196 protein-coding genes, 5 tRNA genes, 1 rRNA gene, 5 pseudogenes and 1 other annotated feature (1 of these 208 cut by a window edge) are annotated in these 230686 nt (G+C 45.3%); of the genes and pseudogenes, 138 read left to right on the plus strand and 69 right to left on the minus strand.

Annotation, left to right across the window (positions count from 1 at the left end; all coding sequences use genetic code 11):
- Positions 1 to 13 precede the first annotated feature (13 nt).
- Positions 14 to 129, plus strand: a 5S ribosomal RNA gene (gene rrf, locus BFW96_RS13740).
- 37 nt (positions 130 to 166) lie between these two features.
- On the opposite strand, the gene BFW96_RS13745 is transcribed toward rrf, so the two are convergent.
- Positions 167 to 1390 carry an MFS transporter gene (locus BFW96_RS13745; RefSeq protein ID WP_069839715.1) on the minus strand — a complete coding sequence of 408 codons (1224 nt, stop codon included), beginning with the start codon at positions 1388 to 1390 and terminating at the stop codon, positions 167 to 169.
- A 269-nt stretch (positions 1391 to 1659) separates the two neighbouring features.
- On the opposite strand from BFW96_RS13745, the gene BFW96_RS13750 reads away from it, so the two are divergent.
- The 5 genes from BFW96_RS13750 (at position 1660) to BFW96_RS13770 (ending at position 7640) form a co-directional block, all read left to right on the plus strand.
- Complete coding sequence (locus tag BFW96_RS13750; protein ID WP_040084377.1) at positions 1660 to 2928, plus strand: aspartate aminotransferase family protein; 1269 nt, start codon at positions 1660 to 1662, stop codon at positions 2926 to 2928.
- On the plus strand, positions 2925 to 3875 hold the full coding sequence (locus BFW96_RS13755) for an inositol monophosphatase family protein (RefSeq protein ID WP_069839716.1): 951 nt from the start codon (positions 2925 to 2927) through the stop codon (positions 3873 to 3875). Before BFW96_RS13750 ends, BFW96_RS13755 begins: the two co-directional genes overlap by 4 nt.
- Entirely contained in the window at positions 3850 to 4896 is a 1047-nt protein-coding gene (locus BFW96_RS13760) for a zinc-dependent alcohol dehydrogenase (RefSeq protein ID WP_069839717.1), read from the plus strand. Before BFW96_RS13755 ends, BFW96_RS13760 begins: the two co-directional genes overlap by 26 nt.
- Before the next feature lie 241 nt (positions 4897 to 5137).
- Positions 5138 to 6574 carry a SulP family inorganic anion transporter gene (locus BFW96_RS13765; RefSeq protein WP_069839718.1) on the plus strand — a complete coding sequence of 479 codons (1437 nt, stop codon included), beginning with the start codon at positions 5138 to 5140 and terminating at the stop codon, positions 6572 to 6574.
- A 145-nt stretch (positions 6575 to 6719) separates the two neighbouring features.
- The gene (locus BFW96_RS13770; protein ID WP_080488011.1) at positions 6720 to 7640 is read left to right on the plus strand and encodes a bile acid:sodium symporter family protein; all 921 of its coding nucleotides are present in this window, start codon (positions 6720 to 6722) and stop codon (positions 7638 to 7640) included.
- A gap of 8 nt (positions 7641 to 7648) precedes the next feature.
- Here BFW96_RS13770 and BFW96_RS13775 read toward each other — a convergent pair whose 3' ends face one another.
- The 13 genes from BFW96_RS13775 to BFW96_RS13835 form a co-directional block, all read right to left on the minus strand.
- Positions 7649 to 8401, minus strand: a complete 753-nt coding sequence (locus BFW96_RS13775; protein ID WP_069839720.1) for an alpha/beta hydrolase — start codon at positions 8399 to 8401, stop codon at positions 7649 to 7651.
- Entirely contained in the window at positions 8398 to 9408 is a 1011-nt protein-coding gene (feuC, locus tag BFW96_RS13780) for an iron ABC transporter permease FeuC (RefSeq protein WP_014662556.1), read from the minus strand. Before feuC ends, BFW96_RS13775 begins: the two co-directional genes overlap by 4 nt.
- Positions 9401 to 10405 carry a FecCD family ABC transporter permease gene (locus BFW96_RS13785; protein ID WP_069839721.1) on the minus strand — a complete coding sequence of 335 codons (1005 nt, stop codon included), beginning with the start codon at positions 10403 to 10405 and terminating at the stop codon, positions 9401 to 9403. The genes feuC and BFW96_RS13785 overlap by 8 nt, the downstream gene beginning before the upstream one ends.
- 18 nt (positions 10406 to 10423) lie before the next feature.
- Positions 10424 to 11377, minus strand: a complete 954-nt coding sequence (feuA, locus tag BFW96_RS13790) for an iron ABC transporter substrate-binding protein FeuA (RefSeq protein ID WP_014662558.1) — start codon at positions 11375 to 11377, stop codon at positions 10424 to 10426.
- A gap of 89 nt (positions 11378 to 11466) precedes the next feature.
- Entirely contained in the window at positions 11467 to 13056 is a 1590-nt protein-coding gene (gene btr, locus BFW96_RS13795) for a bacillibactin transport transcriptional regulator Btr (RefSeq protein ID WP_069839722.1), read from the minus strand.
- 190 nt (positions 13057 to 13246) lie between these two features.
- Positions 13247 to 14491, minus strand: coding sequence for an exo-beta-N-acetylmuramidase NamZ family protein (locus BFW96_RS13800; protein WP_069839723.1), 1245 nt, complete (start codon positions 14489 to 14491; stop codon positions 13247 to 13249).
- 13 nt (positions 14492 to 14504) lie between these two features.
- Positions 14505 to 16433 carry a beta-N-acetylhexosaminidase gene (gene nagZ, locus BFW96_RS13805; RefSeq protein ID WP_069839724.1) on the minus strand — a complete coding sequence of 643 codons (1929 nt, stop codon included), beginning with the start codon at positions 16431 to 16433 and terminating at the stop codon, positions 14505 to 14507.
- A gap of 27 nt (positions 16434 to 16460) precedes the next feature.
- The gene (gene amiE / locus BFW96_RS13810) at positions 16461 to 17786 is read right to left on the minus strand and encodes an N-acetylmuramoyl-L-alanine amidase (RefSeq protein WP_069839725.1); all 1326 of its coding nucleotides are present in this window, start codon (positions 17784 to 17786) and stop codon (positions 16461 to 16463) included.
- Between the two features lie 56 nt (positions 17787 to 17842).
- Positions 17843 to 19210, minus strand: coding sequence for a PTS transporter subunit EIIC (locus tag BFW96_RS13815; RefSeq protein ID WP_069839726.1), 1368 nt, complete (start codon positions 19208 to 19210; stop codon positions 17843 to 17845).
- A gap of 26 nt (positions 19211 to 19236) precedes the next feature.
- Positions 19237 to 20088 carry a MurR/RpiR family transcriptional regulator gene (locus BFW96_RS13820; protein ID WP_069839727.1) on the minus strand — a complete coding sequence of 284 codons (852 nt, stop codon included), beginning with the start codon at positions 20086 to 20088 and terminating at the stop codon, positions 19237 to 19239.
- Positions 20089 to 20104: 16 nt separating this feature from the next.
- The gene (gene murQ, locus BFW96_RS13825; protein WP_069839728.1) at positions 20105 to 21019 is read right to left on the minus strand and encodes an N-acetylmuramic acid 6-phosphate etherase; all 915 of its coding nucleotides are present in this window, start codon (positions 21017 to 21019) and stop codon (positions 20105 to 20107) included.
- A 109-nt stretch (positions 21020 to 21128) separates the two neighbouring features.
- Positions 21129 to 21611, minus strand: a complete 483-nt coding sequence (locus BFW96_RS13830) for a GNAT family N-acetyltransferase (RefSeq protein ID WP_069839729.1) — start codon at positions 21609 to 21611, stop codon at positions 21129 to 21131.
- A gap of 12 nt (positions 21612 to 21623) precedes the next feature.
- A complete protein-coding gene (locus tag BFW96_RS13835) occupies positions 21624 to 22079 on the minus strand; it encodes a 2-thiouracil desulfurase family protein (protein ID WP_069839730.1) in 456 nt (151 codons plus the stop codon).
- Between the two features lie 179 nt (positions 22080 to 22258).
- On the opposite strand from BFW96_RS13835, the gene BFW96_RS13840 reads away from it, so the two are divergent.
- The 20 genes from BFW96_RS13840 to BFW96_RS13940 all read left to right on the plus strand — a co-directional run bounded on the left by BFW96_RS13840 (position 22259) and on the right by BFW96_RS13940 (position 40093).
- Positions 22259 to 22333: transfer RNA gene (locus BFW96_RS13840), tRNA-Glu, on the plus strand.
- Positions 22334 to 22336: 3 nt separating this feature from the next.
- Positions 22337 to 22412, plus strand: a tRNA-Val gene (locus tag BFW96_RS13845).
- Between the two features lie 4 nt (positions 22413 to 22416).
- A tRNA-Thr gene (locus BFW96_RS13850) sits at positions 22417 to 22489 on the plus strand.
- A 21-nt stretch (positions 22490 to 22510) separates the two neighbouring features.
- A tRNA-Tyr gene (locus BFW96_RS13855) sits at positions 22511 to 22595 on the plus strand.
- 4 nt (positions 22596 to 22599) lie between these two features.
- Positions 22600 to 22671: transfer RNA gene (locus BFW96_RS13860), tRNA-Gln, on the plus strand.
- A 229-nt stretch (positions 22672 to 22900) separates the two neighbouring features.
- Positions 22901 to 23464 (plus strand): RNA polymerase sigma factor SigW, encoded by a 564-nt coding sequence (gene sigW, locus BFW96_RS13865; RefSeq protein ID WP_003223646.1) that lies wholly within the window; start codon positions 22901 to 22903, stop codon positions 23462 to 23464.
- Positions 23465 to 23477: 13 nt separating this feature from the next.
- A complete protein-coding gene (rsiW, locus tag BFW96_RS13870; protein ID WP_040084357.1) occupies positions 23478 to 24104 on the plus strand; it encodes an anti-sigma-W factor RsiW in 627 nt (208 codons plus the stop codon).
- A 159-nt stretch (positions 24105 to 24263) separates the two neighbouring features.
- Complete coding sequence (gene cdaA / locus BFW96_RS13875; RefSeq protein ID WP_014662568.1) at positions 24264 to 25085, plus strand: diadenylate cyclase CdaA; 822 nt, start codon at positions 24264 to 24266, stop codon at positions 25083 to 25085.
- Positions 25078 to 26520 (plus strand): CdaA regulatory protein CdaR, encoded by a 1443-nt coding sequence (gene cdaR / locus BFW96_RS13880; protein ID WP_069839731.1) that lies wholly within the window; start codon positions 25078 to 25080, stop codon positions 26518 to 26520. The genes cdaA and cdaR overlap by 8 nt, the downstream gene beginning before the upstream one ends.
- Before the next feature lie 18 nt (positions 26521 to 26538).
- Positions 26539 to 27885, plus strand: coding sequence for a phosphoglucosamine mutase (glmM, locus tag BFW96_RS13885; protein WP_014112449.1), 1347 nt, complete (start codon positions 26539 to 26541; stop codon positions 27883 to 27885).
- Positions 27886 to 28318: 433 nt separating this feature from the next.
- On the plus strand, positions 28319 to 30121 hold the full coding sequence (gene glmS / locus BFW96_RS13890) for a glutamine--fructose-6-phosphate transaminase (isomerizing) (protein ID WP_069839732.1): 1803 nt from the start codon (positions 28319 to 28321) through the stop codon (positions 30119 to 30121).
- 294 nt (positions 30122 to 30415) lie between these two features.
- Positions 30416 to 31039 (plus strand): undecaprenyl-diphosphatase, encoded by a 624-nt coding sequence (locus BFW96_RS13895; RefSeq protein WP_080488010.1) that lies wholly within the window; start codon positions 30416 to 30418, stop codon positions 31037 to 31039.
- Positions 31040 to 31921: 882 nt separating this feature from the next.
- Complete coding sequence (locus BFW96_RS13900; RefSeq protein WP_069839733.1) at positions 31922 to 33439, plus strand: NADH dehydrogenase subunit 5; 1518 nt, start codon at positions 31922 to 31924, stop codon at positions 33437 to 33439.
- A 14-nt stretch (positions 33440 to 33453) separates the two neighbouring features.
- Positions 33454 to 36066: a DUF2309 domain-containing protein gene (locus tag BFW96_RS13905; protein WP_069839734.1), complete on the plus strand. Its 2613-nt coding sequence runs from the start codon at positions 33454 to 33456 to the stop codon at positions 36064 to 36066.
- Positions 36067 to 36134: 68 nt separating this feature from the next.
- Positions 36135 to 36656 (plus strand): carbonic anhydrase, encoded by a 522-nt coding sequence (locus tag BFW96_RS13910; RefSeq protein ID WP_069839735.1) that lies wholly within the window; start codon positions 36135 to 36137, stop codon positions 36654 to 36656.
- Between the two features lie 58 nt (positions 36657 to 36714).
- A complete protein-coding gene (locus BFW96_RS13915) occupies positions 36715 to 37005 on the plus strand; it encodes a DUF6407 family protein (protein WP_014662580.1) in 291 nt (96 codons plus the stop codon).
- A 57-nt stretch (positions 37006 to 37062) separates the two neighbouring features.
- Positions 37063 to 37425 (plus strand): Na-translocating system protein MpsC family protein, encoded by a 363-nt coding sequence (locus BFW96_RS13920; protein WP_040084346.1) that lies wholly within the window; start codon positions 37063 to 37065, stop codon positions 37423 to 37425.
- 519 nt (positions 37426 to 37944) lie between these two features.
- Positions 37945 to 38247, plus strand: a complete 303-nt coding sequence (locus BFW96_RS13930) for an ArsR/SmtB family transcription factor (protein WP_003234907.1) — start codon at positions 37945 to 37947, stop codon at positions 38245 to 38247.
- Positions 38248 to 38373: 126 nt separating this feature from the next.
- Positions 38374 to 39546, plus strand: a complete 1173-nt coding sequence (locus BFW96_RS13935; protein ID WP_069839737.1) for an MFS transporter — start codon at positions 38374 to 38376, stop codon at positions 39544 to 39546.
- A 205-nt stretch (positions 39547 to 39751) separates the two neighbouring features.
- Entirely contained in the window at positions 39752 to 40093 is a 342-nt protein-coding gene (locus tag BFW96_RS13940; protein ID WP_040084342.1) for a hypothetical protein, read from the plus strand.
- Positions 40094 to 40242: 149 nt separating this feature from the next.
- Here BFW96_RS13940 and BFW96_RS21210 read toward each other — a convergent pair.
- Positions 40243 to 40359: pseudogene (locus BFW96_RS21210) on the minus strand (MerR family DNA-binding transcriptional regulator); the annotation flags it as partial.
- A 135-nt stretch (positions 40360 to 40494) separates the two neighbouring features.
- On the opposite strand from BFW96_RS21210, the gene BFW96_RS13950 reads away from it, so the two are divergent.
- The 4 genes from BFW96_RS13950 to BFW96_RS13965 are packed head-to-tail and all read left to right on the plus strand — an operon-like array spanning position 40495 to position 43450.
- Complete coding sequence (locus BFW96_RS13950; protein WP_069839739.1) at positions 40495 to 41472, plus strand: alpha/beta hydrolase; 978 nt, start codon at positions 40495 to 40497, stop codon at positions 41470 to 41472.
- A gap of 1 nt (position 41473) precedes the next feature.
- Positions 41474 to 42145, plus strand: a complete 672-nt coding sequence (gene ybdJ, locus BFW96_RS13955) for a two-component system response regulator YbdJ (protein WP_069839740.1) — start codon at positions 41474 to 41476, stop codon at positions 42143 to 42145.
- Positions 42142 to 43128 (plus strand): two-component system sensor histidine kinase YbdK, encoded by a 987-nt coding sequence (gene ybdK / locus BFW96_RS13960; protein ID WP_069148866.1) that lies wholly within the window; start codon positions 42142 to 42144, stop codon positions 43126 to 43128. The genes ybdJ and ybdK overlap by 4 nt, the downstream gene beginning before the upstream one ends.
- 58 nt (positions 43129 to 43186) lie before the next feature.
- The gene (locus tag BFW96_RS13965) at positions 43187 to 43450 is read left to right on the plus strand and encodes a hypothetical protein (protein ID WP_081483590.1); all 264 of its coding nucleotides are present in this window, start codon (positions 43187 to 43189) and stop codon (positions 43448 to 43450) included.
- On the opposite strand, the gene BFW96_RS13970 is transcribed toward BFW96_RS13965, so the two are convergent.
- A complete protein-coding gene (locus BFW96_RS13970; RefSeq protein ID WP_069839741.1) occupies positions 43435 to 44205 on the minus strand; it encodes a serine/threonine-protein kinase in 771 nt (256 codons plus the stop codon). The two genes, BFW96_RS13965 and BFW96_RS13970, sit on opposite strands and share 16 nt — an antisense overlap.
- Before the next feature lie 85 nt (positions 44206 to 44290).
- A complete protein-coding gene (locus BFW96_RS13975) occupies positions 44291 to 45148 on the minus strand; it encodes a hypothetical protein (RefSeq protein WP_069839742.1) in 858 nt (285 codons plus the stop codon).
- A gap of 131 nt (positions 45149 to 45279) precedes the next feature.
- On the opposite strand from BFW96_RS13975, the gene BFW96_RS13980 reads away from it, so the two are divergent.
- The 4 genes from BFW96_RS13980 to BFW96_RS13995 all read left to right on the plus strand — a co-directional run bounded on the left by BFW96_RS13980 (position 45280) and on the right by BFW96_RS13995 (position 48738).
- Positions 45280 to 46464, plus strand: coding sequence for a DUF4885 domain-containing protein (locus tag BFW96_RS13980; protein ID WP_069839743.1), 1185 nt, complete (start codon positions 45280 to 45282; stop codon positions 46462 to 46464).
- A gap of 315 nt (positions 46465 to 46779) precedes the next feature.
- On the plus strand, positions 46780 to 48168 hold the full coding sequence (locus tag BFW96_RS13985) for an amino acid permease (RefSeq protein ID WP_069839744.1): 1389 nt from the start codon (positions 46780 to 46782) through the stop codon (positions 48166 to 48168).
- 111 nt (positions 48169 to 48279) lie between these two features.
- On the plus strand, positions 48280 to 48528 hold the full coding sequence (csgA, locus tag BFW96_RS13990; RefSeq protein WP_069148869.1) for a sigma-G-dependent sporulation-specific acid-soluble spore protein CsgA: 249 nt from the start codon (positions 48280 to 48282) through the stop codon (positions 48526 to 48528).
- An 18-nt stretch (positions 48529 to 48546) separates the two neighbouring features.
- Positions 48547 to 48738, plus strand: a complete 192-nt coding sequence (locus BFW96_RS13995) for a DUF5370 family protein (protein ID WP_003234886.1) — start codon at positions 48547 to 48549, stop codon at positions 48736 to 48738.
- Between the two features lie 26 nt (positions 48739 to 48764).
- Here BFW96_RS13995 and blaOXA read toward each other — a convergent pair whose 3' ends face one another.
- Complete coding sequence (blaOXA, locus tag BFW96_RS14000) at positions 48765 to 49568, minus strand: class D beta-lactamase (RefSeq protein ID WP_069839745.1); 804 nt, start codon at positions 49566 to 49568, stop codon at positions 48765 to 48767.
- A 172-nt stretch (positions 49569 to 49740) separates the two neighbouring features.
- On the opposite strand from blaOXA, the gene cypC reads away from it, so the two are divergent.
- Positions 49741 to 50994, plus strand: coding sequence for a CYP152 family fatty-acid peroxygenase CypC (gene cypC, locus BFW96_RS14005; protein WP_069839746.1), 1254 nt, complete (start codon positions 49741 to 49743; stop codon positions 50992 to 50994).
- 39 nt (positions 50995 to 51033) lie between these two features.
- Here the strand turns inward: cypC and BFW96_RS14010 are convergent, their stop codons facing one another.
- Complete coding sequence (locus tag BFW96_RS14010; RefSeq protein ID WP_003234883.1) at positions 51034 to 51294, minus strand: hypothetical protein; 261 nt, start codon at positions 51292 to 51294, stop codon at positions 51034 to 51036.
- Positions 51295 to 51560: 266 nt separating this feature from the next.
- On the opposite strand from BFW96_RS14010, the gene BFW96_RS14015 reads away from it, so the two are divergent.
- Both BFW96_RS14015 and BFW96_RS14020 read left to right on the plus strand, forming a co-directional pair.
- Positions 51561 to 53180: a glutamate/serine transporter AimA gene (locus tag BFW96_RS14015; protein WP_069839747.1), complete on the plus strand. Its 1620-nt coding sequence runs from the start codon at positions 51561 to 51563 to the stop codon at positions 53178 to 53180.
- A 205-nt stretch (positions 53181 to 53385) separates the two neighbouring features.
- Positions 53386 to 55011 (plus strand): Na/Pi cotransporter family protein, encoded by a 1626-nt coding sequence (locus BFW96_RS14020; protein WP_069839931.1) that lies wholly within the window; start codon positions 53386 to 53388, stop codon positions 55009 to 55011.
- A 28-nt stretch (positions 55012 to 55039) separates the two neighbouring features.
- Here the strand turns inward: BFW96_RS14020 and BFW96_RS14025 are convergent, their stop codons facing one another.
- Both BFW96_RS14025 and glpT read right to left on the minus strand, forming a co-directional pair.
- The gene (locus BFW96_RS14025) at positions 55040 to 55930 is read right to left on the minus strand and encodes a glycerophosphodiester phosphodiesterase (RefSeq protein ID WP_069839748.1); all 891 of its coding nucleotides are present in this window, start codon (positions 55928 to 55930) and stop codon (positions 55040 to 55042) included.
- 98 nt (positions 55931 to 56028) lie between these two features.
- A complete protein-coding gene (glpT, locus tag BFW96_RS14030; RefSeq protein ID WP_014662600.1) occupies positions 56029 to 57363 on the minus strand; it encodes a glycerol-3-phosphate transporter in 1335 nt (444 codons plus the stop codon).
- 292 nt (positions 57364 to 57655) lie between these two features.
- On the opposite strand from glpT, the gene BFW96_RS14035 reads away from it, so the two are divergent.
- From BFW96_RS14035 to BFW96_RS14045, 3 genes are all read left to right on the plus strand, one after another.
- Positions 57656 to 57904: a YbeF family protein gene (locus tag BFW96_RS14035; RefSeq protein ID WP_069839932.1), complete on the plus strand. Its 249-nt coding sequence runs from the start codon at positions 57656 to 57658 to the stop codon at positions 57902 to 57904.
- A gap of 91 nt (positions 57905 to 57995) precedes the next feature.
- The gene (locus BFW96_RS14040) at positions 57996 to 58913 is read left to right on the plus strand and encodes a bifunctional helix-turn-helix transcriptional regulator/GNAT family N-acetyltransferase (RefSeq protein ID WP_069839749.1); all 918 of its coding nucleotides are present in this window, start codon (positions 57996 to 57998) and stop codon (positions 58911 to 58913) included.
- A complete protein-coding gene (locus tag BFW96_RS14045) occupies positions 58910 to 60160 on the plus strand; it encodes an MFS transporter (protein WP_069839750.1) in 1251 nt (416 codons plus the stop codon). The genes BFW96_RS14040 and BFW96_RS14045 overlap by 4 nt, the downstream gene beginning before the upstream one ends.
- A gap of 33 nt (positions 60161 to 60193) precedes the next feature.
- Here the strand turns inward: BFW96_RS14045 and BFW96_RS14050 are convergent, their stop codons facing one another.
- The 4 genes from BFW96_RS14050 to BFW96_RS14065 form a co-directional block, all read right to left on the minus strand.
- Positions 60194 to 60619, minus strand: coding sequence for a hypothetical protein (locus BFW96_RS14050; protein ID WP_069839751.1), 426 nt, complete (start codon positions 60617 to 60619; stop codon positions 60194 to 60196).
- A gap of 74 nt (positions 60620 to 60693) precedes the next feature.
- The gene (locus tag BFW96_RS14055) at positions 60694 to 62883 is read right to left on the minus strand and encodes a glycoside hydrolase domain-containing protein (RefSeq protein ID WP_069839752.1); all 2190 of its coding nucleotides are present in this window, start codon (positions 62881 to 62883) and stop codon (positions 60694 to 60696) included.
- Positions 62884 to 62957: 74 nt separating this feature from the next.
- On the minus strand, positions 62958 to 63878 hold the full coding sequence (locus BFW96_RS14060) for a DMT family transporter (protein ID WP_069839753.1): 921 nt from the start codon (positions 63876 to 63878) through the stop codon (positions 62958 to 62960).
- The gene (locus BFW96_RS14065; RefSeq protein ID WP_014662606.1) at positions 63875 to 64702 is read right to left on the minus strand and encodes an AraC family ligand binding domain-containing protein; all 828 of its coding nucleotides are present in this window, start codon (positions 64700 to 64702) and stop codon (positions 63875 to 63877) included. The genes BFW96_RS14060 and BFW96_RS14065 overlap by 4 nt, the downstream gene beginning before the upstream one ends.
- A gap of 190 nt (positions 64703 to 64892) precedes the next feature.
- Here BFW96_RS14065 and purT point away from each other — a divergent pair, with 190 nt between their 5' ends.
- The 11 genes from purT to trhO all read left to right on the plus strand — a co-directional run bounded on the left by purT (position 64893) and on the right by trhO (position 74494).
- The gene (purT, locus tag BFW96_RS14070; RefSeq protein WP_267888168.1) at positions 64893 to 66062 is read left to right on the plus strand and encodes a phosphoribosylglycinamide formyltransferase 2; all 1170 of its coding nucleotides are present in this window, start codon (positions 64893 to 64895) and stop codon (positions 66060 to 66062) included.
- 144 nt (positions 66063 to 66206) lie between these two features.
- Positions 66207 to 67148, plus strand: coding sequence for an extracellular metalloprotease Mpr (gene mpr, locus BFW96_RS14075; RefSeq protein WP_069839755.1), 942 nt, complete (start codon positions 66207 to 66209; stop codon positions 67146 to 67148).
- The gene (locus BFW96_RS14080; protein ID WP_014662611.1) at positions 67111 to 67509 is read left to right on the plus strand and encodes a YbfJ family protein; all 399 of its coding nucleotides are present in this window, start codon (positions 67111 to 67113) and stop codon (positions 67507 to 67509) included. Before mpr ends, BFW96_RS14080 begins: the two co-directional genes overlap by 38 nt.
- A 171-nt stretch (positions 67510 to 67680) precedes the next feature.
- The gene (cesB, locus tag BFW96_RS14085; RefSeq protein WP_069839756.1) at positions 67681 to 68565 is read left to right on the plus strand and encodes an enantioselective carboxylesterase CesB; all 885 of its coding nucleotides are present in this window, start codon (positions 67681 to 67683) and stop codon (positions 68563 to 68565) included.
- A gap of 198 nt (positions 68566 to 68763) precedes the next feature.
- On the plus strand, positions 68764 to 69297 hold the full coding sequence (pssA, locus tag BFW96_RS14090; RefSeq protein WP_040084308.1) for a CDP-diacylglycerol--serine O-phosphatidyltransferase: 534 nt from the start codon (positions 68764 to 68766) through the stop codon (positions 69295 to 69297).
- Positions 69288 to 69776 (plus strand): DedA family protein, encoded by a 489-nt coding sequence (locus BFW96_RS14095; RefSeq protein ID WP_014662613.1) that lies wholly within the window; start codon positions 69288 to 69290, stop codon positions 69774 to 69776. Before pssA ends, BFW96_RS14095 begins: the two co-directional genes overlap by 10 nt.
- Positions 69769 to 70560: a phosphatidylserine decarboxylase gene (locus BFW96_RS14100; RefSeq protein ID WP_040084306.1), complete on the plus strand. Its 792-nt coding sequence runs from the start codon at positions 69769 to 69771 to the stop codon at positions 70558 to 70560. Before BFW96_RS14095 ends, BFW96_RS14100 begins: the two co-directional genes overlap by 8 nt.
- A gap of 54 nt (positions 70561 to 70614) precedes the next feature.
- Complete coding sequence (locus BFW96_RS14105; RefSeq protein ID WP_014662615.1) at positions 70615 to 70893, plus strand: hypothetical protein; 279 nt, start codon at positions 70615 to 70617, stop codon at positions 70891 to 70893.
- A 105-nt stretch (positions 70894 to 70998) separates the two neighbouring features.
- Positions 70999 to 72330 carry an erythromycin esterase family protein gene (locus BFW96_RS14110; RefSeq protein ID WP_069839757.1) on the plus strand — a complete coding sequence of 444 codons (1332 nt, stop codon included), beginning with the start codon at positions 70999 to 71001 and terminating at the stop codon, positions 72328 to 72330.
- 108 nt (positions 72331 to 72438) lie between these two features.
- Positions 72439 to 73317: a helix-turn-helix transcriptional regulator gene (locus tag BFW96_RS14115; RefSeq protein ID WP_040084301.1), complete on the plus strand. Its 879-nt coding sequence runs from the start codon at positions 72439 to 72441 to the stop codon at positions 73315 to 73317.
- 208 nt (positions 73318 to 73525) lie between these two features.
- Positions 73526 to 74494 carry an oxygen-dependent tRNA uridine(34) hydroxylase TrhO gene (gene trhO, locus BFW96_RS14120; protein ID WP_014662617.1) on the plus strand — a complete coding sequence of 323 codons (969 nt, stop codon included), beginning with the start codon at positions 73526 to 73528 and terminating at the stop codon, positions 74492 to 74494.
- A gap of 34 nt (positions 74495 to 74528) precedes the next feature.
- Here the strand turns inward: trhO and gltP are convergent, their stop codons facing one another.
- The 3 genes from gltP to nagB form a co-directional block, all read right to left on the minus strand.
- Complete coding sequence (gene gltP / locus BFW96_RS14125; protein WP_069839758.1) at positions 74529 to 75773, minus strand: glutamate-aspartate/proton symporter GltP; 1245 nt, start codon at positions 75771 to 75773, stop codon at positions 74529 to 74531.
- Positions 75774 to 75917: 144 nt separating this feature from the next.
- Positions 75918 to 77813, minus strand: a complete 1896-nt coding sequence (ptsG, locus tag BFW96_RS14130; protein ID WP_069839759.1) for a glucose-specific PTS transporter subunit IIBC — start codon at positions 77811 to 77813, stop codon at positions 75918 to 75920.
- A gap of 20 nt (positions 77814 to 77833) precedes the next feature.
- On the minus strand, positions 77834 to 78583 hold the full coding sequence (gene nagB, locus BFW96_RS14135; RefSeq protein ID WP_069839760.1) for a glucosamine-6-phosphate deaminase: 750 nt from the start codon (positions 78581 to 78583) through the stop codon (positions 77834 to 77836).
- Positions 78584 to 78801: 218 nt separating this feature from the next.
- On the opposite strand from nagB, the gene gamR reads away from it, so the two are divergent.
- The 3 genes from gamR (at position 78802) to BFW96_RS14150 (ending at position 81096) form a co-directional block, all read left to right on the plus strand.
- Positions 78802 to 79509 carry a transcriptional regulator GamR gene (gene gamR / locus BFW96_RS14140; protein WP_069839761.1) on the plus strand — a complete coding sequence of 236 codons (708 nt, stop codon included), beginning with the start codon at positions 78802 to 78804 and terminating at the stop codon, positions 79507 to 79509.
- 33 nt (positions 79510 to 79542) lie between these two features.
- Entirely contained in the window at positions 79543 to 79818 is a 276-nt protein-coding gene (locus BFW96_RS14145) for a DUF1648 domain-containing protein (protein ID WP_069148885.1), read from the plus strand.
- A 207-nt stretch (positions 79819 to 80025) separates the two neighbouring features.
- Positions 80026 to 81096: a branched-chain amino acid aminotransferase gene (locus BFW96_RS14150; protein ID WP_069839762.1), complete on the plus strand. Its 1071-nt coding sequence runs from the start codon at positions 80026 to 80028 to the stop codon at positions 81094 to 81096.
- 36 nt (positions 81097 to 81132) lie between these two features.
- Here the strand turns inward: BFW96_RS14150 and mmuP are convergent, their stop codons facing one another.
- From mmuP to BFW96_RS14175, 4 genes are all read right to left on the minus strand, one after another.
- Positions 81133 to 82545 (minus strand): S-methylmethionine permease, encoded by a 1413-nt coding sequence (mmuP, locus tag BFW96_RS14155; RefSeq protein WP_069839763.1) that lies wholly within the window; start codon positions 82543 to 82545, stop codon positions 81133 to 81135.
- Positions 82546 to 82665: 120 nt separating this feature from the next.
- Positions 82666 to 83613, minus strand: a complete 948-nt coding sequence (gene mmuM, locus BFW96_RS14160) for a homocysteine S-methyltransferase (protein WP_069839764.1) — start codon at positions 83611 to 83613, stop codon at positions 82666 to 82668.
- Positions 83614 to 83739: 126 nt separating this feature from the next.
- Positions 83740 to 85176: an alanine/glycine:cation symporter family protein gene (locus tag BFW96_RS14170; RefSeq protein WP_069839765.1), complete on the minus strand. Its 1437-nt coding sequence runs from the start codon at positions 85174 to 85176 to the stop codon at positions 83740 to 83742.
- 21 nt (positions 85177 to 85197) lie between these two features.
- Positions 85198 to 86181 (minus strand): glutaminase, encoded by a 984-nt coding sequence (locus BFW96_RS14175; RefSeq protein ID WP_069839766.1) that lies wholly within the window; start codon positions 86179 to 86181, stop codon positions 85198 to 85200.
- Between the two features lie 301 nt (positions 86182 to 86482).
- Here BFW96_RS14175 and glnK point away from each other — a divergent pair, with 301 nt between their 5' ends.
- From glnK to BFW96_RS14250, 15 genes are all read left to right on the plus strand, one after another.
- The gene (gene glnK, locus BFW96_RS14180) at positions 86483 to 87715 is read left to right on the plus strand and encodes a two-component system sensor histidine kinase GlnK (RefSeq protein WP_083252895.1); all 1233 of its coding nucleotides are present in this window, start codon (positions 86483 to 86485) and stop codon (positions 87713 to 87715) included.
- Positions 87716 to 87725: 10 nt separating this feature from the next.
- Positions 87726 to 88670: a glutamine utilization two-component system response regulator GlnL gene (gene glnL, locus BFW96_RS14185; protein WP_014662630.1), complete on the plus strand. Its 945-nt coding sequence runs from the start codon at positions 87726 to 87728 to the stop codon at positions 88668 to 88670.
- Between the two features lie 225 nt (positions 88671 to 88895).
- The gene (gene kdgD / locus BFW96_RS14190) at positions 88896 to 89822 is read left to right on the plus strand and encodes a 5-dehydro-4-deoxyglucarate dehydratase (protein ID WP_041521239.1); all 927 of its coding nucleotides are present in this window, start codon (positions 88896 to 88898) and stop codon (positions 89820 to 89822) included.
- Positions 89823 to 89851: 29 nt separating this feature from the next.
- The gene (gene gucD, locus BFW96_RS14195) at positions 89852 to 91318 is read left to right on the plus strand and encodes an alpha-ketoglutaric semialdehyde dehydrogenase GucD (protein WP_069839767.1); all 1467 of its coding nucleotides are present in this window, start codon (positions 89852 to 89854) and stop codon (positions 91316 to 91318) included.
- A gap of 84 nt (positions 91319 to 91402) precedes the next feature.
- Positions 91403 to 92770, plus strand: a complete 1368-nt coding sequence (gene gudP / locus BFW96_RS14200) for a glucarate transporter GudP (protein WP_069839768.1) — start codon at positions 91403 to 91405, stop codon at positions 92768 to 92770.
- 36 nt (positions 92771 to 92806) lie between these two features.
- Complete coding sequence (gudD, locus tag BFW96_RS14205; RefSeq protein WP_069839769.1) at positions 92807 to 94174, plus strand: glucarate dehydratase; 1368 nt, start codon at positions 92807 to 92809, stop codon at positions 94172 to 94174.
- 69 nt (positions 94175 to 94243) lie between these two features.
- Positions 94244 to 94945 carry a FadR/GntR family transcriptional regulator gene (locus tag BFW96_RS14210; RefSeq protein ID WP_040084284.1) on the plus strand — a complete coding sequence of 234 codons (702 nt, stop codon included), beginning with the start codon at positions 94244 to 94246 and terminating at the stop codon, positions 94943 to 94945.
- 92 nt (positions 94946 to 95037) lie between these two features.
- Entirely contained in the window at positions 95038 to 96570 is a 1533-nt protein-coding gene (gene garD / locus BFW96_RS14215) for a galactarate dehydratase (protein ID WP_069839770.1), read from the plus strand.
- Between the two features lie 280 nt (positions 96571 to 96850).
- Positions 96851 to 97771 carry a macrolide 2'-phosphotransferase MphK gene (gene mphK / locus BFW96_RS14220; protein WP_069839934.1) on the plus strand — a complete coding sequence of 307 codons (921 nt, stop codon included), beginning with the start codon at positions 96851 to 96853 and terminating at the stop codon, positions 97769 to 97771.
- A 56-nt stretch (positions 97772 to 97827) separates the two neighbouring features.
- Positions 97828 to 98075: a binding site (T-box leader), on the plus strand.
- A gap of 97 nt (positions 98076 to 98172) precedes the next feature.
- The gene (gene rtpA / locus BFW96_RS14225; protein ID WP_003234807.1) at positions 98173 to 98334 is read left to right on the plus strand and encodes an anti-TRAP regulator; all 162 of its coding nucleotides are present in this window, start codon (positions 98173 to 98175) and stop codon (positions 98332 to 98334) included.
- A gap of 20 nt (positions 98335 to 98354) precedes the next feature.
- Positions 98355 to 99293, plus strand: coding sequence for a DMT family transporter (locus BFW96_RS14230; protein ID WP_069839771.1), 939 nt, complete (start codon positions 98355 to 98357; stop codon positions 99291 to 99293).
- Positions 99294 to 99389: 96 nt separating this feature from the next.
- On the plus strand, positions 99390 to 100070 hold the full coding sequence (ycbL, locus tag BFW96_RS14235; RefSeq protein ID WP_080478300.1) for a two-component system response regulator YcbL: 681 nt from the start codon (positions 99390 to 99392) through the stop codon (positions 100068 to 100070).
- A gap of 1 nt (position 100071) precedes the next feature.
- A complete protein-coding gene (locus BFW96_RS14240; protein ID WP_069839772.1) occupies positions 100072 to 101007 on the plus strand; it encodes a HAMP domain-containing histidine kinase in 936 nt (311 codons plus the stop codon).
- A gap of 91 nt (positions 101008 to 101098) precedes the next feature.
- On the plus strand, positions 101099 to 102022 hold the full coding sequence (locus BFW96_RS14245; RefSeq protein WP_069839773.1) for an ABC transporter ATP-binding protein: 924 nt from the start codon (positions 101099 to 101101) through the stop codon (positions 102020 to 102022).
- 18 nt (positions 102023 to 102040) lie between these two features.
- Positions 102041 to 102727: an ABC transporter permease gene (locus BFW96_RS14250; RefSeq protein WP_083252896.1), complete on the plus strand. Its 687-nt coding sequence runs from the start codon at positions 102041 to 102043 to the stop codon at positions 102725 to 102727.
- Between the two features lie 20 nt (positions 102728 to 102747).
- Here BFW96_RS14250 and BFW96_RS21930 read toward each other — a convergent pair.
- Positions 102748 to 102810 (minus strand): annotated as a pseudogene (locus tag BFW96_RS21930) (hypothetical protein); the annotation flags it as partial.
- Positions 102782 to 103168, minus strand: coding sequence for a YndM family protein (locus tag BFW96_RS14255; RefSeq protein ID WP_069839775.1), 387 nt, complete (start codon positions 103166 to 103168; stop codon positions 102782 to 102784). The pseudogene BFW96_RS21930 and the gene BFW96_RS14255, both read right to left, overlap by 29 nt.
- Positions 103169 to 103529: 361 nt before the next feature.
- Here BFW96_RS14255 and cwlJ point away from each other — a divergent pair, with 361 nt between their 5' ends.
- From cwlJ to tatC, 6 genes and pseudogenes are all read left to right on the plus strand, one after another.
- Positions 103530 to 103958, plus strand: coding sequence for a cell wall hydrolase CwlJ (gene cwlJ / locus BFW96_RS14260; protein ID WP_014662646.1), 429 nt, complete (start codon positions 103530 to 103532; stop codon positions 103956 to 103958).
- A 91-nt stretch (positions 103959 to 104049) separates the two neighbouring features.
- A pseudogene (locus BFW96_RS14265) lies at positions 104050 to 104764 on the plus strand (vWA domain-containing protein).
- Between the two features lie 79 nt (positions 104765 to 104843).
- Positions 104844 to 105020 (plus strand): hypothetical protein, encoded by a 177-nt coding sequence (locus BFW96_RS14270; RefSeq protein WP_003234785.1) that lies wholly within the window; start codon positions 104844 to 104846, stop codon positions 105018 to 105020.
- An 18-nt stretch (positions 105021 to 105038) separates the two neighbouring features.
- Positions 105039 to 106790, plus strand: a complete 1752-nt coding sequence (phoD, locus tag BFW96_RS14275; RefSeq protein WP_040084278.1) for an alkaline phosphatase PhoD — start codon at positions 105039 to 105041, stop codon at positions 106788 to 106790.
- A 12-nt stretch (positions 106791 to 106802) separates the two neighbouring features.
- Positions 106803 to 107015 (plus strand): sec-independent protein translocase protein TatAD, encoded by a 213-nt coding sequence (tatAD, locus tag BFW96_RS14280; protein WP_003223835.1) that lies wholly within the window; start codon positions 106803 to 106805, stop codon positions 107013 to 107015.
- Positions 107016 to 107075: 60 nt separating this feature from the next.
- On the plus strand, positions 107076 to 107804 hold the full coding sequence (tatC, locus tag BFW96_RS14285) for a twin-arginine translocase subunit TatC (protein ID WP_069148897.1): 729 nt from the start codon (positions 107076 to 107078) through the stop codon (positions 107802 to 107804).
- Here the strand turns inward: tatC and pcp are convergent.
- Positions 107801 to 108448, minus strand: coding sequence for a pyroglutamyl-peptidase I (pcp, locus tag BFW96_RS14290; RefSeq protein WP_069839776.1), 648 nt, complete (start codon positions 108446 to 108448; stop codon positions 107801 to 107803). The genes tatC and pcp overlap by 4 nt on opposite strands.
- Before the next feature lie 78 nt (positions 108449 to 108526).
- On the opposite strand from pcp, the pseudogene BFW96_RS14295 reads away from it, so the two are divergent.
- A pseudogene (locus tag BFW96_RS14295) lies at positions 108527 to 109640 on the plus strand (aminotransferase class V-fold PLP-dependent enzyme).
- A gap of 42 nt (positions 109641 to 109682) precedes the next feature.
- On the opposite strand, the gene lmr(B) reads toward BFW96_RS14295, so the two are convergent.
- Together lmr(B) and lmrA are read right to left on the minus strand one after the other, a co-directional pair.
- Positions 109683 to 111122, minus strand: coding sequence for a lincomycin efflux MFS transporter Lmr(B) (lmr(B), locus tag BFW96_RS14300; RefSeq protein WP_069839777.1), 1440 nt, complete (start codon positions 111120 to 111122; stop codon positions 109683 to 109685).
- A 38-nt stretch (positions 111123 to 111160) separates the two neighbouring features.
- Positions 111161 to 111727 carry a transcriptional regulator LmrA gene (gene lmrA / locus BFW96_RS14305; RefSeq protein WP_014662655.1) on the minus strand — a complete coding sequence of 189 codons (567 nt, stop codon included), beginning with the start codon at positions 111725 to 111727 and terminating at the stop codon, positions 111161 to 111163.
- 214 nt (positions 111728 to 111941) lie between these two features.
- On the opposite strand from lmrA, the gene ansZ reads away from it, so the two are divergent.
- A complete protein-coding gene (gene ansZ / locus BFW96_RS14310; RefSeq protein WP_069839778.1) occupies positions 111942 to 113069 on the plus strand; it encodes an asparaginase AnsZ in 1128 nt (375 codons plus the stop codon).
- Between the two features lie 159 nt (positions 113070 to 113228).
- On the plus strand, positions 113229 to 113867 hold the full coding sequence (estA, locus tag BFW96_RS14315) for a lipase EstA (RefSeq protein ID WP_014662657.1): 639 nt from the start codon (positions 113229 to 113231) through the stop codon (positions 113865 to 113867).
- A gap of 37 nt (positions 113868 to 113904) precedes the next feature.
- On the opposite strand, the gene BFW96_RS14320 is transcribed toward estA, so the two are convergent.
- Entirely contained in the window at positions 113905 to 114288 is a 384-nt protein-coding gene (locus tag BFW96_RS14320) for an RDD family protein (RefSeq protein ID WP_014662658.1), read from the minus strand.
- A gap of 234 nt (positions 114289 to 114522) precedes the next feature.
- On the opposite strand from BFW96_RS14320, the gene BFW96_RS14325 reads away from it, so the two are divergent.
- Positions 114523 to 115599: a helix-turn-helix domain-containing protein gene (locus tag BFW96_RS14325; protein ID WP_069839779.1), complete on the plus strand. Its 1077-nt coding sequence runs from the start codon at positions 114523 to 114525 to the stop codon at positions 115597 to 115599.
- A gap of 39 nt (positions 115600 to 115638) precedes the next feature.
- Here the strand turns inward: BFW96_RS14325 and natK are convergent, their stop codons facing one another.
- Together natK and natR are read right to left on the minus strand one after the other, a co-directional pair.
- On the minus strand, positions 115639 to 116595 hold the full coding sequence (gene natK, locus BFW96_RS14330; protein WP_069839780.1) for a two-component system sensor histidine kinase NatK: 957 nt from the start codon (positions 116593 to 116595) through the stop codon (positions 115639 to 115641).
- Between the two features lie 12 nt (positions 116596 to 116607).
- Positions 116608 to 117309 carry a two-component system response regulator NatR gene (gene natR / locus BFW96_RS14335; RefSeq protein ID WP_069839781.1) on the minus strand — a complete coding sequence of 234 codons (702 nt, stop codon included), beginning with the start codon at positions 117307 to 117309 and terminating at the stop codon, positions 116608 to 116610.
- A gap of 142 nt (positions 117310 to 117451) precedes the next feature.
- Between natR and natA the strand changes: the two genes are divergently transcribed.
- The 3 genes from natA to BFW96_RS14350 all read left to right on the plus strand — a co-directional run bounded on the left by natA (position 117452) and on the right by BFW96_RS14350 (position 120422).
- Positions 117452 to 118192, plus strand: coding sequence for a sodium ABC transporter ATP-binding protein NatA (gene natA, locus BFW96_RS14340; RefSeq protein ID WP_014662662.1), 741 nt, complete (start codon positions 117452 to 117454; stop codon positions 118190 to 118192).
- On the plus strand, positions 118193 to 119353 hold the full coding sequence (gene natB, locus BFW96_RS14345; RefSeq protein ID WP_069839782.1) for a sodium ABC transporter permease NatB: 1161 nt from the start codon (positions 118193 to 118195) through the stop codon (positions 119351 to 119353).
- A 136-nt stretch (positions 119354 to 119489) separates the two neighbouring features.
- Entirely contained in the window at positions 119490 to 120422 is a 933-nt protein-coding gene (locus BFW96_RS14350) for an aldo/keto reductase (RefSeq protein WP_069839783.1), read from the plus strand.
- 39 nt (positions 120423 to 120461) lie between these two features.
- Here BFW96_RS14350 and BFW96_RS14355 read toward each other — a convergent pair whose 3' ends face one another.
- Positions 120462 to 121526: a DUF4352 domain-containing protein gene (locus BFW96_RS14355; protein WP_069839784.1), complete on the minus strand. Its 1065-nt coding sequence runs from the start codon at positions 121524 to 121526 to the stop codon at positions 120462 to 120464.
- Positions 121527 to 121548: 22 nt separating this feature from the next.
- Positions 121549 to 121680 (minus strand): hypothetical protein, encoded by a 132-nt coding sequence (locus BFW96_RS21550; RefSeq protein WP_134976045.1) that lies wholly within the window; start codon positions 121678 to 121680, stop codon positions 121549 to 121551.
- 173 nt (positions 121681 to 121853) lie between these two features.
- Between BFW96_RS21550 and BFW96_RS14360 the strand changes: the two genes are divergently transcribed.
- Together BFW96_RS14360 and BFW96_RS14365 are read left to right on the plus strand one after the other, a co-directional pair.
- Complete coding sequence (locus BFW96_RS14360) at positions 121854 to 123272, plus strand: YcdB/YcdC domain-containing protein (protein WP_069839785.1); 1419 nt, start codon at positions 121854 to 121856, stop codon at positions 123270 to 123272.
- 185 nt (positions 123273 to 123457) lie between these two features.
- Positions 123458 to 124819, plus strand: a complete 1362-nt coding sequence (locus BFW96_RS14365; protein ID WP_069839786.1) for a YcdB/YcdC domain-containing protein — start codon at positions 123458 to 123460, stop codon at positions 124817 to 124819.
- 7 nt (positions 124820 to 124826) lie between these two features.
- Here the strand turns inward: BFW96_RS14365 and cwlK are convergent, their stop codons facing one another.
- On the minus strand, positions 124827 to 125330 hold the full coding sequence (gene cwlK, locus BFW96_RS14370; RefSeq protein WP_040084258.1) for a peptidoglycan L-alanyl-D-glutamate endopeptidase CwlK: 504 nt from the start codon (positions 125328 to 125330) through the stop codon (positions 124827 to 124829).
- 122 nt (positions 125331 to 125452) lie between these two features.
- On the opposite strand from cwlK, the gene rapJ reads away from it, so the two are divergent.
- From rapJ to znuB, 6 genes are all read left to right on the plus strand, one after another.
- Positions 125453 to 126574: a response regulator aspartate phosphatase RapJ gene (gene rapJ / locus BFW96_RS14375; protein ID WP_069839787.1), complete on the plus strand. Its 1122-nt coding sequence runs from the start codon at positions 125453 to 125455 to the stop codon at positions 126572 to 126574.
- Positions 126575 to 126681: 107 nt separating this feature from the next.
- A complete protein-coding gene (locus BFW96_RS14380) occupies positions 126682 to 127458 on the plus strand; it encodes an SDR family oxidoreductase (RefSeq protein ID WP_069839788.1) in 777 nt (258 codons plus the stop codon).
- 26 nt (positions 127459 to 127484) lie between these two features.
- Complete coding sequence (locus BFW96_RS14385; RefSeq protein ID WP_069839789.1) at positions 127485 to 129173, plus strand: glycoside hydrolase family 13 protein; 1689 nt, start codon at positions 127485 to 127487, stop codon at positions 129171 to 129173.
- A gap of 185 nt (positions 129174 to 129358) precedes the next feature.
- Positions 129359 to 130318 carry a metal ABC transporter substrate-binding protein gene (locus BFW96_RS14390; RefSeq protein WP_069839790.1) on the plus strand — a complete coding sequence of 320 codons (960 nt, stop codon included), beginning with the start codon at positions 129359 to 129361 and terminating at the stop codon, positions 130316 to 130318.
- 55 nt (positions 130319 to 130373) lie between these two features.
- Complete coding sequence (gene znuC / locus BFW96_RS14395; protein ID WP_014475714.1) at positions 130374 to 131069, plus strand: zinc ABC transporter ATP-binding protein ZnuC; 696 nt, start codon at positions 130374 to 130376, stop codon at positions 131067 to 131069.
- Positions 131027 to 131869 carry a zinc ABC transporter permease ZnuB gene (gene znuB / locus BFW96_RS14400; protein WP_069839791.1) on the plus strand — a complete coding sequence of 281 codons (843 nt, stop codon included), beginning with the start codon at positions 131027 to 131029 and terminating at the stop codon, positions 131867 to 131869. Before znuC ends, znuB begins: the two co-directional genes overlap by 43 nt.
- Positions 131870 to 131905: 36 nt before the next feature.
- Here znuB and BFW96_RS14405 read toward each other — a convergent pair whose 3' ends face one another.
- Entirely contained in the window at positions 131906 to 132901 is a 996-nt protein-coding gene (locus tag BFW96_RS14405) for an LLM class flavin-dependent oxidoreductase (protein ID WP_069839792.1), read from the minus strand.
- Between the two features lie 283 nt (positions 132902 to 133184).
- On the opposite strand from BFW96_RS14405, the gene BFW96_RS14410 reads away from it, so the two are divergent.
- From BFW96_RS14410 to niaP, 7 genes are all read left to right on the plus strand, one after another.
- Positions 133185 to 133784, plus strand: a complete 600-nt coding sequence (locus BFW96_RS14410) for a TerD family protein (protein ID WP_014662676.1) — start codon at positions 133185 to 133187, stop codon at positions 133782 to 133784.
- 21 nt (positions 133785 to 133805) lie between these two features.
- On the plus strand, positions 133806 to 134387 hold the full coding sequence (locus tag BFW96_RS14415) for a TerD family protein (protein ID WP_014475718.1): 582 nt from the start codon (positions 133806 to 133808) through the stop codon (positions 134385 to 134387).
- Positions 134388 to 134421: 34 nt separating this feature from the next.
- Positions 134422 to 135000, plus strand: a complete 579-nt coding sequence (locus BFW96_RS14420) for a TerD family protein (RefSeq protein WP_003241242.1) — start codon at positions 134422 to 134424, stop codon at positions 134998 to 135000.
- A 51-nt stretch (positions 135001 to 135051) separates the two neighbouring features.
- Entirely contained in the window at positions 135052 to 135825 is a 774-nt protein-coding gene (locus BFW96_RS14425; protein WP_014662678.1) for a TerC family protein, read from the plus strand.
- 83 nt (positions 135826 to 135908) lie between these two features.
- Positions 135909 to 137522, plus strand: a complete 1614-nt coding sequence (locus BFW96_RS14430; RefSeq protein WP_069839793.1) for a YceG family protein — start codon at positions 135909 to 135911, stop codon at positions 137520 to 137522.
- 15 nt (positions 137523 to 137537) lie between these two features.
- Entirely contained in the window at positions 137538 to 138629 is a 1092-nt protein-coding gene (locus BFW96_RS14435) for a toxic anion resistance protein (RefSeq protein WP_014662680.1), read from the plus strand.
- A 121-nt stretch (positions 138630 to 138750) separates the two neighbouring features.
- On the plus strand, positions 138751 to 139953 hold the full coding sequence (niaP, locus tag BFW96_RS14440; protein WP_014662681.1) for a niacin permease NiaP: 1203 nt from the start codon (positions 138751 to 138753) through the stop codon (positions 139951 to 139953).
- Between the two features lie 285 nt (positions 139954 to 140238).
- Here niaP and BFW96_RS14445 read toward each other — a convergent pair whose 3' ends face one another.
- Both BFW96_RS14445 and BFW96_RS14450 read right to left on the minus strand, forming a co-directional pair.
- Positions 140239 to 141411 (minus strand): MFS transporter, encoded by a 1173-nt coding sequence (locus tag BFW96_RS14445; RefSeq protein ID WP_069839794.1) that lies wholly within the window; start codon positions 141409 to 141411, stop codon positions 140239 to 140241.
- 68 nt (positions 141412 to 141479) lie between these two features.
- A complete protein-coding gene (locus tag BFW96_RS14450) occupies positions 141480 to 141782 on the minus strand; it encodes an ArsR/SmtB family transcription factor (RefSeq protein ID WP_010886398.1) in 303 nt (100 codons plus the stop codon).
- 289 nt (positions 141783 to 142071) lie between these two features.
- Between BFW96_RS14450 and opuAA the strand changes: the two genes are divergently transcribed.
- From opuAA to opuAC, 3 genes are read left to right on the plus strand one after another with little or no spacing between them, the layout of a single operon-like run.
- Entirely contained in the window at positions 142072 to 143328 is a 1257-nt protein-coding gene (gene opuAA, locus BFW96_RS14455; protein ID WP_014662684.1) for a glycine/proline betaine ABC transporter ATP-binding protein OpuAA, read from the plus strand.
- Position 143329: 1 nt separating this feature from the next.
- Positions 143330 to 144178 carry a glycine/proline betaine ABC transporter permease subunit OpuAB gene (gene opuAB, locus BFW96_RS14460; RefSeq protein WP_069839795.1) on the plus strand — a complete coding sequence of 283 codons (849 nt, stop codon included), beginning with the start codon at positions 143330 to 143332 and terminating at the stop codon, positions 144176 to 144178.
- Complete coding sequence (gene opuAC / locus BFW96_RS14465) at positions 144178 to 145059, plus strand: glycine/proline betaine ABC transporter substrate-binding protein OpuAC (protein ID WP_069839796.1); 882 nt, start codon at positions 144178 to 144180, stop codon at positions 145057 to 145059. The genes opuAB and opuAC overlap by 1 nt, the downstream gene beginning before the upstream one ends.
- Before the next feature lie 38 nt (positions 145060 to 145097).
- On the opposite strand, the gene BFW96_RS14470 is transcribed toward opuAC, so the two are convergent.
- On the minus strand, positions 145098 to 146249 hold the full coding sequence (locus tag BFW96_RS14470; protein WP_069839797.1) for a M20 peptidase aminoacylase family protein: 1152 nt from the start codon (positions 146247 to 146249) through the stop codon (positions 145098 to 145100).
- Between the two features lie 149 nt (positions 146250 to 146398).
- Between BFW96_RS14470 and BFW96_RS14475 the strand changes: the two genes are divergently transcribed.
- The 5 genes from BFW96_RS14475 (at position 146399) to BFW96_RS14500 (ending at position 153451) form a co-directional block, all read left to right on the plus strand.
- Positions 146399 to 147832, plus strand: coding sequence for a YfcC family protein (locus BFW96_RS14475; protein WP_069839798.1), 1434 nt, complete (start codon positions 146399 to 146401; stop codon positions 147830 to 147832).
- A 114-nt stretch (positions 147833 to 147946) separates the two neighbouring features.
- Positions 147947 to 148438, plus strand: a complete 492-nt coding sequence (locus tag BFW96_RS14485; RefSeq protein WP_069839799.1) for a DUF6773 family protein — start codon at positions 147947 to 147949, stop codon at positions 148436 to 148438.
- 235 nt (positions 148439 to 148673) lie between these two features.
- Positions 148674 to 150653: an alpha-amylase gene (amyE, locus tag BFW96_RS14490; protein ID WP_069839800.1), complete on the plus strand. Its 1980-nt coding sequence runs from the start codon at positions 148674 to 148676 to the stop codon at positions 150651 to 150653.
- A gap of 175 nt (positions 150654 to 150828) precedes the next feature.
- Positions 150829 to 151794, plus strand: coding sequence for an L-lactate dehydrogenase (locus tag BFW96_RS14495; protein ID WP_069839801.1), 966 nt, complete (start codon positions 150829 to 150831; stop codon positions 151792 to 151794).
- A gap of 31 nt (positions 151795 to 151825) precedes the next feature.
- Complete coding sequence (locus BFW96_RS14500) at positions 151826 to 153451, plus strand: L-lactate permease (protein WP_069839802.1); 1626 nt, start codon at positions 151826 to 151828, stop codon at positions 153449 to 153451.
- A 43-nt stretch (positions 153452 to 153494) separates the two neighbouring features.
- On the opposite strand, the gene bmr3 is transcribed toward BFW96_RS14500, so the two are convergent.
- A complete protein-coding gene (gene bmr3 / locus BFW96_RS14505; RefSeq protein WP_069839803.1) occupies positions 153495 to 155033 on the minus strand; it encodes a multidrug efflux MFS transporter Bmr3 in 1539 nt (512 codons plus the stop codon).
- Between the two features lie 112 nt (positions 155034 to 155145).
- Between bmr3 and BFW96_RS14510 the strand changes: the two genes are divergently transcribed.
- From BFW96_RS14510 to BFW96_RS14520, 3 genes are all read left to right on the plus strand, one after another.
- Entirely contained in the window at positions 155146 to 155610 is a 465-nt protein-coding gene (locus tag BFW96_RS14510; RefSeq protein ID WP_014662695.1) for a MarR family transcriptional regulator, read from the plus strand.
- 73 nt (positions 155611 to 155683) lie between these two features.
- Complete coding sequence (locus BFW96_RS14515) at positions 155684 to 156313, plus strand: LysE family translocator (RefSeq protein ID WP_069839804.1); 630 nt, start codon at positions 155684 to 155686, stop codon at positions 156311 to 156313.
- A gap of 69 nt (positions 156314 to 156382) precedes the next feature.
- Positions 156383 to 157144, plus strand: coding sequence for a YqcI/YcgG family protein (locus BFW96_RS14520; protein ID WP_069839805.1), 762 nt, complete (start codon positions 156383 to 156385; stop codon positions 157142 to 157144).
- 1 nt (position 157145) lies between these two features.
- Here BFW96_RS14520 and BFW96_RS14525 read toward each other — a convergent pair whose 3' ends face one another.
- Positions 157146 to 158486, minus strand: a complete 1341-nt coding sequence (locus tag BFW96_RS14525) for an amino acid permease (RefSeq protein WP_069839806.1) — start codon at positions 158484 to 158486, stop codon at positions 157146 to 157148.
- Positions 158487 to 158615: 129 nt separating this feature from the next.
- Here BFW96_RS14525 and BFW96_RS14530 point away from each other — a divergent pair, with 129 nt between their 5' ends.
- Together BFW96_RS14530 and nadE are read left to right on the plus strand one after the other, a co-directional pair.
- Complete coding sequence (locus BFW96_RS14530) at positions 158616 to 159212, plus strand: DUF1989 domain-containing protein (protein ID WP_003246345.1); 597 nt, start codon at positions 158616 to 158618, stop codon at positions 159210 to 159212.
- A 129-nt stretch (positions 159213 to 159341) separates the two neighbouring features.
- On the plus strand, positions 159342 to 160160 hold the full coding sequence (gene nadE, locus BFW96_RS14535) for an ammonia-dependent NAD(+) synthetase (protein WP_069839807.1): 819 nt from the start codon (positions 159342 to 159344) through the stop codon (positions 160158 to 160160).
- 49 nt (positions 160161 to 160209) lie between these two features.
- On the opposite strand, the gene tmrB is transcribed toward nadE, so the two are convergent.
- On the minus strand, positions 160210 to 160803 hold the full coding sequence (gene tmrB / locus BFW96_RS14540; protein WP_069839808.1) for a tunicamycin resistance ATP-binding TmrB: 594 nt from the start codon (positions 160801 to 160803) through the stop codon (positions 160210 to 160212).
- A gap of 255 nt (positions 160804 to 161058) precedes the next feature.
- Here tmrB and BFW96_RS14545 point away from each other — a divergent pair, with 255 nt between their 5' ends.
- On the plus strand, positions 161059 to 161619 hold the full coding sequence (locus BFW96_RS14545; protein ID WP_014662702.1) for a shikimate kinase: 561 nt from the start codon (positions 161059 to 161061) through the stop codon (positions 161617 to 161619).
- A gap of 27 nt (positions 161620 to 161646) precedes the next feature.
- Here BFW96_RS14545 and BFW96_RS14550 read toward each other — a convergent pair whose 3' ends face one another.
- The gene (locus tag BFW96_RS14550; RefSeq protein WP_069839809.1) at positions 161647 to 162408 is read right to left on the minus strand and encodes a class I SAM-dependent methyltransferase; all 762 of its coding nucleotides are present in this window, start codon (positions 162406 to 162408) and stop codon (positions 161647 to 161649) included.
- Between the two features lie 117 nt (positions 162409 to 162525).
- Between BFW96_RS14550 and BFW96_RS14555 the strand changes: the two genes are divergently transcribed.
- The 7 genes from BFW96_RS14555 to putR all read left to right on the plus strand — a co-directional run bounded on the left by BFW96_RS14555 (position 162526) and on the right by putR (position 170991).
- Positions 162526 to 163500 (plus strand): LysR family transcriptional regulator, encoded by a 975-nt coding sequence (locus tag BFW96_RS14555; protein WP_069839810.1) that lies wholly within the window; start codon positions 162526 to 162528, stop codon positions 163498 to 163500.
- Positions 163501 to 163571: 71 nt separating this feature from the next.
- Entirely contained in the window at positions 163572 to 164528 is a 957-nt protein-coding gene (gene cah, locus BFW96_RS14560; protein WP_069839811.1) for a cephalosporin C deacetylase, read from the plus strand.
- A gap of 83 nt (positions 164529 to 164611) precedes the next feature.
- Entirely contained in the window at positions 164612 to 165394 is a 783-nt protein-coding gene (locus BFW96_RS14565) for a nucleotidyltransferase domain-containing protein (protein ID WP_069839812.1), read from the plus strand.
- A 187-nt stretch (positions 165395 to 165581) separates the two neighbouring features.
- On the plus strand, positions 165582 to 166493 hold the full coding sequence (gene putB / locus BFW96_RS14570; protein WP_080478302.1) for a proline dehydrogenase PutB: 912 nt from the start codon (positions 165582 to 165584) through the stop codon (positions 166491 to 166493).
- A gap of 16 nt (positions 166494 to 166509) precedes the next feature.
- On the plus strand, positions 166510 to 168057 hold the full coding sequence (gene pruA / locus BFW96_RS14575) for an L-glutamate gamma-semialdehyde dehydrogenase (RefSeq protein WP_040084225.1): 1548 nt from the start codon (positions 166510 to 166512) through the stop codon (positions 168055 to 168057).
- A 91-nt stretch (positions 168058 to 168148) separates the two neighbouring features.
- Positions 168149 to 169603: a sodium/proline symporter PutP gene (putP, locus tag BFW96_RS14580; protein ID WP_083252889.1), complete on the plus strand. Its 1455-nt coding sequence runs from the start codon at positions 168149 to 168151 to the stop codon at positions 169601 to 169603.
- A 152-nt stretch (positions 169604 to 169755) separates the two neighbouring features.
- Entirely contained in the window at positions 169756 to 170991 is a 1236-nt protein-coding gene (gene putR / locus BFW96_RS14585) for a proline utilization transcriptional regulator PutR (protein ID WP_014662710.1), read from the plus strand.
- 36 nt (positions 170992 to 171027) lie between these two features.
- Here putR and BFW96_RS14590 read toward each other — a convergent pair whose 3' ends face one another.
- The 3 genes from BFW96_RS14590 to BFW96_RS14600 form a co-directional block, all read right to left on the minus strand.
- A complete protein-coding gene (locus BFW96_RS14590; protein WP_069839814.1) occupies positions 171028 to 171885 on the minus strand; it encodes a TIGR03943 family putative permease subunit in 858 nt (285 codons plus the stop codon).
- A 4-nt stretch (positions 171886 to 171889) separates the two neighbouring features.
- Positions 171890 to 172771 carry a permease gene (locus tag BFW96_RS14595; protein ID WP_080009749.1) on the minus strand — a complete coding sequence of 294 codons (882 nt, stop codon included), beginning with the start codon at positions 172769 to 172771 and terminating at the stop codon, positions 171890 to 171892.
- 90 nt (positions 172772 to 172861) lie between these two features.
- On the minus strand, positions 172862 to 173725 hold the full coding sequence (locus BFW96_RS14600; RefSeq protein WP_069839815.1) for an alpha/beta fold hydrolase: 864 nt from the start codon (positions 173723 to 173725) through the stop codon (positions 172862 to 172864).
- A gap of 160 nt (positions 173726 to 173885) precedes the next feature.
- Here BFW96_RS14600 and ffoR point away from each other — a divergent pair, with 160 nt between their 5' ends.
- Positions 173886 to 174896, plus strand: coding sequence for a ferredoxin--NADP(+) reductase (gene ffoR / locus BFW96_RS14605; protein WP_069839816.1), 1011 nt, complete (start codon positions 173886 to 173888; stop codon positions 174894 to 174896).
- Positions 174897 to 174926: 30 nt separating this feature from the next.
- Here the strand turns inward: ffoR and cobA are convergent, their stop codons facing one another.
- From cobA to nirB, 5 genes are all read right to left on the minus strand, one after another.
- Entirely contained in the window at positions 174927 to 176378 is a 1452-nt protein-coding gene (cobA, locus tag BFW96_RS14610) for a uroporphyrinogen-III C-methyltransferase (RefSeq protein ID WP_083252890.1), read from the minus strand.
- Positions 176379 to 176438: 60 nt separating this feature from the next.
- Positions 176439 to 176759, minus strand: coding sequence for a nitrite reductase small subunit NirD (gene nirD / locus BFW96_RS14615; protein ID WP_014662717.1), 321 nt, complete (start codon positions 176757 to 176759; stop codon positions 176439 to 176441).
- Positions 176760 to 176790: 31 nt separating this feature from the next.
- Positions 176791 to 179208 (minus strand): NADPH-nitrite reductase, encoded by a 2418-nt coding sequence (gene nasD, locus BFW96_RS14620; RefSeq protein ID WP_069148920.1) that lies wholly within the window; start codon positions 179206 to 179208, stop codon positions 176791 to 176793.
- A gap of 120 nt (positions 179209 to 179328) precedes the next feature.
- Complete coding sequence (nasC, locus tag BFW96_RS14625) at positions 179329 to 181461, minus strand: assimilatory nitrate reductase catalytic subunit NasC (RefSeq protein WP_069839818.1); 2133 nt, start codon at positions 181459 to 181461, stop codon at positions 179329 to 179331.
- A gap of 6 nt (positions 181462 to 181467) precedes the next feature.
- Positions 181468 to 183783 carry a nitrite reductase large subunit NirB gene (gene nirB / locus BFW96_RS14630; protein WP_069839819.1) on the minus strand — a complete coding sequence of 772 codons (2316 nt, stop codon included), beginning with the start codon at positions 183781 to 183783 and terminating at the stop codon, positions 181468 to 181470.
- Positions 183784 to 183962: 179 nt separating this feature from the next.
- On the opposite strand from nirB, the gene BFW96_RS14635 reads away from it, so the two are divergent.
- The 5 genes from BFW96_RS14635 (at position 183963) to zinU (ending at position 188325) form a co-directional block, all read left to right on the plus strand.
- The gene (locus tag BFW96_RS14635; protein ID WP_014662721.1) at positions 183963 to 185168 is read left to right on the plus strand and encodes an MFS transporter; all 1206 of its coding nucleotides are present in this window, start codon (positions 183963 to 183965) and stop codon (positions 185166 to 185168) included.
- Positions 185169 to 185284: 116 nt separating this feature from the next.
- A complete protein-coding gene (gene folE2 / locus BFW96_RS14640) occupies positions 185285 to 186199 on the plus strand; it encodes a GTP cyclohydrolase FolE2 (RefSeq protein WP_069839820.1) in 915 nt (304 codons plus the stop codon).
- Entirely contained in the window at positions 186196 to 186813 is a 618-nt protein-coding gene (locus BFW96_RS14645; RefSeq protein WP_069839821.1) for a L,D-transpeptidase, read from the plus strand. Before folE2 ends, BFW96_RS14645 begins: the two co-directional genes overlap by 4 nt.
- Before the next feature lie 150 nt (positions 186814 to 186963).
- Positions 186964 to 187101: a hypothetical protein gene (locus tag BFW96_RS21750; RefSeq protein ID WP_069839822.1), complete on the plus strand. Its 138-nt coding sequence runs from the start codon at positions 186964 to 186966 to the stop codon at positions 187099 to 187101.
- Positions 187102 to 187131: 30 nt separating this feature from the next.
- Positions 187132 to 188325 carry a zinc metallochaperone ZinU gene (gene zinU, locus BFW96_RS14655; RefSeq protein WP_040084212.1) on the plus strand — a complete coding sequence of 398 codons (1194 nt, stop codon included), beginning with the start codon at positions 187132 to 187134 and terminating at the stop codon, positions 188323 to 188325.
- A gap of 46 nt (positions 188326 to 188371) precedes the next feature.
- On the opposite strand, the gene BFW96_RS14660 is transcribed toward zinU, so the two are convergent.
- Both BFW96_RS14660 and BFW96_RS14665 read right to left on the minus strand, forming a co-directional pair.
- On the minus strand, positions 188372 to 189052 hold the full coding sequence (locus BFW96_RS14660; RefSeq protein ID WP_069839823.1) for an amino acid ABC transporter permease: 681 nt from the start codon (positions 189050 to 189052) through the stop codon (positions 188372 to 188374).
- 9 nt (positions 189053 to 189061) lie between these two features.
- A complete protein-coding gene (locus BFW96_RS14665; protein ID WP_040084210.1) occupies positions 189062 to 189925 on the minus strand; it encodes a transporter substrate-binding domain-containing protein in 864 nt (287 codons plus the stop codon).
- 161 nt (positions 189926 to 190086) lie between these two features.
- Between BFW96_RS14665 and BFW96_RS22110 the strand changes: the two are divergent.
- The 7 genes and pseudogenes from BFW96_RS22110 to bglC all read left to right on the plus strand — a co-directional run bounded on the left by BFW96_RS22110 (position 190087) and on the right by bglC (position 194287).
- Positions 190087 to 190268: pseudogene (locus BFW96_RS22110) on the plus strand (hypothetical protein).
- Positions 190269 to 190287: 19 nt separating this feature from the next.
- A complete protein-coding gene (locus tag BFW96_RS14670; RefSeq protein WP_014662729.1) occupies positions 190288 to 190743 on the plus strand; it encodes an RDD family protein in 456 nt (151 codons plus the stop codon).
- 80 nt (positions 190744 to 190823) lie between these two features.
- Positions 190824 to 191156, plus strand: coding sequence for a YckD family protein (locus BFW96_RS14675; protein ID WP_069839824.1), 333 nt, complete (start codon positions 190824 to 190826; stop codon positions 191154 to 191156).
- Positions 191157 to 191282: 126 nt separating this feature from the next.
- On the plus strand, positions 191283 to 191705 hold the full coding sequence (locus BFW96_RS14680) for a MarR family winged helix-turn-helix transcriptional regulator (protein WP_041521243.1): 423 nt from the start codon (positions 191283 to 191285) through the stop codon (positions 191703 to 191705).
- Positions 191693 to 192034, plus strand: coding sequence for a DUF3147 family protein (locus tag BFW96_RS14685; protein WP_014662732.1), 342 nt, complete (start codon positions 191693 to 191695; stop codon positions 192032 to 192034). The genes BFW96_RS14680 and BFW96_RS14685 overlap by 13 nt, the downstream gene beginning before the upstream one ends.
- 18 nt (positions 192035 to 192052) lie before the next feature.
- On the plus strand, positions 192053 to 192781 hold the full coding sequence (locus BFW96_RS14690) for an AAA family ATPase (RefSeq protein ID WP_014662733.1): 729 nt from the start codon (positions 192053 to 192055) through the stop codon (positions 192779 to 192781).
- A 72-nt stretch (positions 192782 to 192853) separates the two neighbouring features.
- A complete protein-coding gene (gene bglC, locus BFW96_RS14695; protein WP_069839825.1) occupies positions 192854 to 194287 on the plus strand; it encodes a 6-phospho-beta-glucosidase in 1434 nt (477 codons plus the stop codon).
- A 36-nt stretch (positions 194288 to 194323) separates the two neighbouring features.
- Here the strand turns inward: bglC and nin are convergent, their stop codons facing one another.
- The 5 genes from nin to hxlA form a co-directional block, all read right to left on the minus strand.
- Entirely contained in the window at positions 194324 to 194722 is a 399-nt protein-coding gene (gene nin, locus BFW96_RS14700) for a DNA-entry nuclease inhibitor (protein WP_069839826.1), read from the minus strand.
- A gap of 26 nt (positions 194723 to 194748) precedes the next feature.
- Positions 194749 to 195198, minus strand: coding sequence for a DNA-entry nuclease (gene nucA / locus BFW96_RS14705; RefSeq protein WP_069839827.1), 450 nt, complete (start codon positions 195196 to 195198; stop codon positions 194749 to 194751).
- A 176-nt stretch (positions 195199 to 195374) separates the two neighbouring features.
- The gene (gene tlpC / locus BFW96_RS14710; protein WP_069839828.1) at positions 195375 to 197096 is read right to left on the minus strand and encodes a methyl-accepting chemotaxis protein TlpC; all 1722 of its coding nucleotides are present in this window, start codon (positions 197094 to 197096) and stop codon (positions 195375 to 195377) included.
- 110 nt (positions 197097 to 197206) lie between these two features.
- Complete coding sequence (hxlB, locus tag BFW96_RS14715) at positions 197207 to 197764, minus strand: 6-phospho-3-hexuloisomerase (RefSeq protein WP_069839829.1); 558 nt, start codon at positions 197762 to 197764, stop codon at positions 197207 to 197209.
- 5 nt (positions 197765 to 197769) lie between these two features.
- Positions 197770 to 198402 (minus strand): 3-hexulose-6-phosphate synthase, encoded by a 633-nt coding sequence (gene hxlA, locus BFW96_RS14720; protein WP_069839830.1) that lies wholly within the window; start codon positions 198400 to 198402, stop codon positions 197770 to 197772.
- A gap of 232 nt (positions 198403 to 198634) precedes the next feature.
- On the opposite strand from hxlA, the gene hxlR reads away from it, so the two are divergent.
- The 6 genes from hxlR to BFW96_RS14755 all read left to right on the plus strand — a co-directional run bounded on the left by hxlR (position 198635) and on the right by BFW96_RS14755 (position 227036).
- A complete protein-coding gene (gene hxlR, locus BFW96_RS14725; RefSeq protein ID WP_014662740.1) occupies positions 198635 to 198997 on the plus strand; it encodes a transcriptional activator HxlR in 363 nt (120 codons plus the stop codon).
- Between the two features lie 563 nt (positions 198998 to 199560).
- Positions 199561 to 210324 carry a surfactin non-ribosomal peptide synthetase SrfAA gene (srfAA, locus tag BFW96_RS14735; protein ID WP_069839831.1) on the plus strand — a complete coding sequence of 3588 codons (10764 nt, stop codon included), beginning with the start codon at positions 199561 to 199563 and terminating at the stop codon, positions 210322 to 210324.
- 12 nt (positions 210325 to 210336) lie between these two features.
- Positions 210337 to 221088 carry a surfactin non-ribosomal peptide synthetase SrfAB gene (gene srfAB / locus BFW96_RS21955; protein ID WP_069839832.1) on the plus strand — a complete coding sequence of 3584 codons (10752 nt, stop codon included), beginning with the start codon at positions 210337 to 210339 and terminating at the stop codon, positions 221086 to 221088.
- Positions 221089 to 221124: 36 nt separating this feature from the next.
- Positions 221125 to 224952 (plus strand): surfactin non-ribosomal peptide synthetase SrfAC, encoded by a 3828-nt coding sequence (gene srfAC, locus BFW96_RS14745; protein ID WP_069839833.1) that lies wholly within the window; start codon positions 221125 to 221127, stop codon positions 224950 to 224952.
- Between the two features lie 28 nt (positions 224953 to 224980).
- Entirely contained in the window at positions 224981 to 225709 is a 729-nt protein-coding gene (gene srfAD, locus BFW96_RS14750) for a surfactin biosynthesis thioesterase SrfAD (protein WP_040084195.1), read from the plus strand.
- A gap of 100 nt (positions 225710 to 225809) precedes the next feature.
- Positions 225810 to 227036, plus strand: a complete 1227-nt coding sequence (locus BFW96_RS14755; protein ID WP_069839834.1) for an MFS transporter — start codon at positions 225810 to 225812, stop codon at positions 227034 to 227036.
- 14 nt (positions 227037 to 227050) lie between these two features.
- On the opposite strand, the gene BFW96_RS14760 is transcribed toward BFW96_RS14755, so the two are convergent.
- Together BFW96_RS14760 and BFW96_RS14765 are read right to left on the minus strand one after the other, a co-directional pair.
- Positions 227051 to 227608 carry a YcxB family protein gene (locus BFW96_RS14760; protein WP_069839835.1) on the minus strand — a complete coding sequence of 186 codons (558 nt, stop codon included), beginning with the start codon at positions 227606 to 227608 and terminating at the stop codon, positions 227051 to 227053.
- Positions 227609 to 227661: 53 nt separating this feature from the next.
- A complete protein-coding gene (locus BFW96_RS14765; RefSeq protein WP_069839836.1) occupies positions 227662 to 228600 on the minus strand; it encodes a DMT family transporter in 939 nt (312 codons plus the stop codon).
- A gap of 123 nt (positions 228601 to 228723) precedes the next feature.
- On the opposite strand from BFW96_RS14765, the gene BFW96_RS14770 reads away from it, so the two are divergent.
- A complete protein-coding gene (locus BFW96_RS14770; RefSeq protein ID WP_069839837.1) occupies positions 228724 to 230058 on the plus strand; it encodes an aminotransferase-like domain-containing protein in 1335 nt (444 codons plus the stop codon).
- Here BFW96_RS14770 and BFW96_RS14775 read toward each other — a convergent pair.
- Positions 230053 to 230686: the 3' portion of a 4'-phosphopantetheinyl transferase gene (locus BFW96_RS14775; protein ID WP_069839838.1), read on the minus strand. 41 nt of this gene lie beyond the right edge of the window; 634 of the gene's 675 nt are visible here — the last part of the coding sequence; its start codon lies off the right edge, out of view — the gene reads right to left on this strand; the stop codon is at positions 230053 to 230055. The genes BFW96_RS14770 and BFW96_RS14775 overlap by 6 nt on opposite strands.

Raw genomic sequence — 230686 nt, forward strand, 5'->3', positions numbered from 1 at the left:
CACTCTCAACTTGTTTGGTGGCGATAGCGAAGAGGTCACACCCGTTCCCATACCGAACACGGAAGTTAAGCTCTTCAGCGCCGATGGTAGTCGGGGGTTTCCCCCTGTGAGAGTAGGACGCCGCCAAGCAAGCTTAAACCCAGCTCATCGAGCTGGGTTTTTTGTTTTATATCTGTACCGGTTTGTTTTCGTCGGCATCCATTTTATTGAGCTTTCTGCTTTTTAAGTTCTCTAACATTTTTAATACCAATACAATCCCAAGCATGATCAACATGAGCGTTGTAAATAACCAAAATGCAGTTTGTACGGGAAACTCATCTAGACTCCATCCGACTGCGATTGGCAGGATAGAGCCGCCTAATCCATTGGCAGCGAGCAGCATGCTTGTCGTTTGTTCGGTTTTTCCAGGGTAAAATTGATTAGTGATAATTAAAGCAATGGCGAACATGCCGGCCATAAATAATCCTAAGAAGAAACAAAGAACAAACCCAGCAAAAGCTGTTTTGCTTATTGCCAAAATACAGAGTGAAATGAGGCCGCCGATATTTATCAGCCTAAGATAACGATGATAGGTTAATTTTTCGGAAACCGGCCCGGTCAGTAAACGGCCGATGATCATACCGATCCAATATATTGTTACCGTAATGGTCGCTAAGGAGTTTGAAATATCCCATTTCTCAGCAAAGATAGAAGGGATAAAGTGAACAATTGATACTTCACTGCCTCCATAAAAAAAGAAGTAAGCAGCTGCTAAACAAATAAACAGTAAGCCATGCTTTCGAAAACTTGTAGGTGCTTGTTGCTTTCCATCGGCCGAGGTGTCTGTTTGACGATTGAGTAAATCGTCTAAACTGCCAAAACTCATCCGGCTCCAAACAACCATTAAAAGAAATGAACTTACCCCCAATACAAGAAAAGCCAATGCCCATACATGATTGCTGATTAAAAAACCAGACAGCAATGGCATGAAAAGTGCCCCTAAACCGTATGCTACTTCCATCTTACTCATGGCGATTGCTTGTTTTTCTTTAATTGCTGTTAGGATGATTGTTCCTACACAGGATTCTACCAGCCCTGCTCCAAGTCCAGCCATACTGACAAGAAGAAAGAGCAGCGGCCATGGAGGAAGGAAATAAATAAACAACTCGCAGCTGATCATGGCTAGCCCAATTACAACGACTTTTCTGCGTCCCATTCTTTTTACAGCATAAGGCATCCCCAATACACCGATTAAAAACCCCATAAATTGTGAAAAAACTAATACACCGCCATTACTGTAGCTTTGGGCGTAATGGGAAAGTAATTCCGGCAGGACGGCTCCAAGTATAACGAGAGTAAAGGCGATCGATCCATAAGATAAACATCCAATCCACAGTAAACGAGTTTTCATTCATTAATCTCCTTTGATAAAAATAATACTCTCTACAATTTTTATGATAGGACTGGCAGCAAAATAAGCGTTTATGTAGTTTATATTTAGTTTTTTTACAATAAATCCATTTATTTCTATCATAACATAAGCTGTTTAAATAGGAACCCCCTATGCAAACGTTAACAAATAATTAACAATTTTTACTATTTATCTAGTTGACATTAATTTCTAGAATTTATACGATGATTAACGAGTTTTACATATTTTATTAAATAGGGGTGTTGATAGTGGGGACTAAAGAAATTACGAATCCAGACAGTTTATATTACAAAGTGGATGATGTTGTCATGGAAAGAGGAGAAGGCATTTATTTATACGACTCAGAGGGCAATGAATATATTGATTGTGCTTCTGCTACTTTCAACTTGAATTTGGGTTATACCAATAAAGAAGTTATTGATACAGTCAAAGAACAGGCTGACCAGCTGATACATGTCACTTCATCCTACCAAACCAACGCCGTTAATAAACTAGCTGAAAAACTTGTAGAAATCTCCCCCGACAATCTCACGAAAGTTCACCCCAAAGTCAGCAGCGGTTCTGCCGCGAATGAAGGAGCTATCAAAATGGCTCAAAACTATTCAGGGAAAACAGATGTCATTTCTTTATTCCGAAGCCATCTTGGCCAAACGTATATGATGTCTGCGTTATCCGGAAATTCGTTTCGAAGAGAGCCGTTTCCCCCTCAGTTTTCTTTTGGCTTGCAGGTGCCTGACCCCTATTGCAACCGGTGTTTTTACAATCAGAAACCAGATTCATGCGGAATGCTTTGTGTAGAAAGAATTAATGACTTTATCGAATATGCGAGCAACGGAAAAATTGCCGCGATGATTATTGAACCGATCTCCGGTAATGGAGGAAACATCGTTCCGCCTAAGGAATACTTTAAGCAATTAAGAAAGCTCTGTGATGAGCATGATATCGCGCTTATTTTTGATGAAATTCAAACTGGATTCGGCCGTACAGGCAAGATGTTTGCCGCTGATTACTTTGATGTGAAACCGAATATGATGACGGTCGCAAAAGGTTTGGGCGGCACGGGGTTCCAGGTTGCCGCTACACTTACAGAGGATAAGTACATGGGATTAGCCGGCCATAATCACTCATTTACTTATGGTTCAAATGTGATGGCCTCGGCAGCGGCTTGTAAGACCATCGAAATCATGCAGCGTCCTGGCTTCTTAGAAAATGTAACAATTGTCGGGAATTACATTATGGATTCTTTAGAGCACATGAAGAAAGAATTTACCTTTATTGCTGACGTCAGAGGCGTAGGTTTGATGATCGGCGTTGAAATTGTAAAAGAGAATAATGAGCCTGATGTAGAACTGACCAATTATATTGCAAAACGGGCTATGGATTATGGGTTAATTTTACGTACTTCCCGTTACGGATTCGGAAATGTATTTAAAATCCGTCCGCCTCTCACGATTACGCTTAGTGAGGCTGAGGTGCTTTGTTTCAAACTTCGTAAGCTATTGGAGGATATCAAGTGAAAGAATATATTATAGAGCTTGGAAAATTTGTTTATGAGGAAGTAAAGGGACAGAAAGGAACACTGAAAAACCGGTTAGTTAACGGGTATTCCCCAGGGGGAGATGCACAGTTTAACATTGATGCGGCTGCTGAGAACGCAGTGCTGGATTATGTGCAAAGCAAAAAAGAATCAGTCGCGTTTTATACGGAAGATGGGGGATTGAAGATATTTGGAGACAATCCTCAATATATTTTGATTGTTGATCCGATTGACGGTACGCGTCCGGCAGCTGCAGGTCTTGAAATGTCTTGTATCTCTATCGCATTAGCAGCGTACAAGCCTGACGCAAAAATTAAGGATATTGAATTTGCTTTTCTGCTAGAGCTGAAAACAGGAGCCTATATGTACGCGGATGTTTATTCTGAGGGGATCTATTATGAAGGCTATCGTGGCACCCTGCCAAATCTGAGCAAGGTGGAAGACATTAAACATATGTTTTGGAGCCTTGAGTTTAATGGGCATCCCTCGAATCTGATGATTGATGCGTACGGTCATTTGATAGATCAGTCAGCGAATAATGGAGGCGTTTTTGTTTTCAATAGCGCTTCATATTCTATCTCCAGAATTATCACAGGGCAGATGGATGCCTATGTGGATATCGGCAATCGTTTATTAAAGGACGATCCTGCGCTGCTAAAAGATTTTCAGGCTGTAGGAAATGGGCAGGTTCTGCATCTGTTTCCTTATGATATTGCCGCAAGTGTGTTTTTGGCGAAAAAAGCGGGTGTTGTCATTACTGACGCGTATGGAAAGTCCTTGGATGACACACTTCTGACGGATCTTAGCTACAATAACCAGCAGTCATGCATCGCCGCGTCAACGAAGGAGCTGCATCAGAAGCTGCTGGATCAAATTCGCTGGGACAGAAAGGAAGAGACATATGAAAGCGTTGGTCTGGACTCCTAATGAACGGCTGGAATTGCAAGAAGTAGAAGAACCTCAAATTAAAAAAATGAACGATGTAAAAGTAAGAATATACGGGACAGGCATCTGCGGAACGGATCTAAATGTTCTAAAAGGAAAGATGCGCGCGACTCACGGTATGATCCTTGGTCATGAATCTGTGGGCGTGGTGACAGAAACAGGACCTGAGGTTAAAAACGTTAAGCCTGGTGATCGTGTTGTGATCGATCCGACTCAGTTTTGCGGGAAGTGTTATTATTGCAGAAAAGGTTTAACTTGTTATTGTGAAACATTTGAAGACTGGCAGCTGGGATTAGGGGCACATGGCACATTTGCCGATTATTATGTGGGCGAGGACCGATTTATGTATAAAATCCCGGACGCTATGGAATGGGAACGAGCCACTTTAATTGAGCCGCTTTCTTGTGTGTTAAATGTAATTGAGCGGGCTGCTATCAAACCTGACGATTCTGTACTGGTATTAGGTTCAGGGCCGATTGGACTGCTTGTTCAAATCATGGTAAAAAAACTCGCTAGGCTGACAGTTGCGACGGAGGTTGGTGAGTACCGTTCAGAAGCGGCGCGCCGAATATCTGACTATGTTTATCACCCTCAGGATTTAACGATAGATGAGGTCAAACGGATTAACCAAGGGAGAACATTTGACGTGATCTTTGACGCGATCGGTAATCAGCTTGAATGGGCATATCCATTAATTAACAAGGGCGGAAGACTTGTGCCTATGGGATTTGATGATACGTATGAGATGAAAATCAGGCCTTTCCAGCTGCTTTCTAACGGTGTGACGATTGTTGGAACCGGAGAGGCGCGCCAAATTATGGAGGATGCGGTATCATGTGCTGCGGACATGCCTCAGCTTTCTGAATTAATTACGGAGAAAACTCCGCTTGAGAACTACGAGGCTGCCATCCAGGAATTGATGGGTATAGGTGCGTTGCCAAATGAGAGAAAAGATATTACTGCCATTAAAACGATTCTTGTGTCTCATCCGGATATGATATAATCCAGCGAAATGGCTCAGACTATGTTTGAGCCATTTTTTTCTTCAGCATTCATCTTGCGTAATTGATGAAAATTTATTATGATACTTTGTATGACAACTCCTTGCCTCAATACAATATACTCAACGTTTCCCCGTTTTCCCCGGTCGTTTTTCTTTCATTTTTCTCCCGTAAAATAAAAAAAGCTCCCAATACAATAGATATGGTGCGGATTTATTTTTTTATAAGAAGGAGTCGTTATATTTGAATAATAGTTTTACATTACAACAGCAATGGTTCGGGAATATCCGAAAAGACATTCTTGCTGGCATTTTAGTTGCGTTAGCATTAATTCCTGAGGCGATCGGCTTTTCTATTATAGCCGGTGTGGATCCGATGGTCGGTCTATATGCGTCATTTTGTATAGCCATTATTATTTCTATTTTTGGCGGAAGACCTGGCATGATTTCAGCTGCGACTGGTTCAATGGCAGTCGTTATGGTGTCGCTCGTTGCTGATCATGGGCTTCAGTATTTATTTGCGGCAACGATTTTGACAGGCATTATTCAGGTGATTTTAGGTATCAGTAAAATAGCGAGATTAATGAAATTCATCCCGCGTTCTGTCATGATCGGGTTTGTAAATGCGCTGGCGATCCTTATCATCTCTGCGCAGCTTCCTCAGTTTGAAGGTGCTTCTTGGAGTATGTATGCGATGCTTGCCGGGTCGCTGGTTATTATTTATGTGCTTCCGAGGTTTACGACTGCTGTTCCGTCCCCGCTTGTTGCGATCATTGTGATGACAATTATTGCGGTCACTTTCCATGTGGATGTGCGGACGGTTGGTGATATGGGCAATATTTCTAGTTCATTGCCGCATTTCTTAATTCCCGATGTTCCGTTAACCTTTGACACACTGCAAATTATTTTTCCTTATTCGATTGCTTTAGCGTTTGTCGGGTTGCTTGAATCGTTGCTGACAGCACAGATTATTGATGAAATGACGGATACGGACAGTGATAAAAATAAAGAGAGCCGAGGACAGGGAATTGCGAATATCGTGACCGGATTCTTTGGCGGCATGGCAGGCTGTGCTATGATCGGACAATCTGTCATTAACACAAAAGCGGGCGGGCGCGGACGTTTGTCAGCATTTGTGGCTGGTGCTTTTCTGATGTTTTTAATTGCGGTGTTAAGTCATGTCGTGGTGAAAATCCCAATGGCTGCGTTAGTGGCTGTAATGGTTATGGTGTCTGTCGGCACATTTGATTGGTCTTCTTTAAAAGGACTCAAAAAAGCGCCGCTCACGGACTCGATTGTCATGGTTGTGACTGTGATAACGGTTGTTGTGACGGATGACTTATCTAAGGGTGTATTTGTCGGCGTTCTTTTAAGTGCCGTGTTCTTTGTGGCAAAAATCTCGAAGCTGAAAATCGTTTCTCATGCAGAGGATCAAAAGCTTAGAACCTATCAAGTGAAGGGGCAGATCTTTTTTGCGTCAGTGACGGATCTTGCAAATGCGTTTATTTATCAAGAGGATATTGAGCGGGTCGTGATTGACTTAACGGAAGCTCATGTATGGGATGATTCTGGAGCGGCAGCACTTGATAAGATTGTTGCGAAGTTTAAAGAACAAGGCATTGAAGCCGAGTTAAAAGGTTTGAATAAAGCGAGTAAGTCTCTAATGAAACAGATGGCATAAAATAGGGAAGCCCAGATTAACGAGATCTGGGCTTTTTTATATAACATACGGTTAAGCAGCATTGATATAATAGAGAGAAGAGAAATTTAAAATAGGGGACTTGCATATGATGCTTCAGAAGCTGAACCGTGTATTGGGGAGGGTGATGCCGCTTTTAACGCCGACTAGTGTGGTGTTGGGCGTGCTGTTGTCTCCATTTTTAAATGGATATGAAAGCGCAGTGCCTTGGATCTTTGCGTTTATTACGTTTGCAGGCAGTTTAAGCGCGAACTTTCAATCTTTGAGACATGCATTATCTCACCCTCTCCCTATGATTCTTGCACTTTTTGTTCTTCATATTTTTATGCCGCTTTTTGCTTGGGGAAGCGGCCATCTTATCTTTAAAGGCGACCCTTTAACGATCACTGGTTTAACGTTGGCTGTCGTAATTCCTACTGGGATTACAAGCTTGATTTGGGCAGCGATGTACAAAGGAAATGTCGGTTTGACGCTTTCGATTATCTTAGTTGATACTGTGCTGTCACCGCTAATCGTACCGCTGAGCCTTTCATTGCTGGCCGGCGCTCAGGTTCATATGGACGTGTGGGGAATGATGAAAGGCCTGATTGTAATGGTCGTGATTCCTTCTTTTCTGGGCATGCTGTTTAATCAGATGTCATCTCCTGAACGAACTGCATCTGTGAGCAGCGCGCTGTCGCCTTTTTCAAAGCTTTGCTTGATGGCAGTGATTGCGATTAACAGTTCAGCGATTGCTCCTTATTTCAAAGCCATTGATTTGAGGTTTGCAGGAATAGCTGTAACGGTCTTCTTTATCGCGTTAACAGGCTATGCCGCTGCTTGGCTGATCGGAAAAATGATGAAAAGGCGCCAAGAGGAAATAGTCTCTCTTATATTTACGGGAGGCATGAGGAATATCAGTGCCGGCGCAGTTCTTGCCGTTACGTTCTTCCCATCTCAGGTTGCCGTTCCAGTAGTGATCGGCATGCTGTTCCAGCAGATATTGGCTGCTTTGTTTGGCTATATGCTGAATCGTTTTGAATTAAAACCAGTGTTGCAGAAAGCATAAAAAACCGCTCATAGGATTGAGCGGTTTTTTCCGTATAGCCATTCGAGAGCGGTGATGAACTGTTTGCAGAAATACTTGCGGTGGTGCACCGCCCCTTTTTCAATTGAAAGACAAAGCTGGTCTTCAGTGAAGCCTTTTTCTTTTAAACTTTGGTGAACTTGCTTTGTTTTTTTCAGCATATGCCGCTGAATGGATTGTTTTCCACGGCCTTCTTCACTGCCGACAGACATGAAAATACGCGCAGTGCCGGGTGTTAAAGAAGAAATATGAATGGTTTCCGCTGCGTTCTCGTACCAGTATGAACCTGAGATAGAACCTATTTTCCCAAACACTGACGGATACTTTAATAAGGCGAACATTGAGATGAGGCCGCCTAATGAGGCACCGATCATTCCTCTTGTTTGCGGTTTCCTGGCGACGTTCCAGTTTTCTTCGATAAACGGAATGAACCGGTTTGTCATGTCAGACAGATAGTCATACCCCATGCCTCCGAAGTCCGGGAATCGATCACTGAGTGATGCAGCCGGCCATGGCGTGTATTCGTCAAGCCGATTTTCAGGTTCGATACCAATTAGTACAAGTTGAGGGAGCCTTTGCTGTTGAAATATGCTTTCTAATAATTCAATTTGGCCGTGAAACAAAGAATGGCCATCTTGCACATAAACAGCAGGGAATTCCCCGCTATCTGCGCTGTAGGAAGGAGGGAGGTACAGCGTGAACCTCCTGTTGCCGGCTTTGTGTTCTGAAAGAGATCCTTTCAAGCATTCTCCCCCTTTTTTTGCTTAAAAAGCAAATATAAGAAATAAGGAACACCGAGGATCGCCAAAATGATGCCTGCGGGCACTTCCGCGGGCTGAAAAAACAGTTTTCCTGCAAAGTCTGCGCTTATCACAAGCAGCATCCCGATTAAACCGCTCAGTGGCAGAATATAGCGATGTTCGACGCCGGACAGCCTCCGTGAAATATGGGGAGCAATTAAGCCGACAAACGCCATGCTGCCCGCTACGGAGACACAGGCACTGATGATTGCTACACAGGCGACGAGCAGGATGGTTTTTTCTTTATTTGATGATATGCCAAGGCTTCTGACTGTGTCTTCATCAAAACGAATGGTGTCGAGCAAGCGGGATTTGGCAATAAGAATCGGTATAAACAGCAGCATCCACGGAAGAACGGCTGTGATATACGTCCAGTTGGCAGACCAGATGCTTCCGTTTTTCCACACCATGGCCATTTGATAGTCTTGCGGGTCCATTTTTAATGATAAAAACAAAGAAAGGGCGCTGAATCCTGAATTGATCGCGATTCCTACCAGAATAATTCTTCCTGAATCTAAATTGCCTCTGTGCCATGCAAATATGTAAATCAGGAGCGCCGCGATGAGCCCGCCTATCAATCCAAAGAGCGGCATCCCCATCGCTGCAGCTATGGATGTCACTTCCTTCTGGCCTTGGAACAAGAGCATAAACGCCACAATACCGGCTCCTGCCCCTGCGTTGATTCCGAGAATTCCTGGGTCAGCAAGCCCGTTTCTTGTGATGGCCTGGATGACAGCGCCTGCAATGCCAAGACCGAGTCCGATAATAGCAGCCATGACAACCCTCGGAAGTCTTAGATCGAACAGCAAAATTTCATACTGCGGATTCGGATCGATTTGAAAAAGAGTGGAGAGCAGCTCAGCCGGACGAACAGAAAATGATCCGCTCGTTAAGCTGAAATAGCTGACAACGAGAATCAAAACGATGAACAATGCATATTTTTTAGCCATTTTGCTCCCCTCCTTTTCGTTTAATCAAATAAAGGAAGAAAGGTACGCCGATAATGGATGTTACGACCTCAATCGGTGTTTCAAACGGATAGTTGATAAATCGGCTTGCGAGATCACACAGGGTTAAAAAGATTCCGCCCAAAATACAGGAACACGGAATCAGCCTGCTGTAATCAGAGCCGACGAGAAATCTCGTGATATGCGGAACAACCAAACCAACAAACGCAATTTTTCCGGCCAGCGCTACGGCACTGCCGGTTAAAATAATGACGGAAAGCATCGCCATGATTTTTATGGTTTTTTTCTTTTGGCCCAGACTTTTAGAAATGTCATCGCCTAAGGATACGGCAGTCACCTTTTTGCTGAGAGACATGGCCATTATGATACCAATCAGGAAAAACGGAGCGGCAAGCTTCAGGAAATCCGGACTCATTTGATGAAGTCTGGCACTGTACCAGAAACTGAGATCCTGAGAAATTTGAAAATAAATCGACATGGCCGCTGATAAACTGCTGAGCAGCATGCTTGTGACTGTACCGATGATGGCGAGCTGCACGGGGGTAAATCCGTTCGGCATCATGGCGGCAAGGCCGAATACTAACACAGCCCCTAACGCTGAGCCGATAAAAGAAAAAATGATCATTTCAATCGACGATGATTGCGGGAGCAGAACCATACAGAGCGTGATGATAAACGCGGAACCATCTGAAACGCCCATAATGGAGGGCGAAGCTAAATAATTGCGCGTAATGCCTTGCATAAGCGCTCCAGAAACAGCAAGGGCTGCCCCTATGAGCAGAGCGCCGGCAGCCCTTGGAATCCGAGAATGCCATATAATTTGATGGTCTGTGTTTCCCGGATCGAAATGAATAAGAGATGTAAAAACAATATCTGTGCTAAGATGCTTTGCCCCATAAAGGATTGAAAGCAAAAGCGACAGTGCTATAGCAAATGGAGAAGTAATCAATATGATACGTGTCCACTGTTTTGAATACATACAAAAACCTACTCTGAATTAGTTTTGTGTCAATTTTTCAGCAGCCGCTTTCAGGAAACGGACTTTGCTCCAAGCTGTGCCGCCTTGTGCGAGAGGGTCCACTGAGTTGACATACACATGATCTTCTTTGACTGCTTTCAGGCTTTTCCAGATTGGATTTTTCTCCAGATCTTTTAAGGCATCAGGTTTGTCTGCATTTTCATCATCAGAAAATTGGACAAAGATATGATCCGGGTTCATTTCACTTAATTTTTCTAATGAAATCAGTTCTTGCGCTTTTGCAGCTTTTACTTCGCTCGGCGCCTTAAGGCCTAAATCACCGTATAGCGTGGAGTTGAAATACACCTGTTCAGGGTAAATGTAAATGTTGCCTTGTCTGATTCTGATGACAAGCGCTTTTGAATCTTTCGCTTTATTATTGATTTTAGTTTTTGTTTCTTTTAGATCCTGTTCATAATCTGCAATGATTTTTTTCGCTTTTTTCTCTTTTCCAGTCAGCTGGGCAAGCAGCATCATGTTTTCTTTCCAGTTTGAAGAGATATGAGAAACTGGGATCGTTGTGCCGGCTGTGCTTATTTTTTGCAGTGTTTTTTCTGGGAATTTTGTTGAAGCAAGGATGACGTCTGGCTTCATTTCTAAAATCTTTTCAATGTTTGGCTCCATTTTTTCTCCGGTTGATTGGGCTTTATCAGTAATATCTTTGAACATATCAGGGAATTTGCCTGAGAATGAAATCGCGCCTTGCGGGTGAACATCAAGCAGTTTGGCATCTTCCATTGATTCAACGCTTCCCGTAATGGCAATTTTGTCTGTCGGTACAGTTACTTCATATGTTTTATCCAGGTATTCAATTTTCTTCTTCTCCGATGCTGTGCCGCTTGCCTTGCTGGCGGTCGATTCGTTTTTGCTGCCGCAGGCTGCTGCCGTCAGCGCGAGAAGCAAGATTAATAAGGTTAGAGATATTTTTTTCATCTATAGGGCCTCCTGTCAATTGATAACTATTATCAATTAGAATTATAGAGAATGAATAGATATAACACCATGGACAAATTTCTGATTTATCATGGACAATCTCCGGATAGTAAAGAAATAGTTTGCTGAACGATGCGTTCGTGCCCGCAAGCTGAGTATTCATTCCATGGGTCAAGGGATAGAAGATAAACACGGTTATTCTTTACGGCGCTTAGGTTCTGCCATGCTTCTGTCAGCTGTAATTGCTGATAATAGGCTATGGTCTCTGGTTCTTTAAAAAGAAAAAGCATCATGCAGTCAGCTTGGTAATTTGCGATATTTTCTAACGGAATCGCTTGCTCTGAAGGTGTGTCAGCTGTTTTTGCCGAGCTGAATCCTAAATCTCCAAAGAAAACTTCGCGGACGCTTCGGTTATGTGCCAGATAGAAGTTTTGCTTATGCAGCCTCAAAAAGAGAAAACGCAGCCCTTGAACGTGCTGAAGTGTTTTTTTGGCGGCTGTTGTCTGCCGGTCATAAGCCGCGAGCCACTTTTCTGCTTCGGATTCTTCCTTTAAAAATGAGGCCGTTTGCAGAAAGTGGGTTCTCCAGCTTTCTTCTGAAGGAAGGTACATGACTTCTGCGATGCGATTCAGGTGATATTGTTCTTCCGGAGAAATAGAATCCATACTGACAATCACATCTGGTTCTGCCTGCGATAATGTGTACAGGTTTTCTTCCCACTTTTCATTAAAGCGGTATGCACTGAGCTGGACGGGTATATCTGTCGAATAATGCTGATAGTAGTAAGACGTCCATTTCGGATGCAGAGCAGCGGCAAAGGGTATGTGATGAAGAGGAATGAGATGGCCCATTGTCCCCCTTCCATAAGCGGCGATCTTTTTTCGTCGTTTTTTCATATAGCTTGTAGGTGAACACCCTGTATATTTTTTAAAGATTCTGCTGAAATAAAATTCATCTTGATAACCGGATTGGTGAGCGATTTCTTTCAATTTGCAGTTTGATTTTGCCATGAGCTGTTTCGCTTTGGTGATTCTTGTGTTCGTAATAAATTCTGTTACGCTCTGTCCAGTCCATTTTTTAAAGCTTTCGCTGTAGTGTTTGGCGCTGATTCCTGCGATTTGTGACAGCTTGGCAAGCGTGATTTTTGAATCGGCATGGGTTTCGATATAGTGTTTTGTTTTTTCGATTGCTGAATGTGTATCCGTTTGCTCAGATAAACTGGCAGTAAAGAGGTCATAAATCAGGCTTTGTACTTCAATTACACATTTAAGCTGAGAAAGCTGAGACGATTCATTCCATAGTGTTGCAAGCTCTTGAAGCCGGACTGCAAGGTTTTCGATATGCGAAACATTCACAAGTCTCAGTTTGGCTAATTCTGATTCTGCGCATGGTGTGAAAATATCTTGGCCGTTTTCCTTGATATAGCTTTGAAGCCTGATCAGACAGGCATCTATATGTCCATTGGCTGCTGGTGTAAAGCCAAAGGTCTCGTTAGGCGGGCAAACATAAAGTGTCTTTTTTTGCAGAGGATTGGTGTTTGTTCCGATCGAAATATGGCCGTTTCCTTTTAAATGAAAGATCAGCACGAATGAATCGGCTAATTGCTGTTCTGAGAAGAGATCACTTGTTTTTTTTAGATATTCAATTTGTATGGGTTGATAAATCACTGCGTTTGGCAAGAGTAGACCACCTTTTCAGAAACTTTCAATTGATAATCATTTTCAATAAAAATTGTACCAAATAAATGAAAGTTTTCCTATATAAAGCGGGTGGGTTTTTAGCACGAAAAAAACCCTTACTCGTGTGTGAAAGTAAGGGTCTTTCGTTCAGTAAGAATATGTTACACGTGTAACATACGATGCTTACGCCTTAATAAATGAGATATTTTTTTCTTGTTTTGCTGAATTGTTGGAGTGTTTTTTCATAGCTGTCTATGATGTCTTCAATAGAAGTTCCATTTTCGATTTTTGTCCTGATCCAGCCGTTGCCTGCCAGTTTATTGAATGAACCTGTTGAGAGGAATTCAAAATCCTCAGGATAGAGATCGTGTATGGTTTTAATGACTGAAAGACCTGTTTTAACGGCTTCAAACTTATCTCTGTCTGTCACATAGAGCTGCACACCGTGGCAAAGCGTTCCTTGATGTTTAGAAAACGTTGGGGTAAAGGATGCTGCCCTAAATGTCACGCCCGGCAAATGGAGGCTGTTTAATGTTTCTTCAAGCTCTGTGCTTTTGATAAAGGGAGCTCCGATCAATTCGAATGGTTTTGTTGTCCCTCGCCCTTCAGATATATTTGTTCCTTCAATCAGCCCGGTTGCAGGATAAACAAATGTGCTTTCCACTGTCGGCATGTTAGGCGAAGGGAGGACAAAAGGCAATCGGGTATCGTCAAAATCCATTTTTCGTTTCCAGTGTTTCATTTTTACCACTGTTAGATCGGCATCAATGTCAAACTCTTTGTTGAACAATATAGCCAATTCGCCTATCGTCATCCCATGCTTTAACGGAATGGGATACAATCCGACAAATGAGGCGTATTCAGGTTCTAAGATTGGTCCTTCAATATGATTTCCGCCTTGAGGATTCGGGCGGTCCAGCACCATAAACGGAATGCCGTTTTCTTTAGCGGCTTCCATTGCGTATGCCATTGTATAAATGTACGTGTAGAAACGGGTCCCGACATCCTGAATATCAAATAGTAGAATATCAACATTTTTCAGCATCTCTGGTGTCGGTTTCTTCGTTTTTCCGTAGAGACTGTATACAGGAACCCCGGTTTTTTCGTCAATGTAAGAGCCTACTTCGTCTCCAGCCTGGGCGTCACCGCGGACGCCGTGTTCAGGGCCGAATAAAGCTGTCAGTTTGATTTCTGGATTCTCGAAAAGTATATCGACACTGCTTTTCAGAGATGCATTTACTCCGGTTGGGTTGGTGATCAGTCCGATTCGTTTTCCCTTGAGCTGTTTTTTATAATCTGGCAAAAGCGTGTCTATACCGGTCTGGACTTTAGGTTTTTTAGCCGTTTGATTCTTTGAATCGGGTGAAGCAGAGGCAGCGGTTATCGTTCCGAACATCATGAGCCCTGTGAGAAAAGCGAATATTGTTTTTCTCATATGTTCCTCCTCATTAAAGCGGTTTTCCCGTTTTGATATTTAAACCGTAGCCAAATGGGTAAAGGGTGTTCCCTGGTTTCGTGACTGACGGAATGTCAACTGGAAGTGTGCCTTTAGGTTTTGTCTGGCCGAATATAGCCATCACTCCGGCCGGAATATTAGGTTGAAGATAACGGCCATTTGTGTATCCTTTAAAGCCATAGACAGCAATCAGTGCCTTTGCTTCTTCAAAATTGGCGGCATCATAGGGATTGCGCAGACTCATTAAGACAAAAGGTTTATTGTGCTGCAGTGCGGCTTTCATGACAGCTCTCGGAAACACGGTAGCCCATTTGCTTGAATCAGATATGGTGTCGTCGATGACACCGTCGTTGACGACAGGGTCATTTTTGACGACATAGGAACCGGTAATGATATAATCAGCCTCTTTTACTTGTTTTTCATGCTCGGCCTTAAATACTTGGTTGGCAAAATTCATTTTGTCGAGAGATACGGGTTTGATTTTCTTACGATTGACGAGATCGCGAATGGTTTGTTCGATTGAAGCAGTTTGTTCTTCGTAAGGTGCCACAATTAAGATTCGGCTGCCTTTTTTGGGCTTGAACGGCAAAGTGTGCTGTTCATTTTTTAATACAGTTACTGCTTTTTCAGCTATTTTTTTCTCTGCTTTCAGGTGCTGCTTGCTTCCTACGATTTTTTGGGCTTTGGCTATTTTTTCTTTTGTACTGTCGTCGTTCCGTGCTGGATACATGCCGCGTTTTATTTTCAGGGAAATGATTCTTTCAACTGATTTGTTGATTTGATGTTCAGGAATGTCTCCGTTTTTCACGGCTTCTTTCAAAGCTTGAATAACACGTGAGAATTTCTGTTCTTCTTTCAATGAAGTAACTGAGGCTGGCATTAATGCCATATCGACACCAGCTTTTACGGCCATGACCACAGCCTCTTCCTGTCCGAAATGATCTGCGATTGCCTTCATATTGAGCGCATCGGTAACGATGACCCCATTAAAGCCCATTTCCTGACGAAGAAGGCCTGTCATCACTTTTTTCGAAAGTGTAGCTGGAACCAAAATGTCCGATCCATCGAGTTTGCTTTTGTATGTGGTGTCGTCAAAGGCAGGGAATTGAACATGGGCTGTCATCACCATATCAGCACCGGCATCAATTGCTTTTTGAAAAGGATAGAGCTCGACCTCTCGAAGCCGTTCTTGATCATGGGAAACGAGCGGCAGTCCATAATGGCTGTCAACGTCCGTGTCTCCATGTCCCGGGAAATGTTTGAGGGCAGAGGCGATATCCTGCCGCTGCAACCCTTTCATCGTGTATAAACCGAGTCGTGATGTCAGTTCTCGATTGGAGCTGAATGACCGTACGCCGATTACAGGATTATCAGGATTATTGTTAATGTCTACGACAGGGCTGAAATCTGTATTGATGCCTAAGGCCGAGAGCTCTTTTCCAATGATGCTGCCGGTCTGATACGCATTGATTCTGCTTCTGGCTGCGCCCAGCGCCATATTCCCTGGGAAATTAGTGCCCTCCCCTAGCCTCGTTACAATGCCGCCTTCCTGATCAATACTAAGCATGAGCGGGATTTTGGGACTTGCCTTTTGGTAAGCGTCTGTCAGCTGGACCGTTTGCTTTGTTGTTTTTACATTTTCTGCAAAAAGAATGACGCCTCCGAATTGATATTTCTTGACGAGGCTGGCGACTTCCTCATTCATTTCCGTAAGGGCTTGCGGTGAGGACTCGCCTTTCTTTTGCCAATTTCTAAAATCAGGCATCAGCATCTGACCGAGTTTTTCATCTAATGACATACGATTGACAATCTGATTGGCATCGATTGAACTTTTAGATGCAGTGGCTTCTTTCTGGTTAGCCACGAGAAAACATGAAAGAAAAAGAACGGCTGAAAGGATAAGCGGAAAGACAGGTTTCATAGAAACTTCCTCCTATCGTCTAATCATTCATTCCATTGCTTCATAAATCGCGGTTATAACGCTTCCATAACTGCCTGTTGGAAATTGATCACCCTCAAAGACGTTGGGATTTTCTTCTGGATCAACAACTGGGGTATGCTTTTTATTTGTTAACAATGCGATGCCTAAATTGTATGCCGGATCAATGATTGTAACTGTCCCCGTCCAGCCTGTATGCCCGTAAGCATTTGCGCTGGCGTAAGGGCCAAACATCCATTCCATGCTTTTGCTTCCGTTCCGTCGCCAGCCAAGAGCGAATGTTGGATCTGTTGCTGAAGGTGCTGTAAACAAGTCAGCTGTTTTCTGATCAAATAAAGAAATGTTTCGGTATGATCCTTTGTTTAACATGACTTGCAGCAGAATGGCCATATCATCTGCATTTGAGAACAATCCGGCATGGCCAGACACGCCATCCATTGAGTAAAACGCTTTTTCATCATGCACTTCTCCTTGCAGCGTGTTTGTGCGTATGTTAGGGAATTGAATAACGCCGTCACGTGTATTGCCCATGCGTTCAGTAGCTGCGAACTGCTTTGGTTTAAAGCCTTTTTGCAGCGGATTGTACAAGGTGTGCTTCAGCTTCAACGGCTTGTAGAGCTCTTGCTCCGCGTAGCCATCAAGCTGTTTTCCGGTGAGTTTTTCGACAATACAGCCGAGGAGCATATACCCAATGTCACTGTATACGTGTTTTGTCCCGGTTTGATAATCGAGCGGAATTTTCGTCAAATATTCAATCGTTTTGTCACGTTCCTGGGAATAGTATTTGCCGGCTTTTTCCGGCGTGTAAAAGTAAAAGCTTGATGGAAGCCCTGATTCGTGCTGAAGAACATCAATGACACGTATCTTGTTTTTTCCTTTTATGGGGTCTCCAGGCTGATCCTTGAAACCAGGCAAATATGCAGAAACTTTTTCATAGACGTCAAGTTTTCCTTGGCTGACTAAGCGCTGCAATGCAAAATTTGTGGCGTACATTTTTGTATTTGAGGCTAAGTCAAACATCGTGCGGGTTTTCATTTTTGCCGGATGGCGCAGCAGCTCTGATCCTTCGTACTTTTTACTGTAGCCGTATGCTTCTTTTTTTATGATGCGTCCATCCTTCACGACGACAAGAACGGCGCCTGGAAATCCTGCTGCAATATCCCGTTCTATCATCTGATCTACCTTCCTTAGCTTCTTCGTCGAGAATTGTGCAGTTGCTGCATTTATGGTTTTCGGCTCAACCAAGCTGTCTGCTGTTTGCGCGAAGGTTTCATTTGGCGCCAATATCGATAGGGTTAAAATGGCACTGAATAACAACAGTGTCTTTGTTTTCACAGGTTATCCCCTTTCTGTGCTTCTATCCCGTTTACTATCCCTAAAACAGAAACAATTTAATCGAACTGAGAAGCCATTTCATCTTTATATCCGAATGCATAGGTCAATAAAAAGCCGGCCGCGTAGGAAATGAAGAGCCCGACGATATACAGGATGATTTGCGAAGGCAGGACTAGAAAGGAAAGCGGCAGTCCGGAGACACCAATCGCAAAGGTGGCTACTTGAAAATAAGCTTGAAAGGCGCCGCCGATTCCAGCACCTAAGCATGCCGTTAAAAACGGACGGCCAAGCGGCAGCGTGACTCCGAAAATGAGTGGTTCCCCAATGCCGAGCAGGCCTGACGGAAGCCCGCCGGCGATTGCTTTTCTCAGTGTTGTTTTTTTCGTTTTCACGAAGACGGCAAAGGCCGCGCCTACCTGTCCTGCACCTCCCATAGCCAAAATAGGGAGCAGAGGATCATTGCCAATTGAATTGATCAGTTCCATGTGCACAGGCGTCAAGCCTTGATGCAATCCGGTTACGACGAGAGGAAGGAAGGTTGCGCCCAGAATAAAGCCCGCAGCGATGCCGCCGATGTCCAGGATGGACAGAAGGCCGGATGTAATGGCGTCAGAAATGAATCCGCCTAAAGGCATGAATACGACATACGTTACGATTCCGGTGATTAACACTGAAACGGTGGGTGTGACAATGATATCGAGTGATTGAGGAATAAAGCGGCGAATAAATTGTTCGGTGTAAGCAATGAATATAGCAGCGAAAAGGACTCCGATCAGGCCTCCCCTGCCCGGAAGAAGCTCTTCTCCAAATAAACTGATCTTTGCGATCTCCGGATTGATAATCAAGATCCCGGCCAAAGCCCCAAGAGCGGGTGTCCCGCCAAATTCTTTTGAAGCGTTGATACCCACAAGAATGCCGAGATAAGTGAACAGCCCTGATCCGATGATTGTCAGGATAACAGCAATTTGTGATTCTGCAGAGAGCCAGCCGGCTTGAATACTTGCTTTGGTAATCCCGGTAATTAAACCGGAAGCGACAAGAGCCGGAATAAGAGGGATAAAAATGCTGGCGATTTTACGTAAGAAAAGTTTAAAAGGAGTGGCGTTCTTTCGATTGATATCGGCTTTCTTTTTGGCGGCTGCTTCATTCACATCGACACCTTCTTCAGCTGAGACGAGCTTGGAGAAAGCCGTTGTGACATGATTGACGACTCCTGTACCGAGGATGATTTGTAAGGTTTCAGCCTCAACGACCCCCAATACTCCGTCAAGCGCTCTTAAAGCCTGAGCATCTGCTTTGTTTTCATCGTAAGGTGTAATGCGCAGCCTTGTCATGCAATGCGTAAATGAGGATATATTGGATTTCCCCCCGCATAACTCGAGGATTTTCTTTGCGAGTTGATGGTAGTTATTTTCTTTGCTCATTAAAAACCCCTCCCCTTCAAGATGCTTTATTTTTTTCTCATAGATTGTATGGCTTCTCTTGTTTTATCGATATAGCTGGTTGTTTCTTCATATTGCTCAGCCGCCATGCCTAAAAACAATACATCTATCATAAAAAGCTGGGCGAGACGGGAGGAAGTGGCTGCACTTCGAATCAAGGCTTCGTTGGAATGGGCTGTATACAATGGGACGTCAGCCAGTGCGGAGACGGATGTCTGACTGAATTGTGTGAGGCTGATCGTTGTGATGCCTTTTTTCTTAGCCATGGCAAGCAGTTCAATGATTTCCTGCGTCTCTCCTGAGAACGAAATGGCGAATACGATGTCGTCTTTATCTGCATTTGCGATTAAAGATGCCACAAGATGAGTGTCTGTAAACGCGGTTGCTTGTTTATGAATGCGAAGCCACTTTTGCTGAGCGTCCTTGGCGACAATGCCGGAAGCCCCGACGCCGATAAAATGCACAGTGTGAGCTTTGAGAAGCAGAGAAACCGCTTGTTCCAGTTCTTTGTAGTCCATCAGGTCTGAAGTATCCTGAATGGCTTGAATGGCATTGCCGGCCGCTTTTTCGGAAATAGAGGGCAGCGGCTCGTGGGGAACAATATCACGGTAGCCCTGAAACGTAGGCTTTGCCAGATCGCCCGCTACTCTCATTTTTAAATCTTGAAATCCCTTTAATCCGAGTGATTTGCAGAGCCTGATGACGGCAGCGTCACTTGAATTGGCTAAGGTGCTGATTTCGCTGACGGTGCTTTCGATTGCTTTGTGTGGATGGGTTAGGATATAATCTGCAAGTTTACGCTCGGATGGAGGGAGTTTATGCTTCATTGATTGGATGATCGCTAAACCGCCTGTTGCCATTCTAGTTCTCTCCTTATCATGAATGGTAATTTTCGATTGCTTTATCAATGAAACCGTTTGCTTCATCGAGTAATGTCTTTGCTTGTTTCTGATCTGTGCTGGTTTTGAGCATAACGATTGCTGTTTTGACGTGATGATCGGCTTGTTCCAGGGTTTTCCTGGCTGTTTCGTATGAAACGTTTGTAAGGATTTGGATGATGCTGATGGCGCGTTCTTTTAGTTTTTTGTTGCTGACGTTGACGTCTACCATCAAGTTTTCGTAGACCTTGCCGATTTTTACCATTACAGCGGTAGATATCATGTTTAGAATCATTTTATGAGCGGTTGCAGCTTTCATACGTGTTGATCCTGTAATGGCCTCAGGTCCGACGACAACCTCAATGCTGTGGTCCGCATCCTTGCTGATGACGGAATTTTCATTGCAAGTAAGGGCGATGGTGTGCGCTCCGACTTCGCGGGCGTATCTTAGGGCGCCTGCGGCGTAAGGTGTACGGCCGCTTGCTGCGATGGCAATGACGGTGTCATTTGACGTGAGCTGTATGTTTCTTAAATCCTCAGCTCCTGCTTTTTCACTGTCTTCAATGCCCTCTGCTGCCTGTAAAAAGGCTTCGGGGCCTCCAGCCATGATTCCGATGACCTGATCAGGACTTACGCTGTAAGTGGGAGGACATTCAACAGCATCCATGATGCCGAGTCTGCCGCTTGTGCCTGCGCCTGTATATATGAGCCGGCCTCCATGTTGAAATGAATCATACGCGCAGTCTACAGCTGTTTTGATGTCGGGGAGAACCTCCTGAACGGCTGCAGCGACTTTCATATCTTCGTTGTTGATCATTTTGAGGATGCCGAGAGTGTTTGCTTTGTGGATTTCAACCGTTTGGCTATTGCGTGATTCCGTTGTAAGATGATGAAGGTTTAGTGATTCTGACATGAGGATGCCCCCTGTTTTAAAATGATATATCTCAATATTCAGTATATTCATTTCTGTTATGATATTTCAACTATGTTTTTACATTTTTGAAATTTTATTTCACTCAAGACTATAAGAAATGATGAAGGATCAACTGTTCTCCAAGCGGCCCGATTCTTCGCCGTCCTTTATCAATGAACCCGCATTTCATATAAAGGTGTTTTGCGCGTATGTTCAGATGATTGACGGCCAAGATGATTTCGTCGCACCATGGAAAGTATCCGCTCACAAAAGAGGGAAGCAAAAGCATGGCTTTTTTCGCGTACCCTTTTCCGTGATGCACAGCGTTTAAAGACAGGGAGCTGAGCAGTAAAGCAAATGGATTGTTAGAATAGGAAGCTAGCGTTTCTTTTGATGCATGTAAAATGAAAAAACCGACTGGAAGATCGTCTTTTAAGATGACAACCGGGTATCGGTCCTGTATGCCCAGAGCCTGAGACAGCACCTCTTTCGGGAGGGAGGTAAAGCGTTTGTCATCGTTGGTGAGCGTGAATGATTGAAGCTCGGGCAAGTGTTCAGGCTTATAGAAGGATAAAGAAATGTCTTGAGTCATGGGGTGGCCTCCTTACAATATGTCGTCTAGCTGGTTTTCTGAAATGACGCGGTAGCCCGCTTGTTTTAGCAGTGCGGCGGTTACTCCGCTGCCGGGGATTTTTTTGCCAGAGAATGTGCCGTTATAGATAAAGCCGCTTCCGCAAGATGGACTGTTTTCTTTTAATATGACGGCAGTGGCGTTGATTTCTTTTGCGTAAGCCAATGTTTTCGCGGCACCTTCCATATATAGCTCTGTGACGTCTTCTCCTGAAGCTGTCACGATTTTTGCGGTTCCATTGAGGACATCCTCGCCGGTGCCTCCTATGATTTCTGCGGGTTCACGGGGGGTTGAAAAGCCGCCAAGAAGTTCAGGGCAAGCCATGACTGCTCTATTTTTAGCGACGAGTTTTCTGATTTTCTCAGACGCTGCGTGAGAGCCGTTATATCTGCACTCAATGCCTCCAAGGCAGGAACTGACTAGAATCATATTGGTTTCTCCTCTCTTGCTTTGCTTGTCTCTATCATAAAATAAATGACTTTAGTTGGGAGGCTTTTTCAGTTAAAAAAGGAGTTAAAAAGTTTGAAAATAAAAAATTTAATTTTTCTCTTTACAAACAGGGGGTGACCTGTATATAATAACTTTTGTCAGCTCGACGAGAACACAACGGCCCGTTGGTCAAGCGGTTAAGACACCGCCCTTTCACGGCGGTAACACGGGTTCGAATCCCGTACGGGTCACCATTTGGAGGATTAGCTCAGCTGGGAGAGCATCTGCCTTACAAGCAGAGGGTCGGCGGTTCGAGCCCGTCATCCTCCACCATCTTGCCGGTGTAGCTCAATTGGTAGAGCAACTGACTTGTAATCAGTAGGTTGGGGGTTCAAGTCCTCTTGCCGGCACTGTTTTTCTAAATTTAATGTGGAGGGGTAGCGAAGTGGCTAAACGCGGCGGACTGTAAATCCGCTCCCTCAGGGTTCGGCAGTTCGAATCTGCCCCCCTCCACCATTATTGGGCTATAGCCAAGCGGTAAGGCAACGGACTTTGACTCCGTCATGCGTTGGTTCGAATCCAGCTAGCCCAGTCACAGACACCTTTGACCAAAAGGTGTCTTTTTTCTTTTTTAAAATTCATTCCAACTTCTAACTGTTCAGTCTGTATAATAATTTTAAAAATATGTTAAGGTAGTTTATTCACGAATTACCATCTACACCCTGCCAAAAATTTGATAAACTTATTTTATAAAAAAATTGAAACCTTTTGAAACGAAGCTCGTATACATACAGACCGGTGAAGGCAGAGGTTAGATAAATATGGAAATGATGATTAAAAAAAGAATTAAACAAGTCAAAAAAGGCGACCAGGATGCATTTGCGGACATCGTAGATATTTACAAAGATAAAATTTATCAGCTTTGCTACCGTATGCTTGGCAATGTGCATGAGGCGGAGGATATTGCACAGGAGGCTTTCATCAGAGCGTACGTTAATATCGACAGTTTTGATATTAACCGGAAATTTTCAACTTGGCTTTATCGAATCGCGACCAATTTGACCATTGACCGCATTCGCAAAAAGAAGCCGGATTATTACCTCGATGCAGAGGTGGCTGGTACGGAAGGCTTGACCATGTATTCTCAAATCGCCGCAGATGGTGTTTTGCCTGAAGATGCAGTTGTGTCGCTGGAGCTCTCAAACACGATTCAGCAGAAAATTTTAAAGCTTCCTGACAAATACAGAACAGTCATCGTATTAAAGTATATTGACGAACTCTCATTAATTGAAATCGGGGAGATTCTAAACATTCCTGTGGGGACTGTGAAAACGCGGATTCACAGAGGCAGAGAGGCTCTTAGAAAACAATTAAGGGATCTTTAAGTGGGGTGATGAAATGAGCTGTCCTGAACAAATTGTGCAGCTTATGCATATGCATCTTGATGGAGATATCCTTCCAAAAGATGAACACGTATTAAATGAACATCTGGAGACATGCGAGACATGCAGAAAGCATTTTTACGAGATGGAGAAATCTATAGCGCTCGTACGGAGCACATCGCATGTCGAAGCCCCCGCGGATTTTACCGCTAATGTCATGGCAAAATTGCCTAAGGAGAAGAAAAGAGCTTCTGTGAAAAGATGGTTCAGAAGCCATCCCGTTATCGCAGCTGCTGCGGTATTCATCATTTTGATGGGCGGAGGTTTTTTTAACAGCTGGCATAATGACCACAATTTCAGCGTGTCCAAGCAGCCGAATCTTGTGGTTCATAACCATACTGTGACCGTGCCGGAAGGTGAGACGGTTAAAGGTGATGTCACTGTCAAAAACGGCAAGCTGATTATTAAAGGCAAAATAGACGGGGATGTAACCGTCGTGAACGGCGAAAAGTATATGGCCTCTGCTGGACAAGTCACCGGTCAAATTGAAGAAATCAATCAATTATTCGACTGGACATGGTACAAGATGAAGTCTGCGGGGAAAAGTGTACTCAATGCATTCAATCCGAACGGAGAAGAGTAAAGCGCGTTAGCCGCTTTGCTCTTTTTTTGCGGGCTGAGCGGCTGGCTCATTTCACTTGCTAAATCGATATGTGGTATAATGGGCTCGCTATGTAAAGTACATATGCGTAACACGTAAAACACAAAATACGAAATGACTGAAATCTTGGAGGACGAGGAAATGGCTTTTGAGGATATCCCTTTTTTGCAGTACCTCGGCAATGCCGTTGATATTCTCCTTGTTTGGTATGTGATATATAAATTGATTATGGTGATACGCGGCACGAAAGCGGTTCAGCTGTTAAAAGGAATTGTAGTCATCGTGCTTGTTCGTATGGCCAGCCAATATTTGGGCCTCAGCACACTTCAGTGGCTGATGGACCAAGCGATAACATGGGGATTTTTAGCAATTATTATTATCTTTCAGCCTGAGCTGAGAAGAGCGCTTGAACAGCTAGGCCGCGGCCGCTTTTTTTCAAGGAGCGGCACGCCTGTAGAAGAAGCGCAGCAGAAAACGATTGAGGCCATCACAAAAGCGATCAATTATATGGCGAAACGCCGTATAGGCGCCCTGCTGACCATTGAGCGGGATACTGGAATGGGGGATTATATTGAGACCGGCATACCACTGAATGCCAAAGTCAGCTCTGAGCTGCTGATTAATATTTTTATCCCAAACACCCCGCTTCATGACGGTGCGGTGATTATGAAGAATAATGAAATTGCCGCGGCCGCCTGTTATTTGCCGCTTTCTGAAAGCCCGTTTATTTCAAAAGAATTGGGCACGCGGCACAGAGCGGCTGTCGGCATCAGTGAGGTAACAGACAGTTTGACGATTATTGTGTCTGAAGAGACCGGCGGCGTCAGTGTGGCAAAGAACGGCGACCTTCACAGAGAGCTGACAGAAGAAGCGCTGAAAGAAATGCTTGAAGCCGAGTTTAAGAAAAACACCAGAGACACTTCTTCTATCCGCTGGTATTGGAGGGGCAAGAAAAATGGATAAATTCTTAAACAACCGCTGGGCTGTGAAAATCATTGCTCTGCTTTTCGCGCTCTTGCTTTATGTGGCGGTTAACAGCAACCAAGCACCGACTCCGAAAAAACCGGGTGAATCTTTCTTTCCGACATCAACAACTGATGAAGCAACTCTGACCGATATTCCGGTTAAAGCGTATTATGATGATGAAAATTACGTCGTGACAGGTGTTCCGCAAACGGTTAATGTCACGATAAAAGGCTCGACAAGTGCCGTGAAAAAGGCTAGGCAGACCAAGAACTTTGAAATATACGCCGATATGGAACATTTGAAAACCGGCACACATAAGGTTGAGCTTAAGGCCAAAAATGTGTCGGATGGGCTGACAATCTCAATTAATCCGTCTGTTACGACAGTGACCATACAGGAACGGACGACCAAAAGCTTTCCTGTAGAGGTGGAGTACTACAATAAAAGCAAGATGAAAAAAGGCTATTCTCCGGAGCAGCCGATTGTCAGTCCGAAAAATGTGCAGATTACCGGATCTAAAAATGTGATCGATAATATTTCTCTTGTCAAAGCTTCAGTGAATTTGGAAAACGCAGATGAGACGATTGAAAAGGAAGCGAAAGTGACTGTCTATGATAAAGACGGAAACGCGCTTCCTGTCGACGTTGAGCCCTCGGTCATCAAGATTACCGTTCCGGTGACAAGCCCAAGTAAAAAAGTGCCCTTTAAAATTGAACGGACAGGAAGCCTTCCTGACGGTGTCAGCATAGCGAAAATTGAATCCAGCCCCAGTGAGGTAACGGTTTACGGCTCACAGGATGTGTTGGATTCTCTTGAATTTATTGATGGCGTCAGCTTAGATTTAAGCAAAATTAACAAGGATTCCGATATCGAGGCAGATATTCCGCTTCCTGACGGCGTCAAAAAAATCTCGCCGTCAAAGGTGACTTTGCATATAGAAGTCGATAGTGAAGCGGATCAGAAGTTTGAGAATGTCTCTATCAAGACTGTAGGGCTGAGCAGTTCACAAAACATTGAATTTCTTGATCCTGAATCACAAGCGATAGACATAACGGCTAAAGGCTCTCCTGCGAATATAAAAAAACTGAAAAAATCGGATATCGAATTGTATGTGAATGTTTCAGATTTAGAGGACGGGGAGCATAGCGTGAAGCTTGAAGTAAACGGACCTCAGAATGTAACCTGGTCCTTGGGGCAGAAAAACGCCAAAATCAAGCTGACATCCAAAAAAAGCAATACATCAACGAATGATAACAGCAGCAATACATCAGGAAATCAGGATGACACAGACAAACAAACAAATGATCAAAAGAACAATCAGCAAGAAGATACAAAGAACACTGATAAAAACAGCAACGATCAAAACCAAGACGAAAACCAAGATCAGGATGAGGATGAATCCACTGCGGATTCACAATCCTCATCGGAATAAAAAAGGAGCGATTACAAAATGGGCAAGTATTTTGGAACAGACGGTGTAAGAGGTGTCGCCAATAGTGAGCTTACACCTGAGCTGGCCTTTAAAGTCGGACGTTTCGGCGGTTATGTGCTGACAAAAGACAAACAACGTCCAAAAGTGCTGATAGGCCGCGATACACGCATCTCCGGCCATATGCTGGAGGGAGCCCTTGTCGCCGGACTTTTATCCATTGGCGCAGAAGTCATGCGTCTGGGTGTCATTTCTACACCGGGTGTATCCTATTTGACAAAAGCGATGGATGCAGAGGCGGGCGTCATGATTTCCGCTTCTCATAACCCAGTGCAGGATAACGGCATCAAGTTCTTTGGGGGAGACGGATTCAAGCTTTCTGATGAACAGGAGGCTGAAATTGAGCGCCTGATGGACGAACCTGAGGATAAGCTGCCAAGACCGGTCGGAGCCGATCTTGGGCTTGTTAACGATTATTTTGAAGGCGGACAAAAATATCTGCAATTCTTAAAACAGACAGCCGATGAAGATTTCACAGGCATTCATGTGGCACTTGACTGTGCTCATGGCGCAACGTCATCCTTGGCGACACACCTGTTTGCTGATTTAGATGCCGATGTTTCAACAATGGGGACTTCCCCGAACGGATTAAACATTAATGACGGCGTCGGATCGACTCATCCTGAAGCGCTCAGCGCGTTTGTCAAAGAGAAAAACGCCGATCTCGGCCTTGCGTTCGATGGTGATGGCGACCGCCTGATTGCTGTTGATGAAAAAGGAAATATCGTTGATGGCGACCAAATCATGTACATATGCTCAAAACACCTGAAATCAGAGGGTCGCTTAAAGGATGATACAGTGGTTTCAACCGTGATGAGCAACCTCGGCTTCTATAAGGCGCTCGAGAAAGAAGGCATCAAAAGCGTGCAGACAGCTGTCGGAGACCGCTATGTAGTAGAAGCAATGAAAAAAGATGGCTATAATGTCGGCGGAGAGCAGTCAGGACATCTTATTTTCCTTGATTACAACACGACAGGGGACGGATTATTGTCTGCTATTATGCTGATGAACACTTTGAAAGCAACAGGCAAGCCTCTGTCAGAGCTTGCAGCTGAAATGCAAAAGTTCCCGCAGCTGTTAGTCAATGTGAGAGTGACTGATAAATATAAAGTTGAAGAAAATGAAAAAGTAAAAGCAGTTATTTCTGAAGTTGAAAAAGAAATGAACGGCGACGGCCGGATTTTGGTGCGCCCTTCAGGAACTGAACCGCTCGTCCGTGTCATGGCTGAAGCGAAGACGAAAGAGCTGTGCGATGAGTATGTCAATCGCATTGTTGAAGTCGTCCGGTCAGAAATGGGATTAGAGTAACGAAGTCTCTAATCAGAGAGCGAACAAGACAAGCGACGTTTACATATGATAATTGTGAGACATACGGCAAAGTTGTTTAAAAAACAATTGACCGTTTATGCCACATGCTGTAAAATCAAGCTTGTCTTGTTCTTACTTTCTTAATAGGAAAAGTAGACGGGATTATGGATTTACCTATAATTATAGCGCCCGAACTAAGCGCCCGGAAAAAGGCTTAGTTGACGAGGATGGAGGTTATCGAATTTTCGGCGGATGCCTCCCGGCTGAGTATACAGATCACAGCCGTAAGGATTTCTTCAAACCAAGGGGGTGACTCCTTGAACAAAGAGAAATCACATGATCTTCCAAAAAACATGTAGGAGGGGACGATTGAAAGTCCCCTTGAAATTTGACTTTCTTCGTCTCCTTTTACCATCTTAGGAGGAAGAAAAATATGTGTGGAATCGTAGGTTATATCGGTCAGCTTGATGCGAAGGAAATTTTATTAAAAGGGTTAGAAAAGCTTGAGTATCGCGGATATGACTCTGCTGGTATTGCTGTTGCCAATGAACAGGGAATCCATGTGTTCAAAGAAAAAGGACGCATTGCAGATCTTCGTGAAGTTGTGGATGCCAATGTAGAAGCGAAAGCCGGAATTGGGCATACTCGCTGGGCAACACACGGCGAACCAAGCTATCTGAACGCTCACCCGCATCAAAGCGCACTGGGCCGCTTTACACTTGTTCATAACGGCGTGATCGAGAACTATGTTCAGCTGAAGCAAGAGTATTTGCAAGATGTAGAGCTTAAAAGTGACACCGATACAGAAGTGGTCGTTCAAGTAATCGAGCAATTCGTCAATGGAGGACTTGAGACAGAAGAAGCGTTCCGCAAAACACTTACACTGTTAAAAGGCTCTTATGCAATTGCTTTATTCGATAACGACAACAGAGAAACGATTTTTGTAGCGAAAAACAAAAGCCCTCTATTAGTAGGCCTTGGAGACACATTCAACGTCGTAGCATCTGATGCGATGGCGATGCTTCAAGTAACCAACGAATATGTTGAGCTGATGGATAAAGAAATGGTTATCGTCACTGATGACCAAGTTGTCATCAAAAACCTTGATGGTGACGTGATTACACGTGCGTCTTATATTGCTGAGCTTGATGCCAGTGATATCGAAAAAGGCACGTACCCTCACTACATGTTGAAAGAAACGGATGAGCAGCCAGTTGTTATGCGCAAAATCATCCAAACGTATCAAGATGAAAACGGCAAGCTGTCTGTGCCTGGCGATATCGCTTCCGCTGTAGCGGAAGCGGACCGCATCTATATCATTGGCTGCGGAACAAGCTACCATGCAGGACTTGTCGGTAAACAATATATTGAAATGTGGGCAAACGTGCCGGTTGAAGTGCATGTAGCGAGTGAATTCTCCTACAACATGCCGCTTCTGTCTAAGAAACCGCTCTTCATTTTCCTTTCTCAAAGTGGAGAAACAGCAGACAGCCGCGCGGTTCTCGTTCAAGTCAAAGCGCTCGGACACAAAGCCCTGACAATCACAAACGTACCTGGATCAACGCTTTCTCGTGAAGCTGACTATACATTGCTGCTTCATGCAGGCCCTGAAATCGCTGTTGCGTCAACGAAGGCATACACTGCACAAATCGCAGTTCTTGCGGTTCTTGCTTCTGTGGCTGCTGACAAAAACGGCATCGATATCGGATTTGACCTCGTCAAAGAACTCGGTATCGCGGCAAACGCAATGGAAGCTTTATGCGACCAGAAAGACGAAATGGAAATGATCGCCCGTGAATATCTGACTGTATCCAGAAACGCTTTCTTCATCGGACGCGGTCTTGACTACTTCGTATGTGTCGAAGGCGCACTGAAGCTGAAAGAGATTTCTTACATCCAGGCAGAAGGCTTTGCCGGCGGAGAGCTGAAGCACGGCACGATTGCCCTGATCGAACAAGGCACACCAGTATTCGCACTGGCAACACAAGAGCACGTAAACTTAAGCATCCGCGGAAACGTCAAAGAAGTTGCCGCTCGCGGAGCAAACACATGCATCTTCTCACTAAAAGGCCTAGACGATGCGGATGACAGATTCGTACTGCCGGAAGTAAACCCAGCGCTTGCTCCGTTGGTATCTGTTGTTCCATTGCAGCTGATCGCTTACTATGCTGCGCTGCATCGCGGCTGTGATGTTGATAAGCCTCGTAACCTTGCGAAGAGTGTTACTGTGGAGTAAAATGTTTAACCCCTTTGGTTGTTTTTGTAGCTTTAAAATAAAGTTACGACGTTTATAAAAATGTTGCGATGCTTTTTCCCTTAGACAATTTTTGTCTAAGGGTATTTTTCTATTTTAACTAAAGAGGCAGGTAACTAAAAATTATAAGGGGATTCCAATTGATTTTGGGTCCCCTTTTTACATAAATGATGTGACACCAATCTTACAAAAATGTAACTGTAATCTCAAATAATGTAATTTGATTCGATGGCAGGTCATCTAATTTTCTTTTATTATGTTCTAAAAAGAGATTGGATGGTGTTGGGTTTGGATATTTCAGAAGTTAATATATCACTGTTTAGACTAGTTAATGACTTAGGAAAAGAATATCCCTTTTTGAATCCTGTATTTAGTTTTATTGCTGAATATATGGTTTTTTTACTTGCACTAAGTGTTCTTTTTATTTGGTTTACAAGAGATACGGATAATAGAATTATGATTCTTTGTGCATCTATCGCTTTCATTTGTGCCTTTACGATAGGGAAGGTTTCAGGGGTATTTCACTCGAATTATCAACCTTTTGTTGAATTGGGAGAGGTTAATAAACTGATACATAAAGAAAAAGACAATTCTTTTCCAAGTGACCATACAATTTTATTCTTCTCATATTGTATTTCATTCTGGCTCTTTAAGAGAGGCTGGTCAATTTTATGGGTATTGTTAGCTGTTCTTGTGGGAGTCTCACGTATATGGGTTGGGGTTCATTATCCTTTTGATGTTTTAGCAGGAGTATTAATAAGCCTAGCAGTTTCAACTTTTATATATTTAACATTACCTAAACTAAATATTACTCAAACTACCATGAAAATTTATGAAAAATGTGAAAACATACTTCTTTATCGCTTCAAAAGAAAGGAAAACAAGTCAAAAAACCTTTAGATTTATTCAACAATCGGGTGCTAATGTTCAAAAAATCGTAACCTAAAATGATAAACTTTTTTATAAAGATTCCTATTCAAAGCTTTAGAATCCATATATTAAAGAAGGTATTTTTAAGGAAAGTGACATCTACGGAGAAATTGGAGAATTCTAGCTATAACAATATCCATAACAGCTAGTTCAATTTCTTGGTCGTTAAGGCTGTTGAAAATAAAGTAGGAACCAGTATTCATTTATAGTTCCTAATTGAACTCAGTTATTTACTAAACAAGAAAATAGAAAAATGATTATAAAATTCATCTTGTATTTCTACAAAAAAAAAAGTGATAGATATCATAAGCCTCGGATAAAGATTTAGGATGTATATTTAAAGGGGAAGAAGGATTTGATACTTCATTCTCCGTATTCCGACATCTTGACAATGTTTAAAATTTAGCATATCTTATACTTAACTTAAAAATCGCAACCAGATGTTTATTTTCGTTTGTGAATAGGACTTTAGCATTCTTTCAACTAATCTTGACAGGATGAAAAAGTATCCTAATTTAAATGAAAGAGAAACATAAGTCGATTTATTTATAATCAAGCACTAAATTAAAGTGTAGCGGTGATTTCATTCCTTTAGAATGAACTTAAAATATTGTATAAAATAAAATGACCAATAATAAGGTAGCTCTTCAAAAAACTTCGCTGAAGTTAGTTGAAGTGAAGCCGACAATTTTCAAGATTCAATGATCTGCAATCATCATTGAAATTTTGAGGTTGTCGGTTTTTTTGTTGGAAAAATTAGAGATACATAAAATTTGTATCCATTATTGAAAAATATGATCTGATTTAAAGGTCGTATGAGCAATAACGACATTTAAAAAGGGAGAATTTGAAATGTTAGTTTCGCTGAGTTTGTCATCATTATTAACATTATTTTTTATTATGCTGATTGCTTCTGGGATAAGTGGACTTTTGTTTTTACATCCGCGAGTGCCCTTGAGTTTTGTTCGCATTCATATTGGGATTTTGGCTTTACCACTTTTGGTTGCCTTACTGATCCTTGCCAATAGCAGTGTGAGTGGAAATGTTGGCCCTTGGCACTTAGATACCTTAGCTTGTTTAATGACTTTCTTTGTTCTTGCAATTGGATTCGTTATTCAGCGTTTTTCTGTACGTTACTTAATGGGGGATCGATCTTATCGCAAATACTTTGTGCTTTTTACTTTTACAACAGGTGCTGCTTCAATGACGTGGTTAAGTGGCGATCTCCGTTTGATGGTTTTATTTTGGGGAGCAACTCTTGTTGGTTTAACTTTACTGATAAGGTTAAACAGTGCTTGGCAAGTGGCTAGTGAAGCAGCCAAAATTTCTGGCCGGTTATTTTTGTTAAGTTGGTTTTCTTTGTTTTTTGCAATGATGTGGCTTTTTCATGCCACAGGTCAATGGCAGTTATCATTGGTTGTAACAAATGAAAGTTTAGCTGGGCTGGGAGAATGGGAGAGAACAGGGATTCAGCTATTGATTGTACTAGCGGTAATTATTCCTGCAGGTCAATGGCCATTCCAAAGATGGTTAGTTGAGTCTATTGTTGCTCCAACCCCTGTTTCTGCAATTATGCATGCAGGTTTAGTAAATGCAGGAGGAATAATACTAACTCGATTTTCACCTCTATTTCATGGCGGTATCGCTTCGATTATCTTACTTCTGCTTGCTGGCATTTCTGTATTGATTGGAACTGGTATTAGTTTAGTCCAAGTTGATTATAAACGCCAATTAGTAGGCTCCACGATTGGACAAATGGGATTTATGCTCATTCAGTGTGCACTAGGGGCCTATATAGCAGCCATTATTCATCTTATTTTACATGGTTTATTTAAAGCTACGTTGTTTTTACAGGCTGGTTCAGCCGTACAGCGTCATGAAGTATCGACTCGTGTTAAAGAGAGATCATCCTATTTATGGCTCGTGGCTGGTCGTACGTTAGCCTTAGTTATAGGTGTTGCTTTTTGGCTCACTGCTCCTGGAGACGGATATCAATTAATGAGTGCGCTGATCTTAGGGTGGTCATTGTCCGTTTCCTGGACTCAGCTTGTAGCTTTTGGAGAGGGGCGAATTGGCCGAATTGCCGGCTTAATCGTTTTAGGAGGAGCAGCCTTTATATATTTTATCATTCATAACCTTTTCTATGATTGGCTGCATGCAGCCGTTTCTCAAACTGCTCAGCCTCCAATGCCAGCTGTCATCATTGTCGTATGCCTCTTCCTATTTGGCAGTGCTTTAGGTTCGTGGGTTGCTCGTCATCGTTCTTCCGTTTTCTTCACGATACTCTATCTTTGGCTAGTTCGGTTAGGTGAAGCAAAACCAAAGTCAGTGGAGAGTCACCCAGACTACCTTAAACAATATTTATCATAAGGAGCTAATCTGAGATGGGCATTACATCCGTATTAACGAAAGAAAATGTAAAAAAGATAGATACAGATATTGATGTTCAAGAAAGGGATCTTAACGTTTTGATTACATCTGCCAGCCGAGTGATTGCGCCACTTTGGCCTATTTCTACATTTGCTGCACGCAATCCGTGGATGGGACTTGAAAACCAGACTTTTGATCAGGTTGCAAGCTGGTTGAAAAATACGCGTGATGTTGATATATACCCAAGTGTGTCTATGATCCGTTCAGCAAAGAATAAAGGTGAGATTGATGAAGTTTTTGTGGAAATGGGGCTGCAGCGTTGGCTTGATTCACATTCCTTTCACATCCCACGGGACGTGGCAGAACGGTTTTGTCATGCGGGATTACAATTGGATCCATTACCTTCCGATCTTTTATCATCACACGAGATGGAGAAATTAGTAAGTGGATGTAGTGGATTGGATCCTATCGATAATGTTTTTATGGAACCACTAAGTTCATATATAGAGAATCAAGATGGTGAAAGGTTAGTCACTATACTAGATCATCATGTCATTAAGTGGAGTAAATTATATCTTGATGACTCTCAAGCCGGTTGGACAATGCCCAATCGTGAGGAAGGTTTCTATCGTGCCTGGCAGCAGCTCATTCAATATGATCCAGCACTTAGCAAAAAGCAGCGTGAAAGGTTAAAAGGTTTGCCGCAAGAGGCGCATTTGGCTTTACAAGAAGCCTTATTCGCACTAGGAATCCCTGAATCAGAAATCCAGGCTTATCTTGAAGCTCACTTACTTTCCTTACCTGGATGGGCAGGGATGATGCTTTGGCGCTCCCAACAATCGAGCCATGAACATGCACTCTTAACAGAATATTTAGCGGTTCGATTATCCATGGAGTGGGCTCTGATAAAGCCATATTTGCCTTTGACTAATGAACGAGCTGAGAAAAAAATTTCGATTGCTCCCCTTATAGCAGCTTGGATTCATTGGGGTGGGCTTACATTAGAGGAATGGTCACAGATGCCGGCCAGTGAACAAAATGAATATTTATCATTTGCCTACAGCTTTGATGAGAAACTTCGCAGGAAACTTTGGTTAGAAGCTTGGGAACAAACTTACACTGATCGATTGAGCCAGAAGATCATCTCGATACAACGTGAAACCGGTAAAAAATCTGCATTAGCTCAATTAGCATTCTGCATTGATGTACGATCAGAACCTTTTCGCCGTCATCTAGAAAAAGAAGGTCCGTTTGAAACGATTGGCATCGCAGGTTTCTTCGGGGTGCCGATTGCAACTTGTGAACTTGGCAGTAAACACAGTCATGCCTCCTTGCCGATCATACAAAAACCGCAAAATAGAATAAAAGAGTTCGCGGATGAGGATGCATTCAACAAATACAATCAACGGAAGCAAGCAGTTCATTCGTTAAGCTATACATTTAAAACGATGAAACAGAATGTGCTTTCAAGCTTACTACTGCCTGAGCTAAGCGGACCTTGGCTTACTCTGCAAATGGCAGCACGTAGCTTTGTGCCAAGAAAAGCGGGTCGTTTCATTCGTAATCTCCGTGAGGCTTGGCTGCGCAAACCTGATACAAAACTCTCGCTTCATCATGATGCTACAGAGGCGGAAATACCTGTGGGTTTTACTGATGAAGAAAAAGTGAACTATGCTCGCCAAGCATTAAAAATGATGGGGTTAACAGAGAATATCGCACCATTGGTTGTGATATGCGGGCACGGCAGTCAAAGTACCAATAATCCTTATTCCGCAGCACTTGACTGTGGCGCCTGCGGTGGAGCGGCCGGTGGATTCAATGCAAGAGTTTTAGCTGCTTTATGTAATCTTTCAGAGGTGAGAGAAGCACTTTTAACTGAAGGAATTAAAATCCCTGAGGATACGGTGTTTGCAGCAGCTGAACATAATACAACGGTGGATGAATTACATTGGCTTTATGTACCGGAGCTTTCTGAAGCTGCACAAGAAGCATTTGAACAAATTGAAGCTGTTATGCCGAAAGTGAGACACCATGTAAACGCAGAACGTCTAGCCCAATTACCGAATTTCCAATCAAAACTTAAAAATCCGAAGGCTGAGGCAGACCGATTGGCGGAGGATTGGAGTGAGATACGTCCGGAATGGGGGCTGGCTCGTAATGCTTCTTTTATTATCGGCCAACGTGAATTAACCCAGGATTGTGATTTGGAAGGAAGAGCCTTTCTCCATAATTATGATTGGAAACAGGATGAAAGCGGCGAAATCCTAGCAAATATTATTGCAGGACCTGGAACTGTGGCCCAATGGATTAATTTACAATATTACGCATCAACGGTAGCACCTCATTATTATGGCAGCGGAAATAAAGCAACTCAAACCGTTACAGCAGGTCTCGGCGTTATGCAGGGGAATGCAAGTGACTTGTTAGCCGGACTGCCTTGGCAATCCGTCATGAAATCAGATCACGAAGCCTATCATTCTCCGCTTCGTTTGTTGATACTCATTCAAGCACCTAAAGAATATGTAGAACGGTTATTAAACAATGACTCAGCATTTATGCAAAAAGTTCAAAATGGATGGGTCCGACTGGCTAGTATTGATCCAGAAGGATGTTGGGAAAGCTGGTAATTATGAATCTAAACATTTATTAAATGGATTTGTTACTCAATACTAAACATAAGGAAGAGGTGTGCTATATGAATGGAAATCAAAATAAAAAAGTATTATTTTTGACGGACATTGAAAACGGCTTGGAGCCTATTTTACAAGAAGTGACTAACACTCCTGCAGAAAGTATGTTGACTATACAAAGCTATGGTGCCAGTATTTCACATCCTTATGGAGAAATCATGAGGTCTGTTATTTTTGCGATTTTCCAGGAAGATGTTGAGGAGATTTTTGTAGTAGGAACAAAAGATAAGAAAACTTCCACAGGTCATAGACTTACTCAACTTGAAGCAATGAAAGATAAAATACAAACATTGGATTATCTCTTTAAGAATTGCAAACCTGAATTTTTAGGTGGTACGGTCGATGAATGGCTACATGAAAATAGCAGTGACACCATTGAAAAAAGTGTTGATCTCATTCGTCATCATCCATTAGTGCCGTCATATGTTAAAGTTCGAGGCTTAATCATTAATCAAGAGGATGGAACATCATCAATGGTGGAGGTTCCTGCTATGAAAACAGGTCAACCTGATCATTGCTTGTCATGATGAAATGGAAGAACTTCTATGCACCTATATATGAAAAAAACAGCTCTAAGGAGAAGATATGGACTCTAATTTAACTGATTTTGTCACGAAAACAATAGAGGACATGAACTCGTTTGATCGTGAAAATATGGAATGTATGAAAAAAGTAATAAGAAAAGCAATTGATTTTTATCATCTACAATCTTATGAAGAAGTTGAGGAAACCCATTTAGGAAGCATTCGATTTTTGCATATACACTCTATGATGGAGGAAAATATGTTATCCAAAATGATAGTGGTCACAAGAAACGGTAATACTGATTTGGATATTGAAGGTGTATATGAAGGACATGTTGTAAGAGAATATTAATGAGACGAAATCACAAATAGAATATGCCAATTTTTTTGCTCAGGAGATGTATGATATATGAAAAAATCGAAAGGTTCTATTGAATCAGAGATCAGTAAGTCCATTACTCAATGGGAGAAAGATTATCTTGGGCGCGGGTCTGTATCTGTTAAAACTGATATACTCCGGGATATGGTCATCGTCAATTTAAAAGGGATTTTAACACCAGCTGAATATGTAGTGTGTGGATCAAAAGAGGGTATGTTATCTATTAAACAAACTCGCTCGGAGTTAGTCGAATCAGGTATAGAAGGTCTTAAGGATATTATCCTAAAAATCACCGGAGAAAAAGTGATAAGTTTTCATACTGATTTAAGCTCCCGGACAGGTGAACGAGTAATGGTATTTAAATTATGTAATGATCTAGAGAAAAATCTTTAATATAAATGTTTGATGATCCCTGCTATTCAAGCCAGGGAGAGGGCATTCAAAATATTACCTGCCGCTTCTTTTGCTTTACAGTTATGTCATCATTACTATTTTTTATTCATAACCCACGAGCGGACTTGTTATTCCTGCTGAAAGATCTAACATCCGCTTTTGTTACGAGCGGATGTTTTTTCACATCTAATTTAAATTCATGAATTTGGTGCTGGTGCTTAGTCAATGCCAAATTCATTAAAAACATCCAAAATACCCGAACCCAAACATCTGTGAAACGTAAGCCTCTAGCGAATAGTGTTGTTTACTCCCTTAGCCAAATTCAAAATGTTTTATTGATTTAAATTAGAAGCTTTGCTTCGGTTAACAAAGTCACCGCCGAGTTCCCCCAAGAATAACATGATAATGAGACCCATTCGAAAGTGTAGGGTTTTTGATATGCTGTCTTCAGTTTCATTCCTCGAAATGAGTACCAAAAAACGAATTGACATATCGAAATATAACGATATAATAATTGGTATGGAGCCAATTGAAGTATTCAAAGCTTTATCAAATGAATCAAGGCTGCAAATTTTACAATGGCTGAAGGAGCCCGATCGTCATTTTGCACCCCATGAAGGGATTGATATGAACACAATCGGGGTATGTGTCAGTCAAATAACAGACAAATTGAAAATGACGCAATCGACAGCTTCTCAATATCTTACCATCCTTTTAAGAGCCGGTTTGATTAAGGCGGAGCGTATTGGAAAGTACACATACTACAAAAGAGATGAAGAAGCCATTGGGAAACTTGCTGACTTTCTTAAAACAGAGATATAAAAATAAACATCAAAAGATGTTTATTTTTGCACCATACATATCGACATATTACGATGTGTTTATTTTTTGTAATAACATATCGATATATCGTGATATGTTTATTAATAATTAAGGAGTGAATGTTTTATGTCTAATACTTGGAAAATTTATATTTTAGCCATTGTCAGCTTTTTAGTTGGAACCTCAGAGTACATCATTTCGGGAATTTTGGATCAAATTGCTCATACTCTCGGGATCACTTTGGCTGCCGCGGGCCAGCTTATTACCATTTTTTCACTTGTATATGCTCTTTCCACACCCGTACTTATGGCATTGACAGCAAGTATGGATAGACGCAAATTGATGATGTATGCCCTCGGTTTGTTTGTGTTCGGTAATGTCCTGGCTTTTGTACTGCCTGGTTATGGATGGTTTATTGCAGCGCGGATCATTATGGCGATGGGAGCAGGTGTGGTTGTTGTTACCGCTTTAACCATTGCCGCTAAGATTGCATCGGAAGGAAAGCAGGGCAGTGCCATCGCTACTGTCGTGATGGGATTTACCGCTTCTTTAATCATAGGTGTTCCGCTTGGAAGAATGATAGCAGTTGCACTAGGCTGGAAGTCTGTATTTGGAGCCATTGCTTTGTTGGGATTGATCGCAATGGCCGTTATTTTCTTTACTCTCCCGCATACTAAAGGGGATAAGCCTGTGCCTTTACTTCAACAGCTTGCTCTTTTCAAAAAACGGAAAGTGGCTATGGGATTATCAATCACTTTCTTTTGGCTCGGGGGATATTCTGTTGCTTACACTTATTTGTCACCGTATCTCTTGAACATCTCAGGTATAAACGGCAAGCTGCTTAGCGGTGTTTTGCTTATATTTGGAATTGCCAGTTTGGTTGGGTCGAAGTTTGGGGGATATAGCACCGACAAATGGGGAGTGCCCTTTACACTTGTTGGAGGGATGACATTGCATATCGTCACACTGATTCTGCTGTCACTTGTTACTCATTCCTATATCGGCGTGTTGGTGATTCTCATATTATGGTCGTTTGCCGCATGGTCTACCGGTCCGACACAGCAATTTCACTTGGCTACAATAGAACCGGAAATGTCAGGTGTTTTGCTCAGCATGAATCAGTCCATGATGCAACTCGCCATGGCAGTCGGCGCAGGAATAGGAGGGGTTTTTGTAGAAAACGTATCATTGGCCTCGATTACCTGGGTTGGTGCGTTAGGGGTTATGATTGCCATTATTGCATCATTGATGATTTTCAATTCGCAACCGAAACAAGCGCTAAAAGATATTAATCAATAATTTCGAAAGATCTAACATCCGCTCGTTATACAAGCGGGTGTTTTTTTATAAGCCCAAGTAGAAGGCACACTGAAGCTGAAAGAGATTTTTGCCGACGGAGATCTGAGGTACAGCAATTTATAATATACTAGGAATGGAAATAACGATATGGCGGAAGGATTCTAATGCTTCTCGCCTGTAATCACTACTTTGAGGATGTGTCATCGTGAATCAAAAGACGTACATTGAAATGAGCAGGACATCGCAGTACATCAACAAATTGAGAGAGTATTCAGTGCTAATTGATGGGGCTGAGATGGGAAATATCAAAGATGGAGGGAGGCTGCGAATTGATTTGCCGCCTGGTGAGCATGTTATTCAAGTGAAGATTGCTTGGTGTACAAGCCCAACTTTGAGGTTTACTTTAACGGAAGGGGAAGTGTTGAAGTTTAGATGCGGAAGTCCGCTTCGAGGATGGAAGTTGCTTTTGGCGCTTTTTTCTGTTTTGGGCCGTCCTGAAAATCATCTGTTTATCGAGCAGGAAGAAGAGAAAAAGGCTTTGTGGTGACTTTGTTGTGTGAATAAATAGGAATAAATAGATTAAATACCCCTGAATTATGTTTTGTGAAAGATTGATATAAGCGGTAGCCTTCTCAATGTCGTTCTCCTTGGAGAAGGCTGCGTATAAGAAATTCTCGGACTTTGCGGATAGACCCTCCGATATCCATTTTCAGGATTAATATCTTTGGGGTGAATGAGTTCGATTTCATCATAGTATCGCAGTGTTTTTGTTGAGACTTTGCATATCTTTGAAAATTCACCGATCGATAGCAAGCGATCACCTCCTTGCTCCAAATGTACACCTTTCCGTAAGGACAAAGTCAAATGTGGAAATAAAATCTCTCCAAAGTTAATCAGAAATTTATTTTCATATCGTATCCTTTCAGTATCACGTGAAAGGAGCATCTTATGAAAACATTATGGAAAGTCGTAAAAATCTTTTTGGGCAGCTTGGCTGCTTTGGTTTTGCTTGTATCCGTCTCGGTATTTATTTATCACCATTACCAACTAAATAAGGAAGCAGCACTTCTTAAAGAAAAAGGCACATTGGTCGATGTTGACGGTAAAAAGATGAATGTGTATCAAGAGGGAAGCGGGAAGGATACGTTTGTGTTTATGTCCGGCTCGGGGATTGCTGCGCCTGCTTATGAGATGAAAGGTTTGTACAGTAAGTTTTCAAAGGAAAACAAGATTGCTGTTGTTGATCGGGCAGGTTATGGATACAGTGATGTGTCTCACGATGACAGAGATATTGATACGATACTGGAACAGACAAGGAAAGCGCTTATGAAAAGTGGAAATAAGCCTCCTTATATTTTAATGCCTCATTCGATATCCGGGATTGAAGCGATGTATTGGGCACAGAAATATCCTAAGGAAATCAAGGCGATTATTGCGATGGATATTGGATTGCCCCAGCAGTACGTCACGTATAAATTGAGCAGGATCGACAGAATGAAAGTGAGAGGATTCCATCTGTTAACGTCGATTGGTTTTCATCGGTTTATGCCTTCCGCTGTATATAACCCTGAGGTGATTCGTCAGTCGTTTTTAACCGATAAAGAAAAAGAAATCTATAAAGCCATTAACTTTAAGCAATTTTTTAATGCTGATATGGAACATGAGCTGTTACAGTCTTACCAAAACGGCAGCAAATCTGTGAATTTGCCGGCGCCAAAAGAAACCCCTGTCTTAATTTTAGATGCGGTTTCTGACCAAAATAGACATTCAAAGTATGCCATACAAAACCGAAAAGACTATGAAGCGTTTGCGGCTCAATTCAATACTGCCGATATAAAGGAACTGAGGGGAACACACAGTATTTATTTATATCAGCCTGATCAAATATATAAACTTTCCATGGAGTTTATGAGAAAGGTTCGCTAGGATGAAGGGTTATCATATTTTAATCGTGGAAGACGATGTGATGATTGGTGATTTGCTGCAAAAGATTTTGCAGCGTGAGGGATATCGTGTGATATGGAAAACAGATGGAGCGGATGTGCTTTCGGTCATACAGAAGGTGGATTTGGTCATTATGGATGTGATGCTGCCGGGTGAGGACGGGTATCAAATGTCTGCAAAAATCAAAAAGCTGGGGCTGCGCATTCCGGTCATTTTTCTTTCGGCCCGCAATGACATGGACAGTAAGCTCCAAGGGTTGAAAATCGGCGAGGATTATATGGTGAAGCCCTTTGATCCGAGAGAGCTGCTGTTAAGAATGCAGAATATGCTTGAGCATCATTATGGGACCTTTACGCAAATCAAGCACTTGTATATTGATGCTAAAACCAAAAAAGTGTTCAATGAAAGCCTGCATGATGAGGTGTTGTTTACTGCGATTGAGCGGAAAATTTTCTTTTATTTATATGAAAATAGGAACAGCACCCTGACAAAGGATCACTTCTTTGAATATCTGTGGCAGCTCGAAGACAGAAACCCGAATATCGTCAATGTGCACATTAAAAAAATAAGAACCAAAATCAACGATCAAGCGGGTGAGATTATTGAAAATATATATGGAGAAGGGTATCGGCTGAATACCGTTGTGAAGAAATGAAGTTAAAGACAAAATATATGTTGTTATTATGTACGGCTGTCATTAGTGTGCCGGTGCTATTGCTGGCGGTTAGTATTTTGATGTCTGTCATTTATGAAAACATGTTTAAATCAATGAATCACGGTACGCCTTTTCATAGGTCGTTTGCGTATCCTGCAATGCTCATTGTATTTTTGTTATCACTCTTATTGTTAGCTTTTTTATTTTCGAAGTCGATTCATTCTCTGCTGCATAAAATCAATCTATTACATCATACCATTCGGCATCTGGCGAGTGATCAAAAGGTGCCGGATAAAATAGAAGTGAAACGCGCTGATGAAATCGGGGAGCTGATCAAGTCGGTCAATTTGTTAATTGAACGGACGACATATCGTGAACTGGAATTGAAACAGCAGGAGGAAATCAAAAAGGAGCTTTTGCAAAAACTGCGTCATGACATTAACACACCTTTAACAGCTCTCAGGCTGCAGTTGTTTTATTTGGAAGGCCAATGTCATGATCAGGCCGTATTCGAATCGTTGTATCAGCAAATCGATTATATCTCGGAATTAACCAATGAATTCAATCTATATTCCGCCGAAACGCTAGAAAGTTCTTATATCGTAAATGAAGAAGTGCGTCTAAATGAGCTGTTAGAAACAGCGGTAAAAAAGTGGGATTATTTATATAGTATGAATGGGATTGAATTGCACTTTAAGCCGGCAGATCAAGATGTGATATGGGTGAGCAACGTGTTATGGATGCAAAGGCTGTTTGATAATATTTTTCAAAATACGTTAAAGCATTCAAAAGCTGAAAAGATGGAAGTCAGGATCGAAAATGGCACTGTTTCTATCCGCGATGATGGTATTGGATTTGATCGGAATGAGAACAGTGAGGGGCTTGGGTTGAAGATTATTGAGGATATATGCAGACTGCTCGCGATGACTTATGAGTTGGAGACAAATGAGTATGGAACGCGGTTTTTGTTTTCAAAAGAGTGACCCCGCTGATGTTTTTCTTTCTCCCATAAACTATATATAATAGGAAGAAAGAAATGAGGTGATCAGTATATGTTTAAAAAATTCATCAAAACGATCAAAAACCTCTCAAGCAGTTCTAGTGACCGATATCGCAGACACCGGCATTACAGCAGCAGCCGGCGCAGACATTATCGCAGCTATAGCAGCAGCTCGGGCAAAAGAAGACACTACGACCGTTATGGCGGGAGTCATCGTTACAAACGCCGGAGCTACAGCAGCAGTTAATCCGAAAAAAGTTCTTGTTCCGCTTTTGGGACAAGGGTTTTTTTATGTGACCGATTGAATGGCCCGGTTTAGATCCTCGCGAATGGAAGCGGTGTGCTGATACTCTTCATCAATGCCCAATAATTTTTTCAGCAGCAGGGTTACTTCTTTTGTCAGCGTTAATTCCTCCAGCCAAGTGCCGTTTTTCTTCTTTTTTCCTTTATATTGAGAGTACAGCAGAAATAACAGCGTTTCTCCGAGATCGAAGAAGTCATCCTGTTTTCGCACCTTTATTTCCTCCGTTTCTTCAGAAGTCAATTGCTTTGCAAGGCCGAAATCAATGAGGCAGAGCCTGCCGTTATTGATGATGATATTAGGCGTTCTGATGTCGCTGTGGAAGATAAGGCGATCATGCAGGTATTCTATAATCTCAAGCAGCTGCGAAATCAGTCGTAACGCCATAAGCTCTGTGAACGGCTGCTTTCGAAAAAATAATAATTCTTCTATATTCTCTCCCTCAACGAGCTGCATGACATAATAAGCCTGTCCGTCTATGATGAACTCATCTATGAAGCCCGGAATTTGCGGGTGGTGAATGCTTTTGAGCAGTTTTATTTCCTGTTGGAACCGGACTTTCTCTTTTTCCTTTTTCGCTTTTGTCGGCCGAAGCTGTTTTAAGACATAAGGTGTTTGAGTTAGGATATCGGTGCACAAATAAACCAAACCGTAGCCGCCCATGCCGAGGCATTCTTCGATTTTGTATTGATGATTTAATATAACGCCGTTCTTTAGAGGGCGGTCAAAAAGCAGTTTTTTTAGAAGTTTTAATGCCATGTCTGCACTTCCCTTGGTTGTACTGACTATAGTTTACCTTCTAGGCTAAGAATAAAAAAGAGCCGGATAACCGGCTCGGTATAAGTTAAAACTGCTTTGTTACGTCGTATTCATAATCTATTTTTGCTTTAACATTGCTCATCGTCGATCTGGCAGTCGCTAATGTATTATATTTAAAACTCCATACCTTTGCCACACTAAGTTGATCTGACAAAGAGATATCATAAGACCCTGAAGTCGAGCTGTTTACAAGAGCACGGCGCCATTCGTTGTTTTCGCTCGTCATGATCAGGTGGCGTGTATTTCCCTGGCTTGGTGTTTGAGTGGCGGTTGTCTGAACTCTGGTTACAATGGCATCACGCGGTATCCCAGATTGGTTTGTTAAATCAACCTTGATCACGCTGGAGTCAGAACCTGAGGGGCTAAGGCTTGTATTTCCTTTATTTTCAGCAATGCCGCTGAATTGGAATGTTCCGCTGCCTGATTTGATTCGGTCTTCAATTGAAAGCGTAAAGTACATGTTTCCGGTATAGGTGCCTCGTGACACCTTCACATAGAAGGTATCCGTCGTGTTTTGGGCGTCTGCATTTGCATAAATAAAAGAGGAGAACGTATTGGAATTAATGACTTCTGTGCCTTGAGAAACAGGTATTCTGTTCTTATCGTAAATTTCAATTTTCATCCCTGTATACGCGCTCTGGTATGTACTCCTCACGTATACTTTTTCTCCCTTATTAGCCGTAAAAGTGAAATAGGCTTCATCTTGACCAGCTTCCAGTATCGTTGTATCGATATTTTTATATTTCCAATAACCGATCGGCATTGCGGTATCAAATGAATTGTTACCTGTGATCGCAGTGACTCCGGCAGCTGAAGCCGAATACGTAAAGGTGAAGAAGACAGACAGCATAATAGCAAATGGAATAAGCCATTTTTTCGCCATTCAAACAACCTCCTTTTATTTCCATCATACATAATGACAGTATGGGTGTAAATAAATGTTTTTAGAGGTTAATATATACATTGTCATTACCGATAAAAAAGAGTAAGAGAGAATACTCGGGAGGGAATTCAATGCGTCTGAATCGGCAATTTATCCGCACTCAGCTGATGGCACAGAATATATTAAGCAAGAATGCGCCTGCCAAACGAGAGAATTTGACTGAAAGTACAGCGGCAGTTCTGGAAAAGGCATACAGCAGGCTTGAGCCGCGATCTTCAACTGTGGGAATCGATCAGTTCAACTATTCTAAAACCAGCGTGTCGGGAAACAGCGGGACGTTCAGCAAAGTGTATCAATCAGCGAATGACCGAACAGTGACAGATACAGGGAAAGAAACAGTGATCGAATCCAATAACCCCTATGACTCTGAGAGTGATATCAGAATCAAAATACTAGATGAAAAATACAGCAGGATGAATGCCATAAACAAAGCAAAGTCTGATCCATTAGGCTATATTAAGGATAAGTATCAAAATTCAAAGTCTCCTTATTTCAGAAGTGATCTGTCTGCCGCAGAAAGACAGGCTGCTTACGATAATGAAACAGAATGGCTATTCAAAGGCAAGGCCCAAAACTATAACCTCCAGGATGCTGCGTTTCGCAATGTTACATTTAATGGGGAAGTGGAAGCTGAGAATGAAAAGGTGTATCAGCGGAGCCAAGTGAACCAGCAGCTGCAAGTGCTATTGAATCGGAACCATATTCACATTCCGGAGGGGACAGAGCTGACGTTTACGATTACGCCGATTGACTATCAGGTGCGTGTGAGCGGGACAGACGATCAGGATCTGATCAAGCAAATTGAGCAAGTGCTGCAATCTGGAGACAACAGCAAAGAACTATTTTTACACATCATGAAAAGCCAAAGCAGTGATTCAACACAATTTTCCGAAGAGGCCTATAAAAAGTATCAGGCAGCTCGTGAGATGTACGAAGTCACAGGCTACCATTTGAAGGATTTAGAAGTGATTGACGGGCGGTATGTAACGCCTGATGGACGTGACTTATTAGACGTCTATAAAGAAGAGCTTGAAAAAGATCCTGTGCAAAAAGAGACGGCCTCTTATGCTATATCTCACTATCGTTCAGAGCTTAGTGAAATTGCGGAAGTTGGGTATGATGCCATTCCGGATTTCATCCTTTCAATTGATTACAGCAATGGATCTCTGAGAGATGTGGGACAAAGCAAGAGCTATGGAACCGGAGATACCGGGTGGCTTGAAGCATTAAAGCGTCAAACGGGCGTAAATTATTAGGTAAGCTGTTCATTTGGAACAGCTTATTTTTTATGAAAATCTAAAAATTATAATTTTAATATTCAAATAATTTTATTATTTTTATATAGAAGATTTTAAATAAAGTGAATGATTCAAAACTTAGCACAAAGGTGTTTACCTGAAAAAAACAATTGTATTTTCCAGAGAAATTTATTATGATGAAATAAGTAATTTAGGAGATTATATAACAATTTTGAGTTTGAATTTTCTGATTGTTATCACTGAGTGATGTGAGGGCAAGCAGGTCTGCTGTTTTCTCATTTGTGATTATTTTTGTTAGGAGGAGGAAGAGGAGTGGCAAATAAAGAATTAAAGAGGGGCCTGGGCGCGCGTCATATTCAGATGATCGCCTTGGGCGGCACGATCGGTGTTGGCTTGTTTATGGGGTCTGCCAGCACGATTTCATGGACTGGCCCATCTGTCCTTCTGGCTTATGCAATATGCGGAATTTTTATCTTTTTTATTATGCGTGCGATGGGTGAAATGCTGTATGTCGAGCCGAGCACAGGTTCTTTTGCGACATTCGGCCATCAATATATTCATCCGTTGGCAGGTTATATAACAGCATGGAGCAACTGGTTCCAGTGGATTATCGTCGGCATGTCAGAAATTATCGCTGTCGGTACTTATATGAAGTATTGGTTCCCGGACTTGCCTGCTTGGATACCTGGCATTGTGGCAATGGTGATTCTTGGCGCGGCGAATTTAATTTCTGTTAAGTCGTTTGGTGAATTTGAATTTTGGTTTGCAATGATTAAAATCGTGACGATTATCTTGATGATTATTGCGGGGATCGGAATTATATTCTTCGGTTTTGGCAACGGCGGAGATGCGATCGGATTGGCGAACCTGTGGTCTCACGGGGGCTTCTTTGCAGGAGGTTTCTCAGGTTTCTTCTTTGCACTGTCGCTTGTCATTGCGGCTTATCAAGGAGTTGAGCTGATCGGGATTACAGCGGGTGAAGCGAAGGACCCGCAAAACACGCTAAGAAACGCGATTCAAAGTATTATCTGGCGTATTTTGATTTTCTACATTGGCGCTATTTTTGTGATTGTGACGGTGTATCCTTGGGATGAGCTCAATTCACTTGGAAGTCCGTTCGTGTCAACGTTCTCGAAAATCGGAATCACGGCAGCGGCCGGCATTATTAACTTTGTCGTGATTACAGCGGCAATGTCGGGCTGTAACAGCGGCATTTTCAGTGCGGGCCGCATGCTGTATACACTGGGTGTAAATGGACAAGCACCGAAGTTCTTTACGAAGATTTCACGCAACGGTGTGCCGCTGTATGGCACAATTGCGGTGCTGATCGGTTTGGCTGTCGGTGTTGTACTGAACTATATCGCGCCGCCGAAGATCTTTGTCTATGTATACAGCGCAAGCGTGCTTCCTGGGATGATTCCTTGGTTTATCATTTTGATCAGCCATATCGGATTCAGAAAAGCGAAGGGCGCCGCATTAGATAAACATCCATTCAAGATGCCATTTGCCCCTTTTACAAACTATTTGACGATTGCTTTCTTGCTGATGGTTCTGGTCGGCATGTGGTTTAACGATGATACTCGTATCTCTCTGATTGTAGGCGTGATTTTCTTAGCGCTTGTGGTCATTAGTTATTATGTGTTTGGGATAGGCAAACGCACACAAGCCAATTTGACCAAAAGCCAACAAGCAGCTGAATAACGATAAAAAAGAGACATTTACGGATGTCTCTTTTTTTATTTTTCGCGTATGGATTTTCCCTGTTTTAGCAAGCTATAGGGTAAAGATAGCAGAAGGAAAGGTGTTCATAAAATGGATGTTACACTCGGTTATTTGCGTGAATCACTTTCGAATCATCTTGAAAATGAAGTCTGCCAGCGGATTTGCAAGAAAATGCTGGCGAAGCGGTATGCGAATGAAGAGGAATTTGTAAAAGACTTAGATGATAATGAAATGTCTTTTTTGAACCGTGTATTAGAAAAGGAAATTAAGTATGCGCAGAATGAACAGGATCAAAAGCGGGCTAAGGAATTAAATGAGGTGTATGAATTACTGCTTTGAGAAAGGCGGGAAAAAGGAATGGGAGCAATTGAACGAAGCGGATATACTTTTCAGCCGGAGTTTAGCGTTGTCCGTCAAAACGGAGCCATCCATGTGTACCATCAAGGAGAATTTGTGGAAGAAATCGAATTTGAATTTAATGGAGAATATCCTGATCATGATTTGATTGAAGAGCTTGTGAATCATTATTGTTTTGAGCATGAGATTTAGAGCCCTGCTATGCAGGGCTCTTTCATTTATGATGTGATCAAGCCATACTTTTTCAGGATATTCACGGTGATGTTTTTGGCTTTTGTGCCGGAATCATCGACATTGGTGACAAAGACATAAGAGCCATGCTCTGTTTTGATGAATCCGACAAACCAGCCTAATCCCATATCGGTCAGGCGGGTTCCGGTTTTCCCGTAAAGCGTGTAATGATCGCCTTCCTCTTGAATCATCATGCGCTTGACGGTTTTCATCACCGGTTTGTCAAATGGAAGCTCCTCTTTAAATAACTTCTTCAAAAAGGCTTCCTGTTCCAGCGGCGAAATTGTCAGAGAGCTTTGCAGCCAAAACTGGTCGATTCCCCCGCTGATATCCTCGTTGCCGTAAGATAGTGTATGAAGCCATGTTTTCATTCTTTCCTCGCCGATATCCCGCGCTAGTGCTTGATAATACCAGATTGCGGATTCACGCATGGCCGAGCCAAGCGTATGGTCGCGGTTCCATGATTCGAATTCACGCTTGACCCCGTCCCATCGTTTAACATCGTATTCATCGCGTACAGCTTTGACCTGCAAACCGATTAAGGCATTTACGACCTTAAAGGTGGACTGCGGAGTTTGTCGTTGATTTGCCCGTTCTCTGTTGTAGACAAATGTCTGATCCTTTTGCAAATCGTGGAGAATGAAGGTTCCATCCGTATCCTTGAATTCATCATCGACATTCATTCTGCTGACATTCAAGTGTTTTTCATGAGCAGATGACGCTGCGTGCACGGAAAAGCCACCGATCCCTGCAATACTCAGCACAAGCACAACATATATCCATTTCTTCATTTTGTTCTCCCCTTTGTTTTGATTAACTACCTTTTCTCTCTTTCGTTTGTTCTTCCTTTAAAAAATAATCAAAAAGCGCTTAAATTTGGATTTGCAAACAAATACTGTTACTGGGTTTATATTCGGAAGATAACGTGAAAATAGAGGGTAAAAAGGAAGGCAGGGTAAGCGGATGAATGAGCAGATTCCACATGACAAAAGTCTCGATAACAGCCTGACACTGCTGAAGGAAGGGTATTTATTTATTAAAAACAGAACAGAGCGCTACAATTCAGATTTGTTTCAGGCCCGTTTGTTGGGAAAAAACTTTATTTGCATGACTGGCGCTGAGGCGGCGAAGGTGTTTTATGATACGAATCGATTCCAGCGGCAGAACGCTTTGCCTAAGCGGGTGCAGAAATCGCTGTTTGGTGTCAATGCGATTCAGGGAATGGATGGCAGCGCGCATATCCATCGGAAGATGCTTTTTCTGTCATTGATGACACCGCCGCATCAAAAACGTTTGGCTGAGTTGATGACAGAGGAGTGGAAAGCAGCAGTCACAAGATGGGAGAAGGCAGATCAGGTTGTGTTATTTGAAGAAGCAAAAGAAATCCTGTGCCGGGTAGCCTGCTATTGGGCAGGTGTTCCGTTGAAGGAAACGGAAGTCAAAGAGAGAGCGGATGACTTCATTGACATGGTCGATGCGTTCGGTGCTGTGGGACCGCGGCATTGGAAGGGAAGAAGAGCAAGGCCGCGTGCGGAAGAGTGGGTTGAAGTCATGATTGAAGATGTGCGTGCCGGCTTGCTCAAAACACCTGCCGGAACAGCGCTGCATGAAATGGCGTTTCACAAACAAGAAGATGGAAGCGAGTTGGATACCCGGATGGCATCCATTGAGCTGATTAATGTACTGCGGCCTATTGTGGCCATTTCTTACTTTCTTGTGTTTTCAGCCTTGGCGCTTCATGAGCATCCGAAGTATAAGGAATGGCTGCGGTCTGGAAGCAGCCGGGAAAGAGAAATGTTTGTGCAGGAGGTCCGCAGATATTATCCGTTCGGCCCGTTTTTAGGTGCGCTTGTCAAAAAGGACTTTGTATGGAATAACTGTGAGTTTAAGAAGGGAACATCGGTATTACTTGATGTATATGGAACGAATCACGATCCTCGTCTATGGGATCATCCCGATGAATTCCGGCCGGAACGATTTGCGGAGCGGGAGGAAAATCAGTTTGATTTGATTCCTCAAGGCGGGGGGCACGCCGAGAAAGGCCATCGCTGTCCAGGGGAAGGCATTACAATTGAAGTCATGAAAGCGAGCCTGGATTTTCTCGTCAATCAGATTGAATACGACGTTCCGGAACAATCACTGCACTACAGTCTCGCCAGAATGCCGTCATTTCCTGAAAGCGGCTTTATCATGAGCGGAATCAGGCAGAAAAGGTAAATCAAAAGCTCTCTTCCTTATCGAAGAGAGCTTTTTTGATTACTTCTTTTTTTCATCGTAGTATTGGACTGGATACATGGAGCCTTCTGATACCATTTTGTTGTCCTCGATATCTTGCGGGTCCGGGTGGCCGGCTTTATCGACTGGGAACGTTTCCATGTCTGGCTGTTTTGTTATTTTCATCTTCATGCTGTGAATGAATTCTCTTGCTTTTTGGCGATTTGACGGGTCTTTTAATAGATAAGAAGTGATGCCGACAGTTGAAACAGCGAGACCTGAAAGTAACAGTTTTTGTTTCATGGTGATACTCCTTTCTATTTTAAGAGTAGTGTTTCCTGTATCATTCCCGTTTTGGTTATAGCTAAACCTATTAAGTTTTTATCATTCGCATTTTCAGTAAATTCCATTTTTGAAAAACTAGTGACTTCATTCCTGTATTGGAAGGTAATATACATTGATTTATTATTATTTTAGTCAAAATTCGATAAATATTGACAAGGTCAAGTAATCAGAATAATAATATAACTAGCAAGAGAATGCCATCATACATGAAAGGTGTTTACGATATGAATCAATTGCATCGAAGAATGGGAACGTTTTCCCTCATGATGGTCGGGCTCGGGTCGATGATTGGCTCAGGCTGGCTGTTCGGAGCGTGGCGTGCGGCCCAGATAGCAGGACCAGCTGCTATTATTTCATGGATTATTGGAATGGTCGTCATTTTATTTATTGCTCTTTCTTATAGTGAATTAGGATCTATGTTCCCTGAAGCCGGGGGAATGGTAAAATATACGCAATATTCACACGGTTCGTTTATCGGTTTTATCGCAGGCTGGGCCAACTGGATTGCGATTGTGTCCGTTATTCCGGTTGAAGCCGTTGCCTCTGTTCAATATATGAGCTCTTGGCCTTGGGAATGGGCAAAATGGACAAGCGATTTGGTGAAGAATGGAACACTGACTGGGGAGGGACTGGCATTTGCCTCTGTATTGCTTCTCATTTATTTCCTGCTGAACTACTGGACAGTCAATCTATTTTCTAAAGCGAATTCATTCATTACAATTTTTAAAATTATTATTCCGGGTCTGACGATTGGAGCTTTGCTGTTTGTCGGATTCCACGGAGAAAACTTTACTGACGGTCAAAGCGTTGCGCCGAATGGCTGGGCGAGTGTGCTGACAGCGGTGGCCACTTCCGGTATCGTTTTTGCGTTTAATGGTTTCCAAAGCCCGATTAATATGGCGGGTGAAGCAAAAAATCCGGGAAAATCAATTCCGATTGCAGTTGTCGGTTCTCTTTTCGTAGCAACAGTCATTTATGTCCTGCTGCAGATCGCCTTCATCGGAGCGGTGAATCCTTCTGATATTGCTCACGGCTGGAGCCACCTGAACTTTAATTCTCCTTTTGCTGATTTGGCGATCGCGCTAAATATTAACTGGCTTGTGATCGTGTTATATGCGGATGCATTTGTATCACCGTCTGGAACTGGGATTACGTATACAGCGACAACGTCCCGAATGATTTACGGAATGGAAAAAAACAAATATATGCCGAGTATATTCGGGAAGCTTCACCCGATTTACGGCGTGCCCAGACAAGCCATGTTCTTTAACTTGATTGTTTCGTTCATCTTTTTGTTCCTGTTCAGAGGGTGGGGCGTGTTAGCGGAAATTATTTCTGTTGCTACGTTAATTTCTTATATCACCGGCCCGGTTACAGTGATGACATTGAGACGTACGGGGAAAGACCTGTACAGGCCTCTTCGTTTAAAAGGCTTAAACGTGATTGCGCCGCTTGGATTTATCTTTGCGTCGCTGGTGCTGTATTGGGCCCGCTGGCCGTTAACAGGACAGGTTCTGTTTATTATCCTGATCGGTCTGCCGATTTACTTCTATTATCAGGCGAAGGCCAAATGGAAAGGGTTTGGCCGAAACTTTAAAGCCGGCGTCTGGATGGTGTTTTATCTGCTGGCCATGATGGTCATTTCTTATTTGGGCAGTAATAAATTCGGCGGCCTGAATGTCATTCATTATGGCTGGGATATGGTTCTGATTGCGATGGTATCACTTGTATTCTATGTGTGGGCGCTGAAGAGCGGCTACCAGACAGAATACTTAAAGGATGCGAAAGAGATAAATTCTCAGCTGCTTAATGGACAGTCAGAAGCTGCTGCCGGAAAAGAATAAATGAAAACCTTGCGCGGAGGGCGCAAGGTTTTTTTGTTGATTTGCTTCATATCGAAATGTTACACCATTGTAAATTCAATTTGGGTTTTAAAGGCCCATTGTTAAGTTAGTGTAAATTTGTTAGAAGATTCATTTACATTCATATGAACTTGAAACATAATCATAGGGAGTTTTGCTGATATATGTCGAGACAGAGGTGAAAGCGTTGACGATTGATATCCAAACATTACTGTTCGAATTCTTTGGGGGTCTCGGTATTTTCCTAATTGGAATTAAGTTCATGGGAGAGGGACTTCAGAAATCGGCTGGGGATAGATTGAGAAATATATTAGACCGTTTTACAAGCAATCCGCTGATGGGCGTATTGGCGGGCATCATTGTGACGGTTTTGATTCAAAGCAGCTCGGGAACGACGGTTATTACCGTCGGGCTTGTCAGTGCGGGCTTTATGACGCTTCGTCAGGCCATTGGCGTTATTATGGGAGCCAATATTGGAACAACGGTTACCGCGTTTATTATCGGGATTGACATAGGGGCTTATGCATTGCCGATTATTGCTGTCGGCGGATTTTTACTGTTTTTCTTTAAGCATAAACATGTGCAAAATGCCGGCCAGATTGTGTTTGGGTTTGGGGCTCTGTTTTATGGGCTGGAGTTAATGAGCGGCGGCATGAAACCGCTCCGTTCACTTGAGGCATTTCATGATTTAACTGTCAGTATGAGCTCTAATCCGTTACTAGGTGCTGTCATTGGGACTTTGTTTACAGTTCTTGTGCAAAGCTCCAGCGCCACGATCGGCATCTTGCAAGGTTTATTCTCAGATGGGCTGATTGATATAAACGGTGCGCTGCCAGTGTTATTCGGTGATAATATTGGGACGACGATCACCGCGGTTCTTGCGTCTTTAGGTGCATCTGTTGCGGCGAGGCGTGCTGCTGCTACTCATGTGCTGTTTAACCTAATCGGGACAGCAATTTTCCTGATTTTTCTTAAGCCGTTTACAGCATTGATTTTGTCACTTCAGGCTTCGATGGGGCTTGATCCGAAAATGACAATTGCATTCGCACATGGAATCTTTAATACGACCAATACGATTATACAGCTTCCTTTTGTCGGGATATTGGCTTTGATCGTAACAAAACTGATTCCGGGCAAGGATTCAATGGTCGAATACAAGTCGCATCTTGATCCGATTTTTATTGAACAATCACCATCTATTGCTCTCGGACAGGCAAAAGAAGAAGTGATCCAAATGGGGAATTTTGCGGTGCAGGGGCTGGAAGTCACAAAGCAGTTTTTGGTGACAAAGCAGCCAAAATATGCGGCCAATGCTTATCAGATAGAGGATGCGGTTAACAATCTCGACCGGAAAATTACCGATTATTTGATCGAACTTTCTTCAAGTTCTCTCTCAGAGCACGAGTCTGAGGAGCATCATATGTTGATGGATACGGTCAGAGACATTGAAAGAATCGGAGATCACTTCGAAAATGTGATTGAATTGATAGAATACCAGCAGGCGCATCGTGTGGTTATAACTGAATCTGCCATGACGGATTTAACTGAAATGATAGATTTGACGATTTCTACTGTGAAGGCGTCCATTGAAGCTTTGCACCACAATGATGCAAAGATAGCTGAACAAGTCATTGAAAAAGAAGATGACATTGACAAAATGGAACGGAAGCTTCGCAAAAAGCATATTATCCGTTTGAATGAAGGGCTGTGTACTGGACAAGCGGGCATCGTCTTTGTTGATATGATCAGCAACCTAGAGCGTATCGGCGATCATGCGGTCAATATTGCTGAAGCTGTTATTGGTGAAAATTGATAAGGAAAAAGCATAGAATCCTAGGATTCTATGCTTTTTTGTAGTCTTTTTTCACCTTCTGGAAGACATCAGCGTAATTTGTGAACACCCCTGTCACGCCCCAATCAAGCAGGCGGCGCATATCTGCTTCTGTATTGACTGTGTAAGGGTGCAGCAGGAGGCCGTGGCTGCGGATCATACGGACGTTTTCTTGATTCAAAGCTTTATAATCCGGGCCTGCACCAACAGCGTATGTTTTGATTTCTTCCAGTTCAGCATCTGTCATTGTCGCCATTTGTTTGGCTTCCAGCAATTGAACGGTCGGCAGGTTTGGCTGTAATTGATGGACTTTTAACAGGCTTTCTTTGCTGAACGATTGAATGATCACCTGGCCGGGCTTAGAATGTTTGCCTAGTAATTTATGTTTCTGTAAGGAAGCGATCAGTTTTTCTTCCATACCAGGGTAGGTGTCAGGCGATTTTGTTTCAATGTAGTAGTTCGCGTGCTTTCCGAAACGGTCTAATACTTCTTCTAATGTAGGAACTTTAAGGCCGGCGTACTGCGGCTTCGCTTTTTCCGGATAAGCTTCATTAAACCAAGAACCGGCGTCCAGCTTCTTAATGTCTGCGAGCGTATGGTCTTTCACCCAGCCCGTTCCGTTTGTGGTACGGTCCAGTTTTTCGTCGTGCATGACAATCAATTTCCCGTCTTTTGTCATTTGCAGATCCAATTCAATATAATCTGCTTTCATTTTTTGAGCGGTTTCGTAAGACAGAATCGTGTGCTCAGGCACATATCCAGAAGCCCCTCTATGCGCAACAGTCAGGATACGGTCAGGCGACAGCAGGTTTCCTTTTGACGCTGCCGACACAGGCGTTACCATAAATGAAAGTAAGCCCAGCGACAGAACAACCAAGGCAAGTATTCTATTTTTTCTCATGATTTCTCCTCCTTATTGATAAAGACTACCTGTCTTTCATATTAAAAAACGGATGTAAACGGCGTGTTGGAAAATGATTAATCTTTTATGTGGCTTTTTTAAACGTGCTCTGCCCGTTTTCCTGTATTCCATGTCAAAGCTAAGAAGACGATAGCAAGAATGCAGGAAGAGATCAGCATGATAAAGCCGCCGTTCCAATCAAACCGGTCAACGACAAAGCCCATAATGGCGTTTGCGAAGGCGGATCCGCCGATGTATCCGAAAAATCCGGTCAAACCGGCTGCAGTTCCGGCTGCTTTTTTCGGTGCTAGGTCAATCGCTTGCAGGCCGATCAGCATAACAGGTCCGTAGATTAAGAAGCCAATGCTGATCAAGGCGATATTGTCTACGAGCGGATTGCCGGCCGGATTCAGCCAGTACACCATTACGGCAATGAAAACGCCCGCCATAAACAAAACGCCTGCGGGTGCCCGGCGGCTTTTGAAGAATCGGTCACTGATCCAGCCGCACAAAATGGTTCCCGGTATGCCGGCATATTCGTAAAGAAAATAGGACCAGCGCGAGTCTTCAGGAGAAAAGCCTTTGGCTTCTGTTAAGTAAGTAGGCGCCCAGTCAACCACGCCGTATCGCACGAAATAGACAAATACATTGGCAAACGCGATATACCAAAGAAATTTGTTATTCAGCACATATTGAAAAAGGATTTCTTTTGTTGTTAATTCCTTTTCTTGATTTTTAAAAGCGTGTTTTGGATAGTCATTCCGATACTCTTCAATTGGCGGGAGTCCGCAGGATTGAGGCGTATCACGAACCAATAAAACAATTAAAAATGAAATGATAATGGCGATGATGGCAGGGAAGAAAAACACGCTTTTCCAAGTGACGAACATCGCGATGCCAAGAGTGACAAGCGGAGCAAGAATACCGCCGCCTATGTTATGTGCGACATTCCAGATCGACATTTTTGTGCCGCGTTCACTTATAGAAAACCAATGGGCCATTGTCCTGCCGCATGGCGGCCAGCCCATTCCTTGAAACCATCCGTTGATAAACATAAAAATAAACATGATGGTGACGCTCGAAGTCACCCACGGCATTGAAACGAATAGAATATTGACGATTGCTGATAAAAATAGGCCTGTTGCGAGAAAATATCTCGGATTACAGCGGTCAGACACCATTCCCATGATGAATTTGCTGAAGCCGTACGCAATGGACACAGCGGCCAGCACCAAACCTAGTTCTGTTTTGGAAAATCCCTGTTCCTGCAGATAAGGAATGGCAAAGGCAAAGTTTTTCCGCAGCAGGTAGTAGCCTGCGTAGCCAATGAAAATACCAATGAATACTTGCAGCCTGAGCCGTTTATAAGCCGCATCCATCTTTGAATCATCCAGTCTCTCAATGTGAGGAGCCGGTTTAAATATATGAAGCATCAAAAATTATCCCCCTTTGCTGTTTGTGCTGGATGTATGCGTGCCTCCTTTCAGAAAAACAAAAAGAGCCAGAAAACACCCCTTGTCAAAAGGGGGTGGATTCCTGGCTCTCCTCATCTCCATCCAAGCTATTAACTTATTATGATAGCGCTTTCTTAAGTTATCATAGTCTAGAGTGAATGTAAACGGGTAATTTGAAATTGGGTATTGAGTAAGTAAATATTATCCTTTTACTAAATGGAGTTATGTTTTTTTACTGGCAGCATAAAAATCTGGAGGGAGGCTGTTGCAGGTGGATGAATTAGATATCGCATTCGGTATTTTACCGTTAGGAATTATGCTGTTGTCGATTGTCGGGACTTGTATTTGTAAAAACGCGTATCTGATGCCAATGCTTAGTTTGGCTATTTCTCTAGTGCTCACCTTTACCATTTTTAATGAATCATTTTTGGGATGGGCTGTAGTCTATAGTTTGATTTCTCTGGCTTTATCCTATATCACATTGATTGTGGTAAGGAAAAAGAAGGAATCAGGAAAATAAAAATCCTCACTTTCTAACAGATTGTTGACTAAGGCAACTATATGTGATTATAATTGGCTTAGTCAACGATATTAGAAAGTGGGGATTTGATTTGAAAACAAGAGAATCATCTGTCGGATTAAAATTCAGAAAGTTCAATCGATTTTATACAAACGTCCTTGGTTTCCTTAATGAGCACATTTACGACAGCCCGTTTTCCTTAACGGAAACACGGATATTATTTGAAGTTTATAATACGCCCAATTGTACGGCAAAATCCCTTCAGGATAAGCTGGGGCTTGACCGGGGATATGTCAGCAGGATTGTGAAGCAGTTTGAAAAAGAAGGTTTGATCTATAAACAGAGGAGCAAAGATGACGCCCGCCACCATTATATTTTTGTCACAGAAACAGGAAAAACGATTTATAAAAAGCTGGAGGAGAAAGCCAACGAACAAGTGGAACTGATGCTGAAGGAAATCAACCAAAAGGAGCAGCACAAACTTGCCGAGGCGATGGCAGAGATTGAAGCGATCCTTTCACAGTCGCTTTCTGCCAGAACATCAGAGATATCGATTAGAGATTATTTTCTGTCGGATGATCTTCAACTCCTTATTGAGAAACAAAGACAATTTTACGCGGAGGCTCACGGTTGGGACGACACGTTTTTAGCTTACCTTCAGGAGACATTTGACGCTGACATCGAAAACATATGGATTGCGGAAAGCGGCGGGAAATTTGCCGGCTCTGTCGGGCTGGTCAAGCATGATGATAAGACAGTCCAGCTCAGATGGTTTCTGGTTGATGCGGCTTTTCGGGGCAGGGGGCTCGGCACTCAATTGCTGGAGCATCTGGTTGCATACTGCCAAGACATGAAATTTGACCGCATTTTCCTTTGGACGGTGAGCACCATGGCTGAGGCTCGTCCGCTTTACGAAAAATTTGGATTCAGGATAAGTGAAGTGAAACAAGAAGCGCCATTATGGGGACAGCAGCTGACAGAAGAACGGTGGGATTTGGAGCTGTCATGAAAAGACTGCACTATGCTTGGATCATCGTCTCCGTCACCTTTTTGATCTTATTGGCGGTTCAGGGGGTGCGGCTGTCGTTTGGTGCATTTGTGGAGCCGTGGGAACGGCAATTTTCAATGGATAGAAGCACCATCTCGTTGATTTCGACGATGAGCTTTATTGTTTACGGCATATCACAGCCTGTGATCGGCCGGCTTGTGGACAAGTGGGGTGCTCGGGCTGTTTTGGCATGGAGTGCGTTACTGACAGGCGTCAGCATTTTCTTAACATACCTTGTGACTTCGCCTTGGCAGCTGTTTTTGCTTTATGGGCTGGGTGTCTCGCTTGGGGTTGGCGGAGCATCGAATGTGGCAGCAAGTGTATTGGTCGTCAATTGGTTCAGCAAAAAGCGGGGACTAGCCTTTGGGATCATGGAAGCAGGATTTGGCGCGGGGCAAATGCTTCTCGTCCCTGGCTCACTCATGCTGATCCATTGGTTTAGCTGGAAGCTGACGGTTGTGGTGTTGGGGCTGCTGTTAATCGTGATTGTTTTTCCGGCTGCCCTGCTGATGCTGAGGAACAATCCTTCAGAAAAGAAGACAGAGCCGATAGGCGGACTGGCTGCTTCAGAAAAAGAAACGGCACCTAAAACAACTGCTCTTTCAGTGACCGGGATGTTTCGAATGAGGCAATTCTGGTTTTTGATATTGCCGTTTTTGATCTGCGGATTTACGACCGTGGGGCTGATGGATACCCATTTGATTCCCTTTTCTCACGATCACGGCTTTTCCACGACGGTCACGAGTGCCGCTGTCAGTCTGCTGGCAGGCTTTAATATTGCCGGCATCTTACTGTCGGGAATTGTAGCGGACCGGTGGAGCAGCCGGAAAATCCTTTGCTTTTTATATGCGGTGCGCGCGATGTCGATCGTGATTCTCATATACAGCCACGAGCCCTACTTGCTTTTAGCCTTTGCGATTCTGTTTGGGTTAGTGGACTTTGCAACGGTAGCACCGACTCAAATGCTCGCCACCCAGTACTTTCAAAACTACTCGATCGGCCTCATGATTGGCTGGCTCTCACTCGCCCATCAGATCGGATCGGCACTAGGTGCGTATGTGCCCGGCGTCATCTATACGGTAACGGGTGAGTATACACTGGCTTTTTATTTGTCGATTGGAATGCTCGTGCTTGCGAGCGTAATGAATGTGATGCTGAGGGAGCCAGCTGCGGTTACGCGTGACAGTGCGGCTGTGGTAGACAAGTGATGAGGACAAAGGGAAAGCATCTCTGATTTGGGATTATTCAGAGATGCTTTTTTTGTATTTTTGTTCTAATACGAAGTCGATCATACCGACTATGCGGGCGTTTTCGGATTTTTGTTTGAAGTTTTGGGAGACTTGAATGGCTTTTGCGTTTTTAAAACAAGAGGCAAGCCAGATAAACCCGACAACAACAAAAAATAATCTAGCAAGTAAACTCCCTGCATGGGGTAATTCATTAGTTGTAAAATATAAAAATAGAGTAACTAATGTACCGTAGATTACTGTTTTTATACTATGTATAAGAGTTAGCTGAGGCTCACTAAAGAATACTTTTAGTTGATTCAGCATGATAGAATCCTGCTTGGTTAGAAAAGTCAGGATTTCTTTATCATTTTCCTTGTACTGTTTAATAGTTTCGGCCATTTTTACTGTCTCTTTAAATGTTTGTTGATCTAGAGTCATCCAGTATCCTCCTTAAAAGTAAAGCACTACATGAGGAATGATATAGATCCATAGACTCATGTAGTGCTGATATATTATTTATTTGCAGAAGGGAATAAAGCTAAAAACGCACTTATAAAAGCTACAGCTCCACCTACTGCTAAGGTTTCAGGTATAGCTGTTAGCAAGGCAGCAATTCCTAATACAGCAGCCACTCCAAATGTAATATGAGTGAGAGTAGATTCCCAATCTGGTGAGTATACTTCCTCAGTATCTGGTAAAGTAAAGTGCTTCTGTTTTATTTTAAACGTAATCGTAGTCGTTAGTCCAGTTGTGATATTGTCACCGACTGGAATATCAGGTGTATAGATTTTAATTTGAATATTTAAAGATTCAGCTGTTGGATTTACATAAACCTCCAAATAACCGTTGCGTACTGATAAGCTCAGACTATTTAAAAGGTTTTGATAAGAGTCGATTTGTGACGCAGTGAGAGACGTTTGAGTGTCGCCCAATAAACCCGTGATATAGGCACCTGGTTTACCATTTGTAATGGTAATTGTGTTTGGTGAACCTTCACTTGGTATGGTTGCCAGAAGTGAAGTTGATAGAATAATATCCAACTCAGGTGATGTGAAAATGGTTTCTGTCGTATCAAATTCAAACATCGCGTTTGCCAAACTTGTTAGATTTTCTAAAGCCGGAATGGTAGATAAAATGTCTGTCAGTGTACGCAGCCTTGCATCATATACCGGATCAGACGGCGGATTTACATTGCTTGCACCTGAGTCTCTTCCTGAAAATCCGTCTTTATCAATCCCGATGCTTCCAGAGGCGCTTCCGATGGTTCCTTCATAAAATTGATCAAAGGCCCAGTTGTTTGGCATCGGATAGCCGAGATTGCCGCTAAATCCTGTTGACATATTTGCCACAAAACTATACTTTGTCAGTCCTGCTTCTGATGTACGGATACAAATGTTTCTTGGTCCGTAAACCCCTATTTCATACTTAGGTGCGGTTGAAAATGTCTGCATTTTTGTAAATGCTGACTTAATCTCTTGGAAATAAGGAATGATTTTATCGGTCACTTCATAATCGTATGCATCAAAATCGACAGCGAAATAAATGGTCGTGCCTGACGGAAAACCTAATCTTCTAGCAGCAGAAGCGGCACTATATGCATCTCTTGTGCCTTGGTCTTTGACAAAATAAGAAGATTCATAGCCGCCATCTTGATAAATTGGGAAAACCTTCAATCCGGCATCGAGAATAACTGCAAGCTCTTTAGATGTCAGGGCTTTTGATGTGAGGCCGCTGCTTGTCCGCACATTTCCGGTCAAATATCTGCCAACCGTTTTATAACCGTTATTCCGCAGTGTTTGAGCTTTTTCTGCGGTTATAATTGTAGCAGTGTCACAAGCAGAAGCGGCGCGAGTTGTGTCTCCTGAGCTTGATAATAAAGCTTTAATGGTTGGCATATCTGCATAACCTGTTTGCGGCAGGCACATGAACTCTTGAAATGCTTTAACAGCTGAAACAACACCCACACCATATTTGCCGTCAAACTCACCAGGATCGAACGATTTTCCGTTACAATAGAGGGCGTACTGAACAATTAAGACAAATCCTGTTCTTGAATCGCCGGGAGTTAAAGTAGGACACAAACTTGTGGTGCCGTTTCCGAAAAATCCATTGGCAACACTTGTGCTCATGCCTTCTTCTTTTTGTAGGGCATAAATAAGAGCTTTATTTGTATCGCGGCCATACAGTCCGTCACAAGGCATTAACCCGATATAGTCATTGTAGTCCCGATTTAAGTTTTGTTGAATCTGGCGAATTCTTGAATCACCCCCAGACACCAGCTTAAAAGCGCTCATGTCTAATAAGGCTTTCATAATTAACGTGGTGACAATCCCATCCTGTGTTGTCAGTCCGGCAGCTTTTTGAAATTCTTTTACCGCATTTTCTGTTTTTTCGTAAAAGACGCCTGTAAAACCGCCGGGATTAAAGCCTTTACACCATAAAGCCCCTTGTAAAATAAAATTCATGTTGCTTGGTTTTGAATCTGGAGCTTGGCGTTTAAGAGGCTTAAATAAGCGCTGTGTTGTCGGCCCGAAGTTATCGGCTGGCTCTGAGATACCCAATTCAATTTGAAGCGCCCGAGTCAGACCGTAGATCGTATCCCACCCAGTTTTCCCGCTTTCTTCAACTGGGTTATACCCATGTTTGCCGCTGTACGTATCGTTCAGCCATTGCTGTGTGATTAAGACCATTTCATCAACCATTTCGATTCCTCCTTTGTTAGATTGCGTTCATTTATAGGTGGCAAACGTAGGACAAAATAAAAAAATGGATGCCGTTAAGCATCCATTTTACATCCGTTCTCCAACAGCTTCGCTTTCGGTTTCATCTCCGAGATGTAGAGGCCTAAAAGCGTAAGGGCGCCTCCTAGAAGAGCGATCCATGTCATGTTTTCATGCAGGACCAAGACGGAAGCGGCGATTGTGATAACCGGGACCATGTATATATAAGCACTGGATTTGACGGCTCCGAGCACGCCGACTGAATAATTCCAAGTGGCGAAGCACAGGGCAGAAGCGCCAATGCCTAGGAAAAGCATGTTAAGCGCATTCGAAGCGGATGAAAATCGGCTCAGGCCAAAATGGAAGTCGAACAAAAATAAGGCGGGAACCATAAACAATAAGCCGTACAAAAATACTCTCTGTGTCAGCTCGATGATGTGGTATTCGTAAGCGCTTAATTTTTTCATGAATATCGAGTATCCGCCAAACACGAGAGCGGCCCCGGCTGCCATGATGTCTCCGAGCGGATTCAGACGCAGTACCACATTGCCGTTAAACGTAATCAATAAAAGCCCGATCAGTGCCGAGACAAACCCAATGAAAAAAGTCAGACGCAGTTTTTCGCCTTCGAGCAGAAAATGGGCCAGCACCGCAGTGATCATCGGGATAATGGACACGATCATGCCGACATTGGATGCGTATGTATAGGTGAGAGCTATATTTTCTAATAGAAAGTATAAGGTTACGCCAAATAAACCAGCCCCGGCAAACAACAGCTCCTGCCGCCAATTTCTGATCGGAATTATTTTGGGGCGTACGAGAATAAGCGCAATAAAGCCCATCAAAAACCGATAAAATAATATTTCCATTGGAGAGAAGTCAGCCAGCAGAACCTTTGTCGAAATAAAGGTCGTCCCCCAAATCAGAATGGTCACAATGGCTGCGATATGCCCGGAAGTTTCTCTTTGTATGTTCATCTGTGAAGCTCCTTTTCAAAAATCTTCATGTATTGCTTGGGTGTCAGCCCCACCTGCCGTTTAAAAAACTTCGTCATATGGCTCTGATCACTGAACCCTGTCTGAAATGCGGCATCAATTGGTCTTACCCCTTGTTCAAGAAGTTTTTTCGCTTGATTAATCCGGATTGTTTCCATATAGCTATTAGGCGTAATTCCTTTTTGTTTTGTAAACGAACGCAATAAATGATACTTGCTCCATCCTGTTAATTCACTCAAATCATTGAGCGTGACGTTTTCGGCATAATGCTCTTCTAAAAATTCGCAAACCAATTTGACTTCGTCGGATGGTTCGGGAACGCTATTAAGGAACGTAACATCCGAATAGTGGCGAATCAGCTCTTCCAGCAGATGAAGAAACAGCTCCTCCTTACGCAAAGCTTGTTTTTCGTCTGATATCAAAATATGCAATTCTTGCAGGCTGGCTGTCAGCTCATGACGGAATAACACATGCTGGGAGAAGTAAGGGAGATGCCCGGCGCCGGTAATTTCCTTCACTGCCTTCTCCATGACATCCGGCATGACATTGATACACCGATAATCAAGCGTCCGGCCGTCAATCTGTTCACAGCTATGCGTGTCACGGGGGTTAAAGAGGAGAAGATCACCTGGATTGATGATATATTCTTGATCCTGACAGGCCAGATACCGTTGCCCTTTTTCAATAAATCCAATCACATAATAATCGTGAAAGTGGTTCGGGAACTTTTGCATAATCCCCTTGAAGCGGTAGGCTTCTATATGAAGATGTGGGTCAAGCTGCAGTGTGCGGGTTTCGTTTTGCATGGGATGCCTCCTGTCGGTATGGTGGTCTTGGATTAAGTGTAGCATGGTTTTGGGGGATTTCTTGTATGATGTTGCTGTTTAAAAAGCTAACCTTTATTGGCCTGCTTTCGTTTAGGAATCAAATAATAATATTTTCTATTTTAATAAAAATTTATTTTTCAAATATTTCAGTTATAATGGTTTGGAACAGATAGGAGGGGCAAAGATGTATCAATCAAAGAAGGTTTTATTGTTAGGTTCAGGTGAGTTAGGTAAAGAGGTAGTGATTGAAGCCCAGCGTCTTGGGGTACAGACGGTGGCAGTTGACAGTTACGAGCATGCTCCGGCGATGCAGGTGGCGCATAACAGCTATGTCATTGATATGCTTGACCCTGAGCAGATCAGAGCCATCATTGAGAAAGAAAAGCCGGATTTGATTGTGCCTGAGGTTGAGGCGATTGCGACGGATGAATTGCTGAAGCTTGAAGAAGAAGGATTTCACGTCATCCCGAATGCCCGTGCGGCCAAGCTGACGATGGATCGGGAAGGCATCAGACGGCTTGCGGCGGAAACGCTTGGACTTGCGACGGCTGGCTATGAATTTGCGAATACATATGATGAATTTATACAAGCGGCAGCTCAGATCGGTTTTCCTTGTGTCGTTAAGCCATTGATGAGTTCTTCTGGAAAGGGCCAAAGTGTGTGCCGCTCTGAAGCGGATTTAGAGAGCTGCTGGGAGACGGCGATGGAAGGCGGACGGGTGAAAAACGGCCGCGTGATCGTTGAAGAGTTTATCCCTTTCGAATCAGAAATCACACTCTTAACCGTACGTGCGGTTAACGGTACGGCATTTTGTGAGCCGATCGGTCATGTGCAAAAGGACGGGGATTATATCGAATCGTGGCAGCCGCATGATATGACAGAGCAGCAAATAGAAGAAGCGAAGCATATTGCAAAAGCGATCACGGATGAGCTTGGCGGATACGGCCTGTTTGGTGTTGAACTGTTCCTTGCGAAAGATAAGGTATATTTCAGTGAAGTATCTCCCCGTCCGCATGATACAGGCCTTGTCACGCTGGTGACGCAAAATTTGTCAGAATTCGCGCTGCATGTCCGGGCGATTCTCGGCTTTCCGATTACAGAAATCACACAGCTTTCTCCTGGCGCCAGCAGGCCCCTCAAAGCACCGGAAGAATTAGCGGATTACACTGTTGAAGGACTGGAACACGCACTGGCAGTCCCACAGACACAAGTGCGCGTCTTTGGAAAGCCAATAACGAAAGCCGGACGGCGTATGGCAGTTGCGCTTTCTGCTGCTGATACAGTCGAAACGGCGAGAGAGAACGCTAAGAAAGCATTGGATCAGCTAACGATAAAATAGAGTTTGAGCAGGCTTTGTCATCGCACAAGGCCTGTTTTTTTTCTTTCTCCATAAAAGTTTTATCATAAGAATCCGAAACCTGATTATAATGTAAAAGTCTTCCATCAATACGGGTGGTTGACACTAAAGGAGGGAGATGACAAAATGAAATTAGTTCCAAGATTCAGAAAACAATGGTTTGCTTACTTAACGGTTTTGTGTTTGGCTTTGGCGGCATCGGTATCTTTCGGTGTACCGGCAAAAGCAGCAGAGAATCCGCAAACTTCTGTATCGAATACCGGTAAAGAAGCTGATGCCACGAAAAACCAAACGTCAAAAGCAGAACAGGTTTCCGCACCTTATGAGGGAACTGGGAAAACAAGCAAATCGTTATACGGCGGCCAAACGCAACTGGAAAAAAACATTCAAACCTTACAGCCTTCGAGCATTATCGGAACTGATGAACGCACCAGAATCTCCAGCACGACTTCTTTTCCATATAGAGCAACCGTTCAGCTGTCAATCAAGTATCCCAACACTTCAAGCACTTATGGATGTACCGGATTTTTAGTCAATCCAAATACAGTCGTCACGGCTGGACATTGTGTGTACAGCCAGGATCATGGATGGGCTTCAACGATAACCGCCGCGCCGGGACGCAATGATTCGTCATATCCATACGGAACTTATTCAGGCACGATGTTTTATTCAGTCAAAGGATGGACGGAAAGCAAAGACACCAATTATGATTACGGAGCTATTAAATTAAACGGTTCTCCTGGAAACACGGTTGGCTGGTACGGCTATCGGACTACAAACAGCAGCAGTCCCGTGGGCCTTTCCTCGTCAGTGACAGGATTCCCGTGTGACAAAACCTTTGGTACGATGTGGTCTGATACAAAGCCGATTCGATCTGCTGAAACGTATAAGCTGACCTATACAACCGATACGTACGGCTGCCAAAGCGGATCGCCTGTATATCGAAACTACAGTGATACAGGGCAGACAGCTATTGCCATTCACACGAACGGGGGATCGTCATATAACTTGGGAACAAGGGTGACGAACGATGTATTCAACAATATTCAATATTGGGCAAATCAATAAATACAGCAAACTAGCCATATTCATTTCTATTTTGTTTTTATGCGGATGCAGTTCGCAGACGCATTCTTCACAAAAAGAAATGACGATTCCTGTCACTCTTCATGTGGAGGATGCTAAGGGGCTTCCGGTCGAAGGAGTTCAAGTGACGATTGTCAAAGCGCCTGCGTCAGATGAGGAGCCGAATACAGAGATCGGCGAGATACTCGGTAAAACAGACAAAAACGGAGACATCAAATGGGATACCGGTAAAAAAGGCGATTATTCAGTCGCGTTGACGAAGGGTGAAACATCAGTAACCCATCAAATTTCATTAACAGAGGATAAAAAAGATCATGCCATTCCATTGGTCTTCAAAGAATAGCAGTTTCCCTGATTTTAAGGGAAACTGCCTTTTTTATTGATCACAGGAAGCCAAACTATATACTGGAAATTTATAATATGAGATAATAAGAAATAGGTATTTTTTCTTACGAGACAAAAGGGGCGCTATCCTTTCATTTATATCAATCAAACCCGGAGGAAAAAGAAGAAGATGACACAAGATTCGATGCAGTTTGCCGCGGTAGAAAGCGGTCTTCGCTTTTACAAGGCGTATAATCAAAGCCTTTCTTTGTGGCCGATTGAGTCGGAAGCATTCTATGTTTCTACTCGTTTTGGAAAAACACATATCATTGCAAGTGGGCCAAAGGGCGCACCTTCGCTCATTTTGCTTCACGGAGGCCTTTTTAGCTCTGCGATGTGGTATCCGAATATCGCGGCGTGGAGCAGTCAATTTCGTACATATGCGGTCGATATAATAGGAGACAAAAATAAAAGTATACCATCAGCAGCGATGGAAACAAGAGCTGATTTTGCAGAATGGATGAAAGATGTCTTTGATTCTCTTGAACTTGAGACAGCACACCTGGCCGGTCTTTCGCTTGGCGGCTCCCATATCGTAAATTTCTTGCTTCAAGCGCCTGAAAGAGTAGAGCGGGCGGTTGTTATGAGTCCCGCTGAAGCGTTTATTTCATTTCATCCGGATGTCTATAAATACGCTGCGGCGCTTACAGGGGCAAGAGGAGCTGAAGCATATATCAAGTGGATCACAGATAACAGATATGATCTGCATCCTTTACTGCAAAGCCAAATTATGGAGGGCGCGGCGTGGCAGGATGAACAAAGGAGCCTGAAGCCGACAGAAAATGGCTTTCCGTACGTGTTCACAGACCAGGAATTGAAATCAATACAAGTCCCGGTACTGCTGATGTTCGGTGAGCACGAGGTTATGTACCATCAGCAAATGGCTTATGAGCGGGCGTCGGTGCTGGTGCCGGGAATTCAGGCTGAAATCGTAAAGGACGCCGGACACCTGTTATCTCTGGAGCAGCCAGAGTACGTCAATCAACGCGTTTTGTCCTTTTTGGGCGGAGAATAAATGAGTAAAAGGCATGAAAAGATTGGCATTCATTTTTCAAATGGTAACAAATGTTGTATAATAATAGAATTTGAATGCTGCTTTTTTGGGGGCTTTTTATGTTATCATGCTTATTGAAGAAATTTTTTCCTGAAACGCTATTCGATTACTATCGTCGAATAATATAGATGGTTTTACAATTGGAGGTTTGGTTACACTGTGAATTACATCCCCTGTATGATTACGATAGGAAATTTCATTTGCGGATTGCTGGCGATTCATTCCTTGCTCTATCACAACATTCATTCAGCAGTGCTATTCATTTTTACCGGCATGTTCCTTGATTTCTTTGACGGTATGGCTGCACGTAAGCTGAATGCCGTTTCTGATATGGGAAAAGAATTGGATTCGTTTGCCGACTTGGTTACGTTTGGGGTGGCTCCCTCTATGCTTGCTTACAGTGTCGCGTTGTATACCCTGCCATTTATAGGGATCTTATGCGCATTGACGTACAGCATTTGCGGAATGCTTCGTCTCTCTAAATTTAACATTGAACAAAGCAAACTCCCGACATTTATTGGTATGCCGATTCCATTTGCGGGCATGTGCCTTGTTATTCTAAGCTTCACCTATAACCCGATCCTTCTGGCAATCGGTGCTTGCGGACTTTCATATTTAATGGTGAGTAAAATAAAATTCCCTCATTTTAAAAAACATGCGGCAGAAAACCTGGAGTCCGGGAGATGGAATTAGTTCAGCAGCTCATAGCGGATTACGGTTATCTCGCTATTTTTTTGATGCTCGTATTAGGGATTGTAGGATTGCCGATTCCAGATGAAGTGATGATGACCGTTGTTGGCTATTTCACGCATACCGATGTATTGAATTATGAGCTTTCGATATTGATCAGTTTTGTCGGGGCTTTGTTAGGTATGCTGATCAGCTACATGATTGGCAGAAAAGCCGGACGCCCGTTTATCGATAAGTACGGCAAGTGGGTCGGCTTAAAAGAAAAAAGAATGATGAAAGTGGAAAAATGGATGAAGAAATACGGTCCATATTCTCTTATTTTAGGTTATTTTATTCCCGGCGTCAGACATGTGACATGCTACTTTTCGGGGATCGGCAAAATGGATTTGAAAACGTATATTGCGTTTGCGGCAATCGGCGCCTTTTTGTGGTGCTTTGTTTTTATTACAATCGGAAGGGTAATAGGGATTATTCATGTTTAATACGGCTGTAAAGATTCTGTATCGATCATTGATAGAGCTGACGAATCATCGTCTGTCATCCTATCTGATTAAAGGATTTTGCGAGTCGAAAATCAGCAAACCGGTCATTCCGCTGTTCTCAAAACATTTTCGGCTGAATTGGGATGATGTGGACGGGACGGCTGCTGATTACGGATCGCTGTCCGAATTGTTCATTCGACAAATTAATCTGGAGCGGCGCCCTGTTTCAAAAGAGGCGCATGCGGTGGTTAGCCCTGTTGACGGTGTGGTTCAGACGGTAGGAATCATCAACCCGAATCAAACCTTTACGGTGAAGGGAAAAGATTACTCATTCGCTGAGCTGACTGGCTGTAAAAGCGCAGACCATCAATACAACGGCGGATACTTCGTTGTGCTGTATCTAAGCCCGCGTCATTATCACCGTTTCCATTCTCCGATCAGCTGCAGGTATCAAAAGCTGGCCGAGCTCGGAAATCGCTCATATCCGGTCAATCAATTAGGGTTGAAATACGGAAAAGATGTGCTGTCGAAAAATTATCGGTTTGTGTACGAACTGAATGGCGGCAGCCGAAATGTCCTGATGATTCCTGTCGGGGCGATGAATATTAATTCTATCGTGCAGACAAATACCCGTGCTGAATTGGAGATCGGCGAGGAGCTGGGATACTTTTCATTTGGATCAACCGTCATTTTGATTTTTGAAAAAGACGCGTTCCAGCCGTCCGCCAATTTAACAGAAGGCCAAGAAGTTCAAGTCGGAGAACTGATAGGTTACGAAGAGTAAAAAGAGGAGCTTGCATAGACGCAGCGCCTCTTTTTTTGAAGAAAGGTGAGACCCATGGAGAAACAAATCATCAGCTGGATTACAGATTATCAGAACACCGGAGATGAAGCCGTCCTGAGGCAAGTGCGGAAAGCGTGCTGTCCGATTATTGAAGCGGTTTTGCAAGAGACGGCAATAGATGAAGAGCAAGCGAACAATTTGCGCGAAAAAGGAATCGAGCGATTTCCCTTTATCATCAGCAAATACCAAGCGGATGTGCAGCTTCCGGTTGAGACATTTTTACGAAATACATATCGGTTTTACTTTCATCAGGTGATGAGAGAATCCAGCTAAAGCTTCTTTCAACAGAGAAGCTTTTTTTGTTGGCGGAAAAAAGGAAACTTTTTCAATATCTATCTCGTAACGACTAGAGAACCTAATAGAAAAGGAGAGATAGAATTGAAACGAATCATAGTGAGAATGACCCTGCCGCTGCTGATCGTTTGTCTGGCGTTTTCTTCTTTTTCAGCCTCCGCTCGTGCTGCTTCTGAAGAAAAACATTGGGATTCCTGGATTGAACGACATGCACAGCCACTTGATGCTTCAAACAAAGACTTTCGATTCCTGAAGAAGGTGCTGAAAGGGAAACGAATTGTTCAGTTAGGAGAAACGACACATGGCGCTGGCGAAATGAATGCCACAAAGGTCAGAATGATCAAATACCTCCACGAAGAGCTGGGATACGATGTATTGGCCTTTGAGTCCGGCTTTCCTGATACAAATGCATCCTACCTTAATATGAACCAATTAACTCCTAAAAGCACGATGAAAAACTCCATTTACGCTGTATGGCACACAGAAGATGTCGTTGAATTGTTTGATTACATGAAAGAGCAAAAAGAGAAAGGGGATCCGCTGATCTTTACCGGTTTTGATATTCAAAGCATGAGGAATTCATTCAATGATGCTGCGACTCAATGGGTAAAAGCGGTGGACCCTGAGAAAGCAGAGTTGCTCTCCCAATCAGAAAATGATTTTTCAACATTAGTGACAGACAGCAACACGTTTGATGAATTTTCGCAAAAGAAGGAAAAGCTTGTGAAAAACTATCAGAAGCTGATCAAGTTCACTAAAACACATGCTTCAGAGCTAAAAGAAAACCTTCCAAAAGAGCCGAAAGCTTATGAGATGTTTATGCATTCTCTTCAGCTGAGAATTGACGTAATGGAAACGTATATGCTGGAAGAAATGAAAGAAAAACTAGAGGAGTATCCGGAGAATATTGAGGATTTTTCATTCTTTATGAGAGACCGCATGATGGCTGAACAATTTCAGTGGGTAGCCGAAACCCTTTATCCGAAAAAGAAAATCATTGTCTGGGGCCACAATTACCATCTTCGCAAACAGAATACGAAAATGATAAAGGACTGGGTACAGATAAACGGTCCTAACATGGGTGATTATTTGCCAGAACGGCTGAAGAAACAAACATATACGATTGGCATTTATGCTTACTCTGGTGCGAGTCTGAATAGTTCCGATAATAAGACGGTTATGCCGGTCACAAGCCCGCCGCCGTCTGGGAGCCTTGAAGCTTTGCTGAAAGCTGCGGACCATCCTGCTGTCTTTGTTGATTTTCTCCATACAAAAAACAAGAAAGGCACTTCGTGGATGTATACCCCGCGGACTGCGCTCTATTGGGGGAACATGGAAGAGCAGATGATCCTGAAGGAACAATATGACGGTGTCATTTGGCTGGAGCATATCACGCCGTCAGTCATTATCAAGTGACCAGTGTCCCCTGTGCTACAACAGGGGATTTTTACATATCGCAAAAATAATCAAAACATATAATCAGTGATCCATTATTCTAAAACAGAAAGGAGATTGGAGCGTGCAATGTATTATGAAAAGGCTGTCCAGAAAACAATCAATTGGATTGAATCACATTTACATGAGCAAATATCAAACGAGGATATTGTAAACGTTTCAAGCTTTTCAAAATTCCATTTTCATCGGATTTTTCAAAAAGAAGTCGGTATGTCGGTTGCTTCTTATATTCGCTTAAGACGTCTTGCGAATGCGGCAGCGGCTTTGCTTTATACAGATCTTCGTATTATCGATATTGCTTTGTATTTTCAGTTTGAATCTCAAGAAGCATTTACGAGGACGTTCAAAAAGATGTATCACATGCCGCCAGGTGCATACCGAACATTTATGAAACGCTTTACTTCAAAAAAGGAGGAATCTTACATGGAGAAAAAAATGAAGGGCTGGGTATTGAGCGGGAGCCATCCGTTCCAATTCGAAATGGGGATTGACCGGGAAAATGTACATCAGGGAAAAGCTTCAGGGTATTTAAAGTCAACAATGGTTCAGGATATCGGTGAATTTGCGACGATGATGCAGCAATTCAAAGCAGGCCGCTATCTTGGAAAAAGGCTTCGTCTATCAAGTTTTATCAAAACAAAAGGAGTGCAGCATTTTGCCTCGCTTTGGATGAGGGTTGACAGTGCCGCTGATGATGTTCTCCAATTTGATAATATGAGCAACAGACCTATTACTGGAACAACCAATTGGAATCATTATGCTATCGTTTTAGATGTTCCAGAAAATAGCGCAGTGATATCTTTTGGCGTTCAATTAGCTGGACCGGGGCAGGTGTGGATGGATCATGTTGTTTTTGAAGAGGTAGATAAGAGCGTACCTTCAACAAACCTTGAAATGCCGGGAGAGCTTTTAGATGAACCGGTAAATTTATCTTTTGAAGAGGAATGATAATAATAGTTTTCAGACAACTACATTTATCAGTAAGTTAATGGAAAATACTATCCGTCATTCAGAAACCCTTATGCCGCGCAGGTTTGTAAGAGGTTGGATATTTTTATCAGTCTGGGCGGATCTGTTCATCTTTGCGGCATTTTCCTGTATGATATAGTAAGAGTGTGCATAGCAACTAACTATAATTGAACAGGGTGTTTAAAACATGGAAAAACAATACAGAGTATTACTTTACTATAAATATGTTCCGATTGAAGATCCAGAGGCGTTTAGAGAGCAGCATCTGGCTTTTTGTAAGGAGCTTGGTTTGTTAGGCCGTATCCTTGTTTCTTCTGAAGGAATTAACGGTACGGTATCAGGAACGGTTGAACAGACTGAAAAATATATGGAAACAATGAAAGCTGATCCTCGTTTTGCGGACATGGTATTTAAAATTGATGAAGTAGAAGGCCATGCCTTCAAAAAAATCTTCGTGCGCCATAAAAAAGAGCTTGTCACGCTTCGTCTTGAAGATGATGTCGATCCGAATGAAACAACAGGTCAGCATTTGAAGCCAGCAGAATTTTATGAGAAGATGCAGGATCCAAACACAATTGTAATCGACGCGCGTAATGATTACGAGTATGACCTTGGCCATTTCAGAGGTGCAGTCCGTCCTGACATCGAAGCCTTCCGCGAATTACCGGAATGGATCGAAGAACACAAAGATATGCTTGAAGGCAAAAAGATTTTAACGTACTGTACAGGCGGCGTACGCTGTGAAAAGTTTTCAGGATGGCTGGTGAAGCAAGGCTTTGAAGATGTAGCCCAGCTTGACGGCGGCATCGTGACATACGGAAAAGATCCTGAGGTGCAAGGCAAGCTTTGGGACGGCCAGTGTTACGTATTTGATGAAAGAATCAGCGTGCCTGTCAACCGTGTCGAGCATGTGATTGTCGGAAAAGACTACTTTACAGGAGAACCGTGTGAGCGTTATGTGAACTGCGCGAATCCATCTTGCAATAAAAAAATGATATGCACACCGGAAAATGAGTATAAATATATGCGCAGCTGCAGCCACGAGTGCCGCACGAATCCAAGAAACCTGTATGTGAAAGAGCATAATATGACAGAAGAAGAAGTAAATGCAAGACTGGCAGCGATTGAAACAGAAGAACATGCTTCTGTTGAATAATGGAAAGAACACCTCGGAATGAGGTGTTCTTTTTTTATAAGCTTTCGGTTTGGCTGTTTGCGGAAACCCATTCTTTTTGGCGGAAGGCTTTTTCCCATTTTGACACCACGATGCAGGCGATCGCATGTCCCGGAACGTTCACGCCTGTTCGCGCCATGTCCATGACGCGGTCAACACCCGCGATAATGGCAACGCCTTCAGCCGGCAGTCCTACAGCATTGGCAGTCGCCAGCAGCACAACAAGCGAGCCAGAGGGAACAGCTGCAATGCCTTTACTAGTCATCACAAGCACAAGCATCATGAGGAGCTGCTGGGACAATGTCATGTCTACATGAAAGGCCTGCGCCAGAAAGATACAAGAAATCGATAAATATAAGCTCGAGCCGTCACAGTTCAATGACAAGCCGGAGGGAATGACGAATGATACCACTCGTTTGGGACAGCCGTATTTCTCCATTCTATCCATCAGCTGAGGGAGAATGGTTTCAGTGCTGGTGGTGGAAAATGCAATTAAAAACAGATCCCATATCATTTTCAATACTTCGAAATACTTAATCTGAAAGATGAGACCGACAAGCGGAAAGAGGACAAAGAGGATTAGGAACAGGCCAAAGAATACTGTGCCAACCAGCTTAAACATAGGAAAGAGGAGTTCAATGCCATATTGGCCTACAGAAGCTGCCATCAGGGCTAACACGCCGATAGGAGCAGTCACCATGACGATTTGCGTGAGCTTGAACATAATTTGAGCGGCGGATTCAAAGAAATTCATCACGGGTTCAGAGGCTTTGCCGATGCCGGCAGCGGCGACACCGAATAAAATCGCAAAGAAAATCACGGCAAGCAAATCATTTCTGGCCATCACATCAATAATGTTTGTAGGGATAATATCGAGGATCATTTGTTTAAAATCAACAACTTTTTCAGTGTAGCCTGATAGTTCATTGATATCTTTTTTCGCCAAATGGGAGAGATTAAGCCCGACACCTGGTTTTAAGACATTTGCTAATAAAAGTCCGAGCGCCAATACAAGCGTGGTAATCACTTCGAACCAAATGATTGTCTTGATACCGAGGCTGCCCATTTTTTTCATGCTTCCGCTTCCTGCGGCTCCGATGACAATGGTAGAAAACACAATCGGCACAACAATCATTTTAATCAAGCGGATAAATCCATCTCCGACAGGCCTCAGTGCCATCCCGAAATCAGGAAAAAAGTGGCCGATCACCGCTCCGGCAGCCAAAGCGATTAAAATTTGAAACGCGATTAATTTTTTCAAATGAATCCCCCTTTAGAATGATAGAATGAAGGCATATTCATATCATTCGTGATTCTAATGCAAACCCCTTTTTTCAAGTTATTTTATTTTGATAACGCTTTCATTATGTTGGCGAAAAAGTCCCCCGCAGCAGGGGGGACTTTTTTACTTCATTTGAATGTGCTTCATATTATCTTCAGAGATATTTGTAAAAATAACCGGTGTTACGGCTGAAGCGGCATGCTGCTTGATGTAATTAAGATCAAAAGTGAGAAGCAGTTCACCTTGTTTGACGGCTTGTCCGCTCGTGACATGTGCTTCAAAGCCTTCCCCATTCAATTTGACAGTATCAATGCCGACATGAATCAGGATTTCGGTGCCTCCGGCGCTCATAAAGCCGATGGCGTGTTTTGTTGGAAAGATCGAGACGATCTCGCCGTCCGCAGGTGCAACGACTTTTCCTTCTGATGGTATAATCGCAAATCCCTCGCCCATCATTTTTTCTGAAAAGACTTGATCAGGCACATCCCCCAGAGAGACTGTTTCTCCTTTGAGCGGATAAATAAAGGCCTCGCCGGAAACAGGATTTTGCTGCTTGTCTGTTTCCGTGTCCAGCGCGGCGGCGGTGTCAGGGACGCCTCCGGCCATGATCGTTTTGATGTCGTCTTTTAAGGCATCGGATTTTGTTCCGAATATCGCCTGAAAGTTGTTGTTGATTTCGAGCACACCTACTGCGCCAAGCCGTTTTAATTCATCTTTGCTGACTTGGCTTGGCTGATGAACGGTCACGCGAAGCCTTGTGATACACGCATCCAGATTAGCGATATTTTGCTGTCCGCCCAAGGCCTGCAGCACGTGAAAGGCAAGCTGGTCTTTTGCGACTGGAGCTTTCTCCTCATTCTGACCGTCTTCATCTGTGTCACGGCCGGGCGTTTTCAAATTCCATTTCAGAATCGCAAATCGGAACAAATAATAATAAATGAAAGCAAACACGATCCCGACAGGAATGACAACCCAGCCGTTTGTTGACAGTCCGTAGTTCAAGACGTAGTCAATTCCGCCGCCTGAGAACGTATAGCCGTGGCGGACATGGAATAAATCACAAACGACAAAGATGACGCCGGCAAGAATAGAGTTAATCAAATAGAGCACAGGCGCAACGAACAAGAAAGAAAACTCAACCGGCTCAGTAATTCCGGTCAGCATAGATGTGAGTGCCGCAGAAATCATCACACCAGAGATCATTTTTTTCTTTTCCGGACGCGCGGTATGGATAATGGCAAGAGCAACTGCCGGCAGACAGAAAATCATGTAAGGGAAATCCCCCATCATAAAGCGCCCTGCTGTCGGGTCTCCCGCGAAAAACCTTGTCAGGTCGCCGGTTACGGTGTTGCCTGTTGATGGGTCTGTGTATTCTCCCATCATAAAATAGAAAGGCGTATAAAAAATATGATGCAGGCCAAAAGGAATCAGCAAACGATAGATCGTTGCATAAAAGAACAGGCCGACTGTTGAATCGGCAATTAAACTGCTGGCTGCGTTAATTCCGTTTTGGATCAGCGGCCAAACGAATGAGAAAAAGACGCCGATCACCAATGAACTGACGGAAGTAATAATCGGGACAAAGCGTTTTCCAGAGAAAAATCCAAGGACCGGATGCAGCTCGATTGATGAAAACCGCTTATATAAATAGGCGGCGAGAAGCCCGATGATGATTCCTCCGAAAACCCCCATATCAATCAGGTGCTCGGCTCCTTCATACGGAGGCTGAAGGCCGAGTAATTTTCCCATATTGTCGAGGGTAACGGTTAAAATTAAGTATCCGATGACAGCGGCAAGTCCGGCTACACCTTCTCCGCCGGCTAATCCGATCGCGACCCCCACGGCGAAAATCAGCGGGAGATTATCGAATACAACGCCGCCCGCATCCTTTATAATAGGAATGTTCAGTAAATCCTTGTCTCCGAAACGGAGCAAAAGACCTGCTGCCGGCAGGACGGCAACCGGAGTCATCAACGCGCGGCCAAGCTGCTGCAGAATTTGAAATGCCTTTTTAAACATGACAGTCTCCTTTTATTGTTTTATGAGCATGGTGCACTCTTTAATTTTTGAGCTGCTTTATAATCGGCGATAACGGTTACATGATTGTGTTTTTGAAGAATGGAGGCTGGTACTTCTGTCGTGACAGGACCTTCAGCCATCTTTTGAATGGCGTCTGCTTTTTCTTCGCCGCTTGCTAAAAGCACAATATGTTTGCTGAATTCCATGATGGTTTTAATGCCCATTGAAATCGCGAGTCTCGGCACCAGCACCGGATCACCGCCGAAGAATCTGGCATTTGCCTGTATCGTGCTTTCCGAGAGCTTCACAACACGTGTCCGGTCCTCAAAATCAGATCCCGGTTCATTGAAACCGATATGGCCATTGGCGCCGATGCCGAGAATTTGGACATCAATGCCTCCCGCCTGGCGGATGAGATTTTCGTATACCTTGCATTGAGCCTCAAGCTGCGGATTGTCTCCTTGCGGGATATGAATATGATCAGGCTGCATATTGATATGCTGAAAAAGATGCTCATGCATAAATTTGTTATAGCTTTGAGGATGAAATGGAGAGAGACCAGCGTACTCATCCAAATTAAATGTAGTAACCTTTGAAAAATCAATTTCACCTGCCTGATAGTCTGAAATCAGCTGCTTGTACAAGCCGACCGGCGTGCTTCCGGTTGCCAGGCCGAGAACGGCCTCTTTCTTAGCTTGTATTTGCTCTTTAATAATGATAGCGCTTAACTTACAGAGTTCATCGTAGTGATTAGCGATCAGAATCTTCATGTGACACCCCCTCAAAGAGATAGACAAGCACCATATTTGTTATGACCAATTTTCGGTACTTGTCATTACGAATTTAGCACCACCGTTATCAAACTGTCAATATTAATTTCTGAAAATTTGTTATAAAGGAAGGATACAAATCTTTCATATTGGGATGGCAAATGGTATTATGGTCTCAATGAAAAAGAACGGATTGCATACAGAATGGGGAGAATGAAATGACAGCTTTATATTCTGTTATCAAGTTTAAAATCATTGAATTAATTAAGTCGGGCAAATATCAGGCGAATGATCAGCTGCCGACGGAGAGTGAGTTTTGCGAACAATATGATGTCAGCAGAACAACTGTGAGACTGGCCCTGCAGCAGCTAGAGCTTGAAGGATATATTAAGAGAATTCAGGGGAAAGGGACGTTTGTATCGGCGGCAAAAATACAAACGCCGATTCCGCATAAGATTACGAGCTTTTCAGAACAAATGAGAGGCCTGCGTTCTGAATCAAAAGTGCTTGAGCTTGTGGTGATACCCGCTGATCACTCCATTGCCGAGCTTTTGAAAATGAAAGAGAATGAACCTGTCAACAAGCTTGTCAGAGTCAGATACGCCGAGGGGGAGCCTTTGCAGTATCATACCTCGTATATTCCCTGGAAGGCGGCACCGGGGCTGGCGCAGGAGGAATGCACCGGCTCGCTGTTTGAATTGTTAAGGACAAAATACAATATTGAAATCAGCAGGGGAACGGAATCGATCGAACCGATTTTAACGGATGAAACGATCAGCGGCCACTTATTAACCAATGTCGGAGCGCCTGCGTTTTTATCAGAATCCCTTACCTATGATAAAAATGAAGAAGTGGTGGAATATGCGCAAATTATTACGCGGGGAGACCGAACGAAATTCACCGTAGAACAGTCATATCATTCATAAAGCAATACGTGATAAGAAGGGAATGGTCGTTCTATGTTTCTATTGACGAATGGAAAAGTGCTGTGGGGAGCTGTGATTGCTGCATTTATCCTTTCACTCGTGTTTTACCCTTTTCTGCCGGCGCAGATGCCGATTCATTATGATGTAGCGAACAGCCCGGATCTGACAGTGAACAAGCTGGCGGGGACTGTGCTGCTGCCTGTTTTGATGGTGGTGTTTGCATGGGCGCGGAAGATCAATTGGCAATTAGTGTTCGCAGTGTATATTTTGCTGATTTGCCACATTGTCGTCCTTTGTTTAGCGGTCTAAATCAAACAGCCAGAATAAAACTGGCTGTTTTTCTTTAATTTCAGCTTCATCTGACAATGAATGTGGTGTATAATAGCTGATGATCCTAAAGAATATTCTGAAATTTATTGGTGTGGAGCGGCGTATCTTGAAAGGAAGGGCTATATTTTTTGCAGCCTAAAAAAGACTGAATATTTAAACAATTATACGAAAGGTGTGCTGGTCAGATTGAATAAGCTTATTGAACGAGAAAAAACTGGATATTATAAGGAAAAGCCCGACCCGTCTTCCTTGGGGTTTGGACAATATTTTACAGATTATATGTTTGTGATGGACTACGAAGAGGGAATTGGATGGCATCATCCCAGAATTGCACCGTACGCACCGCTTACGCTCGATCCGTCTTCCTCTGTTTTTCATTACGGCCAGGCTGTTTTTGAAGGGTTAAAAGCATACAGAACAGAGGATGGCAGGGTGCTCCTGTTCCGTCCGGATCAAAATATCAAACGGCTGAACAGATCGTGTGAGCGAATGAGCATGCCCCCTTTAGACGAAGAGCTTGTGCTTGAGGCATTGACGCAATTAGTTGAGCTGGAGAAAGATTGGGTTCCAAAGGAAAAAGGAACGTCACTTTATATTCGTCCTTTTGTCATTGCCACAGAACCGAGTCTCGGTGTGAAGGCATCCAGGAGCTATACATTTATGATCGTGCTTTCGCCTGTCGGCTCCTATTATGGCGACGATCAGCTGAAGCCGGTTAGAATCTATGTCGAAGATGAGTATGTGCGGGCGGTCAACGGCGGAGTCGGATTTGCAAAAACGGCTGGGAACTACGCGGCCAGTCTTCAGGCACAGCGGAAAGCGAATGAGCTGGGCTATGACCAGGTACTGTGGCTGGACGCCATTGAAAAGAAATATGTGGAAGAAGTAGGGAGCATGAACATCTTTTTCGTCATAAACGGGGAAGCTGTCACACCTGCTTTAAGCGGAAGCATTTTAAGCGGGGTGACACGCGCGTCTGCGATTGAATTGATTCGAAGCTGGGGCATTCCGGTTCGTGAAGAGAGAATATCAATTGATGAGGTGTATGCAGCCTCTGCACGCGGAGAATTGACAGAGGTCTTCGGCACAGGCACGGCAGCCGTCGTTACGCCTGTCGGTGAACTCAACATTCATGGAAAAACGGTGATTGTAGGCGACGGGCAAATCGGGGACCTCTCGAAAAAGCTGTATGAAACGATAACAGATATTCAGCTTGGCAAGGTAAAAGGCCCGTTCAACTGGACAGTGGAAGTGTAAAAATTGAAAAAGAACCTGCCTGAAGGCAGGTTCTTTTTATTTTGAATGAGTCATATCAGCAGCCGGCAGGCTTTTGCGGTTTTTCACATAATACATTGCATAGCAAACGGCCATAAACGGAACGCCGCAATACAGTGCGATTCTTTGATTCGGATCAAAGGCAATGCCAATGACGGAAGCCAGGCATAACAGAAACGCTGCAATCGGCACGATCGGATACAAAGGCGTTCTGTATTTCAAATCAGTAACTTTGTTTCCCGCTTCGATATAACGTTTTCTGAACATGAATTGAGATGCAGCGATTCCCATCCACACGACAACGACAGCAAAACCGGAAATCGACACGAGCACAACGTATACAGTGTCTGGTGCAAATACACTGGACAGCAGCGACAGAATGCCGCCGATCATGCTGAACACCAGCGCGTTAAACGGGGTTCCTTTTGATGTCAGCTTTGCAAATGTCGGATGAAGCGTTTTTTCTTTTGATAAAGACCACAGCATCCGGGAAGAAGCGTAGAGTCCGGAATTAGCCGCTGACAGGATCGCTGTCAGGATAACAAAGTTCATGAGATCGGCCGCGTATGGTACACCGACTCTGTCAAAGACAGCGACAAACGGGCTTTTGATGACACCTGCATCTTGAATCGGAATCAGCCCTGACAGCACAAAAATTGTTCCGACAAAGAAGAGTGAGAGGCGCCAGACCGTTGTTTTAATCGCTTTTGGTATCGTCTTGTCAGGATCAACACTTTCACCGGCTGCGATTCCGATCAGTTCCGTTCCCGAGAAGGCAAAATTGACGGACAGCATCGTCATCAATATCGGAATAAATCCATTAGGGAAGAGCCCGCCTTCCGCCGTGAAGTTAGACAGCATCGGAGCGGCTTCTCCGCCTTTGATCGGGATGAGGCCGAACATGGCAGAACCGCCTAAAAGAATAAATAATATGATGGCTAATACTTTGATGCTGGAAAACCAAAATTCTGATTCAGCGAAAAACCTGACCGAAAATGCGTTAAGCAAGAAAATGAACAGCGCAAAGACGGCACTCCACATCCAAACCGACGTATGGGGAAACCAGCGCTGCATTAACAGGCCGGCTGCTGTGAATTCCGATCCCAATGCCACGGTCCATGTCAGCCAGTACAGCCAAGCGACCGTAAAGCCGGTGCCGGGCCCTATGTATTTGGCCGCATAGGTGTGAAAGGCGCCGGTCACAGGCATGGCGACTGACAGCTCACCGAGGCATAGCATGACCAGATAGACAATTCCGGCCCCAACTAAGTAGGCAAGTATCGTTCCAGCGGGGCCTGCCTGCTGAATGGTATAGCCAGAGCTTAAAAACAGTCCTGTTCCGATGACACCTCCTAAGGAAAGCATAAAGAGATGCCGGCTTTTCATACTTCTCTGAAAGGTTGTCTCATTCTTGTTGTGAGCAGAGTCCATCTTTTTCCAACTTTCTATCGGCGATTTATTTCCTTCCTAATAAAAAATCTCATGTCAGGAAGTGACACGAGACTCCGGCGAACCGGCTTTAAGTTAGAATATACAAACAATTCCGATAAGTCAAGTTGTTTTTAAAGAGCGGACCCAAGCCGCGATTTCTTGAATATCTTCGGGTTTTGTCCGGCAGCAGCCGCCGATCAGCTTCGCACCTTTTTCATGCCAGATGCGGGCGCTCGCCCCGTAAGATTCTGCGCATGCTGCGCCGTTCCACGTTTTAGTTTCCGGATCATATTGCTCACCTGAATTCGGGTAGACGATGATCGGCTTTGACGTGTTCTTTTTTAACTCCTCTATCAAGGAAGAAATATGCTGAAGCGGCGTACAGTTGATGCCGAGCGCTGCAATTTGGCGATGTTCATCAAGCCGCGCCGCGCAGTCAGCGGCCGATGTTCCGTCACTGATATGCAGGCCGTCTTTGGCACTGAAGCTGATCCACGCATACGTTTCGGGAAATTCCTTCAGCAGCCGCACAATCGCTTTGGCTTCAGTCAGACACGGGATCGTTTCGCATGCCAAAACATCAGCTCCGGCTTCAATCAGCGCTTTCATCCGGGGAAGATGAAATTCAATCAGTTCATCTTCTGATATTGCATAGTTGCCGCGATACTCAGAACCATCTGCAAGATAAGCGCCATAAGGGCCTACAGAAGCCGCAATGATCGGTTTTGGCCGATTCAAACGGTTTTCTTCAAACGACCAAAATTCATCACGTGCTTCAGCTGCGATGCTGACGGACAACTCGATGAGCCGGCGTGCTTCCGCTTCGCTCAGCCCGCGTGCGGCAAAGCCTTCGAATGTGGACTGATAGCTGGCGGTAATCGCACAATCGGCGCCTGCCGCGAAATAATCAGTATGAACTTGTTTAATCAGGTCCGGCTCTTCCATCAGGATTTTTGCCGACCACAGACTGTCGTTCAAGTCACAGCCCTTGCGTTCAAGCTCGGTCGCCATGGCGCCGTCTAGAACAATAAGCGGGAATGTATCTAGTATGTGTTGGATAGGATTCATAGAATGTACCGATGCCTTCTTTCAGATTTTTTAAAAAGATATGAAAATCGTAATGGAGGCTTACGTGTTTGTCAATAAACGCAAATAGAGAAAGGTGTTCAGCCCATATGTCTGAACACCTCTTTTTTATGATATTTGTTTGTTGTGTGAGTCTGACGATGTATCAGAAAGCGGCCAGCATTCAATGCCGTTGTGGTTTTTGAGCACATCTTTATAGAAGACCGGATCTTTGCCAGCTTTTTTCTGGCGTGTATAGTCCTTCAGCGCTGTAAAAACGACCTTTGATAATAAGAAAATTGCAATTAAATTCACGACGACCATCAAGCCCATGAACAAATCAGCAAGATCCCAGACGAGCTGGACTTTGGCGACACAGCCAAACACAATCATCGCCAGCACGCCGATACGGTAAACGAATATCAGTTTTTTGCTTTTGTTCAAAAAGCCAATATTGGTTTCGCCATAATAATAGTTTCCGATTAAAGCACAGAATCCGAATAACAAAATCAGAATGGCGAGAAAGCCTGATGCCCATGATCCGACATGGGAGCTTAGAGAGGCTTGTGTCAAGGCGATTCCGCTCAGACCCGGAGTATGATAGGCATCCGAAAACAGAATGATAAAGGCGGTGCTTGTACAAATGACCAGTGTATCAGTAAGCACACCAAAAGCTTGGATCAGCCCCTGTTTGACGGGGTGGCTTGTTGTGGCGGTGGCAGCGGCATTCGGTGCGCTCCCCATTCCCGCTTCGTTTGAAAAGATTCCCCGTCTGACGCCTTGCATGAGTGCCGCGCCCAAAGCCCCGCCGGCGGCCTGGTCAAAACCAAACGCATTTTTCACGATTAGCGCAAGCACATCTGGCAGCTGCGTAATGTTGGTGAAAATGACGAAAAACGCAACTCCGATATACAGGACAGCCAATACGACGACAATGGATTCAGCCAATTTTGCAATGCGCTTGACTCCGCCGAAAATGATCGTGCCGAATACAGCAATTAAAATGAGTCCCAATGTCAGGCGGTTTGTGCCGAACGCGTTTTCAAAGGCAAGGCTGACTGTATTGGATTGAACCGAGTTGAAGACGATACCGAACGATAAGGTGATTAACACAGCGAACAGCGCGCCCATCCACCTTTTGTTCAGCCCTTTTTCCATGTAATACGCCGGCCCGCCGCGGAAGCCGTTTACATCTTTTACTTTATAAATCTGAGCCAGTGTGCTTTCCACAAAGCTGGATGCTGATCCGATAATGGCGATAATCCACATCCAGAAGATTGCACCGGGCCCGCCGAGTGCAATGGCGATGGCAATGCCCGTAATATTTCCCGTTCCGACACGGGCTGCCATGCTGATGCAAAAGGCTTGAAACGGAGAAATGGTGTTTTTCGACCGGGAAGCAGCACCTTCTCTTAACACCCTCACCATTTCTTTCAGCATGCGAACCTGTAAAAACTTAAGCCTGAACGTAAAATAGATTCCAAGAGAAAGAAGCAATACAATTAATAGCTTTGACCACAAAAGATCATTTGCGATACCGATGATATGTTCCAGGATTTGCTGCATACAATCACCTCTTTTTTATGTTTAAAAAATACTGAGTTCCCACTCCTGTGCCATATGCTTCAGCAGCATACCCCCGGTGAGGCTGTTGCCGTATTCGTCAATGGCAGGCCCGTAAATGCCGATACCGCATCCGGATTGAAAAGGCTGTTCTCTTCTGGCGCTTGGAGGAACCAGCGCCATGATGCCGCCGGAGACGCCGCTTTTGGCCGGCACGCCGACAAACGCCGCATATTTGCCTGAAGCATTGTACATGCCGCACGTCAGCATTAACGCCTTGGCCAATTTTGCCACATCTTTTGGAATCACCTGCTCGCGTCGAATCGGATGATACCCATCATGGGCAAGGATCAGGCCGATCAACGCGATGTCTTCTGTGGTGCTCTCCATGGCGCATTGCTTCAAGTACACTTCAAGTGTTTCTTCTACGTCAGCTTCTAAAAAGTTTGTTTCTTTTAAATAGTAGGCCAGCGCTCTGTTGCGGTGGGCGGTTTCCCATTCAGAACGGAACACTTCCTCATTAATTCTCGGTTGTTTTCCTATTAAGGTTTCCATCACCGAGTATAGAAACTCGAGCTTTTTGTATGCCGATTCACCGGGAAGAATCGAGGCGATGGTAAGGGCACCCGCGTTGATCATGGGATTAAACGGCTTTCCCGGCTTGTTGATTTCGAGCCGAATGATTGAATTAAAGGCATCGCCTGTCGGTTCGACATCTACGCGGTCCAGCACATAGGGAATGCCGCGGCTCATGCAGGCGGCGATAAAGCTGATCACTTTGGAAATGCTTTGCAGGGTAAAAGGGACGTTCCAATCGCCGGCATGTATCATCGTTCCGTCAGGCTCCAATATACAAATGCCGAGCTGTGAGTCATTGACTTTTCCTAAAGCGGGGATATAGTTTGCACTTTGTCCATTGGCGGCAAAGGGGCGATAATGCTCAACCCAATGATGCAGCTGTGACGCCGGGTTTATTTCTTTCAGAGTCTCTTTTATCAATTCTTTCATCGAATTCCTCCTCACTGATTTTCTTCTTAAAGGACTGAGGTTTATCAAAGCGAAGGCTGAAGGGGCGTTAAACGCTTTCATAAAAGCGGATGGTATATTTACTGTATAATGGCGACTACAGAATCATACAAAATACGACAAAAACATTTTGAAAATAAGCAGTAAGATTTATAAAAACCTGATTTTCTGGGTCAAAAGCAATTTGCAGGTTTTCTCCCGTTTCTCCAAAATAAAAAGCGAGGATGTGATCATCATAAAACTGGAACGTTTTATCGAAAAAGACGGATATATACTGGCTCTCATGCTGATTACGGTGCCGCTGGCCGGTGAACTGAAATTTTATCCCCTCAATGAAGAATTCCGGGTCAGCTTTGGCGCACCGGTTTTTTTCTTCTTTTTATCGTTGTTGCGGCATGTGCCCGCTGTGCTGCCGGGTTTTCTGACTGGAGCGGCTGTGTTTATCTTTCGCGTCTTTCTGGAATTATGGGGCGGAGGGCACAACGGATTGACTCCGATTCTGTATGACCAAGCGTCTAGCTTTTTCTTTTATATGACTTACGCCTGCCTGTTTTACATACTAAAGGCCAATCGTTTCCGTGAACGGCCGATTATGCTCGGTTTCATCGGGTTTATGATTGAAGTTGTGTCAGATTGTGTCGAGCTGGCTGTGCAATTTCTCATTTTTCATACGGTTGTCACGCCTGAGGAAATCACTGACATTGCGGTGATTGCGATTTCTCACACATTTATCGTGATGAGCTTTTATAGTGTGCTGAAGCTGTATGAAACACAATCGAGAGAAAAACAGACAAGGCAGCAGCATGAGCACATGCTGATGATCGTTTCTAATTTATATGAAGAAACGGTGCATCTAAAAAAGACATTGAAAACGACAGAGAAAGTGACAAACGATTCGTATCAGCTCTATCGGGAAATGAAGGGCAAGGATCATCAGCTCAGCGGCAGAATCCTGAGACTGGCCGGGGAGATTCATGAAGTGAAAAAGGACAACCAGCGGATATTCGCCGGGCTTTCAAAACTGATTTCGAATGAGAGTTTGAGAGATTATATGAGGGCCGCTGATTTGCTGCAGCTCGTGATTCGAATGAATGAAAAATACGCTGAAGCACTGGGAAAGCAGATTGATTTTTACTGCTCCATAGAGGGAGAGCATGACGAATATCACGTATTTATTGTGCTTTCGATCATTAATAATCTAACGGCAAATGCGGTAGAGGCTATGGATGAAGAGGGAATGATCAGCCTGAGGCTCCATAAGTTAAATGAGAGTATGGTAGAATTTCAGGTGGAAGACAATGGTCCCGGTATATCTGAAAAAATAGGGGAGATTGTGTTCGACCCGGGCTTTACTTCAAAATATGACGAATTCGGCACGCCTTCTACGGGAATAGGACTTTCCTATGTGAAGGAAATGGTGACTGAACTAGATGGGGATATTACGTTTAATAATCAGCAGCGGGGAGTGGTGTTTGCCATCAGGCTGCCTGTCCGGCATTTGATTCAGAAAGGGTGAACCGAAAGCTATGCGTTTTTTTATCGCTGATGATGACCGTGCGGTACGGTCGATTTTAAGGCAGATCATTGAGGACGAGGATCTTGGGGAGGCTGCTGGTGAAGCAGACGACGGAAGCCAAGTGGAAGGGCATATGCTGCAGTTCAAACAGATTGATATTTTATTAATCGATCTGTTAATGCCCGGAAGAGACGGCATTGAGACCATTCGTGAGATCCAGCATACGTACTCCGGCAAAATCGTCATGATCTCTCAAGTGGAGGCGAAGGAAATGGTCGGAGAAGCGTACTCGCTTGGCATCGAATATTTTATCCATAAGCCGATTAACCGCATTGAAATTGTTACGGTTCTCCAAAAGGTGAAGGAGCGGATTGAGCTTGAACACTCGATTGGAGCCATTCAGCATTCACTAAGCCGGCTTGTCAATCGGACTGATCGGAAAGCGCGTCCCCAGCAGAAGAGTGACAGCGGTTTAAAAGAGGCGGGAGCATTTCTGCTGTCCGAGCTGGGCATGATGGGAGAAGGCGGCGCGCAGGATCTCATGGCAGTCCTGCAGTATTTAGCAGAATACGAGCAATCCGAGCCGCACGAAAAACAAAGCCCTTCGCTAAAACAAATATTCACCCAAGTAGCCGAACGGAAGCTGGGGACAGGGGCCTCTCAGACGGAGGTCAATCGAGAAATGAAAGCCTCAGAGCAGCGTATCCGCAGAGCGATTATCCATTCGCTGCACCATTTTGCATCACTGGGGACAACTGATTTTTCGAATCCAAAATTTGAAACCTATGCGTCGAAATTCTTTGATTTTCCGGTAGTCAGCCAGAAAATGAAAGAACTCCAATCCAAGGATGCAAAACCTCTCGCCCCTGCTAGAATAAATATGAAAAAATTCATCCACGTGTTTTTTTTGGAAGCGAAGCTTTTGCACGAGACGATGAAACAAAGAAGGATATAAACCAAACAGCCGGCTGATCCGGCTGTTTTTTTGCTGCGCAGAATCCCGGCGGGACAGCGATTTACTGTTTTTTTATAAAATATCAGAAAATAAAGATATTGACTTATTGTTTATTTGTCTTACAATTAAACAAAAGGATATATGGGAAGGAGCGGATGTGAAACAAAGATTAATAAAGCGCTTTCAGTTAGGGGCTGTATACACAAATAACAGGAGGTTATGTTGATGAGCCGTATCAGAAAAGCACCCGCTGGCATTTTAGGTTTTCCGGTTGCTCCTTTTAACACACAAGGAAAGCTGGAGGAAGAAGCTCTTTTTCAAAACATTGAGTTTTTGCTGAAAGAGGGCTTAGAAGCGATATTTATCGCTTGCGGGTCTGGTGAATTTCAATCTCTCAGCCAGAAGGAATATGAGCAAATGGTGGAAGTCGCAGTCTCTGCAGCCGGGGGAAAGGTGCCGGTTTACACTGGGGTGGGCGGCAACCTCAGCACAGCGCTTGAATGGGCGCAGCTGTCGGAGAAAAAGGGCGCCGACGGCTACTTGATCCTGCCCCCGTATTTGGTGCATGGCGAACAGGAGGGACTGTATCAGTATGCGAAAACGATTATTGAAAGCACTGACTTGAATGCGATTCTCTATCAGCGTGATAACGCCATTCTCGCTGTAGAACAGATCAAACGCTTGACCGAATGTGAACAGCTTGTCGGTGTCAAAGACGGGGTAGGGAATATGGATTTAAATATTAACCTCGTCTATACGATCGGCGACCGCTTAGGATGGCTCAATGGAATGCCGATGGCTGAAGTGACGATGCCGGCTTACCTGCCGATCGGATTCCACTCTTACTCTTCAGCGATTTCAAATTATATCCCGCATATTTCGCGAATGTTTTATGATGCATTGAAAAACGGAGATGCCGAGCTGGTGAAGGAAATTTATCAGCATGTGATTCTCCCAATCAACGACATTCGCAAACAACGAAAAGGCTACGCCGTATCTTTGATTAAAGCGGGGATGGAGATCATGGGGCTGAATGTAAGAAATACAGCCAGACCGCCTGTCGGCCCGGTTGAAAAGGATCATTATCAGCAATTGGAAGCGATTTTGAAGCAGGCGGCTGACCGTTTTCCGAAAAAAGCCGCAACGGTTTGACCAGAAAAAACACGAAAGGGGCAATGGGCATGTCTGTGATCACGGAACAAAACATGTATCTCAACTTTATTAACGGAGAGTGGGTTCAGTCTCAATCAGGCGATATGGTTAAGGTCGAAAACCCTGCCGATGTGAATGATATTGTCGGTTATGTACAGAATTCAACAGCTGAGGATGTGGAACGTGCCGTCGCCGCCGCCAATAAAGCCAAAACGGCTTGGAGAAAGCTGACGGGTGCCGAGCGCGGCCAATACTTATACAAAACAGCGGATATTATGGAGCGGCGCTTGGAGGAAATCGCTGCCTGTGCAACGCGTGAAATGGGCAAAACACTGCCGGAAGCGAAGGGAGAAACAGCCCGGGGGATTGCCATTCTGCGCTATTACGCCGGAGAGGGGATGCGCAAAACAGGTGATGTCATTCCGTCTACTGACAAAGACGCGCTCATGTTCACCACCCGTGTCCCGCTCGGTGTGGTCGGCGTGATTTCTCCGTGGAATTTCCCTGTGGCGATTCCGATTTGGAAAATGGCGCCGGCACTGGTATACGGCAATACCGTTGTCATCAAACCGGCGACAGAAACAGCTGTGACATGCGCGAAGCTCATTGCCTGCTTTGAGGAAGCGGGGCTGCCGGCAGGGGTCATCAATTTGGTGACAGGCCCAGGCTCTGTTGTCGGGCAGGGACTTGCTGAGCATGACAGTGTAAACGCCGTTACGTTTACCGGTTCAAATCAAGTCGGAAAAATCATCGGGCAAGCCGCTTTAGCGAGGGGAGCTAAATATCAGCTTGAAATGGGCGGCAAAAACCCTGTCATCGTAGCTGATGATGCTGACCTTGAAGCTGCGGCTGAAGCTGTCATTACGGGGGCCTTCCGTTCAACCGGCCAGAAATGCACCGCGACAAGCCGTGTCATTGTGCAAAGCGGCATTTACGAGCGCTTTAAAGAAAACCTGCTCCAGCGCACAAAGGATATTACAATCGGAGACAGCTTAAAAGAGGATGTCTGGATGGGACCGATCGCCAGCAAGAATCAGCTTGATAACTGCCTGTCATACATTGAGAAAGGCAAGCGGGAGGGCGCTTCCCTTTTAATTGGAGGAGAAAAGCTGGAGAACGGAAAGTATCAAAACGGCTATTATGTTCAGCCTGCCATCTTTGACAATGTGACATCTGAGATGACAATTGCCCAGGAGGAAATCTTCGGTCCCGTGATTGCCTTGATCAAGGTTGATTCGATGGAGGAGGCGCTGGACATCGCCAATGATGTGAAGTTCGGTTTAAGTGCATCCATCTTCACGGAAAACATCGGCAAAATGCTTTCTTTCATTGATGAAATCGAAGCCGGGCTGGTTCGGGTGAATGCAGAAAGCGCAGGTGTTGAGCTGCAGGCGCCTTTTGGCGGCATGAAGCAGTCGAGCTCCCACTCCCGCGAACAGGGGGAGGCGGCGAAGGACTTTTTCACAGCGATCAAAACCGTTTTTGTAAAGCCGTAATGGTGCTGGAAAGAGGCGTACGTCTCTTTCCCAGCTTTATCACAGCCAGCATATGATTCTCTACTTTGAAAAGGAGAAGATACTATGAAAAAAGACTTTGCGAGTGTTACACCGGCGGGCAAAAAAACGTCTGTACGCTGGTTCATCGTGTTTATGCTGTTTCTTGTGACCTCTATTAACTACGCGGATCGAGCAACGCTTTCCATCACCGGTGATTCTGTCCAGCATGATTTGGGATTGGACTCGGTCGCCATGGGATATGTCTTTTCTGCCTTTGGCTGGGCCTATGTCATCGGGCAACTTCCGGGCGGCTGGCTGCTGGACCGTTTTGGTTCAAAGACTGTCATTGCGTTAAGCATCTTTTTCTGGTCGTTTTTTACGCTGCTGCAAGGGGCGATTGGCTTTTTCTCAGCCGGCACAGCGATTATCCTGCTGTTTGCACTGCGTTTTCTGGTAGGCTTATCAGAAGCGCCTTCATTTCCCGGAAACGGCAGAGTTGTTGCCTCATGGTTTCCAAGTTCCGAGCGCGGGACAGCTTCAGCCTTTTTTAATTCAGCACAATACTTCGCAATCGTCATTTTTTCTCCTTTAATGGGCTGGCTCACCCACTCTTTCGGCTGGCATTCCGTCTTCGTTGTCATGGGGGCTGCGGGGATTCTTCTGGCTGTCATCTGGCTAAAAACGGTGTATGAACCGAAAAAACACCCAAAGATTAACGAAGCTGAGCTTGCGTACATCGAACAGGGCGGCGGGCTGATTTCCATGGATGACAGTAAAAGCAAACAAGAAACAGAATCGAAATGGCCGTATATCAAACAGCTGTTAACGAACCGCATGCTGATTGGCGTGTACATCGCGCAATATTGCATTACGACTCTCACCTATTTCTTTCTCACATGGTTTCCGGTATATTTGGTTCAGGCCCGCGGCATGTCTATTCTAGAAGCTGGGTTTGTCGCCTCCCTGCCGGCGCTGTGCGGATTTGCCGGCGGCGTGCTTGGAGGTATTGTGTCAGACATCTTACTCAAAAAAGGCCGTTCACTGACCTTTGCTAGAAAAGTGCCAATCATTGCCGGCATGCTGCTGTCTTGCAGTATGATCGTCTGCAACTATACAGATTCAGCGTGGCTTGTCGTTGTTATTATGTCGCTCGCGTTTTTTGGAAAAGGCTTCGGCGCATTGGGCTGGGCTGTCGTGTCGGACACGTCTCCGAAAGAGTGTGCAGGATTAAGCGGCGGTTTGTTCAACACTTTCGGAAATATTGCCTCGATTACAACACCGATTATTATCGGTTACATCGTCAATGCCACAGGATCATTTAATGGCGCGCTCGTGTTTGTCGGCGCTAACGCGATTGTTGCGATCCTCAGCTATTTGCTGCTGGTCGGCCCGATTAAACGAGTCGTGTTAAAGAAACAAGAACAAGACCCCGATCAATCATTGCCTGTCTAATATTTATGAAAGCGCTTTATAAAAGGAGGAAAAAGCATGGGCTCATCAATACAAGAGCAGGTTCAAAAAGAAAAAAGATCGAATATTCCCTCAATTTCAGAAATGAAGGTGATTCCGGTTGCGGGACATGACAGCATGCTGCTGAACCTAAGCGGAGCGCACAGCCCGTTTTTTACCCGGAATATCGTAATCTTAACAGACAGCAGCGGAAATCAGGGAGTTGGCGAGGTGCCAGGCGGAGAGCGTATTCGCCGCACACTGGAGCTGGCAGAGCCGCTTGTTGTCGGAGCATCCCTTGGTGCGTACCAGGCGATATTGCAAAGGGTCAGAAAGCAGTTTGGCGATCAGGACAGGGGAGGACGCGGAATCCAGACGTTTGATTTGCGCACCACTGTGCACGCCGTCACCGCATTGGAAGCGGCTTTGTTGGATTTGCTTGGAAAATTCCTTCAGGAACCGGTCGCGGCTTTGCTTGGCGAAGGGAAGCAGCGAGATGAAGTGAAAATGCTTGGTTACCTTTTTTACATCGGCGACCGAAAGCGGACGACCTTGCCGTATCAAAGCGATGAGCAGTCAGATTGTGCGTGGTTCCGTCTGCGCCATGAGGAAGCGCTGACGCCGGAGGCCATTGTGCGTCTTGCTGAATCCGCACAGGAGCGCTATGGCTTTCAGGATTTCAAGCTCAAAGGCGGGGTGCTGCGGGGAGAAGAAGAAATCGAAGCTGTTACCGCCTTATCGAAACGTTTTCCGGAGGCAAGAATCACCCTTGATCCGAACGGGGCGTGGTCATTAGAGGAGGCTATTGCATTATGCAAAGGAAAGCAAGATGTACTCGCGTACGCGGAAGATCCATGCGGGGATGAGAACGGCTACTCCGCTCGTGAAGTGATGGCTGAATTCCGCCGCGCGACAGGGCTTCCGACTGCGACAAATATGATTGCGACAGACTGGCGGGAAATGGGTCACGCGATTCAGCTTCATGCGGTGGATATACCGCTGGCTGATCCGCACTTTTGGACGATGCAAGGGTCGGTGCGGGTTGCGCAAATGTGCCATGATTGGGGTTTGACATGGGGCTCGCACTCCAACAACCACTTTGATATTTCCCTTGCGATGTTTACCCATGTGGCAGCAGCGGCTCCGGGGCGCATCACGGCGATTGATACCCATTGGATCTGGCAGGACGGGCAGCGATTAACGAAACAGCCTTTTGAGATTACCGCTGGCTGTGTCAAGGTGCCGGATAAGCCTGGACTAGGCGTTGATATTGATATGGAACAAGTGGGAAAAGCGCATGAGATCTACCGGAAAATGAATGTAGGCGCCCGAAATGACGCGATATCTATGCAGTTCCTGATCCGCAACTGGGAATTTGACCGGAAGCGCCCGTGTCTTGTGCGGTAAGTTTTATTGTAAATATTGTCATATCGGCTATTTTGTCTTACAATTGAACAACTGAAGGGAGAGTTGTTCGTGTACGAAGGTTTAGAGGATTTGAAAGTCGATACAGTCAATCGGAAAACATTAGCCAAACAGGTCATCGAACGGATTGTCCATTTATTATCGAGCGGCCAGTTGAGGGCCGGAGACAAATTGCCGACAGAAATGGAACTGATGGACATTTTGCATGTCAGCAGGCCGGTGCTTCGGGAGGCGCTCAGTTCACTTGAAACGCTGGGCGTCATTACGAGAAAAACACGCGGAGGCACATATTTCAACGATAAAATCGGCATGCAGCCATTTTCCGTCATGCTTGCCTTGGCGACTGATAATCTTCCGGCAATCATTGAAGCGCGGATGGCGTTAGAACTAGGACTCGTGACGATTGCCGCAGAAAAAATCAACGAGGATGAGCTTCAGCGTTTGCAGAAGACAATCGACGACATTGCCAACAGCACTGACAATCTTTATGGTGAAGCGGATAAAGAGTTCCATCGAATTATAGCGTTAAGTGCCAATAATCCCGTTGTAGAGGGGATGATTCAATCCCTCTTAATCACCCATGCGAAAATTGACAGCCAAATTCCGTACAGGGAGAGAGATGTAACGGTCGAATATCACAAAAAAATCTACGACGCCCTTGCCAATAGAGATCCTTACAAAGCGCATTACCACATGTATGAGCATCTGAAATTTGTCCGTGACAAAATTCTAAAAGGACTGGATGAAAAATAATGGTGAGACAACCGCAGTTGAAACGTAAGAGCTGCGGTTTTTTTAAAACCAATTTAGAAAACGCTTACTAAGATATGAGGAGTGATTTTCATATGGCGATGAACCTTAGGCAAAACCAAGCGCCCCTCTACATCAAAGTGAATGACACTGATAACACGGCGATTATTGTAAATGATGGAGGACTGCCAAAGGGCACTGTTTTTTCAAACGGACTCGTCCTTGAAGAGGATGTTCCTCAAGGCCATAAGGTGGCTTTAACCGATCTCAATCAAGGGGATGAGATCGTGCGTTACGGAGAGGTGATCGGATTTGCCGATGAGACGATCAAGCGCGGGAGCTGGATACGGGAATCCCTCGTGAGAATGCCCGCTCCTCCGGCGTTAGACGATCTTCCTCTCGCAAACAGGGTGCCGAAGCCGCTGCCCCCTCTTGAAGGATATACATTTGAAGGCTACCGAAATGCGGACGGCAGTGCGGGGACAAAAAATATTCTCGGCATCACCACAAGTGTTCAATGTGTCGTTGGCGTATTAAATTATGCGGTCAAACGGATCAAAGAAGAGCTGCTGCCGAAATACCCAAATGTCGATGACGTTGTGCCGCTGCATCATCAATACGGATGCGGCGTGGCGATCAATGCGCCCGACGCCGTCATTCCGATCCGCACGATTCAAAATCTCGCGAAGCATCCGAACTTCGGCGGAGAAGTAATGGTAATCGGATTGGGATGTGAAAAGCTCCTTCCGGCAAGAATTGCCTCTGAGAATGATGATGACATTCTATCGCTCCAGGATCATCAAGGTTTTGCGGCGATGATCCAATCCATTTTGGAAATGGCGGAGGAGCGGTTAATCAGGCTGAACAGCAGAACCCGTGTGACATGCCCTGTTTCAGATCTGGTTATCGGCCTGCAATGCGGCGGCAGTGATGCGTTTTCCGGCGTGACGGCGAACCCTGCCGTGGGGTATGCGGCTGATTTATTGGTTCGCGCAGGTGCGACGGTTTTGTTTTCTGAAGTAACAGAGGTACGTGATGCCATTCATTTATTAACGCCGCGGGCTGTCAGTGAAGAGGTCGGACAATCGCTGATCAATGAGATGAAGTGGTATGACAGCTATCTCCGGCGGGGAGACGCAGATCGAAGCGCAAACCCTTCACCAGGCAATAAAAAAGGCGGATTATCCAATGTTGTGGAAAAAGCGTTAGGCTCGGTGGCGAAATCAGGCACTAGCCCTATCTCCGGCGTGCTCGGCCTAGGTGAAAGGGCAGAGCAAAAAGGCCTGCTGTTCGCGGCGACACCGGCAAGCGATTTTGTGTGCGGCACCCTGCAGCTGGCTGCGGGCATGAATCTGCAGGTGTTTACGACAGGGAGGGGAACACCGTACGGCCTGGCGGCTGCACCGGTGCTGAAAGTATCGACGCGGCATTCATTATCAGAGCATTGGGCGGATTTAATCGATATCAATGCGGGCCGAATCGCGACAGGAGAGGCCAGTATCGAAGATGTAGGCTGGGAAATCTTCAGAACGATTTTGGATGTGGCAAGCGGCCGCAAACAAACGTGGGCTGACCGTTGGGGCCTTCATAATGATTTGTGCTTGTTCAATCCTGCTCCAGTGACTTGATTCATTTTTTTATAGCGAAGAGATGGAATATGCTGTAAAATGCAATTAACGTCTAGGAAACGGAGGGGTTACAGCATGGCATTTATTAGATTCCGAGTGACACGAATTCAATAGTGAACAACTCTCGCCTGAATGCGGGAGAATCGGGATGAATCCGCCTATGTATGAGCCCTTATATGGTTATCAAAAAAGAGGGTGGCGATTCCTGCCTTCTTTTTTTGTGCCTTCAAACATCCCTTCTCTCTACAGCAGGCCGGAGCATGAGAAAGGGGAAATGGGGATGACAAACCTTACCGAAAAACAGCTAATTACAGAGATTGCCGGGCTTGCACGCAGCCAAGGTTTGACGGTTCAATCTAAGAACGCGCAATTGAATGAAACCGGAATGGACTTTCAAGTTGTATTTGCCGAGGACGATACAGGTATGCAATGGGTGCTGCGAAAGCCGCGTCGCAGTGATGTTGTGGAAAGAGCATCTGCGGAAGGCAAAACGCTTGCCTTTCTCCGCGCGAATCTGACAGCTGATGTGCCGGATTGGAGAATTCACACACCGGAATTGATCGCTTACCCAATGTTAAAAGGAACGCCGGCGGCTGAAATTGATTTGGAACAGAAACAATATGTATGGAACATGAATCATCAGCCGCCATCAGACGATTTTGTTCATACACTTGCCGGCATACTGGCAGAATTACATGACACAAATCAAACAGCTGCCGGACAATCGGGAATAGAAGTGATAAAGCCAGAAGATTTCAGGCAAATGACAGCAGACTCTATGGTTGATGTGAAAAATAAGCTTGGTGTATCTAGTCAGCTTTGGGAAAGATGGCAAACGTGGATAAATGATGATGCATACTGGCCTGGTTTTTCTGCACTGATACACGGCGATCTCCACCCGCCGCATATTCTTATCGACCAAAATGAACGTGTCACAGGGCTTCTGGATTGGACAGAAGCGAAGGTTGCCGATCCAGCCAAGGATTTTGTTCTTTATCAAACCATTTTCGGGGAAAAAGAAACTGCCCGTTTACTTGAACACTATGATCGAGCAGGCGGCCGGATATGGGCAAAAATGCAGGAGCACATTTCAGAGATGCAGGCGGCGTATCCGCTGGAAATCGCCAAGCTCGCTCTGCAAACACAGCAGGAGGAGCACGTTGATATGGCGCTTGAAGCACTCGGTGTAACATCGGATTAAGAATTGACTTCATTTCATGAACCAAGTATTATAAACTTTACAAATAATAGAACGGAACAACAATCGTGAGGAAGAGTAAGTACGCATCAGAATGGAGGTTCAGAGAGTCGGTGGCAGGTGTGAACCGATCCTCCCCTGATGCCGAATGGGCTTCTGAATTGCTTTGCTGAACGGATAGTAGGCGATGCCGGGTTTCTCTCCCCGTTACCAAGAGAGGAGTATTGAAACATAGGTTTTCTGTACTTAGAGTGAACGGCTGTATAGCTGTTAATAAAGGTGGTACCGCGAGACCCTCGTCCTTTGCATAGGATGGGGGTTTTTTTGTGTTTCTTAAAGGAGGTGACGGCCAATGGACGATGGCTGGTGGTGCATAGCAGATGAATAGGAAAGGAGGATGTCAAATGGTCATTGCAACTGATGATCTTGAGGTCGCATGTCCTAAATGTGAAAGAGCGGGAGAAATTGAAGGAACACCATGCCCGGCCTGCAGCGGGAAAGGTGTTATTCTGACTGCCCAAGGATATACGCTTCTCGATTTTATCCAAAAGCATTTGAATAAGTAAAGGAGAATAGCTGAGCTGAGATGAGAAAAGAAGAGAAGAGGAAGTTTCGCGAGGCCGCTTCAGGTACAATTTTTTTGCTGATCGGAACGGTTTGTTTTGCGTCTAAGTCAATTTGGATTAAATGGGCCTATCAAAAGGGTGCTGAGCCAGACGCGGTGTTGTTATACAGACAGCTGTTTGCTGTTCCGCTGTTTTGGCTGATTTTCTTGTTTTACCGTCCTTCAATGCCAGACGGCAATAAAAAAGGGGACCTAGTGAAGGCCTGTGTCGCGGGCGTGTTTTGTTTTTTTCTGTCTCCCTTGCTTGATTTTATCGGGCTGAACCATGTATCCGCAATGGTTGAGCGTATTTTGCTTATGAGCTGTCCGATATTTGTAATCCTATTTACAGCGTGTCGTGATCGGAATATGGTTACAGTTCAGGACCTTTTCACAGTGCTGGCGGTCATGTTTGGCCTTTTCTTTGCGCTTGGCGGATGGGATACTGAGCTCTTTCAGGCAAATATGATTGGATCTGCATTCATTTTGTTATCCTCGGCCGTCTATGCTGGTTATCTTGTTCTTTCCGGGCGGCTCGTCCATCAAATCGGAGGCATCCGTCTTAATGCGTACGGGATGACAGCTGCCGGAGCGGCCATGATGCTTTACATTGGCATCAAATCGACAATCGGTCTGAATACACCAATAGCAGCATATCCGCCTGCTGTCTATGGTTTGTTTGTGTTAATCGCAGTCGCGACTACTGTGATTCCATTTGTGCTGATGCTTGAAGGCATAAAACGAATAGGAGCACAGCGAGCTGCCGTCATTTCAATGGCAGGGCCTGTCCTGACGATTTTCTATGGGGCTTTATTTCTTGGTGAACGGCTTCGGCTTATTCAAGCCATCGGATGTGGTGCCGTATTCTTTGTCATTACGGTGATGGAATACAGGAAGCTGAAAACAGGAAAAAATGAATAATTTTTATAAAACACACACGTTTTTCAATTACAATAAGTCTAATTACGTGTGTGTTTTTTGATTTTGTAAAGGTTAGGTGAGAAGATGCAGAGCATATTGCTTGTGGAAGACGACCACTCAATCAGTGAAATGGTGGATCATTATTTAACAAAAGAAGGCTTTCGGATTGTACATGCTTTCGACGGAGAAGAGGGCATCCGGCTGTTTCAGCAGAGTTCATACGATTTGATCCTCCTCGATATCATGCTCCCGAAGCTGAACGGCATGGATTTTCTGAAAATCATCCGGGAAAGAAGCAATATACCGGTCCTAATGATTTCGGCAAAAGACGGAGAGGTTGACAAGGCATTGGGATTGGGTTTTGGGGCGGATGATTATATCGCCAAACCGTTTTCGATGATTGAGCTGACAGCAAGAGTAAAAGCCGCGATACGAAGGGCGACGCAATATTCAGCAGAGGAACCGGCTGAGAATAAGGTGATCCGGATTCACCAGCTTGCGATCGATATAGACAATGTCTCAGTTATGAAAAATGGAGAACCGCTTCAGCTGACATCAACAGAATGGCAGCTGCTGTGCCTATTTGCGGCAAATCCTAAAAAAGTGTTTACGAAAGAACAAATCTACCGTTCTGTCTGGAATGAAGAGTATTTTGGCGATCAAAACATTATTAACGTACATATGCGGCGGCTTAGAGAAAAGATTGAAGATGACCCCTCCTCCCCTCAATATATTAAAACGCTATGGGGCATCGGTTATAAATTAGGAGAGTTTTAGAATGACAGTGCTATGGGTGGCCGCCGTCATCGTTCTGGCGTGCCTGAATGTGATTCAATTCATAATGAAAAAGAAGCGAGACGGGCATTTGGCATATATGGCTGAACAGCTTGGCTCCATGCTCAGGCAGGATTCGGCGGGGCGAATTTTGCTTCCTACAGATGATCAAGCGCTCAAAGACTTGCTTGTTAACATCAATCTTTTCCTTGAGAATCGTCAGCAGATCAGTGCCCGGTTTGCGAAAACAGAGCATTCCATGAAGCGAATGCTGACCAATATGTCGCACGACCTGAAAACGCCGTTAACGGTCATTCTCGGTTATATCGAAACCATCCAAAGTGATCCGAACATGCCAGACGAAGAGCGGGAAAGATTGCTGGGGAAGCTCCGCCAGAAAACAAATGAACTCATTCAGATGATCAATTCCTTTTTTGATTTAGCGAAATTAGAATCTGAAGATAAAGACATCCCAATCACCAAAGTGCATATGAACGACATATGCAAACGCAATATCCTGCATTATTATGACGCAGTTCAATCTAAAGGCTTTCGTGCAGCCATTGATATCCCGGATACGCCGGTGTATGCGCAGGCGAATGAAGAGGCTCTGGACAGAATTCTGCAAAACCTATTGTCAAATGCGATTCAGTATGGCGCGGCCGGCAAGTTAATCGGACTGACGCTGTCATATGATGAGAGGAACATTGCCATCACCATATGGGATCGCGGAAAAGGGATAAGTGAAACCGATCAGCAGCGGGTGTTTGAAAGGCTGTACACACTTGAAGAATCCAGAAATAAAGCATTTCAAGGAAGCGGTCTCGGTTTAACCATCACAAAGCGGCTTACAGAAAAAATGGGGGGCGCTATATCTGTCAAAAGCAAGCCGTACGAACGGACTGCATTTACGATCACATTGAAACGCATGACATTTTAAACGTAAGAATTTCGTAAGGTTTGAGAAATAAAAATGACAGGGCTCGCCGCTACAATAGAAAACAGGAAAAGAGAGGGAAGGAGAAACAAATTTGACTTATATCGTACAAACAAACGGACTGACCAAAACGTATCAGGGCAAAGAGGTTGTATCCGATGTCAGCATGCATATTAAAAAAGGTGAAATCTATGGCTTTCTCGGCCCGAACGGCGCGGGGAAAACAACCATTATGAAAATGCTGACTAGCCTTGTTAAACCGACAAGCGGTGAAATCAGCATCCTTGGGAATAAGCTCACCCACACGTCATATGAGGTGCTGGGGAACATCGGCAGCATGATTGAATATCCGATTTTTTACGAAAACCTGACAGCTGAAGAAAATTTAGAGCTGCATTGTGAATACATGGGATACCACAATAAAAAAGCCATTCAAGAAGTGCTGGATATGGTGAATTTAAAACAAATCGACAAGAAGCCAGTCAAAACATTTTCGCTCGGTATGAAGCAGCGCCTTGGAATTGCGCGTGCCATTCTCACAAAGCCGGAACTGCTTATTTTGGATGAGCCGGTGAATGGGCTTGACCCTCTCGGCATTAAAAAAATCAGGCAATTGTTTCAAGTGCTGAGCAAAGAGTACGGTATAACGCTGCTGATTTCAAGCCACCTGCTGGGTGAAATCGAACAAATCGCGGACACAATCGGCGTCATTCGGGACGGCAGACTGCTTGAAGAGGTATCAATGGAGGATGTCAGAGGCCAGAACACTGAATACATTGAGCTTGTTACATCGAATCAGACAAAGGCCTGCTTTGTGCTTGAGAAAGAGCTGCATTTATCGAACTTTAAAATCTTAAATGAAAAAACGATTCGAATTTACGAGGCTGAAGCCTCTCAGTCTGACATATCCAAAGCGTTGATTTTGAATGATGTAGACATTGAATCAATGAACAAAAAGTATACGTCGCTGGAGGATTATTTTATCAACTTGATCAACGGCAATAGCATCAGTGCGTAAAGGAGGAGAGACACGTTGATGAATTTGATCAGAATCGAATTAAGAAAAATGAAGATGGGCTGGTATGTCAGAGGCGCCCTCATTGCCAACCTTATTATTATGGGCTTTTTATGGCTGATCAGTTATTCCGAAAAAGCCGAAGGCGGGGTGTCGTTCCAAAGCATGGAGGAAGCGTTTCTCATCATCGGCACTTTCGTCAGAGCGGTATTCATCGTTTTTGGCGCGGTGCTGATCGCAAAATTGGTGATTTCCGAATATAAAAACAAAACCATTCTTGTCATGTTCACGTACCCGATCAGCCGTAAAAAACTGCTCACTGCTAAACTCATGATCGCGGGCGGACTGACATTTATCACGATCTTACTTTCGAATATACTTATAGCTGCCGGTTTCGTTGCGCTGAACTCAATCTATCATTTCATACCGGGAGAGCTAACTTCTGACATCATGTCACAGCAGGCCATAAAAATGGCGGTTTTCGCTTTTGGCGCCGCTGGAACCAGTTTAGTTCCCATCTTTTTTGGGATGCGTAAACATTCGGTTCCGGCAACCATCATTTCGTCTGTCGTGATTGTAATGCTCATCAGTTCAACAAGCCCGGGTTTCTCCATTTCGTCTGTCGTTTATATTCCATTATCTTTGGCAGCTTTCGGTTTGGTTTTTTCATACATGGCGATCCGGAACGCAGACAAGCAGGATGCGTAAACAAAGGCGCCCAATATTCAGAAAGAGCCGATGCTGTCAGCACCGGCCTTTCCATTATGAGTCTGTTCTTGTTTCAAGATAATGCTTCTTGCCAATTTCTTTGCTCATCATATAGAAATGGAAGCAATATTCACCGATTGCCATGGCGATCGCGCCGAATAAAGCCGCCAATGCAATTTCACCGCCAGTCATCCCCATAGAAAGCGGCATGCCCATCAGCCAGATCACGAGAAAGGCCAAGCCAAAGTCAGCCAAAGTTGCAATCATATTATTCCATCTCGGCAATACATACAGATCCCCAAGCAAATAAGAAATAACCCCTAACACTATCGTCATTAACAGCGTATCTCCAAACGTGAAACCAAAGCCCAGACCAAGCACCAGATACAACACAATAATCGTCATAATACCTTTAATCGCGAGCGCTTTCACATGTGTCATTACGTTTCCTCCTTTTGTCAGTTGATTTTGTTATGTATAATTCCTCAAATGTAAAAACTTAAACCTTATTTCGTGTTTTTCCGGAGGCGGGTGCAAAATTGCTGGGAGAGGGGGGGCCAGCGTCATATATTTATTTAGGGGGATGAATCAGGAATTGAGTCTCCGGTTGCTTCGTCATTGGAAATTGCGGCGTCTGTCTCGCACCAGACGCTGCTTTGACGGCCAACCGCCCATTTTTCTTTGCAGCAAACAAAATGTTTGGTGTTTTTAGATGAATTAATTTAAAAACTTCACCTGTCCCTCCGTCATCACTTCTGAAGTAATGAAATATGATGAAAAGAGATCAAGGGGAGGTGACGTGATGGCGGTCGTGAGAGCAACGAGTGCGGATGTCGATTTGATGGCAAGGCTGCTCAGAGCGGAAGCGGAAGGCGAAGGCAAGCAGGGGATGCTGCTTGTCGGCAACGTTGGAATTAATCGGCTGCGGGCGAATTGCTCAGATTTTAAAGGCCTCCGCACCATCAGGCAGATGATTTATCAGCCACACGCGTTTGAGGCTGTAACTCATGGATATTTTTATCAAAGGGCGCGAGATAGCGAGCGTGCCCTTGCACGCCGGTCGATTAATGGTGAAAGGCGCTGGCCTGCAAAATTTAGTTTATGGTACTTCAGGCCGGAGGGAAACTGTCCCGCCCAGTGGTATAACCAGCCGTTTGTGGCCAGGTTTAAGTCACACTGCTTTTATCAGCCGACGGCGGAGACGTGTGAAAATGTATATAACACATTTTAGAGACAGGACACCGTTCAAATTGAACGGTGTTTTTCTTTGAAGAAATGCAATGGAAAATATTCCTGTGAAAAGAACTGACGGAGATGACAGAATGGCAACAATCGACCTGCAAAAGAAAAGTGTAATGATCGAACTGGAAAAAAGCAATTAACGAAGGTGATGGCTCGTGTCGGACTGGTTCTTGATATTTCGGGATTGATGAGATTGCTATACAAAAACGGGACGGTTCAACATGTGGTGGAGCGGAATTTGGCAGTGGCTGATCAGTTTGATGAGTTGCTGGATGTATGGGTGTATGATAATGAATATTCCCGATAAAAGCCAGTTTCAGAAAAGGATTTTTCGGGTTATGTCGAGCGTGGAATTTAAAATAATGACCGCTTGCATAAATTCGGCAGAAATGATGAGCCGCCGGTCATGAAGGACATGTTGCGCAAATATGTTGCGGAGGAACCGAGCTCGTATCCCGCTTTCATTGTTTTTATCAATGACGGGGCTGTAAAAAGTCAATCAAACCAATTATTGAAGCTTCCTTTGATAAACCGGTGTTCTGGCAGTTTGTCGGCATCGGAAAATTGATTTTCTCAATAAACTCCATACGTTAGAAGGGCGTGTCTTTGGTAACACGAACTTCATGCATATCGAAGAAATTGACCGCATTTCTGATGATGAGCTTTATGATGCTCTGCCCTGCTAAATTTCCATTTTGGCTGAAAGAAGCGATGGAAAAAGGAATTGTAAGAGATCAAGAGCCTCCTGCTGAAAAGCCGAAAAAGAAGGCCTTCAGCAGGTTGTTTTCGAAATAACTGATAAGGCACTGAGCCATTCTGCGAAATAGCTCGGTGTTTTTGTTTTTTTAAGATCATGTGAAGAAAAATAGGCCGAATGGGCGGCTTGCAAACGACAGGATATGCAGAAAACGCGTCATTCAGCCAGCTTTCGGCATGTTTCAGCGGCAGGCTTGTGAGGGAAGACCTGTTTTTGATGTTCAGCGCTTACAATCGGTTCACACTTCTTCACAGTCGTTTAACAATGATTTCCTATAATGGAGACGATCAATGAGGAGAGAGGGGATCTTGAATGGCATACGACAGTCGTTTTGATGAATGGGTACAGAAACTGAAAGAGGAAAGCTTTCAAAACAATACGTTTGACCGCCGCAAATTTATTCAAGGAGCGGGGAAGATTGCAGGACTTTCTCTTGGATTAACGATTGCCCAGTCGGTTGGGGCCTTTGAAGTAAATGCTGCGCCTAAATTCTCAAGCTATCCGTTTACATTAGGGGTAGCGTCAGGTGATCCGCTTTCTGACAGTGTCGTGCTCTGGACGCGCCTGGCACCAGATCCGCTGAATGGCGGCGGAATGCCGAAGCAAGCGGTACCTGTCAAATGGGAGGTTGCAAAGGATGAGCATTTCCGCAAAATCGTAAGAAAAGGCACTGAAATGGCAAAACCGAGTCTTGCCCATTCCGTTCATGTGGAAGCGGACGGGCTTGAGCCGAACAAAGTGTACTATTACCGTTTCAAAACCGGACATGAACTAAGCCCTGTCGGAAAAACAAAAACACTGCCTGCCCCTGGCGCCAATGTGCCGCAAATGACCTTTGCGTTTGCTTCCTGCCAGCAATATGAGCATGGATATTATACGGCCTACAAGCATATGGCGAAGGAAAAGCTTGATCTTGTCTTCCATCTTGGTGATTACATATATGAATACGGGCCGAATGAGTATGTATCAAAAACGGGCAATGTCCGCACGCACAACAGCGCGGAAATCTATACGCTGCAAGACTATCGGAACCGTCACGCCCAATACCGCTCTGATGCCAATCTTAAAGCAGCACATGCTGCATTCCCTTGGGTTGTGACATGGGATGACCATGAAGTCGAAAACAACTATGCCAATAAAATACCGGAAAAAGGACAGTCGGTTGAAGCATTCGTGCTCCGCCGCGCGGCAGCATATCAGGCATACTATGAACATATGCCGCTCCGCATTTCCTCTTTGCCGAATGGACCGGATATGCAGCTGTACCGGCACTTTACGTATGGAAACCTGGCGTCCTTCAATGTGCTTGATACTCGTCAGTACAGAGACGACCAAGCCAATAACGACGGCAATAAGCCGCCTTCTGATGAATCGCGCAATCCGAATCGAACCCTGTTAGGAAAAGAACAGGAGCAGTGGCTCTTCAACAATTTGAGCAGCTCGACCGCTCACTGGAATGTGTTGGCGCAGCAGATTTTCTTTGCCAAGTGGAATTTCGGGACAAGCGCAAGCCCGATCTACAGCATGGATTCTTGGGACGGTTATCCGGCTCAGCGCGAACGGGTTATCAATTTCATTAAAAGCAAAAATCTGAATAATGTTGTCGTACTGACAGGTGATGTACACGCAAGCTGGGCATCGAATTTGCATGTCGATTTCGAGAAGACAAGTTCAAAAATATTCGGAGCCGAATTTGTCGGAACCTCGATCACTTCCGGAGGAAACGGAGCCGATAAGCGAGCGGATACGGACCAAATTTTAAAAGAAAATCCGCACATCAAGTTCTTTAACGACTATCGCGGATATGTCCGCTGTACAGTGACGCCTCACCAGTGGAAAGCCGACTATCGGGTGATGCCGTTTGTGACCGAGCCGGGCGCAGCCATTTCCACGCGTGCTTCATTCGTTTACCAGAAAGACCAAACCGGGTTGAGAAAGGTATCATCCACAACAATCCAAGGCGGGGTGAAGCAATCCGATGAGGTCGAAGAGGATCGTTTCTTTGCGCACAACAAAGCCCACGAAAAACAAATGATTAAGAAGCGTGCAAAAATCACGAATTAAGGAGTGAAAATTATGTTTTCAAACATTGGAATACCGGGCTTGATTCTGATCTTCGTCATCGCCCTCATTATTTTTGGCCCTTCCAAGCTGCCGGAAATCGGACGAGCCGCCGGACGGACATTGCTGGAATTTAAAAGCGCCACAAAATCACTTGTGTCTGGTGATGAAAAAGAAGAGAAATCAGCTGAGCTGACAGCGGTAAAGCAGGACAAAAACGCGGGCTGAATGCTGAGGAGGCAGACACCGGGTCTGCCTCTTTTTTTATGAAAGGGAGGGCTTTTTTGAATGGATAAAAAAGAAACCCATCTGATCGGGCATTTAGAAGAGCTTCGCCGCCGGATGATCATAACCCTCGCGGCATTTCTTCTATTTCTCATCACGGCTTTTTTATTTGTACAGGACATTTATGACTGGCTGATCAGGGATTTGGATGGAAAGCTGGCTGTGCTTGGTCCGAGTGAAATTCTTTGGGTGTATATGATGCTTTCCGGTATTTGTGCCATTGCGGCTTCCATCCCTGTTGCCGCGTACCAGCTGTGGCGTTTCGTTGCCCCGGCGCTGACGAAAACGGAGCGCAAGGTGACGCTCATGTACATACCAGGTTTATTTGCGTTGTTTTTGGCGGGCATCTCCTTCGGATATTTTGTCTTGTTTCCAATCGTGCTCAGCTTTTTGACTCATTTATCCTCCGGCCATTTTGAAACGATGTTTACGGCTGACCGCTACTTCAGGTTTATGGTGAATTTGAGCCTGCCGTTCGGCTTCTTGTTTGAGATGCCCTTGGTGGTGATGTTTTTAACAAGGCTGGGCATCTTAAATCCTTACAGACTGGCCAAAGCGAGAAAGCTGTCCTATTTTCTGCTGATCGTTGTGTCTATATTGATTACACCGCCGGATTTCATTTCTGATTTTCTTGTGATGATCCCGCTTCTTGTCCTGTTTGAAGTAAGTGTCACCTTATCAGCGTTTGTCTACAAAAAGAGGCTGAGGGACGAAACGGCGGCGGCCGCTTAGTGCAGCGCACCGCCTGGTGACTTCACATCCTCATCATATTGTGCGGCCGTAACAGCGGCGATTCTCAATGCCCGGACAATCGTGTCAAGGCTGAGGCTCGGCGCTGTTTTGTCTGTTGTTTGCTCCGGAATGTAAGGAATATGAATAAACCCTCCGCGAATGTGCGGAGCTGTCTGGCTAATGTGATCCATTAATCCGTAGAACAAATAGTTGCATACAAAGGTCCCCGCTGTATACGAAACAGCGGCCGGAATGCCGTTTTCCTTCATTTTTTCAGTCATTCGTTTCACGGGAAGTCCCGTCCAGTAAGCGGCGGGCCCGTCTGGAGAAATCTCCTCATCAATTGGCTGCTGTCCTTCGTTATCGGGGATTCGCGCATCTGCAAGGTTGATCGCCACTCGTTCCGGTGTGACCTGCATCCGTCCTCCTGCTTGGCCGACACAAATCACGATATCTGGCTGATGTTTTTGAATGGCTTGGCGCAGAGTGTCCAGAGCGGATCTAAAGACGGTTGGAATTTGTTCCGCTGTAATGATGGCTTCATCCGTCTCGAAACCATTAAGACGTTTTGCCGCTTCCCATGATGGATTGACGGTTTCTTTGTCAAAAGGGTCAAAGCCTGTGATCAGCACTTTTTTTCTCATCTACTCATCTCCTTTTTCTTTTATTCTATTGTTTATTTATGGGTTTTTCATCAAAATAATGTAAAGGAGTGAATCATAATGGCACATTTGCCGGAGCAGTATCGCCAGTTATTCCCAATCCTGCAGACACATACAATGCTTGCCAGCTGTTCTCAGAGCGCGTTGGCAGAGCCTGTATCAAGGGCGATCCAGGATTATCATGACAGCCTGCTGCATAGGGGGACGAACTGGAAAGAAGCGATCTGAAAAAACAGAGAGTGCGAGAAACGAGTTTGCTAAGCTGATCGGAGCTGAACCGGATGAAGTGGCGATTGTGCCGTCAGTTTCTGATGCGCTGGTTTCCGTAGCATCGGCCCTATCTGTTTTTAGAAAGAAACATGTTGTGTATACGGAGATGGATTTTCCGGCAGTGTCTCATGTCTGGCAGGCACAATGCGACTATCACGTATCCGTCATTCCATCAATAGACGGCGTGATGCCGCTCGAACAGTATGAAACGCATATTTCAGAAGAAACAGTGCTGACGTGTGTTCCTCACGTTCATTATCGTGACGGCTATGTTCAGGATATAAAAGCGATTGCCGAGATTTCTCAGAGAAAGGGCTCTTTACTGTTTGTAGATGCTTACCAATCTGCGGGGCACATTCCCATTGATGTGAAGGAGTGGGGTGTAGATATACTGGCAGCAGGCACCCGGAAGTATTTGCTCGGCATACCGGGTGTGGCGTTTCTTTATGTAAGAAAGGAGCTGGCAGACGCACTGAAGCCGAAAGCATCAGCCTGGTTTGGCCGTGAGAACGGATTTGATGCGGCTTATGCGAAAGGCGCGCGTCGTTTTCAAACAGGCACCCCAGCTTTTATTAGCGTATACGCAGCTGCAGCGGCTTTGTCGCTGTTGAATCATATCGGGGTTTCTCATATTCGGAATTATGTAAAAACGATCTGTGCCGATGCTTGTCAATATGCTGCTGCAAAAGGCCTGCAGCTGGCGGCAGCACAAGGCGGGGTTCAGCCAGGCATGGTTGCGATACGCGATGAGCGAGCATCGGAAACGGCGGAATTGCTGAAGAAGAAAAAAGTGATTTGCGCGCCGCGGGACGAAGTCATCCGTCTCGCTCCCCACTTTTATAATACGAAGGAGGACATGCGGCACGCGATTGATGAAATCGCGGCGAAAATGATTGATAAGTAAACATAGAAAAGCCCCTGAACACTAGGTCAGGGGCTTTTCATATTAATGATCTACTTTAACGCGCTTCATAAAGAATGCGCCAACTAAACCGATAATGGCAACAATCATAGCAAACACAAACGCGTGCTGCACACCCGCTGTCAAAGCTTGCGGGATGACTGCCGGATCGGCAGGGTTTTTAACGGTGCTCATATAATCATGCTGGCCTGCAGCCATAATGCTGACCGCAACCGCTGTTCCGATAGCGCCCGCCATTTGCTGCAGCGTGTTCATAATGGCGGTGCCGTCTGGATAAAACTCGCGCGGCAGCTGGTTTAAACCATTTGTCTGCGCAGGCATCATGATCATAGAAATCCCGATCATCAAGCAGGTGTGCAGGATGATAATCAGCACAGCCGTTGATGTGGTTGTGACATTTGAGAAGAACCAAAGAACAACAGTGACAATCACAAATCCAGGAATGACAAGCCATTTCGGCCCGTATTTGTCGAACAAACGGCCTGTAACAGGGGACATAAATCCATTTAAAATACCGCCTGGCAAGAGAACAAGACCAGATGCAAATGCCGTCAGGACTAAGCCGCCTTGCAGGTACATCGGCAAAAGCAGCATAGATGACAGAATGACCATCATGCAAATGAACACCATGACCACACCCAAAATAAACATCGGGTATTTGAACGCACGGAGGTTCATCATCGGCTGCTTCATTGTCAGCTGGCGGATTGAAAATAGGATAAGGCCGACAACGCCGACAATCAGCGACACGATAACAGTCGGGCTGGACCATCCCCCGGAGCCTTCACCCGCGTTGCTGAATCCGAACACAATGCCGCCAAAGCCAATCGTCGACAGGATGATAGACAATACATCGATTTTCGGCTTTGTCGTTTCAGATACATTCTGCATATATGCGATACCGAAAACAAGCGCCAGCACAAGGAACGGAAGAGAGATCCAGAAAATCCAGTGCCAGTTGAGATGCTCCAGAACCAATCCTGAAAAAGTTGGACCGATGGCGGGCGCGAACATAATGACAAGCCCGATCGTTCCCATTGCGGCGCCCCGTTTATGAGGCGGGAAAATCACCAAGATTGTGTTAAACATCAGCGGCAGTAAAAGACCGGTTCCAAGTGCCTGAACGATCCTTGCCGCCAATAAAAACGGGAAGCTTGGCGCGAGTGCCGCGATGAATGTGCCTATAATTGAAAAGATAAGTGACACGGTAAAAAGCTGTCTTGTTGTGAACCACTGCAACAGCAGTCCTGAAACAGGAACCAGGATACCGAGGACAAGCAGGTAGCCCGTCGTTAACCATTGAACGGTTGCCGCTGTAATGTTCAATTCCTTCATAAGGTCGGTTAACGCAATATTCAGCGCTGTTTCACTGAACATGCCGATAAAACCGGCCAACAGCAAGGAAATCATAATCGGCATCACTTTGTATTGCTGAGATGCTTTAGCTGTTGTTTCCAAAATCATTTCCCCTCTCTATCAACTGCATGTAGGATGTCGTTTTTTTATCTCTTCAGCAGGTCAGGAATGCAGCTGGAGATATGAAGGAGCGGCGTACTGTTTTTTGCCGTCAAAGATAAAAGAATGCCGCCTTCAATCATCGCGTTAACTACAGTGCTGGCTTCTTTTGCATGGCTCTCGCTGCAGCCAGCCTGCCGCAGTTTTTCCTCATATACAGAGGCCCATTCTTTGTAGGCTTCATGGCAGGCTTCACGCAATGGTTCGCTTTTCAATGACGTCTCAGCCGCTAGCAAGCCCACAGGCAAGCCTTCAATGTCTTCCGTACATGAAAACTGGCAGGAGAGCTCCTTCAAAAAGGCTTGAATGCCTTCCGCCGGATCGGTGTAGGCTTCCATACAGTCCGCGATTTTCTGACGGATATACTCCTTCATCTCATTCACGGCTTCGATCGCAAGCTGTTCTTTACCGCCCGGAAAGTGGTAATAAAGAGAGCCTTTAGGCGCGCCGCTTTCCTTTATAATCTGGTTCAGCCCCGTGCCGTAATACCCTTGCAGCTGAAAAAGCCGGGTAGCTGCCGAAAGGATTTTCTCACGGGAATCTCCATAACTCATAACATTCCCACCTTACTGAATTCAATCAAAAATATAGTGACTGGTCTATTATCTTGATTCGTTCATCAATTGTCAAGAGAAATTCACTGTATGAAAAGACAAAAAAAGAAGTATATTACAACAAAAAAAGTGAGAGAAAAGCTGACTGGACCTTTGACTGAATAGATAAAATATTCAATGATTAATCATCATAAGGATGTAAGGAGAGAAAGAGATGAAAAAACAACGACTGCTTGTACTTTTTACCGCACTACTGTTTGTTTTTGCCGGATGTTCACATTCTCCTGAAACAAAAGAATCCCCGAAAGAAAAAACGCAGACACAAAAAGTCTCTTCGGCGTCCGCCTCTGACAAAAAGGACCTGCCAAACGTTACAATTTTAGCGACAGGAGGCACGATTGCAGGAGCCGATCAATCGAAAACCTCAACAACTGAATATAAAGCAGGTGTTGTCGGCGTTGAATCATTGATCGAGGCAGTCCCGGAAATGAAGGACATCGCGAATGTCAGCGGTGAGCAGATTGTCAACGTCGGCAGCACAAACATTGATAATAAAATATTGCTGAAGCTGGCGAAACGCATCAACAATTTGCTCGCTTCAGATGATGTAGACGGAATCGTCGTGACTCATGGAACTGACACGCTGGAAGAAACAGCTTATTTTTTGAACCTCACTGTGAAAAGCGATAAACCGGTTGTTGTCGTCGGTTCGATGAGGCCATCCACAGCGATTAGCGCCGACGGGCCGTCTAATCTGTACAATGCAGTGAAAGTGGCAGGCACACCTGAGGCAAAAGGAAAAGGTGCGCTCGTCGTTCTTAACGACCGGATTGCATCAGCACGGTATGTCACCAAAACAAACACAACCACAACAGATACATTTAAATCAGATGAAATGGGCTTTGTCGGAACAATTGCCGATGATATTTATTTTAATAATGAAATAACCCGCAAGCATACGAAGGATACGGATTTTTCGGTTTCTAATCTTGATGAGCTGCCGCAAGTAGACATTATCTATGGATACCAAAATGATGGAAGCTACCTGTTTGACGCAGCTGTAAAAGCCGGAGCAAAAGGGATTGTGTTTGCTGGTTCTGGGAACGGGTCTTTATCTGACACAGCCGAAAAAGGAGCGGGCAGCGCAGTCAAAAAAGGCGTAACTGTGGTGCGTTCAAGCCGTACGGGAAATGGTGTCGTAACGCCAAACAAAGACTATGAGGAAAAGGACCTCCTGGCATCGAACTCTTTAAACCCCCAAAAAGCGCGGATATTGCTGATGCTTGCGCTTACCAAAACCAACGATCCTAAAAAGATCCAAGCTTATTTCAATAAGTATTGAAGAAAAGAAGGCGAATAAGTCTTCTTTTTTTGTTTTTTAGGACCAATAATGACCTCTGAATCTTAAAATTTCTTTAAAAATAAGCCAAAATTACCCTTTACTTAATTAATTTGGTAACGTAATATATTTGGAGAATTTGTTACAAAAAAGGAGGATATTATGAAATTTGTAAAAAGTAAGTTCATTGCAGTTGTAACAATTTTGATGCTGGCTGTTACATCGCTGTTTGCGTTGCAGCCGTCAGCAAAAGCCGCTGAACATAACCCAGTTGTTATGGTTCACGGTATTGGAGGAGCATCATTCAATTTTGCTGGAATTAAGAGCTATCTCGTATCCCAAGGCTGGTCACGGGACAAGCTGTATGCGGTTGATTTTTGGGACAAGACAGGCACGAATTATAACAATGGCCCGGTATTATCACGATTTGTGCAAAAGGTGTTAGATGAAACAGGTGCGAAAAAAGTGGATATTGTCGCTCACAGCATGGGGGGCGCGAACACACTTTACTACATAAAAAATCTGGACGGCGGAAATAAAGTTGCAAACGTCGTGACGCTTGGCGGCGCGAACCGTTTGACGACAGGCAAGGCGCTTCCGGGAACAGATCCAAATCAAAAGATTTTATACACATCTATTTACAGCAGTGCCGATATGATTGTCATGAATTACTTATCAAGATTAGATGGTGCCAAAAACGTTCAAATTCATGGCGTGGGACACATCGGTTTATTGATGAACAGCCAAGTCAACAGCCTGATCAAAGAAGGGCTGAACGGCGGAGGCCAGAATACGAACTAATGAAAAACAAAACCTTGAAGAATGCTATTCTTCAAGGTTATTCTGCTTTCAGCACAATGGTTTTTGCAGCCATATCATGAACGGTTTGTTTTTTCTTCGTAAATGCGGCAGTCAAATAGATCAGGCGGGAGAACACGTGCACCCACGCTATGATGTAGCGGACAATCGCCTGTAGGAGAGAAATTTTCTCGTGTGTTTCATCTCTTACGATTTGAAGTCCGATGATTTTTTTGCCCAGTGTCCCTTTCCACTTTGTCAGCGGCATCAGCAACGGGTACACAATCAGCATCAATATAGCGACTATAATGACACCGGCGGACCCGTCGCCAAACGTAAATCCGGCTGCCAAAATCACTGCTGCGGCAATGACCACATCAAGTACAAGAGCGCAGGCGCGCAGCATAAAACCAGCTAGTTCCAATAAAAACACTCCTTAAAATGTTAAATAAATACCTAATGATTGTAAAAAAGAAGGGTCTAAAGTGGGAATAGGTGATAAGTCTTAAATCACAAAATTTGATGAAAATGTCATAGGTAAATTGGCATGATCAACCAGCTTATCCTATTACCAAATTCTTTTTTAGCCCGAAACCAAGCCCTCAGAAGTTATTTTTGTTAAAATAGAAAAGTTACAACAGAATTCGGAGGGTTTATTGTGGGAAAAGTGAAACGAAATGCCCCTTGCCCGTGCGGCAGCGGCAAGAAATATAAAAAATGCTGCGGAAGTAAAGTAGTCGACTTCCCGGCAGAGTTAGCGGCAAAAGAAGCAAAACAAATTCAGGAAGACTTAGTGGAGTATGCCTTCACAGTACATAGAGAAAGCATTTCAGGCTTTATCAACCAGCATGATTTTCTTTCTGCTATGGACAGACAGACGAAAGACATCAGCGTATTTAACTTGGGTATCTGGGGAATCTTCTTCCATCCGCTTGCCGGTGAGAAGACAATCTTCGAAGAGTACCTGCAGAAAAAAGGCGATTCGATCACTCGTCCGAAAACGCGTGAGATCGTTGAATCATGGAACAGCATGACGCCAGCTTTATTGTTGCTGAAGGACCTGAAAGAAGGCATCATTCACTTTGAAGATGTCATTACGGCAAAACAATTCGAAGTGGAAATGGACGCCAGCAATCAAGACCTTCCTCCAGTGGGAAGCCTGATTCTTGGATATCCAATCCACGAAGCCGAAAAAGCAGAATTCTTCATGCAGTTCACGATCTTCCCAGTGAAGAGAACAGAAGCGCTGATCAGCAAGGTGAAGAAATATGCGGATTCCGCTGTGAAGAACGGCAAAACGCCGGAGGACTTCATGAAGCAGGAATTCAACAGCGTTCTGTTCGCGCTGTTAGCTGAAAAGGATGAAGAGCCGCAAGCAGAGAAAGCGGAGGAAAGCTCTGTTGAGTGGGCAAACGACTTGGAGAAAGAAACCGCTGCGGCTATCGAAGAAGGCATGAGCGGGGATGAGTATCCGACTGAATTGATTCCGGCTGTTATTGACATCTGGAAAACATTCTGCGAGAAAAAATCACCTGTCATCAGAAAGCCGGAAGCTTTTGCGGCGGCAGTTGAATATTATGTAAACGCGATTTCTCTTAACGGCGCGTCCGTTTCCCAGGCTAAACTGGCGAAAAAATACGGCGTCAGCGCATCAACCATTTCCAGCCGTTACAAAGAAATTGAAAGCACGCTGCAGGACGAAGCGGATCGCTTTGCCCAAGCGTTATCCTCATAATGAAAAAAACCTTGAAAAGCCAGGCTTTTCAAGGTTTTTTTATTTCTGAAACGGAATTTTGATTTCTAACCGGAAGACGGGGCGGCGGTAGGTAAAATCCAGCCTGCCAAAAGCGCTCTTCACGAGTTTTTGAATGATATATGTGCCCATGCCTTCATGAGCACCGCCTTTTGTGGAGCGGCCAAACGATTGATACAGAGTATCGAGCACCGTAGGGTCCATGCCGGGGGTGCTGTTTTCACAAATCAGCACATAAAGCCCGCTTCGCAGCGAAGTTTCCAGCTTAATCTCCGCTTTTTCGCGGGCCTCCGCCGCGCTGTCGAGCGCATTTTCCAATATGTTGCCGACCAAGCTGACCTGATCAGCAGCTGAAAATGGAAGTGAAGAAAGCGGTGTATGCATATGAAGTGAAACACTCACATTCGAGGCGCGGGCTTTTTCTAGAAAATCATAAAGCACCCCTGCAACGTACGCGTTCTCTCCTTTCAAAAAACGGTCATATTGACTGTATTGATCCGTCCAGTTTTGAATATATGCTTGTGTATCTGCCTTGGGCTGAGCTGATTTGATTGCTGTGATATGTTTCATTGTGTCATGATTACGGCTTCTGACATCGATCAGCATTTGATTGGCGTGCTGTTCAGCTTGTGTCAGCTTATCAATTTGATCAGAAAGCCTTGCTTGCAGGGCAGACTGTCCGATACGGAGCCCTTCACACCCTGCAAATATTACGATCGCAAATAATGCCGGCGGTAAGTCAGAGCCGAACGGCACTACCGCCGCTGCCATCGCTTGAATCACCGCAATCCACGCACAAAGTTGGAAGGAACAGCGGTCCCACACCAGCTTCGTTTTCCATAGGTACAATCCTGCTGCCGCCGCGCCTAAAGCAGCGGCGAGCCAAGAGACGGCTGTACTGTGCCAAAGGGCAGCAGCCCCCTGATAACATATGAAACTAAATAAAAACAGATAAAGACATTGAAAAAGGGTAATCACGTACTAAACTCCTCAAAAATAGTAGTTTTGAAAATAATCAAGCTGCTGCTTGGTGATTATCGCTTTTTTAGACGTTCCCTCAAAGGAAACCGTGAATGAATGCTTGGTATAAGCGGAAAAGTGCTTTATGTAATGAATGTTGATAATAAAGGAACGATGCGAACGGAGAAAATCCTTTTCGGGCAGGTCGCCTTTAATATCATTTAATGTTTGATACGTTTGCACCTCTTCAGCGGTTGTCACAATCGTCGTGGAACGACCCGTCCGTTCTGCGAAAATGATATCCTTCTTTTGCAGGACGTGCATTTCAGATTTTTGCTTGATCAATATACGCCCATTCAAACTCGTTTCCGTTTTCTTTTTCAAATAACGGTCGAAGGAAGCGGCCAGACGGTCAGCATAGTAAGGCTTCATAATATAATCGTGGACGTTCAGGTCAAAGGCGTGGACCGCATAACCGCTGTGGCCGGTAACAAAAATCACATCCACATCAAGTGAATGGGATCTGATCAAATCCGCAAGCTCGTAGCCAGACATATGAGGCATCTCGATATCGGCAAGCAGCAGATCAATGTCTTCATTCTTTACCCGGCTGTAGGCTTCCTCCGCTGAATCGGTGGAAAAGACAATTTCGACATTTTGCATTCTGGATACGATCGCTTCCAGCTTCTCTAAATCTACTCGATAATCATCGACAAGTCCGACTTTTACCATTATCATTCTCCTAGTTACATAGAATCATCTTTATTCTATCCCATTTCGCGACATAAAAAGAACTCTTCGCGACAACTTTATCCAACAAATCCAGCATTTCGTATATAGTCATTATTAGAAAAAAGAAAAGGGAGATTATGACATGATTACACTGACCGATTGCAGCCGCAGGTTTCAGGATAAGAAAAAAGTAGTCAAAGCGGTGCGAGATGTAAGCTTAACAATTCAAAAAGGAGAAGTCGTCGGCATTCTCGGAGAAAATGGTGCGGGCAAAACGACGATGCTGAGAATGATTGCTGCCCTGCTTGAACCGTCACAAGGGGCAATCACGGTAGACGGCTTTGACACGGTCAAGCAGCCGGCTGAGGTCAAAAAAAGAATCGGTGTCTTATTCGGAGGAGAAACCGGGCTTTACGACAGGATGACCGCTAAAGAAAATCTCCAATACTTCGGCAGGCTGTATGGGCTGAACCGCCACGAGATCAAAGCAAGAATAGAAGATTTATCGAAACGGTTCGGCATGCGCGATTATATGAACCGCAGAGTGGGCGGGTTTTCGAAAGGGATGAGGCAGAAGGTCGCCATTGCCAGAGCGCTGATTCACGATCCGGACATCATTTTATTTGATGAACCGACTACAGGGCTTGATATTACATCCAGCAATATCTTTCGCGAATTCATCCAGCAGCTGAAGAGAGAACAGAAAACCATTCTTTTTTCCAGCCACATTATGGAGGAAGTGCAGGCGCTCTGTGACAGTGTCATCATGATTCACAGCGGAGAGGTGATTTACCGGGGGGCGCTTGAATCACTATACGAGAGCGAGCGCAGTGAGGATTTGAATTACATCTTTATGTCTAAGCTTGTCAGGGGGATTTCTTAAATGTTGAGCCATATTTATAAAAAAGAAATGATTGACGCTTTGCGCGACAGAAAAACGATATTACTCACAATCCTAGTGCCGATGATTATGATGCTTGGGCTTGTATTCTTTTATGAAAGCATGCTGTCCGACAAAGAGGAGCAGTACACGCTGGCTGTCGGCCATTCGCTGCCGCCCGCACTGGAAAATAAGCTTCATGCGATTGACGAGATCAGCATAAAAACGTTTGCTAAGCCTAAAGAAGCGGTTGATGAAGGAAAAGCAGATGCCTATCTGAACGTCCCGAAAGAGTTCGACTCATATGTCAACAGCATGACGCCATTTAAGATTGATGTTTACGGCAATTCAGTCGATCAAGGGTCGTCAAATGCCATGCAGCTTGTACAGTCTGCCTTAGATCAGTATAAAAATGAAATTGTGCAGGACCGTTTAACAAATAAGCGCATTGATCAATCGGTTATCCAGCCATTTACGATTCAGCAAAAGGAAGCGGATGAGGAGAAAGGGGTTTCCGCTATTATGCTTTCCGCCATCCTGCCCATGCTGATTCTGACTTCCATTGTTTCCGGCGCAATGCCGATCGCTCTTGATATCATGGCCGGGGAAAAGGACCGTAAATCAATTGAGGCGCTGTTGTTGACGCCAGTCTCCAGAAACAAAATGCTGGTCGGCAAGTGGCTTGCGGTTTCTACTTTTGGCGTTGCTTCAGGTGTATTTTCTTTGGTGTTTTTGATTTTGTCCACCGTCTTATTTACTGAGAATTTAAAAACGGCCCTCCAGCTGGGAGATCATATGTGGAGTGTAATCGGCGCTTCAGCCTTAATCATCGTGCTTTCTGCATTGCTGATCTCTGCGATGGAGCTTTTCATCAGCATCATTTCGAGCTCGGTAAAGGAAGCGCAAAGCTATATGTCTCTCGTCGTCTTTCTGCCTGTGTTTCCGATGTTTTTCATCTTCAGCAAGGCACCGAATCAATTTGATTTATCGTACTTTCTTATCCCGTTTCTGAACCTGCATGCGTTATTCAAACAGCTTTTATTCGGGATGGTTGACCCGGCTGCCATTTGGTGCACGTCAGGAACCATCGCCGTGCTCATCGCCATTTTCTTTTTACTGGCCAGAGCCTGCTTCCTGAAAGACAAATGGGTTCTTCCGAAATAAACTTTGCAAAAGGAGAAATACACTTTCTCCTTTTTGTATATCCTGAAAAAAGAAGGAAAATAGAAAAAGGATATCTAATACAAAAAGTGAACCTGCACTATTTTTCATCAAAATTGGTTTCGAAGGAGAAGGAACAATGGATCATACACGTACACTCGGCAAAACGAAGCTGAAGGTGAAGCGGATCGGACTCGGCGCGAATGCGGTCGGCGGGCATAATCTATTTCCAAATCTACATGATGAAACTGGGAAGGATTTAGTGCGCACGGCATTGGATGGCGGCGTGAACTTTATCGACACCGCCTTTATATATGGATTGGGGCGATCTGAGGAATTAATCGGCGAAGTTGTTCAGGAGCGCGGCGCACGGAATGAGCTCATCATTGCCACCAAAGGTGCCCATAAAGAAGTGAATGGCAGCATTGAATTAGACAATAGCCGGGAGTTTCTTCGCAGTGAGGTGGAAAAGAGCCTGAAGCGGCTGAAAACAGATTACATTGATTTGTATTATGTTCATTTTCCGGATGGAAAAACGCCTCTCGCTGAAGTAGCGGGCACTTTGAAAGAGCTGAAGGATGAGGGGAAAATCAAAGCGATCGGCGCATCGAACCTTAATTATCTGCAATTGCAGGAATGTAATGCTGACGGCTATTTGGAGGTCTTCCAAGCCGAATACTCTCTCATTCAGCGTGATGCCGAGAAGGAGCTTCTTCCATACTGTGAACAACACGGCATTTCCTTTATTCCTTACTTTCCGCTTGCGTCCGGACTGCTGACAGGAAAATTCTCGCAAGACACAGTCTTTGATGACTTCAGAAAGGATAAACCGCAATTTCAGGGTGAAACATTTATCCACAATCTCAAAAAAGTAGATAAATTGAAAGCGGTAGCGGAGGAAAAACAAGCCGAGACAGCACATGTTGCTTTGGCGTGGCTGTTAACGAGACCAGCGATTGATGCCATTATTCCGGGAGCTAAACGACCTGAGCAATTACAGGATAACCTGAAAACCTTAAACGTTGAACTGACTGAAGATGAAGTGAATTTCATCAGCGACATTTTCAAATAAAAAAGGAAATAGCCGTCAAGGCTATTTCCTTTTGGTGTTTTATTCTTTGATGAATGCTTCGACTAATTCTGCTGCTCTGTAATCGTCCATATCAAGCTGCCATTGATCGATGTCATTTTTCTTCATTTTCACTTCAACCGTTTTTTCAGATGAAGCCGGTCCAAGCTTTTTGAATTCCTCAGGATAGACTTGAAGCGCGTATTTCACAGCTTCTTCATAGCTGGCATTAGAGTTTTTGCTATAGTAGTCTTTCACTTTGTCTTCGATACGGTCTGAAAGAGAAGATGCATCTACAGGTTTCACTGTGGCTTCAACAATGGCTTCGTCCTTAGAGATTGAAGTCGTTTTTGCCTGAATGGAAGAGTTTTTGCTTAATCCCTCTTTAATGCCGTTTACGATATTATCAAGCGCTTTGCTGTCCGCATATGTGCTGGAAAGGCCGGAAGCTGATAGATAACCGTCTTTGGCTGATTCGTTGAAGTCATTGACAATTTCATTCTTGTTAGCGCCGGTGATTTTTTCGAAATCGGCGTTATCTTTGCCGAAAAGAAGGACATCAATATAAGCCGATAACGCTTTTGCAGAATCTTGGAGCTTATCTGCCGTCGCCAAGATTTTTTTATCTTTTCCGTCAATTTTAAAAGTAACTGATTTTGGCTTTTTATCACCGTAAGACTCCGGCGTATAGTTAAGCTCGTATTGTTTGCCTTTATCTACAACGAAGAACAGATTTCCTTCAACGGATTTGTCAGCGTTAATCGTGCTGCCTTGAAGCTTTTCACTATAGTCTTCAGGATCTGTGTCAGACATTTTCGTATCACCTTGATACAAAGTGAAATCCATGCTGTCTACATTCAGCGGGTCTTTTCCTGTGTTTTTCACAGCGACATTGACTTTTAACACAAGCTGGTCATCTGAAGTGGACTTATCATATTTAGACGGAAGCGTGTAAGAAACATCCTTGATTTTGACTTGAGCTATATCTGAGCTTTTTTCTGTTTCTGATTCTTTCTTCTCCGCGCTTGTTTTGCTGCCAGAACAAGCAGCTGTAAACATCATCAGCAGAAGAATTAGGAAAACAGCGTACGTTTTTTTCTGAAACATTCATTTTTCCTCCTCAAATGGTTTAGGGAAGGGGAGTCTTTTGTCTTTGAGAAATGGATCTTTTTGAATGGATTAGCATCATATAACCAAAAAAATCAGTTCTTTTCTCACGGTTTTCACCGGATTTTCTGGAAACTCCGCCCTCCTTTGTCATGAATGGACCTATAAAAAGTTACAACGGAATTAATTTTAAGATTATTAGCTTTTATATTGAATAGGTTCATCATCCTATTTTTGGCGAAAAATGTTCTGGTAAAACTGGTAAACTCAGAAAACTGTGTATTTTAGACTATTACTTTTTAACCTGTTGAAGGGGACATATGAAGGATGAAAGGGGCTGTCTTTGTGAAGAAAGAGGAATTGAAACAAAAAGCACTGGAAATCGGCCGGGTGCCGACACACTTAAAACTGGAAATTGAAGATTTTGACGATGATGACAAAAGAGCTCATTTTTGTTGGACAGATCCTCAGGATGAGAATATCGGCATTATCGTGGAACTTGGGCCGGGCGGGGAGCTGGAATCCCTTTCCCGTGATATGGAGCCTGAAAGCGGAGAAAGGCTGTCTGAGGAGAAATTAGAGGATATCATGCGCCAATTTGTCGAGACCCATCATCCGGGAGCACTCTCTGCCTTTGTTCGTGAAGAAAATGACCGTACATCCTGTGATAAAGTGAGATTTTCATATGTTCAAATGGAGGCTGGGCTTCCCCTTCCCATGAGCGGATTTATGGCTGATGTTTCTTCTTCAGGGGAGATCGTTTCCTTTCGCTATTACGGCAAAGCCGGCAGCATCATCAAACCAAAGCGGATCGCGGATGATAAAGAGGTACTTGCCTTCTTCGAGAAGGACGTGGAGTTTGACCTTTTGTTTGAAGTTCTCCATCGTTCTGTTTACGAAAACGGAGATGATCAGCCGCATTTGGTGTATGAGCCTGAATGCAGGGCGATTACCGTACCTGCGGATTTGGTTCTAGAAGAACAGGCAGTTGATGATGACGATGATTACAGGGAGCCGGAGAGCTTTCCTCTCCCTTTATTCGAGGAGATTCACGAAAAGGCCGATCCTGACAGCATGATTGGAATCGAAAAAGGATTTGTCAAAGAACGGGAAGTGGATTTGAACGATGGGAGAATCGGGATCGTTTGGCGGAATCCGAATGAACCTATGTATCAGCCGGCGGATAAAAGTTTGGACAGCTGGTTCAAGGGGCGGACTCATCAAGTGCTGAAAACCATCTATCACAAAGAAACCGGAAAACTCGAAGGCGTCATGTCATTTATGGAGAAAAAAGGGCCGTTGACAGTAACTGAGGCAGAGTGCGAAAAAATCGCGCTGCGCTTTCTGTTTGCTTTATTTCCAAATGCCGATCAATATTTTAGGATCAGATACGACGAAAAGGATGAAGAAGAAAACGCAGTCGCTGGTTTTACGTTTGAAGCGCATTGTCACGGAGTTCCGCTCCGATTTGGGCAGATCAGAATTTGCGTCAGCCGCCAGACAGGGGATATCACCGTTTATATGGGGCCGGATATTGACCCAAATGAGCTGGCAGCCATTGATCCCGTTCCGGCCATTTCAGTTGAACAAGCCAAGATTCTCTTTTGGCAGCATTTTAAAGTTGAGCTTGGCTGGGAAAGAGAGTACGGGGATGATGAAGAACACAGCTACCGGCTCGTCTATCAGCCGATGTATCCCCGTTTTATCGAAGCCCATACAGGAGAGCCTGTCTTTAGCTCATGGTAAAACAGCTAAAAGTCACACAATTGCCTTAGATTTATAAAGGGATATGTGATGAAAGTAACAGGAGGAATGTCAAAAAACAATGATAATAATAGAAAAGGACCTTTCTTCACTTTAAAAGAAGAAAGGTCCTTTTATATAATAAACTGGATTCTCTTTGTCGTAGACTCTTTGAAAGGATGACTTCATTGGTAAATAAACAGCTGAAAAAGAAGGCGCAAGAGATCGGGAATGTACCGCCGCATTATGAGCTTGAGATAGAAGATTATGATCAAAAACAAAAGAAGAAGGGGCGGGCATACTTCATCTGGAGGAACCCTGAAGATCCGGAAAAGCACATTACAGTGGAACTCGGAAATGACGGCGCTTTGCTCACCTTTTCAACATCCGTCCGCTCCGAGACAGACAAACAACTTCCAGACGCCGAGCTGAAGCTGACGGCTCTTCAGTTCGCCGCTGCTAACCATCCCGGCACATTTATGAATTTTCATTTTCAAGGCAAGGAAGAACGGAGGCAGCACATTCGTTTTATGTATACTAAAATGGAATTAGGGCTTCCGCTTCCTAATTCAGGCTTTTTAATTGATGTGACACGCAGCGGTCAGATCATCCATTTTTTATATTACGGAGAAGGGCATAAAGCCGAAGTTCCAAAAGAATTTGTAGCAAAAGAGAAGGTTGTGTCCCACTACTTAAATACAATGTCTTTTCAGCTGATGTACGATGTTATTGATGGCGATCAGGCACCCAGGCTTGTATATGAACCGATTCTGCCGGGATACAGCTATCCCGCGGATATAGACGAAATTGTGCCCGACCAGCATATCGGAGATGAAAGAATAGAAAACGCGGCGCCATTGCCGCCGCTTCGGAACAACGAAGAAGTCGATATATTTGCCTTGCTGGGTCTTACCCCTGATATGCAGAAAGTCAGTGAAAAAGACTTTGGGGAACAAATAGGAAGCACGTGGCGCAGGGGCACTGCACCGGAGCGTAAGGATCTGAGCATAGGAAGCTATTTTGAAATGAGAAATAAAAACACAATCAAAATGAAGACGGATAAAAGAACCGGAAAATTAAAAGCAGCGCTTTCTTTTATTGAGCGGCGCAACAACCGCCAATGCTCAATGGAAGAATGCCAGACAATAGCGCTTCAATTTTTGTATGCTCTCTATCCGAGAGCAGCCGAGTTTTTCAAATTGAATCCCGTCCGAATTGATGAAAGAGGGAGAATCCGCAATCATTTTTCTGTCTGGTATAAAGGAATTCCGCTGCGGTTCGGCGCTGCCCGTATCATTGTCAATCCGGAAACGGGATTGATTGATGCTTTTATGGCGCCTGATATTGAACCTGAACAATTGGAAGCAATAAATCACAGGCCGGATATTTCCGCTGAAGAAGCGAGAGAAGCGTTTTTAGCCGCTTTTGATGTGAAGCTGGAATGGCAGCCTGATTTTACAGCAGGCAGTGACCAGCACTGCAAACTTGTCTATAAGCCGGTTTACCCTTCCTATATTGATGCGCACATAAGGAAAAAGAAAAGGCTGTGAGGGATGTCTAGTTAGGAATCATCTCCAAGTGGGGATAGTCCTTGAATCGTTTCCAATCCCCGCCCCATTCAAAACCGAGTTGCTTGGCGATCTCGACAACCTCCAGCCAATCTGATTTTCCATTTTGATTGCCGTCATATTCCATATCCCATATGATGCTGCCATCCTTTTTTTGAAGGGCGAAATCAATCGCTAAACCATAGTTGTGATACGATTCCCCTCCTCTTGCATAGGTGACAATATTCCCTTTTTTTGTACGTCCCTGTTTATATAATTCGTCTTGTTCCTTAAAGGATCTGAATCCTTCAGTAATAACGACGGTAATGCCTTTATTCGCTGCAGCGGCTTTGAGTGCAGCGGCATTCTGCTTCACAATCGGATGAAGATCCGAAGGGACAGGCATGTGCTGCAAGGCGTTTTGAGAATGCCATTCATGCCGAATATAACTAACACAAAGATTTAGAAAAAATAGAATACATAAGATAACAGATGTTTTTGCGGCCAACTTCATATCGGTCTCACTTTCTCAAGATGTGCTGAATGTTAACGCTTTTAAGTGATTGACTCTCTCTAAAAGCGGACAGCTATGATAAAATATAACATAAATAGTAGCAGGAGGAAGGAGGCAGACTGATGAGAGCAAAGATTCCATCTGAAGAAGTAGCAGTAAAGCTAAATGAATGGTACAAGCTCATTCGCGCATTTGAAGCAGATCAAGCAGAAGCGTTAAAGCAGGAGATTGAATACGATTTAGAAGATATGGAAGAGAACCAGGACTTGCTTTTATATTTTTCTTTGATGGAATTCCGGCACCGAATCATGCTTGATAAGCTGATGCCGGTGAAAGACAGCGACACCAAGCCTCCGTTCTCTGATATGCTGAATGAAATTGAAAGCAATCAGCAAAAACTTACGGGCTTATTGGAATACTACTTTTATTATTTCAGAGGAATGTACGAATTTAAGCAGAAAAATTTCATATTAGCGATTGACCATTATAAACATGCTGAGGAGAAGCTCGAGTATGTTGAGGATGAGATCGAAAAAGCTGAGTTTCTTTTTAAGGTTGCAGAAGTGTATTATCACATCAAACAAACGTATTTTTCCATGAACTATGCGAGCCAGGCGCTTGATATCTATACGAAATATGAACTGTACGGCCGCCGCCGCGTGCAGTGTGAATTTATCATCGCCGGAAATTTGACGGATGTGTATCATCATGAAAAAGCACTGACCCACTTGTGCAGTGCCTTAGATCATGCCAGGCAGCTGGAAGAAGCGTATATGATCGCCGCTGCCTATTATAATGTCGGCCACTGTAAATACAGCCTGGGCGATTACAAAGAAGCGGAGGGCTATTTCAAAACAGCCGCCGCTATTTTTGAGGAGCACAACTTTCAGCAGGCTGTTCAAGCTGTATTTTCACTGACTCATATGTACTGTAAAGAAGAAAAATACGACAAAGCAGTAGAGACATATGACCGCGGGATAAAGAGCGCGGCTGAATGGAAAGATGACATGTACTTGACGAAATTCCGTCTCATTCATGAGCTGTATCTTGGAAGCGGCGACCGGACCGTGCTTACAGAATGCTTTGACCTACTGGAATCCAGGCAGCTTCTTGCCGACGCCGAAGATCTGCTGCATGATACAGCGGAACGTTTCAATCAGGTGGAACATTACGAGTCCGCCGCTTTCTTTTACCGCAGGCTGATGAATATTAAAAAGAAGCTAGCCGAGCAGCGCTTTCAATAGAAAAAAGCAGAGAACTACAGGTTCTCTGCTTTTTTTGTGCTGTTTTCAACTCGGAAAAACAGGGTATTTTCCACTGCATAGTGAGAAATCAGAGGAGGATATCAAGTATGTATAAAGAGTTAACTGGAAAAACAGCGATTGTGACAGGGTCTTCAAAAGGAATCGGGAAAGCCATTGCGGAACGGTTCGGACAGGAGAAAATGAATGTTGTTGTAAACTACCACAGCGACCCGTCTGGAGCCGATGAAACTCTGGACATCATTAAGCAGAACGGAGGGAAAGCCGTCGCAGTTGAGGCGGACGTGTCAAAAGAAGAGGGGATTCAGGCGCTCTTGGACACAGCTTTAGCGCATTTCGGCACGCTCGATGTGATGGTAAACAACTCCGGTTTTAACGGCACGGAAGCCATGCCGCACGAGATGAGTCTTGAAGATTGGCAGAGAGTGATTGATGTCAATGTTACCGGAACCTTTCTGGGAGCGAAAGCGGCACTTAACCACATGATGAAAAACAATATCAAGGGCAATGTGCTGAATATCTCAAGTGTTCATCAGCAGATTCCGCGCCCAGTCAACGTTCAGTATTCCACATCCAAAGGCGGCATCAAGATGATGACGGAAACGCTGGCGCTCAATTATGCGGATAAGGGAATCCGCGTCAATGCGATAGCGCCCGGCACCATTGCCACAGAATCAAATGTTGATACAAAAAAGGAAGAGAGCAGGCAAAAACAATTGAAAAAAATTCCGATGAAAGCCTTCGGAAAACCGGAAGAGGTGGCGGCAGCAGCTGCTTGGCTCGTATCTGAGGAAGCAAGCTATGTGACCGGGACTACACTTTTCGTCGACGGCGGAATGACACTTTATCCGTCTCAGCTTGAATAGAACATCAAATACAGGGGGATTGCGGGATGAACACAGACTGGTGGAAGGATGCGGTGGTGTACCAGATTTATCCGAGAAGCTTTCAGGACAGCAATGGAGACGGAATTGGGGACTTGCGGGGGATTATTTCCCGTCTTGACTACATAAAGGAGCTCGGGGCAGATGTGATTTGGGTTTGCCCAATCTATCCTTCTCCGAATGTTGATTACGGCTATGATGTGACAGACCATAGGGCAATCATGGATTCATACGGAACAATGGACGATTTTCACGAGCTGCTGGACCAGGTGCATCAGCGGGGATTAAAGCTGGTGATGGACTTTGTGTTAAATCACACCTCTGTGGAGCATCCGTGGTTTAAAGAAGCGGAGCTGGACAAAAACAGCAAATACCGCAGCTATTATTACTGGCGTCCCGGCACAAAGAACGGCCCGCCGACGGACTGGCTCTCAAACTACGGCTGTCCGGTCTGGCAATACGAGGAGCATACCGGAGAATATTATCTCCATATGAACGCCGTCAAACAAGCTGATTTAAACTGGGAAAACCCCGAAGTTCGCCAAGCGGTGTATGACATGATGAAGTTTTGGCTCGATAAAGGGGTCGACGGCTTGCGCATTGATCAGCTCCATCTCATTTCTAAGAAAGAATATCTTCCTTCGTATGAGGACTATATCAATCAGCAGGCAGAGCCGAAGCCCTTTCAGCCAAATGGCGATCGAATCCATGACTATTTGAAAGAAATGACAGATGAAGTGTTTTCTCAATATGATGTCATGTCTGTCGGAGAGGTCGGCAATGTCACGCCGGAAGAAGGCCTAAAATATACAGGAACAGATAAGCATGAGCTGAATATGATTTTTCACTTTCAGCATATGGAGCTTGACCAGCAGCCCGGAAAAGAACATTGGGATGTAAAGCCCCTTGAGCTTTCTGATTTAAGATCGGTTTTGACCGCATGGCAAAAAAAGCTTGAACATCAAGGCTGGAATACATTATATTGGTGCAACCACGACCAGCCCCGGATTGTATCCAGATTCGGGGACGATGGGAAATACCGCAAAGCATCTGCGAAAATGCTGGCTACCGTACTTTATTTCATGAAGGGCACGCCGTACATTTATCAGGGAGAAGAAATCGGGATGACAAACGCGCCGTTCACCCGGATTGAGGACTACAAAGATATCCAAACGATCAATATGTATCATAAACGGGTATTTGAAAAAGGCTATGATCCAGAGGATGTGATGAGATCAATCTTAGCCAAAAGCCGGGATCATGCTCGGACCCCGATGCAGTGGAACAGCGGCAAACATGCCGGATTTACTGACGGCACGCCATGGCTGAAGGTCAACCCCAACTTCACCTCCATCAATGTGGAGGAAGCGCTGAGAGACCCCGATTCGGTCTTAATCTATTACAAAAAGCTGATCAGACTGAGAAAGCGGTACGCTGATCTTATAAAAGGAAGCTATGACCTTTTGCTTCCGGACGACCCGCAGCTGTTTGTATATATGAGAGAAAACGGTAAACAGCAGCTTTTGTCAGTCAATAATTTTTCAAAAGAGCAGGCTGTTTTCCCATGGCCGAAGAACTGCTGCAAAGCTCAGGCATCTCTGCTTCTCAGCAACTATAACAACAACGGCGACCTTGCTGATGAAATGGTGTTCCAGCCTTATGAAAGCAGGGTGTACCTTCTGGACAAAACAACCTAATGATTTAGCAGCCCGGCATTCAGCCGGGTTTTTTTAGTACATATATTCGCTCTGCAGGCGGGAAGAATAAAAAGAAAATGAAATTTATTCTTGCAAAACGTAATGACTTCGGTTTATTATGATATAGGATTACAAAATCGTTATCATTTTGATTTAAAGCTACTGAAAAAGAGGGGATATACGATATGTTTAAAAAATGGAGCGGTTTGTTTGTGATTGCAGCGTGCTTTTTATTGGTTGCAGCATGCGGCAACTCATCAACAAAAGGGTCGGCGGATTCAAAGGGTGATAAACTGCACGTTGTCACAACGTTTTATCCGATGTATGAATTCACAAAACAAATTGTAAAAGACAAAGGCGATGTGGATCTGTTAATCCCATCTTCCGTTGAACCGCATGATTGGGAACCGACGCCGAAAGACATTGCCAACATTCAGGATGCTGATCTGTTCGTTTATAATAGTGAATACATGGAGACATGGGTTCCGTCAGCTGAAAAAAGCATGGGCCAAGGCCATGCCGTTTTCGTTAACGCAAGCAAAGGCATTGATTTAATGGAAGGCTCTGAAGATGAACACGAAGACCACGATCATGGGGAGCATGAGCACAGTCATGCAATGGACCCTCACGTATGGCTAAGCCCTGTTCTGGCGCAAAAGGAAGTTAAAAATATTACGGCGCAAATCGTAAAGCAAGACCCGGATAACAAAGAATACTATGAGAAAAATAGTAAAGAATATATTGCAAAACTGCAGGATCTTGATAAACTATATCGTACAACCGCAAAAAAAGCGGAGAAAAAAGAATTTATCACGCAGCATACAGCTTTTGGCTATCTGGCAAAAGAATATGGCCTGACGCAGGTTCCGATTGCAGGGCTTTCTCCTGACCAAGAGCCGAGCGCAGCCAGCTTGGCAAAGCTGAAAACATATGCCAAAGAACATAATGTAAAAGTCATTTACTTTGAAGAAATTGCATCCTCAAAGGTCGCAGATACGCTCGCCAGTGAAATCGGCGCGAAGACAGAAGTGCTGAATACACTGGAAGGCTTAAGCAAAGAAGAACAGGATAAAGGTTTAGGGTATATCGACATTATGAAACAAAACCTCGATGCCCTGAAAGATTCACTATTGGTTAAATCATAAGATAGTGTGCGCCGGAGGGGTGCACACTATTTCTTTGTGAGAAAGGAAGATTAACATGAATCTCGTCTCATTGAAAGATATCGTTTTCGGCTATTCCCATACGCCTGTTTTAGATAAAGTATCACTTGATATTGAAAGCGGTGAGTTCGTCGGCATCACTGGACCAAACGGCGCCTCTAAATCGACGCTCATAAAAGTAATGCTCGGCATGCTGAAACCGTGGGAAGGCACAGTGACGATCAGTAAAAGAAATACAGAAGGGAAACGCCTGACCATTGGGTACGTCCCGCAGCAAATTTCTTCATTTAACGCCGGCTTTCCGAGCACGGTGCTGGAGCTTGTTCAGTCAGGCCGATACACAAAAGGGAAATGGTTTAAACGTTTAAATGAAGAAGATCATCTTGAAGTAGAAAAAGCACTGAAAATGGTGGAAATGTGGGAGCTCCGCCATCGCAAAATCGGTGATTTATCAGGCGGACAGAAGCAGAAAATCTGTATCGCCAGAATGCTCGCCAGCAACCCGGATCTCCTGATGCTGGACGAACCGACAACAGCTGTTGACTACGACAGCAGAAAAGGATTTTACGAATTTATGCATCACCTCGTGAAAAATCACAACCGCACAGTTGTGATGGTTACTCACGAACAAAACGAAGTACAGCAATTTTTAGATAAAGTGATTCGGTTAGAGAGAGGAGAAAAAGGCGGATGGAAATGTTTGACTTGGAATTCATGCGACGAGCTTTTCTAGCAGGCGGCATGATTGCCATCATGGCTCCGATACTGGGAGTGTATCTCGTTCTCAGAAGACAGGCCTTAATGGCTGACACACTTTCACATATCTCGTTGTCAGGTGTGGCCATCGGCTTTTTTCTCAGCACCAATATTACCGCAGCGAGCATAGTCGTCGTGACCATCGGCGCGATCGGAATTGAATACATGCGGCGGGCGTATCGGACTTATTCAGAAGTGTCCATTGCCATCTTAATGGCAGCTGGTTTGTCCTTCGCGATGTTTTTAATCAGCCTTTCCAAAGGCACAGCCAATATGAGCATCGATCAATACCTATTTGGATCGCTTGTGACAGTCAACCAGCAGCAGGTCTATATTATCGGTATTATCACACTGCTGATCCTGCTTTACTTTATCGTATTGAGAAGGCCGCTCTACCTGCTGACGTTTGATGAAGCAACAGCCAAAACATCGGGAATCAATACAAACGTTCTCTCGTTGTCATTCAGTATTGTCACAGGTCTTGCGATTTCAGTCATTATACCGATCATCGGGGTCCTTCTTGTATCAGCCCTGCTCGTATTGCCGGCTGCATTCGCCATTAGAATTGCAAAAGGCTTTAACCTGGTCTTCATTACAGCCATACTCATTTCGTTATTCAGCGTATTTGCGGGGCTGACATCATCCTATCAGCTCGGGACGCCGCCAGGGCCGTCTATTACCCTGCTATTGATCGTTCTGCTTTTGCTCGGATTTGCAGTTCAGGGAGTTTGGATGTTTATCAAAAAAGAAGCGCAGCGCAAAAAAGGGCGCCAATAACAAAAAAAGCAGTTTCCCCAGGGGAAACTGCTTTTTTTATAGAAACAATCCGGCAAGGCGCTCATACGATTCTTTTTTCGCCTCAAAATCAAACACATTGCACAGAGCCATGATTTCATTTGTTTCATAGCGGTCTGTGAGGTCTAACAGCTGCTGTTTGACAGTGCTTGGAGAACCGATTATCATCCGCTTTCTGTTTTCTGCAATGAGTTTTTTATCGGATTCAGTGTAGGGATGCGCTTTCGCTTCCTCGATGCTCGGCACGCGGCTGTCTAAGCCTTTTCCGACGCGAAGAAGCCATAAATCCTGGCTTAATGCGAGTTCCTCTGCCTCTTCATCTGATTTTGCGCAAATGACAAAAATCGTAAAAAGGGCGGCCGGATTTGAGAAATGGGCTGAGGGCCGAAAGCTTTCTCGGTAGATGCGGAACGCATTTTCTCCTCGTTCTGGATTAATGAAATGCCCAAATACATATCCAATTCCCTGGTGCGCTGCACGTCTTGCACTGTTTTCTCCAAGACCGAGCACCCATAGCTCTGGTGCAGTGTCAATAAGGGGCGCCGCTTTGATTCCGGCATACGGATGGTCGGGAGGAAGGAAATCTGTGAGAAAATAAGAGACATCCTGCAGCTGTCTGTTAAATTCGGTTAAGCTTTTTTTCACCCCGTCTGTTAGCGCAAGCCGGGTTTTTGTCGTGCCTCCGGGGGAACGGCCGACGCCAAGGTCAATCCGGTTTGGATACAGGGCCTCAAGCTGGCGAAAGGTTTCAGCCACTTTAAACGGACTGTATTGGGGCAGGAGCACGCCGCCTGATCCGACACGAATCGTGTTTGTCTGTGCTGCGATGCGGGCGATCATGATTTCAGGCGCTGTGCTTGCCAGTCCTTTCGTGCTGTGGTGCTCGGCAAACCAATAACGCTTATAGCCCCACTGTTCGCTTAATTGAGCAAGCTCAACCGAATGCTGAAGAGTTGTCACAGGGCTTTCTCCTTTAGAAACAGGTGCCTGATCAAGTATGCTTACATGAATCAAATGGCCGCTTCCTTTCTGTCTGTTTTTACAATGTGACACAAGAATAGGCAAAATGACTCGCTCACGTCAAATGGTTTGTTTAAGAAGTGCATTTTATAGCATTTGCAAATCATATATCAAATATGGAAGTTTTTTTTCGAGGTTTTTCGTCAATTATTCTTAACTTTTACGAAACTTTGATATAATAACAAACGTATATATTAGTAATTTACGGCTTATTTTCCTTGTGAGCGTAAAAATAAATGTGACTATCTTCACATTTTGATGAGTAGGAGTGAATCGTGTGGCAATTTCTTTAGAAAAAGGTCAACGAATTGATTTAACAAAAGGAAAAGCCGGTCTGTCAAAATTGATGGTCGGTCTCGGCTGGGACCCAGTGTCCTCAGGCGGAGGATTCTTCAGCAAACTGCTTGGCGGAGGCGGTCCGAATATCGACTGTGACGCTTCAGTGCTGATGTTGGAAAACGGAAAATTCACCGAAAAGAAAAACCTGATTTATTTCGGCAACCTGAAAAGCCGCTGCGGCGGTGTACAGCATACAGGCGACAACCTGACGGGTGACGGTGCGGGCGATGACGAGCAAATTATGATAGATTTAGATAAAGTGCCTGGAAACATCGATAAGCTTGTATTTGTAGTGAACATTTACGATTGTGTCAGAAGAAAACAAGATTTCGGCATGATTCAAAATGCGTTTATCCGCGTAGTGGATCAATCTAATCACGAGGAAATGCTCAAGTACAATTTGAGAGACAATTATGCCGGCAGAACAAGCCTGATTACAGCAGAAATCTACCGCAGCGGCAGTGAGTGGAAGTTTGCGGCGATTGGTGAAGGCACGAACGATACGAGATTAGAAGATATTATCAGCCGATACGTATAAAAGAAAAGGAGTGGATGAAACATGACAATTTCATTGGCAAAAGGACAAAAAGTAGATTTAACAAAAACAAATCCGGGTCTTTCAAAGGTTGTTGTCGGTTTAGGATGGGATACGAACAAGTATGACGGCGGACACGACTTTGATCTTGACTCAAGTGTGTTTCTGTTAGACGCTGCAGGCAAATGCGCGTCACCAAACGACTTTATTTTCTACAACCAGCTTGAAGGCGGCAACGGTTCAGTCGTTCATTCAGGCGACAACCTGACTGGTGCTGGCGAAGGCGATGATGAGAATGTAAAAGTAAATCTCAGCGCTGTACCGGCAAACATTGATAAAATCTCATTTGTTATTACCATTCACGAAGCAGAAGCGCGCAGCCAAAACTTTGGACAAGTTTCAAACGCGTTCGTCCGCATCGTAAATGAAGAAACAAATGAAGAGCTCATCCGTTACGATCTTGCAGAAGATTTCTCTATTGAAACGGCAATCATTGCAGGGGAGCTTTACAGACATAACGGCGAGTGGAAATTCTCCGCAATCGGCTCAGGCTACCAAGGCGGCCTTGCCCGCATTGCAACAGACTACGGTTTGCAAGTCGGTTAAGAAAAATACGAAGAGCAGAAAGGAGAGAGGCAGTATGGCCATTCAATTATCAAAAGGACAGCGCATTGATTTAACGAAAACAAATCCGGGACTGACAAAAGCGGTGATCGGTTTAGGCTGGGATACAAACAAGTACTCCGGCGGACACGATTTTGACCTGGATGCTTCGGCCTTTTTAGTTGATGCGCATGATAACTGCGTAAATGATCTCGATTTCGTCTTCTATAATAACCTTGAACACCCGAGCGGCGGTGTCATCCATACGGGTGACAACCGTACGGGTGAAGGCGACGGAGATGATGAGCAGATTATCGTGGATTTCTCAAAAATTCCTGCTCACATTGAGAAAATCGGCATCACAGTGACCATTCACGACGCTGAAGCACGCAGCCAAAACTTCGGACAAGTTTCCAATGCGTTTGTGCGTGTTGTGGACGAAGAGACGCAGAATGAGCTTCTTCGCTTCGATTTGGGAGAAGACTTCTCCATAGAAACAGCTGTTGTCGTTTGTGAGCTATACAGACACGGCGGCGAGTGGAAATTCAATGCGATCGGCAGCGGTTTTTCCGGCGGGCTGGCTGCATTGTGCCGGAATTATGGTTTGCAAGTGTAAACGAGTGACAAATAGAGAAGTCACCGTTTCAAATTAATAGGAGGAAAAAACTTGGACTTTTTACATCATATCATGTCTACGTATGCTTCATTTTTCGATTGGAAAATGTGGGGGGAAGTTCTGACTGATCCTGTTTCCTGGGGTCTGATCGGTTCCCTTGTTGTTCTGGAAGGCCTTTTATCGGCCGATAACGCGCTTGTTCTTGCGGTCATGGTCAAACACCTGCCGGAAAAACAGCGTAAAAAAGCGTTAACGTATGGTTTGTTTGGAGCTTATATTTTCCGGTTTATTTTCATCGGGCTCGGTATGCTCCTCATTAAATTCTGGTGGATCAAGGTGCTTGGCGCGCTTTACCTGGCTTGGCTCGTCATTAAGCACTTCTGGATAGGCGAAAAAGAAGAAGAAGCGGACGGCATGAAGAAAAACTCTTGGATGGTCCGCACGTTCGGGATCTTCTGGGCGACTGTCGTTTCAGTAGAATTAATGGATCTTGCCTTCTCTGTGGACAGCATCCTGGCCGCGTTTGCGGTATCTGAAAAAGTATGGGTGCTTCTGATCGGCGGTATGCTTGGTATTTTAATGATGCGTACAGTGGCAAAAGTGTTCCTTGTTCTGATTGATAAAATTCCTGAGCTGGAAAACACAGCATTCGTGTTAATCGGCATTATCGCGCTCAAAATGGCGGGGAGCGCTTTCCATTACGAAATGCCGCACTCTGTATTCTTCATCATCATTATCGCTGCATTTGCGGTAACATTGATCATTCACTACATCAACAAACAAAAGCAGGTGCGCGAACAAACAGCCGCTTCAAAAGAAGAATAAAACAAAACAAGGAGGGAGGTTCAATGTCCTTCCTTTTTTGTTACCGAAATATCGTTCAATGACAAACCGGAAAGGAGGATATGATGAGACAAGAAGAAGTAATCATTCATAAAGCACTTCCGGCTGATGGGGATTGGAAAAGCCTGCTGTTTCAGCCCTTGCCGGAGCGGGATCACTATGAAACAGCACAGGGCCTTTCGTTTTCCCGCCTTGCCGGACAGATATTAGGCACGCCTATTGATGAGACAGACTACTATAACGAGCTTTACGAGCTGTCTGTAAATGACCGCATGACTATTTTGAGTGAAACGCTTGATAAAACAATCGAACCGGAAACATTTCAAAAGCTTCAGCATATTCATTCCATCAATCAGAAAGAAAAAGGGCTGTCAGTCAGCCGCTTTGTTGCCTTTCTGGACGGGGAAAAGCTGATTGCGAAGCACTCAAATCCCTTGATGCACCGCCATTTAAGAAAAGCGCTGATGACGCTTTTACATACCTTTGCGGACAGTCATGAGAAGGGGCTGAATCATCCTGATTTTCGCAGAGTGCTGCTTGATGTCTCGAAGTTTTCTTTAAATCACCTGAATCCGTGGCTGGAAAAAACCGATATAGAGCGTGAGATGCCAAAGGTTGTTTGGTATGGAGATGCGACGAAAAGCCAGCTCTATTTCTTATATTATCTGATGCTGGTCGGCTGTGATGTTCTGCTGTTCCATCCGGCGGGAACCGATCAGCTGGCGCTTGTCGATCCAAAGCAGGAGCTCAGTTTTACGGAAAAGCTCCCGGATGTTTCGGAGCTTCAGCCGTTTCCGAAAGAAAAACCAGACCGTAAATCAACAGTGGCTTACCGCTCAACAAAAGAAATTGAACATGTGCTGAATCACGAGGAGTCCATGCTGTACAAGCCATGGCAGTTCAGAGATCACACACCGGTGTCCGTTACGCTGAAAACGACCTATGATGAACTGTTTTTAATCACGAAAGAACGCGCCTTTATTCGGCCGAATTTCAAAGCAGATAAACACTCCATTGAAATTCCGAATGTATTCGCCAAAATTATGGGCGTGTCGAAAGACAATAAGGAATATTGGAACAGGCTTCATACTCTAGCGGATTATCAGGAAACAGAAATGGTCAGAAGCTTTCCATTTACAGAAGAAATAAAGTCGAACTATCAATTTCACTACAGCCACGCACTTGATCAAGAAGGGAATATTGATCCGGACAAGCTGATGGCAAGCAATGTGTGGCAGTACAAACAGCTGCCGGCGGGCGTTCAGACCGCCATTGCCAAAACGATTTCGAGAATGTGCAGGCATCCTCGGCTTAAGGCTTTGCATCAGGAACAAGTCAAGGATGTTCAAATCTATTTGTTTAAACAAACGACAAACCTGCCTGCTAATCTGCTGAAATTAATTCAAATGTTTGACTATGCGCAAACCGTTCCGAAACTCGTTTTATATCATACGGAAATGAGCGGCGGACTCACGCGTTCGGATGCTGCCGCCCTGCTGTTCCTGAATGAAATCGGAATCGATATCATCATTTATAATCCGCCCGGACACCAAGATATTGAGCAGTTTATTGAAGACGATCAGTATGATATCCACTGGCTGGACGACATGGTGTTCCAGCAGGACTACAAAGAGCCTTCGCTTGTGAAAAGGTTCTTCAGAAACATTACCCAAAAATAAGGAGAGAAGAAAAGCATGACAACAGAAAATCAAAATCCGCTTGTTCTCGATAAAAATGAAGAGATTTCCCAGCAAAAAGCTGACGATATCCGTCTTCAGCTCCGTCAGGAACCAGAGGTAAAGCGGCTTGCTCAACAAATTGACGTCAAAAACCAAATGGAGCTGCTTGAGTACGGCAAGGAGCCGGCCGTTGAAATTTCCAAGTTCTCTGACCGCATCTTGGGGATGATGAAAACAACAAGTGTGACAGACTCTGGCACAATGCTGACCCAGCTTGGAAAAATCATGGACCGCTTCGACAAAAATGATTTTGATGAGCCTAAGGGATTAATGGCGAAAATTTTCAAACGCGGCGGCAGCATGATTGAAAAAATCTTTAAAAAGTATCAGACACTTGGCGGAGAGATTGAAAAAATCAACGTTGAGATTTCGAAATACAAAGATGAGATGACGAAGACGAACTACACGCTCGATGAAATGTATGAAAACAATATCAAATACTATATGGAGCTTGAAAAATACGTCGTTGCCGGACAGATGAAACTGGAAGAGATGCAGTCGATCCTTCCTTCATATGAGGAAAAAGCGGCAAGCGGAAACCAGCTGGCGCAAATGCAGCTCGATACACTGCGCAACGGCATTCAGGCGCTTGAGGAACGGGTGTATGATCTGGATATGGCACGGATGGTGGCTCTTCAAACCGCACCACAAATCCGTCTCCTGCAGCGCGGAAATGCAAAGCTGATCGGGAAAATTAACTCCGCGTTTATCATTACCATTCCGATTTTCAAAAACGGCATTATTCAGGCTGTTACGGTGAAACGGCAAAAGCTTGTGGCTGATTCTATGAGTGAGCTTGACCGCCGGACAAACGAGATGCTGAAACGAAATGCTGAAAACATCTCGAGCCAAAGTGTTGAAATTGCCAGAATGGCCGGCAGACCGAGCATAGATATTGAAACGATCGAATCGTCTTGGAACACGATTGTCAGCGGCATGCAGGAAACAAAACAAATCGAAGAAGAAAACAAACGCCTCCGCGAAGACGGCGCGAGACGAATTGCCCAGCTTCAGGATAATATTAAAAAAGCAGCATTACAGCAATAATCAGAACCCCGCTTGTGGAACATGAGCGGGGTTTTTCATTTACATCATTTAGTTAATGACAATGTGTAAAGACAGGTGTAAACTTAAACGGTAATCATTTTGCATATCAGAGGTGTTGGCAATGGGAAAACAACAGCCTATATCCCAGCGTAAACTGCTGGGCGTCGCCGGTTTGGGGTGGCTGTTTGATGCAATGGATGTCGGAATATTATCGTTTATTATCGCCGCGCTCCATGTAGAGTGGAATCTGTCGCCCGAGGAAATGAAATGGATTGGAAGCGTCAATTCCATCGGCATGGCTGCGGGAGCGTTTTTGTTTGGTCTGCTGGCTGATCGAATCGGCCGAAAAAAAGTATTTATTATCACCCTTCTATGCTTTTCCATCGGAAGCGGCATTTCCGCTTTTGTGACGAGCTTATCGGCATTTCTAATCCTTCGTTTCGTGATCGGCATGGGACTTGGCGGAGAGCTTCCAGTCGCTTCGACACTCGTTTCGGAAGCGGTTGTGCCTGAAAAGCGGGGCAGAGTGATTGTGCTTCTGGAGAGCTTTTGGGCTGTGGGCTGGCTCGCAGCGGCCTTGATTTCTTACTTTGTGATACCAAGCTTCGGCTGGCAGGCTGCCCTGCTGTTAACCGCACTGACTGCTTTTTATGCGTTATACCTGCGGACGAGTCTGCCTGATTCACCAAAATATGAATCGCTTTCTGCCAAAAAGAAATCTGTGTGGGAGAATGTAAAAAGCGTCTGGGCAAGACAGTATATACGGCCGACCGTAATGCTGTCGATCGTTTGGTTCTGTGTGGTGTTTTCTTATTACGGCATGTTCTTATGGCTTCCGAGTGTCATGCTGCTGAAAGGCTTCAGCATGATTCAAAGCTTTGAATATGTCCTGCTGATGACGCTTGCTCAGCTACCGGGCTATTTCTCTGCCGCATGGCTGATTGAAAAAGCGGGCCGGAAGTGGATACTTGTCATTTACCTGATTGGGACAGCAGGAAGCGCCTATTTCTTTGGAACGGCTGATTCCTTAGGCCTTCTGCTTACGGCTGGAATGCTGTTATCGTTTTTCAATCTCGGTGCGTGGGGCGTGCTGTATGCGTACACCCCGGAGCAATATCCGACTGCGATTCGCGCAACAGGTTCAGGAACGACGGCGGCGTTTGGCAGAATCGGCGGCATCTTCGGGCCTTTGCTCGTCGGAACGCTCGCAGCCCGTCATATTTCGTTTTCGGTCATCTTTTCAATCTTTTGCATTGCCATCTTACTCGCGGTTGCTTGTATTTTGATTATGGGGAAAGAGACGAAACAAACTGAGCTGGAATAGGAAAAGCACCTCTTGAATGAGGTGCTTTCAGCGTGTCGACAAACCCTCGCATTCGTTGTCAGGACTGCGCTTCGGTGCTCAATGCGAAGTGGATCAACGGCTAAATTCTCAGGCGTCCTGCCTAAACGCCGTCGTCATCACATCCTGTGAATGTCCGCTCCTATGCTCGTCCTTCCTAGACTTCAAGGGTTTTCAATCACGCTGAAAAGATGACAAAATCCTAAAATGAAAACCATTTTAGGATTTTGTCAACAATCTGAGGCACCTCTTGAAAGAGGTGCTTTTTTACATTTGCGCCCGGGCTGCGGATTGGCGTTTCCCGGTTTTATTGATTGTCTGGTAGAGCGTCATAGAAAGTATGAACAGAATGGCAGTAAATCCTGTGACAGCTCCGAAGTGCTGTGTGCTTTGATATAAAAAACCTGCAATACCTGTGCCGACAGTGGTTCCTGCATACATAGCGGCATTGGAAAGGGAAGCGATGGTTCCTCGCGCGTTTGGTGAAATGGATTGAGAGACACCCATCATTAACGGAAAGATAATGCCAGCTGTAAAGAACGTGAGAAAAAAGCTCGTTTCGACTAAAAATAAGTTAGGAAAGAAAGGAAGAGCGAAATAGAGAACGCCCATCAGCAGCATCCCGCCGATCAATGTCTTAAACATGCCCAGCTTTGCTGAAATCCGGCTGCCGATAAGGCTTCCGAGCATATTTCCCAGTCCGAGAACAAGCATAGCTGCCCCAATTTGTGACACGGTTAAATGATAATCCGCGGAAAGCCAAGTGCCGAGAAAGCTGAACGACGCGAAGTTTCCGGTTTGAAAGAGAAAATAGGCAAGCAGAATGACCGATGTTTTCGGCAGTGAAAACAGCTCCCGATATGGGTTGATTATTGATGGGCGCGCCAATGGTTCAGAAGGGCGGATATCAGGCATAACCACCGCCAGAATCAATAGAAGAATAATCGAGCACGCTGACAAAACGAAAAATGGCGTATGCCATGTAAAGGAAGCGAAAAACCCTCCGATCGGCAGTCCGAGCATTTGTGAAGCGGCCAATCCTGCTGTCGCAATACCCATGCTTTTTATGATCTGAGAAGGCTTAACAATAATTGGGATGGACGCCCAAATTTGAGGCGTCACAAACGCAGCGCTAACGCCTGCGGCAAAACGGAACAGGCACATGGCGGCAAAAGAGGGAGCGATGCCGCATAAAAACGTGGATACGATAAAGCCCGCAAGCCCCCACAGCATGACTGTTTTCCTGTTCAAACGGTCTGAGATTGGGCCCGCAATGAAAGCGAAGAGCGCATAACCGAGTGCATAAGCACTGACCATCCAGCCTGACAAATCAGTAGAGACATGAAACTGCTCCTGTAAAAGCGGGAGAAGCGGAGAAAGCAAAAAGGTATCTGTGCCAATGACAAACATGACACTGAAGAAAAGCCAAATACGATTCAAATTTTATCACTCCTATAGTTTTATAACTTTGAAACTATGAAACAAATATGTATAGAGAAAACCCTTTGTTAGAGGGTTTCCAAAAAGCCAGGCAGGTATGTTTGAAATGTGTCTTCACGGAGACTGACATATTTTGTCCGCGAATCTTTTCGGGTTGCCGTCAATCCCGCTTCACGCAGCGTTTTAAAATGATAAGATGCCGTGGTTTTCACAATATTGCACTTTTCACCTACTTCACCGCAGCTGAGTTCTTTTCCGCTGACATAAAGCGTACGAATAATAGCAAGCCTTGATTCATCAGACAGTGCTTTAAAAATTTGCGCTCTGATTTGATCATCTGATTGTTTCATAGTCATGAAACTATAATACATAATTGATGCTGGGAAAGCAACTTATTTTTCCAGTAAAGGAGCAGGAAGTCATAATAGGCAGGAGGAATTCAATTCCAATAAAAGCGTTTTCACCTATAGATAGGAGAAAAATCACCCGTAAAATACAATTATATAGGAGGATTACAGAGTATTTAGAAGCATAAATAAGATCATGTGGTCACATGGATGTTTATAATGAAATGGTACAGAATAAAAGAGAATATGCTGTTTGTGTGGGAAGTTACATAAATGTTACGGTTATTAGGATTGCTTAATATGGAGGGAAAATATGAGTGTAGATGAGAAACCAATTAAGATAAAAGTCGAGAAAGTCTCCAAGATTTTTGGGAAACAAACAAAAAAGGCAGTTCAAATGCTTGCCAACGGAAAGACAAAAAAAGAGATCCTGAAAGCAACCGGTTCAACCGTTGGGGTTAATCAGGCAGATTTTGAAGTATATGATGGTGAGATATTTGTCATCATGGGTCTATCAGGGAGCGGTAAATCAACTTTAGTACGGATGTTAAACCGGCTTATTGAACCGACTGCCGGAAATATTTACATTGATGGTGACATGATAACAAATATGTCTAAAGACCAGCTCCGGGAAGTCCGCCGGAAAAAAATCAGCATGGTCTTCCAAAAGTTCGCTCTGTTTCCGCACAGAACGATACTTGAAAACACAGAATACGGACTGGAGCTTCAAGGTGTAGACAAACAGGAGCGCCAGCAAAAAGCGCTTGAGTCCTTAAAGCTCGTCGGACTTGAAGGATTTGAACACCAATATCCTGACCAGCTTTCCGGCGGGATGCAGCAGCGTGTCGGCCTTGCCCGCGCGTTGACAAATGATCCGGACATTCTTCTGATGGATGAAGCGTTCAGTGCGCTCGATCCACTGATTCGTAAAGATATGCAGGATGAACTTCTTGATCTTCACGATAATGTCGGAAAAACGATTATCTTTATTACGCACGACTTGGACGAAGCATTGCGGATCGGCGACAGAATTGTTCTGATGAAGGACGGCAACATCGTTCAAATCGGCACGCCTGAAGAAATCCTGATGAATCCATCTAACGAATATGTTGAGAAATTCGTCGAGGATGTTGATTTATCTAAAGTCCTCACAGCAGGCCATATTATGAAACGCGCTGAAACAGTGCGGATTGATAAAGGGCCTCGCGTGGCATTGACATTGATGAAAAACCTTGGAATTTCTTCAATTTACGCAGTGGATAAACAAAAGAAATTGTTAGGTGTTATCTATGCGTCTGATGCGAAAAAAGCGGCTGAATCTGATTTGTCACTTCAAAATATCTTGAATACAGAATTTACGACTGTACCAGAGGATACGTATTTGACAGAGATTTTTGACGTTGTTTCTGACGCGAATATTCCAATTGCGGTTGTAGATGAGAAGCAAAGAATGAAAGGGATTGTCGTAAAAGGCGCACTAATTGGCGCGCTTGCCGGCAATAACGAGTATATCAATGCTGAAGGCACTGGCGAACAAACACAAGATCCTTCTGCACAGGAGGTGAAGTAAGATGGATAGACTGCCTAGAATACCTTTAGCAGATATCATTGACCGTTTTGTTGACTGGATTACATTGACGTTTGGCGGATTCTTCGACGGAATCGCAAACGGACTTGCCGCTTTTGTAAATGGAATTGTCAGCGGACTTGGATTTATTCCATCTATTTTGTTAACGATTATTTTCGCCGCACTTGCGTGGTGGATCAGTACAAGAGGAATTGCGTTATTTACATTGATTGGATTCCTCCTGATCGATTATTTAGGATATTGGGATCCAATGCTGCAGACATTGGCGCTTGTTTTGACATCTGTGATTATTTCGATTGTGGTCGGGGTTCCGATCGGAATTTGGGCGTCCCAGAAAGAAATGGTACGCCGTATTGTAACGCCAATTCTTGATTTAATGCAGACAATGCCTGCTTTCGTATATCTATTGCCGGCGATTTTCTTCTTTAACATCGGTGTTGTGCCGGGTGTTGTTGCATCAGTTATTTTCGCGATGCCTCCGACAATCCGCATGACCGTTCTCGGTATTAAACAAGTGCCGGCGGATCTGATTGAGGCGACTGAGGCGTTCGGTTCTACAACAGCTCAGCGTTTGTTTAAAGTTCAGCTTCCGCTTGCGACAAAAACCATCCTGGCCGGAATCAACCAAAGCATCATGCTTGCGTTATCAATGGTTGTTATCGCCGCAATGGTCGGTGCGCCGGGACTTGGTTCTGAAGTATACAGCGCCGTTACACAGCTGAAAACCGGGGTCGGAGTAGAGGCCGGTATCGCCATCGTTATCGTTGCCATTACCCTGGACCGTATTACTCAAAATATTAAAGTGAAGAAGAAAAGCAGGGGGAATGCCTGATGCTTAAAAAAATCATCGGCATTGGCGTTTCCGCCATGCTGGCGCTCTCACTTGCGGCTTGCGGTTCACAACACGATGAAAATGCAACCGCAGCAGAACAGGTGAATAAGACCATCATCGGGATTGACCCCGGTTCAGGGATTATGTCCCTGACTGACAAAGCGATGAAGGATTATGACCTGAATGACTGGACATTGATTTCAGCGTCAAGTGCCGCGATGACCGCAACACTTAAAAAGTCATACGACCGTAAGAAACCGATTATCATTACAGGATGGACACCGCACTGGATGTTCTCCAGATATAAGCTGAAATATCTCGATGATCCGAAACAATCTTATGGCAGCGCGGAGGAAATCCATACGATCACACGCAAAGGCTTCAGCAAAGAGCAGCCGAATGCCGCAAAGCTTCTGAGCCAGTTTAAATGGACGCAAGACGATATGGGCGAAGTGATGATCAAAGTGGAAGAAGGCGAGAAACCTGCCAAAGTCGCAGCTGAGTATGTGAAGAATCACAAAGATCAGATTGCGGAGTGGACAAAAGGCGTTCAAAAGGTCAAGGGGGACAAAATCAACCTTGCCTATGTGGCGTGGGACAGTGAAATTGCAAGCACAAACGTGATCGGCAAAGTCTTAGAAGACTTAGGCTATGAGGTGACGCTTACTCAGGTAGAGGCCGGTCCGATGTGGACTGCAATCGCGACGGGAAGCGCGGATGCATCCCTTTCCGCATGGCTGCCGAATACCCATAAAGCATACGCCGCCAAATATAAAGGCAAATATGACGATATTGGCACGAGTATGACGGGCGTGAAAATGGGTCTTGTTGTTCCTCAATATATGAAAAACGTTAACTCAATTGAAGATTTGAAGAAGTAATGAAGAAAGCAGCCTGGGATCAGGCTGCTTTTTTTGCGTTAAGAAGCGTTAGCGGCAGCAAGCGATTCCGCTTTCTGAAATGTTTTGAGCACGGCGTTCGCCAAAATGTGAATGCCGTTGAACATTGCATTTCTGTCAAAGGTCATGTGCGGATGATGGAGTCCCGGCTGGAGTCCGCAGCCGAGACCAAGCATTGTTGTTTTGAGGTTCGGCACTTTCACGGCGTAAAAATGGAAATCCTCGCCGCCGGTTGTGACAAGCGGGGCATCAAGCTGCTCAGCCCCGATGATTTCCGTAATGGCTTCTGCCATGATCGCTTCAGCTTCTTTGTTTTGTGTCGCTGCAGGAAGGCTGTGTTCTTTTTGCAGGTCGATCTTTGCGCCGAATGCGGCGGCGGCCGCTTCACAGGCTCTTTCTGTTTCGGCAATTAACGCCTCCATGGCTTCATTGGTCTGTGCGCGCAAATCAAGGCTGAACGATGCTTTTCCCGGAATGATGTTAGAGCTTTCTCCGCCGGCTTGAAGCTTTGTCATTTTGACGGTATGCGGGATTTGCGGATCAATATGGATGAGCCCGAGCTTATGTACAAGAAATGCTGCAATTTCAATGCTGTTTTTCCCGAGGTGCGGGCGGGCGCCATGGGCTTCCTCTCCGGTAATTGTTCCCTCAATGTGCTGGCTTGATCCGTGCAGAATAGACGGGGCGCAGCGGCCGTTTTGTGTTTCCTGAATTGGGCGGACGTGAACACCATACAAATAGTCGACATCATCAAGTACGCCTTCTTCTATCATTTTCAAGGCACCGCCGCCTTTTTCTTCTGCCGGCTGAAAGATAAAACGGATTGTGCCCTTCGGAAGCTCAGGTTGTTTTCTCAGCAGCATTAATGTGCCCAATGCCATTGTCATATGTGCATCGTGTCCGCAGGAATGGTTGGCGCGAAATGTGCCGTTTACCTCCTGCCATAGCGCGTCAATATCAGCGCGCACAGCTACAACAGGTGAGCCTGAGCCGATTTCGCCGACAACTCCGGTGCAGTCTGAAAACGTGCGCGTCCGGCACCCTAACTCCTCAAGCTTTTGTTTGAGAAATGCAGTCGTCTCATATTCCTTCCAGCTGACTTCAGGGTTCGCGTGCAGATGCTCGAAGATGTCCATAACGGTTTGTTTCATGTCTTCTGAAAGCTTTTGCATGGTAAGAAATACCTCCTTCTATCAGAATGAATTTTTACCTTCTTTACTTTATTTATATTGAAACAGGAAGATAGGCTGTATATAATATAGCACATATTGAGACTTTTCAGAATAATTAATATTTTCAAACAGAGGGGATGGATCGAAATATGAGTATGCCAGCAGCCGAAACACAGCCTAAGAAAAAACGAATGACATTTAAAATGCCTGACGCCTATGTCCTCTTATTTATCATTGCTTTCATTTGCGCAATCGCTTCATATATTGTGCCGGCAGGTGAATTTGACCGCGTGACAAAGGGGGATGTCACGACTGCTGTCCCGGGAAGCTATCATTCCATTGAACAGTCACCGGTCAGCTTGATCAGCTTTTTTACTTCTCTACAGGATGGAATGGTTGAATCAGCACCCATCATCTTTCTAATTCTATTCACAGGCGGCACCATTGCTATTCTAGAAAAAACGGGTGCCATCAATGGCCTGATTTACAATGTCATCAGCAAATTCCGCACAAAGCAATTATTATTTATTTGTATTGTCGGCGCATTGTTCTCCATTCTCGGAACAACCGGGATTGTCGTGAATTCAGTTATCGGTTTTATCCCCATCGGCCTCATTGTGGCACGATCCTTAAAATGGGACGCCGTCGCGGGAGCCGCTGTCATTTACATCGGCTGCTACGCTGGATTTAACTCCACTATACTATCACCGTCCCCGCTCGGTTTATCACAATCAATTGCGGAGCTCCCTCTTTTTTCAGGAATCGGCCTGCGAGTTGTGATTTACATTTGCTTTTTGCTGTCTTCTGTTATTTATATCTATTTGTATACGAGAAAACTAAAAAAATCAAAAGATGCCAGTGTGTTAGGAACAGATTGGTTCCCTGGAGCAGGAATGGGCGAAGCCGGTAAAGAAGAAGATCAGTCAGTGTCATTTACTGTTCGCCATAAGCTGATTTTGGCCGTAGCGGGACTCTCGCTGGTCGGATTTTTATACGGCGCTTTGAAGCTTGGCTGGTCGGATTCCCAAATGGCTGCGACATTTATTTTTATTTCTGTCCTTGCCGGTTTAATAGGCGGACTTGCGGCGAACGATATTGCCAAAACCTTCATTACGGGCTGTCAAAGCCTTGTATACGGGGCGCTGATTGTCGGGATGGCACGAAGCATTTCCGTCATCCTTGAAAATGGAAAGTTACTCGATACAGTCGTCAATGCTTTGGCTTCACTGTTGGACGGTTTCAGTCCGATTGCCGGGGCAATCGGCATGTATATCGCCAGTGCGCTGCTTCATTTTCTCATCTCCTCAGGATCTGGCGAAGCCGTTGTATTTATTCCAATCCTGGCGCCGCTCGCTGATTTGATGGGAATCACGAGACAGGTTGCGGTGGAGTCGGTTATGCTTGGAGAAGGGGTCGTCAACTGTGTCAATCCAACATCCGGTGTTCTCATGGCGGTACTTGCCGCCAGCGGCATTCCGTACGTCAAGTGGCTGCGGTTTATGGTGCCGCTTGCTCTGATTTGGTTCTTGATCGGGCTTGTTTTTATTGTGATCGGCGTCATGATCAATTGGGGGCCGTTTTAACAATTGCTGCCCGCCGGCTTGTACGGCGGGCTTTTGAGTTATTCATTGCAGAAGCGCAGGCTGTTATTGTAACATGTAAGCCATAGCCATTCGTAAAAGTGCGGGAGGAAGGTCATGAATAATCTGCGTAATAGACTTTCAGGCGTGAATGGGGAAAATAAGAGAGTAAAAGAAAAAGAACAAAAAATCTGGTCGGAGATTGGGATGATAGCGGGATCGTTTGCGCTCCTTGATGTGATCATCCGCGGCATTATGTTTGAATTTCCGTTTAAAGAATGGGCTGCAAGCCTTGTGTTTTTGTTCCTCATCATCTTATATTACTGCATCAGGGCAGGAGCGTCAGGAATGCTCATGCCGAGAATAGACACCGAAGAAGAACTGCGAAAACGGGTAAAGCAGCAGCGAATAGATTCAATTGCGGTCGCCTTTGCGGTAGTGGTGCTTACGATGTACGACAGGGGGATTCCCCATACATTCTTCGCTTGGCTGAAAATGATTCTTCTTTTTATCGTCTGTAGCGGCGTTCTGTTTTTGCTTCGATATGTGATTGTGAAGTTGGCTTACAGAAGAGCGGTAAAAGAAGAAGCAAAGAAGAAATCATCTTGATGGTGGTTTCTTTTTTTGTTTATAAGAGCAAAGTCTTTTTATTTGATAGGAATATAGATTTGAATTCACTCTGCCGCGTTGCTTTGATAGAGAGGGTGTGATAAGTTCAAATGTAAGCGTTAACATAATTCTTCTCCAGTCTTCACAACAGTTGAAAGGAGGAAGCTGAAGAAAGAGTAAGAGGAATTTTTGACTCCGCAGTCAGTCTTCAAAAATCAAATAAGGAGTGTCAAAAATGTTTAAAAAACGATTCAAAACCTCTTTACTGCCGTTATTCGCTGGATTTTTGTTGCTGTTTCATATGGTTTTGGCAGGACCGGTGGCTGCAAATGCTGAAACACAGAACACATCAAATGAACTGGCAGCGCCATCGATTGAAAGTGGGACCATTCTTCATGCTTGGAATTGGTCATTCAATACGTTAAAACACAATATGAAGGACATTCATGATGCAGGATATACAGCCATTCAGACGTCTCCGATTAACCAAGTAAAGGAAGGGAACCAAGGAAATAAAAGCATGTCGAACTGGTACTGGCTCTATCAGCCGACATCGTACCAAATTGGCAACCACTACTTAGGCACTGAACAAGAATTTAAAGAAATGTGTGCAGCTGCTGAAGAATATGGCGTAAAAGTCATAGTTGACGCGGTCATCAATCATACCACCAGTGACTATGCCGCCATTTCTAATGAGATTAAGAGTATTCCAAACTGGACACACGGAAACACACAAATTAAAAATTGGTCGGACCGATGGGACATCACTCAAAATGCATTGCTAGGGCTGTATGATTGGAATACACAGAACACTGAGGTGCAAACCTATCTGAAACGTTTCTTAGAAAGAGCATTGGATGACGGAGCAGACGGGTTCCGCTATGATGCTGCCAAGCATATAGAGCTTCCGGATGATGGGAATTACGGCAGCCAATTTTGGCCGAATATCACAAATACATCGGCGGAGTTCCAATACGGAGAAATCCTGCAGGATAGTGCTTCCAGGGATACTGCTTATGCGAATTATATGAATGTGACAGCTTCTAACTATGGGCATTCCATCAGATCCGCTTTAAAGAACCGTAATCTGAGTGTGTCGAATATCTCCCATTATGCATCTGACGTGTCTGCGGACAAGTTAGTGACATGGGTGGAGTCACATGATACGTATGCCAATGATGATGAAGAGTCCACATGGATGAGTGATGACGATATCCGTTTAGGCTGGGCAGTGATTGGTTCGCGCTCAGGAAGCACGCCTCTTTTCTTTTCCAGGCCTGAGGGCGGCGGAAATGGTGTAAGATTTCCAGGGAAAAGTCAAATAGGAGATCGCGGGAGCGCCTTATTTAAAGATCAGGCGATCACTGCGGTCAATCAATTTCACAATGAAATGGCCGGGCAGCCTGAGGAACTCTCAAATCCGAATGGGAACAATCAAATATTTATGAATCAGCGCGGCTCAAAAGGTGTTGTGCTGGCAAATGCAGGTTCCTCTTCTGTCAGCATAAATGCTTCAACGAAATTACCTGATGGCAGCTATGATAATAAAGCCGGGACCGGTTCATTTCAAGTCAGGGACGGTAAACTGACAGGCACGATCAATGCCAGATCTGTGGCTGTGCTTTATCCTGACGATATTGCAAATGCGCCTCAAGTTTTCCTTGAGAATTACAAAGCAGGCGTAACACATTCTTTCAATGATCAACTGACGATTACCCTGCGTGCAGATGCGAACACAACAAAAGCTGTTTATCAAATCAATAATGGACAAGAGACAGCGTTTAAAGATGGAGATCAATTCACAATCGGAAAAGAAGATCCATTTGGCAAAACATACACCATCATGTTAAAAGGAACGAACAGTGATGGTGTAACGAGGACCGAGGAGTACAGTTTTGTTAAAAGAGATCCAGCTTCGGCCAAAACCATCGGCTATCAAAATCCGAATCATTGGAGTCAGGTAAATGCTTATATCTATAAACAGGATGGGGGCGGGGCAACTGAATTGACCGGATCTTGGCCTGGAAAACCAATGACTAAAAATGCAGACGGAATTTACACGCTGACGCTGCCTGCGGATACGGATACAACCAACGCCAAAGTGATTTTTAATAATGGCAGTGCCCAAGTGCCTGGCCAGAATCAGCCTGGCTTTGATTACGTGCAAAATGGTTTATATAATGACGCGGGCTTAAGCGGTTCTCTTCCTTATTGAGAACAAGGCTGACGGGTTATAGTGAAAGAAACCATCATAGATGGTTTCTTTTTTGTTCATAAATCAGACAAAACTTTTCTCTTGCAAAAGTTTGTGAAGTATTGCACAATATAAATGTGAAATACTTCACAAATAAAAAGACATCAAAGAGAAACATACCCTGGAAGGATGATTAATGATGAACAAACATGTAAATAAAGTAGCTTTAATCGGAGCGGGTTTTGTTGGAAGCAGTTATGCATTTGCGTTAATTAACCAAGGGATCACAGATGAGCTTGTGGTCATTGATCTAAATAAAGAAAAAGCAATGGGCGATGTAATGGATTTAAACCACGGAAAGGCGTTTGCGCCGCAACCGGTCAAAACATCTTTCGGAACATATGAAGACTGCAAGGATGCTGATATTGTCTGCATTTGCGCCGGAGCAAACCAAAAACCTGGTGAGACACGCCTTGAATTAGTAGAAAAGAACTTAAAGATTTTCAAAGGCATTGTCGGTGAAGTTATGGCGAGCGGATTTGACGGCATTTTCTTAATCGCGACAAATCCGGTTGATATCCTGACTTACGCGACATGGAAATTCAGCGGCCTGCCAAAAGAGCGGGTGATCGGAAGCGGCACAACACTAGATTCTGCGAGATTCCGTTACATGCTGAGCGAATACTTTGGCGCAGCGCCTCAAAACGTGCACGCGCATATTATCGGAGAGCACGGCGACACTGAGCTTCCTGTTTGGAGCCACGCGAATGTCGGCGGTGTGCCGGTCAGTGAACTCGTTGAGAAAAACGATGCGTACAAACAAGAGGAGCTGGACCAAATTGTAGATGACGTGAAAAACGCAGCTTACCATATCATTGAGAAAAAAGGCGCGACTTATTATGGCGTTGCGATGAGTCTTGCCCGCATTACAAAAGCGATTCTTCATAATGAAAACAGCATATTAACTGTCAGCACATATGTGGACGGGCAATACGGTGCAGATGACGTGTACATCGGCGTTCCGGCTGTCGTGAACCGCGGAGGGATCGCAGGTATCACTGAGCTGAACTTAAATGAAAAAGAAAAAGAACAGTTCCTTCACAGCGCCGGCGTCCTTAAAAACATTTTAAAGCCTCATTTTGCAGAACAAAAAGTCAACTAACCGCAACTTTAGAGTAAAGGGCTGATTGTCAATGTGGGAGCAGTTGTATGATCCGTTTGGAAACGAGTATGTGAGCGCACTTGTGGCGCTCACTCCGATTCTCTTTTTTCTTTTGGCTTTAACTGTTTTGAAAATGAAAGGCATACTTGCGGCGTTTCTTACTCTAGCCGTCAGTTTCTTCGTCTCCGTTTTGGCATTTCACATGCCGGTTGAAAAAGCGATTTCTTCTGTTTTTCTAGGAATCGGGAGCGGGCTGTGGCCCATTGGCTACATCGTCCTGATGGCGGTGTGGCTGTATAAAATCGCAGTGAAAACCGGGAAATTTACTATTATTCGGTCCAGCATTGCCGGCATTTCGCCTGACCAACGATTACAGCTATTATTAATTGGTTTTTGTTTTAACGCGTTTTTGGAAGGCGCGGCCGGTTTTGGTGTTCCGATTGCGATCAGCGCGGCGCTGCTCGTCGAACTTGGTTTTAAACCGTTAAAAGCGGCAGCGCTCTGCTTGATCGCAAACGCAGCTTCCGGAGCCTTTGGGGCAATCGGGATTCCTGTCATCACAGGGGCGCAGATTGGTGATTTGTCTGCTCTTGAGCTGTCACGGACATTGATGTGGACACTGCCGATGATCTCATTTTTCATACCGTTTCTGCTTGTATTCCTATTAGATCGAATGAAAGGAATCAAACAGACATGGCCTGCCCTTCTGGTTGTGAGCGGTGGGTATACAGGGATTCAGACACTGACAATGGCGGTGCTCGGGCCGGAATTAGCCAACATTTTGGCGGCCTTGTTCAGCATGGGCGGGCTTGCCCTCTTCCTCCGCAAATGGCAGCCGAAAGAGATTTACCGGGAGGAAGGAGCCGGCGATGCTGGTGAGCAAAAGACATACCGTGCCGCTGACATTGCGAAAGCGTGGTCACCTTTCTACATTTTAACTGCGGCGATCACCATCTGGAGCCTTCCCGCCTTCAAAGCGCTTTTCCAAGAAGGCGGACTGTTATATCAAACAACGCTCCTGTTCAAAATGCCTTTTCTGCACCAGCAAATTATGAAAATGCCGCCGATTGCGCCATCTGCCATGCCGTTAGATGCGGTCTTGAAAGTTGATTTGCTGTCAGCGACTGGTACAGCGATTTTAGCCGCAGTCATCGTGACAGGACTGTTCAGCAAACATTTCTCCTCTCGAGATGCCTTTGCTTCCTTGAAGGAGACAGGAAAAGAGCTGTGGGTGCCGATTATCACGATCTGCTTCGTGATGGGGTTTGCCAATCTGGCCAACTTCGCAGGGCTCAGCTCTTCAATTGGATTAGCGCTGGCGAAAACGGGAGACCTGTTCCCGTTTGTCAGTCCTGTTCTCGGCTGGATCGGCGTGTTCATTACCGGTTCTGTTGTCAGCAATAACGCTTTGTTCGGACATTTGCAGGTTGTGACCGGAGCGCAGATCGGTGCGGGTTCTGACTTGCTGTTGGCCGCAAATACTGCGGGCGGGGTCATGGCGAAACTTGTTTCTCCTCAATCTATCGCCATCGCTGCCGCAGCGGTCGGCCAAACAGGCAAGGAATCTAAACTGTTTAAACGGACAGTGGCGTACAGCCTGATTCTGTTATTGGGCATATGTATTTGGACGTTTATTCTTGCAAGATTAGGAGTGTAATAGAAAAAAGCAGTACATGCCCAGCATGTACTGCTTTTTTATGTTAATTTGCTTTCTTTGTTATTTCGGCTGTTGTCTTCACTCTGGCTTTTCCCATAAACAAAATGGTAATCGCCGCGAGGACAATTGGAATCAAAGCGAGCAAAAAGACATACGTGATACTTGATGACATTGCGTCAATAATGCGATTCAGGATCGCGTCAGGAATTTGGGAACGTGTTCCCGCTTGGAAAATCTCCTGCGGGTCGCCGATATTTTGCGCCGAGCCTGATCCCGCTGAACCTTTCATGCCGCTGAAGGCGTCACTCAGCTTGTTTGAAAATACGTTTGTTTGCACCGTTCCGAAAATGGTGACGCCCAGGGTCATGCCGAATGATCGCAAAAACGAATTTGTAGAGTTTGCCGTTCCCCGAAAGCGAGGTTCGAGGTCATTCATCGATGCCGCCGGCAGCAGTGAGAAGTTAAAGCCTACGCCAAAGCCTGAAATCATCATAAAGACTGTCAGCCATACCCGTGCTGTGTCAGGCGTCATATTGGAAAGAAGCAGCATGCCGATAAAGAAAGCTATAACAGATATCAGCATCAAATTGCGGAAGCTTGCCTTCGTTTGGAAGATCCCGCCGATCATGCTGCCGATGACTGATCCAATCATCATTGGCGTCAAAATGAAGCCCGCGCTTGTCGCTGAGCTGCCGTAGACCGCCTGAACGAAAATCGGAATAAATACCGCTAAAATAATGAATGTTCCGCCATATAGGAAAGCGAGAATCTGTGCTGTGGCAAACAATCTGTTTTTAAACATCCAGAAAGAAATGATCGGCTCTTCCGCTTTTCTCTCCACAATAAAAAAGGCGATGAAGAAAACGGCGAATACAATAAACAGGCCGATGATCTGAATGGAATTCCAATCGTATGTTTTGCCGCCAAGCTCAAGGGCGAACATCAGGCATACAATGGATACGACTAAGGTAATCGCGCCGCCCCAGTCAATTTTCTGCTTTCTGGGCTCCAGAGATTCTTTGTAATAGCGAATAATGAAAAACAATGACAATGCGCCGATCGGCACATTGATGTAAAACACCCAGTGCCAGCTGATCGAATCTGTAATGATTGCGCCTAAAAGCGGCCCAAGAACACTGGATAATCCGAATACAGCGCCGAACATGCCGGACATTTTTCCGCGTTTTTCCGGCGGAAACAAATCAAAGATAATCGTAAAGGCAATCGGCAGGAGCGCGCCGCCCCCGATTCCTTGAATGGCCCGGTAGATGATCAGCTGATTCATCGTCTGGGCAATTCCGCATAAAGCCGAACCGATTAAGAAAAAAATGAGTCCAAACAGGAAAAAACGTTTTCGGCCGTACATATCAGAAAGCTTGCCGTAAATCGGCATGCCAGCCATAACCGCCACCATATAGGATGCCGTCACCCAGGCAAATTTATCGAAGCTTCCAAGATCGGCTACGATGTTGCCCATCGCGGTGGCAACAATCGTATTGTCCATCGCCGACATCAAGATGCCCAGCAGGAGACCGAGAACAACAAATTTTGTGGAAGCCTGTTTTGCTGTTGTTGTGTCCATTTGTTCTACCTCCTCTTACTTTTCTATGTAAGTTCTGATATCATGATAATAGTTTGATTATTGAATATCTCGATTATCAAGATAAACTCGATTTTATAGGGAGGACTGTCAGTTGTCAACAAGAAATTCCAGAAGTGAGTTGGAAAAGACTGCTGTTCAGCTTTTTCGAAAACTGGGCACAAGAACGGTTCTGTTTCATCAGGCAGCCGCTCAAGCTCTCGGTCTGTTTCCCACCGATTTGAAATCAGCTGACATTTTAAATGAAGCAGGACCGATGACGGCCGGAGAGCTGGGGAAAAAAACCGGACTTAGCACGGGTTCCGTCACGGCGCTTGTTGACCGGCTGGAAAAAGCGGGGTATGTGGCTCGTGAAAAGGACCCGAACGATCGCAGGAGAGTCGTAATCGTCCCTTTGACTGCTTCGAAAAAACATATAAAGGATTTGTTCCGTCCTCTGTCTGAGTCGACGATGGATTTGTGCTGCGAATATACGGAAGAGGAACTGGAACTCATTTTCAGTTTTGTAGGCAAAGCCGCTGATATCATGGAGAAAGAGCTTCAACGTTTGAAACAGTAAGTGAAATTGTGCATAGCTTGGCCCGTTCCCGAATAAATTGTACAAGTTACGTAAGAGAAGGGAGTACGGGCCGGTGAACATTTTTTTGAGCTATATTGTGCTGGGACTGTCCTTGTCTGCGCCTGTGGGGCCAGTGAACGCGGCGCAAATAGACAAAGGAATTAAAAACGGTTTTTGGCATGCATGGATATTCGGTTTAGGCGCCATGACAGCGGATGGGCTGTACATGCTTTTTATCTATTTCGGGCTGTCACAGTTTTTGACCGCTCCATTTGTGAAAACGTTTTTGTGGCTCTTCGGCTTTTTTGTGCTGACCTATACAGGAATTGAAACGCTGAAAAACGTCAGAGAGCCGATGGATGTGCGAAGCTCGCGGGGAAAGCCGTCATTCCGGAAAACGTTCGCTTCAGGTTTTCTCATTTCACTCTCGAATCCATTGAGCATCCTTTTTTGGCTTGGAATTTACGGAAGCATTCTTGCGAAAACAGCAGAGGCCTACAATATGAATCAGCTTCTGATCTATAGCTCCGGCATCATGATCGGCATTTTAATCTGGGATTTCTGCATGGCGATTACAGCCAGTACATTCAGAAACCTGCTTCATGAAAAGCTATTGAGAGGATTGACCGGAATGGCCGGTGTATCACTCCTCGTGTTTGGCCTTTACTTTGGTTATCAGGGCATCAAACAGTTATTGGGCTGATTCATAAAGGACAGTCACCTGCCGCTTCCAGTTTTAATATAGTATCCAGATGATACTGGAGGTGGATCAATGGTGAGTGGGATTTACACCAAAAGTTTTCTGGAACGTATTCAAGAAGAGCTTCCTGAATGGCAAAGAATCGCTTTTGAGCTGCTGGCAGAAACTCTGGCGGACGATGCGGATACGTTTCCGTGCATTCCCGGACGCCAGGCGTTTCTGACTGATCAGCTTCGCATTGCTTTTGCCGGAGATCCGCGGGAAAACCGTACAGCGGAGGAACTGGCTCCGTTGCTTGCGGAGTACGGAAAGATATCGCGGGACACTGGAAAATACGCATCCCTCGTTGTGTTGTTTGATACACCGGAAGATTTGGCGGAGCATTATTCGATTGAAGCGTATGAAGAGCTGTTTTGGCGCTTTTTAAATAGACTGAGTGAACAAGACGAAAAAGAATGGCCGGAAGACATTCCGGCCGATCCCGAGCATTATAAATGGGAGTTTTGTTTTGATGGCGAGCCGTATTTCATTCTGTGCGCTACACCGGGGCACGAGGCAAGAAGAAGCCGGAGCTTTCCTTTTTTTATGATCACGTTTCAGCCAAGGTGGGTGTTTGATGACCTAAATGGATCAACTGCATTTGGCCGTAACATGAGCAGGCTGATCCGATCTCGTTTAGAGGCCTATGATCAGGCTCCGATTCACCCGAAATTAGGCTGGTACGGAGGAAAGGATAATCGTGAATGGAAGCAGTATTTCCTCCGTGATGACGAAAAACAGGTATCGAAGTGCCCATTTTCTTATTTAAAGAACATGTTCAACAAACTGAAATAAATCACGGACTTGCAGGGCGGTCTTTATGACCCTGCTTTTTTTGATAGATCATGGTCACGATGGCGATGATCACAAGAAAACCGATGCTCACAAAAAAACCGGGCCGGCTTGATTTTTCAAACAATGTACCGGACACAGCCGCGGCAATCAGAATCATCGCTAAATAAATTTGCGTTTTTCCCATGCCCTCAGGATCAGTCAGCTTTTTGCTCGAGAACAGGATAAACAGCCAAGTGTATAAAAGCATAAGCCCAGCAGCTGTTGTCATATGCTCATAAATGTTTTTAGGCAGCACTAACGACAGAATAATGGAGAGGACAAGCCCCGCAAACGTCAGCCCCAGTGCCGGCCAGCATATTTTTTTGCCTTCCTTTAGAGTAAAGCATTTCGGCGCGTCGCCGTCATCAGCCATCGTACAAAGCAATGTCGTAACCGCAAAAAGCGAAGCGACAAGGGTCGAGAACCCGGCGATGATGAAAATCCCGTTAAATATATCAAGGATGATCTCAAGGTGATATCCTTTTAACGACGTAATGAACGGACTGTCCTGTTCAGTGAACGAGTGTAACGGAACCAAAAGCAGAGCAAGCCCGATTGAAATGATATAAACAATCGCCAGTGTCGCCAGCATCAGTTTCCCTGATTTAGACGCTTCCTCAGGTTTTTTTAAGTGAACCGCCATCAGCCCCATGACTTCAATTCCGCCAAAGGCGTAAAACGCGTAGATTAAACCTGTCCACAGCCCCATGGCGCCGTATGGGAAAAACTCACTCGTCTTATTGGGAACATGTATGCCATGATTTCCGCCTGACAGGATACCGCATAACGCCAGGATGGCAATGACAATAAACATAAAAATAGCGGCTGTTTTAATCACTGCCAGCACGTTTTCTGTCTTTTCAAAGACAGACAGGCCGGTGAAAATAATAAGAAGCCCCAGTACCGCGTAGATTGAGGCAAACACCCATAGCGGCACTTGAGGAAACCAATGCTTCGTAAACAGCGAAATGGCTGTCAGCTGGCTGCCGGTAATCAGCATTTCTGACGACCAGTACACCCAGCCGTTGCTGAAGCCTGCCCATTTGCCGAATGCTTTCCGGGCATACGCACAAAACGAGCCCTTTTCCGGTTGCTTCGCCGACAGCTTGGCGAGCTGTTCAAAGACAAAATACGTACCGATCCCTGCGATCAGAAATGAAAGGAGAACGGAAAAACCGCTTTTTACAATTGCGATGCTGGAACCGAGAAAAAAGCCTGTTCCAATCGTGCAGCCGACTCCGATCAGTGACAGCTGCCACCAAGCCAGATTCCCTTTTGGCTGGTCTTTTTTTGTTTGGCTCATTATTTATTCAACCCCTTTTATCTAAGGTTAGATTGCGACCCGCCCGAAGCTTATATACATCAGATTTTTGCCTCTTTTTACATGGAGATGGAGGCGGACGCTCATACTAATGAAAAAAGGAGCAAACCAATGACACAGCAATATATTGTGGAGCCGAAAAAAGGGCTTGGGCTGAAGCTGAAAAAGGGGCAGATTTTAAAGGTGGTTGATGTAGAAGGGCAGCAGGTGGCTGATTTTGTCGCATACCATGCCAAGGATTTTTATGAACACCTTGATCAGGGAGCGACAATTGACGCCAATCATTCCATTCATGTGAAGGTCAACGACCATCTCTACTCCAACCTGTACAAGCCGATGCTAACACTGATTGAAGATACGGTCGGCAAGCATGACCTGCTTCTGCCCGCCTGCCGTCCTGATATGAACAGGCTCTTATACGGCAAGCAAAAGGATGAGTTTCAGGATACGTGCTATGACAATATGAACCGTGCGCTTGAACAGTTTGGCGTGCCGAAGCCTCACATGCATTATCCCTTTGCGATTTTTATGAATACCGTTCTTGATGAGAAAGGGAATCTGTCTGTGGAAACACCGCTTTCAAATGCCGGAGATTACGTAAGGCTTAGGGCGGAGATGGATTTAATTGTCGCGTTTTCTTCCTGCCCGATTGAAAAAGGGAAATGCAATGGCGACAGTGTGACATCCATACGGGTTGAAGTCAGCTGATCTCTCTTGTTCACTGTGAATGAAGACCTGTGCTATATTTAAGAGGGATACATAACAGTCATGATTCATTTTCATTGATTTGGGGAAATGAACAGTAACAAGGGAAAATGTACAGGAGGAATGATTGGGATGAGCATGCAGGAAAAGATTATGCGTGAGTTACATGTGAAGCCCTCAATTGATCCAAAGCAAGAAATTGAGGACCGAGTCAATTTTTTAAAACAATATGTAAAGAAAACCGGTGCTAAAGGCTTTGTATTGGGAATCAGCGGCGGACAGGATTCAACGCTTGCGGGAAGACTCGCTCAGCTTGCGGTGGAGAGCATTCGCGAGGAGGGCGGGGACGCTCAATTTATCGCGGTCCGTCTTCCGCATGGCACACAGCAGGATGAAGACGATGCCCAGCTCGCTTTGAAGTTTATTAAGCCGGATAAATCATGGAAGTTTGATATTAAATCGACAGTCAGCGCTTTTTCGGATCAGTATCAGCAGGATACAGGCGACCAGCTGACTGACTTTAATAAAGGAAACGTAAAAGCGAGAACAAGAATGATTGCGCAATACGCGATCGGCGGCCAGGAAGGCCTTCTTGTGTTAGGAACAGATCATGCGGCTGAAGCAGTGACTGGTTTCTTTACGAAGTACGGTGACGGCGGAGCAGACCTCCTGCCGCTGACAGGCTTGACGAAGCGCCAGGGAAGAAGCCTGCTGAAAGAGCTGGGTGCACCGGAACGCTTATATTTAAAAGAACCAACTGCCGATCTGCTCGATGAAAAACCGCAGCAGTCGGATGAAACAGAGCTTGGCATTTCCTACGAAGAGATTGACGATTATCTCGAAGGAAAACAAGTATCAGCGAAAGTATCAGAAGCGCTGGAAAAACGCTACAGCATGACTGAACATAAACGTCAGGTTCCAGCGTCAATGTTTGATGACTGGTGGAAATAAGTAGAAGAAAGCCCGCTCTCGGAGCGGGCTTTTGTCATGTCCCGGCGCTTTATTTGATGCGGATATGATTCAGTTTAACCCTTAATCTGTCGGTGAACCTTCGGAGACTGCCTCTCGTATCAGGATCTAATGGGAGCTCGGCTCTCGCGGCAATGGTTTCTGCCACATCCTGAATCGACAGGTTGTCTGTTTGAATGCGGCCCTCAAAAATGGATGATGATAATCCTTCAACGCAGCGGTCAATTTGTTTGGCGGCCCATGAGTTTTTTCCTTCTGCTCTGGTACGCAGCCGTTTTAACAAGGTTTCCTTTGAAGCCATTAGTGTAAAGTGGTGAACGATCCTGCCTTCATGTCTGAGCCTGCCGATGATCTCATTGAAGTATTCAGGATGCACAATCGTCATAGGCACAATAATGATGCCGCGGTATGTATCTGTCAGAGAAGCTAGCAAACGGTAATTGAACGTCCGCCATAAGGGATAGCTTTGAAAATCGTCCTCCGCAATCTCTTGCGGCACCATGGAGCGCAGCGCAAAGCCCATTTTCTCAGGATCATACACATAAGAGGATTTCAGCCTTCTGTGCAGCTCGAAGGCTGTTTGTGTTTTTCCGGAACCGAATGCCCCGTTTATCCAAATGATCATCGCCATTTCTCCCTTCTTATTTATCATACAAAAAAAGACCCTTCGATCGAAGAATCAGCTGGAAAAATACAGAATGTTTTAATGCTTTTTTGCGTCGAAGTATTAAAATATCTGCAGAAATGTTGTACAATGAATGTCATTCAGGCAAAAACGTTTGAACGGAAAAGGACGGGCAAGCTGGCATCTATATAAATATTCGCTAAATAAGCATATAATGAAAATAAAATTTCATTCCTTAGGAGGATTTCGCCGAAGATGAACGCAAAACGAGCCATCCCAGTAAGAGAAAGAAATATCGTCCTGATCGGATTCATGGGTGTTGGAAAAACAACAATCGGCCAATTGGTCGCTAAAAAATTATATAGAGATTTTATCGATATTGACCAAGAGATCGAAAAGGATTTCAACATGTCAATCCCTGAGATGTTTGAGGAAAAGGGAGAAGACTTTTTCCGAAAAACGGAGAAGGAATATATTTTAGACATCTGCCATCATAAACGATTCAAAATCGTATCTCTGGGCGGGGGATCTTTTAAACAAGAAGAAATCAGAAATTGCTGTCTGGAAAACTGTCTCGTGCTCCATCTGGACCTGTCATGGGAGAACTGGAAGCAGCGCGCGGATTTATTGATCGAAAGCCGCCCGGTGCTGCATAACCGTTCAATGGATGAAATGGAACAGCTGTTTAACGAGAGAAAAGTCATTTATGACAAGCACAATTCAAAAGTGGCAACAGACAACCTTTCCCCGGAAGAGGTTGCCGATTATATTGTAGAGACATTAAAAATTGGCTGGGACCTTTATCAGCCGATGTAAAAAGCCGTGCGCAGCGCACGGCTTTTTTTATCGTTTTATCCCTTGTATCAAAATCGCTTTTAAACAAAAGGAGTCGGGCTGTCCGTTTTGGTTCAATGTAATACAGAATGTGTCTTGTGCTTCGTCTGATGCGTGATTCAAGTGGGTAATGATTTGTTTTTCCCGGTCAGCGGAGGTTCCGCCTCGTTTGATCCAGCTGTCATATTGAATCGGCAAATTCCACTTTTGGATGTCTTGATAGACCAGTTGGTTGGCGCTGAACATTGCCTGCCATTCTGATAATGAGCTTTCTCGAACATGGGAAGGGTCTCGAAGCCGGTTCAACTGATTGACAAACTCATCAAGAACGGGATCTTCAGGCGCGTAGTGATCCACTAAAAGAAAACGTCCGTCCTGTTTCAGTACGCGCCCAACCTCGCTGACAGCTTTGCGGACATCTGAAAAATGGTGGGCTGCGTATCGGCAGGTGATGATATCAAATGAATCGTCAGGGAAGGGAAGTAACTCTGCCGTTCCTTGCTGAAAGCGTACGTTTTCAGCTCCTTTTTCTTGCGCGAAGGAGGACGCAACCTCTACCATCTCTTTCGTCGCATCAATACCGATGCACTCCTGTACATAAGGAGAAAATGCCAGCGCCGTATGGCCGGCACCCGCTCCGATATCCAGCACCCGATGCTCTGCCCGGCATTCCGCCGTTTTGATCATCAGCCCCAAATCTTCCCCCTCGGCAAATACCTTCTCATCCCGATACATCTCGGCATTTGTAGAAAACGGTGTTTCATTTGTCATTTGTACCAGCTCCTTCTTTTGTTTAATGATGATATGGATTATGTTAGCAATTTCTGTTATGATTCGTCCAAGATATAAAAATGATAAAAACGATAGGTTCAACCTATGGAGGCTGAAATGGATATTAGAGTAATGGAATACGCAGCGGAAATCGCCCGGCGCCAAAGCTTTACAAAAGCGGCGGAGCATCTTCATATCGCTCAGCCGTCTCTCAGCCAGCAAATCAAAAAGCTTGAGGCAGAGCTGGGCCTTACTCTTTTTCACAGATCCCACGGCTCTGTTACACTGACACCCCACGGCAGGCGTTTCATTGAAAAAGCCGAGGACATCATTCGTTCCAGAGATGACTTGCTCCGGGAGATGCAGGAGCGCTCGCAAGGACTGGGGCACAAACTTTCGATTGGGATTCCTGCTGTAACAGGGAGATATCTCTTTCCGCCGCTGCTGAAGCAGTTTTTGGCGCGCTATCCCCATGTGGAGGTTCAGCTTGTTGAAAAAGATCCGGTTTCATTAGAGGAAATGACGGCAAAGGGAGAGGTTGACCTTTCTGTTTTATCCTTGCCGATCGAAGATGAACGGCTCTCCATTACACCCTTGCTCACGGAACCGATTGTTCTCGCAGTGCCGAAGGAAAAGCAAAGATGGATGCCGCCGGAAATGATCGCGCTGATTGAGAAAGCGCTGGAAGGTAAAGAGGGCCGCCAGCCGTGCGTGCCGCTTGACATGGTCAGGCAGGTGCCATTTATTCTGTTAAAAGAAGGCTTCGGCTTTCGCAGAACAGTTCTCGATCTCTGTGCGGAAAGCGGCTTTAAGCCGAATGCTGCCTTCAAGACGAGCCATATTGAAACGGCCCAATCCCTTGTGGCTAACGGATTAGGCGTGACAATGGCGCCGAATATGGTTAGAAGGGATAAAGATCCGGGTGTGATCTATTTATCGATTCAATCCGCGCCATCACGAACCCTCGTCTTTGTCTTTCTAAAGAACCGCTATGTCAGTCTGACAGCCCGGGCCTTTATGGAACTGAGCCGGGAAGGTCTTAAACAAACGTTTGATGAAAGCTGTCTGGGAAACAAAGATGAAAATATTTAGAAAACAAATCCGAAACATGATAGTATAGGAATACAAACTAAATCTTATAAAACAAAGGGGAATAATCGGAAATGCAACTATTCGATCTGCCGCTCGACCAATTGCGAACATATAAGCCTGAAAAAACAGCATCGAAAGATTTTTCTGAGTTTTGGAAATTGTCTTTGGATGAACTTGCAAAAGTCCAAGCAGAACCTGATTTACAACTGGTTGACTATCCTGCTGACGGAGTAAAAGTGTACCGCCTCACATATAAAAGTTTCGGAAACGCCCGCATTTCTGGATGGTACGCGGTGCCTGACAAGGAAGGCCCGCATCCGGCGATCGTGAAATATCATGGCTACAATGCAAGCTATGACGGTGAAATTCATGAAATGGTAAACTGGGCACTTCATGGCTACGCCGCATTCGGCATGCTTGTCCGCGGCCAGCAGAGCAGTGAGGATACGAGTATTTCACCGCACGGTCACGCTTTGGGCTGGATGACCAAAGGCATTCTTGATAAAGATACATACTATTACCGCGGTGTTTATTTGGACGCCGTCCGCGCGCTTGAAGTGATCAGCAGCTTTGACGAGGTTGACGAAACAAGGATCGGTGTGACAGGCGGAAGCCAAGGCGGAGGATTAACCATTGCCGCCGCAGCTCTGTCAGACATTCCAAAAGCCGCCGTTGCCGATTATCCTTATTTAAGCAATTTCGAACGGGCCATTGATGTGGCGCTTGAACAGCCGTACCTTGAAATCAATTCCTTCTTCAGAAGAAATGGCAGCCCGGAAACAGAAGTGCAGGCGATGAAGACACTTTCATATTTCGATATTATGAATCTCGCTGACCAAGTGAAGGTGCCTGTCCTGATGTCAATCGGCCTGATTGACAAGGTTACGCCGCCGTCCACCGTGTTTGCCGCCTACAATCATTTGGAAACAGAGAAAGAGCTGAAGGTGTACCGCTACTTCGGACATGAGTATATCCCTGCTTTTCAAACGGAAAAACTTGCTTTTTTTAAGCAGCATCTTAAAGGCTGATAAATGTGAAAAGCCGCCGCATATCATCAGGCGGTTTTTTTCTGCAAACTGCCGGAATGAGAACAGACTGGAGACGAATAGATATGAAACAAAGAATCATTGATGAATTAAAACGAATCGAGCAGTCATACGGGGTCAAAATCGTGTATGCCGTCGAGTCAGGAAGCCGCGCATGGGGATTCCCGTCGCAGGATAGTGATTACGATGTCCGCTTTATTTATGTGCCAAAAAAGGAGTGGTATTTTTCAATTGAGCAGGAGCGCGATGTCATTGAAGAACCGATTCATGATTTGCTGGATATCAGCGGCTGGGAGCTGAGAAAGACGCTTCGGCTTTTCAAAAAGTCAAACCCTCCGCTCCTCGAATGGCTGTCCTCAGACATTGTGTATTACGAAGCATTTACGACCGCAGAGCAGTTAAGAAAACTGCGAACGGAGGCATTTAAGCCTGAAGCAAGCGTGTATCACTATATTAATATGGCGAGAAGGAACGTCAAGGATTACCTTCAAGGACAAGAGGTCAAAATCAAAAAGTATTTCTACGTGCTTCGGCCTATTTTGGCCTGCCAATGGATTGAAAAGCACGGAACCATTCCGCCAATGGACTTTACTGTTTTGATGGAGGAACTTGTTGCTGAACCCGAGCTGAAGGCTGAAATGGAGACCTTGCTTGCACGGAAAAAAAGAGGTGAAGAGCTTGACCTCGAAGCAAGAATCGATGTTATTCACCAATTCATTGAAACGGAAATCGAAAGAATCATGGAAGCGGCAAAAGAACTGAAGGCAGAGAAAAAAGATATCACACCTGAATTGAACCGTTTGCTTTTGAATACGGTTGAAGAAGTGTGGAAGGATGGAGGAAGCTGATGTTTTTTGTCGCTTCCTTTTCTCCTTTATTCGACAGAATTCCCCGACTTTCTAACTATCTGATTGTGGAAAAACCACAAAAATAATCAGAATCTTTGTATTTTGAGAATATTGTGAACGTCGGTTTTGTCCATTTACAATAAACTCATACAAATACTTCTTAGATTGCGGGGTGTTGAGGTTGGAAGTGATCACAAGAGATTTTTTCTTATTTTTATCCAAAAGCGGCTTTCTCAATAAAATGGCAAAGAACTGGGGAAGCAGAGTAGCAGCGGGTAAAATTATCGGCGGGAATGACTTTAACAGTTCAATCCCGACCATTCGACAGCTTAACAGCCAAGGTTTGTCAGTTACTGTCGATCATTTAGGAGAGTTTGTGAACAGCGCCGAGGTCGCACGGGAGCGTACGGAAGAGTGCATTCAAACCATTGCGACCATTGCGGATCAGGAGCTGAACTCACACGTTTCTTTAAAAATGACGTCTTTAGGTCTGGATATAGATATGGATTTGGTGTATGAAAATATGACGAAAATCCTTCAGACGGCTGAGAAGCATAAAATTATGGTCACCATCGACATGGAAGATGAAGTCAGATGCCAGAAAACGCTTGATATTTTCAAAGATTTCAGAAGGAAATACGAGTATGTAAGCACAGTGCTGCAAGCCTATCTGTACCGGACGGAAAAAGACATTGACGATTTAGATTCTTTAAACCCGTTCCTTCGCCTTGTAAAAGGAGCTTATAAAGAATCAGAAAAAGTAGCTTACCCGGAGAAAAGCGACGTCGATGAAAATTACAAAAAAATCATCCGAAAGCAGCTCTTAAACGGTCACTATACAGCGATTGCCACACATGACGACAAAATGATCGACTTTACAAAGCAGCTTGCCAAGGAACATGGCATTGCCAATGACAAGTTTGAATTTCAGATGCTGTACGGCATGCGGTCGCAAACCCAGCTCAGCCTCGTAAAAGAAGGTTATAACATGAGAGTCTACCTGCCATACGGCGAGGATTGGTACGGCTACTTTATGAGACGCCTTGCAGAACGTCCGTCAAACATTGCCTTCGCTTTCAAAGGAATGACAAAGAAGTAAAAAAGGAGAGATTATCATGACAACACCTTATAAACACGAGCCATTCACAAATTTCCAAGACCAAAACAACGTGGAAGCGTTTAAAAAAGCGCTTGCGACAGTAAGCGAATATTTAGGAAAAGACTATCCGCTTGTCATTAACGGCGAGAGGGTAGAAACAGAAGCGAAAATCGTTTCAATCAACCCGGCTGATAAAGAAGAAGTCGTCGGCCGAGTGTCAAAAGCTTCTCAAGAGCACGCTGAGCAAGCGATTCAAGCGGCTGCGACAGCATTCGAAGAGTGGAGATACACATCTCCTGAAGAGAGAGCGGCTGTCCTGTTCCGCGCTGCTGCCAAAGTCCGCAGAAGAAAACATGAATTTTCCGCTTTGCTTGTAAAAGAAGCAGGAAAGCCTTGGAATGAGGCGGATGCAGATACGGCTGAAGCGATTGACTTCATGGAGTATTATGCACGCCAAATGATCGAACTGGCAAAAGGCAAACCGGTCAACAGCCGTGAAGGCGAGAAAAACCAATATGTATACACGCCGACTGGAGTGACAGTTGTTATTCCGCCGTGGAACTTCTTGTTTGCGATTATGGCAGGAACAACAGTGGCGCCGATCGTTACTGGAAACACAGTGGTTCTAAAACCTGCGAGTGCTACACCTGTTATTGCAGCAAAATTTGTTGAGGTGCTTGAAGAGTCCGGATTGCCAAAAGGCGTAGTCAACTTTGTTCCTGGAAGCGGAGCAGAAGTAGGCGATTATCTTGTTGACCATCCGAAAACAAGCCTTATCACATTTACAGGATCAAGAGAAGTTGGCACGAGAATTTTCGAACGCGCGGCGAAGGTTCAGCCGGGCCAGCAGCATTTAAAACGTGTCATCGCTGAAATGGGCGGTAAAGATACGGTTGTTGTCGACGAGGATGCGGACATTGAATTAGCGGCTCAATCGATCTTCACATCTGCATTCGGCTTTGCCGGACAAAAATGTTCTGCAGGTTCACGTGCAGTTGTCCATGAAAAAGTGTATGATCAAGTATTAGAGCGTGTCATTGAAATTACGGAATCAAAAGTAACTGCTAAACCTGACAGTGCAGATGTTTATATGGGACCTGTCATTGACCAAGGTTCTTATGATAAAATTATGAGCTATATTGAGATCGGAAAACAGGAAGGGCGTTTAGTAAGCGGCGGCACTGGTGATGATTCGAAAGGATACTTCATCAAACCGACGATCTTCGCTGACCTTGATCCGAAAGCAAGACTTATGCAGGAAGAAATTTTCGGGCCTGTCGTTGCATTTTGTAAAGTGTCAGACTTTGATGAAGCTTTAGAAGTGGCAAACAATACTGAATATGGTTTGACAGGCGCGGTGATTACAAACAACCGCAAGCACATCGAGCGTGCGAAACAGGAATTCCATGTTGGAAACCTATACTTCAACCGCAACTGTACAGGTGCTATCGTCGGCTACCATCCGTTTGGCGGCTTCAAAATGTCCGGAACGGATTCAAAAGCAGGCGGACCGGATTACTTGGCACTGCATATGCAAGCAAAAACAATCAGTGAAATGTTCTAAAGCGGGACTAAATGGGCATCCTCCCTGCGGGGATGTCCATTTCATCCATATACCATAAAAAAGAGGAGGAAGTGCCATAGAAAACATACAGCTGATTATTTCGATTTGTATTTATATGGCGGGGATGATGCTGATCGGCTACTTTGCTTACAAGCGCACGTCGAATCTGACGGATTACATGCTTGGAGGACGCTCTTTGGGTCCGGCCGTAACCGCTCTCAGTGCCGGTGCTGCCGATATGAGCGGCTGGCTGCTGATGGGTCTCCCGGGCGCCATGTTTTCAACAGGTCTGAGCGGTATTTGGATTGTGTTCGGACTTTGCCTTGGGGCATGGGCGAACTGGCTCTATGTTGCGCCTCGGCTGAGAACCTATACTGAACAAGCGGGGAATTCCATCACAATTCCCGGGTTCCTTGAAAATCGCTTCGGAGACCATTCGAAGCTGCTGAGACTATTTTCAGGGATTGTGATTTTAGTTTTCTTCACATTTTACGTTTCTTCTGGAATGGTATCCGGCGGCGTTTTATTCAACAGTATTTTGGGGATGGAATATCATACAGGCTTGTGGGTTGTGACTGGTGTTGTTGTGGCGTATACCCTGTTTGGCGGCTTTTTGGCAGTCAGCTGGACAGATTTTGTTCAGGGGATCATTATGTTTGCCGCACTCATCCTTGTTCCGATCGTTACGTTTTTCCATACGGGAGGAGCTAGTGAAACAGTTACTGAAATCCGCTCTGTTGATCCAGATATGTTTAATATTTTCAAAGGAACAAGCGTCCTTGGCATTATTTCTTTGTTTGCCTGGGGTTTGGGCTACTTTGGCCAGCCGCATATCATTGTGCGTTTTATGGCGATAACGTCCGTAAAAGAGATCAAAAGAGCGCGCAGAATCGGAATGGGCTGGATGATTTTGTCGGCAGTCGGCGCTGTGCTGACCGGTTTGGGCGGAATCGCTTATTACCATCAGAATGGCATGACACTGAAGGATCCTGAGACGATTTTTATTCAATTAGGGAATATTTTGTTCCATCCGATTATCACAGGTTTTCTGATTTCAGCTATTTTGGCCGCGATTATGAGCACAATTTCTTCCCAGCTGCTTGTGACATCAAGCTCTCTGGTAGAAGATTTGTATAAGTCGATGTTCAGACGCTCAGCTTCTGATAAAGAGCTGGTGTTTTTGGGCCGTATGGCTGTGCTTGTGATTTCTGTCATTGCATTATTCCTGGCTTGGGAGAAAAATAATACAATCCTTGGATTGGTAAGCTATGCGTGGGCGGGCTTCGGTGCATCATTCGGGCCGGTTGTGCTGCTCAGTCTGTTTTGGAAACGAATGACCAAATGGGGGGCACTCGCCGGCATGATTGTGGGAGCAGCAACTGTAATCATTTGGGCGAATGCCGGTCTTTCGGATTTTCTGTATGAAATCATACCTGGTTTTGCTGCGAGTCTATTAACTGTCTTTATCGTCAGTGTATTGACGCAGGCTCCGTCACAAGCTGTCGAAGACCAGTTTAAAGACTACCAAGATACAATGTCACAATAAAGATCGAAAGGAGGAGGAAGGGGCTATCCCTTTTTCCTCTTTTCTCCTTTTAAGCGGCCATTTTTTTCTTTTGGAAACAAACGTATTTTTTTCTATACAAAAAGCCCCCGTATGGATATGATTAAAGTAAAAAAAGTATAGGAGAAAAAGGTATGGAAGAGCTTTTAGAGAGAGTTTTTTCATTTTCAGATGTTGATAAGCTGATTGATTTTATCAGTTATGAACTGCAAAAACCAGTCATCCTGGAAAGCGCGGATTTCTTTTTGTTAGCCTATAATTCTTACTATATTAACCATTTTGACTCTGCCAACCAGCAGACTATTTTCTCAAAAAAATGTCCGGTTCAGATTTTTGAGAGGTTTTTGAAGGACGGAATCATTGAAAAACTGAAAACAGAACCTGAGCCTTTTCGCGTCAATAAAATTGAAAGCATTGGGTTAAACCAGAGGGTGGTCGTGAGTGCAAAGCACAAAGGGGAAGTCATGGGCTACATCTGGGTTCAGGAGCTGGACCAAAATCTGACGGAAGAAGAGCTCGACTTTTTGTATGAGACCTCTTTTCATGTCGGGAAAATCATTTATAAAACGAACAAATTGAAACAGGAAAAGGAAGAAAAAGCAGAGGATCTCATCAAACGGGCGATCTATCAGCAATTCACCTCTGAGAAGGACCTCAGACGAGAAGCTGAAAAGATCAACACCGTGCTGCCTTCCATGTTTTCAGTTGTTATCCTGCACGCCGCGAATGGGGATGGGGAAGCGGTTGAGGATTTAAAGGAAAATATCAGGTCGTACCTGAATTTACGGGATAAAGTCAGTCATGTCTTAACGATCGAATCAAATATTGTCATCGTCGTAGCGAGTTTTTCCCAAAAAAGCTCCGTCTCCTCAGCAGCTTCTGAATTTATTAACAAGCTGTTAACACATTTTCACTTTCAAAAAATACCTACCCCTATTTATATCGGTATCGGAAACGAATACAATCACCTTTTAAAACTTGGCAAGAGCTACACCGAAGCACTCGAAGTCATCAAAGCCGCAGAAATCACCGGCAATCAGGAAAACATTCCATATGAATATGCCAAACTCGGCATTTATCGCTATTTAGAAAGCATTGAACAGAAAAACGAACTTTTAGAATACGAGAATAAGGATTTGGCTTTATTAAAAGCGAAAGACGAAGAAAGCAGCACTGAGCTGCTCAAAACCTTGGAAATCTATCTCCTCAACAACTGCAAAACAAAACCAGCGGCAGAACAGCTGTTTATTCACCAAAATACATTGAATTACCGCATCAAACAGATTACTGAGATGACGTCGATCGATTTAAGCGATTTCAGAACGCGATGCCAGCTCTATCTTGATTTGATGCTGATGAAAAAGAAATAAAAAAGAAACCAGTACTTGTACTGGTTTCGTCTTCATTTAAAATCCTCTGTAAACGTACGGATCATCAGGCTTTTTAATGGTGTTCCAGTCGGTTACTTTCACAACAGGAAGAGTTGACTTGAATGGCTGGTAATATTCTGAGGCCAAAGTGCCTTTAATCTGAATCCATTCATCATCCTTGATGTTCATGTCCTTCGGAAACTCCACTAGCATCCCGTACACGCCGGAATCAGCGATACAGTGAATGACGCCAAACCTCAACACGAACAGCTGATTTTTGTTAATCGCGTTTCCTTTGTACGCAAATCCATGAAATTCAATCGTCCGTCCGAGAAATTCACCCGGATAGTTATAGATGGTTTCCATTCCTTTTAGGAAATCATCATCGGTCAGAGAAATCTCTTTTTTGCCGGAATACTTATTAAACAGCTGTTTCATCTGTTTGTCATAGCTGTCTTGCGCGTAATAAAGGCTGGCATCAGGCCGCAAATACTGTGTTTGGGAGTAATGATCTCCGCTCTCCATCGCCTTAAACGAGAACCCTTTTGTTTTGACAATCGATGAGTCAAGCGTTGCAATCGGGAAGAAAATGCCTGACACCAAAGGAAAAAGAAAAACAACATAAATCAAATAACGCTGATAAAATGGCTTGTTTTGCTCATGATCATGCTCGTGATCATGGCCGCACCCGCAATCATGGTCATGGTAATGCCCGCCTTTTTCAGGCGACTTGATAAATAGATATGCTTGGACGGCGGTCAGAATGGCCAGCAGGAAGATCGCAATAAAGGAAAGATAGGCATATTTCATATTGATATATTTTGTTAGATTTCCCGAGGCATGCAGATGATAAAAGAAAAACGTAAATCCCATCAGCACCAATAGACGAAACATCCAATCACCCCTTTACCAGTAGTGATCCCGCTAAAACAATCACGACAATGTATGTAATCAGCAGGAAAACAAATCGTTTTTTGAAGGCCGCAAGCATCATCAATAGATTCTTAATATCCACCATTGCCCCAAAGACGAGAAAGGCGATTAACGATCCTAATGAAAATGTGCTGCTGAAGGAAGACGCGATGAACGCATCAACTTCTGAACAAAGCGACAAGACAAATGCCAGACCCATCATCACGAGGGAAGAGGATACATCATTCTGCCCGATCGCAAGCAGAGTGGATGTTTTGACATACGTCTGCATGGCTGCTGCGATAAAGGCGCCGATGATTAAATATTTCCCCACGGAGAAAAATTCATCAATGGCATGACGCAAGGTTCCGCCCAGCTTTTGGAGCAAGGTGCCATGATGATGATGGTGCCCGGGTTCGTCAGGCTTTAAAAGCTGGTTATCCTTAAATTGATAGGATAAGATGACCCCGATGATCAGCGAAACGGCGAGAGCCAGTCCGCCTCTGTAAAAGACCACGCTCCATCTATTCCCGAACGCAATATAAGTAGAAAATAAAACGATAGGATTAATGATAGGCGCGGTCAGCATGAAAGCAACGCCCGCATGCAGAGGAACTCCCTTTAACAGAAGCCGCCTCGTAATCGGGATGATGCCGCATTCGCAGGCGGGAAATAAAACGCCGGCCAGCGCACCGAATAAAACGGCGAGAAAGCGGTTTTTCGGCATGATTCTTGCAATCATTTCTTCAGAAACAAACATTTGAATGATTCCGGAAAGTATGACGCCAATCAGAATAAACGGAATGGCTTCTATTAAAATGCTGATAAAAATAGAATTCAGCTGAAGAAAAGATGATTGTGCTGTCACAATAAAACCTCCGCTCATGTTAAGCTGCCTTTCTTATGATACCAGAAAAAAAGGCACTGCTTGTTTGACGGAGGAGGGGAAAGGATCGTTTCACTTTGGTGAGGATTCCAAAAAGCCGAGTAGGATACTGTCTGTTTCTGCAGCTTCTTTTCCGAGCCAAATCAGGTGCCCCCATGAGTGAAGCAAACAGAGGGCGGCGTCATGAATGTGCTCTTTTGCATGATGTGCATGTGACAAGTCGACAAATCCATCATAAACACTTTGCATAATCAGCACGGGACATGAGATAGCCTGCAGTTCTTTCGAAGAGACAGCGGTTGTTTGTGACAAGTCAAGAAGAAATCCCTCACCCGAGCGCTGCCGGCTGTTCATTTTTTGAAAAGCTTCTATGTCGCTTTCATCCATCAAGGACTTGATTCGCTGAAACGGAAGCGTGCTGAATTGCGGGCTCATAGCACGAAACATCAAACGCGGAAAGGCGTTATTCAAAGAAGAAATCAGCTTCCATATCCACTTTTCCAGCGGTGGGCGGAAGAGAATTCTTCCGACTTTGTATTCCGCGTCTTTGGGGGTAAGCCATTCCTTTGTGACCGCGGATTGCAGGATCAAAGTGTTTACTCTTTCCGGATAATGTGAGGCAAAGTATATGCCGCTCGGCCCTCCTGCTGAGATGGCGATCACATGGACGCGTTCGAGTTGTAAATGATCTAATAATTTCACATAGAAACGGCAGGCATTGGCAAGACTTTTTCCAATTTCTTTTGACGTCCGTCCATAGCCGGGCCTTGAAGGCGTAATGATGGAATACCCTTGCTCAATCAACGCTGTGTATCCGAATTCCTCGTAACAATTTGAATGCCCGCCATGCATGACAAGGATGGGGGCACCCTTTCCAGCCACTGAATATTCTAGTGTATGTCCTTCGAAGGTGATCGTTTCGACTCGTCTTTTCATCTGTTTCACCCAATTGGTTTTTGCCTATTATAGGGTTTTCAGCAATTGATCACAAGGTGAAGAAATGAATAAACACAGGCTCGTGAAATATGATATACTTTGTATTGATATTCATTCTCAATTAAAACTTTGATATAGATGTGAACGGGAGGCAGGACGGATGGCTGAGAATCAAGAGGTATATGACGTTACGATTATAGGCGGGGGGCCGATTGGGCTGTTTACTGCTTTTTACTGCGGGATGCGGGAGCTGAAAACAAAGGTAATCGAATTTTTGCCGAAGCTCGGAGGGAAAGTGTCTTTATTTTTTCCTGAGAAAATCATTCGCGATATCGGCGGCATACCGGGGATTGCGGGAAAGCAGCTGATCGAGCAGCTGAAGGAGCAGGCGGCGACGTTTGATCCTGATATCGTGCTGAATCAGCGTGTGACCGGGTTAGAACGCCTGAATGACGGCACCATTGTATTGACAGGTTCTGAAGGGGAAAAGCACTATACAAGAACTGTGATTTTGGCTTGCGGCATGGGCACGCTTGAGGTCAATGAGTTTGACAGCGAGGATGCAACTCGGTACGCGGGCAAAAATCTTCATTATGGAGTGGAGAAGCTTGATACGTTTAAAGGGAAGCGCGTGGTGATATCAGGCGGCGGAGATACTGCCGTCGATTGGGCCAATGAGCTGGAACCGATTGCGGCGTCTGTGACTGTCGTTCATCGCCGCGAGGAATTCGGAGGAATGGAAAGCAGTGTGACGAAAATGAAGCAATCATCGGTGCGAGTGCTGACGCCTTATCGTCTGGAACAGCTGAGCGGCAATGAGGAGCGCATCAAAAGCGTGACGATTTGTCATACTGAATCAGGCCAGAGGGAAGAGATAGCGGTTGATGAACTGATCATTAATCATGGCTTCAAAATTGATCTCGGGCCGATGAAGGAGTGGGGGCTGGAGATTGAGGAAGGCAGGGTGAAAGCGGACAGACATATGCGTACGAATCTTCCGGGCGTTTTTGTGGCAGGGGACGCGGCTTTTTATGAAAGCAAGCTGAGATTGATTGCCGGAGGCTTTACCGAAGGCCCGACAGCGGTCAACAGCGCTAAGGCTTATTTGGACCCTAAGGCTGAGAATATGGCGATGTATTCAACCCATCATAAAAAATTGGTGCATAAATAAACAGCCCTTGAGGAAAAGGGCTGCTTGCCATCAGCTGTGAAGGAGTTTTTTTTCCGTTTGTTGATTGTGGATGAAAGCAAACAATTCATCCTGTGCTTGGACGGCTGCGAATCCATAAGCGCCGGCAGCCGAGTCATCGCCTATGCAGACGATAGGGGTGCGGCTTGCTGATGGTTCTGGTGAAATGCCAATTTGTTGTCCATTACTGATCAATTGCTGAACGGACAGCTTGTTCGGGCAAATGACCATGTGCAACGGGGATTCACTGATGGTACGCTGAATCATGTGGGTGAACCGGTCGTCTATGACGTTTTCATGAGTGATATAAAACGAACTGGACTCATGCGTCTGGACATTTTCCACTGCAGGGCGGCTCCCAACAACAAGGCGTTTTTCTGAATCAGGCTGAATGGCGGTGACAAGAAAACCCCGTTTTTCAAGCTCCGCCTTTGCTTGCTCAGTTGCTGCACTCAGTCGGGCTGTCAGCTGGCGGATGTCGATTTTCTTAGAAGCCAGTGCTTTGAAAAATTCACAAACCGCACGGCGCGATGTGAAAAGTATGTCTTCAAAGCTGCCGATCTTTCGAAGAATGTCTTCATTGACGGGCATATTTTCAGTCCGCCACTTGGGCCATTCGATGACATCGGCGCCGGAATCACGCAGCCTGTCTGCAAGCGGGTCTTCATCCTCGCCATGAGTGACTATCATCATATGCCGGCCGATAAGTGGTTTGCTTTCAAACCAGCTGTGTGTTTGAAAGTTAACGATATCTCCGATGACGATAATCGCAGGGTTTGTAATCTGGTGTTCCTGCACTTTTTGCTGAATGTTCTCAAGCGTTCCTTTCACACTTCGCTGGCGGCCCCACGTTCCCCATTGGATGACAATGACAGGGACAGAAGGCGATTTTCCGTATGAAATGAGCTGCTGGCAAATATAAGACAAGTTCTTGACACCCATGTAAAAAACAAGGGTTTGAACGCTTCGGGCAAGCCCTTCCCAGTCAAGGTTCGGCGTGCCTTTTAATGATTTATCATGCGCTGTAATCATGGCAAAAGACGATGCGAAATCCCGATGCGTGACGGGGATGCCCGCATATAGCGGCGCTGCAATTCCAGAGGTGATTCCCGGCACCATTTCATAGCGAATGCCGTGCTCATGAAGAGCATCCGCTTCCTCGCCGACTCTGCCGAATACGCTCGGATCTCCGCCCTTCAAGCGAACGACGGTTGACCCATTTAATGCTTTCTCAACCAGCAGGGCGTTAATTTCTTTTTGTTTCATAAAATGGCGGTCTGGCAGTTTTCCGCAATAAATAAACTGGCAGTCCGGTGATGCAAATTCGAGCAGCCTCGGGTTGGCGAGCCGGTCATATAAAATGACATCTGCTTCTTCGAGCGCCTGTTTTCCTTTGATGGTGAGCAGGCCTGGGTCGCCGGGACCGGCTCCCACGAAATATACGATTCCGTTCTTCATGATCATGTCATCCTTCCGTCACTGTAAAAAATGAAGGACCACTAGAAAAGTGATCCGGTCTTTTGATCAATATACGAGATAAACATGCTCTCCTTCGATCAGTGTTTCGTATGTTTTGACGCATCCGTGGTCAGGTTCTTGAACGATTCCGTCTTCTAGGGAGATTTTCCAGTCGTGCATCGGGCAAAAAACATATTCGCCGCTGACGATGCCTTCTGCCAGAACGCCGCCCTTATGCGGACAGCGGTTTTCGATGGCGCGGATGCTTCCGTTTGAAAGCTTGAAGACTGCAAGCTCCTTATCTTCAATATACACTGTTTTGCCTAATTGTTCAGGCAATTCTCCAATTTTTCCGATACATACTTTTGTTACGTCTTTGTTTACCATGTCCATTCCTCCTTAATGTTTGTTTTTGTCATTATGATGTGGTGACGACATTTTCAAATAATTCTTTAGAGGTTTGTTTATCTTCTAAAAAGTCTTTCCACGGATCCTTATGGACAGAGAGTGTTTCATTCATTCTGTCGTTCAGCTCCTGCCGCTTTGCCGGATCGTTTAACACGGACTGGACATGGGATAAACCGACGCGCTCAAGCCATGCGGATGTACGCTCCAGATAGTTTGCGGTTTCCCGGTAATATTGCAGGTAAGCGCCTGCGTATTCTAACACTTCTTCATTTGTTTTCACCTTCATCAGCAAATCGCCGGCACGCAAATGAGTTCCGCCGTTTCCGCCGACATAAAGCTCCCAGCCTCCGTCGATGCCGACTACGCCAAGGTCCTTAATGCCGGATTCCGCACAGTTTCGCGGGCAGGCAGACACGGCCATTTTGACTTTATGAGGCGTGTTCAGCCCTTCGAATTTTTTCTCAAGCGCAATGCCCAGTGCCATGGAGTCTTGTGTGCCGAAGCGGCAGAATTGCTCGCCTACGCATGTTTTGACTGTCCGAAGTGTCTTTCCGTACGCGTAGCCTGATGGCATATCAAGATCTTCCCATACCTTCGGAAGGTCTTCTTTTTTCACACCGATAAGATCAATTCGCTGGCCGCCTGTCATTTTCACGAGCGGGATCTCATATTTGTCGACGACATCAGCGATTTTGCGCAAATCTGTAGAGTTGGTCACGCCGCCGTACATCCGAGGAACGACTGAGTATGTTCCGTCTTTTTGAATATTGGCGTGCATTCGTTCATTTACAAAGCGGGATGTCCGTTCATCCTCGTATTTGGTTGGATTGATCATGCCTAAGTAGTAGTTCAGAGCCGGACGGCATTTGGAACAGCCTTCTGGCGTTTTCCAGCCGAGCACATTCATGACTTCTCTTGTATGTGACAGCCCTTTGGCTTTGATTTCTTCTACGACCTCATCTCTCGACAATGTGGTGCAGCTGCAAATGGCTTCTTTTTGCGCTGACGCATCAAAGTCTGATCCGAGCGTATGCTGGAGGATTTCTTCTACGAGCGGCTTACAGCCTCCGCATGAACGGGATGCACCGGTGCATGCTTTGATCTCGTCCGTTGACGAGCAGCCCTTTTCCTGGATGGCTTGAATAATCGCACCTTTTGACACGCCATTGCAGCCGCAGATAATTTCATCATCGCTCATAGCTGCGGTAATGCTTGTGCCTGCTTCTTGGTCGAGAGGCTGTAAGATTGATATTTTTGAGGTTTCAGAGATATCGGCTTCTTTTTGAATCATAGAAAACAGGCGGTTGCCCTCGCTGCTGTCGCCGAATAAAACAGCACCGACAATTTGATTGCCTCTCAGGACGATTTTTTTATAGATGCCGTCCTGCTCATCAAAGACTTTAATCGCTTTTTTCTCCTCTGATTCGTTAAAGTCACCGGCAGAGAAGACTTCGACGCCTGATACCTTTAACTGTGTGGAGAGAACGGAACCTTCATACGGTTTTGTGTCGATGCCGCAAATATGCTTCGCCAGCACTTTTGCCTGTTCATAAAGCGGCGCCACAAGCCCGTAGGCGATTCCGCGGTGCTCAGCACATTCGCCGACCGCATAAATGTGCGGGATTTCCGTCTGCATATAATCGTTGACGATGATGCCGCGGTTAACCGGAATGCCGCTCTCGGCCCCGAGCGTTGTATTTGGGCGGATGCCGACAGCCATGACGACCAAATCAGCTTCAATGCTTGTGCCATCCTTGAAGCGGAGGCCTTCGACACGATCGTCACCAACAATTTCTTCGGTTTGCTTTTCAAGTAAAAAGGTCATCCCTTGTTTTTCTAACTCGTTTTGCAGCAGGCGTCCTGCCGTTGCATCAAGCTGGCGCTCCATCAGGAATGGGGCGAGGTGGATGACGGATACTTCCATGCCGAGATTCAGCAGTCCGCGAGCGGCTTCCAAACCAAGAAGTCCTCCGCCGATGACGGCTGCTTTTTTATATTGTTTTGACGCGGCGAGCATTGTGTCTGTATCTTTTATATCCCGGAAAGCTGTGACGCCTTTTTTGTCTGCGCCCGGAATCGGAAGGATAAAAGGGACAGAGCCTGTCGCCAGAATCAATTCGTCGTAAGGCTGGATTCTGTCTGCGTCTGTGATGACTGTTTTGTTTTCCGTATCTACTTTGATGACCGTTTCGTTTGTATACAATTGAATGTTGTTTTCTTCGTACCAGTCCCAATCGTTTAACGTAATATCTTTAATATCTGTATCGCCTTGAAGCACTTTTGACAAAAGGATTCGATTATAGTTGGGATGCGGTTCGGCACCAAAAATTGTGATCTGAAACTCGTCTTTAGCAACACTCAGTATCTCTTCAATGGCCCTTACCCCGGCCATTCCATTACCAACAAGAACTAGCTGTTTTTTTCCCATCAGATGATCCGCTCCTTATCAATGTTTTTTCCAGCGTAGCACAGCAAAAAGGAATATTTAAGATACATGTTATAAAATGTAACAAAATATACGAAAAGTTCTAAAAATTTTATGAAAAATTTAAATAGGTCTGATACGGACGGCGCATACCTTAAAACCGGGCATTTTACAGGCTGGATCTAAGGCCTCCCCGATTAAATCATTCACATTTTGAGCGTCTGCCCAATGAATGGGAACAAAAACGGTATCCTTTCTGATTTGTTCTGATAATTTGCTGCGGACGGTGATGCTTCCCCGCGGCGATTCTATTTTTACCAGTACACGGTCCTCGATATTGTGGGTCGCTGCTGTTTGCGGATGGATTTCCATAAACGATTCAAAATGTCTCGCGGCAAGGGCGGCGCTTTTTCTTGTTTGAACGCCTGTTAAGTAGTGAGACATGACGCGGCCTGTCGTTAAATAAAGCGGATAATCGGCTGTCGGTTTCTCTTTTGGAACAGGCGGTTCATTTGGAATTACACTTAATGCCGCTTTTTGATCCGGATGAGCAAATGATTCTGCAAACAAGCGCCCGGTTCCGGGATGATCAGGTTCCGGACATGGCCAGTGAATGCCGCCTTCACGTCTTAGCCTCTCATATGTGATGCCTGAATAATCGGCGATCCCTCCTCGGCTCGCTTCTCTTAATTCATTAAAAATATCCTCCGCTGACGTGTAAGAAAAGTAGCGGCCTTTGCCGAGAACGGATGCGAGATCACAAATGATCTGCCAATCATGCTTTGCTTCGCCGGGACATGGCCGGCTTGCTTCTCTTAATGTCACGCGTCCTTCTACATTTGTCATGGTGCCCTCATCTTCTAAATAAGAGGAGGCTGGCAAAATCACATCTGCGTATTCCGCAGTCTCTGAAATAAACAAATCGATTGCGACAAAGAATGTTAGTTTTCTTAGGGCTTTTTTCACGAGATTCGCATTTGGGCTGGAGACAGCAGGATTGGAGCACATGAGGAACAGTCCTTTAATGTCGCCGTCATGGATTTTTTCCATCATTTCATAGGCTGAGACACCTTTTCTCGGCAGATCATCCTGATGAATTCCCCACACTTTCGCAATATGTGCCCGGTGTTGCTCATTTTCGATAGATCGGTAGCCCGGAAGCTGATCGGCTTTCTGGCCATGCTCTCTTGCACCTTGCCCGTTGCCTTGTCCGGTGATCGCCCCGTAACCTGAGTAAGGTTTGCCGATTTTTCCTGCGATCAGCACCATGTTTAAGAAGCCTTTCACCGCCGCTGTTCCATCGGTTTGCTGTTCAATCCCGCGGGCTGTAAACAGCATGCCGGACGTTTCCTTTGCAAACTTTACAGCAGCTTTTCTTATATGCGCCAGCGGAACACTCGTCTGTTCGGCGATGTCATTCAGGTTTAACGAGTCAGTATGCTGCTTCAGCTCCTTGAATCCATTTGTTCGTGATTGAATGAAATCCTCGTTTATGAGCTGCTCGTCAATGATGATTTTGACGAGACCGTTGGCAAGGGCAGCGTCTGTGCCGGGTTTTATTTTCAGATGAAGATCGGCGATTTTTGTTGTCGCTGTTTCACGCGGATCAATGGCAATGATGTAAGCTCCGTTATCTTTCGCTTTTTCAAAATACGGCATCATTGTAGGCTGGCATTCCGCAATATTGGTGCCGGCCAGAATGATCACACGGGTGTGGGGAATGTCTGATAAGGGATTCGTTAGGCCTCTGTCCGCGCCGAATGTTTGGTTGGCTGCGGTTGCGGCGGCGGACATACAAAGCCTCCCGTTGTAGTCAATGTATTTTGTCTGTAAGCCCACCCGTGCGAATTTCCCCAACAAATACGCCTCTTCATTTGTTATCGAGGCGCTTCCGTATACAGCCATGGCGTCATGGCCGTGTTCTGTTTGGAGCATCGTCACTTGGTCTTTGATGTAATTCAGTGCTTCTTCCCAAGAAACAGGCATAAACTCGCCGTTTTTCTTTAGCAGCGGGTGGGTGATGCGAGAGGAGTTCAAGGCATGCTGGTGAGCATTCATGCCCTTCATGCATAGCCGGCCCTTTGTCGTAGGATTGTCAATCCCAATCGCTGTGTACTTTTTCCGTGTGACGATGGTTTGTTCCACGAGCTGCATTTTGCACTGCATGCTGCAAAACGGGCATTGGGTGTCATACGTTTTTTCTGATTGGATGTCTTGCTGTTTATCGCGGAAATATCTAAGCAGTCGTTCGGTCAAAATGCCTCATCCTTTCTTATGTGCGCCAGCCTCTATAGGCGGATTTTGAATCAGCGACTGGTCTGTATGAAGGCTTTCCAGCAGCTGTGTCCTTAGGTCCTCTTCAAAAAGCACTTCTCTGATATGAACGATTCCGAGACGGTCTATCCACTGATGAACGGCTTCTAAGTAATGAGCTGTTTCACGATAATACTGGATCAGTCCTTTGATCATGCCTACAGTTTTTTCTGCGTTGTCTGTCACGCAAAACAGGACTCCGGAACGGGCATGAGTTCCGCGGATGCCGCCGATGTATATGTCCCAGCCAGCTTGTGTCCGAATCGCGCCGACATCTTGTATGGCGGCATCGGTGCAGTCTGTTTCACATGATAGACTGATAGAAATGGGAGCGGGTAAGGAAAGTGTTTCAAGGTGTCTTTCAATTTGGGCTGCCAGCTGCTGAATCAATCGATTTTGCCCGCATGTACATGCTTTGATGCTTTGCAGCGTGTGCCGGTGTTCATTGGTGTAAACGGGCATCTTCAGGTCTTTTTTTATGTTCGGAAGATCCGCAGATTTGATCCCTGAAAGCTTCAGTCTTTGGCCGTGAGTGATGGATACGTCAGGGATGCTGTATGCTTCGATGGTGTTGGCGATGTTTCTTAGCTGCTCCGCGTTTGTCCGCCCGCCGTACATTTGCGGGATCAGGATGCATGTGTCTTCAGCGGCTGGCTCAGGCTGGACAAACCCGGGGTACAGCATTTCCAGGTAGTATTGAATCGCAGGAACACAAGTACTGCATCCGTTTTTCGTTTTCCACCCAAGCTTGTTCATTGCTTCTGCCGGATCAGTGAATGGCCTGCGCTGAAGCTCAGCGATGATGTCGTCTTCCGTAAAATCGGTGCAGCCGCAAAATGAAGGTGTGCCTGCGGGCTCCGTATATTCGCTGCTTGCCATATATCTCAAGAGTTCTTCAACAAGCGGTTTGCACCCTCCGCAGGAGCCTGATGCTTTGGTACAGTGCTTAATTTCCTCAAGAGTTGTTAAGTTTTTCGTGTGCACCGCTCCTTCAATCGCGCCTTTTGTCACTGAGTTGCATTGGCAAATCGTTTCACTGGAAGGCATGGATTCAAATAAAGTGCCGCTTTTCTGCGGTTCGATGATCTGCTTTTTGACAATGGAGATGTCTCGTTGTTTCAGTAAGCTGTCGAGAAGCCGCTGCTTATCACGGGTGTCTCCGAATAAAATAACCCCGGCCAGCTTGTCATCTACAAAAAGCGCTTTTTTATAAACTCCTGCTTGTTCGTCGTGGATTTTGATGCTCGTCGTGTGTTCATCCTCTTGGATCTTTCCTGCTGACCACACATCGATTCCAGCTATTTTTAATGCCGCAGATGGTGCTGAGCCTTGATATTCCTCACATGGAATGCCGCAAATATGACTGGCGAGCGCTTTTCCCTGCTCATAAAGCGGTGCCACCAATCCGTACACCGTTCCGTTATGCTCGGCGCATTCGCCAACGGCGTAGACATTCGGTTCGCTTGTCTGCATACAGTCATTCACGATGATCCCGCGGTTCACTTTGATTCCAGCGGATACAGCCAATTCAATATTTGGTCTAACGCCAGCCGCCATCACAATCAGGTCTGCTTTTAGTGAAGCGCCATCTTTAAAATGGATTCGGTCTACCCGCGTGTTGCCGGAAATGGAGACGGTGTCTTTCTCCAAAAGAAAGGTTAGGCCTTTTTGTTCCAGCTCTGTTTGCAGCAGCCGCGCCGCTGTTTGATCGAGCTGTTTTTGCATAATGCCGGCGGAGTGGTGAATGACGCTGACATCCATACCGAGATGCTGTAAACCGACTGCAGCTTCCAGTCCTAATAAGCCGGCTCCGATTACCGCAGCCTTTTGAAAGTGCTGAGCCATCTTCATCAGCGCTTGGCAGTCTTCTATTGTCCGAAATCCATAGACGCCTTCTTTGTCTGCCCCGGGGATAGGGAGAATATAAGGGGAGGAGCCTGTTGCAACAATGAATTTGTCATAAGACAGGATGCGCTTGCGATCCGTTATGACCTGCTGCTGATCTGTATCAATCTGAATAACCGTTTCGCCTGTGTAAAGCGTGATCCCGTGCTTGTCGTACCAATCCTTGCTGTTCAGTGTAATATCATCGAGTGACGCTTCACCCTGCAATACAGAGGATAAGAGAATGCGATTGTAATTGGGATGCGGCTCGCTTCCGAAAATGACAATCTCAAACATGTGGCGATTCAGCTTTAATACTTCTTCAATACAGCGGATTCCGGCCATGCCGTTTCCCGCTAACACCAATCTTTGTTTCTTCATGTATCAGACCTCCTTTGGCGAAGCTCGTAAGTTTTCTCCTATTAAAAATTATGTCACAATGCACTGTTAACGCATTAAACGTGTCACAAAAACTTACACATGTCTTTTCCAGAAAATAATGGTCCTATATCCTTGATTCAGAAAATGTAAAATAATGAGGGTCTAGAAAGGGGAATCTTATGAAGCTGTCGGAACTGAAAACTAGCGGTCATCCACTCACGTTGCTCTGTTCCTTTTTATACTTTGATGTCAGTTTTATGATATGGGTTATGCTAGGGGCGCTGGGTGTTTATATTTCTCAGGATTTTGGCCTGTCTCCTTTTGAGAAAGGGCTTGTCGTAGCTGTGCCGATTTTATCTGGATCTGTGTTTCGTATCATTCTTGGTATTTTAACGGACAGAATCGGACCGAAAAAAACGGCAGTGATCGGGATGCTGGTGACGATGATTCCGTTGTTGTGGGGGACATTTGGCGGCCGTTCACTGACTGAGCTGTATGCCATCGGGATTCTGCTTGGCGTAGCTGGGGCAAGCTTTGCCGTTGCGCTGCCAATGGCAAGCCGCTGGTATCCGCCTCATTTGCAGGGGCTTGCGATGGGGATTGCCGGCGCGGGAAACAGCGGCACGTTGTTTGCAACCCTGTTTGGCCCTCGTCTGGCAGAGCAGTTCGGCTGGCACATTGTTATGGGAATTGCGCTTATTCCATTATTGATCGTCTTTATTCTTTTTGTCTCCTTGGCTAAAGATTCTCCTGCACAGCCGGCTCCGCAGCCGCTCAAAAGCTATCTTCATGTGTTCGGGCAAAAGGAAACATGGTTTTTCTGCCTGCTGTACAGCGTCACATTTGGCGGATTTGTCGGGCTCTCAAGCTTTTTATCTATTTTCTTTGTTGATCAATACCAGCTGTCAAAAATTCACGCAGGGGACTTCGTTACATTATGTGTGGCGGCGGGGAGCTTTTTCCGGCCTGTCGGGGGCTTGATTTCGGATCGTGTCGGCGGCACGAAAGTTCTTTCTGTACTGTTTGTCATCGTGGCACTGTGTATGGCCGGAGTCAGCAGCCTGCCATCTCTTTCAATGGTTATTGTTCTATTGTTTGTCGGAATGATGGGGCTCGGAATGGGTAACGGTGCAGTATTCCAGCTCGTGCCGCAGCGTTTTCGCAAAGAAATTGGCATGGTGACGGGAATCGTCGGTGCGGCCGGAGGAATCGGAGGGTTTTTCCTGCCGAACATCCTAGGATCTCTCAAACAGATGACAGGCACATATGCTATCGGTTTTATCACGTTTTCCTGTATCGCGCTGCTGGCGTTTGCACTTGTCCTTGCCGCAGGCTATTACTGGCGGAAAAGCTGGAGCGCGGAAAGCAGCCCGGCGGATGTATAGGTTTTTGACGGACACGCATTTGTGCGTGTCTTTTTTATTTTCTCTTGATTTTCAACAGCGAACCGATCAAAATAAATAGTAATTATTACGATTTGTTAGTGAGAGGAGTTTTCTGAATGAATCAACATACGCTGCTCCCGAAAAAAACGGAGCGTCTTCAATACTTTGGATCGGTCAGTCCGATCAAAGGCGAGAAACCAGTGGAAAAAGAGAAAATGAAGGACCTGCAAAATATCAGGAAGGATTATTTTTTTGACATTCAGCATGTAGGTGTCGCTAATGTGTCCCATCCAGTGACAATCACTTCTGCCATGATGCCTGCCGAGCAAACAACGGCTGCGAACTTTACAATGACTTGTAATTTGCCGAGAAATCAGAAGGGGATTAATATGAGCCGGTTAACAGAGCTGCTGCAAGTCTATCATCAAAACGGCTGGGTTCTCTCATTTTCCTCTCTTCAGCAATTTACGAAAGAGCTTGCAGAAAACATGGACACATCATCTGCCTCAGTTGAAGTGAGGTTTCCGTGGTTTTTCGAACGGAAAAGCCCAAAGCTTGAGAAAGCGGGTTTGATGCATGCTGATATATTCATGTCTGTCACCTATCGCAAAGATCAGCCGTTTAAACAGCGTGCCGGCATCTCAGCAAAAGTAACGACTCTGTGCCCTTGCTCCAAGGAAATCAGCGAATACAGTGCCCATAATCAGAGGGGAACGGTCAGCATTTGGGCGGATATTCACCCGGCCGCATCGCTGCCAAGTGATGTTAAAGCTGATTTGCTTCACGCCGCAGAATCAAATGCCTCTGCGAGACTGCATCCGGTATTGAAGCGCCCTGATGAAAAAGCGGTGACAGAAACGGCCTATGAGAATCCGAGGTTTGTTGAGGATCTCGCCCGGCTGATTGCTGCAGATTTGTTTGAGCTTGAATGGGTGTCTGCCTTTGAGCTTGAATGCCGCAATGAAGAATCGATCCATCTCCACGATGCCTATGCGAAGCTGTGTTTTTCGAAGGAAGTGGATGGAATATGAAACTCTCATTATTCATTATTGCCGTTCTTATGCCAGCCTGCCTGCTGTCAGCATGCTCCGATCATGCGGAAGAACACGCAAGTGCCGATAAAAAGAAAACGGAAGAACATGCAAGCGCTGATACAAAGAAAACGGCAGAGCACGTAACGTCCGACCAAAAGACAGAAAAAACTAGCATCGATTGGACAAAACCATCGGGCGGTAAATACCCGGATATCAAGCAGAAACATGTCTGGATTGATGTGGACGTGAAAGAACAGAAGGCTTACATCAAAGAAGGAAGTAAAACTTTATATACAATGATTGTCTCGTCAGGACTGGATCAAACAAAAGATGATGCTACGCCAAAGGGTACCTTTCATATAGAGCCGGAACGGAGAGAATGGTTTTTTTTCGAAGGATACCAGGAAGGCGCGGAATATTGGGTATCATGGAAAAACCATGGAGAATTTCTATTTCATAGTGTGCCAATGACAAAGGATCAAAAAGTCATCAAAGCTGAAGCAGCAAAACTAGAAACGAAAGCATCTCACGGGTGTATCAGGCTGACCATCCCGGATGCGAAATGGATATATGAAAATATCCCTGAACATACAAAAGTGGTGATCAACTGAATTGAAAGCTGTTGACAAAAAGGAAAAAAGACCATACAATTCAAATCGTAATAATTACGTTTTGAGATAAATGGGTTATCATTGGCTGTGCATCCGTGAGAAACAGAAAGACATTGATTAAGGATCTTGCTGTCGGCAAGGGGAAGAGATTTGCGATGGGGAAAAGGATTAAACGCGGTTGGAGCCTTTACTGATTTAGCAATCGGGCGGCAGCAAGAAATGTTTTCGGAGCGCGAAAAGCTGCTTACACCATTGCTTATACGGCGAAGCATACGAATTAAATCGTAATTATTCTATTTTATAAGGGAGGACATTAGTATGAAAAAAATTCCGGTTACCGTACTGAGCGGTTATCTCGGTGCGGGAAAAACAACATTGTTGAACAGCATTCTGCAGAATCGCGAAGGCTTAAAAATAGCGGTCATTGTAAACGATATGAGCGAGGTGAACATTGACGCGGGCTTGGTTAAGCAGGAAGGGGGCCTTTCCAGAACAGATGAAAAGCTTGTGGAAATGTCAAACGGCTGCATTTGCTGCACGCTTCGCGAAGACTTATTAATAGAGGTTGAGAAGCTGGCAAAGGACGGACGGTTTGATTATATCGTCATCGAATCAACAGGAATCAGCGAACCGATCCCGGTGGCCCAGACTTTCTCTTATATCGATGAAGAGATGGGAATCGACCTGACAAAATTCTGTCAGCTGGATACGATGGTGACAGTGGTGGATGCCAACCGTTTTTGGCATGACTATCAGTCAGGCGAAAGCCTTCTGGACCGCAAAGAGGCATTGGGGGAAGAGGATGAAAGAGAAATCGCCGACCTCTTGATCGATCAAATTGAGTTTTGTGATGTACTGATCTTAAATAAATGTGATTTGGTCAGCGAGCAAGAGCTCGAACAGCTTGAAAACGTTCTTCGCAAACTGCAGCCTAGGGCCAAATTCATACGTTCTGTCAAAGGAAATGTAAAACCGCAGGAGATTTTACATACAGGGCTATTTAACTTCGAGGAAGCGAGCGGATCGGCCGGCTGGATTCAAGAGCTGACGGCAGGCCATGCGGAACATACCCCGGAAACAGAAGAATACGGTATCTCTTCATTTGTGTATAAGAGACGTTTGCCGTTTCATTCTACACGATTTTACCGTTGGCTGGATCAAATGCCAAAGAACGTGGTACGTGCCAAAGGAATCGTCTGGTGCGCATCTCATAACAACCTTGCTTTACTGATGTCGCAAGCAGGTCCGTCGGTTACGATTGAGCCTGTATCATATTGGGTGGCGGCGCTGCCAAAGCTTGAGCAGGAGCAAGTCAAACAGCAAGAGCCGGAAATGTTGGCGGAGTGGGACCCTGAATTTGGCGACCGCCTAACGCAGTTAGTGTTTATTGGAACTGATCTGGATGAAGAAGCGATCACGAAAGAGCTTGATCAATGCCTGCTGACTGAGTATGAATTTGATTCCGACTGGTCGCTGTTTGAAGACCCATTTAAATGGAAACTGAATCAATAGAAAAAAGCCGTTCCCTGGGGAGCGGCTTTTTTAATGAAACGTTTGTTTAAACATAATGAGCGTATTTTTTCTCAAGGATATTCTGAAAGGTTGCGGCAATTGAGCAGATGGCCCAATAAATGAGAGCGGTCAGAATATACATGGTCATGTAATCAAACTCTCTGCCTCCGATGATTTTCGCATGCTGGAGCAATTCCGGCACTGTAATCATTGCAGCGAGAGATGACGCTTTGATTAAGTCGAGCAATACATTGGCAAGCGGAGGCAACGCAATACGTATCGATTGCGGCAAAATGATGCCCTTCATCGTCTGCCAATAGGAAAGGCCCAGCGAGGATGCCGCTTCCCATTGTCCTTTATCAACGGATGAAATGGCTGAACGGTTAATTTCCGCAATGTAGGCGGCACTGTTAAGGCTAAAGCCGATTAAAGCAGCCGTGACAGCGGAAAATTCAATGCCGATGTATGGAAACCCAAAATAAAGGATAAACAAAATCACCAAAATCGGAACGCCCCGCATAAATGAGATATAGAGCTTCGCCGGCCATCTTAACAAAGCAAGCTTAGACATTCTGGCGAGTGATATGAACAGGCCGATCACAGTTCCCGCAAACATGCTTACAAAAGAGATGAGCAGTGTATACCCAATGCCTTTTATGACATAAGGAAACGATTCAATGGCCAGCTTCGTGTTGAAAATATATTCCCACTGAATGCTATTGATCATGGCGTCCGATTACAAATCAACGTCCTGAACGTCGACATTCAGTTTCTTTGATACATCTGCTTTATTGAAGAATTGCTTCGACAGCTTAGTCAAAGTGCCATCCTTGCTCATTTCCTTCAATGTTTCATTCATCTTTTTCTGAAGTGCCGCATTGCTTTTTTTCATGACAAGCGCCTGTTTGTTCGGCATGTACTTGATGTCAGGATGGATCGTAATGTTGAGATCCGGGAATGCTGCGAGCGCGAGTGTCTGCAGGTAATAGTCGTTTAAAATAACATCAGTGCGTCCGTTGGCGACATCTTTTAAATATTGCTCATTCGTCGCATTATCATAAATCACTTCTTTGGCGCCGTATTTTCTCGCGACATCCATGTAGACGGTGGTAGCAGCGCCAGCCGCTTTCTTCCCTTTCAAATCCTTAAGCGTTTTAATCCCTGATAAATCGTCTTTACGGACGATTGCCGTGCCGTATGAATATTTATAAGGAGTAGAAAATGCGAACTTCTTCTCGCGGTCCTTCGTCACATCGATGTCATTCGCGGCTGCGTCAACCTGTCCGCTGTTCACCGCTGTCAGCATCCCGTCAATGCCCATCTCCTTGAACTCAACCTTCAATCCCAGGCGTTTTGCCGCTTCGCGAACGACTTCTACCTCGTAGCCCGTCAGCTTATCGGAGCCAGAGTCGGTATCGTGATAAGAAGTAGGATAGAGCGTACCTGATGTAGCGACTACGATTTTCCCTTTATCCTTAATCTGCTCCCAGCCCGTATCCTTGGAATCGGCTTCATTTTTGCCGGAACAAGCTGCCAATATAAGAAAGAAAGCCATTGTGAAACTGAATATAACGGCTTTGGATTGCTTGAATGATTTCACCTATAGTTCCCCCAATCTGTTAATCAACTAAAAAGATAGCATTGAACATAAGGGGTTGCAATATGTTGATGACGTTTTCAAAAAGTTCGAATTGTGTATACAAAAGGCATGGGCGGGTGTTTAAAAGCGGCTATGAAGGGAAGAGGTGATGAAAAAAGGAGTTGTCCAAGGATGAATGCCAGACGTGCCAAGGATAGGAGCCTGTGAAGTGAAGGTGCAGCAGAGAGCAATACCGTAAGAAATGGTCAAGAGGCATGAAAGCGATCTTCAGAATAAATTAAGTCTTGCTGATGCCCCTAAGGCATATGATATATTCGATGAGAAAGAAAATGGAAACATTTAAACCATAATGGGGGAGTCAAATGAATATTTACAGACCAGCCGGATTTTGGATCAGACTTGGAGCTGCATTGTTAGATTACATTATAGTCTCGGTACCTCTTTTGCTGATCTATTGGCTGATTACAGGAAAAGACCCGAACGACAGCATGTTCATCAGCTTGGTTGTTCTGCTGTACTCTATGCTGCTGCCAGTGTTTTGGCGCGGCTACCTTATCGGAAAAAGAATCTGCGGAATCAGAATCGTAAAAAAAGACGGATCACAAGTCAGCCTGTTAACAATGTTTTTACGAGTTATTGTTGGCGGCCTTGTTTACGGTATAACCTTCGGACTTGGCTTGATCGCCAGCCTGATTCTGATTGCCGTACGAGAAGACAAACGAACCCTGCATGATTTAATCGCGGGAACGTATGTCACGTACGCGTCACCCGGTGAAGAAGAACTTTATACTGACGAAGAGATTAGAAAGAGCGAATAATATTCGCTCTTTTTATATTTATGCATAAAAAATACAATGCAGCAAAACATATGAAAAATAGGATTGGAGGAATAAACTGGATGAAACGAATAACCATCAACGTGATCACAATGTTCATTGCCGCGGCTGTCATTTCTCTGACCGGTATAGCTGAAGCCGCTGAAAAACAGCAGCAGCCTCCCGCAAATGTCACACTGACAGATCAGCAAAAGAAAGAGATTGAAAAAATGGAAGCAGAGATTCTAAAAAAACGCAAAGACGTGATCTCAAAGTATGTACAATACGGCGTACTGCCTAAAGAAAGAGGAGAATATATCAAAAATCACATGGACAAACACTTTGAAATGATGAAACAAAACGGCTTTGTTCCAAAGCCCCATCTCCATCCGCATAAATTTGAAAAAAGACATTAAGACGGTAAGCATCCAATGGGAATTGGGTGCTTTTTTATTGTTAAAAGTTGCAAAATGAATTTTCTGAAAAATACATCGTTTAAATTGATTATATCTTATGATAAGATATAAATGAGGTGTATAAAGATGGAAACGGACTTCATAGCAAAACTTAATCAGCAGTGGACAGAAATTTATTATTTATTACATTATCAACATAAGGATAATATTTCTCACCAGGCAATACGAATCATGCAACATATCGAAAAGCAAGGTGAGGCAACAATAGGAGCTTTGGCTGAATACTTGTCTGTCTCACACAATACAGCATCTGAGCATATTAAACGTTTGATTCAAAAGGGATTTATAGCTAAACGGCGAAGTCAGCAGGATGAACGAAAAGTTTTCGTTTTCTTAACGCAAGAAGGAAGAGCTGTTCTTGAACAGCATACACAGCTAGATAAAGAGAAATTGAAAGAAATAATTGAACGAATGAGCACATCAGAAAAGGAATTAGTTGAACAGGCATTTGAACTATTGAGTAGGAAAGCTAAACAATGGCAGTTTTAAGTAAAGTAATCATCTCTGCGTTGATTATCGGTTTTGTTACTGAAATATCAAAAAGACATCCGACCTATGGAGGGATCATTGCCGCTTTGCCCTTGGTCAGTTTATTAAGCCTTTTTTGGATGCAGTTACAAGGTGAAAAAACAGCTCAATTAAGTCAATTTGCATCTGGTGTGCTTACAGGAATCCCAGCTACAGTTTGTTTACTAGCTATTTTGGCTTTTTTGCTGAAAATTCATGTGCCGTTTTGGTTTGCATTATGTGTTGGAATACTAGGATGGGCTATGTTTTTATGGATGCAGAAGATCTTTCTCAATATATTATTTAACTGAGTATAGAAAGGAGATGCTATGTTTTTAAAAAAGGTTACTCTTCTTCGAGATAAGATTTTGGACTTTGACAGATTTCCTTTTACTATCCCGGCTATAAGTCAATTAAATGACATCTTATTTACTAGCCAAGTGACTTTTTTTGTGGGGGAAAATGGGTCTGGAAAATCTACTTTGCTTGAAGCGATAGCAGATAAGTGTGAATTCAATACAGCGGGTGGAAGCCGAAATAATGTCTATGAATTACAGGAGTCAGATTCCCATTTAGGAGATTACATACGTTTATCTTGGCTTCCAAAGGTAACAAATGGCTTCTTCTTAAGAGCTGAAGCGTTTTATCATCTTTCTCTTCATCTGGATGAAATGGAATTAGATGCTCCTCAGCCCTACCGTTCCTATGGAGGGAGACCGCTACACAAACAATCACATGGAGAGTCCTTTATGTCTCTATTCCGTCATCGTTTTAAAGAGAAAGCGATTTATCTTTTAGATGAGCCAGAAGCAGCACTTTCTCCAGCTAGGCAGCTAGCTTTTTTGAGAGTTATACATGATTTGGTGAAGGGCGGAAAGGTACAAATGATCATTGCGACTCATTCCCCTATCCTGCTGGGCTATCCCAATGCTAATATTTTAAGCTTTGATGATGGAAGAATACATCATATTGAATATGAGAATACAGAACATGTTCAATTAACACGATATTTTCTTGGACAAAGAGAAAAAATATTAGCTGAACTGTTCCGCGACTAAGATCGAGTTGATCTGAAACGCGTTTCATAGCCTATGATAGATTTATCAAATCATTCAGGAGTGATAAACACTATGATTCACCAGCATCCAGAATCTTTTCCGAAACATTTTTTGTGGGGCTCTGCTTCTGCAGCGTACCAGATTGAAGGCGCTTGGAATGAAGATGGCAAAGGCCCTTCTGTTTGGGATGTATTTACGAAAATACCGGGCAAAACGTTTAAAGGAACCAATGGAGACATTGCGGTTGACCATTATCACCGATATAAAGAAGATGTCGCCCTGATGGCTGAGATGGGATTAAAAGCGTATCGATTTTCCGTCAGCTGGCCGCGGATTTTTCCAAAAGGAAGAGGGGAGATCAATGAAGCAGGTCTAGCGTTTTACGACAACCTGATTGATGAATTGCTTTCTCATCACATCGAGCCGGTTTTGACTTTATATCACTGGGATTTGCCTCAAGCGCTTATGGACGAGTACGGCGGGTTTGAGTCAAGAAAAATCATAGAGGATTTTAATCATTACTGTATTACTCTTTATAAACGTTTTGGAGACAGGGTGAAATATTGGGTTACGTTAAACGAACAGAACTACAATTTTAATCACGGCTTTATTACAGCCATGCATCCGCCTGGAGTGAAAGACAGAAAACGATTTTATGAAGCAAACCATATTGCATTTCTGGCTAATGCAAAAGCCATTGAATCCTTTAGAGATTATGTGCCTGAAGGCAAAATCGGTCCAAGCTTTGCTTATTCTCCGGCTTATCCTTTATCAAGCCATCCAGAGGATATCCTGGCATTTGAAAACGCAGAAGAATTTATGAACAATTGGTGGCTTGACATGTATTGCTGGGGAACCTACCCGCAAATCCCTTTCCGTTACTTGGAAAAACAGGGATGGGCGCCGACTATCGAAGCGGGAGATATGGAGCTCCTTGCCAAAGGGAAGCCTGATTTTGTAGGTGTCAATTATTATCAGACGATCACCTACGAACGAAATCCGCTTGATGGTGTGTCGGAAGGGAAAATGAATACGACAGGCCAAAAGGGAACCAATCAAGAGACGGGGGTACCGGGAGTGTTCAAAACGAAAAAAAATCCTCATCTGACAACGAGCAACTGGGATTGGACAATTGACCCAACTGGGCTGCGTATCGGCCTTCGCCGAATTACAAGCCGCTATCAGCTTCCAGTGTTTATAACAGAGAACGGTTTAGGTGAATTTGATAAAGTTGAGGACGGCACTGTACAGGATGATTATCGAATTGATTATTTGCGTTCGCATCTTGAGCAATGCAGACAAGCCATCAGTGACGGTGTCGATTTAATCGGCTATTGCAGCTGGTCGTTTACTGATCTGTTAAGCTGGCTGAACGGCTACCAAAAAAGATACGGATTTGTATATGTCAATCGTGATGAAGAAAGCACATACGATTTAAAACGCTTGAAGAAAAAAAGCTTTTATTGGTATCAAGATGTCATCAAGACGAACGGAGAAAGTTTATAAAGAGTCCCTGAGAGTTATTCTCTCAGGGGTTTTTCATTACACAGAAACAGCATCAATAATATAAGTGTCAGCGTGCAAATCTGACATTTCAGCCGGCACAGTCCAGCATGTCAATTGATAGTTTCCTTTGGGGAGATCAAAGGACAGTCTTTTAGACATGATGCTTTCAATTTGAATTCCGTTTTCTGTGAGATGAAAAGGAACAGTCACTTTTTTCTCGTAGGCGTTTACTGTTTCTGAACTGTTCAGGCGCAAAAGAATAAAGGCCTTTGTATTTCGCTGTGCCTCAAAGGAAATGGCCCCGTCTGCCGCAGTATAACCTTTTTCAATCGCTTCGTCAGTCCAATCCATTACAGGAGGTGCAGAATCCTTTTGAAATACAGTAAATTGATGATATGAAATCGAAAGTTCTTGCGGCTTCCATGATTTGATCAATGTGCTGTTCCTCCTCTATGTACTGTTTACTGAATTGTGAATAAAACCTTTGTGCCGTCTGGATAATCGGTAAGCTGATGCCCGACCCAAGAGCCTGCTCCGCGGTTGTCAGCGGGAGAAATGTATTCTACAGAAGCTCCCTCACCGCCTTCTTTGCACATGGCCATTGGCCATTCATCTCTGTCATACCCCGTTTTTGGCGGTACGTCTTTTAATGATTGCTCGCGGCGTTCCTCAGCTCCGTCTCTGTCGATGGTGCACACCTCTGAGTGCCCCTCATTTATCGCATCCTTAATATGTTTGGCCGTTTCGGGAAAACGGTCAGAAGGGAGGGCGATCGTTTCGTCATATTCTTTCGTTTGAGACGTTTTTTGATCAGCTGAGAAAAAGTCTCCCTTTATCAGGCCGACAGCTGCAGCTGCTATGACGACGATGACGAGAAGTATCGTTTTTATGATGTCCGTCGTGATGTTCACCTCCCGCTTTTAGCAACTTTAAAACTGACACAAGAGTAATCCAGAAAGCATGTGGTGTAAAGGTTTAAATTTTAGGTTTTACGCTCAGTTTATTGCAGAAATCGTAATTTTAGCAGATCGAAATATTTGTTTTCAGCAAATTACAATTGCGAATTTACAATAATGATAGTAAGTCATCAGCCGTTTTCGGCTTGATTAATCATTTTAAATTGGCTTATGATACCGGTAAGCTCCTCAGCTAATTGAGACAGCGTTTCAGAAGCTGCGGTAATCTCCTCCATTGCAGCAAATTGCTCCTCTGTTAATGCAGCCGCTTGCCGGGTATTTTGAGTAGATTCTTTAATGTCGGCCGTATTGGCTGCAAAGGAATCATTTATTTGATGTGCACTGGCTGAAATGTTTGTTACAGATGCTGATAAATCACTAATCTCGGCGCTGATTTCACCTGTTGCAGCTGCAATTTCCTTAAATGCATCTCTGGTGCGCTGGATCATGGTGACTCCCTCTGCAGCTTCTGTTTTCACATGCTCAACAGATCTTGCAGATTGGTTCATATCATTTTGTATTTCTTTGATCAGTTTTGAAATCTGTCCCGCAGACTGTTGAGACTCTTCCGCTAATTTGCGTACCTCATCGGCAACAACAGCAAAGCCTTTTCCATGTTCACCGGCTCTGGCAGCTTCGATCGCTGCATTCAGCGCAAGCAGGTTTGTCTGGTCGGCAATTTGGGTGATGACCGATAAAATTTGCTCAATTTGTTTAGAGCGGCCGTCTAGCTGGTGTATGATTTCTCCGCTTTTCTGAATTGACTGGTGAATCGCATCCATTTGCGCCTGTACATTTGCAATTTCCTTTTGTCCAATGTCTGCTTTTGATTGAGCGAGCTGCCCTTTGTCAGCGATAGCGGCAGTATTTGCAGAAATATCCCGGATGTCTGCTGAAGCTTGTTTTAATGAGCTTTCACTATTTTCAATTCGGGTGATCTGATCTTGGGCTCCATTTGCAATCTGCTGTACAGCTTCTGTGATTTTTTCTGAAGCTTGATTTGTTTCCTCTGCTCCGGCTGAGAGCTGCTGAGAGGCTGACGCAAGCTGAAGGGCTGATTGTTGTACAGTTTGGATAGTATCGTTCAGCTTCATTCTCATCTTGTTATAATAGGCGCTTAGTTCTGAGAGCTCGTCACCGGTTTTATCTGACACCTCTATTGTCATGTCTCCGTTTCCGGCACTTTCAAACGCGCTTTTTAAAGCGTTCAGCCGCTTGTTGATTTTTTTTGTGAAAAGCAGGACAAGGATGACTGATACCATAATGACGATAACAAGAACGATAGCGAATTGAGTGAAAAGCGAATGTGTAAGTGATGCTAATATGCTTTGATTGGCTCCGGTATAAAGCATGCCGATGATGTTCCCGTTTTGATCTTTTAACGGCATGTATGCCGTCTGATAAGAGGAGCCTGCAACATCTGCCTGTCCGTAGAACCGTTTGCCGTTCTTTAATACAGCTTCAGTAACTTCAGAAGAAGCCTGGGTGCCAACAGCTCTTTCTCCATTCTTCATGACATTGGTTGCAACACGAGTATCGCCTTGGAAAATGGTAATGGTATCACCCGTTTTTTCGCCAAGCAGATCAACGATATCTTCATTTCCATTGATTTGTGTTTGCCCTTTATAGAGCTTATTGTTTTTCACCTGCCAGTCCCCTGAAATGACATCATCAATATAAGCATTGCTTAAAGCGAGATCCCCTTTCGCTTTTTCAGTTGCCATTTGTTTCATGTTTTCTGTAATTTCCTTAAGCATCACCGTGCCGACTGATGCGGAAAATAAAAGAATCACCACAAAAACCAGGAAAAGAATTTTAGTTCCTAGCTTCAACTTAAGTCGTTTTATCAACATAATTCCTCCTTTTGCAATTCGTAGGTCATATTACTTATCGGATTTTCAGGCTTAAAGTTTTATTTTAGAAAAAATAAAACCGGCCTGATCTTCAGGCCGGTTGTGTAAGGCTATTCAAGGTTCGCGTGGTGGGTGAACATGGTTTCAGAATCGAGTTCTTTTTTCTCCATGAGTTTTAAAATTACTGCGTCGTAGAATAGCAGCAACGTTTGTTCAAATAATGATCCCATTGGCTGGATGGTTTTATAGCTTCCGTTTGACTGGTCTTTAGGAGAACCAGGCATTCTAATGATCAGGTCTGCTTGTTTTCCGATACTTGATTGCGGATTGATGGTTAAAGCTGCAACATTTCCGTGTAAGCTTTTCGCTTTTGCTGCGGTATGAATCAAGCTCTTTGTCTCGCCTGAGCCTGAGCCGATAATAACTAGATCTCCTTCGGCGAGCGGCGGAGTGAGAATTTCACCGACTATATGGGCGTTGAAGCCCATGTGCATCAATCTCATCGCGAAGGATTTTGCCATCAGGCCAGACCGCCCCGCACCCGCAGTAAAAATTTGATTAGACGAAAGAATGTGATCGGCAAGCTGGTCAGCTTTTTCATCAGAAATATAAGCTGCTGAACGGTGTAACTCATTGAGAATTTCCGTTACGTATTCAGTCGTTTTCATCTGATTTATCCTTGGGCAATCAGCTGTTTCATTTTTGAAGCTGTTTCGGCTTTGTCTGCCGCGCTTGTAATTCCGCCCCCAACAATGACAAGGTCAGGCTTTTGTTTGATTACTTCTGGCAGTGTATCAAGTTTGATGCCGCCCGCGATTGCGGTTTTTGCGTTTTTTACGGTATTTTTGATTGTCGTTAATTCATCGAAAGAGTTTTTGCCCTCTGCTTGAAGATCATAACCAGTGTGGACGCAGATGTAGTCAACACCGAGTGCGTCGATTTCTTTCGTGCGGGATTCGATGTCTTTCACGTTAATCATGTCCACTAGGATTTTCTTCTTTTGTTTTTTGGCTTCTTCTACTGCGCCTTTAATCGTTGCATCGTCTGTAGCCCCTAAAACGGTGATGATGTCAGCGCCCGCTTCCGACGCTTTCATGATTTCGTAGCCCCCGGCATCCATGATTTTCAGGTCTGCAAGAACTTTCAATTGCGGAAATGTGTCTTTTATTTCTTTAACGGCTTTTAGGCCTTCATTAATGACGACAGGTGTTCCGATTTCAACCACGTCGATATATTGTTCCACTTCTTTGACAAGCTCAATGGCTTCGGGGATGTTGACGAGGTCTAATGCAAGCTGTAATTCCATTGTTGATCCACTCCCTTTTTCGAATTATTTTTCATTCTATAGGTTCCTTCTATTGATGAGAAGTAGGCACTTTGAAGTCAACAAGTTACTTGGAGGATACTGTGTGGAGCGGCAATCAGATTTCTTTCTCTAAGTATTATGAGTGAGTATAATGAAAAAAGAGTCTGCAAAAAAGTAAGTAAGTGACGATACGTATCTAACATATAAAAAGGTTACTGAGAGGGGATTTCTTTTGAGCCGGATGGACGGAAAAAGGTTTAATTGTGAGAAGGAATTAACGCTTGCAGTGATTGGCGGTAAGTGGAAAATGCTCATTTTGTGGCATTTAGGAAAAGAAGGCACAAAACGGTTCAATGAATTAAAAACATTGATTCCTGATATTACGCAGAAGATCCTCGCGAATCAGCTGAGAGAGCTTGAGCAGGATATGATTGTTCACAGGGAAGTGTATCCGGTTGTCCCGCCAAGGGTTGAATATTCTCTGACCTCGCAAGGAGAAAGCCTCATGCCTATTCTTGATGCCATGTATGAGTGGGGGAAAGGCTATATGGAATTGTTTGATATCGACAAAAATGTCATGAAAGAATCGTTGTAAGGCGCTCTTCGCAAGGGTGTCTTTTTTTTGCCTGTTTTTCGGTTTTTGCGCGGTAAACATATATCATGTAAAGACTGTAAATCGCAGTCAACAATAAATAAGATTGAACGCAGAAGTTTGTTTTAAAAATTTTTATTTTTCTGTAAATAATGTTTAGTGGAAATAATTGCGGCATCCCGCAAAAATATCCCTGTAAATAAACTGGAATCTTTCGGCATCCCGCATGAAACTTTTCACCCATTTTTCGGTGATAAAAACATTTTTTTCATTTAAAGTGAACGGTAGTAAGATAAAAAATATTGAAAACAATGAATAAATAGCCAAAATTGTTTCCTATTAGGGTGGGGGGGCTTGCGGTCTTTATTCGCTTGTGTTAGACCCCGCAATGCTGACTGACGGCAGCCTGTTTTAATAGCGGTAGATTGGAAGCACTGCTTTTTAAGTGTAGTACTTTGGGCTATTTCGGTTGTTAGTTCATAAGAATTAAAAGCTGGTATGGATAAAAAAGAGAAAATGCGCTGCACATGTTCACTGCTTATGAAGACTAGGGGAGGTATGACAATATGGAAATAACTTTTTATCCTTTAACGGATGCACAAAAACGAATTTGGTATACAGAAAAATTTTATCCTCACACGAGTATTTCAAACCTTGCGGGGATTGGTAAGCTGGTTTCAGCCGATGCGATTGATTATGTGCTTGTTGGGCAGGCGATTCAAGAGTTTATTCGCAGAAATGAGTCCATGCGCCTTCGGCTGCGGCTCGATGAAAACGGTGAGCCAGTTCAATATATTAGCGAGTATCGGCCTGTTGATATAAAACATACTGACACTACTGGAGATCCGAATGCGATAGAGTCTATTTCACAATGGAGCCGGGAGGAAACGAAAAAACCTTTGCCGCTGTACGATTGTGATTTGTTCCGTTTTTCCTTGTTCACCATAAAGGAAAATGAAGTGTGGTTTTACGCAAATGTTCATCACGTAATTTCTGATGGCATCTCCATGAATATTCTCGGGAATGCGATCATGCACATTTATTTAGAATTAGCTAGCGGCTCAGAGACAAAAGAAGGAATCTCGCATTCATTTATCGATCATGTTTTATCTGAACAGGACTATGCTCAATCGAAGCGGTTTGAAAAGGACAAGGCGTTTTGGAACAAGCAATTTGAATCGGTGCCTGAACTTGTTTCCCTGAAACGGAATGCTTCCGCAGGAGGGAGTTTGGATGCTGAGAGGTACTCTCAAGATGTGCCTGAAGCGCTTCATCAACAGATTCTCTCGTTTTGTGAGGCAAACAAAGTCAGTGTTCTTTCGGTGTTTCAATCGTTGCTTGCCGCCTATTTGTACAGGGTCAGCGGCCAGAATGATGTTGTGACGGGAACCTTTATGGGCAACCGGACGAATGCGAAAGAGAAGCAAATGCTAGGCATGTTTGTTTCTACGGTTCCGCTTCGGACAAACATTGACGGCGGGCAAGCGTTTTTAGAATTTGTCAAAGATCGGATGAAGGATCTCATGAAGACACTTCGCCACCAAAAGTATCCGTATAATCTCCTGATCAACGATTTGCGTGAAACAAAGAGCTCTCTGACCAGGCTGTTTACAGTTTCTCTTGAATATCAAGTGATGCAGTGGCAGAAAGAAGAGGATCTTGCCTTTTTGACAGAGCCGATTTTCAGCGGCAGCGGATTAAATGATGTCTCGATTCATGTAAAGGATCGATGGGATACTGGGAAACTCACCATAGATTTTGATTACCGAACTGATTTATTTTCACGTGAAGAAATCAACATGATTTGTGAGCGCATGATGACCATGCTGGAGAACGCGTTAACGCATCCAGAACATACAATTGATGAATTAACACTGATTTCTGAAGGGGAGAAAGAGAAGCTGCTTGCGATGGCCGGCGGTAAATCTGTGAACTACCGTAAGGACATGACGATCCCAGAGCTTTTCCGAGAAAAGGCTGAGCTGCTTTCAGATCACCCAGCAGTTGTATTTGAAGATCGCACATTGTCCTATCGAGCGTTACATGAGCAATCTGCACGCATTGCCAATGTGCTGAAACAAAAAGGGGTTGGCCCGGACAGTCCTGTCGCCGTACTGATTGAACGCTCTGAACGGATGATTACATCTATCATGGGGATTTTAAATGCCGGCGGAGCCTATGTGCCGATTGATCCCGGTTTTCCTGCTGAGCGGATTCAATATATTTTGGAGGATTGCGGGGCGGACTTCATCCTGACTGAATCGCAGATTGAAGCTCCTGCGTCCGATGCTGAATTGATTGATTTTGATCAGGCGATTGCGGAAGGCGCAGACGACATGCCGGAGGCTGATGTAAACGCGCGGAATCTTGCTTACATTATTTACACATCGGGAACAACCGGACGTCCGAAAGGCGTTATGATCGAGCATCGCCAGGTTCATCACTTGGTTGAATCTCTGCAGCAGACGATTTATCAAAGCGGCTGCCAAACCCTGCGGATGGCATTGCTTGCGCCTTTCCACTTTGATGCGTCAGTGAAGCAGATTTTCGCGTCGCTTCTTTTGGGACAAACCCTATATATCGTACCGAAGAAAACAGTGACGAACGGGGCCGCCCTTGCTGCGTATTATCGGAGAAATAGCATTGAGGCGACGGATGGTACACCTGCCCATCTGCAAATGTTGATAGCGGCGGGCGATCTTGTCGGACTTAAGCTGAAGCATATGCTGATTGGCGGAGAAGGCCTATCCTCTGTCGTTGCGGATAAGCTGATGAAGCTGTTTAAAGAAACAGGCGCGGCACCGCGTTTGACCAATGTGTACGGACCGACTGAAACGTGTGTTGACGCCTCTGTTCATCCGGTTATCTCGGAGAGTCCCGTTCAATCAGCGTATGTGCCGATCGGGAAAGCGCTGGGTAATAACCGCTTATATATTTTGGATCAAAAATGCCGGCTGCAGCCTGAAGGCGTGGCGGGCGAGCTTTATATCGCGGGAGACGGTGTAGGCCGAGGCTATTTGCATTTACCTGAATTGACGGATGAGAAGTTTTTACAAGATCCGTTCGTGGCGGGCGAGCGCATGTACCGAACCGGGGATGTGGTGCGCTGGCTTCCAGATGGAACAATCGAATATTTAGGCAGAGAGGATGACCAGGTCAAAGTCCGCGGATACCGAATTGAGCTTGGGGAAATTGAAGCTGTGATTCAGCAGGCGCCCGACGTTGCAAAAGCCGTTGTTTTGGCACGGCCTGACGAACAGGGAAATCTTGAGGTTTGCGCATATGTTGTGCAGAAGCCTGGAAGCGAATTTGCGCCAGCCGGCTTGAGGGAGCATGCGGCCAGACAGCTTCCTGACTATATGGTGCCGGCTTACTTTACAGACGTGACAGAAATTCCGCTTACGCCAAGCGGCAAAGTCGATCGCCGCAAGCTGTTTGCGCTAGAGGTGAAGGCTGTCAGCGGCACGGCCTATACAGCGCCGCGAAATGAGACTGAAAAAGCAATCGCAGCCATTTGGCAGGATGTGCTGAACGTTGAGAAGGCGGGGATCTTTGACAATTTCTTTGAAACGGGCGGACATTCATTGAAGGCCATGACCCTTTTAACGAAGATTCATAAGGAAACAGGCATCGAGATTCCGCTTCAATATTTGTTTGAGCATCCGACGATTGCGGCTCTTGCACAGGAAGCAGATCACAGAGAAAGCAAAGCTTTTGCGGTGATTGAACCTGCTGAAAAACAGGAGCATTATCCGCTTTCTCTGGCACAGCAGCGAACATATATCGTCAGCCAGTTCGAGGATGCGGGAGTCGGCTACAACATGCCGGCGGCAGCAATTCTGGAAGGGCCTTTAGATATTCAAAAACTGGAGCGCGCATTTCAGGGGTTAATCCGACGCCACGAGTCTTTGAGAACGTCATTTGTTCTTGAAAACAGCACGCCGAGACAGAACATTTACGACAGCGTTGAATTCAACATTGAGATGATTGAAAGAGGCGGCCGCTCAGATGAGGCAATTATGGCTTCATTCGTTCGGAAATTTGATTTGGCGAAAGCTCCGCTGTTCAGAATCGGTCTGCTGAAGCTTGAAGAGAACCGTCATATGCTGCTGTTTGACATGCACCACTTGATTTCTGACGGTGTATCCATTGGCATTATATTGGAGGAATTAGCACGCATTTATAAAGGCGAACAGCTTCCTGAGCTTCGTCTCCAGTATAAGGACTACGCCGTATGGCAAAGCAGGCAGGCTGCTGAAGGGTACAAGAAGGACCGAGCTTATTGGAAGGAAGTCTTTGCAGGCGAGCTCCCGGTGCTTCAGCTTCTGTCCGATTATCCGAGACCGCCTGTTCAAAGCTTTGAAGGGGATCGGGTGTCAATCAAGCTGGATGCGGGGGTAAAGGATCGCCTCAATCGTTTGGCTGAACAAAACGGCGCCACTTTGTATATGGTGATGCTTTCCGCTTACTATACGCTTTTGTCAAAGTATACGGGACAGGATGACATCATTGTCGGGACGCCGTCAGCCGGCAGAAACCATTCCGATACAGAGGGCATTGTCGGGATGTTCGTCAATACGCTTGCGATTCGCAGTGAGGTCAAGCAGGATGAGACGTTTACCCAATTGATCTCGCGTGTCCGCAAACGCGTGCTGGATGCCTTTTCCCATCAGGATTATCCGTTTGAGTGGCTTGTTGAAGATTTAAACATCCCGCGTGATGTAAGCAGGCATCCGCTGTTTGACACGATGTTCAGCCTTCAAAACGCGACAGAGGGCATTCCGGCTGTCGGCGATCTGTCCTTGTCTGTTCATGAGACCAATTTCAAGATAGCCAAATTTGATTTGACAGTGCAGGCGAGAGAAACCGATGAAGGCATTGAGCTTGATTTGGATTACAGCACGAAGCTCTTTAAACAAAGCACGGCAAACAGGCTGCTTACGCATTTTGCGCGTTTGCTTGAAGATGCTGCGGCTGAGCCGGAACAGCGGATTTCCGAGTTTAAGCTTCTTTCTGAAGAGGAGGCTGCTTTGCAAATTCAGCAGTTTAACCCGGGCAGAACACCTTATCCGAAAGACAAAACAATTGTTCAGCTGTTTGAAGAGCAAGCGGCGAATACGCCAGACCACACTGCGCTTCAATATGAAGGCGAATCACTCACTTATCGTGAACTGAATGAACGGGCCAATCGTTTAGCCCGCGGCATTCTTTCTCTTGGAGCTGGCGAAGGCGGAACTGCGGCTGTCTTATGTGAGCGGTCCATGGAGATGATTGTGTCGATCTTGGCAGTATTAAAATCAGGTTCGGCTTATGTTCCGATTGATCCGGAACATCCGATTCAGCGGATGCAGCATTTCTTCCGTGACAGCGGCGCAAAGGTGCTTCTCACACAGAGGAAATTAAAGGCTTTAGCGGAAGAAGCTGAATTTGGCGGCGTTATCGTGCTCGCAGATGAGGAAGAAAGCTATCATGACGAAGCGCGAAATCTCGCACTGCCTCTTGATTCTGCGGCAATGGCCAACCTGACGTATACTTCCGGAACGACAGGAACGCCAAAGGGGAATATCGTGACACATGCCAATATTCTCCGTACGGTGAAGAAAACGAATTATCTCAGCATTACAGAACAGGATACGATTCTCGGACTTTCAAATTACGTGTTTGACGCGTTTATGTTCGATATGTTCGGCTCTTTGTTAAACGGAGCCAAGCTGGTGCTGATACCGAAAGAAACCGTTTTGGACATGGCTCGTCTGTCCCGCGTCATTGAACGGGAGAACATCAGCATTCTCATGATTACAACCGCTTTGTTCCACTTGCTTGTGGACTTGAATCCGGCATGCTTGTCAACGCTTCGCAAGATTATGTTTGGCGGGGAACGGGCTTCGGTTGAGCATGTCAGAAAAGCTTTGCAAACGGTTGGAAAGGGCAAGCTCCTTCACATGTATGGGCCGTCTGAAAGCACGGTTTTCGCGACGTATCATCCGGTTGATGAATTGGAGGAGCACACGCTGTCTGTTCCGATTGGAAAACCGGTTAGCAATACGGAAGTATACATTCTTGACCGTACGGGACACGTGCAGCCTGCCGGGATTGCCGGAGAGCTTTGCGTCAGCGGCGAAGGACTCGTGAAAGGCTATTACAACCGTCCAGAACTGACTGAGGAGAAATTTGTTCCCCATCCGTTTACATCCGGCGAACGCATGTATAAAACGGGAGACCTTGCGAGATGGCTGCCGAATGGCGACATCGAATTTATCGGGCGAATCGACCATCAGGTGAAGATTCGCGGACAGCGCATCGAGCTTGGAGAAATCGAACATCAGCTGCAAACCCATGATCGTGTTCAGGAAAGTGTTGTGCTTGCTGTTGAACAAGGAGCGGGAGATCAACTGCTTTGCGCTTACTATGTCGGAGAGGGAGACATCTCATCACAAGAGATGAGAGAGCATGCTGCGAAGGACTTGCCGGCATATATGGTTCCTGCGGTGTTTATCCAAATGGACGAGCTGCCGCTGACAGGGAACGGAAAAATTGACCGGAGAGCGCTGCCGATTCCTGATGCCAACGTTTCAAGAGGTGTTTCATATGTTGCGCCACGCAATGGAACGGAACAAAAAGTCGCAGACATTTGGGCACAGGTACTTCAGGCAGAACAAGTCGGCGTTTATGACCACTTCTTTGACATTGGCGGACATTCATTAGCAGGCATGAAGATGCTTGCCTTGGTTCATCAGGAACTGGGCGTTGAGCTGTCACTCAAGGATCTCTTCCAATCACCGACGGTTGAGGGCTTGGCACAGGTGATTGCCTCTGCTGAAAAAGGGACAGCCGCAAGTATCAGCCCGGCAGAGAAACAAGATACGTATCCTGTTTCTTCACCGCAAAAACGGATGTACGTGCTTCAGCAGCTTGAGGATGCGCAAACGAGCTATAACATGCCGGCGGTTCTGCGCCTGACAGGTGAGCTTGATGTTGAAAGGCTTAACAGCGTCATGCAGCAGTTAATGCAGCGTCATGAAGCCTTGAGAACCACGTTTGAAATAAAAGATGGAGAAACGGTGCAGCGGATCTGGGAAGAGGCTGAGTGCGAGATAGCCTATTTCGAAGCCCCGGAAGAAGAGACAGAGCGGATCGTTTCTGAGTTTATTAAGCCTTTCAAAATCGACCAACTTCCACTGTTCAGAATAGGGCTTATCAAGCATTCAGACACTGAGCATGTGCTGCTGTTCGATATGCATCATATTATTTCTGATGGTGCATCTGTCGGTGTGCTGATTGAGGAGCTTTCAAAGCTGTACGACGGAGAAACCCTTGAGCCGCTCCGTATTCAATATAAGGATTATGCCGTGTGGCAGCAACAGTTCATTCAGTCTGAGCTTTACAAGAAGCAAGAGGAACATTGGCTGAAGGAGCTGGATGGAGAGCTGCCGGTACTGACGCTTCCGACTGACTACAGCCGGCCTGCCGTTCAAACATTTGAGGGAGACCGCATTGCATTTTCATTAGAAGCAGGCAAAGCTGATGCTCTGCGCAGGCTTGCAAAAGAAACGGATTCCACGCTTTACATGGTGCTGCTGGCTTCATACAGTGCGTTTTTATCAAAATTGAGCGGACAAGACGATATCATCGTCGGTTCACCTGTGGCCGGACGATCTCAAGCGGACGTCAGCCGCGTTATCGGAATGTTCGTCAATACATTGGCGCTGCGCACGTATCCGAAGGGTGAAAAGACCTTTGCTGACTATCTTAATGAAGTGAAAGAAACGGCACTCAGCGCTTTTGATGCGCAGGATTACCCGCTTGAGGACTTGATCGGAAATGTTCAGGTTCAGCGTGACACAAGCAGAAATCCGTTATTCGATGCAGTTTTTTCAATGCAAAATGCGAATATAAAGGATTTAACAATGAAAGGGATTCAGCTTGAGCCACATCCGTTTGAACGGAAAACAGCCAAGTTTGATCTCACACTGACAGCTGACGAAACCGACGGAGGGCTTACATTCGTACTCGAATACAATACAGCTCTGTTTAAGCAGGAAACGATTGAACGATGGAAGCAATACTGGATGCAGCTTTTAGATGCTGTTACTGGGAACCTGAACCAGCCGCTTTCCAGCCTGTCACTCGTCACTGAAACAGAAAAACAAGCGCTTCTCGAGGCATGGAAGGGCAAGACGCTGCCTGTGCCGACAGACAAAACGGTTCATCAGCTATTCGAAGAGACTGTCCAGCGCCACAAAGACCGCCCGGCTGTCACATACAACGGCCGATCTTGGACGTACGGCGAGCTGAATGCGAAGGCAAACCGTCTCGCGCGGATTCTGATCGACTGCGGCATCAGCCCGGATGACCGCGTCGGCGTTCTCACGAAGCCGTCGCTTGAAATGTCCGCCGCTTTGCTCGGCGTCTTAAAGGCGGGAGCGGCATTTGTGCCGATTGATCCTGACTACCCTGATCAGCGGATTGAGTATATTTTACAGGACAGCGGCGCGAAGCTTCTCTTGAAGCAAGAGGGCATTTCAGTGCCGGACAGCTATACGGGAGATGTCATCCTTCTCGACGGAAGCCGCACGATTCTAAGCCTGCCGCTTGATGAAAATGACGAGGAGAATCCAGAGACCACTGTAACCGCTGAGAACTTGGCGTACATGATTTACACGTCTGGGACGACCGGACAGCCGAAGGGTGTCATGGTCGAGCACCATGCGCTTGTGAACCTGTGCTTCTGGCACCACGACGCGTTTGGCATGACAGCGGAGGACCGCAGTGCGAAGTACGCGGGCTTTGGGTTTGACGCTTCCATTTGGGAGATGTTCCCGACTTGGACGATCGGCGCCGAGCTTCACGTCATAGATGAAGCGATCCGCCTCGATATTGTCCGCCTAAACGATTATTTCGAAACGAACGGCGTAACGATTACGTTCCTGCCGACACAGCTGGCGGAACAGTTCATGGAGCTTGAGAACACATCACTTCGTGTCCTCTTGACTGGAGGAGACAAGCTGAAGCGTGCCGTGAAAAAGCCGTACAAGCTCGTCAACAACTACGGGCCGACAGAAAACACGGTCGTTGCCACAAGCACGGAAATCCATCCGGAGGAAGGCTCGCTTTCCATCGGACAGGCGATCGCCAATACGAGAGTGTACATTCTTGGCGAGGGCAATCAGGTGCAGCCGGAAGGCGTAGCCGGAGAGCTTTGCGTGGCGGGACGCGGACTGGCGCGAGGCTATCTGAATCGAGAAGACGAAACCGCGAAGCGGTTTGTCGCTGATCCGTTTGTGCCGGGTGAACGCATGTACCGCACCGGCGATTTGGTGAAGTGGGTGAACGGCGGCATCGAATACATCGGCCGGATCGACCAGCAGGTCAAGGTCCGCGGCAACCGAATCGAGCTTTCAGAAATCGAAGTCCAGCTCGCACAGCTTTCTGGGGTGCAGGATGCGGCAGTGACAGCTGTCAAAGATAAAGGCGGCAATACAGCGATCGCGGCGTATGTCACACCGGAATCAGCTGACATAGAAGCACTGAAATCAGCACTGAAGGAAACCCTGCCGGATTACATGATCCCGGCGTTCTGGGTGACGCTGAGCGAGCTTCCGGTTACGGCAAACGGCAAAGTGGACCGCAAAGCCTTGCCTGAGCCGGACATCGAAGCGGGAAGCGGGGAATACAAAGCGCCGACGACCGACATGGAAGAGCTGCTTGCCGGCATCTGGCAGGACGTGCTTGGAATGGCTGAAGTCGGTGTCACCGATAATTTCTTCTCGCTGGGCGGAGATTCCATCAAAGGAATTCAGATGGCGAGCCGCTTGAACCAGCACGGCTGGAAGCTGGAAATGAAAGATCTCTTCCAGCACCCAACGATCGAGGAGCTGACCCAATACGTAGAGCGTGCCGAAGGCAAACAGGCAGACCAAGGCCCGGTGGAGGGCGAAGTCATCCTGACGCCGATCCAGCGCTGGTTCTTTGAAAAGAACTTCACGAACAAGCACCACTGGAACCAATCGGTGATGCTTCACGCCAAGAAGGGCTTTGATCCTGAACGTGTTGAGAAAACATTGCAGGCGCTGATCGAGCATCATGACGCGCTCCGTATGGTTTACCGTGAGGGACAGGAAGATGTCGTTCAATACAACAGAGGACTTGAAGCCTCTTCCGCTCAATTGGAGGTCATCCAGATTGAGGGACAATCGAAAGATCACGAAGACCGTATAGAGAGAGAAGCGGAGCGTTTGCAAAGCAGCATCGACTTGCAGGAAGGCGGATTGTTAAAAGCGGGATTGTTCCAAGCGGAAGACGGAGACCACTTGCTGCTTGCCATTCACCACTTAGTGGTTGACGGCGTGTCGTGGCGGATTTTACTGGAGGATTTCGCCGCGGTATATACACAGCTTGAGCAAGGCAATGAACCGGTTCTCCCGCAGAAAACACATTCATTTGCAGAGTATGCAGAGAGATTGCAAGACTTCGCGAACTCCAAAGCCTTTTTGAAAGAAAAAGAGTATTGGAGACAGCTTGAAGAACAAACTGTCGCTGTAAAGCTTCCGAAAGACCGCGAATCTGGTGATCAGCGAATGAAACATACAAAGACAATTGAATTCTCGCTGACTGCTGAAGAGACAGAACAGCTCACCACAAAGGTGCATGAGGCATATCACACAGAAATGAATGATATTTTGCTGACGGCATTCGGATTGGCGATGAAGGAGTGGACAGGCCAAGATCAAGTAAGTGTTCATTTAGAGGGGCATGGACGTGAAGAAATGATAGAAGACCTGACTATTTCCCGCACAGTCGGCTGGTTTACAAGTATGTACCCGATGGTGCTTGATATGAAGCATGCGGATGACCTGGGCTACCAGCTGAAGCAAATGAAAGAAGATATCAGACATGTGCCGAATAAGGGAGTCGGATACGGCATTCTGCACTATCTGACGGCACCGGAACATAAAGAAGATGTGGCGTTCTCGATTCAGCCGGATGTCAGCTTTAACTATTTAGGACAGTTCGATGACATGTCGGATGCAGGCTTGTTCACGAGATCAGAGCTGCCATCAGGACAATCGTTAAGCCCGGAAACAGAAAAACCGAACGCGCTGGATGTTGTCGGATATATCGAAAACGGAAAACTGACGATGTCACTGGCCTATCATTCTCTTGAATTTCATGAAAAAACGATAAAGTCATTCAGCGACAGCTTTAAAGCGCATCTACTCAGAATCATTGAACATTGCCTATCTCAAGATGGTACGGAACTGACCCCGAGTGACCTTGGTGACGACGATTTGACGCTGGATGAGCTTGATAAATTAATGGAAATTTTCTAATAGAGGTGGCATATGAGCAAAAAATCGATTCAAAAGGTGTACGCACTGACACCAATGCAGGAGGGAATGCTGTATCATGCGATGCTTGATCCGCATTCTTCCTCATACTTCACACAATTAGAGCTTGGGATTCACGGCGCTTTTGATCTTGAAATCTTTGAGAAAAGCGTCAATGAACTGATTCGGTCATACGATATTCTCCGTACGGTATTTGTGCATCAGCAGCTGCAAAAACCGCGTCAGGTCGTATTAGCGGAACGCAAAACAAAGGTGCATTATGAGGATATCAGTCATGCAGACGCGAGCCGCCAGAAAGAGCACATTGAGCGTTACAAACAAGACGTTCAGCGACAAGGCTTTAACCTGGCAAAAGACATTTTGTTCAAGGTGGCAGTTTTCCGCCTTGATGAAGATCAGCTGTACCTCGTCTGGAGCAATCATCATATTATGATGGACGGCTGGAGCATGGGCGTCCTCATGAAAAGCCTGTTCCAAAACTATGAAGCGCTCAGAGCTGGCAGGACACCGGCAAACGGTCAGGGCAAGCCTTATTCCGATTACATCAAGTGGCTTGGAAAACAGGACAATGAAGAAGCCGAGATCTACTGGAGCGAGCGCTTGGCGGGTTTTGAACAGCCAAGTGTGCTCCCGGGCCGCCTGCCTGTGAAAAAAGACGAATACGTCAATAAAGAATATTCATTTACATGGGACGAAACACTGGTTGCCCGTATTCAGCAAGCCGCAAACCGCCATCAAGTGACAGGGCCTAACCTATTTCAGGCCGTTTGGGGCATTGTTCTCAGCAAATACAACTTTACGGATGATGTGGTCTTCGGAACGGTCGTCTCGGGAAGGCCGTCTGAAATCAACGGAATTGAAACGATGGCGGGGCTGTTTATCAACACCATTCCAGTGCGGGTAAACGTTGAACGAGATGCTGCTTTCGCTGATATTTTCACAGCTGTTCAGCGGCATGCAGTAGAGGCGGAGCGTTACGATTACGTGCCGCTCTATGAGATTCAAAAACGCTCAGCCCTTGATGGCAATCTCTTAAACCATCTGGTCGCGTTTGAAAATTATCCGCTTGATCAGGAGCTTGAAAATGGCAGCATGGAAGACCGTCTCGGGTTCTCGATCAAGGTAGAAAGCGCATTTGAACAAACGAGCTTCGATTTCAACCTGATTGTGTATCCGGGCAAAACGTGGACCGTCAAAATCAAATATAACGGCGCCGCCTTTGATTCCGCTTTTATCGAACGGACAGCGGAGCACCTTACCCGCATGATGGAAGCAGCTGTCGATCAGCCGGCCGCGTTTGTGCGTGAGTGCGGGCTTGTGGGAGCCGAAGAGCAGCAGCAAATTGTCGAGGTGTTTAACAGCACGAAAGCCGAACTCCCGGAAGGAATGGCTGTTCATCAAGTGTTTGAAGAACAAGCGAAACGGACGCCGGCGAGTACTGCCGTTGTATATGAAGGAACCGAGCTGACATATCGCGAGCTGAATGCCGCGGCCAATCGTCTGGCGAGAAAGCTGATTGAGCAAGGCCTTCAAAAAGGGGAAACAGTCGCGATTATGAACGACCGCTCAATAGAAACCGTTGTCGGCATGCTGGCTGTGTTAAAAGCAGGCGCCGCATATGTTCCGCTTGATCCAGCGCTTCCTGGGGACCGTCTTCGGTTCATGGCAGAGGACAGCTCCGTTCGAATGGTCTTGAACGGAATTTCTTATACAGAGCAGGCACATCAGCTGCAGGTGCCGGTCCTTACACTGGACATAGGCTTGGATGAGAGCGAAGCGGCTGACAATCTCAACCTGCCATCCGCCCCGTCCGACTTGGCATACATCATGTACACATCCGGTTCAACGGGCAAACCAAAAGGCGTCATGATCGAACATAAAAGCATTCTGCGCCTCGTCAAAAATGCCGGGTACGTTCCTGTTACTGAAGAGGACCGTATGGCGCAAACAGGAGCGGTCAGCTTTGATGCCGGAACGTTTGAAGTGTTCGGCGCACTGCTAAATGGCGCAGCGCTTTATCCGGTCAAAAAAGAGACGCTGCTTGATGCGAAACAATTTGCTGCATTCCTGCGCGAGCAAAGAATCTCGACGATGTGGCTGACATCACCTTTATTCAACCAGCTTGCCGCAAAGGATGCGGGTATGTTCAGCACACTGCGTCATTTAATCATCGGGGGAGACGCACTCGTTCCGCATATTGTCAGCAAAGTCAAACAGGCATCGCCGTCGCTTTCATTGTGGAACGGATACGGCCCGACAGAAAACACGACGTTTTCAACAAGTTTTCTGATCGACCGCGAGTATGGCGGCTCTATCCCAATCGGGAAGCCGATCGGAAATTCCACTGCCTACATCATGGATGAGCAGGCACGCCTGCAGCCGATCGGCGCACCCGGCGAGCTTTGCGTCGGCGGAATCGGTGTGGCGCGTGGCTATGTCAATCTCCCTGAGCTGACGGAGAAGCAATTTCTCGAAGACCCGTTCAGACCGGGTGAAAGGATTTATCGCACTGGCGACTTGGCAAGATGGCTGCCGGACGGCAATATCGAATTTTTAGGCAGAATCGACAACCAAGTGAAGGTGCGCGGCTTCCGAATTGAGCTTGGCGAAATTGAAACAAAACTGAACATGGCTGAGCATGTGACAGAGGCTGCGGTGATCATCCGCAAAAACAAAGCGGATGAAAATGAAATTTGCGCGTACTTTACGGCGGACTGTGAAGTGACTGTGAGCGAGCTGAGAAAAACGCTATCTCAGTCTTTGCCTGATTATATGGTCCCTGCCCACCTGATTCAAATGGACAGTCTGCCGCTCACGCCAAACGGGAAAATCAACAAAAAAGAACTGCCCGCGCCGCAATCAGAAGCCGTGCAGCCGGAATACGCAGCACCAGAAACAGAGAGTGAAAAGAAATTAGCGGAGATCTGGGAAGGAATACTCGGTGTCAAAGCAGGCGTTACCGATAACTTCTTTATGATCGGCGGCCATTCTTTGAAAGCGATGATGATGACGGCAAAAATCCAAGAGCATTTCCATAAGGAAGTACCGATTAAAGTGCTTTTTGAAAAGCCGACCATTCAAGAATTGGCGCTGTATTTGGACGAGAACGAAAGCAAGGAGGAGCAGACGTTTGAACCGATCAGGCAAGCACCTTATCAGCAGCATTATCCTGTATCCCCGGCCCAGCGGAGAATGTATATCCTCAATCAGCTTGGACAAGCAAACACAAGCTACAACGTCCCCGCTGTACTTTTGCTGGAGGGAGAAGTAGATAAAGACCGACTTGAAAACGCGATGCAGCAATTAATCAACCGGCACGAAATCCTCCGTACATCGTTTGACATGATCGACGGAGAGGTTGTACAAACCGTTCATAAAAACATATCGTTCCAGCTGGAGGCTGCCAAGGGACGGGAAGAGGACGCGGAGGAAATGATCAGAGCGTTCGTTCAGCCGTTTGAATTACATCGTGCGCCGCTCGTCCGTTCGAAGCTTGTCCAGCTGGAAGAAAATCGCCACCTGCTGCTCATTGATATGCATCATATTATCACTGACGGCAGTTCAACAGGCATTCTGATCGGTGATCTTGCCAAAATGTATCAAGGCGCGGATCTGGAGCTGCCGCAAATTCACTATAAAGATTACGCAGTTTGGCACAAAGAACACGCTGATTATCAAAAGGATGAGGCATACTGGCTCGATGTCTTTAAAGGCGAGCTGCCAATACTGGATCTTCCCGCGGATTTCGAGCGGCCTGCTGAGCGGAGCTTTGCGGGAGAGCGCGTGATGTTCGGGCTTGATCAACAGATGACTGCTCAAATCAAGTCACTCTTGGCAGAAACGGATACGACAATGTACATGTTTTTGCTGGCGGCATTCAATGTACTCCTTTCTAAGTACGCGTCGCAGGATGATATCATTGTCGGCTCGCCGACAGCTGGCAGAACACATCCTGATCTGCAAGGTGTGCCGGGGATGTTTGTCAACACGGTAGCACTCAGAACGGCACCAGCGGGGGATAAAACCTTCGCGCAATTCCTTGAGGAGGTCAAAACAGCCAGCCTTCAAGCCTTCGAGCACCAGAGCTATCCGCTTGAGGAGCTGATTGAAAAGCTTCCCCTTACAAGGGATACAAGCAGAAGTCCGCTGTTCAGCGTGATGTTCAACATGCAGAATATGGAGATTCCTTCTTTAAGATTAGGAGATTTGAAGATTTCCTCGTATTCCATGCTTCATCATGTGGCGAAATTTGACCTCTCCTTGGAAGCGGTCGAGCGTGAAGACGATATCGGCCTAAGCTTTGACTATGCGACTGCTCTGTTTAAGGACGAGACGATCCGCCGCTTGAGCAGCCACTTTGTCAATATCATCAAAGCGGCCGCGGCTAATCCGAACGTTCGGCTGTCTGAAGTAGATATGCTTTCATCTGCAGAAACGGCTGCTTTGCTGGAAGAAAGACATATGACTCAAATAACAGAAGCCACCTTTGCAGCTCTTTTTGAAAAACAGGCCCAGCAAACACCTGACCATCCTGCCGTGAAGGCTGGCGGAAATCTGCTGACCTATCGCGAGCTTGATGAACAGGCGAACCAGCTGGCGCACCATCTTCGTGCCCAAGGGGCAGGAAGTGAAGATATCGTTGCGATTGTTATGGACCGGTCAGCTGAGGTGATGGTATCCATTCTCGGTGTCATGAAGGCGGGGGCAGCTTTCCTTCCCATTGATCCTGATACACCCGAAGAACGAATCCGTTATTCATTAGAGGACAGCGGAGCAAAAATTGCGATCGTCAATGAAAGAAACATGACGGCTATTGGGCAATATGAAGGGGCAATCGTCAACCTTGATGAAGGTAAATGGAGAAATGAAAGCAAGGAGCGCCCAGCATCCATTTCAGGGTCTCGCAATCTTGCATATGTCATTTATACGTCCGGTACGACCGGAAAGCCGAAGGGCGTGCAGATCGAGCATCGCAATCTGACAAACTATGTCTCTTGGTTTAGTGAAGAGGCGAGCCTGACGGAAAAGGATAAGACTGTATTGCTATCCTCTTACGCATTTGACCTAGGCTATACGAGCGTGTTCCCCGTGCTTCTGGGCGGGGGCGAGCTCCATATCGTACAGAAGGAAACCTATACGGCGCCGGATGAAATAGCGCACTATATCAAGGAGCATGGGATCACATATATCAAACTGACCCCGTCTCTGTTCCATACAATGGTGAACACATCCAGTTTTGCAAAAGAGACGAAGTTTGAATCCCTGCGCTTGATCGTCTTGGGAGGAGAAAAAATCATCCCGTCTGATGTTCTTGCCTTTCGCAGGATGTATGGACATACCGAATTTATCAATCACTACGGCCCGACAGAAGCAACGATCGGCGCCATAGCCGGACGGATTGATCTGTCTGAGCCGGATGCATTTGCGAAACGCCCGACAATCGGAAAACCGATTGCGAATGCCGGCGCGCTTGTCTTAAATGAAGCATTGAAGCTTGTGCCGCCGGGAGCGAGCGGACAGCTTTATATTACGGGACAGGGGCTTGCGAGAGGATATCTCAACAGGCCTCAGCTGACAGCCGAGAGATTTGTGGAGAATCCATATTCGCCGGGCAGCCTCATGTACAAAACCGGAGATGTCGTACGGAGACTTTCTGACGGTACGTTTGAATTTATCGGCCGGGCTGATGATCAGGTGAAAATTCGCGGCTACCGCATTGAGCCGAAAGAAATTGAAACGGTCATGCTCAGCCTCAGCGGAATTCAAGAAGCGGTTGTGCTAGCGGTTTCCGAGGGCGGCCTTCAAGAGCTTTGCGCGTATTATACGTCAGATCAGGCCATCGAAAAAGCAGAGCTCCGGAACCAGCTTTCACAAACACTGCCGTCTCATATGATTCCTGCTTTCTTTGTGCAGGTTGACGCAATTCCGCTGACGGCAAACGGGAAAACCGACAGAAACGCTTTGCCGAAGCCGAATGCGGCACAATCTTCTGGCAAGGCCTTGGCGGCACCGGAAACAGCGCTTGAAGAAAGCTTATGCCGCATATGGCGGAAAACGCTTGGCATAGAAGCCATCGGCATTGACGACAATTTTTTCGATTTAGGCGGCCATTCATTAAAAGGAATGATGCTGATTGCCAACATTCAGGCAGAATTGGAGAAAAGCGTACCGCTTAAAGCACTGTTCGAGCAGCCGACTATTCGCCAGCTGGCGGCTTATATGGAGGTATCTGCTGTTTCAGGCGGCCACCAAGTCCTCAAGCCGGCTGACAAGCAGGCTATGTATCCATTGTCATCCGCGCAGAAACGGATGTATGTGCTCAATCAGCTTGACCGCCAGACGATAAGCTACAACATGCCATCTGTTCTTTTAATGGAAGGAGAGCTTGATGTGTCGCGCCTGCGCGACTCGCTCAATCAGCTTGTGAACCGGCACGAATCATTGCGGACGTCATTTATGGAAGCTAATGGTGAGCCTGTTCAGCGCATTATTGAGGAGGCGGAGGTTGATCTTCATCTGTTTGAAGCGGAAGAAGACGAAGCGGACCAAAAGATTAAGGAATTTATCCAGCCATTTGACTTAACCGACGCACCGCTCATTCGCGCCGCTTTGCTTCGAATAGAAGCGAAGAAACATTTGTTGCTTTTAGATATGCATCACATCATCGCAGACGGCGTCTCAAGAGGCATCTTTGTAAAAGAATTGGCGCTGCTTTACAAAGGAGAGCAGCTTCCGGAGCCGTCGCTTCATTATAAAGATTTCGCCGTTTGGCAACATGAAGCTGAGCAAAAAGAACGGATGAAGGAGCATGAGGCGTACTGGCTGTCGGTTCTTTCAGGCGAGCTGCCAGAGCTTGATCTCCCGCTCGATTACGCCCGTCCGCCTGTGCAAAGCTTTAAAGGAGATACGCTTCGTTTCCGTACGGGAAGTGAGACGGCAAAGGCGGTCGAAAAGCTGCTCGCGGAAACCGGAGCGACCTTGCACATGGTGCTTCACGCGGTTTTCCACGTCTTTTTAAGCAAAATTTCCGGACAGCGGGATATCGTCATCGGCTCCGTTACTGCGGGCCGGACGAATGCCGATGTCCAAGACATGCCGGGAATGTTCGTCAATACCCTTGCTTTAAGAATGGAAGCGAAAGAACAGCAGACATTTGCGGAGCTTCTGGAGCAAGCGAAGCAGACGAACCTGTCAGCGCTGGAGCATCAGGAGTATCCATTTGAAGATCTGGTTAATCAGCTTGATCTCCCTCGGGATATGAGCCGAAATCCAGTATTTAATGTGATGGTGACGACAGAAAACCCCGATAAAGAACAGCTTACATTGCCAAATCTGGGCATTTCACCTTATGAGGCTCATCAGGGAACCTCTAAGTTTGATCTGACATTGGGCGGGTTTACTGATGAAAACGGCATTGGCTTGCAGCTCGAATATGCGACAGATCTGTTCACAAAAGAAACGGCTGAAAAATGGAGCGAATACGTTCTGAGGTTACTAAAGGCTGTTGCGGAAAACCCGAACCAGCCGCTTTCCAGCCTATCACTCGTCACTGAAACAGAAAAACAAGCGCTTCTTGAGGCATGGAAGGGCAAAACGCTGCCTGTGCCGACAGACAAAACGGTTCATCAGCTATTCGAAGAGACTGTTCAGCGCCACAAAGACCGCCCTGCTGTCACATACAACGGCCGATCTTGGACGTACGGCGAGCTGAATGCGAAGGCAAACCGTCTCGCGCGGATTCTGATCGACTGCGGCATCAGCCCGGATGACCGCGTCGGCGTTCTTACGAAGCCGTCGCTTGAAATGTCGGCCGCTGTGCTCGGCGTCTTAAAGGCGGGAGCGGCATTTGTGCCGATTGATCCTGACTACCCGGATCAGCGGATTGAGTATATTTTACAGGACAGCGGCGCGAAGCTTCTCTTGAAGCAAGAGGGCATTTCAGTGCCGGACAGCTATACGGGGGATGTCATCCTTCTCGACGGAAGCCGCACGATTCTAAGCCTGCCGCTTGATGAAAACGACGAGGAAAATCCAGAAACCGCTGTAACCTCGGAGAACTTGGCGTACATGATTTACACATCTGGAACGACCGGACAGCCGAAGGGTGTCATGGTCGAGCACCATGCGCTTGTGAACCTGTGCTTCTGGCATCACGATGCGTTCAGCATGACAGCGGAGGACCGCAGTGCGAAGTACGCGGGCTTCGGATTTGACGCCTCCATTTGGGAGATGTTCCCGACCTGGACGATTGGCGCTGAGCTTCACGTCATTGATGAAGCGATCCGCCTCGATATTGTCCGCCTGAACGATTATTTCGAAACGAACGGCGTAACGATTACGTTCCTGCCGACACAGCTGGCGGAACAGTTCATGGAGCTTGAGAACACATCACTTCGCGTCCTCTTGACTGGAGGAGACAAGCTGAAGCGTGCCGTGAAAAAGCCGTACAAGCTCGTCAACAACTACGGGCCGACAGAAAACACGGTCGTTGCCACAAGCACGGAAATCCATCCGGAGGAAGGCTCGCTTTCCATCGGACAGGCGATCGCCAATACGAGAGTGTACATTCTTGGCGAGGGCAATCAGGTACAGCCGGAAGGCGTAGCCGGAGAGCTTTGCGTGGCGGGACGCGGACTGGCGCGAGGCTATCTGAATCGAGAAGACGAAACCGCGAAGCGGTTTGTCGCTGATCCGTTTGTGCCGGGTGAACGCATGTACCGCACCGGCGATTTGGTGAAGTGGGTGAACGGCGGCATCGAATACATCGGCCGGATCGACCAGCAGGTCAAGGTCCGCGGCTACCGAATCGAGCTTTCAGAAATTGAAGTCCAGCTCGCGCAGCTTTCTGAGGTGCAGGATGCGGCAGTGACAGCCGTGAAGGATAAAGGCGGCAATACAGCGATCGCGGCGTATGTCACACCGGAATCAGCTGACATAGAAGCACTGAAATCAGCACTGAAGGAAACCCTGCCTGATTACATGATCCCGGCGTTCTGGGTGACGCTGAGCGAGCTTCCGGTTACGGCAAACGGCAAAGTGGACCGCAAAGCCTTGCCTGAGCCGGACATCGAAGCGGGAAGCGGAGAATACAAAGCGCCGACGACCGACATGGAAGAGCTGCTTGCCGGCATCTGGCAGGACGTGCTTGGAATGGCTGAAGTCGGTGTCACCGATAATTTCTTCTCGCTTGGCGGAGATTCCATCAAAGGAATTCAGATGGCGAGCCGCTTGAACCAGCACGGCTGGAAGCTGGAAATGAAAGATCTCTTCCAGCACCCGACGATCGAGGAGCTGACCCAATACGTAGAGCGTGCCGAAGGCAAACAGGCAGACCAAGGCCCGGTGGAGGGCGAAGTCATCCTGACGCCGATCCAGCGCTGGTTCTTTGAAAAGAACTTCACGAACCAACACCACTGGAACCAATCGGTGATGCTTCACGCCAAGAAGGGCTTTGATCCTGAACGGGTGGAGAAAACATTGCAGGCGCTGATCGAGCATCATGACGCGCTCCGTATGGTTTACCGTGAGGAAAACGGGGACATCATTCAGGCGTATCAACCGATCGGTGAGAGCAAGGTCAGCTTCGAAATCGTGGATCTATACGGCTCTGATGAAGAGATGCTGAAAAACCAGATTAAGATTCTGGCGAACAGGCTGCAAAGCAGTATCGACCTGCAAAACGGGCCCCTTCTAAAGGCGGAGCAATACCGCACGGAAGCTGGGGATCACCTGCTCATCGCTGTACACCATCTCGTGGTCGACGGTGTGTCATGGCGGATTTTGCTTGAAGATTTTGCTTCAGGCTACATGCAGGCTGAGAAAGAAGAGAGCCTTGTCTTCCCGCAAAAAACAAACTCCTTCAAGGACTGGGCGGAAGAACTGGCAGCATTCAGCCAATCAGCGCATCTTTTACAGCAGGCTGAATACTGGTCGCAAATTGCCGCTGAGCAGGTTTCTCCTTTACCGAAGGATTGTAAAACAGAGCAGCGGATCGTCAAGGATACATCATCCGTCCTATGTGAATTAACGGAAGAAGACACGAAGCATCTTTTAACAGATGTTCATCAGCCATATGGAACTGAAATCAACGATATTCTACTCAGCGCGCTTGGTTTGACAATGAAAGAATGGACAGCCAGTGCCAAAATCGGCATTAACCTTGAGGGACACGGCCGGGAGGACATCATCCCGAATGTGAATATCTCCAGAACGGTCGGCTGGTTTACGGCACAATACCCAGTTGTGATCGACATGTCTGAAGCAGATGTCTCAGCTGTGATCAAAACAGTCAAAGAAAACCTGCGCCGCATTCCGGATAAAGGTGTTGGCTACGGCATTCTTCGTTATTTCACAGAAACATCGGAAACAAAGGGCTTCACACCGGAGATCAGCTTCAACTATTTGGGCCAATTCGACAGTGAAGTCAAAACCGATTTCTTTGAACCGTCCGCTTTCGATATGGGGCGCCAAGTAAGCGGAGAATCAGAGGCGCTGTACGCATTAAGCTTCAGCGGCATGATCAGAAACGGCCGGTTTGTGCTTTCCTGCTCCTACAATGAGAAGGAGTTTGAAAGAGCTACGATTGAAGAGCGAATGGAACGGTTTAAAGAAAATCTTCTGATGCTGATCCGCCATTGCACGGAAAAAGAAGAGAAGGAATTCACGCCAAGCGACTTCAGCGCCGAAAACCTTGAGATGGATGAGATGGGAGATATCTTTGACATGCTTGAGGAGAATTTAAAATAAAACGCAAGGGAATTACAGAAGGCGGGAGCGAAACATATGAGTCAATTTAGCAAGGATCAGGTTCAAGATATGTATTACCTATCGCCGATGCAGGAAGGGATGCTGTTTCATACCATCCTGAATCCCGGCCAAAGCTTTTACCTTGAACAGATCACGATGAAAGTAAAAGGCAGCTTGAATATCAAATGCCTAGAAGAAAGCATGAATGTGATCATGGACCGGTACGATGTATTTCGTACCGTGTTCATTCACGAAAAAGTAAAAAGGCCTGTCCAAGTCGTATTGAAAAAACGGCAGTTTCATATAGAAGAAATCGATCTGACACATGCAACAGACAGCGAGCAAGCAGCCAAAATCAATGAATACAAGGAACAGGATAAGATCAGAGGCTTTGATTTGACGCGGGATATTCCAATGCGGGCAGCTGTTTTCAAAAAAGCTGAAGAAAGCTTTGAATGGGTGTGGAGCTACCACCACATTATTTTGGACGGATGGTGCTTTGGCATCGTCGTCCAGGATCTATTTAAAGTATACAATGCTCTGCGCGAACAAAAGCCGTACAGCCTGCCGCCAGTCAAACCGTATAAAGACTATATCAAGTGGCTTGAAAAGCAGGATAAACACGCATCACTGCATTACTGGCGCGAGTACTTAAAGGATGTTGAGGGACAAACGACGTTTGCGGAGCAAAGAAAGAAACAAAAGGACGGCTATGAGCCGAAAGAGCTGCTCTTTTCATTGCCGAAGGCGGAAACAAAGGCCTTTGCCGAGCTTGCAAAATCGCAGCATACCACTTTAAGCACGGCGCTGCAGGCAGTCTGGAGCGTATTGATCAGCCGCTATCAGCAGTCTGGCGATTTAACGTTTGGTACAGTCGTTTCCGGGCGTCCCGCGGAAATTAAAGGCGTTGAACATATGGTTGGACTGTTTATCAACGTTGTCCCGAGACGTGTGAAGCTGTCTAAGGATATCACATTTACCGGCTTGCTCAAGCAGCTGCAGGAGCAATCGCTGCAGTCCGAGCCGCATCAATATGTGCCGCTTTATGACATCCAAAGCCAGGCCGATCAGCCGAAACTGATTGACCACATCATTGTTTTTGAGAACTATCCGCTTCAGGATGCGAAAAATGAAGAAAGCAGTGAAAACGGCTTTGATATGGTGGATGTTCATGTTTTTGAGAAGTCGAATTATGATCTCAACCTAATGGCTTCTCCAGGTGAAGAAATGCTGATTAAGCTTGCTTATAATGAGAATGTGTTTGATGAGGCGTTTATCCTTCGCTTGAAATCTCAGCTTCTCACAGCAATTCAGCAGCTCATCCAGAATCCGGATCAGCCTGTCAGCACGATCAACCTCGTTGACGACAGGGAGAGAGAATTTTTGCTTACCGGCTTAAACCCGCCGGCTCAGACTCATGAGACAAAGCCTCTGACCGATTGGTTTAAGGAAGCGGTGAATGTCAATCCGAATGGACCGGCGCTTACGTATTCCGGCCAGACTCTGTCTTATCGCGAATTAGATCAGGAAGCGAACCGCCTTGCGCACCGTTTGCAAAAACACGGTGCGGGCAAAGGCTCCGTTGTAGCGCTGTACACGAAACGCTCACTTGAACTGGTGATCGGCATTCTCGGTGTATTAAAGGCGGGAGCGGCTTATCTGCCGGTTGACCCGAAGCTGCCAGAGGACCGAGTCTCGTATATGCTGACTGACAGTGCGGCAGCTTGTCTGCTGACACATCAGGAGATGAAAGAACAAGCGGCTCAGCTGCCGTATACAGGCACAACGCTCGTCATCGATGATCAAACACGGTTTGAGGAAAAGGAAAGCGATCCTGCCACCGTAATTGATCCCGATGATCCGGCATATATTATGTACACGTCCGGCACAACCGGAAAGCCAAAGGGCAATATCACCACTCATGCCAATATTCAAGGATTGGTCAAGCATGTAGACTACATGGCATTTTCTGATCAGGATACGTTCTTGTCTGTTTCGAATTACGCCTTTGACGCATTTACCTTTGATTTCTATGCTTCTATGCTGAATGCGGCACGGCTCATTATCGCAGATGAACATACGCTGCTTGATACAGAACGGCTCACAGATCTGATCCTGCAAGAGAATGTCAATGTCATGTTTGCGACAACCGCACTATTTAATCTTCTCACGGATGCGGGAGAGGATTGGATGAAGGGGCTTCGCTGCGTGTTATTCGGCGGAGAGCGCGCGTCTGTGCCTCACGTCAGAAAAGCGCTGCGGGTCATGGGGCCGGGCAAGCTGATTAACTGCTACGGGCCGACTGAGGGAACAGTGTTTGCGACAGCTCACGTCGTGCATGATATACCGGATTCCATCTCCTCATTGCCGATCGGAAAGCCGATCAGCAATGCCAGTGTTTATATTCTGAACGAGCAAAGCCAGCTCCAGCCATTCGGGGCGATCGGTGAACTGTGCATCAGCGGAATGGGCGTGTCAAAAGGGTATGTAAATCGTGCTGACCTCACGAAGGAAAAGTTTATTAAGAACCCGTTCAAGCCGGGAGAAACGCTTTACCGCACAGGGGATTTAGCGCGCTGGCTGCCGGATGGAACGATTGAATACGCCGGCCGTATTGACGACCAGGTCAAAATACGCGGACACCGGATTGAGCTTGAAGAAATCGAAAAGCAGCTGCAGGAATACCCAGGTGTGAAAGATGCGGTCGTTGTGGCGGACTGCCATGAGTCTGGCGATGCATCAATCAATGCCTACCTCGTGAACCGAACGCAGCTTTCAGCTGAAGACGTGAAGGCGCACCTGAAAAAACAGCTTCCTGCTTACATGGTGCCGCAAACCTTTACCTTCTTGGATGAGCTTCCTTTAACGACGAACGGGAAAGTCAATAAACGGCTGCTCCCAAAACCTGATCAGGATCAGCTGGCGGAAGAATGGATTGGACCGCGGAACGAGATGGAAGAAACAATCGCACAAATATGGTCTGAGGTTCTCGGCAGAAAGCAAATTGGCATTCATGACGATTTCTTTGCGCTCGGAGGGCATTCCTTGAAGGCCATGACCGCCGCGTCCCGCATCAAGAAAGAGCTCGGGATTGATCTTCCAGTGAAGCTTTTGTTTGAAGCGCCGACGATCGCCGGTATTTCAGCGTATTTGAAAAACGGGGGCTCTGATGGCTTGCAGGATGTAACGATAATGAATCAGGATCAGGAGCAGATCATTTTCGCATTCCCGCCGGTCTTGGGCTATGGCCTTATGTACCAAAACCTGGCCAACCGCTTGCCGTCATACAAGCTGTGCGCCTTTGACTTCATTGAGGAAGAAAATCGCCTTGACCGCTATGCGGATTTGATCCAGAAGCTTCAGCCGGAAGGGCCTTTGACTTTGTTTGGATATTCAGCAGGATGCAGCCTGGCGTTTGAAGCTGCCAAAAAGCTTGAGGAACAAGGCCGTATTGTGCAGCGGATCATCATGGTGGATTCCTATAAAAAACAAGGTGTCAGTGATCTGGACGGACGCACGGTTGAAAGTGATGTCGAAGCGTTGATGAATGTCAACCGGGACAATGAAGCGCTCAACAGCGAAGCCGTCAAACAAGGACTTAAGCAAAAAACACATGCCTTTTACTCATACTACGTCAGCCTGATCAGCACAGGCCAAGTGAAAGCAGATATTGATCTGCTGACTTCAGGCACTGATTTTGACATGCCGGAATGGCTTGCATCATGGGAAGAGGCAACAACAGGTGCTTATCGTGTGAAAAGAGGCTTCGGAACACACGCAGAAATGCTGCAGGGCGAAACGCTAGATAGGAATGCCGTAATTTTGCTCGAATTTCTTAATACACAAACCGTAACGGTTTCTTAAATGAAGTGATGAAAGGAGGAGACAGCCAATGAGCCAACTCTTCAAATCATTTGATGCGTCGGAAAAAACGCAGCTCATCTGTTTTCCGTTTGCCGGCGGCTACTCAGCGTCGTTTCGCCCTCTCCATGCTTTTTTGCAGGGGGAGTGTGAGATGCTTGCTGCTGAGCCGCCGGGACACGGCACGAATCAAACGACAGCCATTGAGGATCTCGAAGAGCTGACGGATTTGTACAAGCAAGAACTGAACCTGGGCCCTGATCGGCCGTTTGTGCTGTTCGGACACAGTATGGGCGGCATGATCACCTTCAGGCTGGCGCAAAAGCTTGAGCGGGAAGGCATCTTTCCACAGGCCGTTATCATTTCTGCGATACAGCCGCCTCATATTCAGCGGAAGAAAGTGTCCCATCTGCCTGATGATCAATTCCTTGATCATATTATCAAATTAGGCGGAATGCCCGCAGAGCTTGTTGAAAATAAGGAGGTCATGTCCTTTTTCCTGCCTTCCTTCCGATCGGACTACCGGGCGCTTGAACAATTTGTGCTTCACGATCTGGCCCAGATCCAATCGCCTGTTCATGTCTTTAACGGGCTTGATGATAAAAAATGCATTCGAGATGCGGAAGGCTGGAAGAAGTGGGCAAAAGACATCACATTCCATCAATTTGACGGCGGCCACATGTTCCTGCTGTCACAAACGGAAGAAGTCGCAGAACGGATTTTTGCAATCTTGAATCAGCATCCGATCATTCAATCGTGATCAAAAGCGGACAGCTCAGGCTGTTCCGCTTTTTTAGTGTGGAATGTCAATTTTTGCATGGTATAATAGTCGAAATACTCAAATAAAGGCGGGTCAAAACATGCGCACGTCTCCCAGGATGAAATGGTTTGTATTGCTGTTTACGTTTGTTTTCGCCATCGGAATGAACTCATTCAGAAACTCCTTTCAATTTTTTATGCTTCCAATGGCGGATGCCTTCCATGCCGACAGGTCGCTGATCTCGGTTTCTGTCAGCATTTTTATGATCACAACCGGCATCGTCCAGTTTTTTGTCGGTTTTTTTATCGACCGGTTCAGTGTCAGAAAAATTATGGCGCTGGGGGCTGTTTGCATCAGCGCTAGCTTTTTGGTGCTTCCGTATTCACCAAATGTTCATGTGTTTTCCGCTATTTACGGTGTGCTTGGCGGGATCGGCTATTCCTGTGCGGTCGGCGTGACAACCCAGTATTTCATCAGCCGCTGGTTTGACACACACAAAGGTCTGGCGCTTGCTATTTTGACCAATGCCAACTCTGCGGGCTTGCTGCTTCTCTCGCCCATTTGGGCAGCGGCTCCGTACCATGCCGGCTGGCAGATCACCTATACCATTTTGGGAATCGTCATGGCGGCTGTTCTGCTGCCGCTCCTCGCCTTCGGGATGAAGCACCCGCCACATGCACAAGTGCAGTCAGTGAAAAAATCTTATGACTGGCGGGGATTTTGGAACTTGATGAAGCAGTCTCGCCTCATTCATATCCTGTACTTCGGGGTGTTTACTTGCGGATTTACGATGGGAATCATTGATGCTCACCTCGTCCCGATACTGAAGGATGCGCATGTCTCTCATGTTAACGGAATGATGGCCGCGTTCGGGGCGTTTATTATCATTGGCGGATTATTAGCGGGCTGGCTGTCAGATCTCCTCGGCAGCAGAAGCATCATGCTATCCATCTTATTTTTCATCCGGCTGCTCAGCCTGATTTGCCTGCTCATCCCCATTCTCGGAATTCATCACAGCGAACTTTGGTATTTTGGCTTTATCCTGTTATTTGGACTCAGTTACACAGGCGTGATCCCGCTGACCGCGGCGTCAATTTCAGAAAGCTATCAAACAGGATTGATAGGTTCGCTGTTAGGCATCAATTTCTTTATCCATCAGGTTGCCGGGGCTCTCAGTGTGTATACGGGCGGTTTGTTTTTTGACATGACTCATGATTATCTGCTGATTGTTGCTGTGTGTATCGTGTTTGTGGGTGTATCGGCTGTAATAGAGCTTGTGCCGTTTTTCGATAAACAAAAGGCAAAAGAAACACATCAATCAATATAAAAGGACCGGCACTATCAATGCCGATCCTTTTTAAATTTGAGTTTTTTTGTTTCGGAATTTTTAAGGATAATCTCCTTGAATCTGTTCATCTCCACTTCGGAATGAAAAAAATGTTTTGGTATCGCAATATATTGGCTGCTGGATGTATTGATGCGGAAGATATTCTTATATTCGAAAACAGCTGTGAGTTCATTCCAATTGAAAATGAGGTCATATTTTTTAGAACTTATACGAATTCCTTCTTGATTCACAGTATATGTTCTTTTGGATTTCATCCGTTCGTTCCTCTTGTATGCTCTGGAAAACTTCACATATAGAAGAAGGAGGAGCAGCAGTGTAAACAGAACGGACATCACGATAATCAACATACTGTTCATAAACAAGTTAAGCGCGTCACTGCCATAAACGATACGGGGCCATCCGTTAATGAAGTTAACTGCAGCAAATATGGCGCAACACAACAGAAAGTAAAAGCATGACATTTTTGCGATTTGATAAAAAAAGATTTCTCTTACATCCTTAAAAGTGATTTCTCCTGGAAGAATGATACTTTCACTAGCATATTGAATCATACGGTAAACCTACACCTCTAACCATGTTTTTCCTTTCAGTCTAGCATAATTTCTCATTTTTTTGCAGGCATACCAGAGCGCTTTGTTTTTTTCTGCAGATCGGTATTGCTCCCCAGCACGCCAATCATAATACAAACTGCTCCGGCAAAGTGATACCAGGCAAGGCTTTCGTTTAGAATCACCACTCCTGCAATCATCGTTACGATAGTAGATACATGATTAAAAGCACTCATTTTAAACGCCTCAATCCGTGACAGCGTATAGTTAGACAAGAATGAAGTGACAAGTGAAGACAGCACGCCCAAATACAAAATAGAGAGAACGAAGCCGGGCTCCTGGAATGGCTGAAAATAAGTGCCGACAGTTCCCGCCGCTCCGTGGCGCACAAGGGCAATGGCGTTGAAGACGACAAAGCCGATGGCAGACATGATGTAGGTAAGCTCGGTCAGCTTGAACCGCTGCGTCATTTTTCTGGCAGCGGTATTGTACATCGCTGAAGACAAGGCGGACAACAGTATCAGCAAAGACCCTTTTAAGCTGGCTGATTCCACGTCAACGCCTTTCATCACAAAAATAAACATGACACCGGCAACGGATAAAACCGTGAACCCCTTTTGCATCCACGTCGGGCGTTCCTTTAAAACATAAGCGGCAAACACCATCGTGAAAATCGGAATGGCTGCCTGAATAACCCCCGCTTCAGATGAGGACGAGTACACAAGGCCGAATGCCTGAAAGCTGAAAAATAGCGCGGGATACAGCAGGGCGAGCGGCAAAATGGCAATGACGTCCTTTACGCGGATTGAAAGCTTTACCCAGCCGAATAAGACAGGTACAGTGGCCGCAGCAAACGCAATGGTGAACCGGTGCGCCAGAATATCAAACGGCTCTGCTGTTTGCAGTGCGATTTTTACGAATAGAAAGGATAAACCGATAATAACCGAATATAAAACAGCCGCTATATAAGCGGAGGCTTGCTGATGTTTAACCATAATGGGAGGTGCTCCTTTACCTGAATTGCAGCGCCGGTCGCTCCCTTTATTGTATGGCCGCGGTCAGCACGGTACAATGAGAAAAACAATGAACTGTACCGGTACAAAACAGGAGGAGAAGACATGGAGAAATATATGTGTCTATTAACGAGGATAGAGGAGATGATGCAAAGCACCGCCTATCAAGAAGGAGACAGGCTTCCATCTATCCGTCAGCTGTCCGCCCGCCACCAAGTCAGCAAAAGCACAGTGATCCGCGCACTGCAGGAGCTGGAAAAGCGCCACCTTATCTATTCCGTTCCGAAAAGCGGCTATTATATTGTGAAAAAGACAGGGAAATCAAAAAGCGGGCAGCCTGGCCCCATCGACTTTGCCACTTCTGCGCCGGATCCTGATGTGTTTCCGTATCTTGATTTTCAGCACTGCATCAACAAAGCGATTGATACATACAAAAACGATTTGTTTATTTATGGGACGCCAAAGGGGCTTCCATCACTCATCCGTGTACTCCGAAAGCTCTTGGCCAATCAGCAGGTATTTGCGGATGAACGGCACATTTTCATTACTTCAGGTGTCCAGCAGGCGTTATCCTTGCTTTGTGCCATGCCGTTTCCAAATGGGAAAGAGAAGATCGCCATTGAACAGCCGGGCTACCATTTGATGGTCGAACAGCTTGAGACGCTTGGAATTCCCGCCATCGGAGTGAAACGAACGGAAGAGGGGCTTAATTTAACCGAGGTTGAGCGGCTTTTTCAAACAGAATCGATCAAATTTTTTTACACGATGCCGCGCTTCCATAACCCGCTTGGCTGCTCTTTGTCAGAGCAAGAGAAACAAGAGCTTGTAAGACTGGCAGAAGCGTATGATGTCTATCTCGTTGAGGATGATTATCTTGGTGATCTTGAGGAAAATAAAAAGGCAGATCCGCTGCACGCATATGACCTGTCCTCACATGTCATATATTTAAAAAGCTTCTCGAAAATGATGTTTCCCGGCCTTCGCGTGGGGGCGGCTGTTTTGCCCGAAGCACTGACTGACACGTTTCATGCGTACAAAAAGCTGAACGACATCGACTGTTCGATGATTTCTCAAGCGGCATTGGAGATTTATCTGAAAAGCGGTATGTATGGCAGGCACAAGGAGAAAATCAGAGATTCCTATAAGGAGCGATCACTGAGGCTTCATCAAGCCATACAAACCCACAGGCAGCTGGGAAGCGGCCGCTTTACGTTTTCAGGCGGTCAGGCACCCTGTATGCACACCCATCTGGTGCTTCCTGTGGATCTACCGGCCTCAAGAGTGATTCATAGACTGAAAAAACAAGGGGTTCACCTTGAGGCGATAGACCGTCATTATTTATCAGGTTATCCAAAAGAAAATCTATTAAAAATCAATATATCCAATGTGAAAACGGAAGATATTGATCGCGGTGTCAAGCTGTTGATGAGCCATTTATAAAAGCTCTTCGTACGAGACCATTGTGATATCCTCGGGGAAATCAGGGTGCGCGGCGCATACAGCCATTTTGTAGCCGGGATCGACATCATACGTTTTGATATAGCAGGGGGAATGGCTGTCCGGAAGCTCAATGGATACTTCTCCGTCCTGATGCAGGCGCACTGAAAAGGAATCAAGCGGTAGTGATAACCCCTTGCCCTCCTGTTTGATAAAGCTTTCTTTCATTGACCATAGATGATAAAAATAGTCTGTTTGCTCGTCCTTGTTTTTGGCTAAAAGGTCGCTGTACTCTGTTTTTGAAAAGAAGCGCTTGGCGATCTCAAGGCTGATCGGTTTCATTTTTTCAATATCGATGCCGATGGGCTGTGAATCAAACGCACCAATGACCCAGCGGCCGGAATGAGAAATGTTGAAATGGGCGTCAGGAAGATCAGGGATGCAGGGCTTCCCGTATTCCTGCGTGCTAAAGCGGATATCAGATTTGTCCAACTGATACTGCCCGCTTATGACTGAACGAACAAGCACATCTCCCAGCAGGGTGCGGTGTGCATCTTCTTTATGATAAAATCTCCGGCATTTCTCCCGTTTTTCAGGCGATATGAAAGACATGAACCGTTCAGTCTCTTCC

The sequence above is a fragment of the Bacillus sp. F56 genome, from assembly GCF_001748205.1.
Lineage (GTDB): Bacteria > Bacillota > Bacilli > Bacillales > Bacillaceae > Bacillus > Bacillus stercoris.

Bases quoted from the DNA above. Each gene is read 5' to 3' on its own strand.
- BFW96_RS14145 (WP_069148885.1), top strand. From the start codon at position 79,543: ATGTTTCTATTGACGAATGGAAAAGTGCTGTGGGGAGCTGTGATTGCT.
- BFW96_RS13970 (WP_069839741.1), bottom strand. From the start codon at position 44,205: ATGGCATTAAAACTTCTAAAAAAACTGCTTTTTGACCGCCCTCTAAAG.
- garD (WP_069839770.1), top strand. From the start codon at position 95,038: ATGGCGATGAACCTTAGGCAAAACCAAGCGCCCCTCTACATCAAAGTG.
- kdgD (WP_041521239.1), top strand. From the start codon at position 88,896: ATGAGCCGTATCAGAAAAGCACCCGCTGGCATTTTAGGTTTTCCGGTT.
- putR (WP_014662710.1), top strand. From the start codon at position 169,756: ATGGAAGAGCTTTTAGAGAGAGTTTTTTCATTTTCAGATGTTGATAAG.
- nasD (WP_069148920.1), bottom strand. From the start codon at position 179,208: ATGGGAAAAAAACAGCTAGTTCTTGTTGGTAATGGAATGGCCGGGGTA.
- opuAB (WP_069839795.1), top strand. From the start codon at position 143,330: ATGGATAGACTGCCTAGAATACCTTTAGCAGATATCATTGACCGTTTT.
- nirD (WP_014662717.1), bottom strand. From the start codon at position 176,759: ATGGTAAACAAAGACGTAACAAAAGTATGTATCGGAAAAATTGGAGAA.
- BFW96_RS14115 (WP_040084301.1), top strand. From the start codon at position 72,439: ATGTATTATGAAAAGGCTGTCCAGAAAACAATCAATTGGATTGAATCA.
- BFW96_RS14105 (WP_014662615.1), top strand. From the start codon at position 70,615: ATGGAGAAACAAATCATCAGCTGGATTACAGATTATCAGAACACCGGA.
- tatAD (WP_003223835.1), top strand. From the start codon at position 106,803: ATGTTTTCAAACATTGGAATACCGGGCTTGATTCTGATCTTCGTCATC.
- BFW96_RS14095 (WP_014662613.1), top strand. From the start codon at position 69,288: ATGGAATTAGTTCAGCAGCTCATAGCGGATTACGGTTATCTCGCTATT.
- sigW (WP_003223646.1), top strand. From the start codon at position 22,901: ATGGAAATGATGATTAAAAAAAGAATTAAACAAGTCAAAAAAGGCGAC.
- mpr (WP_069839755.1), top strand. From the start codon at position 66,207: ATGAAATTAGTTCCAAGATTCAGAAAACAATGGTTTGCTTACTTAACG.
- nirB (WP_069839819.1), bottom strand. From the start codon at position 183,783: ATGAAGAAACAAAGATTGGTGTTAGCGGGAAACGGCATGGCCGGAATC.
- BFW96_RS14050 (WP_069839751.1), bottom strand. From the start codon at position 60,619: ATGACTCTAGATCAACAAACATTTAAAGAGACAGTAAAAATGGCCGAA.
- ffoR (WP_069839816.1), top strand. From the start codon at position 173,886: ATGGCTGAGAATCAAGAGGTATATGACGTTACGATTATAGGCGGGGGG.
- opuAC (WP_069839796.1), top strand. From the start codon at position 144,178: ATGCTTAAAAAAATCATCGGCATTGGCGTTTCCGCCATGCTGGCGCTC.
- BFW96_RS14065 (WP_014662606.1), bottom strand. From the start codon at position 64,702: ATGCAAAACGAAACCCGCACACTGCAGCTTGACCCACATCTTCATATA.
- BFW96_RS13980 (WP_069839743.1), top strand. From the start codon at position 45,280: ATGCGTCTGAATCGGCAATTTATCCGCACTCAGCTGATGGCACAGAAT.
- BFW96_RS14250 (WP_083252896.1), top strand. From the start codon at position 102,041: ATGAATTTGATCAGAATCGAATTAAGAAAAATGAAGATGGGCTGGTAT.
- ansZ (WP_069839778.1), top strand. From the start codon at position 111,942: ATGAAAAAACAACGACTGCTTGTACTTTTTACCGCACTACTGTTTGTT.
- amyE (WP_069839800.1), top strand. From the start codon at position 148,674: ATGTTTAAAAAACGATTCAAAACCTCTTTACTGCCGTTATTCGCTGGA.
- srfAC (WP_069839833.1), top strand. From the start codon at position 221,125: ATGAGTCAATTTAGCAAGGATCAGGTTCAAGATATGTATTACCTATCG.
- cah (WP_069839811.1), top strand. From the start codon at position 163,572: ATGCAACTATTCGATCTGCCGCTCGACCAATTGCGAACATATAAGCCT.
- tatC (WP_069148897.1), top strand. From the start codon at position 107,076: ATGGATAAAAAAGAAACCCATCTGATCGGGCATTTAGAAGAGCTTCGC.
- BFW96_RS14010 (WP_003234883.1), bottom strand. From the start codon at position 51,294: ATGAAACAAAAACTGTTACTTTCAGGTCTCGCTGTTTCAACTGTCGGC.
- srfAD (WP_040084195.1), top strand. From the start codon at position 224,981: ATGAGCCAACTCTTCAAATCATTTGATGCGTCGGAAAAAACGCAGCTC.
- cwlK (WP_040084258.1), bottom strand. From the start codon at position 125,330: ATGAAGTTGGCCGCAAAAACATCTGTTATCTTATGTATTCTATTTTTT.
- BFW96_RS14660 (WP_069839823.1), bottom strand. From the start codon at position 189,052: ATGATCAATAGCATTCAGTGGGAATATATTTTCAACACGAAGCTGGCC.
- cypC (WP_069839746.1), top strand. From the start codon at position 49,741: ATGAATGAGCAGATTCCACATGACAAAAGTCTCGATAACAGCCTGACA.
- BFW96_RS13930 (WP_003234907.1), top strand. From the start codon at position 37,945: ATGGAGCCAATTGAAGTATTCAAAGCTTTATCAAATGAATCAAGGCTG.
- BFW96_RS13895 (WP_080488010.1), top strand. From the start codon at position 30,416: ATGGTGTTGGGTTTGGATATTTCAGAAGTTAATATATCACTGTTTAGA.
- BFW96_RS14495 (WP_069839801.1), top strand. From the start codon at position 150,829: ATGATGAACAAACATGTAAATAAAGTAGCTTTAATCGGAGCGGGTTTT.
- BFW96_RS14045 (WP_069839750.1), top strand. From the start codon at position 58,910: ATGAAAAGACTGCACTATGCTTGGATCATCGTCTCCGTCACCTTTTTG.
- mmuM (WP_069839764.1), bottom strand. From the start codon at position 83,613: ATGAATCCTATCCAACACATACTAGATACATTCCCGCTTATTGTTCTA.
- glnL (WP_014662630.1), top strand. From the start codon at position 87,726: ATGCGTTTTTTTATCGCTGATGATGACCGTGCGGTACGGTCGATTTTA.
- pcp (WP_069839776.1), bottom strand. From the start codon at position 108,448: ATGAGAAAAAAAGTGCTGATCACAGGCTTTGACCCTTTTGACAAAGAA.
- BFW96_RS14380 (WP_069839788.1), top strand. From the start codon at position 126,682: ATGTATAAAGAGTTAACTGGAAAAACAGCGATTGTGACAGGGTCTTCA.
- BFW96_RS14055 (WP_069839752.1), bottom strand. From the start codon at position 62,883: ATGGTTGATGAAATGGTCTTAATCACACAGCAATGGCTGAACGATACG.
- BFW96_RS14475 (WP_069839798.1), top strand. From the start codon at position 146,399: ATGAGTATGCCAGCAGCCGAAACACAGCCTAAGAAAAAACGAATGACA.
- BFW96_RS14360 (WP_069839785.1), top strand. From the start codon at position 121,854: ATGAAAGGGGCTGTCTTTGTGAAGAAAGAGGAATTGAAACAAAAAGCA.
- BFW96_RS14060 (WP_069839753.1), bottom strand. From the start codon at position 63,878: ATGAACATACAAAGAGAAACTTCCGGGCATATCGCAGCCATTGTGACC.
- BFW96_RS13830 (WP_069839729.1), bottom strand. From the start codon at position 21,611: ATGACTCAAGACATTTCTTTATCCTTCTATAAGCCTGAACACTTGCCC.
- BFW96_RS14690 (WP_014662733.1), top strand. From the start codon at position 192,053: ATGTTTTTAAAAAAGGTTACTCTTCTTCGAGATAAGATTTTGGACTTT.
- BFW96_RS14670 (WP_014662729.1), top strand. From the start codon at position 190,288: ATGAATATTTACAGACCAGCCGGATTTTGGATCAGACTTGGAGCTGCA.
- BFW96_RS13935 (WP_069839737.1), top strand. From the start codon at position 38,374: ATGTCTAATACTTGGAAAATTTATATTTTAGCCATTGTCAGCTTTTTA.
- BFW96_RS14025 (WP_069839748.1), bottom strand. From the start codon at position 55,930: ATGAGAAAAAATAGAATACTTGCCTTGGTTGTTCTGTCGCTGGGCTTA.
- BFW96_RS13800 (WP_069839723.1), bottom strand. From the start codon at position 14,491: ATGAGAAAAACAATATTCGCTTTTCTCACAGGGCTCATGATGTTCGGA.
- BFW96_RS13910 (WP_069839735.1), top strand. From the start codon at position 36,135: ATGAATGGAAATCAAAATAAAAAAGTATTATTTTTGACGGACATTGAA.
- BFW96_RS13915 (WP_014662580.1), top strand. From the start codon at position 36,715: ATGGACTCTAATTTAACTGATTTTGTCACGAAAACAATAGAGGACATG.
- BFW96_RS13900 (WP_069839733.1), top strand. From the start codon at position 31,922: ATGTTAGTTTCGCTGAGTTTGTCATCATTATTAACATTATTTTTTATT.
- BFW96_RS14545 (WP_014662702.1), top strand. From the start codon at position 161,059: ATGAACGCAAAACGAGCCATCCCAGTAAGAGAAAGAAATATCGTCCTG.
- srfAA (WP_069839831.1), top strand. From the start codon at position 199,561: ATGGAAATAACTTTTTATCCTTTAACGGATGCACAAAAACGAATTTGG.
- BFW96_RS14175 (WP_069839766.1), bottom strand. From the start codon at position 86,181: ATGAAAGAATTGATAAAAGAGACTCTGAAAGAAATAAACCCGGCGTCA.
- znuC (WP_014475714.1), top strand. From the start codon at position 130,374: ATGAATCTCGTCTCATTGAAAGATATCGTTTTCGGCTATTCCCATACG.
- hxlB (WP_069839829.1), bottom strand. From the start codon at position 197,764: ATGAAAACGACTGAATACGTAACGGAAATTCTCAATGAGTTACACCGT.
- niaP (WP_014662681.1), top strand. From the start codon at position 138,751: ATGGGAAAACAACAGCCTATATCCCAGCGTAAACTGCTGGGCGTCGCC.
- BFW96_RS14270 (WP_003234785.1), top strand. From the start codon at position 104,844: ATGGGCGGCTTGCAAACGACAGGATATGCAGAAAACGCGTCATTCAGC.
- ybdK (WP_069148866.1), top strand. From the start codon at position 42,142: ATGAAGTTAAAGACAAAATATATGTTGTTATTATGTACGGCTGTCATT.
- murQ (WP_069839728.1), bottom strand. From the start codon at position 21,019: ATGTCAGAATCACTAAACCTTCATCATCTTACAACGGAATCACGCAAT.
- bglC (WP_069839825.1), top strand. From the start codon at position 192,854: ATGATTCACCAGCATCCAGAATCTTTTCCGAAACATTTTTTGTGGGGC.
- BFW96_RS14680 (WP_041521243.1), top strand. From the start codon at position 191,283: ATGGAAACGGACTTCATAGCAAAACTTAATCAGCAGTGGACAGAAATT.
- pruA (WP_040084225.1), top strand. From the start codon at position 166,510: ATGACAACACCTTATAAACACGAGCCATTCACAAATTTCCAAGACCAA.
- rapJ (WP_069839787.1), top strand. From the start codon at position 125,453: ATGAGAGCAAAGATTCCATCTGAAGAAGTAGCAGTAAAGCTAAATGAA.
- BFW96_RS14430 (WP_069839793.1), top strand. From the start codon at position 135,909: ATGAGACAAGAAGAAGTAATCATTCATAAAGCACTTCCGGCTGATGGG.
- estA (WP_014662657.1), top strand. From the start codon at position 113,229: ATGAAATTTGTAAAAAGTAAGTTCATTGCAGTTGTAACAATTTTGATG.
- gudP (WP_069839768.1), top strand. From the start codon at position 91,403: ATGAAAAAAGACTTTGCGAGTGTTACACCGGCGGGCAAAAAAACGTCT.
- BFW96_RS14415 (WP_014475718.1), top strand. From the start codon at position 133,806: ATGACAATTTCATTGGCAAAAGGACAAAAAGTAGATTTAACAAAAACA.
- BFW96_RS13995 (WP_003234886.1), top strand. From the start codon at position 48,547: ATGGGAGCAATTGAACGAAGCGGATATACTTTTCAGCCGGAGTTTAGC.
- BFW96_RS13905 (WP_069839734.1), top strand. From the start codon at position 33,454: ATGGGCATTACATCCGTATTAACGAAAGAAAATGTAAAAAAGATAGAT.
- BFW96_RS13770 (WP_080488011.1), top strand. From the start codon at position 6,720: ATGCCGCTTTTAACGCCGACTAGTGTGGTGTTGGGCGTGCTGTTGTCT.
- BFW96_RS14390 (WP_069839790.1), top strand. From the start codon at position 129,359: ATGTTTAAAAAATGGAGCGGTTTGTTTGTGATTGCAGCGTGCTTTTTA.
- gudD (WP_069839769.1), top strand. From the start codon at position 92,807: ATGGGCTCATCAATACAAGAGCAGGTTCAAAAAGAAAAAAGATCGAAT.
- ptsG (WP_069839759.1), bottom strand. From the start codon at position 77,813: ATGTTTAAAAAGGCATTTCAAATTCTGCAGCAGCTTGGCCGCGCGTTG.
- BFW96_RS14080 (WP_014662611.1), top strand. From the start codon at position 67,111: ATGTATTCAACAATATTCAATATTGGGCAAATCAATAAATACAGCAAA.
- BFW96_RS14530 (WP_003246345.1), top strand. From the start codon at position 158,616: ATGACACAGCAATATATTGTGGAGCCGAAAAAAGGGCTTGGGCTGAAG.
- mphK (WP_069839934.1), top strand. From the start codon at position 96,851: ATGACAAACCTTACCGAAAAACAGCTAATTACAGAGATTGCCGGGCTT.
- BFW96_RS13760 (WP_069839717.1), top strand. From the start codon at position 3,850: ATGAAAGCGTTGGTCTGGACTCCTAATGAACGGCTGGAATTGCAAGAA.
- BFW96_RS14255 (WP_069839775.1), bottom strand. From the start codon at position 103,168: ATGACACATGTGAAAGCGCTCGCGATTAAAGGTATTATGACGATTATT.
- znuB (WP_069839791.1), top strand. From the start codon at position 131,027: ATGGAAATGTTTGACTTGGAATTCATGCGACGAGCTTTTCTAGCAGGC.
- opuAA (WP_014662684.1), top strand. From the start codon at position 142,072: ATGAGTGTAGATGAGAAACCAATTAAGATAAAAGTCGAGAAAGTCTCC.
- BFW96_RS14470 (WP_069839797.1), bottom strand. From the start codon at position 146,249: ATGCAAAAGCTTTCAGAAGACATGAAACAAACCGTTATGGACATCTTC.
- glmM (WP_014112449.1), top strand. From the start codon at position 26,539: ATGGGCAAGTATTTTGGAACAGACGGTGTAAGAGGTGTCGCCAATAGT.
- BFW96_RS14645 (WP_069839821.1), top strand. From the start codon at position 186,196: ATGAAACTCTCATTATTCATTATTGCCGTTCTTATGCCAGCCTGCCTG.
- BFW96_RS14170 (WP_069839765.1), bottom strand. From the start codon at position 85,176: ATGCAGCAAATCCTGGAACATATCATCGGTATCGCAAATGATCTTTTG.
- ybdJ (WP_069839740.1), top strand. From the start codon at position 41,474: ATGAAGGGTTATCATATTTTAATCGTGGAAGACGATGTGATGATTGGT.
- cesB (WP_069839756.1), top strand. From the start codon at position 67,681: ATGACACAAGATTCGATGCAGTTTGCCGCGGTAGAAAGCGGTCTTCGC.
- nadE (WP_069839807.1), top strand. From the start codon at position 159,342: ATGAGCATGCAGGAAAAGATTATGCGTGAGTTACATGTGAAGCCCTCA.
- BFW96_RS13785 (WP_069839721.1), bottom strand. From the start codon at position 10,405: ATGTATTCAAAACAGTGGACACGTATCATATTGATTACTTCTCCATTT.
- tlpC (WP_069839828.1), bottom strand. From the start codon at position 197,096: ATGTTGATAAAACGACTTAAGTTGAAGCTAGGAACTAAAATTCTTTTC.
- BFW96_RS13820 (WP_069839727.1), bottom strand. From the start codon at position 20,088: ATGGCAACAGGCGGTTTAGCGATCATCCAATCAATGAAGCATAAACTC.
- bmr3 (WP_069839803.1), bottom strand. From the start codon at position 155,033: ATGGACACAACAACAGCAAAACAGGCTTCCACAAAATTTGTTGTTCTC.
- tmrB (WP_069839808.1), bottom strand. From the start codon at position 160,803: ATGATCATTTGGATAAACGGGGCATTCGGTTCCGGAAAAACACAAACA.
- BFW96_RS14350 (WP_069839783.1), top strand. From the start codon at position 119,490: ATGGATCATACACGTACACTCGGCAAAACGAAGCTGAAGGTGAAGCGG.
- BFW96_RS14550 (WP_069839809.1), bottom strand. From the start codon at position 162,408: ATGACAAATGAAACACCGTTTTCTACAAATGCCGAGATGTATCGGGAT.
- BFW96_RS13920 (WP_040084346.1), top strand. From the start codon at position 37,063: ATGAAAAAATCGAAAGGTTCTATTGAATCAGAGATCAGTAAGTCCATT.
- BFW96_RS14675 (WP_069839824.1), top strand. From the start codon at position 190,824: ATGAAACGAATAACCATCAACGTGATCACAATGTTCATTGCCGCGGCT.
- BFW96_RS13815 (WP_069839726.1), bottom strand. From the start codon at position 19,210: ATGAGCAAAGAAAATAACTACCATCAACTCGCAAAGAAAATCCTCGAG.
- cdaA (WP_014662568.1), top strand. From the start codon at position 24,264: ATGGCTTTTGAGGATATCCCTTTTTTGCAGTACCTCGGCAATGCCGTT.
- trhO (WP_014662617.1), top strand. From the start codon at position 73,526: ATGGAAAAACAATACAGAGTATTACTTTACTATAAATATGTTCCGATT.
- BFW96_RS14765 (WP_069839836.1), bottom strand. From the start codon at position 228,600: ATGGTTAAACATCAGCAAGCCTCCGCTTATATAGCGGCTGTTTTATAT.
- feuC (WP_014662556.1), bottom strand. From the start codon at position 9,408: ATGGCTAAAAAATATGCATTGTTCATCGTTTTGATTCTCGTTGTCAGC.
- glmS (WP_069839732.1), top strand. From the start codon at position 28,319: ATGTGTGGAATCGTAGGTTATATCGGTCAGCTTGATGCGAAGGAAATT.
- zinU (WP_040084212.1), top strand. From the start codon at position 187,132: ATGAAAAAAATTCCGGTTACCGTACTGAGCGGTTATCTCGGTGCGGGA.
- BFW96_RS13950 (WP_069839739.1), top strand. From the start codon at position 40,495: ATGAAAACATTATGGAAAGTCGTAAAAATCTTTTTGGGCAGCTTGGCT.
- gamR (WP_069839761.1), top strand. From the start codon at position 78,802: ATGACAGCTTTATATTCTGTTATCAAGTTTAAAATCATTGAATTAATT.
- nagB (WP_069839760.1), bottom strand. From the start codon at position 78,583: ATGAAGATTCTGATCGCTAATCACTACGATGAACTCTGTAAGTTAAGC.
- natR (WP_069839781.1), bottom strand. From the start codon at position 117,309: ATGGTAAAAGTCGGACTTGTCGATGATTATCGAGTAGATTTAGAGAAG.
- lmrA (WP_014662655.1), bottom strand. From the start codon at position 111,727: ATGAGTTATGGAGATTCCCGTGAGAAAATCCTTTCGGCAGCTACCCGG.
- cdaR (WP_069839731.1), top strand. From the start codon at position 25,078: ATGGATAAATTCTTAAACAACCGCTGGGCTGTGAAAATCATTGCTCTG.
- gucD (WP_069839767.1), top strand. From the start codon at position 89,852: ATGTCTGTGATCACGGAACAAAACATGTATCTCAACTTTATTAACGGA.
- BFW96_RS14600 (WP_069839815.1), bottom strand. From the start codon at position 173,725: ATGAAAAGACGAGTCGAAACGATCACCTTCGAAGGACATACACTAGAA.
- cobA (WP_083252890.1), bottom strand. From the start codon at position 176,378: ATGATCATGAAGAACGGAATCGTATATTTCGTGGGAGCCGGTCCCGGC.
- glnK (WP_083252895.1), top strand. From the start codon at position 86,483: ATGCTGATTACGGTGCCGCTGGCCGGTGAACTGAAATTTTATCCCCTC.
- BFW96_RS14240 (WP_069839772.1), top strand. From the start codon at position 100,072: ATGACAGTGCTATGGGTGGCCGCCGTCATCGTTCTGGCGTGCCTGAAT.
- BFW96_RS13745 (WP_069839715.1), bottom strand. From the start codon at position 1,390: ATGAAAACTCGTTTACTGTGGATTGGATGTTTATCTTATGGATCGATC.
- blaOXA (WP_069839745.1), bottom strand. From the start codon at position 49,568: ATGAAGAAATGGATATATGTTGTGCTTGTGCTGAGTATTGCAGGGATC.
- BFW96_RS14555 (WP_069839810.1), top strand. From the start codon at position 162,526: ATGGATATTAGAGTAATGGAATACGCAGCGGAAATCGCCCGGCGCCAA.
- BFW96_RS21550 (WP_134976045.1), bottom strand. From the start codon at position 121,680: ATGACAAAGGAGGGCGGAGTTTCCAGAAAATCCGGTGAAAACCGTGAG.
- BFW96_RS14355 (WP_069839784.1), bottom strand. From the start codon at position 121,526: ATGTTTCAGAAAAAAACGTACGCTGTTTTCCTAATTCTTCTGCTGATG.
- BFW96_RS14760 (WP_069839835.1), bottom strand. From the start codon at position 227,608: ATGATTCAATATGCTAGTGAAAGTATCATTCTTCCAGGAGAAATCACT.
- BFW96_RS14485 (WP_069839799.1), top strand. From the start codon at position 147,947: ATGAATAATCTGCGTAATAGACTTTCAGGCGTGAATGGGGAAAATAAG.
- BFW96_RS14770 (WP_069839837.1), top strand. From the start codon at position 228,724: ATGGAGAAATATATGTGTCTATTAACGAGGATAGAGGAGATGATGCAA.
- folE2 (WP_069839820.1), top strand. From the start codon at position 185,285: ATGAATCAACATACGCTGCTCCCGAAAAAAACGGAGCGTCTTCAATAC.
- BFW96_RS14520 (WP_069839805.1), top strand. From the start codon at position 156,383: ATGGTGAGTGGGATTTACACCAAAAGTTTTCTGGAACGTATTCAAGAA.
- BFW96_RS14100 (WP_040084306.1), top strand. From the start codon at position 69,769: ATGTTTAATACGGCTGTAAAGATTCTGTATCGATCATTGATAGAGCTG.
- BFW96_RS13975 (WP_069839742.1), bottom strand. From the start codon at position 45,148: ATGGCGAAAAAATGGCTTATTCCATTTGCTATTATGCTGTCTGTCTTC.
- natB (WP_069839782.1), top strand. From the start codon at position 118,193: ATGTTGAGCCATATTTATAAAAAAGAAATGATTGACGCTTTGCGCGAC.
- BFW96_RS14590 (WP_069839814.1), bottom strand. From the start codon at position 171,885: ATGTTTCGTCTATTGGTGCTGATGGGATTTACGTTTTTCTTTTATCAT.
- hxlA (WP_069839830.1), bottom strand. From the start codon at position 198,402: ATGGAATTACAGCTTGCATTAGACCTCGTCAACATCCCCGAAGCCATT.
- glpT (WP_014662600.1), bottom strand. From the start codon at position 57,363: ATGCTTCATATATTTAAACCGGCTCCTCACATTGAGAGACTGGATGAT.
- BFW96_RS14525 (WP_069839806.1), bottom strand. From the start codon at position 158,486: ATGAGCCAAACAAAAAAAGACCAGCCAAAAGGGAATCTGGCTTGGTGG.
- BFW96_RS13835 (WP_069839730.1), bottom strand. From the start codon at position 22,079: ATGATTCTAGTCAGTTCCTGCCTTGGAGGCATTGAGTGCAGATATAAC.
- BFW96_RS14755 (WP_069839834.1), top strand. From the start codon at position 225,810: ATGCGCACGTCTCCCAGGATGAAATGGTTTGTATTGCTGTTTACGTTT.
- feuA (WP_014662558.1), bottom strand. From the start codon at position 11,377: ATGAAAAAAATATCTCTAACCTTATTAATCTTGCTTCTCGCGCTGACG.
- nagZ (WP_069839724.1), bottom strand. From the start codon at position 16,433: ATGAAACCTGTCTTTCCGCTTATCCTTTCAGCCGTTCTTTTTCTTTCA.
- BFW96_RS14015 (WP_069839747.1), top strand. From the start codon at position 51,561: ATGAATCAATTGCATCGAAGAATGGGAACGTTTTCCCTCATGATGGTC.
- rsiW (WP_040084357.1), top strand. From the start codon at position 23,478: ATGAGCTGTCCTGAACAAATTGTGCAGCTTATGCATATGCATCTTGAT.
- BFW96_RS14500 (WP_069839802.1), top strand. From the start codon at position 151,826: ATGTGGGAGCAGTTGTATGATCCGTTTGGAAACGAGTATGTGAGCGCA.
- csgA (WP_069148869.1), top strand. From the start codon at position 48,280: ATGGATGTTACACTCGGTTATTTGCGTGAATCACTTTCGAATCATCTT.
- phoD (WP_040084278.1), top strand. From the start codon at position 105,039: ATGGCATACGACAGTCGTTTTGATGAATGGGTACAGAAACTGAAAGAG.
- BFW96_RS14230 (WP_069839771.1), top strand. From the start codon at position 98,355: ATGAGAAAAGAAGAGAAGAGGAAGTTTCGCGAGGCCGCTTCAGGTACA.
- mmuP (WP_069839763.1), bottom strand. From the start codon at position 82,545: ATGGACTCTGCTCACAACAAGAATGAGACAACCTTTCAGAGAAGTATG.
- cwlJ (WP_014662646.1), top strand. From the start codon at position 103,530: ATGGCGGTCGTGAGAGCAACGAGTGCGGATGTCGATTTGATGGCAAGG.
- BFW96_RS14635 (WP_014662721.1), top strand. From the start codon at position 183,963: ATGAAGCTGTCGGAACTGAAAACTAGCGGTCATCCACTCACGTTGCTC.
- BFW96_RS14565 (WP_069839812.1), top strand. From the start codon at position 164,612: ATGAAACAAAGAATCATTGATGAATTAAAACGAATCGAGCAGTCATAC.
- BFW96_RS14685 (WP_014662732.1), top strand. From the start codon at position 191,693: ATGGCAGTTTTAAGTAAAGTAATCATCTCTGCGTTGATTATCGGTTTT.
- BFW96_RS14435 (WP_014662680.1), top strand. From the start codon at position 137,538: ATGACAACAGAAAATCAAAATCCGCTTGTTCTCGATAAAAATGAAGAG.
- BFW96_RS14420 (WP_003241242.1), top strand. From the start codon at position 134,422: ATGGCCATTCAATTATCAAAAGGACAGCGCATTGATTTAACGAAAACA.
- rtpA (WP_003234807.1), top strand. From the start codon at position 98,173: ATGGTCATTGCAACTGATGATCTTGAGGTCGCATGTCCTAAATGTGAA.
- natA (WP_014662662.1), top strand. From the start codon at position 117,452: ATGATTACACTGACCGATTGCAGCCGCAGGTTTCAGGATAAGAAAAAA.
- BFW96_RS14450 (WP_010886398.1), bottom strand. From the start codon at position 141,782: ATGTATTATAGTTTCATGACTATGAAACAATCAGATGATCAAATCAGA.
- BFW96_RS14385 (WP_069839789.1), top strand. From the start codon at position 127,485: ATGAACACAGACTGGTGGAAGGATGCGGTGGTGTACCAGATTTATCCG.
- srfAB (WP_069839832.1), top strand. From the start codon at position 210,337: ATGAGCAAAAAATCGATTCAAAAGGTGTACGCACTGACACCAATGCAG.